The following is a 223,422-nucleotide window of genomic DNA, read 5'->3' as shown; positions in this document are numbered from 1 at the left end:
AGGGTGGTCTGCACCGACGAGCTGGTCATGTACTTGACGAACTCGAGGGCGGCGTCCTTGTTCTTGGTGTTCTTGAAGATCGACAGGTTGATGCCGGCGACGTGGCTGGCGACGGCCTTGCCGCCGTCCGGGGCCGGGAACGGCACGACGCCGTACTGGTCGGCCTTCATCCCGTTGGCGTTGATCGAGGAGTCCGCGTTGTTCTGGCTGAGGATCATCGCGACCTTGCCGGTGGCGAAGTCGTTCACCGCCTGCACGCCGTTGTCGTACTGGGCGTTGGAGGTGTTGACGACCTTGTCGGTCTGCATCAGGTCGAGGTAGCGCTTGACGCCGTCGATGTTCGCCTGGCTGGTGAACGTCGGGTTGCCCTTGCTGTCGAACCAGGAGCCGCCGTTCTGCGCGGAGTTGATGAACGCGAAGTGGGCGTTCTCGGTGTAGCTGCCGGCCGCGAGCGAGAAGCCGTACTGCGTGCCGGAGGTCAGCTTCTTGGCGTCGGTGACCAGCTCCTCCCAGTTGGTGGGCGGCTGAACGCCGGCGTCGGTGAACATCTTCTTGTTGTAGTACAGGCCGTAGGCGAGACCGTAGAGCGGGACGCTCGTCACCGTCTTGCCCGGTGCGCCGCCGGTCTCCAGCGCGGTCTTCACGAACTTGTCGCTGCCTCCGATCGCCTTCATCTCGCTGTCGCCGAACGGCAGGAACGCGCCGGTCGCCTGCAGGGAGGCGGCCCAGGTGTTCCCGATGTTCAGGACGTCGGGCCCCTGCCCGGACGTGACGGCGGTCTGGATGCGCGTCTGCAGGTCGTTCCAGCCGATCACCTCGAGATTGACCTTCACCCCGGTCTGCTTGGTGAAGTCGTTCAGCACGGGCGTCAGGACCTGCTTGTCGTTGTCGAGGCTGGTGCCCTGGTTGCTCGCCCAGTAGGTGATGGTCGACCCGCTGGCCGAGGAGGTCGAACCGGTGCTGCTGCAACCCGCCGCCACGAGCGAGATCGTGGCCGCCAGTGCCGCGGCGGCGATGACGCGTTTCCTCATTGTGACTCCTTCGTCTCTTGATGGGCGCCCGCCGCCCCCGTCCCCGGGGAGCGCACCTGACGCCACGGCGACTATAACTGAACCGGTTCAGTAATTCCAGCGTTGACACCTCAGGCATCAAGGGTATACAACGCGGTCTCCCCGTTTGCTGGTCACACGGACGCCGGGACGCTGGTCGACCGCACCACCAGCTCCGAAGGGCGCGCGGTGCGCGTCGCCGTCTCGACCCCGGCGAGCTCGTCCAGCAGCATCCGGGTGGCGCGCCGACCCTGCTCCTCCGGGAACCGCGCCAGCGCGGTCAGCGGCCGCGAGCCGAGGCGGCAGACCAGGGAGTCGTCCCAGCTCACCAGGGCAACGTCGTCGCGGCCGGCGCGGCTGAGGGCGGCCTGCGCGCCGAGCGCGAGGAGGTCGTTTGAGGTGACAAGGGCGGACAGCTCCGGGTCGCTCGCGTGCGCGGCGGCGATCCGCTCGCCGGCCTCCATCGAGTAGTCGGACGGCTCGGAGGTCGCCTGCATCCCGAGCTCGGCCGCGAACCGCGCGATCGCGTCGGCGCGCTCGCGCTCGTGCTCGAACTCGGCAGGGCCCTGCACGTGCAGGATGCGGCGGTGGCCGAGCCCGTGCAGGTGGTCGACCAGAAGGTGCGCGTCGCCCCACGCGTCGTAGAGCAGCACGCGCCCCGGCGCGACGCTCTCGTCGTTGCCGTGCAGCACGAACGCCAGGCCGAGCTCGTCGAGGAGGGCCGGCCGCGGGTCGCCGACGGTGATGTCGAAGAGCATCACGCCGTCGACGCGCTGCTCGGCGCTCCAGCGGCGGTAGGCCGCGAGGTCCTGCCCGTTGGAGGTGCCGACCATGCGCAGCAGCAGCGACTGCCCGCTCTCGGCGAGTTCGGCCTCCACCCCGGCGAGCAGGCTCATGTAGTACGGCTCGGTGCCGAGCAGCCCGGGATCGCGGCGCAGCACGATCCCGATCGCGTCGGACCGGGCGCGGGAGAGGGCGCGGGCGCTGGAGCTGGGATGCCAGCCGAGCTCGTCGGCGAGGTCGAGCACGCGCCGCCGCGTCTCGTCGCTCACACCGGGCTGGCCGTTGAGCGCGTACGACACCGACGCCTTGGACAGCCCCAGCCGGTCGGCGAGGCCGCCGATCGTCACCCGGGTCGCTGTCCCCACGTCGTGCTCCTCTCGCGCCGGCCGCTCCGTGCGGTCGATCGGGGAAAGAGTACATCGAACTGAAGCGGTTCAGCGCTCGTGTCGTCCGCGAGGGCCCGCGCACCCGCGCGCCGGACGGTCTGCCCGGAGTCGGGCCGGATTCGCGACGGACATCCCGGGCGCCACCCGGCAGAATGGGCGGCAGTCACCTCACCAGCATCGACAGCATCGACAGCACCGACAGCACCGACAGCACCGACAGCACCGACGACCGCACCAGGAGGGCATCGCCGTGGCCACCACCGTGTTCGAACGACAGGCACCCCCGGCGGCCGTGGTGAGCCACGCGCTCGCCCCGACCCGGCAGGCCGTGTTCTGGATCGAGGACGCCCCCGGCGACGCGTACCCCCGGTTCCGCGGCGACATCGTGTGCGACCTCGCCGTCGTCGGCGGCGGCTACACCGGCCTGTGGACGGCCCTGCTCGCCAAGCGCGAGAACCCGTCCGCGCGCGTGGTGCTGCTGGAGGGCCGCCGGATCGGCTGGGCTGCCTCCGGCCGCAACGGCGGCTTCTGCGAGGCGAGCCTCACGCACGGCGACGAGAACGGCCGCACCCGCTTCGGCCGGGAGTTCGACCAGCTCCAGCGGCTCGGGATGGCGAACCTGGACGAGATCGAGGCGACCGTCGCCGAGCTGGGCCTCGACGCCGACTTCGAGCGCAACGGCGCGATCGACCTCGCGACCGAGCCGCACCAGATCGAGTGGCTGCGGGAGGCCGCCGACGGTGAGCACGCGCGCTTCCTCGATGCGGGGGCCGTGCAGGCGCAGGTGCACTCCCCCACCTACCTCGGCGGCCTGCTCCGCACCCGCGACTCGGCGCTGGTCCACCCCGCCAAGCTCGCCCGCGCGCTCGCCAGGGCCTGCGAGGCGGCCGGGGTCGAGCTGTTCGAGCACTCGCCGGTGGAGGGCATCGGCGACGGGACCACCCTCTACACACCGGAGGGCGTCGTGCGGTCGAAGCGCACGGCGCTCGCCACGAACGTGTTCCCGAGCCTGCTCAAGCGCAACCGGCTCGCGACCGTGCCGGTCTACGACTACGTGCTGATGACCGAGCCGCTCAGCACCGAGCAACTCGCCTCCATCGGCTGGTCGGGGCGCCAGGGCCTCGGCGACTCGGCCAACCAGTTCCACTACTACCGGCTCACCCGCGACGACCGCATCCTGTTCGGCGGCTACGACGCCGTGTACCACTACGGCGGCCGGGTCCGGGAGCGGTACGAGGACCGGCCGGCGACCTTCCGTAAGCTTGCCGCGCACTTCTTCACGACCTTCCCCCAGCTCGAGGGCCTCACCTTCACGCACCGCTGGGCCGGCGCGATCGACACCTGCAGCCGGTTCTGCGCCTTCTTCGGCGCCGCCCGCGGCGGGACGGTCGCCTACGCCACCGGCTACACCGGGCTCGGCGTCGCTGCGACGCACTTCGGCGCGCAGGTGATGCTCGACCTGCTGGCCGGCCGGGAGACCGAGCGGACGGGCCTGGAGATGGTACGGAGCCGGCCGCTGCCGTTCCCGCCGGAACCGGCGGCCTCCCTCGGCATCAACCTGACCAGGTGGTCGCTCGACCGGGCGGACCATCGCGAAGGACGGCGCAACGCGTTCCTCCGCACGCTCGACGCCGTCGGGCTGGGGTTCGACTCGTAAGGCGCACGCCGACGAATTCGTGCCGAATGTCCCGAATGTGGCGGTGATTCGCGACATTCGTGCCGAAAGTGGCCGACTCAGCTCCGGATCCGCCGCGCGAGCACCGCGGCGTGCAGCGCCCCGATCGTCTCCCCGTCGTCCAGGTCCAGTCCGAGCAGGTCCTCGATGAGGGCGATCCGCTGGTAGAACACCGACCGGGACAAGTGGCTCGCCACGGCCGCCCGCGTGCGGTTGCCCGGGTGGCTCAGGTAGGCGCGCAGCACCTCGATCAGGTCGCCGTCGTTGGCGATGTCGTACTCGATCAGCGGCCGCAGCATCCGCTCGGCGTACTCCTGCAGCCGCGGGTCGTCGCCGAAGGCCGTGACCAGCCGCAGCAGCGGACGGCTCTCGGCGCGCTGCACGACGGCGTGCCTGCCGCGACCGCCGCCCCCGCGGCCGGTCAGCTCCACGGCCTCCTCCACCGACGAGAGCAGCCCAGGGATGCCGTGGGCGTCCGAGCCGACCCCGACGACCGCAGCGTCGCCTCCCGCGAGCGCGTCGGCCACCGCGTCCGCGCCGGGGCGCCCTGCCCGGGACGACACGGCGACCACGAGGAGCCCGGGAGAGGCGGGATGCGGCGCGGCGATGGCCTCCGACCCCGCCGCGCGCGCGGCCTCCAGCGCCCGCGCCGCGGCAGTGGCCTCCACGCGCCCCGACCGTGTGCGGACGGCGACCCCGGCGAGCAGCCGCCCGGCGACCGGGAACCCGGACGCCTCGAACCGCGCGGCCATGCCGCCGTCGCCGGCGAAGCGCCGGCCCAGCAGCGCGCCGAGCAGCGCGTCGTGGCTGCGGCGCGTCCACTCCTCCTCGTCGCGGTCGGCCAGGCGGCTGAGCGCCAGCGCGACGGCCGCCTGCTCCAGCACGCTCGACCGGCCGGCGGGATGCGGCTCGCCCGGCAGCGCGACGAGGTGACCCCAGCGCATCCCGCGCGCCTCCACGGGGGTCAGCGTCCAGCCCGGCTCCCCACCGCGATGCGCGGCCCGGGAGCGCTGCTCCCAGCGCTCCAGCTCGGCCTCGCCGTCGCCGACGTTCTCGGCGACGAGCACCTGGTGGCCGGTGTCCTCCAGCACAACAGGGCAGCCCAGCACGCGCGCGGCCTGCGCCACGATGAAGTCGGCGGGGCTGCCGCGCAGGCTCAGCCCGGTGAACAGCTCGCGGATCTCGTCCCTCGCCCGCAGCGCGACGGTCTGGTCGTCGATGATCCGCGCGTGCACCGCCTCGGTGACCGCCACGAAGCGCGCCTCGCGGTGCAGGACGACGAACGGCAACCCGGCCGCGCGGAACTCCTCCAGCAGCGGCGCCGGCGCCTCGGGCGTGCGGTCGCCCAGCTCCAGCACGAGGCCGGCGATCTCGGCCTCGGCCAGATCGCGGCCGAGCGCCCGCAGCGCGCGGGCGTCGCGGGGCCAGCCGAGGCCGGTCGCCAGCAGAAGCTCGCCCCCGGAGACCAGCCGCGCCACGTCCGCCGTCTCGGCCACGTGGACCCAGCGCACCAGAGTGTCGAGCGCGCCCTCGCCCGTCAGGACCTCCGGCAGCGCGTCGGCCATCGGGTCCATCCGCAGCACCTCGCGGACGGTCGGCAGGAGCATCCGGTCCGGCGCCGGACGAACTGTTTCGTCTTGCCCGAACGTCCGACGATCTGGCCTCATCGTTCGCCCCTCCGCTCTGTGATCATGGGGATTGCAAGCCTACTTCCCCGCCGGGCATTCCGTCCGGCGCAGCACCTCCAGGAGGATCCCGTGGCCCTCATCCGCCATTTCGTGAACGGCGAGGAGTCCGGCGACCCGGCCCGCCTCGGCCCCGTCTTCGACCCCGCCACCGGCGTCCGGCAGCACGACGTCGTGCTCGCCAGCGCCGCCGAGACCGTGGCGGCGATCGCCGCTGCGAAGGCCGCCCTCCCGGGCTGGCGCGCCATCAGCCTGACGAAGCGCGCCGACGTGATGTTCCGGCTCCGCCACCTCCTCACCGAGCGCCGCTCCGAGCTGGCCGCGATCGTGACGAGCGAGCACGGCAAGGTGCTGTCCGACGCCGCGGGCGAGATCGCGCGCGGGCTCGAGAACGTCGAGTTCGCCTCCGGTCTCATCGACAAGCTCAAGGGCGAGTACAGCGAGCAGGTCTCCACCGGCATCGACGTCCACAGCGTCAAGCAGCCGGTCGGCGTCGTCGCCTGCATCACCCCCTTCAACTTCCCGGTCATGGTGCCGCTGTGGATGATCGCGAGCGCGATCGCCTGCGGCAACACGGTTGTCCTGAAGCCCAGCGAGAAGGACCCGTCGGCCTCCGTCTTCCTGGCGAAGCTGTTCGCCGAGGCGGGCCTGCCGGCCGGCGTGCTCAACGTCGTGCACGGCGACAAGGAGGCCGTCGACACCCTGCTCGACTCCCCCGACATCGCGGCCGTCTCCTTCGTCGGCTCCACCCCGATCGCCCGCTCGATCTACCAGCGCGCCGCCGCCAACGGCAAGCGCGTCCAGGCCCTCGGCGGCGCGAAGAACCACATGGTCGTCCTGGAGGACGCGGACATCGAGGCCGCGGCCGACGCCGCCGTCTCGGCAGCCTACGGCTCGGCCGGCGAGCGCTGCATGGCGGTCAGCGTGCTCGTTGCGGTCGGCGAGGCCGGCGACCGGCTCGTCCCCGCCATCCAGCGCCGCCTGGGTGGCCTCGCGATCGGCCCCGGCACCGACCCGGCCAGCGAGATGGGCCCGCTCATCACGCGCGAGCACCGCGACAAGGTCGCCTCCTACGTGGCGAAGGCCGCGGCCGAGGGAGCCACCGTCGTCGTGGACGGCACCGCCCAGGAGTTCGACACCGACGGGTTCTTCGTCGGCGTCAGCCTGGTCGACCATGTGAAGCCGGGCACCGCGGTCTACGACGACGAGATCTTCGGCCCCGTGCTGTCGGTCGTCCGCGTCGACACCCTCGACGAGGCCGTCGCGCTCATCAACGCCAACCAGTACGGCAACGGCGTCGCCCTGTTCACCCGCGACGGCGGCGCCGCCCGGCAGTTCGAGTTCGACGTGGAGGTCGGCATGGTCGGCATCAACGTCCCGATCCCGGTGCCGATCGGCGCGTACTCGTTCGGCGGCTGGAAGAACTCGCTGTTCGGCGACTCGCACATCTACGGCCCCGAGTCGTTCCACTTCTACACTCGCAGCAAGGTCGTCACGACCCGCTGGCCCGACCCGGTGCACTCGAAGATCGAGCTCGCGTTCCCCGGCAACTCCTGAAGCCTCCCGAAAGAAGTCACTGACATGACCGACACCATCGACACCGCCCTCCGCACGGGCTTCACCGACCGCCGCGGAGTCGAGCACCCCTTCGGGGACGCCGACGCGGAGACCCAGGTCCGCAGCGACGACCGCAGCCACGTCTTCCACTCCTGGAGCGCCCAGGCGCAGATCGCCCCGCTGCCGATCGCCGCGGGCGACGGCTCCACGTTCTGGGACTACCAGGGCAACGCGTACCTCGACTTCAGCTCGCAGCTGGTCAACCTCAACCTCGGCCACCAGCACCCCGACCTCGTCGCCGCCATCCAGCAGCAGGCCGGCCGCCTCGCGACCATCCAGCCGTCGATGGCGAACGACGTGCGCGGCGAGCTGGCGCGCCTGATCGCCCGCGTCGCGCCGGGCACGCTGAACCGGGTGTTCTTCACCAACGGCGGCGCCGACGCCAACGAGTACGCCGTGCGGATGGCCCGCCGGGTGACCGGGCGGCGCAAGGTGCTGTCCATGTACCGCTCGTACCACGGCGGCACCGCGACGGCCGTCTCGCTGACCGGCGACCCCCGCCGCTGGGCGAACGAGCCGAGCGACCCGTCCGTCGCGCACTTCTTCGGCCCGTACCTCTACCGCTCGGCGTTCCACTCCACCACCCCGGAGGAGGAGACGCAGCGCGCGCTGGAGCACCTGGAGAGCGTCATCGTCCTGGAGGGCGCCGCCACCGTCGCCGCGATCATCATCGAGACGATCGTCGGCACGAACGGCGTGCTGATGCCGCCGCCCGGCTACCTCGCCGGCGTGCGCGCGCTCTGCGACAAATACAGGATCGTCTACATCGCCGACGAGGTGATGGTCGGGTTCGGCCGGGTCGGCGAGTGGTTCGCGGTGGACGCGTTCGACGTGGTGCCCGACCTGATCACCTTCGCGAAGGGCGTCAACTCCGGCTACGTCCCGCTCGGCGGCGTGGTCATCTCGGACGCGATCGCGGACTTCTTCGACGATGTCTCCTTCCAGGGCGGCCTCACCTACTCCGGTCACCCGCTGGCGTGCGCGGCGGGTGTCGCGACGTTCGACGTGTTCGAGCGCGACGGCATCCTGGAGCGCGTGCGCGACCTCGGCGAGCGCGTCGTGGAGCCCGAGATCACCGCCTGGCTCGACCGGCACCCGTCGCTCGGCGAGGTCCGCGGCCGCGGGCTGTTCTGGGCTCTGGAGCTGGTCCGCGACCGCGAGACGCGCGAGCCGCTGGTGCCGTTCAACGCGGCAGGAGCCGACGCGGCTCCGATGGCCGAGGTCGCCGCGGCGTGCAAGGCCGCGGGCGTCTGGCCGTTCACGCACTTCAACCGCGTCCACATCGCCCCGCCCCTGGTGATCGCCGAGGACGAGCTGCGCCGCGGCCTCGCCGCGATCGACGCCGCCCTCACCGTCGCCGACCGCTACGCGGTCTGAGCCGCCTCTCGCTCCGGCCGACCCACAGCAGTGAGGGGACGCGACACGCCGCTCCGCCACGCGCGGGGCGGCGTGTCGTGTCCCCTGCGTGCGTCCACTGCGGAATGGGGCGGAGACGGCGGAGCATCCCCGGGATATCGTGACAGCATGAGTGAACCTGGAGACGGCCGCGTCGCTGTCTATATCGACTTCGACAACATCGTCATCTCCCGCTACGACCAGGTGCACGGCCGGGGGTCGTTCATGCGCGACCGGCAGAAGTCCGGCACGCAGCCCAAGCCCGCCTTCGTCGCGAAGCTCGCCGAGGCGCGCGTCGACCTCGGGGCGGTCATCGACTTCGCGTCCTCCTTCGGCACCCTCGTTCTCACACGCGCGTACGCCGACTGGTCCGCCGCCGTGAACGCCGAGTACCGCGGCCAGCTCGTCGGCCGCGCGGTCGACCTGGTGCAGCTCTTCCCGGCCGCCGCCTACGCGAAGAACGGCGCCGACATCCGCCTGGCGGTCGACGCCGTGGAGGACCTGTTCCGGCTCCCCGAGCTCACGCACGTCGTGATCGTGGCAGGCGACTCCGACTACATCCCGCTGGCCCAGCGGATCAAGCGCCTCGGCCGGTACGTGATCGGCATCGGCGTCGCCGGATCGACGGCGCGCTCGCTCGCGGCCGCGTGCGACGAGTTCGTCAGCTACGACGACCTCCCGGGCATCGCCCGCGACGAGGCGGCAGAGGCGGACGCCGTCGTGGCGGCGACGGCCGCCGCCGAGACCGACGCGGCTCCTGAGGCCGTCCCCGCCGGCGCGTCCCGCCGCCGCTCGACCCGCTCGAAGGCGGCCTCCACCGACGCCGCCACCGACCAGCCCGACGAGCCCGACGAGCTCGTGGAGGCCGCCGAGCCCGCGAAGCGTCCCACCCGCAAGCGCAAGGCCGCGACGCCCGAGCCGGAGGCCGACGAGGAGGAGGAGACCGCGGAGGACCCCCAGGTCGTCGCCACGCGCCTCCTCGCCCGGGCGATGCAGCTCGGCCACGAGAAGGACGACTCGGAGTGGCTGCACTCCTCGACGGTGAAGGGCCAGATGAAACGCATGGACCCCTCGTTCAGCGAGAAGGCCCTCGGCTACCGGTCGTTCAGCGACTTCATCAAGTCCCGCAACGAGCTCGTGGAGCTCGACGACAGCTCCACAGCCCAGGTGCTCCGGCTCGCGCCCGCCCGATCGCGGCGGGTCCGGCACAGCGGCAAAGCCTCGGATACGGTGTCGGCGCAATGACCACCGGCGACGCGGACCAGCCCGGCAGCGCGGACCGTCCCGGCAATGCCGACCGCCCCGGCGTCGTGACCGCTGTCGCCATCCTCTGCTGGCTGGTCGGGACGGTCGAGCTCATCCTCAGCGTGCTGCTGATCGTCCTCGCGGCGATCCGCGGCGTCCTCCCCGCGAGCGAGACCGGGAACATCCTCGTCTCCACGATCGGGTACCTGATCGTCGCGGTCGCCTACCTTGCCGTCGGGTTCGGAGTCTTCCGCGGCGTGGACCTCGCGCGCGTGGTCGTGCTTCTCGCGAGCGTGGTGCACCTCGGCGTCGGGCTCTACACGGCGCTCACCACGCAGCCGGTCGCCGGCATCCTCTCGATGGGGCTCGCGGTCGCGATCGCGCTGCCGCTGTGGGTCGGGCGCGGCGCTACCTGGTTCGGCCACGGCCGCACGGGTGCGGCCGCGTCCTGAGCGCGCACGCACACTGAGCGCCCACCCAGCCGGACCGCGTTGACTGGGCGGCATGGCACGAGTGTGGTTGGCAGAGCAGTGGGGTTCCCCCGACACGTGGACGTTCGCCGAGCGGGAGGTCCCGCGTCCGGGACCGGGCGAGGCGACGATCCGGGTGCGCGCCGCGGGCGTCAACCCGGCTGACTTCAAGCACGTCGCCGGTCCCCGTCCCGGCCTCGACCTCCCGGTGCCGATCGGCTACGAGGTGGCGGGCGAGCTGGTCGAGCTCGGTCCGGGCACCGAACTGGCCTCGGGCGGAGGCGCGCCGGGTGACGCTGTCGTGGCGTTCCGCATCCAGGGCGGGTACGCCACCGAGGTCACGGTTCCGGCGGCCGACGTCTTCGCCAAGCCGGCGGCGCTGTCCGACGAGGAGGCCGCCAACCTGCTGCTGGCCGGCACGACGGCGGCGCAGATGCTCGACGTCACGGACGTGGGCGCCGGGGACACGATCCTGGTGCACGGCGCGTCCGGCGCGGTCGGCGTGAGCGTGCTGCAGCAGGCCGCCGAGCTCGGCGCGCACGTGATCGGGACCGCGAGCGAGGGCGGCTTCGCCCGCGTGCGGCGGTTCGGCGGCGTTCCTGTCGCTTACGGTCCCGGTCTCGCCGACCGGGTTCGGGAGGCCGCACAGGGCCCGATCGCCGCCGCGCTCGACACCGTCGGCACCGACGAGGCGGTGGACGTCTCGCTGGAGCTGGTCGAGGACCGCGACCGCATCGTCACGATCGTCGCGTCCGGACGCGCCGGGACGGACGGCTTCCACTCGATCTTCGGCGCGCAGCCGGAGAGCGCCGCCTTCCGCGACGCGGTGCGGCCGAGGCTGCTGGCGCTGGCGGCGGAGGGTCGGTTGCAGGTCCCGATCGCGCGCACGTATCCGCTGGCCGAGGCCCCGGAGGCGCTGCGCTTCCTCGCCGAGGGGCATCCGGGAGGGAAGATCACCCTGTTGCCGTGATCCGCACGCCGGCACGCGCCGGCGTTCAGTGGTGGAACGCCACCCGCTCCGGCCCCGGCATCGGCGCCTTCAGCTCGTCCAGCTCCTGCACGCTCGTCCGGATCGCATCCACCAGCCCGCCCGCGAGGTCGCGGCTGAGCCCGTTCCTGACCACCGCACGCTGCACCGTCACGTCGGTGAGCGCCTCCGGCATCGGGTAGGCGGGCACCAGCCAGCCGCGCGTGCGCAGCCGCATCGACAGGTCGTAGAGCGTCCAGGGCGCGTCGTGGCCGGCCTTCACCTGCCACGCCGCGACCGGGATGTCGCTGCCGTCCGTCCAGATGTCGAAGCGCCCCAGCGCCTGCACCTGGTCGGCCAGGTAGCGGGCGACGTCCCGTGAGGCGCTCTGCACGCGCTTGTAGCCGTCGAACCCGAGGCGCAGGAACTGGTAGTACTGCAGCAGCACCTGGGCGCCCGGCCGGGAGAAGTTGATCCCGAAGGTCGGCATCTCGCCGCCGAGGTAGCTGACCTTGAAGATGAGCTCCTCCGGCAGCAGGTCGGCCTCCCGCCACACCACCCAGCCGATCCCGGGATAGACGAGCCCGTACTTGTGCCCGGACGTGTTGATGGAGGCGACCCGCTCCAGGCGGAAGTCCCAGACGATCTCGGGCTGGATGAACGGTGCGACCATCGCCCCGGACGCGCCGTCGACGTGGATCGGGATGTCGAGCCCGGTCGTCCGCTGGATCGCGTCGAGTGCGTCGCTAATGGCCTTCACCGGCTCGTACATCCCGGTGTAGGTGACGCCCATGATGGCGACGACGCCGATGGTGTTCTCGTCCACGTACCGCTCGAGCCCGTCGCCGTCGAGCGTCTTGTGGTCGAGCGAGATGGGCACGAATCGCGGCTCGACCTCGAAGTAGTTGCAGAACTTCTCCCAGCACACCTGCACGGCCGCGCTCATCACGAGGTTGGGCTTCTCGGTGGACTGCCCGGCCGCGCGCCGCCGCTGCTGCCAGCGCCGCTTGAGCGCGAGGCCGCCCAGCATGCACGCCTCCGAGGACCCGATGGTGGAGGTCCCGATCGAGCGCTCCGGGTTCGGCGCGTTCCACAGCCCGGCGAGCATCCGCCAGCACCGGGTCTCGATGGCGGCGGTCTGCGGGTACTCGTCCTTGTCGACGATGTTCTTGTCCACCGCCTCCGAGTACAGCCGCCCGGCCTGATCCTCCATCCAGGTGCCGACGAACGTCGCGAGGTTCAGCCGCGCGTTCCCGTCGAGCATCGCCTCGTCGTGCACCACCTGGAAGGCGGTGTCCGGGAGCGACTCGCCGTCCGGGAGGGTGAACCGCGCGAACTCGGTGGCCTCTCCGGCCCGCGAGAAGACAGGGTTCAGACCGACGGGCTCCTCGGGGGACTCGTAACCGTGACGCATGGGGCGAGCCTATGCCTGGGGGCGTGGATTGTTCGCGATGACGCGGACGGATCTTGCTCGCTCGCCTCTTGCATGCTAGCTTCTAGGTGTAAATTCTAGATTTCTATTTCTGTCTAGCAACAATGAGGTTCCCATGCACCACAAGGGCTTCCGTCCGTCAATTTCTCTGGCCGCCGCAGCGCTTCTCGTCGTCATCGCGGCCGCCCCGGCTCAGAGCGCGGAGCGTCTAGCCCACGAGTCCGGCTCATCCTCGGCTTCCGCACAGATCCGCGTCGAGTCGGACTTGGATTTCAGCTTGGAGGAGATGATCCACGGCATCGTTTTCGCCAAAGGACCCGTCGCAGAGGCGCTCGATCGAGTGGTCTCCTATCCGGCCAATCTCACGAGGGAAGACCTCTCCGTCGTCCAGGATGTGGAGAGCCGACTCACGGAATCGATGATCGCGGCGGACGGCGATTCTCTTGTGGCTGCCTTTCCGAGAATCTCGTCGGGAGACCCGTATCAAGTCCGTTCTGCCCTCGAGATCTTCGGAACGTCCTTCACAGCGGCGCTCGACCGCGAGTATCCAGAAGCCAGCAACACCGCCATTCGCTCAGCCCGCTGCGGTGTCGTAGCGGTTTGCGCCGCGGTGTCGGTGGCCGCAATCGCGCTCGGGGCGGCAATCGCAGTTGTCGCGTTCAACGTCGCGGGAGCCGTGAACATGATCTACAACCAGAACGGCTTGTGGGACAAGAACGGGGTCTTCAACGGGAAGAAGGCACCGCACGCAACGAGCCCCACGGAACTGATCCAGAACTATCCGACGCTCTCCGAGAGTGAGGAAGTCCGTCGCATCACCGTTGCGCTTCGCGCTGCGTGAGCAATAGCGGTGCGCAAGACGCGACGTTCCGCGCTCACATTCATGGCGACGACCGCTCTCGCTGGATTCGTCGCGACGATGTCCATTCTCGGAAACAAGTTTCCCTCGAATGTGTTCACCCCGTCGGGACCGGAAGGCCCGACGAGAACGATGTCCATGGTCTTCCTCCAGGGTTGGGGATTCTTTACGCGCGACGCTCGGGAGGACCGCGTCAGCATCGCGATCAAGGAACGCGATGACGTGGCTTGGAAGATTCTGGACCAAGACGCCATCGTCCAACCGAAGTACCTGTTCGGTCTTTCACGTATTTCCAGGGCTGAGTCCGTCGACATCAACGTTTTGCACTCGGCGATCGACGAGGACGCGGAGTGGGCCGAGTGCCCGTCTGGCCGCGACCTAGCCGCGTGCATTGATCAGTCGAGACCCGTCACCAGCGTCGCGCTCTCGCCGGCTACGCCGGAACCGCTTTGCTCCAGCGACGTGGCGCTAGTACGGCAGACGCCGATTCCATACGGGTATCGGGAACTCACGCGAACGAAGCAGACGCGGGCGGTTGCGCTCAGGGTTGACTGCGATGGCTAGTACACGGATCGACGTGCTCGGAACCTGGGCCCTTGCACGCCTCGGGCACGATCCGTTCGGGTTGCAGCTTTACGTGGCCCGGGCGGTCTTGGCGCTCGGCACCTTTCTGACCCTGGCGTGCAATCCATCTGCGGTGCTCTTCCACTCGGGCGACCCCTCGGCGGCCCGGAGCATAGCCTGCACCGACATCGGCGCAACAGGTGGCTTCTGCCTCGCTGCGGAGACCAATCTCGATACCGCTCGGCTGGTTCTGGCAGCCATGTGCGTTCCGACGATTCTCGGCTTGATCCCTGCTGTGAGCGGCTGGCTTCACGCGTACGCCGCGTTCAGCCTCTCGAGCAACGCCATCGGGATCGAAGGCGGCGATCAGCTCACCGTCAACCTGGCCATTCTTCTCTCCGCCGCCAGCATCACGGATGGCCGGTTATTGGCCTTCACTGAAAACCGACGACCCCGCACCCATGCCCGATTCGTCTTCTCCGGCGTTTTGCTCTGGGCTTGCGTATTTCAGGTTGCATACGTCTATGTCGAAGCAGCCCTCGTCAAGCTCGGTCATCCAATCTGGGCCGAAGGAACCGCACTGTGGTACTGGGTGCAGAACTCGGGATTCGGTGTCAGTAAAGACGGCGAGAACCTTCTCTTAGATCTTCTGGCGGTCCCGGCGATAAGCGCCGCTGCCACATGGGGCACCATGATCCTCGAGCTGGCGATAGCGGGATTCTTGGCGTTCGGATGGCGCAGTAGACGTATCCGCATCGCTGGACTCGTTCTGGGAGTCTCTTTCCACCTGGTTATAGCCGTCCTCATGGGACTCGTGACATTTTTCGTCGCCATGACCGGCGCGCTCGTCGTCAGTTGCTGGCGACCGCGCGATGCCTACCCACTCTGGTTGTTCCGACGTCTGCGCCGTTCCAGTTCACGGCGGGGCAGCCGAAAACCGACCTTGGAGGACGCGCATGTTGCCTGAACTCGTGCTCACGATGCTCGTGACAGCCATCCCCGCCGTGACGTACCTCCTGACGCTTGTAGCGATCAAGGTAGGGCCGAATCCGATCGTGGGGTTCCGGATCTCGATCACCATGAAGGACGAGCGTGTATGGAGCGCGGTACACCGCTCGCTCCTTCCTCTTCTGGTCAAACAGTTGTACCTCTCCTTCGCCGCGATTCCGGTAGTTTTCGGGCTCTTCGTCGTGCCCGTGAGCTTCCCTTTCCTCCTGATTCCACTCATCGTCGTGATGCTGGTCGCCGTAGCGATCGCCATCCGGCACGCCGTGAAAGCCATTGATGCGAACAGATAACTCACCCGATGGTCTTCGCAACGTTGCCGCCGCGATCGCCGTGCTTCTCCCCTCAGCCGCAGCGCTGTGCGCTTGGCTTATGTGGAGGGATGAGCTCCCGGACGCGGTCGGCACCCATTGGTCCGGGCCAGGGCCGGCCGATCGCACCACTCCCACGCAGGAGTTCTTTGCTGGGACCTTCGCCGTCTCGGGGAGCGCCGCCGTCATCGGCGTCATCTCGGCGCTTGTCCCCAAAATCCATCCGCTCGCCAGACGATTGGTTCTGCTTGCCACGGGCAGCACATCCGCGATCGCGGCAACGCAATGGCTGGTATCGGCCGGGTTGACAGCCCAGGCCGGCGACCCCCGTCAGGCAGTCCTCGGCGCGTGGATCCTCATCCCGTTCGCGGCCTTCGCCTACGGCGTCCTCCCGCTCCTGCTGGCGCCGCCACCGCGCCCGGCGCACACCTCCCCCTGACGCTCACGGCCCGGCCGCGAGCGCTCAACACCGGTCGCCTATTCGACCTGCAGCTGCGTCCGCGCCGGCGACGGGCAGATCAGGAACGCATGACCGTGGTCGCGTTCGATCTCGTGCTCGTCGATGCGGCGGCTGCAGAGCGGGCACGTCGCGGCTTCCGTCCTCGGTGTCTCCTGGCCGTAGGGGCCGAGCGGAGGCGGACCGAGGACCGGGAGCAGCTTGGCGTCCAGCCATTCGGCCGCGCGCTCGGCGCGAGAGCCGAGGCGGCCCTCCACCTTGTCCATGCTTCGATGGTAGGCCGGTTACCGGCCGGCGCGAGTGCCTCGCAGCGCGCGCCCAGCCGCCCCTCACGCTAGACCGGGCCCCCGCCCTCCACCGAGTCCTCCGGCATGATCACCATGCCGCCGGTGCGCTGGCTGGTCTGCAGCAGCGCGTCCATCCAATGCTCGTTGAGCGCCGGGGGCCGGGAGCCGGCGAACACGAACGCCAGCGGGATCTCGCGGCTGATCCAGAGGCTCATCCGGCCGCCGCCCTGCTCGACGGGGATCTCCCAGTTGAGCAGGAAGCTCTCGTGGCGGCGCAGCTTGGTGACGAGGGCGATCTTCACGTGCGAGAGCGTCCGGTCGTCGAACTCGTACTCGCGTCCGACCCCGTAGATCAGTCTGCCCATCTCAGTCGGCCTGCTTCTTCCCGCGCGACTCGCGGAAGCTGCCCTCGGGGACCTCCTGGCGCATCTCGGCGCGGAGCTCGTCCAGCATCAGTCCCGAATTGCCGTTGGCCTTCTCAGTGAGGATGCCCAGCCACTCCCGGTTGAGCTCGGGGAGGGTGTTGTGGGTGAAGGCGAACTGGAGGCTGATCGACGGGTCGAGCCAGATCGAGCGCAGCGTGGGCTCCGTGCCTCCCGTGCGGTCGGACCAGATGAGCAGGAAGCCTTCGCGGCGGCGCAGCTTCGTGGCGATCACCGCCTGAAGATGAGCGAGCACCCGGTCGTCGAAGGTGAAGCCGTCGGCCCCGTCGTAGATCAGCGTTCCCATTGGTGTCCTCTCCGATATCTCACTTTCGCCGTCCGCCCGCGCGCCGTCAAGATGTCGCCCCGGCGCGGCGTAGCGTCTGGTCATGGACGCTCTCACGCGAACCATCAAAGCGGCGCTCCTCTACGAGGACGGCTGCACCCTGGACAGCGTCGTGGTCGTGCCCCTGATCGGAGGGTGTCCGCCCGGCGAGATCCGCGTCGCGACCCTGTTCGCCGGCGCCCTCGCCTACGACGTCTACGAGCTGGACGACGACGAGGAGTTCTCGTCCATGCCCGCGTATCCCTACCGTTCGACGATCCCGCTGACCACGGCCGACCTCGCCGACTGACGGGCGGACCGGGACCCGGGAGACCGCCGGCCCGCCGCGTAGGGTGGACGGGTGACCGACGCACCGCCCGACAATGCCCGCACGGGCCGGGCGGTGGCCGCCCTCAGCCTCGGCACCCTGCTCAACCCGCTGAACTCCTCGATGATCGCCGTGGCGCTGGTGCCGCTGCAGCGCGACTTCCAGGTGAGCGTGACGACGGTGACGTGGGTGATCACGTCCTTCTACCTGGCCTCCGCCGCCGGGCAGCCGCTGATGGGGCGGTTCGCCGACCGGTTCGGGCCGCGGCGGCTGTTCCTGTTCGGGATGCTCGTGGTGGTGCTGGCGTGCGCGCTCACCCCGCTCTCGTCGTCGTTCGCCGCCGTCTGCGCCGGCCGGGTCGCGCTCGCGGTCGGGACGGCGACGGCCTTCCCCTCGGCGATCGCGATGCTGCGGACGGTCTCGGCGCACACGCGCGTCGGGACGCCCCGGCTGCTCGGCCGCATCCAGATCGCCAACACGTCGGGGGCGGCGATCGGCCCGGTGCTGGGCGGCGCGCTGGTCACGTTCCTCGGCTGGCAGGCGATCTTCTGGGTCAACGTGCCGCTCGCCGTGCTGGCGTTCCTGGGGGTCCGGTTCTTCGCACCGAGGGACGCGCAGCGCGAGCCGGTGCCGCTGCGACGGGTGGTGGCGGAGTCGGACGTGCCGGGCATCCTCCTCTTCATCGCGACCCTGACGGCGCTGCTGGTGTTCCTGCTCGACCTCCGGCCGCAGCCGCTGTGGTGGCTGCTGCCGCTCGTGCCGATCGCCGGCGCGCTGTTCGTCTGGCGCGAGTTGCGCACCGCGCACCCGTTCCTCGATCTGAGGCTGCTCGGCGCGAACCACCGGCTGCTGATGGTCTACCTGTGCTTCGCGGTGTTCAACACGGTCTACTACTCGGCGTTCTTCGGCCTCCCCCAGTACCTGCAGGAGCACGGCGGCTACTCGGCGGGCGTGACCGGGCTGCTGATGTTCCCGCTGGCGGCGGTGACGATCGCGGTCACGCCGCTGGCCGCACGTGCGATCGAAGGCGTCGGACTACGGCCCACGCTGCTCACGGGAGCGGCGGCGCTGATCGTCGGAGCTGTCCTGCTCGGATTCGCGGCCGCCACGACCGCGCCGTGGGTGGTGCTGCTGATCACGGCGGCGCTCGGCATCCCGTACTGCGTGGTGAGCATCGGGATGAACCAGGCTCTCTACGCGGCCGCCCGCCCGCAGGACGCGGGCGTCGCAGCGGGCATCTTCCAGACCTCGCGCTACGTGGGCGCGATCGTGGCGACGACGGTGCTCGGGCTGCTGTTCAGTACGGGGACGACCCCGGCGAGCTGGCTGGCGGCGGTGGGGGTGGCGAGCGCGCTGGCGGTGGTGCACCTCTGCCTGCTGGTGTTCGTGCGGCGGCGGTCGCAGCCGGGCGGGGCGCCGGGGGGTGCCACGGAGGCCGCACCCTCCTAGACTCCGCGCCATGAGCGGGAGGGTCCCTGAGCGGAAGCGCCCCATGACCGGGAGCGCAGCATGAGCGGCTGGCTGCCCTCGCTCGCGCTCGTGCCGCAGCTCCTCGCGCTGCTGCTCGCGTTCGTGCTGTCGGCGGTCATCGGCGTCGAGCGCGAGCGCCAGTTCAAGAGCGCCGGGCTGCGCACGCACATCCTCGTGGGGCTGGGCTCTGCGTTGTTCACGCTGGTATCGGCGTTCGGCTTCACGTCGTTCGGCCTCCCGGCGACCGACCCGGGCCGGATCGCCGCGCAGGTGGTGACCGGGATCGGCTTCGTCGGCGCCGGCGTGATCTTCGTGAACCGCGGCAACGTGGTCGGCCTCACCACCGCGGCGTCCATCTGGATGACCGCGGCCGTCGGCATGGCGTGCGGCGCCGGGCTCCCCCTGCTCGCGCTGGCCGGCGCGGCCCTCCACCTCATCGCGCTCGGGTCGCTGCCCACCGCCGAGCGGCTGATCCGGCACCGCTCGGAGAGCAGCCTGGTGGTGCGCATCGAGCCGTCCGGCGCACCCCTCGGCGCCGTGCTCGACCGGCTGACCGCGGACGGCCTGCACACGAGCGTCGACGACCTCCGCCGGCGCACCGATCGGGACCTCGAACTGGCCGTGCACATCCGCGGCAAGCAGACGGAGGCCGACCGCCTCCTCACCGACCTGGGCCGGATCGACGGCGTGGTGAGCGTCAAGGCGGGGCCGTTGCGGGGTTAGCGCTCCGCCCGGGCGTCCGCCGCGCCTGGCCGCCGCGATCGCGGAGTGAGACGCGGGACGCGGGGCGCGAAGCCAGAGTGACGGAGCACCCCGTGGAAGGTGACGGGGCGCTCCGCCGGGAGGGCTAGCCCACCTCTTCGGGTGCAGCGGCCGACTGGGCCTCCTCGTGCTGCGCCTTCGGATAGTTCCCACTCCTCTGGTGGGTGCTGCGCACGAGGGGCGGCCTGCCCTCGCGCTCGGAGCCGACGTAGGCTCCGACGACTTCCGAGTCGGGGCCGAGGTGCCCCTCCCCTTCGGTGTACTGACCGTGAACGACGCGCTCTTCGGCTGTCTCGGGCTCGGCCTGTGTGTACCGGCCCTCGACCACGTCGCGGTCCTGTGGTTCGACCATGACGATCGCCTCCTTGGTTGCGATAACGCAATTATCCCGCGTTCACGCCCCGTCCGGTAGTGGTCGCCGAGCACTCGGAGGGTGTTCGCACGTCCGGTTCAGGACACGCGCGGCCCCGCCTCCGGGGTCACACTGATGCGCGAGCCCGGTGATGCACGGTACAACTGGAGGGTGGACCACGAAGAACAGCACGCCGGCGACGTCGACGCCGCCCTCCAGGCCGCCGACGTGATGATGCGGGTCGCCGCCCGCTCGGTGTCCGAAGTCGAGGACATCGTCACCTCGCCGCAGCTCCGGGTGCTCGTGATGGTCGCCACCCGCGGACCGCAGACCCTCGGCGGCGTGGCCGCCGAGCTCGGCGTGCACGCGTCCAACGCCACCCGCACCTGCGAGAAGCTCGTGCGGCTGGGACTGGTCGAGCGGACCGAGGATCCGAACGACCGCCGCTTCGTCCGGGTGGCCCTCACGCCGGAGGGCCGCTCGCTCGTGGAGCGTGTGATCGGCCACCGGCGGTCGGCTCTCGCCGAGGTGCTGGCGGTGATGGAGCCCGACGAGCGGAACGCGGCCGCTGCGTCGTTCCGTGCGTTCGCGAACGCGGCGGGCGACCTCCCGAACTCGGACGGCCGTTTCACGCTGCTGCTCCCTGGGGCCGCGGCGGGCATCTAGCGGATCGTTCGCGCTCCCCCGATCAGTCGGGCGGATCGGCGTCGCACCGCGGGCACGGGCCGTCGCCGTCGCGCATCGCCCCGCACTCGGGACAAACGGAGGCCAGCCAGCAGGCGGAGTCGCCGCCGACCCCCCAGAGCTCCCAGGCGTCGACGTCGAAGTCCGAGCCGGAATCGGCGAGGGCGTCGACGGGCGCGGGAGCACCCCCGCGCGCTCCCAGCGGCTCCCCGATCCCGAAGTAGTGCCGGAAGCTGTACACGATCGGCTGCCACGCCAGAGGGTCGATGTGGTCGCCGTCCGCGATGATCCGCCGGTCGGCGTGCACACGCACGACCTCCGCCTCGGCGATCGCGTACTCCCCCGTGACGCCCGGCGTGATCCGGCGCACCTCCGCCTCGAGCTGGAGCAGGCACTCGGCCACCCGCGGCGGGCCGACCAGGTCGGACGCCTGCGGCGTGAGGCCCGCGGCGGCGAACTTGTCGGCGTGATGCGTGTACCGCCCCGCCTTCGCGGCGGGGACCTCCGCACGTCCGGTCAGCTCCGCGATGCGCTCCACCGCGGCCCAGAGCGGCGGCGGCGGGAAGCTGACGGTCACCTGGGGCCGCTCCTGCAGGTTCGCGAGCGTCTGCCCCTCGGTCTCCAGGCCGAGCGCGAGCATCTGGCCGAGCGCCCAGTACGACGAGGCGGCCGCGAGGTTCGGGCTGCCGTCGGCGTTCAGCGAGGAGAGCAGGATGACCGGGGTGCCCGCGTAGAGGATGGGCGGGCGCACGACGCGGTGCACGCCCGCTGGCTCAGCGGGCGTCATCCGGCACCCCCGCGGCGAGCTCGGCGAACACGTCGGACGCGTCCTCGAACCGGGAGAGCCCGGCGCTCTGCCCCATCCACAGCGAGAGCAGCTCGGGTTGCCCCGCGGCCGACGCGGCACGGCGGAACACGCCGGTGAGGATGTTCTGCAGCGGGAAGGACGCTCCGGCTCCACTGCTCTCGATCGCCCGGACGGCGTGGTTCGGGAGGCCGCGCGCGAGCCGGCCGCTCATCGCCCGCGTCAGCACGGTGTCGCTGGCGAGCGCCTTGCGGATCCGCTGGCGGTGGATGGCCGGGGCCGCGGACTGGGTCGTCGCCAGGAAGGCGGTGCCCGCCTGCACGCCCGACGCGCCCAGCGCGAAGGCCGCCGCGACGCCGCGCCGTTCGGCCATGCCGCCGGCCGCGATGACGGGCACGTCCACCGCGTCCGCCACCTGCGGGATCAGCGACAGGCCGCCGACCAGGCTGTGCTCGGACTCGATCAGGAAGGACGGCCTGTGCCCTGCGGCCTCGGAGCCGGACGCGACGATCGCGTCGACGCCTGCGGCCTCCAGCACGCGTGCCTCGGCGACGGTCGTCGCCGCGCCGATCACGAGGATGCCGCGCGTGTGCGCCGCCTCGATCACATCCGGCGCAGGCACGCCGAACACGAAGCTCAGGGCGGCAGGGCGCGCGTCGAGCGCGGCCTCCAGCTGCTCGTCGAAGTCGGGGAGCGGCGCGACCGGCCACTCGGGAGGCAGCACGCCGGCCTGCGCGAAGAGCCCGGCCATCCCGGCGACGGCCCGGTCGAACTCGGCGCGGAGGAGCGCCTCCGGCTCGCCCGCCTCCCGGTACGGGAGCCACAGGTTGAGGGCGACGGGACGGCCGGTGGCCTCCCGCAGCTCGGCGACGACCGAGCGGATGCGCGCCCCGTCGTAGCCGTACAGCCCGTACGAGCCGAGGCCTCCCGCCTCGCTCACGGCCGCGGTCAGGGCGACGGACGACAGCCCGCCGAACGGGCCGAGGACGACTGGCGTGTCGATCCCCAGCATGGTGCACAGACTCATCCGCAGGACTCCAGCCTCAGAAGCGATGACGCCGTCGAATACAATTGCGTATCCGCAACTGTTGGCGTGACACTGATTCTATCGGCGCGCGACCCGAGACCCGCTAGCGGCGACACCCGCTAGCCCCCCACCCGCTAGCCTGAGGGGCGTGGATGTTGACGTTCCGACCGCTGCCGGGCCCGGCCGGCTGGTCGTCGCGCCCGCGGAGCGTCCCCGCGCCCTGCTCTGGCTCGGCCACGGCGCGGGCGGCGGCATCGGTGCCGCCGACCTGACCGCGCTCGCGGCCGAGCTGCCCGCGCTCGGCGTCACCGTCGCGCGCTACGAGCAGCCGTGGCGAGTTGCCGGCAAGAAGGTCGCCTCCCGGCCGCCCGCGCTCGACGCCTCCTGGCTGGAGACCGCCCCCGTGGTCGCGGAGCTCGCCGGCGGCGTCCCCATCATCGCCGGGGGCCGCAGCGCGGGAGCGCGGGTGGCGTGTCGCACCGCCGCCGAGACGGACGCCGTCGCGGTCGTGTGCCTGGCGTTCCCGCTGCATCCCCCTGGCCGTCCCGACGTCACCCGCCTGGAGGAACTCCTCACGCCGGCCGTCCCCGTGCTGGTCCTCCAGGGCGACCGGGACACCTTCGGCGGGTCCGACCTCCTGTGCAGCGAGGTGGCGGCCGCGCCCGGCGACCACGCGAACGTGCGGATCGTGACCGTCGCGGGCGCCGACCACGGGATGAAGACGCTGAAGGCCTCCCCGCTCACGGCGCGGGATGTGCGTGAGCTCGTGGTGGCTACGACGGCGGCCTTCGTGGAGGACGTGCTCGGCTCCGCGGTGCGCTGAGCGCCCGCAGGAGTTTCGCTCCAGGACTCCTTCCCAACGGCGTCGGGAAGGTGTTTTTCGCGCGCGTCGCCGCCGTTTCTCCTTCTCCAGAAAAAGTCGGTATTCAGTGTTGCTATCTACCGGTACTCGGCGTTACTATCTAGTGGTAGTCAACAGCACTGAGTAGTTGGAAAGGGGCGTCATGGGCAAGCAGACCACCGAGATGCTCAAGGGCACGCTCGAGGGCATCGTCCTCGCCATCCTGTCGGGCCGGGCCGCATACGGGTACGAGATCACCTCGTGGCTGCGCGACCAGGGCTTCGAGGACATCGCCGAGGGCACCGTGTACGCCCTGTTGGTCAGGGTGGAGCAGCGAGGCCTCGTGGATGTCGAGAAGGTCCCGTCCGAGAAGGGGCCGCCTCGCAAGGTGTACTCGCTCAACGCAGCGGGACGCGAATACCTGGACGAGTTCTGGAGGACGTGGAGCTTCCTCACGGAACGACTGGAACAGCTCCGAGACGGAGGAAACTGAAATGGCAGCGAAGTGGATCGAGCTGGTCACCGGCTCGCTCGAGCAGAAGAAGCAGTACCGGCAGATCAAGAGCCGGCTGGACGCCCTCCCCGAGCCGTACAACGGCGTCGCGAAGGCGCTCAACCGCTACCTCATGTACAACGGCGGGATCGTCGACGGCGACACCATCCTCACGATGATGACCGACTTCGTGGAGCTGTGGGAGCGCGCCGCGACCGACGGCACCCCGGTCCGCGACATCGTCGGGGACGACCCGGTCGAGTTCGCCGAGGCCTTCGCCGCGGCGTACGTCGGCACCCGCTGGATCGACAAGGAGCGCGCCCGCCTCACCGAGGCGGTCGACGCGGCCGAACGCGAGCAGGAGAAGAACTCATGAGCCCCACGGCCCCCGGCCCCGCCATCCAGGTGCGCGGCCTCCAGAAGTCCTACAAAGACCTGCACGTGCTGCGCGGCGTCGACTTCGACGTCCAGCCCGGCAGCATCTTCGCCCTCCTCGGTTCCAACGGGGCAGGCAAGACCACGGCGGTGAAGATCCTCTCCACCCTGTTGAAGAGCGACGACGGCACCGCCACCGTCAACGGGTTCGACGTGGCCCGCAACCCGGACGAGGTGCGTGACTCGATCAGCCTCACCGGCCAGTTCGCCGCGGTGGACGAGGTGCTCAGCGGCCGGGAGAACCTCATCCTGGTCGCCCGGCTCCGCCACCTGAAGAACCCGGCGGGGATCGCGGACGAGCTGCTGGCGCGCTTCGCGCTCACCGACGCGGGCGGCCGCAAGGTCGGCACGTACTCGGGCGGCATGCGCCGCCGGCTGGACATCGCGATGAGCCTCATCGGCCAGCCGCCGGTGGTGTTCCTCGACGAGCCGACCACCGGCCTCGACCCGCAGGCCCGCATCGAGGTCTGGGAGACGGTCAAGCGCCTCGCCGGCCGCGGCACCACGGTGCTGCTCACCACGCAGTACCTGGACGAGGCCGAGCAGCTCGCCGACCGCATCGCGATCCTGCACGAGGGCCGCATCATCGCGAACGGCACCCTCGCCGAACTCAAGGCGCTCCTCCCGCCGGCGAAGGTCGAGTACGTGGAGAAGCAGCCCAGCCTGGAGGACGTGTTCCTCGCCATCGTCGGACCCCCGGCCCCGGCATCCGCCGAAGCCGCGGCTCCCGAACCCTCGAAGGAGTCCTGATGTCCACCGCGAACTTCGTCGCAGACACCACCGTCCTCACCGGACGGTCCATGAAGCACATCACGCGCAGCCTGGACACGATCATCACCGTCACCATCGTGCCGATCGCCCTCATGCTGCTGTTCGTGTTCGTCCTCGGCGGGGCCATCAACACCGGCCCCGACTCCGGCTCGTATGTGAACTACCTGCTCCCCGGGATCATGCTGATCACGATCGCGTCGGGCATCTCGTACACCTCGTACCGGCTGTTCATGGACCTCCAGGGCGGCATCTTCGAGCGGTTCCAGTCCATGCCGATCGCCCGGTCGAGCGTCCTCTGGGCCCACGTGCTCACCTCGCTGGTCGCCAACATGATCTCGGTCGTGCTGGTGGTCCTGGTGGCACTGCTGATCGGCTTCCGCACCGGAGCGAGCGTGCTCGCCTGGCTGGGGGTCGCGGGCATCCTGGTGCTGTTCACCCTGGCGCTGACCTGGGTGGCCGTGATCGCGGGGCTGTCGGCGAAGAGCGTGGACGGCGCGGGCGCCTTCGCCTACCCGCTGATCTTCCTCCCGTTCATCAGCTCGGCGTTCGTCCCCACCAACACGATGCCGGCCCCGGTCGCATGGTTCGCCGAGCACCAGCCGGTGACACCGATCGTGGACACCATCCGGGCCCTGTTCGCCGAACAGCCGGTCACCGGTGACATCTGGATCGCCCTCGCCTGGTGCGTCGGCACCCTGGTGGTCGCCTACGGTTTCGCCACCGCGATCTACCGGCGGCGGATCAGCCGGGGGTGAGTCCTCCGCCCTCCCTCGGTGTGGGACGGCCGCCGGCCCGGTTCGGGTCGGCGGCCGTTCTGCGTGTGGGGGCTCAGCCCAGCTCCCGCCGCATCACCCACCGCACCGACCCGCCCGAGTGCGCGTCCGTCTCCCGCAGCCGCGTGAACCCGTGCTTCTCGAACAGCCCGACCGTGCCGACGTAGCCGCTGATCCCATCCACCCGCTCGCCCCGGGTGTCGACCGGGTAGCCCTCCACGAGCCGCGCCCCTGCCGCCCGCGCGTGCTCCACCGCCCCGTCGAGGAGGTCGTGCATCAGCCCGCGCCCGCGGAACCCGCCACGCACGACGAAGCAGACGATCGACCACGGGTCGAGCTCGTCGTCGAGGTGCGGGATGGTGCGGGAGTTCATCAGCCGCCGGTACGTGGACTTCGGCGCGACAGAGCACCAGCCCGCGACCTCCCCGTCGGTGTAGACGAGAACGCCAGGCCCCGGCTCGGTCTCGCACTGGTGGTGCATGTACTCGACGCGCTCCGGCATCGGGAGGCGCGCGTCGCGGTAGGACATGCACACGCACCCGCCGGCGCCGGCCTTCCGCGGCACCATGAACGTCGCGAAATCGTCCCAGCGCCCCGTCGCGGGAAGCACCTCGATGGCCAAGCCCGAAGCGTACCGGTCACCTCCGACGCCGCTGTCCCTGCTGCGCTTCGTGCCGAATGTCGCGATTGCGACGTCCATTCCCGCGATTCGTGCCGAATGTCGCGCCATCCGATACCGCGATTCGTGCCGAATGTCGCGGGGCGGCTGCGGGAGGATCGTGGGGTGTCCAGCGACCTCCTCATGCGCATCCACTCCCCCGAGTTCCAGGCCATGTCCGAGCGCGTGCTGCGCGCGACCGAGCTGACCTCCCGCCTGAACGTGCTGCCGTTCGACGACGAGGCAGGCAAGGCGGCGCTCTTCGAGGAGATCCTGGGCCGCCCGCTGCCCGAGCGGGTGACGATCTACCCGCCGTTCTTCACCGACCACGGCCTGAACCTGGAGCTTTCGGAGCGCGTGTTCATCAACCAGAACTGCACGTTCCTGGACTACGCCGGCATCCGCCTCGCCCCGCGCGTCATGGTCGCCCCGCGGGTCACCTTCATCACGGTCGGCCACCCCGTCGACGTGGAGGACCGCCGCATCTGGCTGACCGGAGGCCCGATCGACGTGGGCGAGAACGCCAGGATCGGGGCGGGGGCGACCATCCTTCCGGGCGTCAGCATCGGGCGCGACGCGGTGATCGCGGCCGGGGCCGTCGTCGCGGAGGACGTGCCGGCGGGGACGCTGGTGGCGGGGCCGAAGGCGACGGTGCTGCGGGAGTTCTGATTCTGGCGTGCGGCTTCGATCGCCTATCCCCACGGGCGTTTCGGCGGCGTAGGGTGCGGCACCATGAACAGCATCCCTACCTCGCCGGCTGACACTCCCCGGCGCCCCGCCCGCGCGGAGCTGGCCGACTTCGCCGACCGCCTCCGCGGCCAGCTCGGCGGCCTCCCCGGCTTCGGCCAGTACCCCGGAACGATCGCCACCCTCGACGCCGGCCACCTCGCCCACACCCTCGGCACGGGCGCCGACCTCACCCTCCCGTCGGCGGTCGCGACCGGCGACGTCCTCTTCGCACCCGACCTGAACCCCGCGTTCTTCTACTCGTGGGACGTGCACCCCACCCAGCAGCCGGACTGGTTCCGTGTCTCGGTGCGCTTCACGCCGTCCGACTTCGGCATCACGGAGACGCGGTCGTACGACCTCGCGTGGGCGGTGGTCCCGTTCATCCTCGACCTGGGGGCGGTGCTGACCGTGGAGGCGTCGGCGAACGCGGGCGTCGGGGCGGCGACCTGGACGCTGGACGCGTTCCAGGTGCGGACCCTGCATGTGGGCGTCGGACCCATCGGGCCGGACGAGACGGTGCATGTGGACCTGGTGCGGGGCAGCGGGACCGGGAGCTGGATCTGGCTGCACACGGTGGTCGGCGATCCGCCGCTGACGACGGAGCCGTAGCCGACGCGGGAAGGAAACACCGTCGCAATCTCCTTCCCGACGGCATTCGGCAGGACGAGTGCGCCGTGTCGTGCTGGAATCTCCTTCGGGCGGCGTTAGGCGCTACCTACTTCTAGTGGCCACGGCTCGTACTGGACGTCGGCGAAGTCAGCGACTTCTCTTTGCAAGCGTGCCGCGATGCCTCTGCCGGTTACTCGCCACTGCTCGCGCGCGGCATCGCTCTTCCAACCGTCGAACGGGTCGAAGTTCGAGTCCCACAACGCGTTCCACTCGGCCAGGTCCCGCGTCAAATCCTCCGACAGCGAATACATGGCTGGGGTCGTCGTGTACCCGACATCCCACGTCGGAGTCGAGTTCTCCCACAGAGGCCAGTCACGCCCGTAGTCCGGGAAGAGGCGGATCACACGACGTGCCGGAGGATGGGTGTCCATACCAGGAGGGTACCGATTACACGTTGAACCGGAACTCCACGAGGTGACGCTGTGGCATCGAATTCGCGTCCGATCCATCCGAGCCTGCGCGCCGGCGTCCGGCCCCCGTGCCGACAAACGGACCAGAGGTTGTGAACGGTGGTCAGCTGCCTCACTCGGCGGACCAGAGCTCCTCGGCCTCGAGAGTCAGATCGACCACCTGACGCAGGAGACCCCCCATCGACGTCGACCTCAACAGGGTGTACCTGTCGTACTCGCCCAGCGGGGCGATCGCCGCCAGTTGCCACACGGCTGCGACGGGATCGTCCGACAGCTCGATGCCGGCATCCGCGTGTGGCTCCGCGACGCGGGCGATCAAGCGGCGGACAACCGCTTCGGCTTCGGCCCGCAGGGGTGCGAGCGCCTCGGACCATTCCAGATCCGGCAGCATCGAGAGCTCGGCCCGGGGATACGGGTCCTCGTCGACCCAGCGCTCGACCGTGAACCTCCGGGTCCCCACGCCGACGATGAGCAGGTCCTCGGCGCCTGCGGCGGCGCTCACCAGACGCGCCATCGTCCCGACCGAGGCGCGCTGGTCGCCACCCCCGGCTTCGGATCCGCGTTCGATGAGCACGACGCCGAACTCGAACCCCGGTTCGTCCTCGTCGAGCAATCGCCCGACCATCGTGAGATACCGCGGCTCGAACACCCGCAGCGGGATGGCCACGCAGGGGAACAGCACTGATCCGAGTGGGAACATCGGTGAGGCGGCCATACTCCAGTGAAGCACCGGGGGCATAGAGTGAAAAGGTGCCCCGACCGCGCCCGGAGATCCCAGGAACGGGGCAGGAGTCTGTCTGGGACTATCCGAGGCCGCCGCGCATCGAGCGCGTCACCGCGCCTGTCACGATCCGTCTGGGCGGGCAGCTCATCGTTGAAACCCGAGACGTCGTCCGGGTGCTCGAGACCAGCCATCCCCCGGTCTACTACATCCCGATAGCGGACTTCGCAGCCGGCGCGCTGGTCGACGCCGACGGTTCGTCGTTCTGCGAGTTCAAGGGCACCGCACGATATCTCGACGTGCGCGGCGGAGGCGAGGCGCGGTCCGCGTGCGCGTGGAACTACCCGCATCCGTCGCCCGGGTTCGAGCCGCTCCGAGACCGCGTCGCCGTCTACGCGCAGCAGATGGACGAGTGCACAGTCGACGGCGAGGTCGTCACGCCGCAGCCCGGAGGCTTCTACGGCGGCTGGATCACGAGAGCCGTCGTCGGGCCCTTCAAGGGGTCGCCAGGGTCACTGGGCTGGTGAACGCCGGGGATACCCGCACAGCGGTCTCCCACCTGCTCGCTGGTAGGGTCGCGCGCATCGAAATGACGGAGAACGACGTGAGCGATGATCGCACCCTGGGTCTCACCCTGGGCGGTGGAGGCGCGTTCGGCGCTGCGCACGTGGGGGTCCTTCAGGTGCTCGCGGAGCGCGGCATCCGCCCGGGGATCATCACCGGCACGAGTTCCGGCGCCCTGGTCGGCGCAGCATATGCTGCGGGCTTCGAGCCGCCGGCGATCGAGCGCGCCGCGCGGAGGTTTCGCTGGAGCGCGATCGCCCGGTGGTCGCTCACACCGCGCTGGGGACTGCTCGACACGCATGCGGTCAGGCATTCTCTCCACCGCCACCTGGGCTCGGATCCGCTCATCGAGCATCTCCCGCGCCGGTTCGCCGCCGTCGCCACCGACCTCCGCACCCGCCAGGCCGTGACGATAGACGAAGGACCGCTGAGCGTCGCCCTGCGGTCGACGATCGCGGTGCCAGGACTCCTCCCTCCGGTGCGCCGCGACGGGAGGCTGCTGGCCGACGGCGGCATCGTCGACAACGTTCCGGTCCAGGCCACCCGCGCTCTCGGGGCGAACCGCGTCATCGTGGTGCGCCTGCACGCGAAGTGGGAGAACGTCCGGATGATGCGGATGGTCACGCGCACCGCCGACCTCAAGCGCGACCCCTCAGTCGTGCTCATCCAGCCCGAGATGGGCGGGATGGCGCAGTGGGGGATGTCCGATGTGCCGCGTCTCATCGCCGAGGGGCGGCGAGTGGCGACCGTGGCACTGGATGAAGCCGAGTCGCGCGGGACGATCGCAGGTGCGCACGAGCCCGAGCGGGCCGGCGAGCGGATACTCGACGCTGCCTGAACTCGGCGATTCCGGCGTGTCGCTCATCGAGGAGGAGATCCGTCCCGACACGCCGCCGGATGGAGCGACTAAACGTTGAACCTGAACTCCACCACATCCCCGTCCTGCATCACATACTCTTTCCCCTCCATGCGCGCCTTCCCGCGCGCCCGCGCCTCCGCGACGCTGCCCGCGTCGACGAGGTCGTCGAAGGAGATGACTTCGGCCTTGATGAAGCCCTTCTCGAAGTCGGTGTGGATGACGCCGGCCGCCTGGGGGGCCTTCCAGCCCTTGTGGATCGTCCAGGCGCGGGACTCTTTCGGGCCCGCGGTCAGGTAGGTCTGCAGGCCGAGGGTGTCGAAGCCGATGCGGGCGAGCTGGTCGAGGCCGCTCTCCGTCTGGCCGGTGGAGGCCAGGAGCTCGGCGGCGTCGGCGGCGTCGAGGTCGATGAGCTCGGACTCCAGCTTGGCGTCCAGGAAGACCGCCTGCGCGGGAGCCACCAGGGCGGCGAGCGCGGCCCGGCGGGCGTCGTCGGTCAGCACGTCCTCGTCCACGTTGAACACGTAGATGAACGGCTTCGCGGTGAGCAGGCCCAGCTCGCGGATCGGCTCCAGGTCGATCGTGGAGGCCGACAGCGGCTTGCCGTCGTTCAGGAACGCCGTCGCCTCGCGGGCCGTCTCGAGCACGACCGGCTCCAGCTTGCGGCCCTTGACCTCCTTCTCGTAGCGCTGCTCCGCCTTCTCGAGGGTCTGCAGGTCGGCGAGGATGAGCTCGGTGTTGATGGTCTCCATGTCCCCGGCGGCGTCCACCTTGCCGGCGACGTGCACCACGTCGGGGTCGGAGAAGCCGCGCACGACCTGCGCGATGGCGTCGGCCTCGCGGATGTTGGCGAGGAACTTGTTGCCCAGGCCCTCGCCCTCGCTCGCGCCCTTCACGATGCCGGCGATGTCGAGGAACGACACGGGGGCCGGGAGGATGCGCTCGCTGCCGAACAGCTCGGCCAGCGTGTCGAGGCGCGGGTCGGGGAGGTTCACGACCCCCACGTTCGGCTCGATGGTCGCGAACGGATAGTTCGCCGCGAGGGCGTCGTTCTTGGTCAGCGCGTTGAAGAGGGTCGACTTGCCGACGTTCGGGAGTCCGACGATACCGATAGTGAGAGCCACGGTCGTCCATTCTACGGGCGTGAGGAGCGCCCGGCCGCCCTCAGGCCGCCGACGTCAGCCCAGCGTCGCCCGGTAGCACCGCGTGACGTACGGCAGCTCGATCCACTCCGCCCCCGCCAGCTCCGGATGCTCGGCGTGGAGGCGGCGCAGCGACGCGATCACCGCCGCCTGCGCGTCCGGGTCCTTCGTGATGAAGTAGCTGCGCGAGCGCGCCAGATCCAGGAGGCCGTCCAGCGTCAGCGTCTGCACCCAGTGCACGTCGTGCCGCTCCAGCTCGCCGAACGGCGCACCGACGCCCGGCTCCTCCTCCTCGCCGAAGGTCGCCTCCCCGGCGCCCATCAGCTCGCCCAGCTCGCGCACCCAGTCGACGCTCTCGTCCCGGTCGTTCCAGACCAGCCCGATCCTGCCGGCCGGCCGCAGCACGCGCGCGACCTCCGGGACGGCGCGCCCCCGGTCCACCCAGTGCCACGCCTGCGCGGCGACGACCAGTCCGGCGCCCGCGTCCGGGACGGGGATGCTCTCGCCCGCCCCGCTCCTCGTCTCCGCCTCCGGGATGCGCTCCGCCAGCACCCCGAGCATCTGCGGCGACGGGTCCACCGCGATCACGGCGAAGCCGGCGTCGACGAGCGCGCGCGTCAGCTTGCCTGTGCCGGCGCCGAGGTCCACGACCGGGCCGGTCACGCCCTCCGTGAGCCAGGCGACCGCGTCGGCCGGATAGTCCGGCCGGGCCAGGTCGTACAGTTCCGCCGCCCGGTCGAACGCCCGCGCGTGCGCCTCACGATCCACTCTCTCCCGCATATCTGCGACCCTACTCCGGCGATTTTCAGAGCTCCGCGGCGTGGGCGACCAGGCGACGTCGGTGGGGCGTGCAAGAGTTCGAGCGTGCCACTGGACTTCACCGCCATCGACTTCGAGACCGCGAACTCCTCTGCGGCGTCCGCCTGTTCTGTCGGGCTGGTGAAGGTGCGCGACGGCCGCGTGGTCGACCGCGCGAGCTGGTTCATCCGGCCGCCGCTCGGGCACGACGTCTTCCAGGAGTGGAACGTCCGCATCCACGGCATCCAGCCGCAGGACGTCGCCGGCGCCGCGGGCTGGGTCGACCAGCTCGCCGACCTGGTGGAGTTCGCGGAGGACGACCACCTGGTCGCCCACAACGCCGGCTTCGACATGGGCGTCATCCGCGCCGCCTGCGCCGCCACCCTTGTCGCCTGCCCCGAGTACCGCTACCTGTGCAGCCTCCAGGTCGCCCGGCGCACCTACCACCTGGAGTCCTACCGTCTGCCGGTCGCGGCGATGGCTGCAGGATTCGAGGACTTCAACCACCACGACGCCCTCGCCGACGCGGAGGCCTGCGCGGCGATCGTCGTGCACGCAGCGCGCCGCCACGATGCGGCCACGATCGACGACCTCGCCGCCCTGACCGGCGCCCGCGTCGGGCGCATCGGCATGGCCGCCGCGGCGTAGCTTCCAGACGCTCGGCGTCCCATGCTCGGGCGCTTCCGCGCGCCCCGCAGCTCTCCTGCGTGCCCTCTCCCGCGTGGGCGCCACCACGCGGCCATCAGGCATAAACACCTCAGTAATGAAAGCATTGCAACTTCCTTCGTCACGTTCTAATGTCCAGACATAGCAACAAGACGCGAAGGAGCGACCATGACCGCATCCCCTCACCCGGAGGCCGCCGAGACGGCCCTCGGCACCACCGCCTCAGAAGGCTCCGCACCACCGAATGCCGACGACCCCCGCGCGCGCCGCATCCTCCGGCGGATCGCCGTGCTCGCCACGTTCGGCGGCCTCCTCTTCGGCTACGACACCGGCGTCATCAGCGGCGCCCTGCCGTTCATGCAGTTCGACCAGCGGCCGCTCACCCCGCTGGAGGAGGGCACCATCGTGTCGTCGCTCCTCTTCGGCGCGGCGCTCGGGTCGTTCCTGGGCGGCCGCATCGCCGACCGCCGCGGGCGTCGCGGGCTCATCGGCGCGCTCGCGGTCGTGTTCTTCATCGCCGCCATCGCGTGCGCGTTCGCGCCGACGATCGGCGTCATGATCGCCGCCCGCTTCGTCCTCGGCCTCGCGGTCGGCGGCGCGTCCGTCGTGGTCCCGATGTACCTCGCGGAGCTCTCCCCCGCGGCCCGCCGCGGCCGCATCGTCACGCAGAACGAGCTGATGATCGTCTCCGGCCAGCTCGCCGCGTTCGTCGTCAACGCCGTGCTCGCCTCCGTCGTCCCCGAGCACGCCGCCGTCTGGCGCTGGATGCTCGTCGTCGCGTCGCTGCCGGCCGTCGTGCTGTTCTTCGGGATGCTCGTGGTGCCGGAGAGCCCGCGCTGGCTCATCCTGCACGGGCGCTTCGCCGAGGGGCTCGCGGTCCTGCGCCGCATCCGCGCCGAGCAGCAGGCCGAGCGGGAGGCCGAGGAGATCCGCCGCCACGAGGAGCGCGCCGTGCGCACGCCCCTGCTGAAGGAGCTCGCCGTGCCGTGGGTCCGCCGGGTCTTCGTCATCGGGCTCGGGATCGCGATGGTGCAGCAGCTCACCGGCGTGAACTCGATCATGTACTACGGGGTCCAGATCCTCCAGAAGTCCGGCTTCGACCAGCAGGGCGCGCTCATCGGCCAGATCGCCAACGGCGTCATCTCGGTTCTCGCCACCTTCGTCGGCATCGCGCTGCTCGGCCGCGTGGGCCGGCGCCCGCTGCTGATCGTCGGCCTGATCGGCACGACGACGTCGCTGCTGCTGGTCGGCGCCTCCGCGCTGCTCGCCGGAACGCCCGCGCTGCCGTTCGTGGTGCTGTCGCTGACGGTGACGTTCCTCGCGTTCCAGCAGGGCGCGGTCTCGCCGGTGACCTGGCTGATGCTCGCGGAGATCTTCCCCGCCCGGATCCGCGGCGCCGCGTTCGGGCTCGCCGCGCTCATCCTGTGGCTGACGAACTTCCTGGTCGGCTTCCTGTTCCCGCAGCTCGTGGACGCGCTCGGGATCTCGCCCACGTTCTTCCTGTTCGCCGTCGTGGGCGTCGGCGCGGTCGTGTTCGTCGCGCGCAGCCTGCCCGAGACGCGCGGGCGCAGCCTGGAGACGCTGGAGGCCGAGCTGCGCGACCGCTTCACCCGCTGAGCCTGCGCGCAGGGCCACGCCAGGCGGGCGGGGCGGGAACGATTTCCCGCCCCGCCCTCCGTCGTCGCGGCGGTTGTCGGCGGCCCCTGCGACACTGAGCGCATGGACTTCCCCGCACTGCTCCTCGGCCTCCTGCTCGGTCTCCTCGTCGGCGCGGCGGGGGCGGGCTACGCTGTCGCGCGGCTGCTCAAGAGCCGCGAGGCCGCCGCGCCCACGGTGGAGGATCCGGCGATCGTCGCGGCCCGCCACGAGAAGGATCTCCTCGAGGTGCGCGCTGAGGAGGCCGGGAAGCAGGCCGAGCTCCGCGCGGAGCTCGCCGCCGCCGACACCCGCGTCGACTCCCTGCAGGAGCAGCTTCGCGGGGCGCACGAGCAGCTCCGGGAGACCACGGACCGGCACCGCGCCGAGTCCCTCGCCCAGACCGAGCGGGAGCGCGCCGAGAGCAAGGTGCTCCAGGCGCTGGCGCCGGTGCGTGAGAGCCTCAGCGACATGCAGCGCAAGGTGATCGAGCTGGAGACCCAGCGCAATCAGCAGCACGGCCAGCTCGCCCAGCAGCTCCGGTCGGCGGCCGAGTCGGAGGAGCGGCTGCGCAGCACCGCCGAGTCGCTGGCGTCCGCACTGCGCTCCAACAGCACGCGCGGCGTCTGGGGTGAGACCCAGCTCCGCAGCGTCGTGGAGGCCGCCGGTCTGATCGAGCGGGTGGACTTCGACGTGCAGTCCAGCATCCACTCGGAGTCCGGCGCCGGCCGTCCCGACATGATCATCCGGCTCCCCGGCGGCAAGAGCATCGCGCTCGACGCCAAGGTGCCGTTCAACGCCTACCTCGAGGCCAGCCAGATCCCGGCGACCGCGACCGGCGCCGAGGGCGCGCAGCGCGAGGCCCTCCTCAAGCAGCACGTGAAGGCCGTCCGCGACCACATCACCACGCTGGGCAGCAAGGCCTACTGGACGGGCCTGGAGTCCTCCCCCGAGATGGTCATCGCGTTCATCCCGAGCGAGTCGCTGGTCTCCTCGGCGATGGAGGCGGACCCGTCGATCATGGAGTTCGCCTTCGGCAAGCGGGTGGCCCTGGCCTCCCCCGTGACGCTGTGGTCGGTGCTGAAGACGGTGGCGTTCAGCTGGCAGCAGGACGTCCTGACCCAGGACGCCAAGCAGCTCTTCGACCTGAGCCGCACGCTCTACACCCGGCTGGGCACCACAGCCGGCCACATCGAGAAGCTCGGCCGTTCGATCGAGCGCACGGTCAAGGACTACAACGGCTTCGTCGGCTCTTTCGAGCGCCAGGTGTTTCCCACGGCCCGCAAGCTCGCAGCGATCGACGAGTCCAAGGTCATCGGCGTCATGGCGGGCATCGAGGAGGCTCCCCGCGAGCTCACCGCGTTCGAGCTCGTCGACGAGCTGGAGGCGCAGGCCGAGGCGCGCATCCGCGTGGAGGCCGCCGACGACGACGCCCGCGACATGCACGGCATCGACAAGCTCGCCATCGAGGAGCGCGCCCGCGCCGCCGCTGCGGCCGCTGTCACCGACGCCGACGAGGCCTCCGGCGCCGCCTGACCCGAGCCGAAACCGCGCCGAGGGGCACGTAAACGCCCCTAAAACCGCGTTTTAGGGGCGTTTACGTGCCCTTCGACTTCGCTTCGGCGGGTTACAACTCGTCGGCCGAGAGCCACTTCTCCGCGAGGTGGTCCGCGACCACGCGGCGGATGGTGCCCGACTTCGAGCGCAGCACGATCGACTCCGTGCGGATGATCGGGCCCTTGCGGCGGACGCCCTCCACCAGGCCGCCGTCGGTGACGCCGGTCGCGACGAAGAACGTGTTGTCGCCCTTCACCAGGTCGTCGGCGCCGTAGATTCGGTCCATGTCGAGGCCTGCGGCGATCCCGCCCGCGCGCTCGGCGTCGTCCTTCGGCGCCAGCCGGCCCTGCATGAACCCGCCGATCGCCTTGATGGCGCACGCCGTCGTGATTCCCTCCGGGCTGCCGCCGATCCCGACGCACAGGTCGATGCGCGACTCGTAGCGGGCCGCGTTGATCCCGCCGGCCACATCGCCGTCGAGCATGAGGCGCGTCCCCGCGCCGGCGGCACGGATCTCCTCGATCAGGCCCTCGTGGCGCGGCCGGTCCAGCACCGCCACGCGGATCTCGCCCACCGGCTTGCCCTTGGCCTTCGCCAGCTCGCGGATGTTGTCGCCGATCGACTGCGACAGGTCCACGACGCCGCGCCCCTCCGGCCCGGTGACGATCTTGTCCATGTAGAAGACGCTGGAGGCGTCCAGCATCGTGCCGCGGTCCGATACCGCGATCACTGACAGCGCGTTCTGGCGCCCGGCGGCGGTCAGCGAGGTGCCGTCGATCGGATCCACCGCGATGTCGCAGGCCGGACCACGCCCGTTGCCGACGTGCTCGCCGTTGAACAGCATCGGGGCGTTGTCCTTCTCGCCCTCGCCGATCACGATCAGCCCGTCGAAGTTCACCGTGCCGAGGAACTTGCGCATCGCGTCCACGGCCGCGCCGTCCGCCGCGTTCTTGTCGCCGCGGCCGATCCACGGGGTCGCCCGGATCGCCGCGGCCTCGGTCGCACGCACCAGCTCCATCGCCAGGTTCCGGTCGGGGTGAAGGAAGAGGGACGCGGTGTCGGTGCTGGTCATGATGGGTCCTCCCGGACGAATCGAAACGACGGTGTCAGCCGCCAGGCGACGGCGAAGCCAGTGTATCGAGGGGAGGTAGCCGGAGGCACCGGACCCGCGTCGGTATGATGAGTCCCGTTCGACACCCCGATTCCCAAGGAGCCGCAATGCCCATCGCCACGCCGGACCAGTACGCAGAGATGCTCGACAAGGCGAAGGTGGGCGGCTTCGCGTATCCCGCGTTCAACGTCTCGTCGTCGCAGACGATCAACTCCGTGCTCCAGGGCCTCACCGAGGCGGGCAGCGACGGCATCATCCAGGTGACCACCGGCGGCGCCGACTACTTCGCCGGCCAGACCGTCAAGGCCCGCGCCACCGGCGCCCTCGCGTTCGCGAAGTTCGCCACCGAGGTCGCCAAGAACTACCCGATCACCGTCGCGCTGCACACCGACCACTGCCCGAAGGGCGCGCTCGACGACTTCGTGCTGCCGCTCATCGCCGCCTCCGAGGAGGAGGTCCGCGCGGGCCGCAACCCGATCTTCCAGTCCCACATGTGGGACGGCTCGGCGGTCCCGCTGAACGAGAACCTCGAGATCGCGCAGGAGATGATCAAGCGCACCAAGGCCATCAACGCCATCCTCGAGGTCGAGATCGGCGTCGTCGGCGGCGAGGAGGACGGCGTGCAGCACGAGGGCTCCAACGAGGCCCTCTACACGACCCTCGCCGACGTCGAGAAGGCCGTGGAGGCCCTGGGCCTCGGCGAGAACGGCCGCTACATGGCCGCCCTCACCTTCGGCAACGTGCACGGCGTCTACAAGCCGGGCAACGTCAAGCTGCGTCCGGAGCTCCTCAAGGAGATCCAGGACGGCCTGGCCGCGAAGTACGGCACCGGCCCGAAGCCGCTGGACCTCGTCTTCCACGGCGGCTCCGGCTCGACCGACGCCGAGATCGCCGAGGCGGTCCGCAACGGCGTCGTGAAGATGAACATCGACACGGACACGCAGTACGCGTTCACCCGCTCCGTCGCGGGCTACATGTTCGAAAACTACGACGGCGTGCTCAAGGTCGACGGCGAGGTGGGCAACAAGAAGGCCTACGACCCGCGCGCCTGGGGCAAGGTCGCGGAGACCGGCATGGCCGCCCGCGTCGTGGAGGCCACGCAGCAGCTCGGCAGCGCCGGTCACTCCGGCAAGTAGCGCGCGCACGTAGGCTGGGGGGATGAGCGAGCACGACCCGGAGAAGGCGCCGGACGAACGACCGCGCCCGAAATTCGGCGAGCTCGCCCCTCCCGGCTGGGTGTGGAAGCCCCCGCAGGACGCGGACAAGCTGGACACCACGCACCACAGCCCGGCGGCGTCGGAGGTCGAGCAGCCTCCCGCGGCGCCGCCCCAGCCCGGGCCATATGGGCAGCGCGACGGCGCCCCGCATGACGTCCCGCCGCACGGCGGCGCCCAGCACGGCTTCGGCCGCCCGTACCCGCCCAGCCCTCAGCTCCGCGCCGACGCGCCGCGCTGGAACGTCACGACCACGATCGTGCTGCTCGTCGTCGGCTTCTTCGGGATGTCGTACACGATCGGCACCCTGCAGAGCCTGCCCGCGACGATGCAGCTCCTGCACTCCTCGCTCGACCTCGGCAAGTACGTGCAGGACCCGTCCGTCGCTCCGCTGATCACCGGGGGCACGATCGCGATGGCCGGCATCTGGGCGGTCTCGCTGGGCCTGTCCGTGTGGCTGCTCGTGCAGAAGCGCCTGGCGTTCTATGTCCCGCTCGTCGCCGGGATCGTGGCGTTCATCACCCTCTTCGTCATCCTGGGCCTGATCTTCTCGACCGACCCGGTGCTGCTCGACTACTACAACGGGATCGCGCCCGCGACCCCGGGCCCGACGACGCCGGGCCCGACCACCCCGGCGCCGAGCTCGCCGCTTCCGACGAGCCCGGCCGCCACCCCCGGGGCGTCGACGTCCGCTTAGGCTGCGCGCGACTCCGCGAGCCCCGCGGCGAGCGGCGTCGTCGGGCGTCCGATCAGCTCGCTGAGCGTCCCGGTGGCGTCGGCGAGGGCGCCGTCGCGGATGTTGCCGTCCAGCGCGACCACGAAACCGGCCGTCCCCTCGTCCACGCCCGCCTCGCGCAGCGCAGCGCCGTGCTCCTCCGGCGTCACCGAGCGATACGCGACCGGACGGCCGAGCAGCTCGCCGATGGCCGCGGCCAGGTCGTCGAACGTCCACGCGACGTCGCCCGCCAGTTCGTAGACCGCGCCGTCATGGCCGTCGGTCGTGAGCACGACGGCCGCGGCCTCCGCGTAGTCCTTGCGGGAGGCGCTGGCGACGCGTCCGGTCGCCGCGCTGCCGACGAGCTCGCCGGTCGCGGAGGCAACGTCGAGCTGGCCGACGTAGTTCTCCGTATACCAGTTGTTGCGGAGCACCGTCACCGGGAGTCCGGAGGCCGCGAGCAGCTTCTCGGTCTCGGCGTGCTCCGGCGCGAGCACCAGGTCGGTGTCGTCGGCGTGCGGCGCGCTCGTGTAGACGATCCGGCCGACGCCCGCGCGCACGGCTGCGTCGATGGCGTTGCGGTGCTGCGGGATGCGCTGGCCGACCTCCGAGCCCGAGACGAGCAGGAGGGCGTCCGCTCCGGCGAACGCCGCGTCCAGGGTCTCCGGCTTCCCGAAGTCGATCACGGCGGTCTGCACGCCGCGCGTGGCCAGCGGGGCGAGCCGCTCCGCGCTGCGCCCGAGGGCGCGGATGTCGGCGGCGGGCACCCCGCGGTCGAGGAGGGCGTCCACGGTGAGGCGTCCGAGGTGTCCGGTGGCTCCGGTGACGACGATGGTCATAGTGTTTCCTTTCGGTCGGTCGTCGTTCGCAACCGCCGTCCTCCCGGAAAACTTCCCTGTCGGAGGTACCCACTTTTCGGTAAGTTACTGACGTGGACACCAGATTCGACTCGTTCGAGGCCCTCGGCTTCACCGACGGCGTGCTCCCCTCGGAGTGCCCGTCACGCATCGTGCTCAACCACGTGACCAGCACCTGGGGCGTGCTCGTGCTGGTCGCGCTCGCGCGGAGCGACCTGCGCTGGGGCGAGCTGCGCCGCACCGTGCAAGGCATCAGCGAGAAGATGCTCGCGCAGACCCTCCGCACTTTGGAGCGGGACGGTTTCGTCCTCCGCACCGCCCAGCCCACCGTCCCGCCGCGCGTCGACTACAGCCTCACCACCCGTGGCCGGGAGGTCACCGAGCACCTGCTCCCGCTGATGGGCTGGATCGCCGACAACGCCGACGACATCCTCTCCGGCGCCCCGGCCGCGCCGCTCGGCTTCGAGACCGGGCAGGGCTCGGTGAGCGGGGACTACCGCGACGGCAACGAGGACTCCCTCTACGCGTCGGCCTGGTCGGCGTTCGTGGCCGACGGGGTCGGCGGGCACGCGGCAGGCGAGATCGCCTCCGCGACCGTCGCGATCCGGCTGGCGTCGATGCTCGACGCCACCGAGGGCCGCGTCCCCGGCGAGGCGCGGCTGCGCGAGCTGGTCGCGATCGCGAACTCCGACCTTGCGCTCCGCGTGCGCCTCGACCCCGCGCTGGCGGGCATGGCCACGACCCTCGTCGGGCTCTTCGCGGACGGCGAGCGGATCACCGTCGCGCACACCGGCGACTCCCGGGCCTACCGCCTGCGCGACGGCGCGCTGGCGCAGATCACCGAGGACGACTCGCTGGTGCGCGAGCTGCTGGCCACCGGCGCCATCGGCGAGGGCGACATCGCCGAGCATCCGCTGCGGTCGGTCGTCACGCACGTCCTCGGCGGGGACGCGGAGGACGCCGCCGCGCTGCACGTCGCGTCCGAGCCGGCGCGGCGCGGCGACCGCTGGCTGCTCACGAGCGACGGGCTCACCGACTACGTCCCGATCCTGGATGTCGCCGAGACCCTTGCGGCGGCCGCGACCCCGCAGGACGCCGCGGACGCGCTGGTCGCGCTCGCGCTCCGGCACCGCGCCCGCGACAACATCTCGGTCGTCGTCGCAGACGTCGTGGAGCTCGCGGACGCCCCGCTTTACCGCCCCGCCTTCGGCGGCTCGGCCGCCGCCGACCCCGCGTCCGCCCGCACCCTCTGACCCCACGCGCCGCGGCCACCATCCCCCGAGGGGCACGTTGTTGTCACTTTTCGCACCCCTAAGTGACAACTACGTGCCCCTCGGCGGAAGGGGTGAGGGGCGGGGAAGGAAGGGGCGGGTCAGGACTGGGCGCGGCCGCCGAGGGCGCGGGCGTCCTGCTTGCCACTGATGTCCTTGCGGAGCTCCTTCGGCAGCGAGAACATCAGGTCCTCCTCCGCCGTCTTGACCTCCTGCACCTCGGCGTAGCCGGCCCCGGAGAGCTCGGCGAGCACCTCCCGCACCAGCACCTCCGGCACCGACGCGCCGCTGGTCACGCCCACGGTCGCCACGCCGTCCAGCCACTCCTGGCGGATCTCGCTGGCGTAGTCGACGCGGTAGGCCGCGCTCGCGCCGTACTCGAGGGCGACCTCCACGAGGCGCACCGAGTTGGACGAGTTTGCCGAGCCGACCACGATCACCAGGTCGGCGTCCTCCGCCACCTTCTTGATCGCGACCTGGCGGTTCTGCGTCGCGTAGCAGATGTCGTCGCTGGGCGGGTCCTGGAGGTTCGGGAAGCGCTCGCGGAGCCGGCGGACCGTCTCCATCGTCTCGTCCACCGACAGCGTGGTCTGCGACAGCCACACCACCTTGTCCGGGTCCTTGACCTGGAGGCGGTCGACGTCCTCCGGGCCGTTCACGAGCGTGACGTGCTCGGGAGCCTCGCCTGCGGTGCCCTCGACCTCCTCGTGGCCCTCGTGGCCGATCAGCAGGATCTCGAAGTCGTCGCGAGCGAAGCGGACGGCCTCGCGGTGCACCTTGGTGACCAGCGGGCAGGTCGCGTCGATGGCGAGGAGGCCGCGGTCGGCCGCCGCGTTCACGACCGCGGGCGAGACGCCGTGCGCCGAGAACACGACGTGCGCGCCCTGCGGGACCTCGTCGACCTCGTCCACGAAGATCGCGCCCTGCTGCTCCAGTTCGGACACCACGTGCACGTTGTGGACGATCTGCTTGCGCACGTAGACCGGCGCGCCGTAGTGCTCCAGGGCCTTCTCGACGGCCACGACGGCGCGGTCGACGCCGGCGCAGTAGCCGCGCGGGGCCGCCAGCAGCACGCGCTTGTGTCCCTGGACCGGGATATCCTGAAGCCGCCCGCGCTCGCCGGACTCCCGCTTGACGGGGATCCGGGGCATGGGGAGGCTGATGGTCGCATCGCTCACCCCTCGATCGTACGCGGTGGGCGCTGATCAACGGATGGGAGGCCGGGTGGCACAGGTCGCTGGCGGTACGACGGGCACGCCGACGATGACCCCGGGACCGCCGACCCTCGACGCCCCGTGGCCGGTCGCGCTGCTCGCCGACCGCATCCGGGGCTGGATCGACCGGCTCGGCACCGCGTGGGTCGAGGGCGAGATCACGCAGTGGGGCGTCTCCGGCGGGAATGTCTACGGCAAGCTGAAGGACCTCCGCGAGGACGCCACGATCAGCTTCAGCATCTGGTCGTCGGTGAAGGCGCGCATCCCCGCCGACCTCAAGCAGGGCGACCGGGTGATCGCCGCGGTGAAGCCGAACTACTGGGTCAAGGGCGGCAGCCTCACCATGCAGGTGAGCGACATGCGGCACGTCGGCCTCGGCGACCTCCTGGAGCGGCTGGAGCGGCTGCGCGCCCAGCTCACGGCGGAGGGGTTGTTCGCGGCCGAGCGCAAGAAGCGGCTGCCGTTCCTCCCGCACACGATCGGGCTGGTGACCGGCAAGGACTCCGACGCCGAGAAGGACGTGCTGCGCAACGCGCAGCTGCGCTGGCCGGCGGTGCGCTTCCGTGTCGTCCACGCGGCCGTGCAGGGTGACCGGACCGTCCCGGAGGTGGTCTCCGCCATCCGCACCCTTGACGCCGACCCCGAGGTGGAGGTCATCATCGTGGCGCGCGGCGGCGGCGACTTCCAGAACCTGCTCGGCTTCAGCGACGAGCGCGTGGTGCGCGCCGCCGCGGAGGCCGCGACCCCGATCGTGAGCGCCATCGGCCACGAGGCCGACCGGCCGTTGCTGGACGACGTCGCGGACCTGCGCGCCTCGACGCCGACCGACGCCGCCAAGCGCGTCGTCCCGGACGTCGCGGAGGAGCTGGCGCGGGTGCAGCAGGCGCGCTCGCGCCTCGGCACGCGCCTGACGCACATGATCACGCACGAGATCGACCGGATCGGGCACCTCCGCACGCGCCCGGTGCTGGCCTCCTCCACCTGGATCGTGGACTCGCGCGCACAGGAGCTCACCCGCTACGTCGCCCGCGGCGTCGAGTTGGTGGAGCGCCGGGCCGACCGCGAGCGCACGCGCATCGCGGAGCTGCGCGCCCAGTTGCGGGCGCTCTCGCCGCAGGCGACGCTCGACCGCGGCTATGCGATCGTGCAGAACGACGCGGGGCACGTCATCACCTCGCCCGCGGAGGCGCCGGCAGGAGCGGCCGTGCGGGTGACGCTGGCCGGGGGCGCGTTCGCCGCCACCGCCGGCGACCGGCTGCCCTCCCCGGCGGGCGACTCCGCTGCCGACGGCGCCGCCCATCCCGATCCAGCGCCCGCCCAGCGAGACAAATAGAATGGACATCATGCCCACCTCGGAGATCAGCGCGCTCAGCTACGAGGAGGCGCGCGACGAGCTCGTCCGCGTCGTCACCGAGCTCGAGCAGGGCTCCGCGACGCTGGAGGAGTCCATCGCGCTGTGGGAGCGCGGCGAGGCGCTCGCCCGCCACTGCGAGGAGTGGCTGATCGGCGCGAAGGCACGGCTCGACGCCGCCCGCGCCGGAGCAAGTGCCGGGGCGACAGCGGGCGCACGGAGCGTGTCAGACACCGAATGAGCCCGCGCACCCGTAACAGCACGATCAAGCCTCCCGCCGTCGTCGCCGAGCTCGGCCGTCCGGAGACCGCGGAGGAGACCGCCGCGCGCAAGGCGCAGAACTCCGCGAACCACCGCAACCGGCAGACCGTCAACAACCTCGTCTACTCGCTGATCGCGACGGTCGCGCTCGTGGCGGTCATCGTGCTGATCGTGCCGCGCGGCAACCCCATCTCCTCCGCTCCCCCGGTCGACTACGCCGCGGTCGCCCAGCAGGCGCAGGGCAGCGAGCCCGACCGGCTCGTGGTCCCGAAGCTCCCGTCCGGCTGGAGCTCCAACAGCGCCGAGCTGCGCACGAAGACCGCCGACGGCGTCGACGCCTGGTACATCGGGCTGCTCACGCCCAAGGGTCAGTACATCGGCGTCACGCAGGGCTTCAACGCCAACGACAGCTGGGTCGCCGACCAGGTGAACCGCACCCGCATCGCCGGCACCCGGGAGATCGACGGCGTGAAGTGGGACGTCTACGACAACCGCGCGGCGGGATCGTCCGCCGGCAACGTCGCCTACGCGCTCGTGACGACCGCCGGCAAGAGCACGGTCGTCGTCTTCGGCACCGCCGACGACGCCGAGTTCACCGCTGCCGCCTCCTCGCTCACCGACCAGCTCCACTCCCTCGGCTCACCCACCCCAGGAGGAAACTAGATGCCCACGACCCGTCCCGGCCGGATCTGGAGAGACCTTCTGGCAGGAAACGAGCGCTTCGTCTCGGGAGCGCCGCAGCACCCGCGGCAGGACGTCGAGCGACGCCAGACCGTGGCCGAGGGCCAGAACCCGGTCGCCGCGATCTTCGGCTGCGCGGACTCACGGCTGGCGGCCGAGATCATCTTCGACCTCGGGCTCGGCGACGCGTTCGTCGTCCGCAACGCCGGGCAGGTGGCCTCCGACTCCGCGATCGCCTCGCTGGAGTACGCGGTCGCCGTGCTGAACGTGCCGCTCATCCTGGTGCTCGGCCACGACGCCTGCGGCGCGGTCGCGTCCGCCATCTCCTCCCAGGCCGACGGCGCCGCCCCGCTGCCGCCGCACATCGCGCAGCTCATCGCGCCGATCGTGCCAGCGGTGCACCGGGTCGCCGGCACCGCGCCAGGGGAGGCCGTCGTGCCCGCCAAGGTCGACGCGGCCGAGGTCGGCCGCCTGCACCTGCGCGACACCGTCGCAGAGCTTCTCGCGCGATCGGAGATCATCAGCGACGCCGTCGCCGCCAATCTCCTCGCCATCGTCGGAGCGAACTATGTGCTCCAGGAAGGTCGGGTCGTCCCCGACGCCGTCGTCGGACTGGCCGAACCGGCCGCCGACCCAACGCCCGCGCGCTGACGCGCCAGGGCTCAGAAAGGAAGAACACACCGTGGTGGACACGCAGGCGGGCACCGAGTACCGCATCGAGCACGACACGATGGGCGAGGTGCGGGTCCCCGCAGCCGCCCTGTACGGCGCGCAGACGCAGCGCGCCGTCGAGAACTTCCCGATCTCGGGGTCGGTTCTCGAGCCGGCTCAGATCGCCGCGCTCGCGCGCATCAAGAAGTCGGCGGCGCTCGCGAACGCGCGCCTCGGCGTCCTGGACGCGGACGTGGCCGAGGCCATCGCCGCCGCCGCAGACGAGGTCGTCAGCGGCGCGCACAACGGGGACTTCCCGATCGACGTCTACCAGACCGGCTCCGGCACCTCCTCGAACATGAACATGAACGAGGTGCTGGCGACGCTCGCCTCGCGCCGACTGGGCCGTCCGGTGCACCCGAACGACCACGTCAACGCGTCGCAGTCGTCCAACGACGTCTTCCCGACCTCCGTGCACATCGCCGTCACGGGCGCGCTGATCGACGACCTCATCCCTGCGCTCGACCACCTCGCGGTCGCGCTGGAGGAGAAGGCGGAGCTGTGGGCGACCGCCGTCAAGTCGGGCCGCACGCACCTCATGGACGCCACCCCGGTCACGCTCGGCCAGGAGTTCGGCGGCTACGCCGCGCAGATCCGCTACGGCATCGAGCGCGTCCAGGCCGCGCTGACCCGCGTCGCGGAGGTCCCGCTCGGCGGCACGGCCGTCGGCACCGGCATCAACACCCCGCTCGGCTTCCCGCAGCTCGTGATCGAGCTGCTGACCGCCGAGACCGAGCTGCCGATCACCGAGGCGCGCAACCACTTCGAGGCCCAGGCCAACCGCGACGGCCTCGTGGAGGCCTCCGGCGCGCTCCGCACCATCGCCGTCAGCCTCACCAAGATCTGCAACGACCTGCGCTGGATGGGCTCCGGCCCGAACACCGGTCTCGGTGAGCTGCACATCCCCGACCTGCAGCCGGGTTCCTCGATCATGCCGGGCAAGGTCAACCCGGTCATCCCGGAGGCCGTGCTCATGGTCGCCGCCCGGGTCATCGGCAACGACGCCACCATCGCCTGGAGCGGCGCGTCCGGCCTGTTCGAGCTGAACGTCGCCATCCCGGTGATGGGCACGGCGCTGCTGGAGTCGATCCGCCTGCTCACCCAGGCCAGCCGCGTGCTCGCCGACAAGACGGTCGCGGGCCTGGAGGCCAACCTCGACCGCGCCCGCGCGTTCGCGGAGTCGAGCCCGTCGATCGTGACGCCGCTGAACCGCGTGATCGGCTACGAGGCCGCCGCCAAGGTCGCCAAGCACGCCGTCGCCCAGGGCATGACCGTCCGGGAGGCCGTGATCGACCTCGGCTTCGTCGAGCGCGGCGAGATCACCCTGGAGCAGCTCGACTCGGCACTCGACGTGCTGAGCATGACCCACCCGGGCTGAGCCCGGACCCGGACCGCTCGCGAGCCGTTCGATCGAGGCGCCCCTCCTGCATGTCGGGAGGGGCGTCTCGCCGTTTTCGCGCCGTTCTCGCACCGGTCACTCCAGCAGCACGAACCCCCAGAACGTCCCCAGCAGCACCGGCCCGAACGGCAGCTCGGCGGACCGCAGCCGCGACCCGGGACCACGCACAGCCGTCCACGCCACCACCGCCCCGGCCACGAACGACAGCACCGCCCAGCACCCGACGACCGTTACGACCTCCCCCAGCGGCGGTCCGCGCTCCGCCACCACCGCCGCGAGCGCCCCGGCCAGCACGGCCGCGAGCTTCACATCGCCCATCCCGAGCCCGCCGCCCGACGCCAGCACCGCGAACCCGACGAGGGTCGCGACCCCGCAGCCCAGCGCCGCGACCGCGACCTGCCCTCCGCCGGGCCGGAGCGAGCTCCACACCGCTCCCACGACCACGAACGCCGCCCCCGGGAGCACGAGCGCGTCCGGCAGCCGCAGCTCGCGCAGGTCGTACTGGACCAGCGCCGCCGTCACGGCCGCGAGGTAGAGCGCTCCGATCGCGGCCGGCCCGCCGTCACCTGCCCCCAGCAGGGCCACGCTCAGGCCGGCCGCGACAACGATCCGGATCGTTTTTTCAACCATGCGCTCACGCTAGGTGCGGCGACATGGCCTCCTCACGATTCCACAGAAAATACGAGAATCCCGAAATTCTCCACAGAAGGCCGGTCTCTTTCGCCCGGCGGCTCACCCTCAGGCCAGCTCGTTGCCCTCCAGCATCTCCGTGACCAGCGCCGCGATCGCCGACCGCTCCGAGCGCGTCAGCGTGACGTGCGCGAACAGCGGGTGGCCCTTCAGCGTCTCGATCACCGACGCGACGCCGTCGTGACGGCCGACCCGCAGGTTGTCGCGCTGCGCCACATCGTGTGTCAGCACCACCCGCGAGTTCTGCCCGACCCGGCTGAGCACCGTCAGCAGGACGTTCCGCTCCAGCGACTGCGCCTCGTCCACGATCACGAACGCGTCGTGCAGCGAGCGACCGCGGATGTGCGTGAGCGGAAGCACCTCCAGGATGCCGCGGTCCAGCACCTCGTCCAGCACGTTCTGCGACACCAGCGCGCCGAGCGTGTCGAACACCGCCTGACCCCAGGGGTTCATCTTCTCGCCCTGGTCGCCCGGCAGGTAGCCGAGCTCCTGGCCGCCGACCGCGTAGAGCGGCCGGAACACCATGATCTTCTTGTGCTGCTGACGCTCCAGCACGGCCTCCAGGCCCGCGCACAGGGCGAGCGCCGACTTGCCGGTGCCGGCCCGTCCGCCGAGCGACAGGATGCCGATCTCCGGGTCCAGCAGGAGGTCGATCGCCAGCCGCTGCTCCGCCGAGCGCCCGTGCAGTCCGAAGACGTCGCGGTCGCCGCGCACCAGCTTCACCTCGCCGTCCGAGACCACGCGCCCGAGGGCCGAGCCGCGGTCGGAGTGCACGATGAGGCCGGTGTTGACCGGGAGTCCCTCGACCTGCGAGGTGCTCATCCACTCGTTCTCGTAGAGCGCGCTCATCTGGTCGCTGCCGAGGGAGATCTCCGCCAGCCCCGTCCAGCCGCTGTCCACGACCTGCTCGTGCCGGTACTCCTCCGCCGCCAGGCCGATCGACGACGCCTTGACGCGCATCGGGAGGTCCTTGGAGACGACCGTGACCGCCAACCCGTCGTTCGCGAGGTTCATCGCCACCGCGAGGATGCGCGAGTCGTTGTCGCCGAGTTGCATGCCGCTCGGCAGCACCGACATGTTGGAGTGGTTCAGCTCCACCCGGAGCGAGCCGCCCTCCCCGACCGGGATCGGGAAGTCGAGGCGTTCGTGCTGCACCCGCAGGTCGTCCAGATTGCGCAGCGCCTGTCGCGCGAAGTATCCGATCTCGGGATCGTTGCGCTTCCCCTCCAGCTCGCTCACGACGACGACAGGGATGACGACAGAGTGCTCGGCGAACCGGAAGATCGCCTTGGGGTCGGACAGCAGGACCGACGTGTCGAGCACGTACGTCCGCTCGCTCTGACGGGTTCCGCTGGATGCCGACTCGAACTGCCGGGTTCCTGATTCAGCCACGACCACTCCCACCCCGCCGCTCCGCTTGCGCTGGAGCCGGCGGATCAATGGCGAGCCGGCCAGTTGGGTTTCGAAACGAACTTATATGGCCGTCTCGATCGGGCGCCGTGCCCGATGAGTCGAAAGTACGCCGCGCGGACCGAACACGACGCAAGGAAGGCCGAGTGTCGTGTTTCGTTCAGGTGAACTTCACCCCCAGTTATGGGAGGCGCGGATCACGCCGCCGAGGCGTAGGAGGTGAAGGCGGCGCGCAGCATGTCCAGCGTCTCCTCGGTGGTGCCCGCGTGCACGCTGAGGCGCGCGCTCGTCGGCCGCATCCTGGCGGTGACACCGTGGTTGAACAGGGCGGCCGCCAGCACGGTCAGCTGTTCGGGCAGCGGCTCCAGCACGACGATCCCCGCGCGCTCCGCGGGGTTCCGCGAGGAGGCGACAGGCACGGCGAACTCGTCGGCGAGGTCGATCACGCGCTCCACCGTGTCGGAGATCGCCGCCGAGATCTCCGCGACGCCGACGGCCGCGACCTCCTCCAGCGCCGCGGCGAACCGGGCTTCCGCGACCGGGTCGGCGTTCGAGACGGTGAAGGCCGACGCGTCCTTCGCCGGGTCGACGACTTCGTCCCACCTTTCGCCCGGGCCGCTACCGACCCACCCGCTGAAGACGGGCGTCAGGTGCTCGATGGCGCGCTCGCTGAGCGCGAGGAACCCGGTCCCCCAGCCCGCCCTCGTCCACTTCTGACCGCCGGAGACGACGACGTCGGCGACCTCGTAGGGGACATCGGAGATGCCGAAGCCCTGGATCGCGTCGACGATGAGCAGCCGGTCACCGATCACCTGGCGGATGCCGTCGATGTCCGCGAGATAGCCGGTGCGCGAGTCGACCAGGCTCACCATGACCGCGGTCGTGGAGTCGGTGAGCTGCTCCCTGAGCTGCGCCGGGGTGACCCGGCCGTGGTCGGTCTCCAGCCACACCGGCGTCACCACATGCATCGCCTGCGCGGCTCGCACGGCCGCGTAGGTGACGCTCGGGAATTCGGCGGCCGACAGCAGGACCTCGCCGCCGGTGAGGCCGAACGCGGAGTGCATCAGCCCGGAGGAGGCGTTGGGCTGGAACGAGATCTGCTCGGCGGAGAAGCCGGTCAGCGCCGAGATCGCCTCACGGACGCGGCCGTTCTCCGCGCTCATCCGGTCGATGGTTCCGAAGCGCGACGTGGCGAGCGCCTCGTACTGCCCCAGCGCCTCGGCGCGCACCGCCCGCGAGAGCGGGCCGACCCGGCCGTAGTCCAGGTACCCCGGCTCCTCGCCGAACCCCGCGGCGAACTCCTCGATCGTCGTCATCGTGACCTCCGGGGACCATCCTGCCGCCCCACCCGCCGACTACGCGAATCGTCTGGTCAGGAGCCGTAGCGGCGGTGGCGGCGGGAGAAGTCGCGCATCGCGCGCAGGAAGTCGACCTCGCGGAGGTCGGGACCGAGCGCCTCCACGAAGTAGAACTCGCTGTGCGCGCTCTGCCACAGCATGAAGTCGCTCAGCCGCTGCTCGCCGGAGGTGCGGATGACGAGGTCCGGGTCGGGCTGGCCTCCCGTGTAGAGGTGTTCGCCGATGAGGTCGGGGGTGAGGAGGTCGGCCAACGTCTCCAGGCTGCCGCCTTCCGCCGAGTGCGCGGCGACGATGCTGCGCATGGCGTCCGTGATCTCCTTGCGGCCGCCGTAGCCGATCGCGAGGTTGATGTGCAGGCCCTTTTTGTCTGCGGTGCGCTTCTCGGCGTCGACCAGCGCGGTCACGAGGGGCTTCGGGAGGCCGGCAGTCGAGCCGACGTGCTTGACGCGCCAGTCGCGGTAGCGCGAGAGGTCGTCGGCAAGCTCGGCGATGATCTCGATCAGGTCGGAGAGCTCGGAGCTCGGCCGGTTGGTCAGGTTGTCCGAGGAGAGCAGGTAGAGCGTCACCACCTCGATCCCGAGGTCGTCGCACCACTCCAGGAACTCGCGCATCTTCGCCGCGCCGGCGCGGTGACCGTGGGCGACGGTCGTCATGCCGACCTGACGGGCCCAGCGGCGGTTGCCGTCGATGATCATCGCGACGTGCCGTGGCAGCGACTCCGGGCCGAGGCCGGCGATGTCGCGTCGCAGCCGCTTCTGGTACAGGCCGTAGAGCAACCCGTTGGCCGTCTCGGAACTGCGTCTGCTCACGGAGCTACGTTAGCGCCCCTGAGCGTTCCGATTCCCAGCATCCGAGCACCCGTCTCCCCTACTCTTGCTCCATGACGCCGCGAAACGCCCCCGAGCCTGAGGACGTCGCCGAGCTGCTCACCGAGCCGGCCGCCGACCTCCCGCCCGCCGACGTCGCCGTCAAGGAGGACGAGTCGCGCGGGCCGTTGCTGCCGAACATCCCGCTGCTCGACGCCTCCCCGGCCTACCCGGCCGAAATCAAGCCGACCTGGCGCGGCTGGATCCACGCCGGCACGTTCCCGGTCGCGATCGCCGCGGGCATCGTGCTGATCAGCCTGGCGCAGGGCGCCCCTGCCAAATGGGCGTCGGCGGTGTTCATGCTGACCTCGATGCTGCTGTTCGGCAACTCGGCGCTCTACCACCGCTTCAACTGGCAGCCGCGCACGAAGATCGTGCTCAAGCGCATCGACCACGCCAACATCTTCCTGCTGATCGCGGGCACCTACACGCCGCTCGCCGTGCTCGCCCTCCCGCCGCAGAAGGGGATCGTGCTGCTCTGCGTGGTGTGGGCCGGCGCGCTGCTCGGCATCGGCTTCCGGGTGTTCTGGATCACGGCGCCGCGCTGGCTGTACGTGCCGCTCTACCTGCTGCTCGGCTGGGCGGCGATGATGTACATCGTCGACCTGGTGAACGCCAACGTGGCGATGATGGTGCTGGTCTGCGTCGGCGGCATCCTGTACACGATCGGCGCGGTCATCTACGGGATCAAGAAGCCGAACCCGTTCCCCGGGGTGTTCGGGTTCCATGAGATCTTCCACACCTTGACGGTGCTGGCGTTCATCTGCCACTGGACGGCGGTGCTGCTGATCGCGCTGCATCCCGCCTACAACGGCTGACGCTGCGACGGCTGACGCCGCCGGTCCAGGGCCGTCAGGTCAGCGCCGGGAGTCGCCGTCCGCGTCGTCCTGCTGCGTGCCGTTCTCCGCGTCCAGCTTCTGCGCGATCTCCGCGCGGTACCGCACTCGGCGGATGCGCCGCGTCATGTCGAGGATCAGCAGCACCGCCGCGACCGCGATCAGGAAGGTGACGGTGAAGCCGACCACACCGGGCGTGACCGAGTCGTCGCTCGGTCCGGAGGTCGGCGACGGGGTGGGCGTCGCGGCCAGCCAGACGCCCGCCCTCAGCAGCAGCTCCCCCATCACACGGCCTCCACGGACACGGTGGACAGGTCGCTCTGACGCATGGCGGACTTCGCTTTCGGATCGGGCTGGTTCAGGAGGCGCGAAGTGCGATTCACAGCTTCGTCTCCTAGTCTTGTCTCAGCCTACCGTCGCCCCGACGGCGGGCCTGAACGAAGGCCCTGAGAGGCGGACGGCGAGTACATGGCACGCGTGACCGAGGCGCCGTCCGAGACCCTCGAATCCCGCTACGGCCGCACCCCGAATCGCCGCCGCCGCGACCGCTGGCTGCTGATCGGCGGCGCCGTCGCCGTCCTCGCGGTGGTGACCGCGTGGGTGTTCTGGGCAGGCTGGGACAACAACCAGGCCGACCTGGAGACCACCGACACCGCGTACGTGATCCCCGACGCCCACCATGTGCGGATCACCTTCACCATCAACGCCCAGCCGGGCAAGAGCGTCACCTGCGCATTGCAGGCCCTGAACGAGGACTACGCGATCGTGGGCTGGCGGATCGTGACCTATCCCGGCTCCGATTCCCGGGTGACGACCTACAACGAGACGATCCGGACCATCTCGCAGAGCAACACGGGTTTGATTAACACCTGCTGGCTGACCTAACATTCTCTGGATACGCCCCGGCCGAGGCCGGGGCGTCTACTTTACCCACCGGCTTCCAGCCGGCCATCAGCCGACGCGGCGGAATACCGTGCAGGCGCGAAGGAGTTCATCATGTCCCAGGAGTCTCAGGTCACCTTTCTGACCCAGGACGCGTACGACCGTCTCTCGGCCGAACTCGAGGAGCTCAGCGTCAACGGCCGTAACGAGATCGCGAAGCGCATCGAGGCGGCCCGCGAGGAGGGCGACCTCAAGGAGAACGGCGGCTACCACGCCGCCAAGGACGAGCAGGGCAAGATCGAGGCCCGCATCGTGCAGCTCACCAACCTGCTGCGCAGCGCCACGGTCGGCGAGGCGCCGGAGAGCCACGGCGTCGTGGAGCCCGGAACCGTCATCACCGCGACCATCGCGGGCGACGAGAGCGTCTTCCTGATCGGCAACCGTGAGATCGCGGCCGGCACCGAGCTCACCGTCTACAGCGAGCAGAGCCCGCTCGGCGCCGCCATCCTCGGCCTCAAGGTCGGCGACAAGACCGAATACACTGCCCCCAACGGCCGCCAGATCCCGGTATCGATCTCCAAAGTCGACACCTACGCCGGCAACTAACCGCCGAGTACGCCCGAAATCAGTCGAAAACCGCCGAGTACGCAGACTATCTGCGGACTCGGCGGTTTGCGTCAGTCCTCTTCGAGGACGGGGTCGTAGCCGGCGGAGCGGAGCGCCTGGATGACCTGCTGACGGTGCTCGGTGCCGCGCGTCTCGATCGAGACGTCGAGCTCCACCTGGCTGAGCTGGAGTCCGTTGCCGTGCCGCGTGTGCAGCACCTCCACCACGTTGGCGTTGACGCCGGCGAGGATCTCGGCGATGCGCGCGAGCTGGCCCGGCCGGTCCGGGAGCATGATCGAGAGCCGCAGGTAGCGGTCGGAGGCCGCGAGGCCGTGGGCGATGACGCGCTGCATGAGCAGGGGGTCGATGTTGCCGCCGGAGAGGATTGCGACGACCGGCCCGGCTGCGTCGTCGGCAGGGATGAGCCCCGCGAGGATCGCGGCCACGCCGACCGCGCCGGCCGGCTCCACCACGAGCTTCGCGCGCTCCAGCAGCACCAGCAGCGCGCGGGCGATGTCGTCCTCGGTGACCGTGACCACGGCATCCACGGCGTCCCGGATGATCTCGAAGTTGAGGGTGCCCGGCCGGCTCACGGCGATCCCGTCGGCGATGGTCCCGACGATGGCGATCTCGGTCGGCTCCCCCGCCGCGAGCGACGCCGGGTAGGCGGCGGCGTTGGCCGCCTGCACGCCGATCACGCGGACGGTGCGCCCCTCGCGGGCCGCGCGCTGCTTGACCGCGCTGGCCACGCCGGAGATGAGTCCGCCGCCGCCGATCGGCACGACGATGGTCTGCACGTCGGGCACGTCGTCGAGGATCTCGAGGCCGAGGGTGCCCTGCCCGGCGACCACGTCCGCGTGGTCGAACGGCGGGATGAGCACCGCGCCGGTCTCTGCGGCGAAGTCGGCGGCGGCCCGGAGGGTCTCGTCCACGATGCTGCCGCTGAGCACGACGTCCGCGCCGTACGCGCGCGTCGCCTGGAACTTGGGGATGGCCACGCCCACGGGCATGAAGATCGTCGCGTGGATGCCGAGCTCGCGGGCGGCGAAGGCGACGCCCTGGGCGTGGTTGCCGGCGGAGGCGGCGACGACGCCGCGCGCCCGCTCCTCGGCGTTCAGCTTGGAGAGCCGGTGGTACGCGCCGCGGATCTTGTACGAGCCGGTGCGCTGCAGGTTCTCGCACTTGAGGATGACCGGAGCGCCGAGCACGTCGGTGAGGTACCGGGAGGTCTCGAGCGGCGTGGGCTGGGCGACCCGGGCCACGATCGCGCGCGCAGCCTCGATCTCGTCGAGGCCGGGGCCTGCGAACGGGGTGCGCGTCGGATCGGTCGCGGTATCCACTTGCACAGCCTACTCGTGGTCATATACCGCTGAATGAATGCGACCGTTTACGTCCGCGGAGCCCGGCGGGGGCGCGGCACGGTCTCCCAGATCGCGCCCTCCGGAGCCGCGGTGGCCTCCGGCGGCTTCGACCGCCAGTCGCCAGACGACACGTAGTGCACCATCACGTTGAGCACAGCGACGAACGGGACGGCGAAGAGCGCGCCGGGGATGCCGGCCAGCAGCGAGCCCGCCGCGACCGCCAGCACGACCGCGAGCGGGTGCACCTTCACCGCCGTGCCCATGATCAGCGGCTGGAGGACGTGGCCCTCGATCTGCTGCACCAGCAGCACGACGGCGAGCATGATGAGCGCGAACACCCAGCCCTTGAAGACGAGCGCGACGAACACGGCGAGCGCGCCGGTGAGCACGGCGCCGACGATCGGGATGAACGACCCGAGGAACACCAGCACCGCGATCGGGAGCACCAGCGGCAGCCCGAGGAAGAAGGCCCCGAGGCCGATCCCGAGCGCGTCGATGGAGGCGACGAGCACCTGCACCTTCGCGAAGTTCCGGAGGGTCAGCCAGCCGGCCTGGCCCGCCCCGTCGACCGCGGCGCGCGCGTTCTTCGGGAAGATCCGCACCATCCAGCCCCAGATGCTGCGGCCGTCGATGAGGATGAACAGCACGCTGAAGACCGTCAGCAGCGCGCCGGTGAGCACGTGGCCCAGCGTGGAGCCGATCGAGAGCGCGCCGGAGATGTAGACCTGGCTGTCCTGCTGCAGCGACGACCAGAGCGACTGGAACGCGCCGTCGATCTGCGCCGTCGTGAGGCCGAGCGGGCCGGTCGTCAGCCAGCTCCGGAACTGGCCGAACGCCGCCACCGACTGTGTGTGGAGGTCGTGGCTCTCGCGGGTGACCTGCCAGATCGCCAGGTAGAACAGGCCGCCGACGACCACGACCAGCGTCAGCAGCGTGGCGACGATCGCCAGCCAGCGCGGCCAGCGGTGGCGGACCAGGAAGTCCTTGAACGGCACCAGCAGGGCGGCGAGGAGCACCGCGATCAGCACGGGGACGACGATGAGCCGGAGCTGGACGATGAGGAAGACCACGACCGCGATCACGGCGCCGATGACGAGCAGCCGCCACGACCAGGCACCGGCCAGGCGCACGCCGTGCGGCAGGGACGCGTCGACGGGGACGGCCTCCTCGACCCGGGCCTGGACATCGCGCCCGCGCTTCAGGAAGCGCGCCCGGGCCGGCGGGACGGACGGACTCTGCGCTGCCGGGGCGTCGCTCTCTGCCATGCCCGTCAGTCTAGGTGCGCGACAGCGGCGATCCTGTGGAATCGCTCAGGGAATGCGGGAGGCCGGTGCGGGCCGCCCGGCATCGTCGCCGGGCCGCCCTAGCCTGGGGCCGATCCATCATGACTGCACCATCGCTCCACTCCGCCCCGCCCGCCGCCGCCTCTGCCGCCATCCCGGGGCGCCGTGTCCTCCTCCGCCTCCCGTCCCGCTGGCGACCGCCGTCCCGGCTCGGGACGGCGCTGCTCGCCGTCGTGCTGTTCCTGGTCGTGTTCGGCCTCCTGATGGTGCTCTCGTCGTCGTCGATCGAGTCGCACTCCGACGGCAACGGTTTCTTCGGCCGGTTCTGGTCGCAGTGGGTCTTCTGCGGGGTCGGCCTCGGGATGCTGCTGCTCGTGCCCGCGCTATCGCGGCGCACCATCCAGCGTGCCGCGACAGTGCTGCTCATCGTGGCGTGCGTCCTCCAGCTCCTGGCCATCACGACCCCGCTCGGCGTGCAGATCGGCGACAACACGAACTGGATCCGGCTCGGCCCGATCACCGGTCAGCCGTCGGAGGGGATCAAGCTCGGCCTGGCCGTCTGGCTCGGGACGGCGCTGGGCGCACGCGGCGTCGACCCGGGGGACGGCCGGACGCTGGCCCTGCGGACGCTGCCCGTCGTCGTCCCCGCGCTGCTGCTGGTCCAGCTCGGCGGCGATCTCGGAACGACCGTCGTCACCGCGGCCTTCACGCTCGGCGCCTGCTACTTCGCCGGGGCGCGCCTCCGCCATCTCGGGCTCGCGCTAGGCGTCGTCGCCGCCGGCGCCGTGCTGCTGGCACTGTCGAGCGAGACGCGCCGCGGCCGCGTCTTCGCGTTCTTCGGCGGCACCAGCGCGGTGAACCCCGACGTGAACTGGCAGGTCGACAACGCGCACTACGCGCTCGCGACGGGACGGATCTGGGGTGTCGGGCTCGGGAACTCCCACGCCAAGTGGTCGTGGCTGCCCTCCGCCGACACCGACTTCATCTTCGCCGTGATCGGCGAGGAGCTCGGACTCGTCGGCGCGTCGCTGGTCCTCGGGCTGTTCGGCGCGCTCGCCGTGATCATGGTCGCGATCATGCGCACGACGGCCGACCCGGTCGCCCGGATCACCACGGGGACGGTCCTGGTGTGGCTGGTCTTCCAGGCGTTCGTGAACATCGCCGTCGTGCTCGGCCTGCTGCCCGTGCTCGGTGTGCCGCTGCCGTTCGTGTCGGCGGGCGGCACGGCGATGGTGGCCGCGCTCGCCGCCACGGGCGTTGTGCTCTCCTTCACGCGAGCGGAGCGCACGGTCGCGGGACCGCGCGCTCCGCTCGTGGGATAGCCGTCAGGGCTCGAACACCAGCGGCGGGTGCTCGATGGAGGTCGAGAACCACTGCCAGCCGGGCCCGGAGGACGTCTGCTGGATCGAGGCGTAGGTCACCTGTCCCGGCGGGACGTTGTTGAGGCCGACCGCGACGGAGACGTTCCCGTTCACGGTCCTCACCCCGGCGCCGGTCACGCTGCCCGCTCCGGCGTAGCCGCCGACCGTGAGCGAGACCGGCCCGCTCGTGGCGATGAGGAACTCGACGACGTAGCTCGCGACCGCCGTCGCCCCGTAGGCTCCCGGGTCGAAGTGGACGGAGACGCCAGGACCGCCGGACGGGACCTGCCGGAAGCTGAACGACGCGTACGGCGTGCCGGTCGTGTCGGTCTGCATGATGTCCGACGCGATGAGCGTCAGGTTGGTGCGGCCTTTGCCGACCGTGTGGGTCGGGCTGATGGTGTCGATGGGGAAGAAGAAGGGCGGCCACCAGTGGATGTCGCCCGGACGGATCCGAGTGACCAGGTCACTCGGCGAGAGGGTCTTCACGAAGGTTGAGGGGTCGATGGCGTCCGAGTACTCGGCGTCCGCCCCCGGGACGATACCAGACATGAGCATTACTCTAGTTACTCCGTCCGGCCTCGCACACCCGTGCCACCACTGATCTCGATGGGCACGTAAACGCCCCTAAAACGGCGTTTTAGGGGCGTTTACGTGCCCTTCGGCGAAGAGGGAGGGTGGGTTACGGGGCGGGAGTGACCGTGAGGGGGGTGCCGGCGAGGGCGAGGTGGACGCGCTCGCCGGGGGCAGGGAGGTCGCGCGCGGCGTGCTGGACGGCCAGCTCGGAGCCGTCGGCGAGCCGCACCCGGGTGCGCCGCAGTGCGCCGAGGAAGCTGGAGGTGAGCACCTCGGCCGGGATGCCGTCTCCGGAAAGCAGCAGGTCCTCCGGACGCACGTACGCCAGCACCGGCCCGTCGGGCACGTGCGAGGCGAGCGGCGCCGGCTGCCCGAGGACGCGCAGCACACCGCCCGCGACGGAGCCGGGAATCCGGTTGGTCAGGCCCACGAACTCCGCCACGAACGCGGTCTCCGGCCGGTGGTACAGCTCCTCCGGGGTGCCGATCTGTTCGATCGCGCCCGCACGCATGACCGCGACCCGGTCGGCGACGGCGAGCGCCTCCTCCTGGTCGTGCGTCACGAAGAAGGTCGTGATCCCGAGCTCGGTCTGGAGGCGGCGGATCTCCTCCCGGAGCTGCACGCGCACCTTGGCGTCGAGCGCCGAGAGGGGCTCGTCGAGCAGGAGGACGCGCGGCTCGGTGACCAGCGCGCGGGCCAGCGCCACGCGCTGCTGCTGCCCGCCGGAGAGCTGGTGGGCGTAGCGGTCGGCGTGGTGGCCGAGCCCGACGAGCTCCAGCGCCTCCGCCGCGCGACGCCGCCGCTCGGTAGCCCCCACCTTGCGCATCCGCAGCCCGAACTCCACGTTCTGGCCGGAGGTCAGGTGCGGGAACAGCGAGTACGACTGGAACACCATCCCGAGGTCGCGCCGGCTGGTCGGCTCGTCGGTGACGTCGCGGCCGTCGATGAGGACGCGGCCGGAGTCGACGCGCTCCAGCCCCGCGAGCGCACGCAGCGCGGTCGTCTTGCCGCAGCCGGACGGTCCGAGCAGGGCGATGAACTCCCCCGGGCTCGCCGCCAGCGAGAACCCGGCGAGGCCGGCGCCGCCGCCGAAGTCGCGAACGACCCCGTCCAGCTCGACGGTGGAGCCGACACGGGCGCCGGCGACGGTGGATTCCAGGACGGTCATGGAGTGCCTTTCACGGGACGCCGCGAACGGCGGCGGGCGCCGACGACGCGGTCGACGACGACGAGGAGGACGAACGCGAACACCAGCGCCAGCAGCGCGAAGATGACGGCGACGAACGGGTCGGACTGGGAGACCAGCAGCAGCGAGGTCTGCAGGTTCACCCGGCTGAGCAGGGACGCGATCGTAAACTCGCCGAGCACGACCGCGATCGAGAGCGCGGAGGCGGCCAGAATGCCGCGCCGCAGGTTCGGCGTGAGCACCCGCCAGAACACCGTGCCCCAGCCCGCGCCGAGTGACCGGGCGGCCTCGCTCAGCGTCACCATGTCGACGGAGGAGACGTTGCTCTGGAGGGCGCGGTACGCATACGGGAGCACCGTGATGCCGTAGGCGAACGCCAGCGTCCACGCCCCCGATCCGAAGATGCCGGTCACCACCGCGTACGTCGGCGCCAGCCCCACCACCATCACGATCGCCGGGATCATGATCGGGAGCAGGCAGACGGCCTCCAGCAGGCGGCGCAGCCGGGCGAAGCGCAGCTCGACCAGCACGATCGTCGGCAGCAGCACCAGCAGGACGATCGCCACCGTCACGGCGGCGAGCACGAGCGAGTTGCCGAGGCCCTGGTACACGCGGTCGTAGCGCGTGGTCCCGCCGCCGAAGACGGCGATCCAGCGGTCGAAGCTGTAGACGCCGGGCTTCGCGGTGCGCAGCGTGAACTCCAGCATCGAGAACAGCGGGATGAGGAAGAATGCGCCGAGGACCACCCAGATGATGGTGCGGACGACCGGGCCGGGCCCGAGCCGCAGCGGAGCGCCCCCGCTCACCGCTGCCACCGCGCGGTCCGGCGCACGAGCGCCGAGTACGCCAGCATCACGACGATCATCACCACGAGCATTCCGAGCGCCATCGAGCCGGCCAAGTTCGCGCGACCGAGCACGGTCTCCGAGATGAGCGCCTGGCGGATCTGCAGCGACACGATGTTGTTGGCCTGGCCGACCAGGGCCGCTGCGGTCGCGTACGACGAGAAGGCGTTGGCGAACAGCAGCAGCAGGCTGCCCAGGAAGGACGGCAGCAGGATCGGGCCGCCGACGCGGGTCCAGTAGGTCCAGCGGCTGCCGCCGAGCGTGGCGGTCGCCTCCAGCCACTGCGGGCGCAGGCCCTCCAGCGCGGGCAGGAAGGTGATGACCATGAGCGGGATCTGGAAGTAGAGGTACGGGAGGATGAGGCCGGGCACCGTGTAGAGCCAGACGCCGTTCGCGTAGATGTTGAGGTGGAAGGCGTTGCGGAGCAGCACCGTCACGAGTCCCTGCGCGCCGATGGTGGCGATGAAGGCGAACGCCAGCATGACGCCGCCGAACTGGGCGAGGACGCTGCTGGCCGAACCGACCAGGGAGCGCGTGACGCCGCCCTGGCGCGAGCCCAGCATCGCGAAGCAGAGCGCGGCTCCGGCGACGGCGCCCACGATGGCGGTGACCGCGGAGAGCCAGAACGCCCCGAAGAAGGAGCCGGCGATGGCGGGCTCCGCGAGGCCGGTGACGTTGGACCAGGTGAAGCGGCCCTCGCCGTCCACGAAGCCGCTGCCCACCGCGACGAGCGTGGGGACGGCGAGGAAGATCACGACGTAGAGGGCGAACGGGGTGAGGCCGAGTGCGGCGGCGAGGCCGCGCGGCCGGCGGCGGCTCCCGGCGTCGGACGGCCGGGCCGACGGCGGCTGCCGCCGGGAGTCGCGCGAAGCGATCCCGGCGGCAGCGTCGGCCGCGGGTGCGGCGATGGTCTCGGTCATCAGCCGACCGCGTTGGCCCACTTGGCGTTGAGGAGCGTGCCGGCGTCGGTGGCCTGCTTGTCCGTCATCACGGCCACCTTCTCCAGCTTGCCCGGGAACTCCTTGGTGTCGAGCGTCCCGGCCTTCTCCATCGCGTCGACGCGCGCCGGGTAGGCGCCGCCCTTCAGCCAGGCGTTCTGCGCGGCGTCGCTGTAGAGGTACTCCTCCCAGAGGCGGGCGGCCGCCGGGTGCGGGGCGTCCTTGTTGATGGCCTGGTTGTAGTAGCCGACGTACGCGGTGCCGGGGAGCACGGTGTACTTCCAGTTCACGCCGCCCGACTTGATGGTGTCGGAGGTGGTGTAGCCCTTCTGGTTGAACGACCAGTCGAGCAGCACCGGGGTCTCGCCCGAGGCGATGGTGTTCGGCTTGCCGTCGGCGGCGTTCCAGTTGCCCGCGGCCTTCAGCTTGGTGAACCACTCGACGCCCGGGGTCAGGTCGTCGAGCGTGCCGCCGTTCTGCAGGTCGGCGTACGCGACGGCGCCCGCCGCGGCGGCGGCCTGGGTCGGGTTGCCGTTGAGCGCCACGGCGCCCTTGAACTCCGGCTTCAGCAGGTCGGCGAACGACTTCGGCGCGGTCTTGATCTTGTTCGCGTCGTAGCCGACCGACATGACGCCGTAGTAGCCGACCTTCCAGAGGCCGTCCTTCTCCTTCTGTGCGGCCGGGATGTCGGCGAAGCCGGTGGGCTTGTACGGCGCGAAGTACTGGGTGTTCGCGAGAGCGACGGACGAGCCGATGTCGAAGGTGTCGGGAGCGGTGTCCTGGCCCTTCAGCTTCTTGGCGGCGTCGATCTCCTCCTGGCTGGAGGCGCTGTCCTGGCTCGGGTTGATCGTGATGCCGTACTTCTTGGTGAAGCCGTCGAAGATCTCCTGGTAGTTGGCCCAGTCGCCGGGGGTCGCGATGATGTTGAGGCTGCCCTCCTTCTTCGCGGCGGCGACGAGAGCGGCCATGCCGCCGGCGGAGGCGACGTCGGTGGCCGAGGCGGCCGAGGTGCTCGTGGCGGTGCTGCTGGCGTCGGCGCCGCCGGAGCAGGCGGCGAGCGAGAGGGCGACGACGGTCGCCGCGGCGGCGAGTCCGGCGACGTGGGCGCGCGTGTTGATCACGGAATGTCCTCCAGGTCGGGTTGACAGCCGGGCTGTGCGAACCGGCTCGTCGCCACGTTAGGGAGGCCGGGATACGCGTGGCCCAGCGGGGAGTGACCAAAAGGTGAACGAGGAGTGTCAGACCTTGCCGCTAAGGTCGATCCGTGGTCGAACACCTCTCCCCCGCCCTCGCGCGCCGCATCGCGCTCGCCGCCCAGGGCTTCGGGCGCCCGCGCCCGCCCGTCGTGGGCACGCGGCAGCTCAACGGGCTGATCGACCGCCTCAACCTGCTGCAGATCGACTCGGTCAACGTGTTCGAGCGCAGCCACTACCTCCCGGCGTTCGCCCGGCTCGGCGCCTACGACCGCACGCTGCTCGACCGGCTCACCTTCGACGCGCGCGGACCGCACACCGAGTACTGGGCGCACGAGGCCGCGTTCGTGCGCAAAGAGGACTGGTCGCTGTTCCGCTGGCGGATGCAGGACTACCGCGAGCGCTACGGCACGGGCAACGCCTGGTTCGCCGCGCACGACTCCACGCTCTCCTGGCTGCGCAGCGAGCTGGCCGCCAAGGGGCCGCTCGCCGCGAGCGAGATCGAGCACGACGCCAACCGGCGCTCCGGGCCGTGGTGGGGCTGGTCGGAGGTCAAGCGGGCGCTGGAGCGGATGTTCCTGTTCGGCGAGGTCGCCATCGCCGGCCGCACGCGCTTCCAGCGGCGGTACGGGCTGGTGGAGGACGTCCTCCCGCCCGCGGTGCTCGACCGCGCCGTCGACAAGCCCGACGCCATCCGCGAGCTGTTGCGGCGCTCGGCCGTCGCGCACGGCGTCGGCACACTCCGCGACTTCGCCGACTACTACCGGCTCAAAGGCCCTGCCGTCGCCGTGGCGATGCAGGAGCTGGAGGACGCCGGTGAGGTCATCCCTGTTCAGGTGAAGGGCTGGACCGGCGCGGGAGACCGGCCGGTCAAGGCGTGGCTGCACCGCGACGCTCGCAGGCCGCGCAGCGTCGACGCCGCCGCGCTGCTGTCCCCGTTCGACCCGGTGGTGTGGTTCCGCGACCGCGCGCTGCGGATGTTCGGCTTCCACTACCGCATCGAGATCTACACCCCCGCCCCGCAGCGGGTGTACGGCTACTACTCGCTGCCCATCCTGCTGGACGACGAGCTCGTCGGCCGCATCGACCTGAAGAGCGACCGGCAGGCCGGCGTGCTGCGAGTGCAGTCCGCGTGGACGGAGGCCGGCGACGGCGGCCGGGTGGCCGAGCGCCTGGTCCCGCTGCTGGGCGAGACCGCGGCCTGGCAGGGCCTAGGAGGCGTGGAGATCGCCCAGGGCGCACGGGGCGACCTCGCGCCCATGCTGGCCGCCGAGCTCACCCTGGCGGCGCCCACGGGCTTCTGAGGACTCCCTCGCGGCAGCGCCGGGTGCGGGGGTAAGGTGCGGGACATGAGTTCACCGCTGGAGTACCTGGACGCCGACGGGGCCGATGAGGCCGACTACGAACAGCCCATGCGCGAGCTCTTCGCCTACCGCGACGGCGAACGCTGGCTCGACGGCATCGTGACCGGCGTGAAACGCGGTCCGGACGGCCGCGCGCACGTGCAGTTCGACAACCGCATGTGGGTGACCACGGACGACGTGCGTGAGTCCAGCCACTACATCGCGGTGCTGCTGAACCCGGACTCCTCGGTCTACGCGGAGATCATCACCGGCTACCGCGACGGCGCCCCCGCCGACCTCATCCGCGACATCGACGTGGTCGACGGCGCGAACAACGCCGGCACCGAGTGGCGCCCGCTCGACGAGCGCGCGGTCGGCACGCGCGTCCGCTACCGCTACACCGGCACCGCCGAGCTGGAGGCCGCCGAGGCATAGCCTCCCCGCCCCGCGCATTCGCCACGAATGTCGCTAATGCCGCCGCCAAAGCGCACATTCGGCACGAATGTCAGAAGGTGGAGCCCATCTTCTCGAGGCGGTCGACGCGCTCGGGGATGGGCGGGTGCGTCGAGAACAGCCGGTTCATCAGGCCGGGCTTGAGCGGCTCCGAGATCCACAGGTGCGCCATGCTGCTGTTCTGGCGGCGCATCGGCCGGCCGTAGTCCTGCAGCTTGAGCAGTGCGCTCGCGAGCGCATCCGGGTGCCGGGTCGTCATGGCGCCCGTGGCGTCGGCGAGGTACTCGCGCTGCCGCGACACCGCGAGCTGCACGAGCGTCGCGACCAGCGGTGCGATGATCGCGGCCACGAGGCCGAAGACCAGCACGATCGGGTTGCCGCCGCCGCCGTTGTTGTTGTTGCGGTTGTTGCCGCCGAAGAAGGCCATCCGCACGAAGATGTCGGCGATGAGCCCGATGGCGACGGTGAGGCCGAAGACGATCATCGAGAGCCGGATGTCGTAGTTGCGCACGTGACCGAGCTCGTGCGCCATCACACCCTCCAGCTCGGCGTCGTTCATGATGTCGAGCAGGCCGGTGGTCGCGGCGACCGAGGCGTGCTGCGGGTCGCGCCCGGTGGCGAACGCGTTGGGCGCCGGGTCGTTGATGATGTAGACCGCCGGCATCGGCGTCCCGGTCGTGATCGAGAGGTTCTCGACCACGTTCCAGAGCCGCGGGTTGTCGGCCTTGGTGATCGGCACGGCGCCGGACATGCTGAGCGCCTGACTGGAGGCCATGAAGTACTGGAACACGGCGTAGACGATCGCGCCGATCCCGACCCAGGCCAGGATCGCCCAGCTGTTGTAGATGACCGAGAACAGCCAGCCGAGCGCACCGATGAGGATCAGGAACAGCAGGACGATGAAGACGGTGTTGCGCTTGTTCCTGGCGATTGCCCTGTACATCGACGCCCTAGAACTGAACGCGCGGCGGCTCGGCGATCGCCGCCAGGTTGTCGACCTCGAAGAAGTCGCGACCGGAGAAGCCGAGACGGCGGGCGAACAGGTTGTTCGGGAAGACCTTGATCTTGGTGTTGAACTCGCGCACGCCGCCGTTGTAGAACCGGCGCGAGGCCTGGATCTTGTCCTCGGTGTCGACCAGGTCGGCCTGCAGGCGCAGGAAGTTCTGGCTCGCCTGCAGCTGCGGGTAGGCTTCCGCCACGGCGAAGATGCTCTTCAGCGCGGTCTGCATGTGCCCCTCGGCCACGGACGCGTCGCCCGGCGTCTGCGCCGACAGCGTCTCGGCGCGGGCCTTGGTCACCGACTCGAACACCCCGCGCTCGTGCGCGGCGTAGCCCTTGACCGTCTCGATCAGGTTCGGGATGAGATCGCCACGACGCTTGAGCTGCACCGTGATGTCGCTCCACGCCTCGTCCACCCGCACCTTGAGCGTGACGAGCGAGTTGTACGTTGCCCAGAAGTAGATTCCGATGATCGCGACGAGCACGACGACGATGATGACCGGAATGAGCCATTCCATTGCGGGAACTCCTAAGCGTGAATGCGCCGATCGACTGCGCTGAACAGCATCCTAACCGGGACGGATGCGCCTCCCACGGGCTTCCCATCACACTCGAAGCAACCGCAATGCGGATGGACAGGGCACCCGGTCCGGGGTGCACAATGGCACTCGTGAGTGAGCTCGCCGAACACCGCAGGAGGGGCCGGCCGCGCAAGGAGCGCGGGGCGGCCTCCACCCGTTCGGCCATCGTGCGTGCGGCGGCCGAGGAGTTCACCGAGCGCGGCTACGAGGCGGCCTCGCTGCGCGCGGTCGCACGCCGCGCGGGCGTCGACTCCGCGCTCGTGCACCACTACTTCGACGACAAGGCCGAGCTCTTCGCGGCCACGCTGGAGGCCCCGCTGCGGCCCGACCGGGTGCTGGACGTCGTTCTCGGCGCGCCCAGGGAGCAGGTCGGCGAGACGCTGGTGCGCTACCTGCTCACCCAGCTGGAGGACGAGCGGGCGGCCGGCCGGATGGTGCTCATCCTCCGCACGGTGCTGAGCAGCGGTCCCGGCACGCGGATGCTGCGCGAGTTCCTGACCCGCGAGGTGTTCGCCCGGCTGGCGGCGCTGACGCACGCCGACGACGCCGACCTGCGCGCCGATCTCGCCGCGTCGCAGGTGGTCGGCCTGATGGTGACGCGCTACGCGCTCAAGCTCCAGCCGATCGCGAGCGCCGACCCCGACGAGCTGGCGCGGCGGGTGGGGCCGGTCATCCAGTGGCATCTGTTCGGGGATATTGACGGCGGGCACACTCCGGGCGAATAATTCATCACATGATGAATTCATCGCCGTCCGCGTCGACCGACCTCGTCGGCGACGCCGCCGTCGTCATCGACGGCCTGCGGGTGAAGCGCGGCCGGACGACCGTGCTCGACGGGCTCGACCTGCACATCCCGCGCGGTCAGGTCGTCGGCCTGCTCGGGCCGAGCGGCTGCGGCAAGACGACGCTGATGCGCTCGATCGTCGGCGTCCAGCGCGTCGCGGGCGGCCGGGTGGAGGTGCTCGGCCAGCCGGCAGGCTCCGCCGCCCTGCGACACCGGGTCGGCTACGTGACCCAGGCGGCGAGCGTCTACGACGACCTGACCGTGCGGCAGAACCTGGCGTACTTCCGCAGCGTGCTCGGCGCCGGCAAGGCGGACGTCGAGCGCGCCATCGAGGCGACGGACCTCGGCCCGAACGCCGGACGGCTCGTCTCCACGCTCTCGGGCGGCGAGCGCAGCCGGGTCTCCCTCGCCGCGGCGCTGCTCGGCTCCCCCGACCTCCTGGTGCTGGACGAGCCGACGGTCGGCCTCGACCCGCTGCTGCGCGTCGAGCTCTGGACGCTGTTCCACCGGCTCGCCGACGGCGGCACCAGCCTCCTGATCTCCAGCCACGTCATGGACGAGGCGACCCGCTGCGACCGGCTGCTGCTGATGCGGGAGGGCGCCATCCTGGCCGACACGACTCCGGAGGAGCTGCTCGCCGAGACCGGCGCCGCGGACGCGGAGGGCGCCTTCCTGACGCTGCTGCGCAGACACCACCCGCGGCACGCGCTGGGCGAAGGGGCCGAGGACGGCGACGCTGCCGAGCCTGAGGAGACCGAGCACGAAGAGACCGAGCACGAAGAGGCCGAGCACGAAGAGACCGAGCACGGGGAGGCCACCCGATGAACCCGACCCGCACGCTCGCGACCGCCGGCCGCGTGCTGACCCAGATCCGGCACGACCCGCGCACGATCGGCCTGCTGGTGGTCGTGCCGAGCCTCCTGATCGGCCTGGTGGCCTGGATCTTCACGAACACGCCGGTGTTCGCCACGATCGGCCCGGCGATGCTGGCGCTCTTCCCGTTCGTCGTGATGTTCCTCGTCACGAGCATCACCACGCTGCGGGAGCGGCGCACCGGCACGCTGGAGCGGCTGCTGTCCATGCCGCTCGGCAAGGGCGACTTCATCCTCGGCTACACCCTGGCATTCGGCCTGCTCGCGGTCATCCAGTCGCTGGTCGCGTCGGCGTACGCGATCTGGGTGTGCGGACTGGACGTCAAGGGCGACACCTGGCTCCTGGTCGCGGTGGCGGTGACGGACGCCGTCCTGGGCAGCACCCTGGGGCTGTTCGCGAGCGCGTTCGCGCGCACCGAGTTCCAGGTGGTGCAGTTCATGCCGGTGATCGTGTTCCCGCAGATCCTGCTCGGCGGCATTTTCATCCCGCGCGACCAGCTCCCGGACGGCCTCCGGCAGATCAGCGACTGGCTGCCGCTCTCGCACGCGGTGGACGCGCTCAACGCCGTCTCCACGAACTCGCACGACGCCGCCTACATCGGCGGCCAGCTCCTCATCATCGGCGCCTTCGCCGTCGGCGCCGTCATCGTCGGAGCCCTCACCCTCCAACGCCGCACCACCTAGCCTCCAGCCATCAATTCCGGAGTTGTGTTCGCCTGAACACGGCGTGTTGCGTGCACAAGTCCGGAAGAGACGGTTCAGGGGCCGAGGATGCGGTGGAGGTAGGGGTTGGTGAAGAGGCGGGCGGGGTCGAGGCGGTCGCGGGCGCCGAGGAAGTCGTCGAAGCGGGGGTACGCGTCGCGCAGTGACTCGGCGTCGCGGGTGTGCATCTTGCCCCAGTGCGGGCGGCCGCCGTGGGCCGTCATGATCTCCTCGACCGCGGCGAAGTACTCGCCCGGGTCCTCGCGGTAGTACCGGTGCACCGCGATGTAGCCGCTCTCGCGCCCGTAGGCCGTCGACAGCCAGTTGTCGTCGGCCGCCGCCGAGCGCACCTCCACGGGGAAGGAGATGCGCCAGCCCCTCCGCTCGATCAGGGCCTTCACCTCGGCGAGCGCGCCGGGCACGGCCTCCCGCGGCAACGCGTACTCCATCTCGCGGAAGCGCACGGTGCGGTTGGTGACGAACACCCGCGGCGAGTGGTCGGTGAAGTCCCGGTTGCCGGTGAGCCTCTGCGCGAGCCGGCTGAACGGCGGGATGATGTGCGGCACCACCGTCCCGACCGCGCAGACGCCGCGGTAGAGGCCGTTGGCGAGGAGCTCGTCGTCCAGCCAGCGGCCGGCCGCCGACAGCGGGGCGCGCGGCTCGGTGAGCGGCAGCCGGGTGTTCGTCTTGGTCAGGCCGGTCTCGGTGTGCGGGAACCAGTAGAACTCGAAGTGGTCCTCGCCCGCCGAGCGCTCCAGGTAGCTCTCGAGCACCTGCTGCAGCGGCTCCGGGCGCTCGACCGCCTGGAGCAGATACGCCGGGACGCACTGGAGGGTGATGTCCACGATGACCCCGAGCGCGCCGAGCCCGAGGCGGACGGCGGGCAGCAGCTCGGCGTTCTCGTCCTCGCTGACGGTGAGCAGCTCGCCGGCCCCGGTGACGAGCGTGACCGCGACGATCTGGGTCGCCAGGCCGCCGAAGGAGCCTCCCGTGCCGTGCGTGCCGGTGGAGGTCGCGCCCGCGACGGTCTGCCGGTCGATGTCGCCCATGTTCTGCAGAGCCAACCCGTAGGGGCGCAGCAGCCGCGGGAGCTGGTGGAGGTGCGTCCCAGCGGCCAGGCGCACCCGGCCGCGTTCGAGGTCGATGTCGAGGACGCCGCTGACGTCCTCCAGGTCGAGCAGCACGCCGGGCGCCGCGGCGATCCCCGTGAAGCTGTGCCCGGCGCCGACCGCCTTGACGCGCGTCCCCTGCTTCGCCGCCGCCGCGACCGCGCGCTGAACGGCTTCGGCGTCCCGCGGGCGCTCGACGCGCTGCGGGCGGATGGACTCGGTGCGGCCCCAATTGCGCCACACTCCCCCGCTCGCCGTCACAGGAACACCTTCCCCTCGCCGCGGTAGCTCGGCGCCGAGCCGACCACCGTCGCCCGGCCCTCCACCGTGTCCACCAGGTGGAAGTCGTCCACGTGCTCGCTGAGCTCGCCCGACTTCGTGTGCCGCAGCCAGACCCGGTCCCCGACGCGCAGGATGCCCGCCGCCGCGCCCGTGACCGGGGTCTGCACCTCCCCCGCCATCTCGCGGTCGACCATCGACAGTCCGGTCGGCCACTCGATCTTCGGGAGCCGGTCGGGTCCGGGAGGGCCGGAGGCGATCCAGCCGCCGCCGAGCAGCGTGGCCGTGCGCTCGTCGGGCCGGCGCACGACCGAGAGGGCGAACGACGCCGCCGGCGCTGGCTGGAAGCCGCGGTAGGTGTCGAACAGGTGGCCGCCGAACAGGCCGCTGCCGGCGGCGATCTCGGTCACGGACGCGTCGGAGGACGTGAACTCGAGTGAGCCGGTGCCGCCACCGTTGACGAACGCCAGGTCCGCGATCGCGCGCACGGCGGCCACGGCCTCCCCGCGGCGGGCGATCAGCTCCTCGCGCGAGCTCTTCTGCATCCAGCGCAGCGTCGCGCCCCACGCCGGACGTCCGGGTGGGTTGTCGCCCTGGCCGGCGATCTGGGCCTCGTAGCCCATCATCCCCACCAGCGCGAAGCCGGGGCGCCGCACGATCGCCTCCGCCACCGCTCGCACCGTCTCGACGCTGTGCAGCGGCGAGCGGTAGACGCCGACGTGGCCGAGCACGGGGGCGTCCCACGAGGAGTCGAGCTCCAGGCAGAGCCGGATCGTCTCGCGCTGCGCCGGAGGCACGACCGCATCGATGAGGTCGAGGTGCGCGACCGAGTCGACCATGAGCGTGACGCGGGAGGCCAGCTCGGGCGAGGCGGCCAGCCGGGCGATCGCGGCGCGGTCGACGGTCGGGTAGCCGACGACGACGTCCTCGATCGGCGCGTGGTCGGCGTCGCCCTCCGCCAGCCACAGCGCCTCGGGCAGTGTGTAGGCGAGCACCCCGGCGTATCCGGGCAAGGCGAGGACGGCGTCCAGCACCGCGCGCACGCGCACCGACTTGGAGGCCACCCGGATCGGCTTGCCCGCGGCGCGGCGCAGCATGTCGTGAGTGTTGTGGCGCAGCGCGGGCAGGTGCAGCACGCCGAACGCCGGGTCGAGGCGCGCGGTCGCGGCGCTCAGCGCGGGCCAGAACACGTCGGGTGTGGTCCAGGTGCGCTCGGCCGCGGCCGGCTTGCTGGTCAGGTCCATCGCGGTCATCAGCGCACTGCCTTCACGCGGGCGACCGCGAGGGCGCCCGCGAACGCGAACACCGCGGAGAGCACGAACAGCCCGACGAACCCGCCCAGCGCCGCGACGATCGCCGCGCCGAACAGCGGCGCCATCGCCTGCGGCACGGCCGTCGCGATGTTCATGATGCCGAGGTCCTTGCCGCGGTTCTCCGGGTCGGGCAGCACCTGGGTGGCGAGCGCCTGGTCGACCGAGAGGAAACAGCCGTAGCCGAGGCCGAGCAGGCCCGCGGCGACCATCGCGACCGAGAGCTGCGGCACGAACGCCAGCAGCAGCGCGGCGACGCCCTGCAGCGCCGACGAGACGAACACGAACGCCTTGCGCCTCCCGAGCCGGTCCGAGAGCCGGCCGAGCGCGAGCGAGGCGATGATGACGAACACCATGTAGATGAGGATCAGCACGAGGAGGTCGTCGTCGGCGTGCTTGTCATGGAGGCCGAACTCCAGGAAGTACAGCAGCAGCGACGTCCCGAACGCGTTGCCGAAGTTCACCAGCACCCGGCTCAGCAGCGTCCAGCCGAAGTCGGGGTGCTCGCGCGGGCTGATCCAGAGGCCTTCGACGATCCCGCGGAACGTCATCCGCTCGCGCAGGTGCGGCGGCAGCACCGCGTCGGGGAGGAACAGGAACGGCAGCACGAGCAGCACCAGCAGCACGGCCATCGCGGTGTAGCCGACCAGGGCGCCGACGAACACGTAGGTGACGAGCGAGACGCCGAGGATGATCCCGATCGCCTGCGGCGCGCTGATCCAGCCGGAGACGTAGCCGCGCTGGTCGACCGGCACCTGGTCGGAGATCGTCGCGGTCAGCGCCGCCGTGAGCACGCAGAACCCGGTGAGCGCGAGCGACCAGAAGACGCCGATCCCGACCATCGTGGTCTGCAGGCCGAGCAGCACAAGCGACACCGCGAACAGCGCCGCTCCCCCGGCGACCCACGGGCGACGGCGGCCGAAGCGGCTGGTGGTGCGGTCGGAGAGCGCGCCGGTCAGCGGGTACGCGACGATGGCGCAGACGCCGGAGATGCCGGAGATGATGCCGAAGGCGACGACGTTGTCGACCCAGTAGCTGGTGTGCAGCTGCGCCTGCACCTGGTCGGGCAGCAGCTTCTGGATGGGCGCGAGCTGCGCCATCCAGACGCCCAGCCAGGCGACGGCGAAGGCCGCGATCCACCGGCCGGGGACGCGGCGGGTAGGTTCGGCGAAGACCGCCGGGGTCGAGGTGTTGGTCATCGGGCACCTGCGTTCGGGTCGGGGGCGGAGGGGACGGGGGCGGTGGAGACAGGGATGCGGGCGAGCGTGGCGAGCGCGTCGGCGGCGAAGTCCAGGCTGCGCTCGGCCGCCGCGTCGTCGCGGGTCACCAGCCAGGCGATGGTGAGGCCGTCGGTGAGGGTCACCAGCAGCCGGGCGACGTCGGCGACGGGGAGGCTCCACGCGCTGCCGGTCAACGCGGCGGCGTCACGCGCGGCCCGTTCGGCGAGCTCGTAGTAGCGGTCGTACTGGCGGCGGGCGAGCGGTTCGAAGCCGGGCTCGCGGAGCGCCCAGTGGGTCAGCTCGAACATCGCCTTCTCGCGGTCGGGGTCTGCCCGTACGCCGTCGAGGTAGTGCTGGAGGCCCGAGCGGATCGCGGCGCGGAGCTCCAGCGGGGCCGTCGCCGGGTCGAGCGCGGGCTCCAGATCGGTCTGCTCCCCCGCCACGACCGTGTTCACCAGTTCGGCCATCAGCTCGTCGCGGGAGGCGAAGACGTAGTGGAAGCTGGCCAGCGGCATCCCGGCCTCCGCGACGATGCGCCGGGTGGTGGCGGCGGCCACACCGTCCCGCGCGATCACCCGCAGGGCCGCCTGCACCAGCGAGGCGCGCCGTGCTGCCGGGGCGATGCGCGTCATCGAAGCTCCTCACGGTGCCGTCGCGCGTCGTCGCGCGAAGTGGGACAGTTGACCCACTTGTCAGTATGCCGTAAATCCGGCCGGGTGGTTTGACAGGAGGCGTGTCCTGCCCCTCAAATGGGGTGGAATGCGGGTATTTACGTCGGACGTGTCTCCACCAGTCCGGCCCAGGGGGGCGACCGGGCTGGTCGTCGCAGTGCTGTCCGGATTCGTGATCGCAGGACTCGCCTTCGCCGTCGGGTCGATCGCGGGGCTCGCGCCGCCGGCGTCGGCGCAGACCACCGGCAGCGCCGCCACCTCCGCCACCGTGTCCCGCAGCATTCCCACCCGCACAGCACCCCCGGACGCCGCCGCACCGGCCGACAACACCGCGCCGGCCGACACCCCGACCCCGACACCGACACCGGGAGCGCCGACGCTCGACCCGCTGCCGAGCGGTCTGGTCACGACCTTCCCGCTGACCGTCTCCGGAACCGCCGACCCCGGTGACGTCATCGACGTCTCCGGCGGCTCCTCGGCGAGCGCTGCCGGCTCCTGCACCGTGACCGCCGCGGCCGACGGGACCTTCCGCTGCGCCCTGCAGCGCCTCCCCGACGGACCGGGCGTGCCGGTCCGCGCCGTCTCCCGCTCCAGCGGCCTCGCCGCCAGCGGGCGCGTCGACGTGCTCTCCCCGCCGACCATCGCCGCCGCGCCGGGCGGGGCCACCGGCGGCGGCATCGGCGGCACGGCCTACCCTGCGGCCTCGGTGACCGTGACCGCCGAGACCGGCGCCTCCTGCACCTTCCCGGCGGACAGCGCAGGCAACTGGGGCTGCGTCCTCCCGGGGCTCGGCGACGGCCGGCACACGGTCACCGCCACCCAGGTGGCGCCGTTCTCGTCCACGCGATCGGCGCGGAGCCCGGCCGTGAGCGTCGTGGTGGACACCGTCGCGCCGCCGGCGCCGACCATCGGCTCCCCCGCGCCGGGCACGACGGTCGCCGCGGGCGGGGCGCTCGGATTCGGGGGCGCCGGCGAGCAGGGCGCCACCGTCTCCGTCTACGCCAGCAACTCCAAGGGCACGACCGTGGCCTGCACCGCGACGGTCGCCGGCGGCGCGTGGTCGTGCGCCGCGACGCTCCCCGAGGGCGACTACGTGGCCTCCGCCCTGCAGCGCGACGCCGCGGGGAACGTGAGCGCGGGCAGCAACCCCGTCGCGGTCACCGTGGAGGCCGCCGGCGGAGCGACCTCCCCGCCGCAGAACCAGGCCAGTCCGGCCCCGAAGCCAGCGCCCGCGCCCGCCGTGCCGCCGACGAGCCCGGCCGCGCCCTCCGCGCCGGCTGCGCCGACGCACCCGGACACCAAGGGCTGGACCGCCACCCCGTTCACGACCGCCTCGGCGCCGGTCGTCACCGCGGCGTCCGTGCCGGGCTGGCTGCGCTCGGTCGGGCTGGCGCTCGCGGCGCTGCTGCTGCTGGTGCTCCCGGCGCGGCTGCTCGTCGTGTCGCTGGCGCGCCCGCGGGAGCGGCGAGAGGCGCGCACCTCCCTCTTCGGCCGCAACCGGGCGGCCGGCGAGCTCGGCGAGGCGGACGCGCTGCTCGGCAGGCGCGCCGCGCTCTCCGGCGGCGGGGCGCACGCCGCTCCGGACGGCGCGGCCGCGGTGGGCACGCAGCCGGTCTGGCTCGCGCCCCTCGTCGGCGTCTCCGCGGCGGCGCTCGTGACGCTGTCGACCTCCGTCAACGACGCTTCCGCGTACGTCCGCCTCCTCGTCGCCGTCTCGCTCGCGATCGCCGGGGTCAACGCGATCTGGGTCCTCTCGGCCCGCGGCATGACCCGGCACCTGGGCGTGGCGATGGCGCGGACTGTCGTGCGGCCCGGCCTCCTCGTGATCGTCGCGGGCGCCGCGATCGGCTCACGGCTGCTCGGCCTGGAGCCCGCCCTCCTGTTCGGCCTGGTGCTCGGGGCGCTGCTCCCCGAGGGGCTGGGGCGCGTCGAACGCGGCCGGACCGCCGCCGTCCAGCTCTCGGCGGTCGCCGCCTTCGGTGTGCTGGCCTGGCTGACCGTCGGCGTCCTCCCGACGCCCTCCGGCGCGCTGTCTGCGTTCCTGGTGGAGCTGGTGAACTCCGTCGCCCTGGTCGCGATCGGCTCGACCGCCATCGCGCTGCTGCCGTTCGGCCGCCTCACCGGGCGCGCGGTCCTACAGTGGTCGCGGCCGCTCTGGCTGGCGATGGCGCTCGTCGTCTACACGGTGCTGTTCGCTCTGCTGCTGCCCGTAGGGTCGCTCGCCCAGACCGGGGCCGGTGTCGTCGCCGTCGTGATCGCCGCGGTCGTGTTCGCCGCGGTGGCGCTGTCGGTGTGGCTGTGGGAGCGATACGTGGAGCCCGCGCGCTGAGCCTGCCCGCTCGCGCTCAGAGCGCGGCGACGTAGAGCCAGTCGCCGCCCTCCCGGACGAACCGGGACACCTCGTGCAGGCTGCCGCGCTCGGCGCCCTTGTAATAGGCGGTGAACGCCACGACGCCGTCCGCGTCGAACGGGCCTCCGCGCTCGGTGGACTCGACGTCCAGCCGGTACCAGCGCAGACCGTCGTCCAGGTCGAGGGCCTCAGGGCGAGTGGACGGGTGCCAACTGCGCAGCAGGTAGGCGGCGTCCCCGAGCGCGAACGCGCTGAACCGCGACCGCATCAACCGCTCGGCGGTCGGGGCAGGGGCTCCGGCGTGCAGCGGACCGCAGCAGTTCGCGTAGGTCTCGCCGCTCCCGCAGGGGCATCGCGTGTCAGTCACCCGGCGAGCCTAACGGACGCGCTGCGGACATAAAGGACCCGGCCGGAGCCTTACGTCGGGGGATCTCGGGCTCCAGCCGGGTCGGAGGACACCTCACCAGAAAGGGTGTCGGCACCTAGTCTGCACGGCCCGGGTGGGTGCACCCTTGGGGCGGCCTGAGGGACCTCTCAGCGCGACGGACATCCGTAACGCGCACGCAGGAGAGGCCGGTGTCGCGCGGCCCACACGAGGCGCGGCGGCCCGGACACCGTATATTGTTGGACGCATGGAAGCCGTGCTCATCGGAATCATCTTGGCGGTCATCATCGTCGGCGGCGTACTCGCGTTAGGCGCCATCGTCCAGATGGTGAAGTCGCCCTACCGCGACCGCTGACGTCGAGCCGCTTCCGCGGACGGATCGCCCCTATAGCCCAATTGGCAGAGGCAGGCGACTTAAAATCGCCCGAGTGTGGGTTCGAGTCCCACTGGGGGCACTTAACTATTCGGCCCGTTTCTCCTCGAAAACACTGGGATCGAGGGGTCTCACCGATGCCTGTTCAGAGCGCTTCCACCAGAAATACCCCGCACCTTGTACACGAGCCGCACTGTCGAGCTTGTTTCGCGACTGCGTCCCGGACGCACGGTGTTGTCATCGAATAGGTCTGCGGCAGTGAGCCGTTCCGTGCTCAGAAGCGCGGACGGCCGCGGGTCTACAAGCGTCGCAGCCGTGAGCGGAAAGCACGCCGCCGTGAGCGGAAAGCACGCCGCCGTGCTCCTCTCCACTCGTCCTCAGCACGGTTGGATGGGTCGACACCGGAGGATCCATGCGCCCGGGTGCTCTACCGCCGCCGGGTGCGGGTGCGGGTGCGGCATGGCGGCCGCTCGCGCCGCTAGTATCTCAGTCATGGAAGCGCGCCCGTGGCCAATGAACAGGCTGCGAAGGCTTGGGGAGCACATCCGTGATGAGACGACTCAACCTGCGGACGCACTGGAGTACTCCGCGGTCATGAGTTGGTACAACGACCTTGCAACGCACATCCAGAGCCGGCTCCAAGCGATCCCGTGGGCTCAGGTGCTCGGACACGAAGAAGTCGAGATCATTTCGAGACCGAAGACGATCGACACCCTTCGCCAGAAGCTTCAGCGCGACCATCGGATACCGCTGCCGAACATCCAAGACATTGCAGGTATACGCGTCGAAGCAGAAATGAACCTCAGACAGCAGAACGAGGCGGTCGCCGCGATCTGCGATGAGCTCAATGATTGCGCCACTGAGGTCCACGACATGCGGGAGAACCCTCACAGTGGATATCGCGCGGTGCACATCTGGGTGCGCGCATACGGCGGTCGAGCAGAGATTCAGGTGCGAACGCACATTCAAGGTGCTTGGGCAAACATGTACGAGGCCGCGGGTGATCTTTTCGGTCGAGAGATCAGGTACGGCTCTCTTCCAGAGCAGGAAGAGATTGCGAACCTCGTGACGGCGTTGCAGGACTTCTCACTGATTAGAGCAACAGCACTCGAAAGTGCACGCGACAGCCTTGACCAACTTGATGAGAGCGAACGCCAGCGAACAGGTCCCCACAAGACCTCGAAGGATAGAAGTGCTATCGTGCGACGGAAGAGGAAACTACGCCGTTCGTACGAAAATGCAGAGAATGTGTTCAAGGACGAAATGATCGGACTCCGCGTCGCGTTTGACGCGGCGCGACGCAACGTAGTCGCATCCGCCCGAGAGGAAGTGTGACCCTGAAATGCCTGGCTTCCTGATTGAGTACAACCGGCGCACCGGTGATTGGCATGCCGAAGAGTTCCCTGGACCCGACGGACACCGTGCAGCGCTCGAAGAACGACTTCGGCGCGAGCAAGATCGAACCAACCCGGACATTGAAATCGCCTCGTTGAACGGCGATTCCCTTGACACGGTCAAGAAGACCCACTCGCGGTACTTCGAAGGTGCGGAACTGCACGCAGTCTGACGCCCGAGACCTCAAGTAGCCCCAGGTCGTCGCACGACGGCCCGAGGCGACTGAGTTTGCAGCTCCGGCAACAGAGATCACGCTTGCTTGCGTCTTTGGCACGAGACTCTCGACATGCATGATGCTAACGGCGAGGCTTTCAGGTTCGAGTCCCACTGGAGGCACCATGTACGCCGCATTTGCGGGCGCATCGACGCGTCCTGATCTCCTTCGGAAGCGCCATCTGAAGGAGTCTCCTGCGCGAGTCGGCCCGGAACATCCGCGCGTCCGGGAACGCAGAAGGCCCGGTCCCTGGGGGGACCGGGCCTTCTGGCGTGGCTTACTTGGCTGCGGCGGGTTCCTTTGCCACGGCCTTCTTCTTGGGAGCCTCGGCCGGTGCGGTCTCGAGGGCCGGCTTCGGGCGGGAGGCGAACTCCTCGAAGGCGGCGCGCGGCGTCTGGAGGGCCTCCAGGGACACGATGTCGCGGCCGAGCCAGAAGTTGTTCCACCAGCCCCACAGCACGCGGAACTTGCGCTCCCAGCTCGGCATCGCGAGCCCGTGGTAGCCGCGGTGCGCGAACCAGCCGAGGACGCCCTTGATGGCCAGCTTGCCGGACTGCAGCACGCCGATGCCGAGGCCCAGTCCCGCGACGGCGCCGAGGCTCTTGTGGTAGTACTGGCGCGGCAGCTCGCCGCGGAGGTCCGCGATGATGTTCTTCGCGAGCAGCTTGCCCTGGCGGACGGCGTGCTGGGCGTTCGGCACGCAGTAGCCGCCGACGCCGGCGCCGGTCAGGTCGGGGACGGCCGAGACGTCGCCGGCGCCCCAGGCGCCCTCGATGATCTCCTCGTCGGTGCCCACGCGCAGGTCGGCGCGGACGCGCAGCCGGCCGCGCTCCTCGATCGGGAGGTCGGTGTGGCGGACCACGGTCGGGTTGGCCATGACGCCGGCCGTCCAGACGATGAGGTCGGTCTCGAAGCTCTCGCCGGTGGACAGCTCGATGCGGCCGTCGACGGCGCTGGTGAGCTGCGTCTCCAGGTGGATCTCCGCGCCGCGCTCTGCGAGGTTCTTGATCACCCAGTGGCTGGTCGGGAGCGACACCTCCGGCATGATCCGGCCCATGGCCTCGATCAGGTGGAAGTGCGTGTCCTCGAACGACAGCTCCGGGTACTTCGTGAGCAGCGCGCTCGCGAAGGAGCGCAGCTCGGCGAAGATCTCGATGCCCGCGAAGCCGCCGCCGATGACGGTGACGGTCAGGAGGCGGTCGCGCTCCGGGCCGGCCGGGAGGGTCGACGCCTTGTCGAAGTTCGTGAGCATCCGGTCGCGGATGTACACGGCCTCCTCGATCGTCTTGAGGCCGACCGCCTGCTCGGCGACGCCCGGGATCGGGAATGTGCGCGACACGGCGCCCGCGGTGACCACGACGATGTCGTATTCGAACTCGTACGGCTCGCCGGCCGCCGGCTGGATGGTCGCCGTCTTGTTCGCGTGGTCGATGTAGCTGACCTTGCCGCTCACGATGTTCGTGCTCTTGAGGTGGCGGCGGTGCGAGACCACCGCGTGGCGGGGCTCGATGGAGCCGACGGCCACCTCGGGGAGGAACGGCTGGTACGTCATGTACGGCAGCGGGTCGACCATGGTGACGTCGGCCTCGCCGGAGCGGAGCTGCTTCTCGAGCTTCCACGCGGTGTAGAAACCGGCGTAGCCTCCGCCGACGATCAGGATTTTGGGCACAGTAATGCGTCTCCTCAACACGAAAGTATGGGTGTTAATCTACCCCCTGCTGCGCTCTCGCCTGAAATGCAGCCACGCACCGACCCCGCCGAGGGCGAGGAGTGTGACGAAACCGGAGATCAGACCGAACGGCAACCAGAAAGCGGTGAGGACGCTCCATTGCGGCCAGAAGAACGATCCCCATGCTACAGGTCGTTCCGGGCTGAGCTTCGCGGGCGCCGGCGCGGCCTGCGCCTCCGGCGCCTGCGGCACGGCCGTGGCGGGGGTGTCCGCGCGGCGGTGGATATGGATCCACTGGGTCAGGTCGCCCATCGGGTTCGCGCTCACGTGCGGCACGGTCGCGGTCACCGCGGCCGCCGCGTCGAGCAGCCCGTACCCGTAGACCGGGCTCGGGACCGTCGTCACACCGGCCGGCTTCCGCGCGGTGCGGATGATCCGGTTGATGACGTCCGGCGCCTTCAGCTCGGGATGCGCCGCCCGGACGAGCGCGACCGCACCGGCGACCAGCGGCGCAGCCCCGCTGGTGCCGGCCCACTGGACGTAGCCTCCGCCCGGGTTCGCGCCCACCAGCTCCTCGCTCGGCGCCGACACGCCGATCGTGATGCCCTGCGACGACGCGTCGAAGGAGGCCTGCCCGGCCCGGTCGACGCCGGCGACGGTGAGGACGCCGGGGATGGTGGCGGGCGCGCCGACCTCGGTCGTCCCGCTCCCCCGGTTGCCGGCCGCGGCGACGACCACCACGTCGTGCGAGAACGCGTACTGGAACGCGTCGTCCCAGCTCGGCGGCCAGTCGAGGGTGTTGCGAGTGAGCGAGATGTTGATGACGGAGGCGCCGCTGTCGACCGCCCAGCGCATCGCCTTCGCGATCTGGTCGTCGTTGTCGACGTTCCCGGTCGACTTCCCGAGCGCGACGGAGGCGGTGAGGACGCTCGCCTGCGGAGCCGCGCCGAGCACTCCGGTGTCGGGGCCGGTGCCGCGTCCGGCGAGCAGGGAGGCCACCCAGGTGCCGTGGTTCGCGGCGTCGCCGTCGCCCAGCGGCTTCTGGCCGTTCGCGGCGCCGACGCCGGACACGTCCGTGCCGCCGGTCACCGCGCCGGCCAGGTCGGGGACCGTCCCGTCGACGCCGGTGTCGATCACCGCGACCTTCACGCCCGCGCCCTTGGTCGTCTGCCAGGCCTGGGCGAAGCCGTACTCGGTCAGCCAGTACTCCATGTCGCGCACCTGGTCGGCGTGCGCGGGGGCGGCAGGAGCGATTCCGACCACGAGGGCAGTCGCGAGGGCGGCGGCGAGCGCGGTCGCGCCCGCAGCCAGGGTGCGGCGGAGCCGGGTCAGCCGGCCTGGATGCGGCACTCGCACACCTCGGGCGACCACCCGCCCCGCGCGAGCGCCAGGTCGCCGATCGGGTTGACGCCGGGGCCGGCGGCCAGCGCGTGCGCCGCGAGCGCGTGCAGGCACTTGACGCGGGTCGGCATCCCGCCCGCCGAGACGCCGGCGAGCTCCGCCACGACGCCGATGGACTCGCGGTCGGCGAGGTACTGCTCATGCGCCGCCCGGTACTGGTCGCGCACGTCCTCGTTCTCGGCCAGGAGGTCGTTGTACTCGTTCATCACCTGGGTGGCCTCCAGCTGCGACATGGCGGCGGTGGCGGCGGGGTGCGAGAGGTAGTAGAAGGTCGGGAACGGCGTGCCGTCGTCTAGCCGCGGGGAGGTGGAGACGACCGTGGGGCGGCCGCACACGCAGCGCGCGGCGATCCCGACGACGTTGCGCGCCGGGCGGCCGAGCTGCTCGCTCACGGCGGCGATGTCGGCGTCGGTGACGGGGTCGAACGGGGGTCTGGTCATGTCGTGCCTTGCGTTTCTGCGTTACTTGCCGGGTGCGGGAGTCGGGGTGGGCGCCGGCGTGCTGCCGAGCTGCGCCGGGGTGGCGTCCGTGAGCCCGGCGCCCATCAGCGAGCCGAACAGGGAGCCGACCCAGTCGGTGCGGGTCTTCTGGAGCCTGGAGCTCACCGGCGTGGTGTCGCCCTTCGCCGCGGGGGCGCGGTCGTCGATGACGAGGTAGCTGGTCTCCCCCGGCATGACGTAGTACAGCCGGTCGCGGGCCTGGGCGCGGATGTAGCTCGGGTCGTTCCAGCGGGCGCGCTGCTCCTTGAGCGCGTCGACCTGCGCGGAGAGCTCCTGGACGGCCTTCTGCTGGTCGGCGATCTGCTGTCGCTGCGCCAGGTAGCCCTGCAGCGACGGCGCCAGGATGACGACGGCGAGCACGACGGCCCCCATCATCACGAGCGAGAAGGCGGAGAAGTGGAGGCCGCGCAGCCAGCGCCCGGTCGCCGTCGGCTGCTCGAAGGAGGCGGCGACGCGCTGCGTGCGCGGCTTCGGCATGGCCCCTCCTGCGGTTCTGGGCGGACGTGGAGGACCGGGCGTCCCCGCTGTCAATCGTAGGCGATCCGCCCTGAGCGGCGGCCGCGCGGGCGGGGTGTCGCGGTGTGCTCAGTGCGCTGTCAGCATGACGACGAGCCGGACGGCGCCGACCGCGACCAGCCCGAGCCCGCCGAGCGTGAACACCAGCCCGATCGCGCGGGCGTCGCGCGGCCGGAACCGCTCCCGCGCATCCCGGTCGGCGAACAGGGCAGCCGCCCGTTCGGGGCGGCGCAGCAGGTAGGCGCCGAACACGACGAACAGGCCGGCCAGCAGCAGGAACACCCCCAGCACCAGAACCTCCCCCGAAACCCGCACCCCCGTATCCTCCCAGCTACGCCGAAGGGTGAGTAGTCGCGGAAATCCGTGACGGATAACCACGATTACTCACCCTTCGGCGGTGTGTCAGCCCTGGAAGCGGGGGAAGGCGCTGCGGCCGGCGTAGACGGCGGCGTCGCCGAGCTCCTCCTCGATGCGGAGGAGCTGGTTGTACTTGGCGACGCGCTCGGAGCGGGCCGGGGCGCCGGTCTTGATCTGGCCCGCGTCGGTGGCGACGGCGAGGTCGGCGATGGTGGTGTCCTCGGTCTCGCCGGAGCGGTGCGAGAGCACGGCGGTCATGCCGCTGCGCTGGGCCAGCGACACCGCGTCGAGCGTCTCGGTGAGGGTGCCGATCTGGTTCACCTTCACCAGGATGCTGTTCGCAGCCTTCGCCTGGATGCCCTTCGCGAGGCGCTTCGGGTTGGTGACGAACAGGTCGTCGCCGACGAGCTGCAGCTTGCCGCCGAGCTCGGCGTTGAGGAGGGTCCAGCCCTCCCAGTCGTCCTCGGCCAGCGGGTCCTCGATGGAGACCAGCGGGTAGTTCGCGGCCAGCTCCTGGTAGTAGGCGCTCATCTCGGCCGCGGTGCGGTCCTGGCCCTCGAAGCGGTAGACGCCGTTCTCGAAGAACTCGGTGGAGGCCACGTCGAGGCCGAGCGCGATCTGCGAGCCGACCGTGTAGCCGGCCTTCTCGATGGCCTCGGAGATGAGGTCGAGCGCCGCGCGGTTGTGCTCCAGCTCGGGGGCGAAGCCGCCCTCGTCGCCGAGGCCGGTGTTGAGGCCCTTCGACTTCAGGAGCGCCTTGAGCGAGTGGTAGGTCTCCACGCCCCAGCGCAGGCCCTCGGAGAAGGTCTCGGCGCCGATGGGGAGGATCATGAACTCCTGGATGTCGACTCCGGTGTCGGCGTGGGCGCCGCCGTTGATGATGTTCATCATCGGGACCGGGAGGACGTGCGCGTTCGGGCCGCCGACGTAGCGGAACAGCGGCAGGTCGGCCGAATCGGCCGCGGCCTTGGCGACCGCGAGGCTGACCCCGAGGATGGCGTTGGCGCCGAGGCGCTTCTTGTTGTCGGTGCCGTCGAGCTCGATCATCGCCTCGTCGACCAGGCGCTGGTCGCTGGCCTCGTAGCCCTCGATCGCCGGGCCGATCTCGTCGAGCACTGCGTCGACGGCCTTCTCGACGCCCTTGCCCAGGTAGCGGTCCTTGTCGCCGTCGCGAAGCTCGTAGGCCTCGAAGGCGCCGGTGGACGCACCGGACGGGACGGCGGCGCGGCTGACCGTGCCGTCCTCCAGGAGCACCTCGACCTCGACGGTCGGGTTGCCGCGGGAGTCGAGAATCTCGCGAGCGCCTACTGCTTCGATCTGAGCCACAACAATCTCCTTGATGGTTTCGTGGGTTGCCGAATCAGTCTAGTGACGTCGGGTTAACGGCTTTAACGGAGTGGCGGGATGCTTGCGACAAATGGCGCGCGAGCGTGGTCGCAGCTCACGACAGCGGCTTGAACTCCAGCGCGGCGGCGTCCGCGGTCCCCGGATCGACGAACGCGAACGATTTGTACCCGGCCGCGGCCGCGCGGTCCAGCACGCCCTTGAGGTTCTTCGCCCGGCGGTCGAGCCGCACCCGGCGGCCGGAGGCCACCAGCTCGGACTTGATCGCCATCAGCCGGTCGAGCGGGACGCTCGGGTCGTGGACGAGCACCACGGTGTCGAGCGCCGCGTCCTCCGGCACGTCGATCAGGTCCACGACGCGCTCGAAGCCGATCGAGAACCCGCACGCCGGAACGTCGCTGCCGAGGAAGCGCCCGATCATCCCGTCGTAGCGGCCGCCGCCGCCCACCGAGCTGCCGGAGCCCGGGTGCGCGATCTCGAAGATCGTGCCGGTGTAGTAGCCCATGCCGCGCACCAGAGTGGGGTCGAACCGCAGCGCAACGCCCTCCGGGAGGGTGTCGAGCGCGTGCGCCAGCGACTCCAGGGCGGCGATGGCGTCGGTGTCCATGCCCTCAGGCAGGATGCCGGAGATCGCCTCCACGGTCAGCTCGACTCCGCCGTCCGCGAGGTGCGGCTCGAGCGCGGCGAGGATGCCGCCGAGCACGGCAGCGGAGTCCGCCCCGCCCTCGCTGAGCTCGGCTACCACGCCCTCCGCGCCGATCTTGTCGAGCTTGTCGATCGAGATGAGCACCTGCGGCCAGCGCGACTCGGCGAAGCCGCAGTACTCCAGCAGGCCGTTCAGGATGCGGCGGTCGTTGATCCGGATGGTGCAGCCGGTCAGGCCCAGGGCCTCCAGCGCGGCGGCGGTCGCGGTGATGAGCTCGACCTCCGCGAGCTGCGAGCCCTCGCCGATGATGTCGATGTCGCACTGCACGAACTGGCGGTAGCGGCCCTTCTGCGGCCGCTCGGCGCGCCAGACCGGCGCGATCTGGATGCTGCGGAACACGGGAGGCAGCTCGGCGCGGTGGGTGGCGTAGAAGCGGGCCAGCGGCACGGTGAGGTCGAAGCGCAGGCCGAGGTCGCAGAGCGCGAGGGTGTCCCCCGACTCGATCGCGGCGCGCAGGTCGTCGCCGCCGAGACCGCGCTTGAGCACGCTGAAGGCGAGCTTCTCGTTGTCGCCGCCGAGGCCCGAGTGCAGGCGCGCGACGTCCTCGACGACCGGGGTCTCGATCTCGTCGAAGCCGTGCGCGGCGAAGCTCCGGCGGATCACACCGAGCGCGTGCTCGCGGCGGGCCTTCTCGGCGGGGAGGAAGTCGCGCATGCCGCGGGGCGGGGTGATCGGGGAGGCCATGCGACGATTCTTCCAGATGGAGGCCTTGCGATGCCGACGGATGCCGCCCGGGGGGATCGCGGGATGGACAGCCGGAGTCGTAGACTGCCCCCGTTGCCACCCTGATGTCGTGCCGACCCCGCGCGATGCGGTGGTGTCCCAGTGAGGACCTGGCATGAGCCGCAGTCGTCCGACCACGTCGGCTGCGTTGCCAGACACACGACAACGCGTCCGCCCAGGGCCGGGATGATTGCGCCGCCGGTCGGCGCCGTCGGACCCGATCGGCGGCCCGGGTCCCCCGGCGGGCGCGCTGCCGGCCTGCGCAGCATCCGTCTGACAGAACACGCCGCGTCCGGTCGTGACGTGGCGGCATGTCCTGTCAGGCAGTGTGTCCCGTGTGGTGCCGGCCCAACGGCACGACGAGCGGGGTGCCCGCGACCGGGTCAGTCGCGATGACCGACTCGACGCCGAAGACGTCGCGGACGAGCTCCGCGGTGACGACCTCCGCCGGGTCGCCCGACGCGACGATCGACCCCGCCCGCATCGCCACCAGGTGGTCGGCGTAGCGCGCGGCGAGGTTGAGGTCGTGCAGGACCATGACCACCGTCGTGCCGCGCGCCGCGTTCAGGTCGAGCAGCAGGTCGAGCACGTCGAGCTGGTGACTGATGTCGAGGAACGTGGTCGGCTCGTCCAGGAGCAGGATGCCGGTCTGCTGGGCGAGCGCCATCGCGATCCAGACGCGCTGGCGCTGGCCGCCGGAGAGCTCGTCGATCGCGCGATCGGCCAGCTCGGCGACACCGGTCGCGGCCATCGCCTCCTGCACGGCGGTGTCGTCCTCCGCCGTCCAGCGCCGGAACCAGCCCTGGTGCGGGTAGCGGCCGCGGGAGACGAGGTCGGCCACCGTGATCCCGTCGGGCGCGGTGGGCGTCTGCGGCAGCAGGCCCAGCCGGGTCGCGACCTCCTTGGTGGGCAGGGAGCGGATGTCCGCGCCGTCGAGCAGCACGCTGCCGGAGGCCGGCGCGAGCAGCCGGGACAGCCCGCGCAGCAGGGTGGACTTGCCGCAGGCGTTCGGCCCGACGATGGCGGTGACGCGACCGGGTGGGATGTCCAGGTCGAGGCCGTCGACGACCACCCGGCCCTCGTAGGCGAGGGTCAGGTCGCGCGCGGCCAAGGTCTGTTCAGTCATGCGAGTCTTCACTTTCTCAGCCCCCCCGGCCGACACGGTTGGTCCTGGTGAGCTGCCAGAGCAGGTAGGGCGCCCCGACGATCCCGGTCACGACGCCGACCGGGAACACGACGCCCGGCACGGCGAACTGGGCGACGACGTCCGACAGCACGAGCACGAGCGCGCCGACGAGAGCCGCCGGCACCAGCGCGAGCGAGCCGCGTCCCACGAGGCGACGCGCGACGGGCGCCGCCAGCAGCGCGACGAACGCGATCGGCCCCGCGACCGACACCGCTACGGCGGCGAGCGCCACCCCGACGCCCACGCTCACGATGCGGGTGCGCTCGGGGCGCACGCCGATCCCGGCCGCCAGGTCGTCACCGAGCCCGAGTGCGGCGAGCGGCCTCCCGACCAGCAGCGCCGCCGGGATGAGCACGACGGCGGAGACCGCCAGCACGGCCAGCGAGGTGCCGTCCACGCTGTTGAGGCTGCCGGTGATCCAGACCAGCGCCTGCTGCACATCGCTCAGGTCGGCGCGGGTGAGCACGTACGAGACGATGCCCGCGCAGACCGCGGCGAAGCCGATCCCGACCAGGACGAAGCGGTAGCCGCTCACCCCGTTGCGCCAGGCGAGCAGGTAGATCAGCACCGCGGCGACCAGCGTGCCCGCGAGGACGACGCCGGAGAGCGCGAGGCCGGTGATCCCGAACCACACCAAGGCGATGGCGCCGGTCGCGGCCGCGCTGGTCGTGATGCCGATGATGTCGGGGCTCGCGAGCGGGTTGCGGGCGACCGACTGGAACAGCGCGCCGGACAGGCCGAGGCACGCGCCGACCAGCACAGCGGCGAGCAGCCGCGGCAGTCGGAGGTCGAGGATGACGAACGAGGTGAGCCGGTCGGCGCGGCCGACCAGGGCGGCGAGCACGTCGGAGGGCGCGACGCCCGCGTCCCCGAGCGTGAGCGACACGGCCGACACCAGGACGACGAGCACGGCGAGCACGAGGGACACCCGGAGCGCGCGGGCGTGCCGGTGCCGGCGGTCGAGGGCGACGCTCGACGCGGGCCGGGAGGCGGTTCCCGCGGTCTGCGCGCTCACAGCCCCACCAGCTTCCTGCGCCGCACGAGCGCGATGAACAGCGGCGCCCCGACGAACGCCATGACGATCCCGACCTGCAGCTCCCCCGGCGGCGCGACGACGCGGCCGATCACGTCGCACGCGATCAGCAGCGCGGGCGCGATGACGGCGGAGAACGCGAGGATGCGGCGGTAGTCCGCGCCGACGACCCAGCGGGCGACGTGCGGCACGACGAGCCCGACGAACGCGATCGGGCCGACCGCGGCCGTGGCCGATCCGCAGAGCAGCACGATCGCGACGGCCGACAGCGCCCGCGCGAGGCCGACCCGCTGGCCGAGGCCGCGCGCCACGTCGTCGCCGAGCGCGAGACCGTTGAGCAGCCTCCCGAGCCCGAGCGCGAGCACCGCGCCGACGCTCAGCGTCGGCAGCACCTGCCAGAGCACGTCGAAGCCGCGGCCGGCGAGCGACCCGACCTGCCAGAACCGCATCTGGTCGAGCGAGACCCGGCTGGTCAGCATGACCGCGGTGATGAGCGAGCCGAGCGCGGCGGAGACCGCGGCGCCCGCCAGCGCGAGCTTGACCGGCGTCGCGCCCTCCCGGCCCACCGAGGACACCGCGTAGACCAGGCCGGCGGCGAGCGCCGCCCCCGCGAACGCGAACCAGACGTACCCGGACACCGTCGTGACGCCGAGGAACGCGATCGCCACGACGACGGCCAGCGAGGCGCCGAAGTTCACGCCGAGGATGCCGGGATCGGCGAGCGAGTTGCGCGACAGCCCCTGCATCACCGTGCCGGCCAGGCCGAGCGCGAGCCCGGCGGCGAGGCCGAGCAGCGTGCGCGGGAGGCGGCTGCCGACGACCACCAGGGAGTCGGGGTCGCTCGCCGTGTAGTGCGCCAGTGCGTGCAGCACGTCGGCGGGCGCGATCGTCCGGGCGCCGACCATGAGGCTGAGCACGCACACCGCCACGAGGACGACGACCGCGATCAGGAAGCCCAGGAGGGTACGCCGGCGCCGCCGGACGTGCGCGGGGACCTCCCCGGCACGCCCGGCTGGCGCGGTGGCGACACCGGTGGGCATCGCTGGGCTACTTGACCTTCGCGGCCGCGGCGGCGAGCTGCGGCACGTAGCGGTCGAGCATCCACGGGATGCTGAGCACGCTGGGCGCGCTCGTGGCGGCGACGAACGACTCGCCGACGATCGGCGCGAAGCGGCCCTCCTTGACGGCAGGCATCGCGGCGACCAGCGGGTCGGCGGTGAACGCGTCCACCGACGACTGCTTGTCGAAGTACATGACGAGCAGGTCGGTGTCGATCTTCGAGAGGTTCTCGTAGCTGAGCTGGTAGAAGAAGCTGCCGTCGCCCTTCGAGGAGTCGAGGGAGGCGATGCTCGGCGAGTTGGTCATCCCGAGGTCGTTCAAGAGCTGCACCCGCGGGTCCTCCGCGCGGTAGACGTTGAGCACGCCGGGCTGGTTGGCGGCGGCGTAGAAGAACGTCTTGCCCTTGATGGCCGGATACGTGTCGGCCAGCGCGGCGACGGCGGACTCGGTCTTCTTCACGAGCGCGTCCGCCTGGGAGGTCATCCCGAGCGCCTTGCCGACGATGGCGGTCTGGTCGCGCCAGCTCGTCGCCCACGGCTTCGCGGGGTACGCGACGACGGGAGCGATCTTGCTGAGCGTGTCGAACTCGGTCTGCGTGAGGCCGGAGTACGGGGCCAGGATGACGTCCGGCTTGGCCTTCACGAACTGCTCGAACGGCACCTCGCCGGAGTCGGCGTCGAGAAGCTGCGGGGTCTTCCCCTTCAGCGCCGCGATCTTCTCGGCGTCCCACGGGAGGACGCCCTTCGCGTCGCCGCCGTAGCTGAACTTCGGCATCGCGACCGGGACGACACCGAGGGCGAGCGCGATGTCCTGCGCGCCCCAGCCCCAGGTCGCGACGCGCTTCGGCGCCGAGGGGATGGTGGCCGCGCCGAGCGCGCTGTCGATCGTCACCGGGAAGCTGCCCGCGGAGCCCGATGCGGACGGTTCGTCGGCCTGCCCGCCCGCCGAACAGCCGGTGAGGACGAGGGCGGCCGCGGAGGCGACGGCGGCGAACGACAGGACCAGGCGCGAGCGCGCGGAAACGGGCATGACTCTCCTCGGGAGGGTGCCGATGGCACGAAGGTGGGAAGCGTGCCGACGTGGCACGTTAGGTAAGCCTAACCTAAACCGATGCTTCCTGCTCGCGGATCTCCCCCTGCAGCTCGCGCAGCGTCGACCGCAGCGCGCGCTCGGCGTCCAGGCCCTGCGCCTTCGCCGACGCGACGATGGCCAGCAGCAGCGGCCCCAGCTCGTCCTCGCTCTCCACCTGCACGCCGCCCGACTCGCTCAGGTCGATCAAGCCGACCTTCTCGGCGCGGCCGAGCAGCTTGTCGGCGAGCGCGAGGGAGGGCATGGCCTGAGGGATGCCGTCCAGCACGCTCGTGCGGCCCGGCTTCTCGACCTTCTTGAGGTCGTCCCAGAACCCGACCACGTCGTCCGCGGTCTCCGCCGTGCGGTCGCCGCCGAAGACGTGCGGGTGCCGGCCGACCATCTTGCGGGTCATCTGCTCGGCGACGTCCTGGATGTCGAAGTCCTCGCCCGCGGTGTGCGCGGCGATGTCCGCGTGGAACAGCACCTGGTAGAGCACGTCGCCGAGCTCCTCCAGCATCTCGTCGCGGTTCCCCGTCTCGATGGCCTCGATCAGCTCGTAGGTCTCCTCGATGAGGTACTGCACCAGCGACTCGTGCGTCTGGGCTGCGTCCCACGGACAGCCGCCGGGAGCGCGGAGCTGCGCCATCACGGCGACGAGCTCGTCGAGTCTGGTGGGCGCCGCGTCGGTCATGGGATGCTCCTCCCGTCGGGGACAGGTTCATCCTCTCACCGGAACCGATCGGTAGACTGGGATCACTGGTGTGCCGGGAAGTCTGGTCGGCGAATTCGTTCCTCCCTTCCGCGCGTCGGCGCGAGATTGGCCACCGATGAGCATCATCCGCTCCGAGCGCACCGCCGCCGGGCTCCTGCTGGGCGCCGCCGCGCTCGGCCTCCTGCTGGCGAACACGGCCGTCGGCCCCGCCTTGCTGAGCCTCCAGCACTCCCACGTCGGAGGCGGCCTGGTGGACCTCAGCGTCGGGCACTGGATCAGCGACGGGCTTCTCGCGGTCTTCTTCTTCATCGTGGCGGTCGAGCTCAAGCACGAGCTGGTGGCCGGCGAGCTCAACTCGTTCGCGAAGGCCGTCCACCCGGCGATCGCGGCGGCGTTCGGCGTCGCCGTGCCTGCCCTGATCTACCTCGCGATCACGGCGGGCTCCGGCCTGTCCGACGGCTGGCCCATCCCGACCGCGACGGACATCGCCTTCGCGCTCGGCGTGCTCGCGGTGTTCGGGCGCGGGCTGCCGAACCGGCTGCGGGTGTTCCTGCTGGCGCTGGCGGTGCTGGACGACCTGGTGGCCATCCTGATCATCGCCGTGTTCTTCACGACGAACCCGAACCTGCTGGAGCTCGGCGCCGCCGCGGTGGTCGTCGTCGCGTTCGGCCTGCTCAGCCGGCTGCTGCACGGGAGGCTGCGCTGGCCTATCGGCGTGCTGATGGCGCTGCTCGCGGTGCTGACCTGGTGGCTCGTCTACGACTCCGGTGTGCACGCCACGATCGCGGGCGTCGCGCTCGGGCTGGTCATGGCGCGTGCGCCGGGCCGTCGCACCGCGCACGCCCTGGAGCCGTGGTCGAACGGGCTGATCCTGCCGCTGTTCGCTTTCTCGGCCGCGCTCGTCGTCATCCCGGGAGTATCCCCCGCAGAGCTGTCGCCGGCGTTCTGGGGGGTCCTGGTCGCCCTCCCCGTCGGGAAGCTGGTGGGGATCACGCTGGGCGGCTGGCTCGGGTCGTTCACGCGGCCGAAGGCGGAACGCGCGCGCATCCCCGTGCTCGGTCTCGTGACGGTCGGGGCACTGGGCGGCATCGGCTTCACGGTGTCGCTGCTGATGAACGAGCTGGCCTTCGCGGGCTCGGCCACCGTGCGCGCCGAGGGCACCCTCGCGGTGCTGCTGGGCTCCGCGGTCTCGATCGTGCTCGCCGGAATCCTCGTCACCACGCTCGCGCGCCGCAACCGCCGCCAGCACCCGCGCGAGATTCGTGACGAATCGCGCGAATCCGCGCGCGAAACGCCACATTCGTAACGAATCGCAGGGATCGACGGCGACGACATTCGTGCCGAATCGCGCGAATCCGCGCGCGAAACGCGACATTCGTGACGAATCGCGGGGGCGTCAGCGGAGGAGGGCGGGGAGCGTGAGGGCGGCGACGAGGAGCAGCAGGGTGACGACGCCGATGGCGATGCCGCCGGGGTGGCCGAGGTTGATCGTCACGCCGACGCCGAACCGCTTCGGGACGAACAGTGCGGGGTCGGCGGAGTTGACGTAGATCAGCCCGCCCTTCCAGTGCCGGTCGTCGTCGCGCGGGTCCACGGCGTCGCGGCCGGCCCCCGGCGCGGTCGCCCCGCCTCCGACCGGCACGGCGGCGCGGGCGGCGCGCGTCCCGCTGACGAGACGGATGGCATAGAGGCCGATCACGACGAAGATCACCACCAGCAGAGCGACCGTGACGATGCCGATCCCGGCGCTCGGCTGGTTCGACCCGTCGTGCAGCCAGCCGATCACGGACAGCACGGCGAACGCGGCGGACACGACGAACGCCATCCAGCCGAGCAGCGACTGCGTCAGCTCGGCCTGCAGCGCAGCGATCCGCTCCGCGACCTCCGGCGCCTCTCCCCCGCCGCGCCGCCACGGGACGGCGCGGACCACGAACGCGATCCCCACCATCAGCGCGAGCACGCCGAACGCGATCAGGAGCGGCCCGAACACCGAGGCGACCGTCTTGGCCGCGAACCGGTCGGGCTGCCCGCTCGCGTCCCAGTGCACCGCGATGGAGGCCGGGAGGCTGTCGTACAGCGCGACGCCGACCGCCCCGGCAGCCAGCAGCAGCACCAGGGCGGCCGCGAACCAACCGAACGCCGGCCGCGACCGCGCGCCGGAGTCCGGCGTGACGCTGCCGGAGATCCGCACCGGCACGTCGTCCAGCCAGCCGCCCGCGCGCTTGGCCGCCTGGATGCTCCGGCGCGACAGCAGGTAGCCCCCGATGGAGCCGACCAGCAGGACGAGCGTCGCGACGAGCGCCGGCGCGGCGGGGCCGACCGGGATGACGAGCACGGCCGCGACCAGCGCGACGACGTACGAGACCACGACGACGACGCGGAAGCGCCGGATCGCCGCGACCACGACCGGGTCGGCGACCCGGCCGCGCGGCACCAGCACGCCGAGCGGCAGGGTGGTGCGGCTCATCGCCGGCAGCATCAGGAGGATCGCGGCGATCAGCGTCGTCACGGCGAAGGTGCTCAGCAGGACGGCGGTCATGGGAAGTTTCCTTTCGTGTCGCCCCTGGTCGGTGCGGCGGGAGGTGCGGCGGGACGCGCAGGGGGCTGGCCAGCGGCATCGTTCTGCCCGCGGGCCTGGTCGAACAGCCAGGCGATGGCGGACGTGCGGGACTCCAGCTCCGACCGCTCGACGCCGTGGGCGATGCCCTCGGCGATCAGGGCGCTCAGCCGCGCCGACCAGTCGGCGAGGAACCGCTCGTCGGGCGGTCCGCTTCCGGCGTCGCGCGCGATCACCGACCCGGAGCGCCGGCTGGTGCGCACGATGCCCTCGGTACGGAGCGCGTCGTACGCCTTGACGACGGTGGCGGCGTTGATCCCGAACCGCACGGCGACCTGCCGCACGGAGACGAGCGCGTCGCCCTCGCGCAGCTCACCGCGCGCGACGGCGTCGATCACGCGATCGTGCAGCTGCTGGTAGAGCGGCGTCTCCGCCGTCGGATCGAGCTCGATGCGCATGTGACGCCCTCCCGTCTGTATCGGTACCTATAGTACAACCGATACAGCGGCAGCGCACTACTCGCGTCAGGCGGCGGGTTCGGTGGCCGGCTCCGGGGCCGGGAACAGGGCGCCGAGCAGGGAGCCCACCCACTCGATCAGCCCCGCGTCGTCCAGCGCCTCGCCGTTCACCCGCGGCAGCGGGACCGTCGCGACCTTGGGCGCCGCGTGGTACTTCGACCCCGGATACATGCGCTGCAGGCGCACCTGCTTGGAATCCGGGAGCAGCGCCGGGGCCAGGCGCAGGTTGGAGCCCATCGCCACGACCTCCCCCAGCCCGGCTTTCTGCGCCGCCCGGCGCAGGCGCGAGACCGCGATCAGGTTCAGCACCGGCTGAGGCGGCTCGCCGTAGCGGTCGGCCAGCTCCTCCAGCACCAGGTCGATCTGGCCGTCCTTGGCGGCGGGCGAGCTCGCGGTGGACAGCTTCTGATACGCCTCCAGCCGCAGCCGCTCGCTGTCCACGTACTCCTCGGGGATGTGCGCGTCGACCGGCAGCTCCAGGCGCAGCTCGGTCTGGCCCTCGGCGACGTCCCCGCGGAACGTGGAGACGGCCTCCCCGATCATCCGCAGGTACAGGTCGAAGCCGACGCCGGCGATGTGGCCGGACTGCTCGCCGCCGAGGAGGTTGCCCGCGCCGCGGATCTCGAGGTCTTTGAGCGCGACCTGCATGCCGCTGCCGAGGTCGTTGTTCGCCGCGATCGTGGACAGCCGGTCGTGCGCTGTCTCGCTGAGCGGCTTGTCCTCGTCCCAGAGGAAGTACGCGTATGCCCGCTCGCGGCCACGGCCCACCCGGCCGCGGAGCTGGTGGAGCTGGCTGAGCCCGTACTTGTCGGCGCGGTCGATGATGATCGTGTTGGCGTTGGAGATGTCGAGGCCGGTCTCGATGATGGTGGTCGAGACGAGCACGTCGAACTTGCGCTCCCAGAAGTCGACCACGACCTGCTCGAGCGCGTGCTCGTTCATCCGGCCGTGCGCGACCCCGACGCGGGCCTCCGGCACGAGCTCGGCCAGTTTGGCGGCCGCCGCCGAGATGGACCCGACACGGTTGTGCACGAAGAACACCTGGCCCTCGCGCAGCAGCTCGCGCCGGATCGCCGCGGCGACCTGCCGCTCGGAGTACGGCCCGACGAAGGTGAGGATCGGGTGCCGGTCCTCCGGCGGGGTGGCGAGGGTCGACATCTCGCGGATGCCGGTGACCGCCATCTCCAGCGTGCGCGGGATCGGGGTCGCGCTCATCGCCAGGATGTCCACGTTGGTCTTGAGCTTCTTCAGCTGGTCCTTGTGCTCGACGCCGAAGCGCTGCTCCTCGTCGATGATCACCAGGCCGAGGTCCTTGAAGGAGACCCCGTCGGCGAGGATGCGGTGCGTGCCGATCACGACGTCCACGGTGCCGTCGGCCATGCCGCGCAGGGTCTCGCGCGCCTCCTTGTCGGACTGGAACCGGCTGAGCTGGCGCAGATGGATGGGGAAGCCGGCGAACCGCTCCATGAAGGTCTCGGCGTGCTGCTTCACCAGCAGCGTCGTCGGCACGAGCATGGCGACCTGCTTGCCGTCCTGCACCGCCTTGAAGGCCGCCCGGATCGCGATCTCGGTCTTGCCGAAGCCGACGTCTCCCGAGATGAGCCGGTCCATCGGGATGGGCCGCTCCATGTCGGCCTTCACCTCGTCGATGGTCTGGAGCTGGTCGTGCGTCTCCGCGAACGGGAACGCCTCCTCCAGCTCGCGCTGCCACGGGGTGTCCGGGCCGAACGCGTGGCCCTTGCTGGCCATCCGCGCCGAGTAGAGCTTGACCAGCTCCACGGCGATGTCGCGGACCGCACGACGGGCCTTGCCCTTGGCCGCCGACCAGTCGCTGCCGCCCATCTTGGACAGCTGCGGGGCCTCGCCGCCGACGTAGCGGGTGAGGAGGTCGAGCTGGTCGGTCGGGACGAACAGCTTGTCGCCCGGGTAGCCGCGCTTGGACGGCGCGTACTCCAGCGCCAGGTACTCGCGCTTGGACTTGACCGCGTTGCGGCCGCCGCTGGAGACCTCGCGCTGCGTCAGCTCCACGAACTTGCCGATGCCGTGCGTCTCGTGCACGACGTAGTCGCCCGGCTTCAGCGCGAGCGGGTCGACGACGTTCTTGCGCCGGGTGGCGAGCTTCTTGACCTGCCGCGACTCGTAGCCGACCGAGCGGCCGTAGAACTCGCTCTCGCCGATCAGCGCGAGCTTCTCCTCCGGGAACTCGAAGCCGTGCTCCACGGTCGCGCGCAGCAGGTAGGCGACGCCGGGCTCCGGGCTCTCCGGGAAGGAGTCGACCGGGCGCGCGGGCAGCTCGGCCTCCGACAGCACCTGCGCAGCGCGCTCGACCAGGCCCGCGCCCTCGGCGACGATGGCGACCCGCCAGCCCGCGCGCAGCCGCTGGGCGACGTGCTCGACGGCGCCGGTGACGTTGCCCGCGAAGCTGGGCACGGCCTCCGCGTTGACGCGCACCTGGAGGTACTCCTCGACCTCGCGCTCCAGCACGAGCCCGTCGGCGGCGTCGGCCTGGAAGCCCGAGAACGTCCACCACGGATGGTCGGGGGCGCTCTGGCCCGGCCGGCTGAACTTCACCGAGTCCTTGAGCCGCTGCAGGGTGAGGAAGTCGCCGGCCGCGAGGTCGATCGGGGCGGCGGCGCCGACGGTCGCGGCGCTCCACGCGGCCGAGAGGAACTCGCGGTTGGTCTCGGCGAGGCTCACCGCGCGCGACGCGACGCGCTCGGGCGACAGCACGGCGACGGCCGCGCCGCTCGGGAGGTAGTGGGTGAGCGGCACGAGCCGGTCCACGAGCGCGGGGGCGAGCGACTCCATGCCCTCCACCGGGATGCCCTCGCCGATCTTGGCGAGCATCGCGGACAGGCTCGGGAACTCGTGCTCCATCTCCCGGGCGCGCTGACGCACCGGCTCGCTGAGCAGCAGCTCACGGCTCGGCGGGAGGGTCACCGCGGGGATCGGCTCGGGCAGCGAGCGCTGGTCGGCGACCGAGAACGCCCGGATCTGCTCCACCTCGTCGCCGAAGAAGTCGACGCGGTACGGGTGCTCGGCGGTCGGCGGGAAGACGTCGAGGATGCCGCCGCGCACGGCGAACTCGCCGCGGCGGGTGACCATGTCGACGCGCGAGTAGGCGAAGTCGACGAGCCGGAGGGCGAGCGCGCCGAGGTCGAACCCACGGCCTCCCGCGGTCAGCTCGATGGTGCCGTAGTCGGTGAGGTTGTCGGCCAGCGGCTGCAGGGCGGCGCGCACCGAGGCGACGAGCACGAACGGGTGCGAGGCCTCCCCCGCCTCCCGGGCGGCCGACCAGTCGGCGAGCCGGCGCAGGGCGAGGAGCCGCTTGCCGACGATCTCGGGGCTGGGGCTCAGGCGCTCGTGCGGCAGCGTCTCCCAGGCCGGGAACTCCACGATCTCGGCGTCGGGGAGCACGCACGGCAGCGCGGCGCGCACCGACTCGGACTCGCGGCCGGTCGCCGTGATGACGAGCACCGCCTCGGAGGAGCCCGCCGCGGCCCGCTTGCCGATGAGGCCGGCGAGGAGGGGCACCCGGAGGCCGTCGGTGAGCGAGAAATCGGCGTCGCGACCCGCATAGGCCAGAGCGTCGGCGTACGTGGAGGCGCGCTGAAGCGCCGCGATCAAGCCCTGCAGTATCACTCGGGAGAGTCTACGCGCGGCGACCGACACCCCGGTCGGGGACGGGAATGAGCTCGCCGCGGTCGCCGAGCGTCGCCCAGCGCGCCGGCTCGACGGTCGCGGCGGCCGCGATCGCGCCGGGGACGGACCGGGAGCTCAGCAGGAGCCCGGCGTGCGAGGGGCGCAGCGCGTCGGGAGTCGTGAGGACCTCCAGCGCGGCGAACCCGTCCAGCCGCGCGACCCCGGCCTTCACGCAGGCCTCCTTGGCGGTCCACGCCAGCCGGAAGGCCCGCGCGGGGTCCGCCGCCGCGCCGATCAGAGCGCGCTCGGCCGGCGTCAGCGCGTCGGCGAGCTTCACCTCGCTGTCCGCCTCGACGTCCACACCGAGTCGGGACCACGATGTCCCGGCGGCCACCCAGCCGGCGGCGTGCGACCAGCTCACGTGACGGCCGGCGACCGCGAGCGGGAGGCCGTGCTGGCCGCCGCAGACCTCGCAGCGTTGCCGCAGGTCCACGGGCGAAACCTCCCCGGCGCCGGCGGCACGGAGCGCGTATGCGGCGAGCAGGCGGGCGGCGGTGAAGTCGTCCCTGTCCGCCGGCGAGCGCAGCCTTCGCAGCCGAGCCTCCGCGGCCATCCCGAGCGGAGCGTGCGGGAGGACAGCCAGCACGTGCCGCGTCGGCGCGACGACGACCGTGCTCTGCTCCATCCGCTCAGGCTAGCCGCGTCAGATCCGGCCGCGTCAGATCCAGCCCTCGAGGGCCTCCATGAACCCGTCGTGGTCGTCGCGGTGGATGACGTGGCCGCTGCCCCGCACCACCCGCACGTCGAAGCCGGTGTCGCGCAGGCGCTCGGCGACATGCGGCTTCACCAGGTGCGAGTTGTCGGCCAGCATCACCAGCGACGGAATGGCCATGTGCTCCGGCGCGCGCATGACGCTCGGCGCGAGCACGGATGGGATGGCCGCGCGGTCGAACGACTTGAACGTCTCGACCTCGATCGCGACGTCGGCGGGATCCCAGCGCGGGTTCCGTTTGGCGATCCGCGCGGCGGACTGCCGCGCCAGCGTCTTCAGGAAGGCCGGAGCGAGCATGAGCTGGAACCAGTTGGCGGCCGGGCAGGAGAAGGCGGGGTCGACGTAGACCGCGCGCCGCGGGTGCAGCCGGTCGACGGCGAGGCTCACGGTGAGCCCGCCGAGCGAGTGGCCCATCACGAGCTCCGGCGCGTACGGGACGGTGTCGACGATGTCCTCCGCCATCAGCTCGGCGGTGTACTCCGCGGTGCGCGGGCTGTGGCCGTGGCCGCGGAGGTCGACGGCGACCACGTGGTAGCCGCGCTCGGCGAGCACGGGGCCGACCCGACGCCAATTGCGCGAGTCCGACATGACGCCGTGGACGAGGACCGCGTACCGGTCTCCTGCGCCCCACTCGCGCGTATACAACTTCATGGTCTGCGACGGTACCGTGTCGCCCTGGGCCGATGCCCCACGTCAGCTACGCTCTGGCTGAACGTCCGGCGTGAGTCGCCGGGGAGGGGGACAACAATGAGCTTTCAGCCGCAGCCGGTCTACGGGCCGCCGGGCTACTACGCCGCGCCGCCCGCTCCGCTGCGGCCGCGGACGCTCGGCGCTGTCTCGATGGGCCTCGCGCTCGGCGTCTTCGTGCTGTCGCTGGTCGCCTCGGTGTACATCGGCATGACCGCGGGACCGCTGATGCACGGCACGGCGGGCACCGCCTACACGGTGGACTCGACGAACCTCTCGCAGGCGCAGCTGGCCGCGTTCGCGCCGATCGGGGTCCTGATGGGCGCACAGATGCTCTTCGGGACGGTGCTCGGCATCCTCGCGCTCGTGCTGGGGATCATCGCGGTCGCGACCAAGCGCGGTCGCGCGTTCGGCGTCGTCGGGATCGCCGTCGCCGCGGCGGCCCCGGTCCTGTCCTTCATCGTCTACACCGTCACCATCGCCGCGACCGCCCCGCACGCCTAGCGCCGAGGGGCACGTAAACGCCCCCAAAACCGCGTTTTAGGGGCGTTTACGTGCCCCTCGGCGGATGGATGAGGGCGTCAGCGCTCGGTGTGGAAGTGGTTCTGGGCGGCGGTGAGGCCGTCGGTGGCGATCTTCTCGATCGCGTCGGCGGCGTCGCCGACGAGGATCGGGAGGTTCTTGCGCTCCTCCGCGCTGAAACCGGCGAGCACATGGTCGGCGGCAGCACGCGAGCCGGGCGGCCGGCCGACGCCGACGCGCACCCGGGTGAAGTCGCCGGTGCCGGTCGCGGCGATCACGTCGCGCACGCCGTTGTGGCCGCCGTGGCCGCCGCCGAACTTCAGCTTGAGGGTGTCGAACGGGATGTCGAGCTCGTCCTGCACCACGATCAGGTGCGCGGGGTCGAGCGAGTAGAAGCGCAGGAGCTGCGACACCGGGCCGCCTGACACGTTCATGAACGTGTTCGGCTTGGCCAGGATGAACCGCGGCCCGCCGGGGGCGAGACGCCCCTCGGCGACCGTGGAGTTCGTCTTGTGGGTCTTGAAGGTGAGGCGGCCGCGCGACGCGAGCTCGTCCAGCACCATCTGCCCCACGTTGTGACGAGTGGCCGCGTAGCCGGGCCCGGGGTTACCGAGCCCGACCACGAGCCAGGGGCCCTCTGAAGAGAGAGGACTGGCCATCGGGGGTGATTACTCCGCGGACTCTTCGGCGGCGGCCTCCTCGGCAGCCTCCTCGGTGGCCTCGGCAGCAGCGGCCTCTTCCGCCTCCTCGTCGGCGCGCGCGGCGGCCGGGACGACGACGTTGAGGATGAGCAGGTCCTCGTCCTCGGCGAGCACGGCGCCCGACGGGAGGGCGAAGTCCTTGGCGTGGTACTGGGTGCCCTCCTCGGCGTCCGTCACGTCGATGACGATGCGCTCGGGGATGTGGGTGGCCTCGACCTCGAGCTTGATGGTCGGGATGTCGAGCACCGCGATGGTGCCGGAGAACGGCTCGCCCTCGACGTGCACGGGGACCTCGACGGTCACCTTCTCGCCGCGGCGGACGATGATGAGGTCGAGGTGCTCGATGATCTGGAGCACCGGGTCCTTCTGGACGTCCTTCACCAGCGTGAGCTGGCTCTTCCCGTCGATGTCGAGGTCGAGGATCGCGTTGGCCTTGCGGAGCAGCAGGCCGACCTGGTGGGCCGGGACGGTGACGTGCACCGGGTCGGTGCCGTGGCCGTAGATGACCGCGGGGATCAGGCCCTTGGCGCGGATCTTGCGGGCAGCGCCCTTGCCGAAGCTGTCGCGGATCTCCGCGACGACCTTGTTGGACTCGTCAGCCATGATGTCTCCTTGCCGGCGGGGCCGGCTGTCTGGGCGAGCCGGAGGGCTCGCAGTATGGGGGGTGTCGACTCGAGCGCATCGAGGTGCGCGAGGAAAGACTGCGAAGCCTGCTCCACCGCGTCGATAACGGATGCCTGACGCATCCCTCGCCGAAGTTCAGTAACCCAGTCTACCCGACGGCCGAGCGCACGTCGTCCACGATCGCGGACACGAGGTCCTCGGGAGGTTCGGCGACGTCGAGCCGCACGCCGTCCTCCCCGGGCTGGAGCGGCTCCAGCGTCGCGAGCTGCGAGGCGAGCAGGGAGGCCGGCATGAAGTGGCCCGGCCGGATCATCCGCTCGGCGAGCAGGGCGCGGTCGCCGTCGAGCTCGGCGAAGAACGTGCCGGGCGCCTCCGACCGGATCAGGTCGCGGTACGAGCGCTTCAGCGCCGAGCACGCGACGACCATCCCGGCCGCACCGGCGTCCGCGAGCGTGCGCCCGACCGCGCGCAGCCACGGCTCGCGGTCGTCGTCGGTCAGCGGGACACCCTGGCTCATCTTGGCGACGTTCGCGGCCGGGTGGAGGTCGTCGCCGTCCACGAACCCCGCGCCGAGCGCGTCCGCGACGAGCCTCCCGACCGTCGACTTGCCCGACCCGGACACGCCCATCACCACGACTCTGACGCTCATGTCTCCTATTCTCCTGCGGAGGCCGCTCACCAGTCGTGCATCGAGCCGTCGAGGAGGCGGTTCACGGGGAGGTAGGCGGCCTCGTACGGGAAGGACTGCGCGACGACGTCGTCGTAGTCGACACCGATTCCGGGCTGGTCTCCGGGCTTCAGCATGCCCTCCTCGAAGGTGTACGTGGTCCGGAACACCTCGTGGGTCGCCGGGCTGTGCTTCATGTACTCCTGGATGCCGAAGTTCGGGATCGCGATGCCGAGGTGGATCGCCGCGGCCAGGCCGACCGGGGAGACGTCGGTCGGGCCGTGCACGCCGGACTTGATCTGGTACACGGCCGCGTAGTCGAAGATCCGGCGCAACCCGGTGATGCCGCCCGCGTGGGTGACTGGGGAGCGCACGTAGTCGATCAGCTGCTCCTCGAACAGCTCCCGGTAGTCCCAGATCGTGTTGAACACCTCGCCGATCGCCAGCGGCGTCGTGGTGTGCTCGCGCACCCGCCGCAGCACCGCCTGGTTCTCCGCCGGGGTGACGTCCTCCAGCCAGAACAGGTCGTACGGCTCCAGCGACTTGCCCAGCTTCGCCGCCTGGATCGGAGTGAGCCGGTGGTGCGCGTCGTGCAGCAGCGGCAGCTCCGGCCCGAACTCGTTGCGGACGGCTTCGAACACCGTGGGCGCGTGCCGCAAGTACGCGCGGGTGTCCCAGGACTCCTCCACCGGCACCGCATTGCGGCGCGCCGGCTCGTAGTCGTAGCGCGCGTCCGAGCCGCTCCCGGCTCCCGCGGCGGCGTTCTTGCTCGACGCGACGCCGTACACCGACGGCAGCCCCGGGATGCCGGTCTGCACCCGCACGGCGCGGTAGCCCTCCTCCAGGTGCTCGTTGATCGAGTCGAACAGCTCGGGCAGCTCGGCGCCGGACGCGTGCCCGTAGACCAGGAGGCCGTCGCGGCTGCGCCCGCCGAGGAGCTGGTAGAGCGGGAGGCCGGCGACCTTGGCCTTGATGTCCCACAAGGCCGTGTCCACTGCGGCGATGGAGGCCATCGTCACCGGACCCCGCCGCCAGTAGGCGCCCTTGTAGAGGTACTGCCAGGTGTCCTCGATTCGGTGCGCGTCCCGGCCGATCAGCAACGGGACCACGTGCTCGCTCAAGTACGCGGCCACGGCGAGCTCGCGCCCGTTCAGCGTCGCGTCGCCCAGACCCGTGTGACCGTCCTCGGTCGTGATCCGCAGGGTGACGAAGTTGCGGCCCGGGCTGGAGACCAGGACCTCGGCTGCGGTGATTCTCATGCGTGTGCTCCTTGGTGCGTGGCTGGATCGCTCGCGGCGATGCGCTCGGCGAGCGGTTCGATCAGGTCGGTGAGGTCGGGCGCGAGCGCGGCCAGCACGGCGGCGGCGCGGTCGCGGGGGGTGTGCGCGTCGCGCAGGGCGGCCACCACGGTGTCGGCACCCGGATCGCGGACCTCCGGGCCGGGGAGGTGCCTGCTCCAGGCCGCGAGGACGCCGAGCCGGGCGGCGCCGGGCTCGAGTCCGGAGGCCAGGCGGGCGCGCAGCGGGTCGAGGATGCGCGGGCCGAGCTTCTGCGAGCCGTCCGACGCGATCTGCGCCAGGCGGTGCTCGATGCGGGCGTTGCCGAAGCGCGCGCGCAGGGCGGCGAGCGCGTCGTCCACGGTCTGCGCGTCGAAGGGCAGCTCGGTGCGCTGCTCGCTCCAGAGCCGCTCCAGCTCGGCGGAGAGCGCAGGGTCGGCGACCGCTTCGGCGACCGTGCGGAGGCCGGCGGCGAGGCCGTGATAGGCCAGCAGGGAGTGCCCGGCGTTCAGGAGCCAGAGCTTCCGGCGCTCGTACGGGGCGATGTCGTCCACGAACTGCGCACCGGCGGCCTCCCAGGCCGGGCGGCCCGCGGGGAAGTCGCCCGCGAGCACCCACTCCGCGAACGGCTCGGTGACGACGGGCGCGGCGTCCGCCAGGCCGGTGAGCCGCAGTGCGGCCTCCCGGTCGGCGTCGGTGGTGGCCGGGGTGATGCGGTCGACCATCGAGGAGACGAAGGAGACCTCGCTGCGGATCCAGGCGTCCAGGTCGGAGCCGGGCTCGGTCAGGGCGAGCACGGCGTCGCGGATCACGGCGCCGTTGTCCGGGAGGTTGTCGCAGCTCACGATGGCGATGCCACCAGCGCCGGCCTCGAATCGCGCCCGCAGGCCGTCGAGCACACGCGCAGGCGCGCTCGATCCCGGGCGGTAGCCGGCTTCCGTCACGGTGAGCGTGAGCACGCCCACCTCGGGGTCGGCGAGGACGCGCCGCCACGCCGCCGTGTCGGCGCCGTCGTGGACGCTGCTGAGCGCCTCCACGACGATCGCGGCGTCGCCGTCCGGGCCGCGCTCGATGAGGGTGTAGACGGCGTCCTGCGCGGCGAGCACCCGCGCGGCGTCGGGGCTGCGGCCGGTGAAGGCGGCGATGCCCCAGCCCGCTCCACCGCTTCCCGGGTCCGCCGCCTCGTTGGCCCGCTGCGTGTACCAGGCCTGGTGAGCGCGGTGGAACGCGCCCAGCCCGAGGTGCGCCACCCGCACGGGGTGGCGCACCTGACGGGCCGAGGCGATCGATGGGGCCTCGGTCATGCCGGCACCGCGTCGCGCGTGCGCGCCTCCACGTCGCGGAGGTAGGCCAGATTGCCGCGGGTGCGCTCCTCGAGCGGAACCGCGGTGGAGAAGTCCTCGCAGGTCACCCACCCGTCATAGCCGAACTCGTGCAGCGCGCGGAAGTAGGCGTCCACGTCTCCCACGCCCTCGCGCAGCGGCGCCCAGTCGTGGCGCCAGCGCACGGTGCCGTCCGCCTCCGGCTCCCCCCGCAGCCACTGCACGTTCTTGACGTGCACGTGAGCGAGGTACGGGCCGAGGAGCTGAAGGGCGGAGAGCGTGCGCTCCTGGCCCTCGATCAGCAGGTTGCCGAGGTCGTGGATGACGCCGACCGCCTGCGGGTCGAGTCCGTCGAGCAGCCGGAGCGCGGCGGAGGCCGACGGCGTGATCGTCTCGTGGTGCAGCTCCACCAGTGCCTTCACGCCGAGCGACGCGGCGACGGAGGCCGCGCGCTCCATGTCGGCCCGCGCGGCGGCGAACAGCTCGCGGTAGTCGCCGAGGTCGGAGCGCGGCATGGTGACGCGCACCTGGCGCGCGCCGAGCTCGGCGGTCGCGGCGAGCATCCGGTCGACGTTCGCGTGGTCGCCGCAGCCCGCGTAGCCGCCGATGCCGGAGAACTCCAGCCCGGCCTCCCGGGTCAGGCGGGCGATCTCGGGGAGGGACTCCTCGAGCCCGGTCAGCGGCCAGGTCGCGCGGTTGCCCGCCCAGAAGCCCGGCTCGTCGGCCGGCTGCTGGTCGACCACGCGCCACTCGATGCCGTCCCAGCCCTGCGCCGCGACGGTGCGTGCGGCCTCCTCCGGCGTCCAGTCCGGCGTGGAAGCGGTGAACACGGAGAACTTCATGCGCGCACCCCCGTCGTGACCTCGACGTCGTCGAGCGAGCCGTCCAGCACGTCGTCCAGCAGCACGGGGCGGCCGAGCGTGGCCGACAGGTACACGGAACGGACGACCGCGAGCGAGAGGAACGCGTCTGCGACGGTGACCCCTGGCGCGCGGTGCTCGCGGATGGCCTCCACGATGTCGTCGTACTGCCGGAAGTGCCCGATCACGAACTGGTCGGGGCCGCGGTCGCCGCCGCGCAGGTCGCTCGCCGGCACGAGGTCCGCGGCGCGGTTGCCGTCGGTGTCCGCCGTGCCGAAGTACTCGAGCTGGTCGTCGTCGATGATCGCCGAGCCGCGGTCGCCGTGCACCTGCAGGCGCACCGACAGCCCGGGGTAGGCGGCGGTCGTCGCGTGCAGCACCGCGAGCGCGCCCGACTCGAAACGGATCGTCGCGACGGCGATGTCCTCGACCTCCACGCGCTCGTGGGCGAGCAGGGCGGTCCGCGCGTCGATCTCGACCGGCTGCCCGAGGAACCAGACGAGCAGGTCGACGGTGTGGACGCCCTGGTTCATCACCGCTCCCCCGCCGTCGAGCTCCCAGGTGCCGCGCCACTGGCCGGAGTCGTAATACTCCTGGCTGCGCCACCAGGCGACGGAGGCGAGCCCGCTGGTCAGGCGCCCGAAGGCGCCGGAGTGGGCGGCGCCGGCGACGACCCGGGAGGCCGGGTCGAAGCGGTGCTGGCTGATCACCGAGACCGTCAGGCCGTCCTGTTCGGCGCGCTTCGACAGCGCCAGAATCCGGCGGGCGCGCGGCAGCGACACGTCGAGCGGCTTCTCGATCACGACGTGCTTGCCCGCGGCGAGCGCCTCCTCGGCGAGCACGACGTGGAGGCCGCTCGGCGTGCAGATGACGACCAGGTCCACCGGCGCTCCGGCGAGCGCGTCGGTCAGCGAGCCGAACTCGGCGACTCGGTCGGCGCCGTACTCGGAGACAAGCTGGTCGGCGAGCGCCGTCGCGGCCGCCGGGATCGCGTCGACCAGCGCCGACAGCGCCAGCCCGGGATGCCGGAGGATCGCGCGGGCGTGGTTGAGCCCGATGATGCCGCAGCCGACGATGGCGACGTTCAGGGTGGTGGGTTCCGTGCTCATGCGAGGGTGACTCCGATCTGGTCGGTGAGGCGGCGGAGGGCGCGGCCGGCGACGCCGAACGCCGCCGGTCCCGAGAAGCCGCCGAGGGCGTTGACATCGGTGAGGTGGGGCTCCAGCGAGGCGAAGCCCGTGTAGCCGTCGTCGCGCAGCGCGGTGAGGGTCTCCAGGAGCTGGCCGTCGCCCTCCCCGGCAGGGGTGACCTCGGAGGTGGCCGCCAGCGCGTCCTTCACCTGCAGGTACTCCAGGTGCGGACGCAGCAGCGCGTAGCCGTCGGAGAACGGCCCCGGCACGCCGACCTGGACGAAGTTGGCGCTGTCCCAGGCGAGCTTCAGCGCGGGCGACCCGACCGACTCCACGATGTCGAGGCAGCGCTCGGGGGTGTCGCCGTAGATGTCCTTCTCGTTCTCATGCAGGAGCACCACGCCGGCGGCCTCCGCCGCGTCGGCGAGCGCCCGCATGCGGGTCAGCACGGCGTCGCGGATGTCCTCCACCGGAACGCCCTCCGCGCGGTAGAAGGAGAACAGCCGGATGTACCTCGCGCCCAAGCGCTTGGCCGCGGCGATCGCGCGCCCCAGCCGCTGCACCTCGTGCTCGACGGGCAGCGCGACATCGACCTTGCCGATCGGCGAGGCGATGGCCGAGACGCGCATCCCGCGCTCGGCGAGGATGCCCGCGAGCCGGTCGAGCTGCTCGTCGTCGAGGTCGACGATGTTGACACCCCAGGCGCTGCGCACCTCGATGTGGTTGGCGCCCAGCGCCTGCAGGACCGCGATCTGCACCGCAGGGTCGGGGTCGATCTCGTCGCCGAAGCCGGATAGTGCCCAGGTGGGTCGGATTGTGTCAGTCACTCTCTCACTTCACTTCTCTCGTCTTCTTCTTCACTTAACCCCGCCCGCGGTCAGCCCGCCGACGAGGTAGCGCTGGAACACCAGGTAGAGCGCGACGACCGGCACCGCGCAGATCAGCGACGCCGCCATCATCTGCCCGTAGAGGGGCAGGGCTCCCCCCTCCTGCGCCACGGTGAACACCTGGAGCGCGACGGCCGCCGTGCGCGTGTCCGGGTTGGTCATCACCGAGGCGAACAGCACGTCGTTCCAGCCGAGCAGGAAGGCGAAGATCCCGGCGACGACCACGCCCGGCCAGCTCAGCGGCAGCACGATCCTGGTCAGGATGCGCCACGACGACGCTCCGTCGATGCGGGCGGCCTCCTCCAGTTCGCGCGGCAGCCCACGCAGATAGGTCACCATGACCCAGGTCGAGAACGGCAGCGCGAACGTCAGGTAGGTGACGAACAGCGACCACCTCGTTCCGATGATCGGGATGCCGAGAGCGCTCGACGCCGAGGAGAACAGCACGAACACCGGCAGCAGCATCAGCGTGCCGGGGATCGACTGGAGGCCGAGCAGGCTACGCAGGAACGTCAGCCGGCCGCGGAACGCGAACCGCACCAGCACGTACGCGGTGGCCACCGCGAGGAAGGCGCACACGATCGCGACACCTCCGGCGACGATCACGCTGTTCATCAGCCCGTTGCCGAGCGCGACCGTCGACCACACCTTGACGTAGTTGTCGAGGTGGAACGAGCTCGGGAAGAACTCGCCGCTCGCGACGCCGATGTCGGAGTTCACCGACGACAGCAGCACATAGACGATGGGCAGCAGCGCGACGCAGAGCAGGACGGCGATGATGACGGCCTGCAGCGGGCGCGGCAGCAGCCGGGAGACGTCTCCCGTGCCGCGGCGGCGCGCCGGGCGGGCAGTGGAGGCGGTGGGGGCGGAGGCGGTCATGCCGTCTTCTCCTTCCGGTCGTCGCCGGTGTCGAGCCGGACCGCTTTCAGGTAGATGAACAGCGGGATCAGGATGAGGATCAGCGAGAACACCGCCATCGCCGAGCTGAGGCCGAAGCGGAAGCTCTGGAAGCTGGTCACGTAGGTCAGCACCGGGAGGACGTTGACGGCCGCGGGAGCCGGGACCCCGAAGAGCACGAACGGCAGCGTGAAGCCGTTGATGTTGTGCAGCAGGGAGATGATCAGCGCCAGAGCGATCGGCCCGCGGAGGTGCGGCAGGATGACGTAGCGCAGCTTCGCCCACCAGCCGGCGCCGTCGAGCGCCGCGGCCTCGTGGACCTCCTGCTCGACCGACTGCAGGCCGGCGAGCACCAGCAGGTAGAAGAACGGCCAGGACGACCAGATCTGCACGCCGACGAGTGTCCAGTAGCTGAGCGGCCCGTTGAGCCACAGGCCGGTGTGGATGCCGAGGTCGCCGAGGACCGTGTCCACGATCCCGTGCGGCTGCAGCATGGTGTGCCAGAAGGTGCCGACGACGAAGCCGGGCAGCACGTACGGCACTAGGAACAGCGAGCGAACCAGCGCCCGGCCCCGGAACGCGTTCTGCGTCGCCAGCGCCGCGGCGACGCCGATCGGCAAGGTCACGACGGCCGCGATCACGGCGAAGGAGACACTGATCCAGATCGACTGCAGCAGCGAGGAGGAGGTGATCGCCTCGACGTAGTTCCCGAGCCCGATGAACGGCGCCGAGACCCAGTCGCGCAGCGTGTACATGTCGAGGTCGAGCGTCGAGATGACGATCGCGAACACGAACGGGACGATGATGACCAGCAGCATGAGGATGCCGCCGGGCAGCAGCATCCAGAGCGGCCGGTTGCGCTGCTGCACGGTGCGGCGGCCCCGGCGGGGCGCCCCTCCCGCCCGCGGAGGGGTGGCCTCCGCGGACGGGAGGGCGGTCGCGGCCGGGGCCGCGGTGTCGGTGGACATGACGGTCGACCCGTTACTTCTTGGCCTTGTCCAGCGAGCCCTGGGCCGTCGACTGCGCGGTCTTCAGCAGCCCCGACAGCTCGGAGCTGCTGACCGACCCGTTCGACAGGTTCGGGATCGACTGCACCACCACGTTGGTCAGCGCGAGCTGGGTGTCGCCCCAGGCGCCGGTGAACGGCGTCGCCACGGACTTGCCGATCGCGTCGACGATCGGCGCGATGATCGGCGTGGACTTCTGCAGGTCGGCGGCGGCCTGCGCGTTCGACGGCAGGTCGCCGAGGAGCTTGAACTCCTTGGTCTGCATGTCGGCGCGGGTCACCATGTTGATGTAGGCGAAGGCCAGGTCCTGGTTCTTCGAGTACGAGGCGACCACGAGGTTGTCACCCGAGACGATGCTCGCCGCCGGCTTGCCGCTGGACGGGTTGGAGGTCTTGCCCGGCGTCACGGTCGGCATCAGCGCGTACGCGTACTTGCCGGCGACGGCGGAGCTGTCCAGCGCCTCCATCGAGCTGGCCGACACCATCGGCAGGTACGCGGCCTTACCTGCGGCGAACGCCGCGACGGCCTGCGGGTTCTTCCAGCCGACCGCGGCCGGGTCGACGGCCTTCTGCTGGGTGAGCCAGCCGAAGTAGGTCTCGTAGGCCTTCTGGGTGATCGGGTCGTCCAGGCGGGCCTTGTTCGGCTTCAGGTCGAGGATGGGGTTGCCGCCCTGCTGGGACATCGCCCAGATGAACTTCCACGGGTCGTAGTTGTCGGCGTAGCCGACCGCGACGCCGTACGTGCCGCCGGTCGTGAGCTTCTCGGCCTGGCTCGCGAAGTCGTCCCAGGTGGTGGCCGGCTTGTCGATGCCCGCGGCCTTCAGGAGGTCCTTGTTGTACGCCATGACGAACGGGCGCTGCGCGAGCGGCACCGCGATCTGGTTCTTGGCGTCCGGCCCGGACATGCCGAGTGCGGCGGGGACGAAGCGGTCGCGGCCGCCGACCTTGGTCCAGTCGGCGTCGGTGAGCTTGACGAAGGCGCCCGTCGCGTACGCGGTCGGCGTGAAGGTGGTGCCGAGGGCGTAGACGTCAGGGCCCTGCCCGGAGACGACCGAGGTCTGGATCTTGGTGAGCTCGTCGTTGGAGCTGGCGAAGGTGTCGAAGGCCAGGTTGGCCCCGGTCTCCTTCTTGAACTGGGCCTGGAGCTCCGAGAACCACTCCTTCTGCTGCTGCGGATAGAGCCCGCTCACGCCGGTGTAGACGGTGAGCGTGCGCCCTTTCCCGTCGACGGCCGTGGAGCCGGGGTTCGATCCGCCGCCGGAGGACGAGCATCCGGTCAGGGCGAGGCCGAGGGCGGCCAGGCCGGCGACCGCGCCGAGCGCGAAACGTGATCTCATACGTGACTCTCCTTTGAGGACGGTGATCTGGTGGATCGTGTCCCCCGGACGAGGTGCGCACCGCGGGACTGCCGCCGAGCCTAGGGAGTGCGGCAATCGCACTGCAACCGATTGCCAAAAATTGCCATCGTGTGCTGTGATGGGCGCATGAGCCCTCAGCTTCGCGGGTATCCCGACGGCACGGACCGCCCGGCCACGCTCGCCGACGTGGCCGCCGCCAGCGGTGTCGCCACCTCGACGGCCTCCCGCGCCCTCGCCAATCCGGGCCGCGTCAACGCGATCACGCGCGAGCGCATCGAGCGTGCCGCCCGGGAGCTGAACTACATCCCGAACTCGCAGGCCAGGGCGCTCACCAGCGGCCGGACCCGGTGCATCGCCGTGCTGGTCTCCGACGTCACGAACCCGTTCTACTTCGGCATCATCCGGGGCACGCAGCAGCAGCTCAAGGCCGCCGGCTACACGCAGCTCCTGGTCGACACCGAGGAGTCCGACGAGCTGGAGGACGGGATGCTGCACAAGCTGCGGCCGTCGTTCGACGGCGCGATCCTCGCCGCCTCCCGCCTGACCGACCGGCGGCTGACCGCGCTGGCCGCCGACATGCCGCTGGTGGCGATCAACCGGCAGACCCGCGGCGTCGCCAACGTCTTCATCGACACGCCCAACGGCGTCGAGCAGGCGGTCGGGCACCTGGCGTCGCTCGGACACACCTCGATCGTCTACGCCTCCGGTCCGGAGACCTCCTGGTCGAACGAGCGCCGCTGGCGCGCGCTCGTCCGCGCGGCGGAGCGCTACGACCTGGAGACCCTGCGGGTCGGCCCGTTCGCGCCGCGCCAGTATGCAGGGGCGGCGGCGGCCGACGCCGTGCTGCACGCGGGAGCGACGGCGTGCATCGCGTTCAACGACCTCCTGGCGATCGGGATGCTCGCCCGCTTCCGCGAGCGCGGCGTGGACGTGCCGGGCGACGTCTCGCTGGTCGGCTGCGACGACATCTTCGGCGCCGACTTCTGCAACCCGCCGCTGACCACCCTGACCGCGCCGATCGAGCAAGCCGGCCGCACCGCGGTCGCCATGCTGCTCGCCCGGCTGGACGAGAGCGCCGCCCCGGTCAGCAGGCAGGGCGCGACGCTCCCCACGCACCTCACGGTCCGGGCCTCCACCGGGCCGGCGCCCGCCTCGCACCTCTCGACGAAAGGACGCGGATGACCGCGCTCGCCCCGCACCCCGACCGGCTCTTCCCCGCCGACCCCGCCGAGCACGACCTGGCCCGGCGGCTGCACGCGGCCGTCGCCGACGCGCCCATCTACTCCCCGCACGGCCACGTGCCGGCGGCGATGCTGGCCGACGACGAGCCCTTCCCGGACCCGGCGGCGCTGCTGATCACGCCCGACCACTACGTGACGCGGATGCTGCACGCGGTGGGCGTCCCGCTCGGCGACCTCGGGCTCGCCCGCGACGGCGTGCCCTCCCCCGCCTCCGGCCGCGCGATCTGGCGCACCCTCTGCGAGCACTGGGACGCCTTCCTCGGCACTCCGGTGCGGTTCTGGTTCGAGTCGGAGTTCAGCGAGGTCTTCGGGCTCACCGAGCAGCCGTCCGCGCAGAACGCCGACGCGCTCTACGACCAGCTCACCGCCACGCTGGCGACGCCGGAGTTCCGCCCGCGCGCGCTGTTCGACCGGTTCCGGATCGCGGTGCTCGCGACGACCGACGACCCGGCCGACGACCTGGAGGCGCACGCGCGACTCGCCGCCGACCCGACCTTCACGGGACGGGTCGTCCCGACCTTCCGCGCCGACCGGTACATGCACCCGGACGAGCCCGGCTGGGCGGGCCGGCTCGACCGCCTGGCCGCTCGCGCCGACGTCGACACGTCGAGCTATGCGGGGCTGCTGGAGGCGCTCCGCGTCCGCCGCGCCGCGTTCGCCGCCGCGGGCGGCACCGCCACCGACACCGGTGTGATCGACACGGGCAGCGAGCCGCTGGATGAGGCGGAGGCCTCCCGTATCCACCGCGCGGCTCTCGACGGCTCCCTGACCGCGGCAGAGGCGGTCGCCTACCGACGCAACATGCTCTACCGGCTCGCCGAGATGGCGGCCGACGACGGCCTGGTCATGCAGCTCCACCCCGGCGTGCACCGCAACCACCACCGGCCGACGTTCGACGCCTACGGCCCCGACACCGGCCACGACCTCCCCGCGGTCGGGTCGTTCACCGAGCCGCTCACGCCGATCCTGCGCGACTTCGGCACGAACCCGACCTTCCGGATCGTGCTGTTCACCGTGGACGAGACGACCTTCTCGCGCGAGATCGCGCCGCTCGCGGGCTTCTACCCGTCGGTGTACGCGGGCGCGCCGTGGTGGTTCCTGGACACCCCGGCGGCGATCCTCCGCTACCGGCGGGCGATCACGGACAGCGCGGGCTTCACCAAGACCAGCGGGTTCATCGACGACACCCGCGCGTTCTGCTCGATCCCCGCGCGGCACGACATGTCCCGCCGGGTGGACGCGTCGTTCCTGGCCTCCCTCGTCGTCACGCACCAGCTCGCCGAGGAGGACGCGTTCGGCCTCGCACACCGGCTGGTGGACGGCATCCCGCGGGCCACGTTCCGGCTGGGCTGAGGCCCCTCCCGCACCTCACAGCGCCGTGCGAGCGCTGTGCGTCATACAAGGCATCACAGCGTGGCCGGACGGCTACGCTGGACGCAAACCATCTCAACGAAGGAGTCCTCCGTGCCCGAGAACCACGCACCGGCCAACATCGGAGTCGTCGGTCTGGCTGTGATGGGGTCGAACCTGGCCCGCAACCTCGCGTCGCGCGAGGGCAACACCGTCGCCGTCTTCAACCGGACCTACGCCCGCACCGAGGAGCTGGTGGACGCCCACCCGGAGGCCGGCTTCGTCTCCTCCGAGCAGATCGACGACTTCGTCGCGTCGCTGAGCAAGCCGCGCACCGCGATCATCATGGTCCAGGCCGGCCGGGGCACGGACGCCGTGATCGACCAGCTCGTGGAGCGGTTCGAGCCGGGCGACATCATCGTCGACGGCGGCAACGCGAACTTCCACGACACCATCGAGCGCGAGAAGCGCATCGCGCCGAGCGGCATCCACTTCGTCGGCGCGGGCATCTCCGGCGGCGAGGAGGGCGCCCTCAACGGCCCCTCGATCATGCCGGGCGGCTCGGCCGAGTCGTACGAGACCCTGGGCCCGATCCTCGCCTCCATCGCCGCGGTCGCCGAGGGCGAGCCGTGCGTCACCCACGTCGGCACCGACGGCGCCGGTCACTTCGTGAAGATGATCCACAACGGCATCGAGTACGCGGACATGCAGCTGATCGCGGAGGCGTACGACCTCCTCCGCACCATCGGCGGCCTGTCGCCCGCCGAGATCGCGGACGTGTTCGCCGAGTGGAACAACGGCTACCTGGAGTCGTACCTGATCGAGATCACCGCCGAGGTGCTCCGCCAGGTGGACGCCGAGACCGGCAAGCCGTTCGTGGACATCGTCCTCGACCAGGCCGGCTCCAAGGGCACCGGCGTCTGGACCGTGCAGAACGCACTCGATCTGGGCATCCCGGTCGGCGGCATCGCCGAGGCCGTGTTCGCCCGCGCCGTGTCCTCCAAGCCCGCGCAGCGCGCCGCGGTGCAGGCGACCATCCAGTCGCGTCCCGACGTGCAGAAGGCCGCCGACGTGGCCGCGTTCGCCGATGACGTGTCGAAGGCGCTCTACGCGTCCAAGGTCGTCGCCTACGCGCAGGGCTTCGACGCCATCATCGCGGGCGCCGAGAAGTACGGCTGGAACATCAACAAGGACCAGATCGCCAAGATCTGGCGCGGCGGCTGCATCATCCGCGCCCAGTTCCTCAACCGCATCGCGGACGCCTACGACGAGAACCCCGACATCGCGACCCTGCTGGAGGCGCCGTACTTCGCCGACGCCGTCCGCGAGGGCGAGGCCGCCTGGCGCCGCATCGTCGCCACCGCCGCGCTCTCCGGCGTGCCGGTTCCCGGCTTCGGCTCCGCGCTGTCGTACTACGACTCGCTGGCCTCCACCCACCTCCCGGCCGCGCTCGTGCAGGGCCAGCGCGACTTCTTCGGCGCGCACACCTACAAGCGCGTCGACAAGGAGGGCGTCTTCCACACGCTGTGGTCCGCCGACCGCACCGAAATCGAAACCGAGGGCTCCTCGCACTAGCTCCCCACCGCCGAAGGGCACGTCGTTGTCACTTTCCGGGCCCGGAAGTGACAACGACGTGCCCTTCGTCGTGTGTTGCGTTAGCGGGATGGGCGGCTCAGACTCGTAGACGTGACGTTCGAGGATCACCCGGAGCTGACGGAGTACGACCCGTCGGACCGTCCGCTGCGCGGGCGGAGGCGGACCATCGCGACGCGCGTGTTCGTGGTCGTCGCGCTCACGGCGCTGCTGCTGCCCGGGATCATGCTGACGATCAGCATCCAGACCGACACCGCTAACTACACGTGCCAGGTCTACGCGCAGCACTACCAGCCGGACTCGGTGGGCTCGTCCGCCCGCTTCGAGCTGTTCGCGCCGGCCGGACCGGGCTGGCAGTGCTACGCCCTGAACACCGAGGGCGACCCGACCTTCGTCGCCCCGCTCGGCCTCATCCCCTCCGCCCCGCACACCCTCCCCTGAACGCCGAAGGGCACGTAAACGCCCCTAAAACCGCGTTTTAGGGGCGTTTACGTGCCCTTCGAGAGTGAGAACTCAGGCGGCGCCGTCGAACATGGAGGTCACCGAGCCGTCGGTGAAGACCTCGCGGATCGCGTTCGCCAGCAGCGGCGCGATCGGCAGCACCGTGAGGCCGTCCCAGCGCTTGTGCATGGGCAGCGGCAGCGTGTCGGTGACCACGACCGAGTCGATGGCCTCCGACTGCAGCAGCTCGACGGCCGGGTCGCTGAACACGGCGTGGGTCGCAGCGACCACGACGCCGATCGCGCCGGCGGCTTTCAACGCCTCCGCGGCCTTCACGATCGTGCGGCCGGTGTCGATCAGGTCGTCGACCAGGAGGCAGACGCGGCCGTTCACCTCGCCGACGATCTCGTGCACCGAGACCTGGTTGGGCACCAGCGGGTCGCGGCGCTTGTGGATGATCGCGAGCGGCACGCCGAGCTTGTCGCTCCAGATGTCGGCGACGCGCACGCGGCCCATGTCGGGCGAGACGACCGTCAGCGTCGACGGGTCGAGCTCGCGCTGCATGTGCTCCAGCAGCACGGGCATGGCGAAGAGGTGGTCGACCGGGCCGTCGAAGAAGCCCTGGATCTGCGCGGCGTGCAGGTCGACCGACATGATGCGGTCGGCGCCGGCAGCCTTGAACAGGTCGGCGACGAGCCGGGCCGAGATCGGCTCGCGGCCGCGGCCCTTCTTGTCCTGACGGGCGTACGGGTAGAAGGGGGCGACGACGGTGATGCGCTTGGCGGAGGCGCGCTTGAGGGCGTCCACCATGATGAGCTGCTCCATGAGCCACTCGTTGATGGGCGAGGTGTGCGACTGGATCACGAACGCGTCCGACCCGCGTACGCTCTCGTCGAACCGCGCGTAGATCTCGCCGTTCGCGAAGGTGCGGGAGTCGGTGGGCACCAGCTCACTGCCGAGGTGCTCGGCGATCTGCTCGGCGAGTTCGGGATGCGCGCGCCCCGAGATCAGAACGAGTCGTTTCTGGCCGGTGGCAGTGATCCCTGACACTTACTCTCCGCTCTCTTCCGTCGCATCGCTCTGTTCAGCGGCGCGCGCGGCTTCGGTGCCCGGCCGCTTCTGCGCGACCCAGCCTTCGATGTTGCGCTGCGGCGCGACGGTGATGGCGAGCGCCCCAGGTGGAACGTCCTTTCGGACGACCGTTCCGGCTCCGGTGTACGCTCCGTCACCCATCCTAACGGGCGCGACGAGCACCGTGTTCGTGCTGATCCGCACATGCGAGCCGATGATCGTGCGGTGCTTGTTCACGCCGTCGTAGTTGGCCGTGATGACGCCCGCGCCGAGGTTGCCCTTCTCCCCCACCTCGGCGTCGCCGACGTAGTTGAAGTGGGCCAGCTTGGTGCCCGCGCCGATGACCGCGTTCTTGGTCTCGGAGAAGGTGCCGATCTTGCCGTTCGCACCGAGGATCGTGCCGGGCCGGAGGTAGGAGAACGGGCCGACGGTCGCGCCGTCGCCGATCACGGCGAGGGTGGCGTCCGTCCGCTTGACGGTGGCGCCGGCGCCGACCTCGGTGTCGACCAGGGTGGTGTCCGGCCCGATCTCGGCGCCGGTGCGGACGACGGTCGCGCCGCGGAGCTGGGTGCCGGGGAGGATCGTGACGTCCGGCTCCAGGACGACCTTCACGTCGATCCAGGTGGTCGCCGGGTCCTGCACGGTGACGCCGGCGAGCTGCCAGGTGCGCACGACCAGCGCGTTGAGCCGGGCGGCCGCCTCGCTGAGCTGGGCGCGGTCGTTGATGCCCTCGACCAGCCACGACTCGGACACCGGGAGGGCGTCGACGTCGAAGCCGGCCTCCCGCAGCAGCCCGATGACGTCGGTGATGTACTTCTCGCCCTGCGCGTTGTCGGTGGTCACGTTGGCGAGCATGTCGCGCAGCGCCGCGGCGCCGAAGACATAGATGCCGGCGTTGATCTCGCCGATCGCGCGCTGGGCCTCGGTGGCGTCCTTGTGCTCCACGATCCGGTCGAGGTGGCCCTCCGGGGTGCGCACGATGCGGCCGTAGCCGGTGGCGTCGGCCGGGAACGACGAGAGGATGGTCGCCGCCGCCCCGCCCGCGCGGTGCGCCGTGACCAGCCCGCGGAGCGTGGCGGCGTCGAGCAGCGGCACGTCCCCGTTGACGACGAGCACGTCGCCTGCGAAGCCCTCGGGCAGCGCGGCGACGGCCTGCTCGACCGCCCGGCCGGTGCCGGGGATCTCGTCCTGGTCGACGATGACCGCCTCCGGGAGGTCAGCCTCGATCACCTCGGCGAGCCGGTCGCGCTCGTACCGCACGACGGCGACGACGCTGGCCGCGTCGAGCTCGCGGGCGGTCGCCAGCACGTGGCCGACGATCGGGAGGCCGCCGAGCGGGTGCAGCAGCTTGGGAGTGGCGGACTTCATCCGCGTGCCCTGGCCGGCGGCGAGGACGACGATGGCGAGATTCTGATCGGTCATGATTCTCCCGGCGGGTTAGAGACAGAGGTCGGGTCGGAGACGTCGCTCCGCCTCCAGGACTCGAACCTGGACCTAACAGCTCCAAAGGCTGTCGTGCTGCCATTACACCAAGGCGGACCGCGCAACGCGCACACACAGTCTGCCAGACCCGGCGGATGCTGCCGCCGAGCGGAGGGCCCTGCCCAATAGCATGGAGGGATGGCGGAGGCACAGGACCCGGGGGCGCGCACCGGCGCACGCGACGAGGTCGACCGCATCGTCGGCGCGTGGTTGCGCGAGCGCCCCGACCTCGACTTCTCGCCGCTGCAGGTGCTCTCCCGCGTCGACCGGCTCTCCCGGCACCTCGACCGCGCCCGCCGCGGCGCGTTCGACCGCTCCGACCTCGACTCGTGGGAGTTCGACGTCCTCTCGGCGCTGCGCCGCGCGGGGTCGCCGTTCCAGCTCAGCCCGAAGTCGCTCCTCCAGCAGACCCTGGTGTCGTCCGGCACGATGACCAACCGGATCGACCGCCTCGTCGCCCGCGGACTGGTCGAGCGCCGCACCGACCCCAACGACGGCCGCGGCATCCTCGTGCAGATGACGACGCAGGGCCTGGCCCGCGTGGACGCCGCGATCACGCGACTGGTGGACGCCGAGGCCGACCTCCTGGAGGCGCTCTCCCCGGTCGAGCAGGAGCGGCTGGCCGGCCTGCTGCGCAAGCTCAGCCTCGGGTTCGACGCGGGCGCGTGACTGCCCGCCCTCCCGGCGGAGCCTTCGCGTCCTCTCAGGTGTCTACTATCCCGCTCTCATAAACTCGTCGGCGATGAGACTTTCCCTGAAGCGCCTCCCCTCCCGAGTGAAGCGCGCAGCACGCTTCGAGATCCACGCGCACTGGCGCCGGCAGCCCCTCGTCCTCGGCTCCGTCTTCTACGAGTCGTTCTCCGGCAACGGGATGCTGGACAACCCGGAGGCGCTGTTCCGCGAGCTCCTGGCCGCGCCCGACCTGAAGCACCTCACCCACGTCTGGGCGCTGTCCGACCTGCACCAGTACCGCGCGGCTGTCGAGGAGTTCGCCGACGACCCGCGCGTCACGTTCGTGCGCTACGGCTCGGCCGCCTACTACCGCGCGCTCGCCACCAGCCAGTACCTCGTCAACAACGCGACCTTCCCCTACGACTTCTCCAAGCGGCCGGGGCAGGTCTACCTCAACACCTGGCACGGCACCCCGCTCAAGCGGATGGGCTACGACATCGACGGCGGCGCGCTCGCCACCGCGAACATCGTGCGCAACTTCGTCCAGGCCGACTACCTGCTGGCGGCCAACGAGTTCATGACCGACCAGATGTACCGCACCGGGTACAAGCTCGACGGCCTCTACCGCGGCACCATCGTCGAGGAGGGCTACCCGCGCCTCGACCGGCAGTTCCTGGACGACGCCCAGCGTGAGGACGTGCGCCGCCGGCTGATCGCGTCCGGCATCCCGCTCGGCGACCGCAAGGTCGTCCTGTACGCGCCGACCTGGAAGGGCCAGGTCTTCGGCCGGCCCGAGGACGACCTCGACGCGATGCTCGCCCACATCGCCCAGGTGGAGGAGCGCATCGACACCAGCCGGTACGCCGTGCTCGTGAAGACCCACCAGAGCGTGCACGCGCTGGCCGCCGACCGTCCGGAGCTGGCGCGGATGCTCGTGCCCAACGAGATCCCGACCAACCTCGTGCTCGGCGCCACCGACATCCTGGTGTCCGACTACTCCAGCATCTTCTTCGATTTCCTGCGCACCGGCCGGCCGATCCTGTTCTTCACCCCCGACCTCGCCGACTACGCCGGCACGCGCGGCCTCTACTTCGAGCCGGAGGAGTGGCCGGGCCCGGTGCTGATGTCGGCGCCCGAGCTCGGCGACGCCCTCGCGGCGGTGGCCGAGGACGGCGACCGGGTGCCCGCCGGCTCGCGGGAGACGTACCTGGCGATGCAGCGCCGGTTCACCCCGTACGACGACGGCTCGGCCGCCGCGCGTGTCGTCGACATCGTGTTCCGCGGCGTGCGCGAGGGCTACCGGCTGCGCACCTCGCTGGAGGACGACGGCCGCGAGAAGATCCTGCTGTACCTGGGCGGGATGCGCCCGAACGGCATCACCACTTCCGCGCTCAACCTGCTCAACAACCTCGACCACGAGCGCTACGACGTGTCGGCGTTCTTCGCGCAGAGCAACTCGCAGGCGGCGATCGGCAAGCAGGAGCAGATCCACCCGGCGGTCCGCCAGTTCCCGCGGGTCGGCGGGATGAACGGCGCGAAGCTGCGGCACCTCGCCAGGCACCTCGAGTTCCGGCGCGGCCGTACCGCGCAGCACGCCGAGACCGCCGCGCAGAACCAGCTCTGGGAGGACGAGTGGTACCGCTGCTTCGGCGACAGCCGCTTCGACTACGTGGTCGACTTCTCCGGCTACGGGCCGTTCTGGGCGATCCTGCTGCTGCACTCCCCCGACGCGCAGCGGGCGATCTGGCTGCACAACGACCTGGCCTCCGACGCCCACCGCGAAGTCAACGGCGAGAAGCGGATGCTGCACTCGCTCACCCAGCTCTTCACCCTGTACGCGCAGTACGACCACCTGGTGTCGGTCTCCCCCACGCTGTCCGACGTGAACCGGGCGTCGCTGGCGGAGTTCGCGCCGCCGGAGAAGTTCCTCTCGGCCCTCAACACCGTGGACGCCGAGCACATCCTGCAGAACGCGAAGCGCGACCTCCGCAAGGCGGCCTTCGACGAGGAGGCCGGCAGCGTCCCCGACTGGGTGGAGTCGCTGCTGGCGCCGGCCGAGGGCGTCACCACTTTCGTGAACGTGGGACGGCTGTCGCCGGAGAAGAACCAGGAACGGCTCATCCGCGCCTTCGCGCAGGTGCACGCCGAGAACCCGAAGACCCGGCTGGTCCTCGTCGGCGCCGGCCCGCTCCAGGAGCACCTGGAGGCGGTCGTCGCCACGCTCGGCCTGCAGGGCTCTGTCTACCTGACCGGGATGCAGCGCAACCCGCACGCGATCATGGCGAAGGCGGACTGCTTCGTGCTGTCGAGCGACTACGAGGGCCAGCCGATGGTCATCCTGGAGGCGCTCGTCCTCGACCTCCCGATCGTGACGGTCGAGTTCGCGTCGGCGAAGAACGCCCTCCCGGCGGGCACCGGCCTGGTCGTCCCGCAGTCGGTCGACGGCGTCGCGGACGGGATGCGCGCCTTCCTGCGCGGCGAGGTCCCGGCCCGTGCGTTCGACTGGGCGGGGTACAACCGCAAGGCCGTCGGCGAGTTCTACCGGGCGATCGGCGCGCAGCCGGTCGTCGCGGCGGCTCCGGAGGTGGAGGCGGCTGCGCCGTCGGCGGTGCCGCTGGACGCGGCTGCTCCCGCGACCGCTGCGGCTCCCGCGGCGACGCCGACGGAGGCAGCGGCCGCCGAGTAGGTCTGTTGGACGGGTCTTCTGGCGCTCAGGCCCGCGCCACGATCCCCGCGGTGTCCACCCTTGCCGGCAGCTCCCCGTAGAGCGATCCGCGATCGGGCCCGAGCCGTGCCGCGACGAACGCGTCGGCGACCGCCGGCGGCGCATAGCGGATGAGCAGCGACGCCTGCAGCGCCACCGCGAGCGCGGCGACCAGCGTGCGCGCCGACGACTCGTCCGCGTCCGCCACCGCGCTGCGCAGCCGGTCGTGGTGCGCGTCGTACGCTGCGTGCGTCCCGCGGGCCGTCGCGAGCTCGGCGTCGAACGCCGCCACGCTCGCCGGGTCGCGCCCGATGGCGCGCAGCACGTCCAGCGCGATCACGTTGCCCGAGCCCTCCCAGATCGCCATCACCGGCTGCTCCCGATAGCGCCGGGCCAGCGGGAACGCCTCCGTGTAGCCGTTGCCGCCCAGGCACTCCATCGCCTCGTAGGCGTGGCCGGGACCGCGCTTGCAGACCCAGTACTTGCTCACCGCGGTGGCCAGCCGGCGGAACGCGACCTCGGCCTCCGTGGCGTCGTCGTCGTGCGCGCGGGCCAGCCGCAGCGCGACCGCCGTAGCGGCCTCCGACTCCAGCGCCAGATCGGCGAGCACCGCCGTCATCGCGGGCTGCTCGACCAGGCGGCGGCCGAACGCCGCGCGGTGCCGCACGTGCCACGCCGCCTCAGCGACGGCCTGCCGCATCCCCGCCGCGCTGCCGAGCACGCAGTCGAGCCTGGTTCGGTTCACCATCTCCAGGATGGTGCGCACGCCGCGGCCCTCCTCGCCCAGGAGGTAGCCGACCGTGTCCGCGAACTCGATCTCGCTGGAGGCGTTCGAACGGTTCCCGAGCTTGTCCTTCAGGCGCTGGATCAGGAAGACGTTGCGGGCGCCGTCCTCCAGCACCCGGGGCACGACGAAGCAGCTGAGGCCGCCCGCGGTCTGCGCGAGCACCAGGAACGCGTCGGACATCGGCGCGGAGCAGAACCACTTGTGGCCGGTCAGCAGCCAGCGCCTGTCGCCGTCGGCGAGCGCCCGCGTGGTGTTGGCGCGCACGTCGGAGCCGCCCTGCTTCTCCGTCATCGCCATCCCGAACAGCGCGGAGGCCTTGCCGGCCCCCAGCCGGCCGTCGTACTCGCGGGAGAGCAGCCGCGGCACCCACTCGGCCGCGAGCTCCTGCGAGGCGGCCAGCGCCGGGACCGCCGCGTGCGACATCGAGACGGGGCAGGCGTGACCCGGCTCGACCTGCGCGAACAGCATGAAGGTCGCGGCGCGCGCGACGTTCGCTCCGGGACGCGGTTCGGCCCAGGCGGAGGTGTGCGCTCCCGCGGCGGCGGCCTGCCGGATGATGCGGTGGTAGCTCTCGTCGTAGTCGACCTCGTCGATGCGGGCGCCCCACCGGTCGAAGGCCCGCAGCTGCGGCTCGCGCACGTTCGCCCGCTCGGCGTCGGCCTGGAACCCGGCCGACCCGACCAGCCGTCCGACTGCGCCGAGGCCGGACAGCGCCCAGTCGGCGTCGTAGCGCTCGACGGCCTCCCGCAGCGGGAGGTTCGCGGCGAACTCGTCCAGGTCGACGCGCGGGGGCGCCTGGTTGAGCACGGGATCGGCGGCCTGATTCACGACGGCCTGTTTAGCGACGTTGTGGGTCGGCATGCGGCGAGTCTAATCCGGGGGTGCCGCGGCTCGGCTCGTTGGCAACGGAGGACATCGCGCCCAACACTCCGCCGCACAACAGCTTCCGGAGGACATCCGTGGCTGGGACCCTTCCATCTCCTCCGTTGGCGACAGGCGGGTCAGGCCTCGAGCTGCTCCGAGAGCTCCAGCCAGCGGGTCTCCTGGTCGGCGATCTCGCCCTCCAGCGTGCGCAGCTCCTCGGTGAGGCGGCCGAGGCCGACGTAGTCGCTCTGGTCGTGGCGGGCGATCGACTCGTGGTGGTCGGCGACCTGGCCGGCCAGCTTCGTGAGGCGGCGGTCGATGGAGGCCAGCTCCTTCTCGGCGGTGCGCAGGGCGGCGCCGGACAGCGCTGGGGCCGACGCGGGCGCGGGCACAGTGGAGGCCGCAGCAGGCGCCGCCGCGCGGTCGCGCCGCAGGCGCAGGTACTCGTCCACCCCGCCCGGCAGGTGCCGGAAGGCCCCGTCCAGCACCGCGTACTGCTGGTCCGTCACCCGCTCGACCAGGTACCGGTCGTGCGACACCACCAGCAGCGTGCCCGGCCAGCCGTCGAGGAGGTCCTCCATCGCGGCCAGCATGTCGGTGTCGAGGTCGTTGGTCGGCTCGTCCAGGATGAGGACGTTCGGCTCGTCCAGGAGGATCAGCAGCAACTGGAGGCGGCGCTTCTGGCCGCCGGAGAGGTCCTTGACCGGCGTGGAAAGCTGCGCGTTGGTGAAGCCGAGGCGCTCCAGCATCTGGCCGGGCGAGACCTCCTTGCCGCCGGCGAGATAGGTCGTGCGCTTGTCGGCGACGACCGCGCTCACCCGGAGGTCCTGGACGGCCTCCAGCTCGTCGAGCTGCTGCGTCAGCGTCGCGATCTTGACGGTCTTGCCGCGCTTGACCCGGCCGGCGGTCGGCTCGACCGTGCCCGCGACGAGGCCGAGCAGCGTGGACTTGCCCGCACCGTTGATCCCGAGGATGCCGGTGCGCTCGCCGGGCGCGATCCGCCATTCGACGTCGCGCAGCACGGTCTTCGGCGGGAACTCGACCGTGACGTCGATCAGGTCCACCACGTCCTTGCCGAGGCGGCCGGTGGCCAGCTTCGTGAGCTCCACGATGTCGCGCGGGGCCGGCTCGTCCGAGATGAGCGCGGCGGCCGCGTCCATCCGGAACTTCGGCTTGGTGGAGCGCGCGGGAGCCCCGCGGCGCAGCCAGGCCAGCTCCTTGCGCATCAGGTTCTGCCGCTTGGTCTCGGCGACGGACGCCATCCGGTCGCGCTCGACGCGCTGCAGGATGTACGCCGCGTAGCCGCCCTCGAACGGCTCCACGATGCCGTCGTGGACCTCCCAGGTCGCGGTCGACACCTCATCGAGGAACCAGCGGTCGTGCGTCACCACCACGAGCGCGCCGGAGGCGGCCGGCCAGCGCCGCTTCAGGTGGGTGGCGAGCCAGGCGACGCCCTCGATGTCGAGGTGGTTGGTCGGCTCGTCCAGGAAGAGGATGTCATGGTCGTGCACGAGGAGCGCGGCGAGCGCCACCCGGCGGCGCTGGCCTCCGGAGAGCTCGCCGATCGTCGCCTCCCAGGGCACGTCGGCAACGAGTCCGGCGAGCACGTCGCGCACGCGCGGGTCGCCGGCCCAGGTGTGCTCGTCGCGGTCGCCGACGATGGCGCGGCCGACCGTGAGCGCGTCCGGCAGCGCGTCGCGTTGGTCGAGCATCCCGACCGTCACGCCGCGGCGGCGGGTGACTCGGCCGGAGTCGGGCTCGATGCGCCCGGCCAGCAGCGAGAGGAGGGTGGACTTGCCGTCGCCGTTGCGGCCGACGACGCCGATGCGGTCGCCCTCGGAGACGCCCAGCGTCAGCGAGTCGAAGACGACCCGCGTCGGGTATTCGAGATGCAGCGACTCGGCGCCGAGGAGATGAGCCATGAGGTCCTCCAGCCTACCGTCGCGGCCCGGGGCCGCCCTGCGCGAGGACGCCGGCTCCCCCTCCTTGGGGGAAACCGACCGGACACCCCGCTGTGGGATGATCGAAGGACCGGACCGCGCGTTCCCGACCCGCGCGGTCGATGGGGGCTGACCGTGACCGACGAGCTGGCGATCCTACGCCCTCTCTTCGGACGCGATCGGGCCAGGGAGACCATCCTCCTCGTCGCCCACCGTGCGATCGACCGCGGCGGCGCCGTGCTGGTCACCGGCGAGGCTGGGCTGGGCAAGACCTCCCTGCTCGCCGACATCGCCGAGCGGCTCGACGGCTGGACCGTGCTGCGGGTGAGCGCCGACTCGTTCGAGTCCGATCTCGCGTACGCGACGGTCGAGACCCTCGTGCGCGGGCTGACCGCGTTGCGCGGCGCGGACGACGCCACCATCCGCCCTCCCGCACCGGAGGACGACGCCCTCACCGTCGGGCGGCTGCTCCTCGACGCGATCGACGGCCTGGCCGGGCCGGTGTGCCTCATCGTGGACGACGCGCAGTGGGTGGACCAGCCCTCCGCGCGGGCGCTCCGGTTCGTGGTGCGGCGGCTGTCCGATCGCGGCTTCCTGTTCACGGCGGCCTCGCGCCCGCAGCCGAACAGCGTGACCGCCCTGTTCGACGACCTCGCAGCGACCTCCGTCAACCACGCCCGCATCGACCTCACCCCGCTCACCGTCTCCGACACGCAGGAGCTCGCCGAGCACCTCCTCGGCCACGCCATCTCGCGCCGCACCGCGACCCGGCTGACCGAGGCGACCCAGGGCTCCCCGCTGCTGCTGAGCGTGCTGCTCGGCCAGCTCCGCGACACGTTCGAGCAGGCGCTGCACCCCGCGGGCTGGGACCTCCCGGACACCGCGATCATGCCGCTCGCGTCGGCCATCTCGGCCGCGCTTGAGGGCGCCGACCCCTCCGTGCACACCGCCGCCGAGTTCGTCGCCGTGCTGCGCGACCCGCTGCCCGCGCCCGTCGTCGGCAGCATCGCTGCCCGGCTCGGCGTGAAGCTCGACCTCCCCGGCGCGGTGACGCGCGGGCTCGTCCTCGGCCGCGCCCGCGACGGCGTGCTCTGGGTGGAGCCGGCGCACGCGCTGCTCGCCGACGCGCTCGCCGCCGAGCTGAGCGTGGAGCGCCGGGTCGCCATCCACCGGGTCGCCGCCGAGGCGCTGGACGGCCATCGCGCGCTGCGCCACCGGGTGGAGGCCGCCGACACCGCCGACCCGCTGCTGGTCGACGAGCTGCTCACGGCCGCGCTGGCCGCCGCCGACCAGGGCCACGCCGAGCAGGCGATGAGCTACGCGCGCTCGGCGATGCACCTGGCCACCGACGGCGAGCTGGAGCGCGCGCTGATCGAGCTGGGGCTGATCGCGATGCGGTTCCGCCTGCACGAGCAGATCCTGGAACTGCGCCCCGCGATCGAGGCCCTGGCTCCATCCCCCGCCCGCGACGCGGTGCTGCTGGAGCTGCGCACCCTCTCCCGCGACGTGCCGGGCGCCCTGGAGCTGGCGCTCAAGCTGGAGGCCGCGCCCGCGACCACGCCGGACGAGCGCGCGATCCGCACCCACGTCGCCGAGGCGATCCCGAAGGTGCTGATGGCGATGGGCGACTTCGCCGGCGTCCTCGACCACCTGGCGACCGCCCGCGTGCACATCGCGGCGTGCCCGCGGCCCGAGGAGGTCGCCGACCCTGCGCTGCGCTGGCTCGCCGAGCCCGACGAGCACCTGGTCCGGCTGCTGGGCTGGGCGCTCAACTCGGCCGCGCACGCGCGCCGGCCCGACCTGTTCGCACCGCTCACGGCCGAGCTCGACGAGCTGCTGGCGCAGCACGAATCGCCCGCCGCCGTGGACGCGCTCGTCGCGCGCTCCCGGGTGTTCATCCTCGGCGGCGATGTCGAGCGCGCCCGCGCCGACCTGGCCAGGGCGAACCAGCTCGTCCGCCGCTTCCCGTCGAGCTGGACCGCCGGTTTCGTGCGCACGATCTACGCGCACATCCTCTTCCTCGTCGGCGAGTGGGAGGAGTCGGTCACGCTGGCCGACACGGCCGTGGCGCTCGCCCTGGACGAGACCGACCTGTCCTGCTGGCCGATCGCCCTGTGGACCTCCGCCCTGGTCCGCGCCGGTCGCGGCGAGGCCGACTCGGTGGGCGAGCGGCTGCGCTCGGCCGCGCGGGCCGACCCGCGGTTCACCGGCTCCTACGACGGCGACCTGCCGTTCCTCGCCAGGGCCGAGCTCGCCCGCGCCCTCGGCCGGCCGGAGGAGCAGCTCCAGGCGACGGTGGACGCCGAGGCCGCAGCGACGCGCGCCTCCACTCTCGGCTGGCTCACGTACCGCGTCGACGCGCTCGCGACACTCGGCCGTGCGGCCGAGGCGCGCGCCGCCTTCGAGCGCTGCGTCGCGCCAGGCCTGTGGCGGCCCTACTACGGCTCGCTGCGCTGGCTCGAAGGACGCGTGCTGGAGGCGGAGGGCCGGATCACGGAGGCGGTGGCCGCGTACCGGGAGGCCGCACAGGAGTCCCGCTTCGCGTTCGCCGAGGCGGTCGCCGCGCTGGACGCCGGCCGGCTGCTCGCGGCGGACCCCAAAGCCCGGGACAACACCGACGACCGCGACGACGCCGAGCCCCTCCTGGAGGCCGCCGCCACCACTTTCCGCCGCCTCGGCGCCAGCAACTACCTCGCCAGGACCGCGCAGCACCTCGACACGCTGCGCTCGGCCCTGAGCGGCGCGGCCGACGGCGAGCGCGGCTCCGACGACGGAATCGGGGACCCGCTCGCCTCGCTCACCACGCGCGAGCGGCAGGTGGCCCACGCGCTGGCCGCCGGCATGACCAACAAGGAGATCGCGGAGCGGCTGTACGTCTCCGTCACGACCGTCAACTTCCACGTGCGCAACATCCTCGCGAAGCTCGGGATGCGCTCCCGCCGGGAGCTGCGCTCGCTCGCACTCCCCCGCCGCCGGCCCGTCAGAAGCGACCGACCCGTCAAGAGTTGACGGTTTTGCGGTCCCCCACTATGAGGACACGCACCCGCTCGCTAACGTTGATCTCACCCGGGATGCCCGACCCGCACCCGCACGGATACGACTCCGATCTGACGAATCGTCTCAACCCGACGTGCGCTGCGGATCGGGCGTCCTCGGGCTCCGGCGCCGACCCGAATGCGCGCCTGTGCGTCTCACCAGCGCCGAGTACACCTGGAGCGCCGGGATGTGGCCCGACATGGCCCGGCTCCCCAGGGTGCTCGGCGGGGGTGCTCGGCGGAGGTGCCCGGCGGGCCGACGAAGGCGCCTCAGTCGCCGACGACCCTCGCCCCGTGAACGGGACCGGTCGCCCGCACCGCGCGGATCCGGGAGGCGCTCAGCGCGATCTGCAGGTCGAGCGCGTTGTCGAGGTCAGCGGTCAGGAACGCCACGGTCGGACCGGAGCCGGACACGATGCCCGCGAGCGCGCCGTTGAGCTCGCCGAGCTCCAGCACCTCCGCGATGCTCGGGGCCAGGTGGATGGCCGGCGCCTGGAGGTCGTTCGTGAGCGCCTCGGCCAGCATCGCCGGGTCGCCCGCACGCAGGGCCTGCAGGATCTCCGTATCGACGCTCGGGCTGCGTTCGGCCGGCGCGATCTCGCCGATGTGCCGCTGCCGGTGCCGGTCGAGCTCGCTGTAGACGGCGGGCGTGCTGAGCTCGCCCTCCGGCAGCGCGAGCACCCACTGGAACTGCCCGGTCGCCAGCGCCGGGCTGAGCCGGTCGCCGCGGCCGGTGCCGATGGCCGTGCCGCCGATCAGAGCGAAGGGGACGTCGGCGCCGAGCCGGGCGGCCAGGGCGAGCAGCTCCTCGCGGCCGAGCTCGGTGCCCCACAGCGCGTCGCACGCGACAAGGGTCGCGGCGGCGTCGGCGGAGCCTCCGCCCATTCCGCCCGCGATCGGGACGTGCTTGTCGATCTCCAGCCGGACGCCGCCGGTGTGGCCGGTCTTCTTGGCCAGCAGCTTGGCGGCCTTGATGGCCAGGTTCGTGCCGTCGGTCGCCAGGCCGCTCGTGTCGACGCTTCCCGCGAAGCTGACCGAGAAGTCGTCGGCCCGGTACGCGCGGACGTCCTCGTAGAGCGAGACGGCCTGATAGGCGGTCGCGACGTCGTGGTAGCCGTCGTCGCGGACGGCGCCGACGCGCATGAACACGTTGATCTTGCCCGGCGCACGCACATGCACGGAATCGACGTCCCACCCCGAACCCGCCTCGACCATGCCTCAAACCTACACACCGCGGAGCCCGCGCGCGGACCACGCGGATCAGGCGGTTTCGGCGAGTCTCACGAAGTCGTCGAGCTGGAGCTGCTCGCCCCGGAGCGAGGGACTGATCCCTGCCGCCTCCAGGGCGGTCGCGGCGCTGTTCGGGTCGCCGAAGACGACGGAGAGCGCCTGGCGGAGGGTCTTCCTGCGCTGCTGGAACGCGGCGTCCACGAGGGCGAACGTGCGGCGACGGAGGCTCTCGTCGCCGCGCGGCTCCGCACGACGGTCGAAGGCGACGAGCACCGAGTCCACGTTGGGCACCGGCCAGAAGATCTGCCGGCTGACGTTGCCCGCCGTGCGCCAGTCGCCGTACCAGGCGGCCTTCACGCTGGGCGCGCCGTAGACCTTGGAGCCGGGGCCGGCGGCGATGCGGTGGCCGACCTCCGCCTGCACCATCACCACGCCCGAGCGGAGGGTCGGGAAGGTCTCCAGGAAGTGCAGCAGCACGGGCACCGAGACGTTGTACGGGAGGTTCGCGACCAGCCGCGTCGGCTGCTCCGGCAGCTCCGTCACCGTGAGCGCGTCTTGGTGCATAACGGTCAGCCGCCCGGCCGCGGAGGGCGCGAGCTGTTCGACCGTGAGCGGGAGCTGCGCGGCGAGCCGGCGGTCGATCTCCACGGCGACGACGCGCGCGCCGGTCTCCAGGAGGCCGAGCGTGAGGGAGCCGAGACCGGGCCCGACTTCCACCACGACATCACCCGCCTCCACCTCCGCCACCCGGACGATGCGGCGGACGGTGTTGCCGTCGATCACGAAGTTCTGGCCGAGCTTCTTGGTGGGGGTGACGTCGAGCAGCTCCGCGAGGTCGCGGATCTCGGCCGGCCCGAGCAGGCGCAGCTCGCTCACGCGATCGTCCCGATCGGGCCGGACGGCGGCGGCCCGACCGGCTCGCTGTCCCAGCGGCCGTACACGAGCTCGGTGTTGGAGTTGATCTGCGCCGCGAGCGTGGAGGCGTCGGTCTCCAGGTACTCGGCCATCGCCCGCAGCGTGTGCGGGATGAGGTACGGCGCGTTGGGACGGCCGCGGTACGGCATCGGGGTGAGGAACGGCGCGTCGGTCTCGACCATGATCAGGTGGCGGGGCGTGGCCTGGAGCGCAGCCCGCAGGCCGGGGGCGTTCTTGAACGTGACGTTGCCCGCGAACGACAGGTACCAGCCGTTGTCCGCGCAGATCTCGGCCAGCTCCAGGTCGCCGGAGAAGCAGTGGAAGACGGTGCGCTCGGGCGCGCCGACCCGCTTCAGCGTCGAGACGACGGCCGCGTGCGCGTCCCGGTCGTGGATCTGGAGGGCGATGCCGTTCTGCTTCGCGATCTCGATGTGCGCCTCGAAGGACGCGAACTGCGCGTCGCGCCGCGGCCCTGCCTCCGTGCGGAAGAAGTCGAGCCCGGTCTCCCCGACGGCCCGCACGCGCGGCCGCCCGGCCAGCTCGGCGATGACCGTGAGGGCGTCGTCCAGCTCGCCGCGCTCGGCGTAGTCCGGCGCGTCGTTGGGGTGGAGGGCGACGGCGGCGAGCATCCGCGGCTCGATCGCCGCCATCTCCGCCGACCAGCGGGAGGTCTCCACATCGTTGCCGACCTGGACGACCCCGCGCACGCCCACGCTCGACGCGCGGTCGAGCTGCTCGCGGTAGTCCAGCGGGTCGTCGCCGTCCGCGATCTCCAGGTGCGTGTGGTTGTCGTAGACGGGCACGACGAGCGCCTCCGGCAGCGGCGGGTACGCGAGGTCGCGACCGTCGGTGACGTGTCGCTGCCGGATGAACGCGGGGTCGGTCATGCCCCCTGCACCACGTCCGCCTCGATGCGCGGGAACAGCGCCTCGAGCCCGTTGACCTCGGTTCCGGCGGGCAGACGACCCCAGTCGCCTGCCTGCCGCAGCGGCTGCGCGTCCAGCGGGCCGAGCTCGGCGGTGACGCCGAGCGCCGTCCACAGCTTCGCCGTCGCCTTCGGGATGACCGGCGAGAGCAGCACCGCCAGGGCGCGCAGGCCCTCCGCCGCCGTGTAGAGCACGGTCTGCAGGCGCTCGCGCTTGGCGTCGTCCTTCGCGAGCGACCACGGCTCCTGGATCGTGATGTAGCCGTTGAGCTCGTCCACCACCGTCCACACCGCGGCGAGCGCGTCGTGGATCGCCAGCGTGCTCATCGCGGCGTCGGCGTCGGCCGCGGCCTTCGCGACGACCTGCTGCACATGGAGGTCGGCCTCCTCGTAGCCCGCCGCGGGCGGCACGACGCCCTGGAAGTAGCGGGTGACCATCGCGACGACGCGCGACGCCAGGTTGCCGAAGCCGTTCGCGAGCTCCGCCTGGTAGCGCGCGGCGAGGTCCTCCCAGCTGAACGAGCCGTCCTGGCCGAAGTTGATCGCGCGCAGGAAGTAGTAGCGGAACGCGTCGGAGCCGAAGGTGTCGGTGATCTGCGTCGGCGCGATGCCGGTCAGCTTGGACTTGGACATCTTCTCGCCGCCGACCAGCAGCCAGCCGTGGCCGAACACGCGGTGCGGCACCTCCAGGCCCGCGGCCATCAGCATGGCGGGCCAGATGACGGCGTGGAAGCGCAGGATGTCCTTGCCGACCAGGTGCGTCGCCGGCCAGCGGCGCTCGAAGGTCTCGTCGTCCTGGCCGTAGCCGACCGCAGTGACGTAGTTGAGCAGCGCGTCGAACCACACGTAGACGACGTGGGTCTCGTCCCACGGCACCTTGATGCCCCAGTCGAAGCTCGACCGGGAGATCGACAGATCGCTCAGCCCCTGGCGGACGAACGACACGACCTCGTTGCGCGCCGACTCCGGCTGCACGAACTCCGGGCGCTCCTCGTAGAGGGCGAGCAGGCGGTCGGCGAAGTCGCTCATCCGGAAGAAGTAGTTCTTCTCCTGCAGCAGCTCCAGCGGCTTGGAGTGGATGGCGCAGACCTTCTGGCCCGCGTACTCCCCCGTGCCGTCGACGATCTCGCTCTGCGGCTTGAACTCCTCGCAGCCGACGCAGTAGAGCGCCTCGTACTCGCCCGCGTAGATGAAGCCGTCGTCGTACAGCTTCTGCAGGAACTTCTGCACGTTCTTCTCGTGCCGCTCGTCGGTGGTGCGGATGAAGTCGTCGTTGGCGATGTCGATGGTCTTCAGCAGCGGCAGCCACTCGTTCGTCACCAGCCGGTCCGCCCACTCCTTCGGGGTGGTGCCGTTGGCGGTCGCGGTGCGCAGGATCTTCTGCCCGTGCTCGTCGGTGCCGGTGAGCAGCCAGGTGTCGTCGCCGGCCTGACGGTGCCAGCGCGCGAGCACGTCCGCGGCGACCTCCGTGTAGGCGTGCCCGATGTGCGGGACGTCGTTGACGTAGAAGATCGGCGTGGTGATGTAGAACGCGGAGCCGTCGGACATGCTGACCATCCTACGGCCGCGCGGGACCCCTCCCGCCCCGTATTACCACCCGCCGAGACGTGAGTAGGTGCGGGAATCAGGCACCCGATTCCCGCACCTACTCACGTTTCGCGGCCAGGGCCGCCTGGTAGAGGTCGCGGCGGGAGAGGCCGGTGGCCTCGGCGACCTCGGTGGCGGCCTCTTTGAGGCGGGCGCCGTCGGCGACGAGGGTGAGCACCTGGGTGAGGGCGGTGGCGGGGTCGGCCTCCCGGGCGGGCGCGCCCGCGACGACCACGACGATCTCGCCGCGCGCGCCGTCCGCCGCCCACGCGGCCAGCTCGGCGAGCGTGCCGCGGCGGACCTCCTCGTGCAGCTTGGTCAGCTCGCGGCACACCACCGCGCGGCGGTCGGCGCCGAAGACCGCGGCCAGGTCGGCGAGGGAGGCGCCGAGCCGGTTGGGCGACTCGAAGAACACCATCGTGCGCTGCTCGGCCGCCAGCGCTCGCGCCGCCGAGGTGCGCTCGCCGTGCTTGCGCGGCAGGAAGCCCTCGAACGTGAACCGGTCGGTCGGCAGGCCGGACACGGCGAGCGCCGTGAGCACCGCGCTCGGACCAGGCACGACCGTCACGCCGACGCCCGCGGCGGCGGCGGCCTCCACCAGCGGGAATCCCGGGTCGGAGACCGTGGGCATCCCGGCGTCGGAGAGCACCACCACGTCCTGGTCGCGGGCGAGCTCCACCAGTTCGGCGGCGCGGTCGCGCTCGTTGTGCTCGTGCAGGGCGATCAGCCGCGGCCGGTTCTCGACGCCGAGGCCCGCCAGGAGGCGCTGCGTGACGCGGGTGTCCTCGGCAGCGACCACGGTCGCGGAGCCCAGCAGTTCGACCAGGCGGGCGGAGGCGTCGCCGAGGTTTCCGATCGGCGTCGCGGCGAGGATGATCATGGGTCCAGTCTGTCAGGATGTCCTGGTGACCTCCCCCGACATCGCCGCACCGGACGCCCGGCCGGCTGCGCATGCCGCGCCGGCCCGCACCGGCAGCCGGCTGGATGACTGGTGGGCACGCGTGCTGCGCACGCCCCTGCGGCTGCAGCTCTGGTACTGGGGCGCGCCGATCGCGGTCACGCTGCTCGCCGCGATCCTGCGGCTGTGGGACCTCGGCAGCCCGCACGTCCTCGTCTTCGACGAGACCTTCTACGTCAAGGACGCCTGGAGCCTCTTCCACCTCGGCTACGAGGGGAGCTGGCCCGACAAGGCCGACCAGTCGTTCAACGCGGGCAACACGAACATCTTCCAGTCGTCCCCGTCGTTCGTCGCGCATCCGCCGCTCGGCAAGTGGATCATCGCGCTCGGGATGGCCGCGACGGGAGCCGGCAACTCGTTCGGCTGGAGGCTGTCGACCGCCGTCGTCGGCATCCTCGCCGTGCTGATCGTGTTCCTCATCGCCCGCGTACTGTTCTCCTCCACGATCATCGCCACGATCGCGGGCTTCCTGTTCGCGATCGACGGGCACGCCATCGTGATGAGCCGGGTCGCGCTGCTCGACAACATCGTGATGTTCTTCGCGCTGCTCGCGTTCGGCTGCATCCTGCTCGACCGGCGCTGGCACGCCGACCGGCTCGCCGCGAAGCTCCTCGCCGCCCGCATGGCAGGACGGGACCCCTCCTGGGGACCGGTGCTCTGGTGGCGGCCGTGGCTGATCGCCGCGGGCGTCCTGACCGGGCTGTGCGCGGGCGTGAAGTGGAGCGGCTTCTACTTCCTCGCGTTCTTCGCCGTCTACATCGTCATCGTGGACATCGTCGCCCGGCGCCGGGAGGGCGTGGCCTTCTACGTCAGCGGCGCCCTGCTCAAGCAGGCGCCCGCGACCTTCGTGCTGATGGTCCCGATCGCGTTCCTCTCCTACCTCGCCACCTGGACCGGCTGGCTGGTGACAAAGGGCGGCTACTACCGCGAGTGGGCGCAGTCGGTGCACACGCAGTGGACGGGAGGCCTCTCCTGGGTGCCGCTGTGGTTCCAGAACTTCTGGCACTACCAGTCGGAGATGTACAACTACAGCATCAACCTGCACGTGCCGCACCCGTACCAGGCCAACCCGCTGACCTGGCTGTTCATGATCCGGCCGACGAGCATGTACTACACCGGCAACGCCTACGGCCAGGCCGGCTGCACGGCGCCGGGAGGCTGCTCCGCGGCGATCACGTCGCTCGGCAACCCGATCATCTGGTGGGCGGCCGCCGCCGCGGTGTTCTATCTCGTCTACCGGCTCGCCCGCTACCGCGAGTGGCAGGTCGGCCTCATCCTCACCGGGCTCGCGGCGGGGTACCTGCCGTGGCTGCTCTACATCAACCGCACGATCTTCCAGTTCTACGCGATCGCGTTCGAGCCGTACACGATCCTGGCCCTCGCGGCGGTCATCGCGCTGGTGCTCGGCAAACGCACCGACCCGGAGCGGCGACGCCGCACGGGGATCGCCTGGACGGCGGTGTTCCTGGGTCTCGCGACGGTGGGCAGCGCCTTCTTCTGGCCGATCTGGACGGCGCAGCAGGTGCCGTTCTGGTTCTGGCAGATCCACATGTGGCTGCCGAGCTGGGTCTGAATTTTCCACTGGGCTGGGGGGGGCTGCCACTGTCGGCTCCCGGTGGTAGACCGTTCAGTATGGATGCCGAAGAGCCGCTGAACCTCGTCCCCCTTCCCGGAAGCGAACGGCCGGAACGCGCCGGCTTCCAGACGCACGGAGCCCTGCCTCCCGACACGCCCGTCCAGGCGACGCTGATCCTGCGCCGCCGGGCCCCGCTCCCCGACGACGCCTTCACGTCGCACCTGACCACGCAGGAGCTTGCCGACCGCTACGGCGCCTCGCCGGAGGACGTCCAGCTCGTGACCTCCACCCTCAAACGCCTCGGCGTGACCATCGACGAGGAGAACGCCGCCGAACGGCGCGTTCGTGTGTCCGGTCCGGTCTCCGTCCTCGCCCGGGTGTTCGGCACCGACCTCGCCCAGGCCCGGCCGGCCGACGCCGGGGAGGACGCCCCGAGCTACCGCCAGCGCTCCGGCGGCCTCAGCATCCCGGCCCAGCTCGACGGCGTCGTGACCGCGGTGCTCGGGCTCGACGACCGCCCGCAGGCGCGCGCCCAGTTCCGGCTGACGACGGCCGCCGCAGTGGCCACCAGCTACACCCCGCCGCAGCTCGGGAAGGTCTACGACTTCCCCGCGGGCACGGACGGCAGCGGCCAGACCATCGCCATCATCGAGCTGGGTGGCGGGTACGTGCAGGCCGACCTGGACACGTACTTCGCCGGCCTCGGCATCCCGTCGCCGTCGGTGACCGCCGTCGGCGTGGACGGCGCCGCGAACGTCCCCGGCCAGGACCCCAACGGGGCCGACGGGGAGGTCATGCTCGACATCGAGGTGGCCGGCGCCCTCGCCCCCGGCGCCGCGCTGCTCGTGTACTTCGCACCCAACACCGACGCGGGGTTCCTGGACGCCGTCAGCACCGCCGCGCACGCGACCCCCACCCCCGCCGTCATCAGCATCAGCTGGGGCCAGTCGGAGGACCAGTGGACCGCCCAGGCGCGCAACGCCTTCGACCAGGCCCTCCAGGACGCCGCCGCCCTCGGCGTGACCACGACCGTGGCGGCCGGCGACGATGGCAGCACCGACCGCGTCAGCGACGGCAAGGCGCACGTCGACTTCCCGGCCTCCTCCCCGCACGCCCTCGCCTGCGGCGGCACCCGGCTGGAGGCGAACCCGTCGACCGGGGCGGTCACGTCCGAGACCGTCTGGAACAACGGCGCAGGCAACGGCGCGACCGGCGGCGGCGTGAGCGACGTCTTCGCGCTGCCCACCTGGCAGAAGAACGTCGGGGTGCCCTCCGCCCCCGCCGCGACGCACGCGGGAGGCGCCGCGAAGCCCCCCGGCGGGACCCACGCGGGAGGGACCGCGAAAAAGGGCTCCGGCGGCCGCGGGGTGCCCGACGTCTCGGCCGTCGCCGACCCGCAGACCGGCTACCAGGTCCGCGTCGACGGCAAGGACATGGTCATCGGCGGCACCAGCGCTGTCGCGCCGCTGTGGGCGGCGTTGATCGCCCGGCTGGCGCAGTCCTCCGGGACCCGCTTCGGGCTGGTGCAGCCGAAACTGTACGACTCCATCCGCGCCGGACAGGTCGCCGCGGGGTTCCGGGACATCACGTCGGGGAACAACGGCGTCTATGCTGCCGGCGCGGGCTGGGACGCCTGCACCGGCCTCGGCGTCCCCGACGGCGCCCACCTCCAGTCCGTCCTCTGACGCGGCCGCACGCAAAGCAACTGGCAGGACACGCCGTCTCGCCCGGGCGCGAGACGGCGTGTCCTGTCAGGTAGATGCCCGGGATGGTCGGGGCCGGGTGTGCGGTGACGCAAGAATGGAGGGGTGACCTCACCCGTTACTCCGCCTGCACCCTCCCCCGCCCGCTCGGCCCTCGCGTGGCTGCCGGGGGTCGCCGTTGCTGCGCTCGCGGCGGCGACGGCGTGGGGCATCCACTGGCTGGCGCCGGCGGTGCCGTTGCTCACGGCGGCGGTCGTGCTGGGGATCGTGGTCGGGCAGATCCCGGCCGCGCGCGGCGCGCTCGCCGGAGTGCTGGCCCCCGGTCTCGCGGTGAGCGCGAAGCGGCTGATGCGGATCGGCGTCGTGCTGCTCGGCCTCAAGCTCAGCCTCGGCGACATTGCCGGGCTCGGCTGGGTCGCCATCCTGACCACCGTCGGGATCGTGGTGTTCAGCTTCGCCGGGACCTTCCTGATCGGCCGGCTCTTCCGCCTCCCGGGCCACCAGCCGCTGCTGATCGCGACCGGCTTCTCGATCTGCGGCGCGTCCGCGATCGGCGCGATGAGCGGCGTCGTGAAGCCGAAGGACGAGGAGGCCGCCACCCCGGTCGCGCTCGTCACCCTCTGCGGGACGCTCGCGATCTTCGTGCTGCCGCTGCTGTGGCATCCACTGGGCCTCTCCAGCGTGCAGTTCGGCCACTGGGTCGGCGGCGGCGTCCACGACGTCGGCCAGGTGGTCGCGACCGCGCAGATCGCGGGCCCGGCCGCGCTGTCCGTGGCGATCGTCGTCAAGCTCACCCGCGTCCTCATGCTCGCCCCGACCGTCGCGATCGCGGCGATCGTCGAGCGCCGCCGCCGGGTGGAGGGCGACCCGAGCGTCAAGCGCCCGGCGATCGTCCCGCTGTTCGTCGCGGGCTTCATCGCCGCGGTGCTGATCCGCTCGTTCGTGCCGCTTCCCGCCGCGGTGACGGACAGCGCCGACGCGCTGCAGACGATCCTGCTGGCGATGGCCCTCTTCGGCCTTGGAACCGCCGTCCGGCTGCGCACCCTCCTCGGAACGGGCTGGCGAGCGCTCGCGACCGGGCTGCTCTCGTGGGCGCTGATCGCCGCGCTGGCGCTCGGCGCGGTGTGGGTGTCGGCCGCCTGATCGCCCCGGTCGCGCTGCTAGTGCGCGAGCTTCAGCCCGACCACGCAGCCGACCAGACCGAGGATGAGCAGGAGCTTCACGATCGAGAAGCCGTCGCCGCCGAAGACCATCGCGTAGAGCACGGTGAGTGCTGCGCCGATGCCGACCCAGACCGCGTAGGCCGTGCCGGTGGAGATCTCGCGCATCGCGTACGCGAGGCCGCCCATCGAGGCGATGAGGCCGGCGACGAACACGACGGTCGGCCAGAGGCGGGTGAACCCGGCCGACTTTCCCAGGGCCGTCGCCCAGACGGCTTCGAGCACGCCGGAGAGGATGAGGACGATCCACGACACGATGACGACTCCTTGGCCAGTCTTGTCGCGTGCCGGGTACTGAACCGTCGTCCGGGATCGCGGTGCAGCGATCTCCTCCAGGGTAGCGACGCAGCCTGAGCACACCCGGTGCACGGCCGCGGCGCAGGGTCCGGTGCGGATGACCGCGTGTTACGGCACCCGCCGGACGGGCTCAAGCAGGCTCGGGTAGCGTGGCCGCATGGCTGATCGCGAATATGGCTTCCGGACCCGTGCGATCCACGCGGGCAACATCCCCGACCCTGTCACCGGGGCGCGCGCACTGCCGATCTACCAGACCAGCGCGTTCGTGTTCGACGACACCGCGGACGCCGCCGCGCGCTTCGCCCTACAGAAGTACGGCAACATCTACTCCCGGCTGGAGAACCCCACGGTCGCCGCGTTCGAGGAGCGCGTCGCAAGCCTGGAGGGCGGCATCGGCGCCGTCGCGACCGCGAGCGGGCTGAGCGCGCAGTACATCACCTTCGCGTCGCTGGCCGGCGCGGGCGACCACATCGTGGCGTCCGCGAACCTCTACGGCGGCTCGATCACGCAGCTCGATGTGACCCTGCGCCGCTTCGGCGTTGACACGACCTTCGTGCAGAGCTCCGACCCCGCCGACTACGCGGCGGCGATCACCGACCGCACCAAGCTCGTGTTCGCGGAGACGATCGCCAACCCGTCCGGTGAGATCGCCGACATCGAGGGGCTGGCCGAGGTCGCCCACGCCGCCGGCGTCCCGCTGATCATCGACTCGACCATCGCCACGCCCTACCTGAACCGCCCGATCGAGTGGGGCGCGGACGTCGTCATCCACTCGGCGACCAAGTTCCTCGGCGGCCACGGCACGACCCTCGGCGGTGTCGTCGTGGAGAGCGGCCGCTTCGACTGGCACACGGAGAAGTTCCCGCTGTTCGGCCAGCCGGTGCCGTCGTACGGCGGACTGCAGTGGTCGGGCAACTTCGGCGAGTACGCCTTCCTCACCCGGCTCCGCGCCGAGCAGCTCCGCGACATCGGGCCCTCGCTCGCACCGCACTCCGCGTTCCTGCTGGCGCAGGGCGTCGAAACGCTGCCCTACAGGATCCAGGCGCACGTCGACAACGCCCGCGCTGTCGCCGAGTGGCTCGACGAGGACCCCCGGATCGAGAAGGTCTTCTGGGCCGGCCTCCCCGAGCACCCGCATCACGGGCGCGCGCAGAAGTACCTCCCGAAGGGCCCGGGCAGCGTGTTCTCGTTCGTCGTGAAGGGCGGACGCGAGGTCGGCCAGCGCCTGATCGAGTCCGTGAACCTCGCCAGCCACCTCGCGAACATCGGCGACGCGAAGACGCTCGTCATCCACCCCGCTTCCACGACGCACGCGCAGCTCACCGAGCAGCAGCTCCTCGACGCAGGCGTGCTCCCCGGCGTCGTGCGCATCAGCGTCGGCATCGAGGACGTGGACGACATCATCTACGATCTGGACCAGGCGCTCAGCGCAGCGGCGAAGGAGGCGGCAGCATGACCGGCACCACGACCGACGACTCCACCACGACCGACGACTACACGACCCAGGTCCAGCTCGTCAACGGCCTGAGCTGCTCCCTCCCGTCCGACTCGCCCCTGGCCAAGCTCCTGAAGTCGCAGCGCACCTGGACCGGCCCCGACGCCAAGGAGCGTCTCCGCATCCTCCGCGCCGCGAAGTCGGTCGCGATCGTCGGCGCCTCGGCGAACCCGGCGCGCTCCAGCTACTTCGTCGGGACGTACCTCCAGCAGTCGAGCGACTTCCGCGTGTACTTCGTCAACCCGAACGCGGACACGATCCTGGGGCAGAAGGCCTACCCGGATCTCGCCTCCCTTCCCGAGGTGCCGGACATCGTGGACGTGTTCCGCCGCGCGAGCGACATCCCCGGCGTGATCGACGAGGCCGTGGCCGTCGGCGCGCCGACCGTCTGGGTACAGCTCGGCATCTGGAACCAGGAGGCCGCCGAGTACGGCGAGTCCCTCGGTCTCACGGTCGTGATGGACCGCTGCATCAAGATCGAGCACGCCCGCTTCCACGGTGGACTTCACCTGCTCGGCTTCGACACCGGCCAGATCACCGCCCGCAAGACGCTGCGCTGACCTATTCGCGGATCTATTCGCGGATCAATTCGTCGACCGCCCTCAGTCCACCTCCCTTCACCGCGGGCAGCGACTCCATCGCCCGCGTGAGCCGCTTGTCGGTCGTCACGAGCGGGGCCGTGAGCAACTCGGACAGTGCGACGAACGTCGCGTCGAACCCGCTGAGGCTGCCGCGGAGATCCCACACCCGCTGTTCGACCGTCTCGAACGGCCACGGCTCGATCGGGAGCTCCAGGAGCTCGGCGTAGGCCATCGACGCCTCGGCGTCGCTCAGGGCACCCCGCAGCCGCAGCTTGCGCAGGACGTTGGCCGCCTCGGCGAACAACAGATCGGGAGCGGCCAGGTCGCGGCCGCGCAAGCGCTCGGCCACGGCCCGGCCGTTCTCGCCGGGGTCGACGAGGAGGTCGATGACGGCGCAGGAGTCGACGATGACCGTCTCCGGAAGGCCGAAATCATGCGGGAACGGATCGGCGGACGCCGCCGAGGGGTGCGCGGTGACGGCCGCCGTGCGTCGCACGGCCGCCGCCGCCGCGGTCACTCGCGGCTCCGGGCGATCATGTCGGCCACGGCTTCGCGGTCGAGAGGCGGGAAGTGCTCAGCGCGGCGCCGGATGCTGTCGAGGACGTCGTCGACCGTGCGCTTGCCGGCGAGACGGGTGAGTTCATGCACGAGGTACTCCTGAAGTGATCGCCCCGAGCGCGCCGCACGCGCCGCGAGCTCGTCGCGGACCTCGTCCGGAACGGAGCGGATGGTGATTGAAATGGGCATGCATGCAGTTTAGCAGCATGGGTTGCATTGTGCAGGTGCCTTTCTGTAGGTGGATGTGTTGTGTCCATCCTGGGCGGGCGCAGACGTGCGGAAACGGCCCCGGCGAAATCAGTGGAGAAGTCGCCGGGAGTCAGCGGCTGTGCAGGAGTTCCGGCCGCACCCTCGCGCTCACGCCCGCGCCACGATGTGGAACACGTGCCAGTGCTTCGGCCCCTCGAACGACATCCCGCGCCGGTCGTCCTCGACCAGCCGCAGGACCTCCAGCCCGGTGAGCATGGCCTCCACCCCCGCGCGGTCGTGGAAGTTCATCCCCGGCCGCCCGAACCACTCGTCGTGCGGCCCGAACAGCTCGCCCGCGAACACGCCGCCCGGCTCGATCGCGTCCCGGATGTCCGCCCACAGGTAGGGGAACCGCGTCGGGTCGCAGAACGGCAGCGCGAACCCGGCATAGACGAACTCGGCGGGCGGCAGCTCGCCGAGCGCCTCGAAGGTGGCGCAGCGCGTCGACACGCGGGCGGAGGCCTCCTGGTCGAGCCCGGCGCGCACCCGCTCGTCCACCGCCGGGTCGGAGTCCACCGCGAGCACCTGCCAGCCGCGCTCGGCGAGGTCGCGCGTCTCGACTCCGTCGCCGCAGCCGAGGTCCACGGCGGTCCCCGCCGGTCCGTCCCACGCCGCGAGCGCCGACTCGAACGTCGGCCGGACGCCGCGTCCGCCCTGCTTCTCGTAGAAGTGCGACCAGTCGAACGCCATGCCCAGAGCCTACGCGCGGCGCGGCACGGAACGCCCGGCCCTGGCTAAAATCGGCAAGTGGATTCCGCGCCCTCCCGTCCCCGTGTCGCCGTGCTCGGCCCGGTGCTCGTCGAGGACCGCACCGGCACGCTCGCCGAGCCGTCCGGCACGCGCGGCAAGAGCCTCATCGTGGCGCTGGCGCTCGCCCCAGGCGGCCGCTCGGTCCCGGCGCTCGTCGACGACCTCTGGGACGACGCTCCCCCGCGGCAGGAGCGGGCTGCGCTGCAGACGCTGGTCTCCCGGGTGCGCACGAGCAGCGCCGACGGCATCCTGGAGTCCACGCCGAGCGGCTACGCACTGGCCGTCGGCGCGCACGGCACCGACCTGGACCTCGCCGCGCACCACCTCGAGTCGGCCCGCGGCGCCCTGGCCGCCGGCGCCCACGGCGACGCGCTCCGCGAGGCGGACTCCGGCCTCGCGCTCTGGCGAGGCGAGCCGGGGCTTGAGCTCGCCGGCTCCCGTCTCGGCGAGGAGCTGGCGCGGACCGCCGCCGAGCTCCGCACCGAGCTGCTCGCCGCCCGCGCCCGCGCCGCCCGCGAGAGCGGCGACTCCACGACCGCCCTCGCCGACCTCCACGAGCTGCTGCGCGTGCGCCCGCTGGACGAGTCCCTGCACGCCGAGCGGATCCGCGCCCTCGCCGACGCCGGCCGCCGCAGCGACGCCCTGCTCGCGTTCGCCGACCTCACGGAGGCCTTGCGCGAACGCCTCGGCACGCGTCCCGGCGCGGAGCTGGTCGCCCTGAACGCCCGCCTGCTCGCCGAAGAAGACCAGCCCGAGGACGAGCGCGAGCCCGCGTCGCCGCGTCGGGTCAGGATCGGACTGCGCACCGCCCCGAACGCGCTGGTCGGACGAGAGTACGACCTCGAGGCGGTGGAGGATCTGGTCGCCACCTCCCGGCTGACGACGATCCTCGGTGCAGGCGGACTCGGCAAGACCCGGCTCGCCCACGAGGTCGGCCACCGCGCCATCCACACGCCCGCCGTCGTCCTGGTCGAGCTCGCCAGCGTGCGCACCGGCGCGGACGTCGAGCTGGCCTTCGCCACCACCCTCGGGATCCGGGAGGCCAGGACCGCCCGCCTGGCCGAGCCGGGAGCCCAGCTCGACCTGCGCTCGCGCATCCTCGGCCTGCTCTCCGAGCGGGAGACGCTGCTCATCGTCGACAACTGCGAGCACATCATCGACGCGGCGGCCGCGTACGTGGAGGACATCCTCTCGGCCACCCCGACCGTGCGGGTGCTCGCCACGAGCCGCGCCCCGCTCTCGATCGGCGCCGAGCGGGTCTACGCGCTCGGCCCGCTGCCCTCCGACGACGACGGCCCGGCGGTCGAGCTCTTCCGGGAGCGCGCCAGGGCCGCGCGCCCCGGCGTCGTGCTGCCGCCGGCGGCGGTGGCCCGGCTGTGCGCGCGGCTCGACGGCCTCCCGCTCGCCATCGAGCTCGCCGCCGCGCGCACACGCTCGCTGTCGGTCGAGGAGATCGAGCGGCGGCTCGGCAACCGGTTCGCGTTGCTGACCGGCGGCGAGCGCACCGCGCCGGAGCGCCATCGCACACTGTTCGCGGTGATCGACTGGAGCTGGAACCTGCTGGCGGCGTCGGAGCAGGCACTGATGCGCCGGCTTTCGACCTTCCCCGACGGCTTCAGCGCCGAGGCCGCGGAGGCGGTCGCGGGAGCCGGCGCGGCATCGGTGCTCGACGACCTCGACGCGCTCGTCGCCCAGTCGCTCGTGACCGTCTCGGAGGATCAGGACACCGGCATCCTGCGCTACCGGATGCTGGAGACGGTCCGCGAGTTCGGTGACCTGGAGCTGACCGCGGCCGGGGAGGCCGACGACGTGCAGGCCGGGGTGGACGCCTGGGCGGTCGCGTTCGCGCGCGAGGCGATGGCCCACATGCACGGCCCGGACCAGGTGCCGACTTTCGCCCTGGTGACCGCCGAGCAGGACAACCTGGTCGCCGTCCTCCGCTCGGCGATCGACGGCGACCGGCCCGCGACGACGGCCGCGGTGTTCGCGGTGCTGGCGTACTACTGGTCGCTGCGCAGCACCCACACCGAGGTGCTGGGTTTCGGCGCCGCCGTGCTGGACGCGCTGGCCGGGTGGGAGCCGGAGGGCGACGACCGGGAGGGCGCGGCCGCCTGCTACGCGCTGATCGGCGGCACCTTCCTCTACGCGGGCCTGCGCACCGCCGTCCGCGCGATCTCGCGCCTGCGCCGGCTCCGCCGCGGCGCGCCTTTCGCCGACCCACGGCTCGGCGCGATCGCGAGCCTGGTCCTCGCCGCCGGGCACGTCGAGCCGGGGATGCGCCTGCTCGCCGAGTTCAGCCGCTCGGGCGATCCCGAGCTCGCCGCGATGGGCGGCCTCCTGACCGCGCAGCTCCAGGAGAACGCGGGCGAGCTGGACGATGCGCTCGCCAGCGCGACCCGGGCGCACGCGAAGGCGATCGAGGCGCAGGACACCTGGTCCCGGGCGTCGGCCGCGCAGACCCTCGCCCAGCTCCACAGCCAGCTCGCGCACCCGCACGAGGCGCTCGCCTGGGCGGAGAGCGCCCACGAAGGACTCGCGACGCTGCGCGCGGCGGGCGACCTCCGCCAGCTCGACTGGCTGATCGCGGTCAACTCCATCTCCGCGGGCGACGTCGACCGCGGGCGCGCTCTGCTGGAGAATTATCTGCACGAGGAGGTCGACCGCACCGGCTTCGATTACGTCGACTACTACGGGATCGGCTTCGCCGGCATGGCGGAGATCGCGTTGGCGGAGGGCGACCACGCGCGCGGCGTGCGGCTGTACGACGAGGCGATCGGCGTCTACACGGACGACACCGCCGTCGAGCGCGAGGCGGTCGCGAACCCGTGGCTGACCATCCTCGGCGCCGCGCTCATCGCCGCCCGGCTGCGCGCGCACGAAGCCGGGATCCCGGACGACGACCCGCTCACCCGCGCGGAGACCGCGGAGGCCGTGCGCCGGCTGCGGGTGCGCGTCCTGGTGAACGCCCGGCTGAGCCCGCCGTACCTCGACAAGCCCGTGATCGGCACCGGCCTCCTGGGCGTCGCGATCTGGATGCTCGATGCGGAGGTCGGCGCGGCCCGCGGAGACGACTGGGTCGACGCGGGGCTGGAGCTGTTCGCCCTGGCGGCGCGGGCGAACTCGCGGCAGGACATCGTGAGCCTCCACCGGCCGGCGCTGGCCGAGCGGGTGCGGCGGACGTGGGGCGAGGAGCGGTTGGCGGCGGCACAGGCTGCTGCGGCCTCGGTCGGGCGGGATGCGGCGGCGGTGCGCGGGCTGGAGTTGCTGGCGGAGATTCGGGTCTGACCGGGCGGCTAACCGGTAGCGATGGCCGCCACGTGCACGAAAGCGGCCGCCGCATCACTCCGCAGGATGCGACGGCCGCTGTCCGTGGGCGGGAGGCTAGGCCTTCCGCATGTAGGCCCGCACGGTGAGCGGGGCGAAGACCGCGACGATCACGGCCGCGCCGAGCAGCGCCCACCAGCCGTCGACGCCGAAGGTGCCGTGGTTGGCGAGGTCGCGGACCGCCGTCACCAGGTGCGAGACCGGGTTGATGTTGACGAACCACTGCAGCCACTGCGGCAACGTGTTCACCGGCACGAACGCATTCGAGAAGAACGTCAGCGGGAACAGCACGAGGAACGAGATGCCCTGCACCGAGCCTGCCGTGCGCGCGATCACGCCGAAGAACGCGAAGATCCAGCTGATCGCCCAGGCGCAGACGATGACGAGGAGGCCGGCGAGGATCACGAAGCCGAGGCCCGCCGCGGGCCGGTAGCCCATGAAGAAGCCGGTCACGAAGGTGATCGTGGTCGCGATCGCGTACCGCAGAGTGTCGGCGAGCAGTGCCCCCGACAACGGCGCGATCCGCGCGATCGGCATGGACTTGAAGCGGTCGAAGACGCCCTTGTCCATGTCCTCGCGAAGCTGCACGCCGGTCACCACCGATGTCGTGATGACGGTCTGGGCGAGGATGCCGGGGATCAGGTAGGGCAGGTAGCCGGAGACGCTGCCGGTGATCGCGCCGCCGAACAGCAGGGCGAACATGATCGTGAAGATGATCGGCTGCAGCGTCACGTCGAACAGCTGCTCCGGCGTCCGCTTGATCTTCAGGAGGCCGCGGTGGGCCATCGTGATCGTGTTGGCCAGGGTCTGGCTGAGGCTGACGTGGTTCTTCAGGTTCCGCTCGGACGGCGGGGTGATGGTGGCGATGGCGGTCATGCCCGGACTCCTTCGGATGCGGCGGCGTTCTCGGTCTCGGCGGACGCCTCGTCGGTGTCGTTCTCCTCGTCCTCGACCCCGTGACCGGTCAGCGTGAGAAACACCTCGTCAAGCGTCGGCTTCTGCACCGACATCTCCTGGAGGTGGATGCCGGCCTCGCGGAACGTGACGAACAGGTCGGTGACCGCGTCGGCGTCGCGCATGGGCGCGGTGAGCCGCGAGCCCTCGGGCGAGACGACCGCCTCCACGCCGAGCACGGTGGCGATGGCGCGGCGGGCGTCCTCGATGTCGGTCGGGTCGGTGAGGCGGAGCTGGAGGGAGGACTCCCCCACCGACGCCTTCAGCTCGTCGGCGGTGCCCTCGGCGACCACGCGGCCGCGGTCGATGACCGCGATGCGGTCGGCGAGCTGGTCGGCCTCGTCCAGGTACTGCGTGGTGAGCAGGACCGTGGAGCCGGTGGAGACCAGGCGCCGGATGGTGTCCCACATCTGCGAGCGGGTCCGCGGGTCCAGGCCCGTGGTCGGCTCGTCGAGGAAGATCAGCGGCGGCTGCGCGATCAGGCTGGCGGCGAGGTCGAGGCGTCGGCGCATGCCTCCGGAGAACTTCTTCAGCGGGCGCTTGGCTGCGTCGGACAGCCCGAACTCCTCCAGGAGCTCGGCGGTCTTGGCCTTCGCCTCCCGGCCGCTGAGTCCGAGCAGGCGGGCGAAGATCATGAGGTTCTCGTTGGCGGAGAGCGTCTCGTCCACTGATGCGAACTGGGCGGTCACGCCGAGGAGCTGGCGGACGATCTGCTGCTCCCTGCGGATGTCGTGGCCGAAGACGAAGGCGTCGCCGCCGTCCGGCCGGAGCAGGGTGGCGAGCATGGAGATGGTGGTGGTCTTCCCGGCGCCGTTCGGGCCGAGGACGCCGTAGACGGTGCCGGCTCGGACGTTCAGGTCGACGCCGTCGACCGCCCGGTTGTCGCCGAAGACCTTGACGAGCCCGTGGGCCTCGACGGCCCACTCGGTGCTGCGAGTCATGGTGGTCCTTCCTGGTGAGGTGGATGAGTCGATCGTCGCGGAGGCCGCTTGCACGGCGCTTACGGGGCGCTTACAGCGCCGCGGCGGCGCTGTAAGCGGAGGCCCGGTAAGCGTTGGCCCTAAGCGTGGGCCGAGTCGAGGAGGGCGACGATCCGGGCTCAGCCTGCGTCCCGCAACGCCGCCACGACCGCGGGCCGGTCCACGCCGGCCAGGGTCAGCGCTCGCGGCACGGTGCCGAGCTCGAGTCCGAAGATCGCCGTGACGAGGTCGGCCTCCCCCGAGCGCTGGCGGCGATGCGCCGATGCGACGCGGTGGGCACGGGTGAGCGCCTCCTTGGCCGACGCTCCCCAGCGCGGGCGGGCGACGCGAGGCGACGCGACGAGCCGGTCCTCCGGAGGCGGCGTGACGCCGGCGACGCGGAGGCTGGTCTCGCGTTCGGCGAGCAGTGCGGCCTCCAGACCGGCGGGGTCGAGTCCGGCGGACGCGAGCACGTGGCGGACCGCCCCGCTGCCGTCGCGGGAGAGCGCGAGCAGCAGGTGCTCGGCCTCCACGAGAGCGGCGTTGCGGCGCTGGGCCTCGGTGACCGAGGCGTTCACCACGGAGCGCAGGGCTTTGGAGAGCGGCTGGCCGGGAGCGTTGTTGGCGGTTCCGGGAGGGATGTCAGACATTTCGTCTCCTGAGGGCTACGCCTGCGGCGGCGACGCGACGCAGGTGCTTCTTGTGAACGGCCTGGCGGGTGACGCCGAGCGCGTCGGCGATCTGCGTCCAGCTCCAGCCGTCGCGGAGGGCGTGCTCGACTTCCGCGTCTTCGAGACGGTCGGCGAGCTCACGGAGGGCGACGACGGCCGCGAGACCGTCGGCGACCCCGCCGAGCGGGTCCGGAGCCGGGATGGGAGGGTTCATGAGAGCAACCTTAGTTGCTTAATCCGATTTGTCAACTTAAGTTGCGTAGCGAACGGAGGAGATTGCCGGGGATGCGCGCCGGAACTCCTCCGGAGACGGGCATTCAGCATCGACGGTGGGCGCATGTCCTCCGTTGCCGCGCGGGCGTAGGGTGACCGGCATGGACATCGGCGTCGGAACGACCGTCTGGCTCGGGGACCGCCCGGGCGTCGTGGTGGAGGGACCGGACGAGGGAGGTCAGTTCCTCATCGAGTACACGCCCGTCGAGGGCGGGCTGGACACCACCTGGTGCCCGCCGGGTGACGCCAGGGTGAAGGTTCGCGAAACCTGAGTTCTGCGCGGGATTTCTGCGCCGATGCGCAGCCTCACGCGGGAATCCCGCACAATCGGCGACGTACACTGGAGAAGTGACTGCGTACGTCTCTGCCTTCGACCTGTTCTCGATCGGCATCGGGCCCTCGAGCTCGCACACCGTCGGACCCTTGCGGGCGGCGAAGGCGTTCGCTGACCGCCTCGTCGCCGACGGGCTCGTGGAGCACGTCGACCAGGTCACCTGCACCCTCTACGGCTCCCTCGGCTCGACCGGGATCGGGCACGGCACGCCGGACGCGGTCGTCGCCGGCCTCCGCGGCAACGAGCCGGAGAACTGCCGGCCCGACGACGTCCGCGGCGCCTGGTCCGGGATCGGCGACGGCACGACGCTGCGACTCGCGGGCGTGCGCGACATCCCGCTCAGCAAGGGCGACATCGACTTCGAGCCGCGGACGCGCCTCCCCGGCCACCCCAACGCGCTCACCCTGCGCGCCTGGGGCAGCAGCGCCGACGGCACGCGGCAGCCGCTCCCCCTCCTGGAGGAGACCTACTACTCGATCGGCGGCGGCTTCATCCGCCGCGACGGCGAGGAGGCCGACCTCGCCGCGCGCGCGTCGCACCCGCTGCCCTACGACTCGGCCGAAGAGCTGCTCGCGATCTGCGCGCGACTCGACATCCCGATCTGCGAGGTCGCCCGGCGCAACGAGGTCGCCCTGCACGGCGAGGACGCCACCGACGCGCGTCTCGACCTGATCTGGGAGGCGATGGCCGAGTGCGTCGCGCGCGGGCTGGCCGGCGACGGAACCCTCCCCGGCGGCCTCGGCGTCAAGCGCCGTGCGGCCGCGATGCGCGAGCACCTGGAGAGCGTCCAGGACGACCCGGGCCGCGCGACGTCGCTGGAGTGGCTGCACGCCTTCGCGCTGGCCGTGAACGAGGAGAACGCCTCAGGAGGCCGCGTCGTCACCGCGCCCACGAACGGCGCGGCGGGGATCGTGCCGGCGGTCGCGCACTACTACCTGCGCTTCGTGCCTGGCGCGACGCTCGACGGCATCCGCAAATACCTCCTGACCGCGACCGCGATCGGCTCGCTGTTCAAGGCGAACGCCTCCATCTCGGGCGCAGAGGGCGGCTGCCAGGCGGAGGTCGGCTCGGCGTGCGCGATGGCCGCCGGTGCGCTCTGCGCGGTCCTGGGCGGCACGCCGACCCAGGTCGAGAACGCGGCCGAGATCGCGATGGAGCATCACCTCGGCCTCACCTGCGACCCGGTCGGCGGCCTCGTGCAGATCCCGTGCATCGAACGGAACGCGATCGCGTCCTCCACCGCCGTCTCCGCCGCCCGCCTCGCCCTGCACGGCGACGGCTCGCACCTGGTCTCGCTGGACACGGTGATCGAGACGATGCGCCAGACCGGCCTGGACATGTCGACCAAGTACAAGGAGACCAGCGAGGGCGGCCTGGCGGTCAACGTCATCGAGTGCTGAGGCGACGCATTACGCACGGTTGCGTGTCCCGTAGGCGACGTCGGAGGCCGCCGTTAGCGTGGTTCGCATGACTCTCACGACCGCGCATTCCGGCGAGCCGACCGTCCCCGATCCCGCGACAGGCCCCGGCCTGGACGAGGCCCGGGCCGCCGCGGTGGGCGCCGCGCTGGCCGGGCCGCTGGTGTCGACGCAGTGGCTCTGCGACCATCTCGGATCGGACGGGCTCCTCGTGGTCGACGCCTCGGTCGTCGCGGTCAGCGGCGCCGACGGGCGGGCGGAGTACGTGAGCGGACTCGGGCGGCACGGCGAGGGGCACGTCCCCGGTGCGGTGTTCGCCGACCTGCTCGAGCGGTTCAGCGATCCGGCCGCGCCCTTCCCGTTCACGCGCCCGGGCGCGGAGGCGTTCGCCGAGGCCGCGGCGGCACTGGGCGTGGACGCGGACACCACCGTCGTCGTCTACGACGGCGCGGTCGGGCAGTGGGCCGCGCGGCTGTGGTGGCTGTTCCGCTCGTTCGGCCACGACCGCGTCGCGGTGCTCGACGGCGGCGTGACCAAGTGGCGGGAGGAGGGCCGCCCGCTGGAGTCGGGGCACGTCGCGCCCGAACCGGCCGGCCGCTTCATCGCCGCCGAGCTGCCTGGGTTCTGGAGCGACCGTGGCGACGTGGAGGCCCTCCTCGCGGGCGACCGGGCCGGGACGCTGGTCTGCGGCACCCCGCCGAAGGACTTCGCCGCCCGGCACATCCCGGGCAGCGTGAGCGCGCCGGCCGTGCGACTGGTGGACCGCGAGACCAACGCGTTCCTGCCGGCCGCCGGCCTGCACGACCTCTTCTCCGACGTGCTCGCCTCCTCCGACCCGATCGTCGCGTACTGCGGCGGCGGGATCGCGGCGGCGGCCGACGCCCTCGCCCTGGCGCTGCTGGGCCGGGACGACGTGACCGTCTACGACGGGTCGCTGAACGAGTGGGCGTCCGATCCGGCGGCGCCGCTCGCGAGCCTCTAAGTCGCGGCGCACCGCCTTCCTGGGTCTTCGCCGGAACCGCGCATACACTCCCGTATCGGGACGTAAGCTCGAACCATGACCCTGATGGACATCCCGTTCCACACCATCGATGGAGTTCCGACCAGCCTCGCCGCGTACTCAGGCAAGGTCATCCTCGTCGTCAACGTCGCCTCCCGCTGCGGCCTCAGCCCGCAGTACGAGAAGCTGGAGCAGCTGCAGGAGACCTACGGCGACCGCGGCTTCACGGTGATCGGCTTCCCGAGCAACCAGTTCCTCCAGGAGCTCAGCTCGACCGAGGCGATCAAGGAGTACTGCTCCACGACGTGGGGCGTCACGTTCCCGATGATGGAGAAGGTGCGGCTGAACGGCCGCAACGCGCACGCGCTCTACACCGAGCTGACCACGCACCCGGACATCGACGGCAAGGCCGGCAAGGTGAAGTGGAACTTCGAGAAGTTCGTCATCACGCCGGAGGGCGAAGTGCACCGTTTCCGGCCGCAGCTCGAGCCGGACGACCCGCGGATCGTCGGCCTCATCGAGGCGTCGCTGCCGGCGACGGTCTGAGCCGCGCGGTCACGCCCGGCGGAACCAGCGGCCACCGACGCGCTCGGTGAGCCGCCAGTCCCCGGTGTCCGCGAGCGAGCCGAGGACGGCGACCGCGTGCTGGGCGACGCGGAGCGCGTCGTGGGCGCCGTCCGCGGTGAAACGCACGGTGATGCGCGCCTCCCGGCTGACGACGTCGACGCTCGACGCCTCGACGGTCGTCAGCTCGGCCACCGCGGCGGCCGCGGCGGGCTCGATCTCGGTCGGGGCAACATCCGGCCGCAGGAGGCCGACGGGGATGATCACACGAAACGAAGGCACGCGCCGAGCCTACGTCGGATACGAAAACCCCGGCGTACGCTGACCGGCGGGGAATCGGAAGGGGGTGCGCTGATGCACACCGGATCACCGGACACACGAGAGCTCTACATCGTCCAGGACGTCGGACTGACCATCGACGAGCTGGAGGGCTTCGACAGGATGCTGGACGAGCGACGCCGAGGGGGCGTCGCGGAGTCGCAGCGGGTCGCGGAGTCGCTGGGTTCGCTGCTGTCGTCGCGGTCGGAGTCGACCGCCGACGACGAGCACGACCCGGAGGGCCCGACGCTGAGCTCGGAGTGGAGCAGGCTGCACGCCCTCCGCTCGGAGATCGCGGCGGACATCGCGGACGTGGACGCGGCACGCGAGCGCATCCGGCTGGGACGCTACGGCACGTGCGCGTCGTGCGGGCGCGCGATCGGCGTGCCGCGGCTGGAGGCCCGGCCGACGGCCGAGCTGTGCATCGTGTGCGCGACGGCCGCCGAGCGCTGACCGGAGCGCACGGCATCGCATGAGGGCCCTCCCCCGCGCGTCGCAGGTAGCTGAGGGGCACGTTGTTGTCACTTCTTGCGCGCGAAAGTGACAACTACGTGCCCCTCGCGGATGGGGTTTGCGCGAGGCGGGCTGCGGGTCAGCGGGCGGCGTGCGCGCGGTAGACGGCCTCGGTGCGGCTGGCGGCGCCGACCTTGCGGAGGATGCTCGAGACGTGGACGCTCGCGGTCTTGGCGGAGATGAAGAGGACCTCGCCGATCTGCTTGTTGCTCAGGCCCTGCTCGATGAGGGCCAGGACCTGCTCCTCGCGTTCCGTGAGCGGGGCGCCGGGGCCGAGGGCGGCCGGGCCGCCGGCCGCGCGGGCGCCGCGGGACGACATCAGGGCCACCGCCGCCTCGACCAGGAGTCCGAAGCCGAAGCGCACGGCCTCGTCGCGGGCGGCGACGGCCAGGCGTTCCGCGGCGGGGCGGTCTCCCGCGGCGCGCGCGACCCGCGCGGCGCGGACGAGCGCATACGGGTGGAGGTGCGCGGGGGCGAGCGGCGACGCGGACGCTTCGATGGCGCCCTCCCAGGCCACCCGTGCGCCGTCGAAGCGTTCGGCGGCGGACAGGTTCGATCCAACCTCGTCCGTTGCCGCGGCCAGCGCGGTCGCGAGTTCGGCCCGGATCACCGGACCCCACGCGACCGCGGTCGGCCAGTCCTCGATGGCGCCGAGCGCGGCGTCGAGGCGGGCGGCCTCCTCGGTCACGTCGACCGGGTTGTCGCGCTCGGCGCGCTCCTGGGCTGAGTGGAAGGCGACATCCGCCAGGGCGCGCGCCGCCGCGGCGAGCACGGGGAGGTCGTAGGCGGGGAGCGGCCGGTGGGTCGACGCGCGCACGGGCGCGGTGTGCTCCCAGGCGTCGAACGCGTCGCCGCGCGCGATCGCGACCTCGGCGGCGAGCCGGGCGACGCCGAGCTCGGACTGGACCTCCAGGTCGCCGAGCGTGCGCAGGCCGCTGTGCCAGCGGCGCAGCAGGGTCTCCGTCGTCTCGACGTCGCCGCGCCACAGCGTGATCCACAGCTTCATGCGCTGCAGGTGCGCGCGGAAGGTCGGCGGCGGGTCGAGGGCGAGCGCCGGCTCGAGCAGCGACTCCGCCCGGTCGAGCTCGCCGAGCGCCAGCAGCGGCTCCACGGTGTTGGAGGACAGGATGACGCCGGTGGAGCGCTCGATGCCCCGCGCGCGGGCCTCGCGCACGCCCACCTCGGCGAGCCGAACGGCCTCGGCGTAGTGGCCGAGGTTGTTCATCGCGTCGGACGCGTTGACCGCGTAGCGCAGCTCGGCGGCGGAGTCGTGCTCGGCGAGTCGCCCCGCCTCGTCCAGCTCGGCCAGCCCGCGCTCCACGGCGCCCTGGGACACCAGGGAGCTGCCGAGGATGTTATGGGCGACCGAGCGCAGCGCGGGCGAACCGTCCCCGGCCTCCTCGATCGCCTGTGTCGCGACGGTCACGGCGTCGTCGAACCGGGCCGCGAGCATGTACCGGGCGGCGAGTTCGGCGAGCAGTTGGAGGCGGAGGCCGTCGCCCTCCGGCAGCGCGCCGGGCGGGACGACGTCGAGCGCGCTCTGCAGCAGCTCCTGGACGCCCATGCGGTTGAGGTTCTGGAGGTACTGCGCCTTGTCGCGCAGCAGCCGCGCCTGCCGGGCGGGCGGGAGGCCCTCCGCCGTCTCGAGCGCCATGTTGACGAGGGCGAGCGCGCGCTCGTTGTCGCCCGCGTTCCGCAGCGCAGAGGCGGTGCGGGACAGCAGCTCCGTGCGGCCTCCGCCCTTCATCCACGGCACGCTCAGCTCGTCGGCGTCCGGCACGCTGTCCCACAGCTCCAGGGCGCGGTCGCCCATCGCCGCGGCCGTCATGTAGGCGTACGACATCCGCGCCTCGCTCAGGGCCTCCAGCGACGTGATGAAAGCGCGTCGCAGGTCGTGCGCGGCGAGCCAGTGCGTGGAGAGCTGGGTCGCCGAGCGCTGCGGGCTGGCCTCCAGCGCCTCCGCGAACCGCATGTGGAACCGGCCGCGCTCCCCCGGCAGCAGGTCGGCATGGATGGCCTCGCGCACGAGCGCGTGCCTGAAGGTGTACTCGGTGGAGTCGGCCACCAGGACGTTGGCGACCACGGCCTCCCGCGCCGCCGCGTCGAGCTGGTCCGGCGTGCCGTCGTAGACCGCGCTGAGCAGCTCGTGGTCGACGCAGACGCCGCCGGCGGAGACGAGGCGGAGCAGCCGCTGGGCCGGGTCGCTGAGCTTCTCGAACCGGGCGAGCAGCAGCTCGCGCAGCGTCTCCGGCAGGTCTTCGCCGGTCGCGAGCCCGTCGATGCCGATCAGCTCCTCCACGAAGAACGGGACGCCCTCGCTCATCTCGTAGACGCGGTCGACCGTCGCGGCGTCCGGCTCGCAGCCGAGCAGGTGGGCGATGAGCGCCTCCACCTGGGCGCGGCCGAGCCGGGCGAGCTCCCAGCGCGTGACGCGGCGGGTGCGCTCCAGTTCGGCGAGGTAGGCGCGCAGCGGGTGGCCGCGCGTGATCTCGTCGGTGCGATAGCTCAGCAGGACGAGGAGGTGCCCGCGCTCGGCCATCCGGACGATGAACCGCAGCAGTTCGAGCGTCGCGGTGTCGGCCCAGTGGAGGTCCTCCACCGCCAGGACGAGCGGACGGTCGGCGGACAGCGTCTCGAACAGGACCGTGACGAGCTCGTAGAGTCGCTCGGCCCCGGTGCGCGCCGGCACCGCGGAGTCGTCGGCCAGCTCCGGCAGCAGCACGGAGAGGACGCCCGCGCCGTGGCCGGCGGCCTCCAGCACCGCGTCGAGCCCCCGCAACTCGATGAGCCGGCGCAGGATGGCGGCGAACGGCGCGTAGGGAGACCCGTCGTTGCCCAGGTCGACGCACCGGCCGAGCAGCACCGTTGCGGACCCCTCCGCCTCCGCCAGGAACTCGGCGAGCAGCCGCGTCTTGCCGATGCCCGCCTCTCCGCCGATGACGACCGCGCGCAGACCGCCGTCGCGACGAACCCCGTCGAGCTCCTCGCGCAGCGCCTCGAGATCGGACTCGCGCCCGATCATCGTGGGGCTGGAGGCCGGTGATCGCATGGCCTCATCGTGCCACGGACCACCGACATCCGAACCCCCGTCCTGCCACGCTTCGCCCACGGCAGAACGGTGGTCATCGCCCGGAGTGGGCGAGCTCCCGCCGGTCCTCGTGCGCGCCCTCGGGAGCCGACACGGGAGCGTGCTCCTGAGCGACCTCGGACCCGGTCGCTGCCGGCGCCGCGACCGGCTCGGCCACGGCCTCCTGCACCGCCGCCGCGTGCCGCGCCCGGCGCCCGGCCGCCCGCTCCGCCCGGCGCTCGGCCCGCTCCTCGCGGAGGCGGCGCACCAGCTCCCGGTCGTGCTCGGCCCGCTGGGCATCCCCCGCGTACACCCGCGCGGCCACGAACTCCTCGGACAGCATCATGATCCCCACACCCTTCGTCGAACTGCTTTCTCGATGACCTCAGATTCGTCGCTAAGGACCCCCTCCCACATCGGGAAGATGCCCTATTCCGGCGTCCCTAGGACTCAGATGGCGGCGGGGAGGGCGTGGGCGCGGGACTCGACACCGCGCGAGGCCGGGGGCAAGCTGGCGGCATGGCAACGGTCAACGAGCTCCAACCGCCTTACCGCGTCGGCTACATCGTCGGCAGCATCTCGTCGGGGTCAATTAACCGCAGGCTCTCGACGGCGCTCCTGAAGCTGGCGCCGGAGGAGCTGGTCTTCACCGACATCGGGATCGCCGACCTGCCGCTCTACAGCCGCGACTACGACGGGGACTTCCCGGAGGTCGTCCGCGACTTCAAGGCGTCGATCGCGGCGCAGCAGGCGCTGCTGTTCATCACGCCCGAGTACAACCGCTCCATCCCCGGCGCGCTGAAGAACGCGATCGACTGGGCGAGCCGGCCGCACGGCGAGAACGTGATCGCGCGCAAGGCCACGGCCGTGATCGGGGCGTCCACCGGCCCGATCGGCACGGCGGTGGCGCAGCAGCAGCTCCGCAGCGTGCTGAGCTTCCTGCAGGCGCCGCAGATGAACGCGCCGGAGGCCTACATCCAGCTCAAGCCCGGGCTGATCGAGGACGACGGGACGGTCACGGACGAGTCGACGGAGGCCTTCCTCCGCCGCTTCATGGTGTCGTTCTTCGAGTACATCGAGCGGGTGCTGACGGTCGTCCCCGGCCCGAGGTAACCGACGCAGAGGGGACGCGACACGCCGTCACGCGAAGGCGATGGCGGCGTGTTGCGTCCCCGCTGCGGGCGCGGACGGGCTAGCGCCCTCCCTCGCGCTTGCGGTGCCGCTGCGCGACGGCCTGCGGGCCGTACGGGTACACCTCTGTGCGCGGCGCGCTCGCGTCGTCGAGTGTGAAGAGCTGCTCGTCGCTCAGCTCCAGCTCGCCCGCGGCGAGGTTGTCGTCGAGCTGCTCGAGCGTGCGGGCGCCGAGGATCACGCTCGACACCGCGGGACGGTCGACCAGCCAGGCGAGGGCCACCTGCGACATGCTCGCGCCGGTCTCCTCGGCGACCGTCTGCACCGCGTCGATGACCTCCCACGTGTGCGGGTCGGCGTTGCGGGCGTCGAAGGCCTCCATCCCGCGCCTCGGGTTCTCGCCGAGCCTCGTCGAGCCGGTGGGCGACTCGTCGCGGCGGTACTTGCCGCTCAGCCAGCCGCCGGCCAGCGGCGACCACGGCAGCAGGCCGATCCCGGAGTCCAGCGCGGCGGGGACGACCTCGTGCTCGATGCCGCGCACCAGGAGGCTGTACTGCGGCTGCAGCGTGACCGGCGCGACGAAGCCGTAGGCGTCCGCGACGGCGACCGCCTTGGTGAGCTGCCAGCCGAGGTAGTTCGAGAAGCCGTAGTAGCCGATCTTGCCCGCGGTCACCGCGTCGTCCAGGAAGCGCAGCGTCTCCTCCAGCGGGGTGAGGTAGTCCCAGGCGTGCATCTGGTAGAGGTCGATGTGGTCGACGTCGAGCCGGCGCAGCGAGTCGTCGAGGGCCTTGCGCAGGTGGGTGCGGGACAGGCCGAGGTCGTTGGAGCCGGGCCCCATCGGGAAGCGCGCCTTGGTCGCGATGACGAGCCGGTCGCGGGCGCCGTGCTTGCGGGTCAGCCAGCGTCCGATGATCGTCTCCGACGTCCCCGCGCTGTAGACGTCCGCGGTGTCGATGAGGGTGCCGCCTGCGTCGACGAAGCGATCCAGGATGGCGTGCGAGGTCGGCTCGTCGGCCTCCGCGCCGAACGTCATCGTGCCGAGGGCGAAGGCGGACACGATGGTTCCGCTGTTTCCGAGGGTCCTGAGGTCCATGCCCCGACGCTAGCCTCGTCGCGGCTTATCGCCTACCGTTTGGCAACGTGAAGCTGCTGATGCTGTCCGACACGCACGTCCCCCTCCGGGCGAAGGCGCTGCCGCCGCAGGTGCTGGCCGCGGTGGAGGCGGCGGACGTGGTCCTGCATGCGGGCGACTGGGTGGACGAGGCGACCCTCGACCTGCTGGAGGAGCGGTCGCGGCGGCTGATCGGGGTGTGGGGCAACAACGACGGCCCCGGCCTGCGCGGCCGGCTGCCGGAGGTCGCGCGGTTCGAGCTGGGCGGACTGCGGTTCGCGATGGTCCACGAGACCGGGCCGGCGAAGGGCCGCGAGGAGCGCTGCGAGCGCGACTTCCCCGACGCGGACGTGCTGGTGTTCGGGCACTCGCACATCCCGTGGGACACGGTCGCGCCGGGAGGCCTGCGCCTCCTGAACCCGGGCTCCCCCACCGACCGCCGCCGCCAGCCGGTCTGCACGTACCTGACCGCGACCGTCGCCGACGCCCGCCTCGCCGACGTGCGCCTCGCCGACGTGCGCCTCGTCGACGTGCGCCTCGTCCCCGTGCGCCTCGTCCCCGGCCCGCCGCGCTAGCACCCGCCGAGTACGCGGATTGTCTGCGTACTCGACGGTTTTCGGCCTGACTTTCGGCGTACTCGGCGGTTGGCTACGGGAGGTGGAGGAGGGTGTCGGTGACGAGGGCGCGGACGGTGGGGAGGAGGTCGGCGCGCAGAGCGTCCTCGTCCACCTCGAGGAGCTGGGCGAGCGCGCCGACGATCGCGGCCACGCTGAGCTCGCCGTCGCAGGCGCCGACCAGCGCCGCCAGCCCGGTGTCGGCCCCGACCACGCGCCCGAAGCCGCCGCCCTGGCGCAGCAGGATGGCCGTGGGCGAGTCGGCGCCCGGCCACAGGTGCCGCTCCTCTGTCACGTCGCCCGCGACCGTGAGCCGCAGCGCGCCGAAGGCGTCGTCGTCCAGCACGGACTGCGCGTCGTGCGCCTCCAGGCACTCCCCGAGGTGGATGCCGAGCCCGGCCTGGTTCGCGCCCAGCGCCCCGTGCATCCGTTCGAACCGGCGCAGGGTCGGCACGCCCTCCGCCCGCCGCAGCAGCACGTAGCCGAAGCCGACCTCCCTGACCCCGCGCGCCTCGAAGTCGTCGAGCCAGGCGCCCAGCAGCGTGTCGAACGTCGTTCCCGGCCGCGTGCCGCCGTCGCGGATCCAGGTCTCGGCGTACTGGGCGGCGTCCTCGGTGTCGCGCTCGATCACCCACGCGTCGAGCGGGTGCGCGGAGTCGTCCACCCAGCCGCGCACGCGCTCCAGGGCGTCCGCCGTGTCGTGGTACTCCCAGTTGCCCAGGAGCTGCGCGACCCCGCCCGGGTTCAGGTGGTCGGAGCAGCCGGCGACGAAGGCCGCGACCAGGGCGTCGCCGACCATCCCGCCATCCCTGTACTCGTAGGCGGGGACGCCCTCGGTCCTCGGCGTGATGACGAACGGCGGATTGGAGACGATGTGGTCGAAGGCCTCCCCCGCCACCGGCTCGAACATGCTCCCGAGCCGGAACTCGATGCCCTCGACCCCGTTCAGCTCGGCGTTGAGCGCGGCGAGCCGGAGGGCGCGCTCGGAGATGTCCGTCGCCACGACCCGCTCCGCGTGCCGGGAGGCGTGCAGGGCCTGGATGCCGCAGCCGGTGCCGAGGTCGAGCGCCGAGCGCACGGGACGCTGGAGCATGAGGCCGCTGAGCGTCATGGAGGCGCCGCCGACGCCGAGCACGTGGTGCTCGGGGAGGGCGCCGCCCAGCGCGAGCTCGCCGAGGTCGGAGACGATCCACCACTCGGCGGGGCCGAGGGCATCCACGAACGCGTACGGACGGAGGTCGACGGCGGGGGCGATCAGGTCGTCCTCCTGCCTGATCAGCCCCAGTCCGGCCGCGTCGTCCAGCCCGAGGGCCGGCAGCGCCTCCGCCGCGGCGCCGCGGCCCACCGGCCTGCCAAGGACGAACAACTCCGCGAGTGTCGCCAGCCGGCTGCCGCCCGCCCGCGCGAGCGCACGTTCCGCAGGCACGCGCTGCCCGCGGTGCAGCGCCTCTGCGGCCTCCTCGCCCCACAGCGCGGTCAGCCCGTCGACGGTGAAGCCGGCGGCGGCGAGGTCGGAGCGGAGGGCGTCGATGGAGGTCACCGGACAATTCAATCAGGAGCAGAATGGGCGGCGTGAGCCAGGAACAGACGACGATCCGCAGGCGGGCGATCGTGACCGGGATGGTGCAGGGCGTCGGCTACCGCTGGAGCGCGCGCGAGGAGGCGCACCGACTGGGCGTGGCCGGCTGGGCGCGCAACCGCTCCGACGGCAGCGTGGAGGTCGAAGTGGAGGGCGAGCCCGCGAGCGTCGACCGGATGCTCGCCTGGCTGCGCACCGGGCCGCCGGGCAGCGCGGTCGAGGACGTGCGGGTCTCCGAAGCGGTCCCGGATGGCGACGACGCGTTCCGCATCCGGCAGACGGACTGAGCCGGCACCCCTGACTTCTGCGCTGCACCCGGGCACAATAGGCACATGACCCGCGCGACGCTGCTGACCATCACCGTGCCGACCGGAGAGCCCGCCACCGGCGACCCCGGCTTCGCCCTCGCCGACTTCGACGCCGCCCAGGTGCGGATCACCGACCTCGGCATCACCCGCGGCGACGGCGTCTTCGAGACCATCGCCGTCATCGACGGCCACCCGCAGGCGCTCGGCCCGCACCTCATGCGGCTCGCGCACTCAGCCGAGCTCCTCGACCTCCCCGTGCCCGCCGAGCACGTCTGGCACGAGGCGGTCCTCGCCGGTGTCGCGGACTACCAGTCGCGCAACGGCGCAGGCGGCGAGCTGTTCGCCAAGCTGATCTACACGCGCGGCGTGGAGGGCAGCGGCCGGCCGAGCGGCTGGATCTTCGTCGACCAGGGCGAGGATTTCACCCAGCAGCGCCTCGGCCTGAAGGTCGTCACGCTCGACCGCGGCCTCCGGCACGACGTGGCCGAGACCTCCCCGTGGCTGCTCGCCGGGGCCAAGAGCCTCTCGTACGCCGTGAACCGCGCGGCCCAGCGGGAGGCGGCGCGCCGCGGCGCGGACGACGTGATCTTCATCAGCTCGGACGGCTACGCGCTGGAGGGGCCGACCTCCAACGTGATCGTGCTCGCCGACGGCGCGGTCCGCACGCCGCAGACCGACCAGGGCATCCTCGCCGGGACGACGCAGGCCGCCGTCTTCGCGTTCTTCGCCGAGCGCGGCTACCCGACCGAGTACCGCCACATCACGGCGGAGGAGCTGGCGGACGCCGACGCGCTGTGGCTGGTCTCCAGCGTCCGCCAGGCCGGCCCGATCACCCACCTCGACGGCCGGGAGTACCCGGTCGACGCCGCCCTGACCGCCGACCTGAACCGGTACCTGCTTTCCCGCACCCACTGAGCCCCGCCCCGCCGTCCGGCACCCCCTGAGCCGACCCGCGCGTCGGCAACGGAGGAGTCCCGGCCGCCGCACGCCCGGAACTCCTCCGTTGACCGACGTGCCCCGGCGTGTCGGCCCCCATCTCCTCCGGTAGCCGCGGCGGGGAGTTCGGGCGGGCCGTTGGGGGTAGGGGCCGGCGGAAGGTGTTCACCTTGCCGTGGACTTCCCGTTACACCCCGATTCGCGGAGGCCGCTTTCGCCGTTTAGGCTGTACGACACCGTACCGGCGACGACGCCGGGACCGCCGCTATGGGGAACAGAGGCGCAGTGAAGGAGGGCGATGTGGACGAGGTCCCGAGCAGCATCGAAGTGCTGCGCCAGCAGGCGCGCGACGAGCTCTCCGCGATCATCGAGCACCGCTGCCGTGCCGGCGAGGACCCCTGGCATTTCATCCCCGACCTGCCGGGCGTCGACGAGCAGGTGGTCATCTCGCTGCGTGCCGGAGCCATCGAGGAGTTCGACCTCGCCGAGGAGCAGTCGCGGGCGCACCATCCCGCTGCCGGCCGCGACACGTACACGCGGTTCGAGTTCGGCGTTCTGCGCCGGATCGCCCTGGAGCACCCCGAACTGAGCGAAGCGGTCTGGGGGATGCTCGACAAGGTCGAGCGCGCGTAGTAAACCGGGCGGCATGGGGATCGTCACTGCCGATATCGCTGTCTCGCTCGACGGGTTCGCCGCCGGGCCCAACCAGTCGCTGGAGAACCCGCTCGGCGAGCGCGGGCTGGAGCGGCTGCACACCTGGATGTACGAGTACCGCGATGCGCACGTGGAGGAGATCGCCGCGATCACCTCGGCAGGCGCCTACGTGATGGGGCGCAACATGTTCGGCCCGGTGCGCGGCGACTGGCCGACCGAAGGCGACACGTTCGGCGACTGGCGCGGCTGGTGGGGCGACGATCCGCCGTACCACGCGCCGGTGTTCGTGCTGACCCATTACGAGCACGAGCCGATCCCGATGGAGGGCGGGACGACCTTCGAGTTCGTCACCGACGGCATCCACGCGGCGACCGATCTGGCGCGCGCGGCCGCCGGCGACGCGGATGTCACGATCGCGGGCGGCGCCGAGACGCTCAACCAGGCGCTCTGGGCGGGCATCGTGGACGAGTTGCGGCTGCACGTCGTGCCGCTCACGCTCGGCGCGGGCGAGCGGGTCTTCGACCGGGTGCCCTCCCTGCAGTTGGAGCTGCTGCGGTCGCGGGTGACGCCGGAGGTCGCGCACCTGACGTACCGGGTCGTGCGCTGAGGCCGCTCAGAGCCCGGCGGGCGACGTGACCGGGAGCCGGCAGACGAAGTCGCGGCAGAGGTAGGCGGTCGGGAGGCCGTCGCGCGTGCCGCGGGCGGCGAACAGCTGGAAGCCCGCTGCGGCAAGTGCCTCACCCTGGGGCGCGTCCACGAGCGCGACCAGGTCGGCGGGATGGCGGCGGGCGGCAGCGGTCAGACCCTCGGGATCATCCGGCGCACCCTCCGCGGGCTCGCTCACGACGACGAGCTGCTGCGGCTCGCCCTCCAGTCGCGACATCAGCGCCAGCGCGGCGCCGAACGCGCTCGGGACGCTCGCCGCAGGCCCCGCGACCAGCCGCATCGCCTCGCGTGCGGCGCGCTCGTAGCGGCGGCTCGCCGTCATCAGGAAGAGTGTGTGCGCCGCGGAGGCCGTCGCGGTGAGGCCGGACGGGTACGCGCCCTCGGACGGGTCGACGCGCACGGCGAGGCCGGTCGACTTCAGCAGCGGGTCGCCGCCGCCCGGGACGCCGAACGGGCACTCGCCGCCGTCCACAGCTTCCAGGCACAAGTCCACCAACTCGCGCGCCACAGTAGCGGCCTCCACGTCGCCGCTCGCGAGCGCCAGCTCCAGGAGGCCGCCGGCGAGTCCGCCGTAGTCCTCCAACGTCGCCACCGCCTCGGACACGGCGCCGTCGACCGACGCTCGGCCGAGCGTTCCGTCGGGCCGTCGATGCGTGTCGAGCACGGAGCGGGCGGCCTCCCTGGCCGCGACGATCCAGGCCGGCCGGTTCAGGATGCGGCCCGCGCGGGCGAGCGCGCCGATCGCGAAGCCGTTCCAGCCGGTGAGCACCTTCTCGTCCAGCGCGGGAGGCGTGAGCGTCGCGCGCTCGGCCGGCGGGACGCGGTAGTAGCCGCCCTCCACGCGGGCACCCTCGATCACGCTCTCGGAGTCCTGCGCCGAGGCGAACGCGCCGCCGGGCCGGCGGAGCACGCCGAGCAGGAACGCGGCCACCCCGTCCGCCGTGCGCTCGGCCCACTCCTCGCCGGTCTGCGCCCACGCCGTCGCGTACGCGTCGAGGAGCTGCGCGTTGTCGTACAGCATCCGCTCGTAGTGCGGGTCGCTCCAGTCGCGGCGGGTGGCGTAGCGGAAGAAGCCGCCGTCGACCGGGTCGCGCAGCGGGGAGTCCGCCATCCCGCGCAGGGTGCGGTGCGCCAGCTCGCGGCCCGCCGGCCGCTCCAGCAGGAAGCCGAGGACCGGCGCGACCGGGAACTTGGGCGCGCCGCCGAACCCGCCGTACAACGGGTCCTCGGTCTCGGCGAGCGCAGCGACCGCCGCGTCGAGGGCGCGGCCTCCCGGCAGCTCGGAGGCCGTCGTGGCCCGCGCCGCCGCCGCGGCGAGCGCCTCCCCGACCTTGCCCGCGTCCGCCTCCACCTCGGCGCGGCGGTCCGTCCAGGCGTCGGCGACCGCATCCAGGATCTGCCTGAACGACGGCCGGCCTCCGGTCGCGACCGGCGGGAAGTAGGTGCCCGCGAAGAACGCGCGCCCCGACGAGGTGGCGAAGACGGTCAACGGCCAGCCGAGGCCCTCGGTGAACGCGCTCGCCGCCGAGAGGTAGGCGGCGTCGACATCGGGATGCTCCTCCCGGTCGACCTTGATCGACACGAACCGCTCGTTCATCAGCGCGGCGACCAACGGGTCGCTGAAGCTCTCCCGCGCCATCACATGGCACCAGTGGCAGGTCGCGTAGCCGATCGAGACGATGACCGGCACGTCGCGGCGGCGCGCCTCGGCGAAGGCCTCCGGCCCCCACGGGAACCAGTCCACCGGGTTCTCCGCATGCGCGCGCAGGTAGGGACTGATCGCGCCCGCCAGCCGGTTCGTCATGCGCTCACCCTACGACCCCGGGTCCGGTCGGAGCGCGCGGGCTTGCTATCGTGGACGATATGGTTGCACACGCAAATACTCCGCTCCTGACCCTGAACAACGGCACCACCATCCCGCAGCTCGGCTTCGGCGTCTTCAAGGTCGACCCGGCCGAGACGACCCGCATCGTCACCGACGCGCTGGAGGTCGGCTACCGCCACATCGACACCGCCGCCATCTACGGCAACGAGGAGGGCGTGGGCACCGCGATCGCCTCCTCCGGCATCGCGCGCGACGAGCTGTTCGTCACGACCAAGCTCTGGAACGACCGGCAGACCGACGCGGAGGCCGCCTTCGACGAGTCCCTCGGCAAGCTCGGCCTCGACTACGTGGACCTCTACCTCATCCACTGGCCGACCCCGCAGAAGGACACCTTCGTGGAGGCCTGGACGTCGCTGGAGAAGATCTACGCCACCGGCCGCGCCAAGGCCATCGGCGTCTCCAACTTCCTCGTCCCGCACCTGGAGAAGCTGCTCGCGGACACCGAGATCGTGCCGGCCGTCAACCAGATCGAGCTGCACCCGGCGCACCAGCAGCCGGAGGTCACCGCGTTCGCGCGCGAGCACGGCATCCACATCGAGGCCTGGGGTCCGCTCGGGCAGGGCAAGTACCCGCTGTTCGACGCCCCGGAGGTCGCCGGCCCGGCCGCCGCGCACGGCAAGACCCCCGCGCAGGTCGTCATCCGCTGGCACCTGCAGACTGGCAACATCGTGTTCCCCAAGTCGAACCGCCGCGAGCGGATGGCGGAGAACTTCGACGTCTTCGACTTCGAGTTGAGCGCCGCCGAGGTCGCCGCGATCACGGCGATGGAGCGCGAGGGCCGCGTCAGCGCGCACCCCAACGAGGTCAACTGACCCTCGGCTGCGCCTCTGCGGGCGCGGAGGCGGGTCCTCCGCGCCCGCCGCAGGGCGGCTAGGCTCGCACCGTGAGAATCACCACGATCACGGGGAAGGTCATCTACGTCGTCGGCGTCTTCGGCGGGATCCTGGCGCTCAACTTCTTCATCATCGACCGCCTCGTCAACCCGGCGCTCGACGTGCTGGTCGTCGCGGTGCTCAACGTGGCCTACGTGATCGTCGGGACCCGCATCTTCCGCGGCGAGGGCGAGAACCGCGAGGACCCGCGACCCTGGTGGCGGGCGACCGGGCGCCCGGCGGCGGGATTCTGGCTAGGCGGGATCCTCGCGATCCTGGCCTTCATCTCCTGCGTCGGCGCGCTCGCGAGCAAGCCGGAGAACGCGGTCGTGCCCGCGGTCGCGTGCATCAGCTACGCGCTGCTCGCGGCGTACTACCTCAACTCGTCCTACCGGCTCCGCCTCCTCGACACGGCGCCGTAGCCCTACCCGACGGGGGTCTGCGTCTCGAAGCGGGCGACCAGCTCGCGCTTGAGCACCTTGCCGCTCGGGCCGAGCGGCAGGGTCTCCAGGATCTCCACGCGCCGCGGGTACTTGTACGCCGCCACGCGCTCCTGCGCGAACACGACCAGCTCCTCCCCCGTCGCCTCGGAGCCCGGCATCAGCGTGACCGCCGCCATGATCTCCTGGCCGTGCGTGTCGTGCGCGACGCCGAACACCGCCACGAGCGCGACGGCGGGATGCGTGGAAAGCGCCTCCTCCACCTCCCGCGGGTACACGTTGTAGCCGTTGCGCACGATCATGTCCTTCTTGCGGTCCACGATCGTGATGTAGTCGTCCTCGCTCTTCGTGCCGAGGTCGCCGGTGCGGAACCAGCCGTCCACGACCGCCTCCGCGTTGGCCTCCGGGAGGTTGAGGTAGCCCTTCATCAGGTTGTGGCCGCGGATGACGATCTCGCCGAGCTCGCCGCGCGGCAGCAGGTGGATGGCGTCGTCCACCTCCGGGTCCGCGATGTCGACGTCGACGCCCCAGATCGGCTGGCCGACGGTGCCGACCCTGGTCGGCTTCCCGCGGCTGTTGAACGAGGCGACCGGCGAGGTCTCGGTGAGCCCGTAGCCCTCGTGGATGTCGATGCCGTAGACCTCCTTCATCCGCTCGATGACCGCGACCGGGATGGCCGCGCCGCCGCTCAGGCCGTAACGCAGCGGCGGCCGCTCCGGGTTGGTCTTGGCGGCCTCCAGCAGCGCGATGTACATGGTCGGCACGCCGGTCATGATGGTGCAGCCGTGCGCGTTGAGCAGCTGCAGCGCCGTCGCCCCGTCGAACTTCGGCACCAGCACGATGGTCGCCCCTGCGCGGAAGCCCATGTTCATGACGCAGGTCTGCCCGAAGGTGTGGAAGAGCGGGAGGCAGCCGAGCACCCGGTCGGTCGGCTCGAAGTCGAAGGTGCCGAAGAGCAGGACGTTCACCTGCTCCACGAGGGCGAAGTGGCACCCCTCCGCGCCCTTCGGCTTGCCGGTCGTGCCGCTCGTGTAGAGGATGGTCGCGGTGTCCACCGGGTCGCGCGGCACGTACGTGTCGATCGGCTCGGCGCCGGCCGCGGCGTCCTCCAGGCGCGGGAACGGGAGCCGCTCGACCATGTCGTCCGGCACCAGCACCGAGAGCGTGCCGATGCCGGCGAGCGCCGCGCCCTTCGCGCCCTCGGCCAGCAGCGGCGCCGCGCAGATCAGCAGCGTCGATCCGGAGTCCCGCAGCATGTACTCGATCTCGGCCGCCTTGAGCAGCGCGTGGATGGGGACGACGACCGCGCCCAGGGCCAGCACCGCGTAGTAGGCGCGCGGGAAGTCGGGCACGTTCGGGATCATCAGCGCCACCCGGTCCCCCGGTCCGACGCCGAGGTCGCGCAGCGCTCCCGCGTAGCGGCGGGTCTCGTCCCAGAGGTCGCGGTAGGCGATCTCCTGGCCGTTGAAGATCAACGCCACGTTGTCGGGCATCCGGTGAGCGGTCTCGGCCAGGATGCTGGCGACGGACATGGTGGCGTAGCCGTGGGGCATGGCGGGGCTCCTTCGTCGACTGTGACGTGACCCGGTCGGGTTGAGGGAAACCTACGTCACGGTGCACGCGCCCACAATGCCCAGTTCGCGCCACTCCCACGTGCCCCCGCTTCGGCCGAGGGGCACGTTGTTGTCACTTACGGCGTCCGAAAGTGACAACGACGTGCCCTTCGGCGTCTGCTAACGGGGGTCACGTGCCGAGGATGGACTTCAGGGCTGCGGTGTAGTCCTCGAACGCGCGGCGGCCGGACGTGGTCAGCGCGAGGTAGGTGACCGGGACGCGGCCGCGGTGCGTCTTCTCGACCTCCACGTAGCCGGCGTCCTCCAGCTTGCGCAGGTGCGTCGCCAGGTTGCCCGCGGTGAGGTCGAGCAGCTCCTGGAGGCGCGGGAACGACATGCTGCCGCCCTCCGCGACCGTCGCCAGGGTCGCCGTGATCTTGAGGCGGGCGGCGGCGTGGATGATCGGGTCCAGCTCGTCCACGCCGGTCACCGCCGCCGGGAGCTCGGGGAGCGCAGCATCCGGAGGGTGACGATCGCTCCTGCGCCGAAGATCACGCCGCCCGCGACGGCCATGAGCAGGAGATTCGGCCCGAGGCCGAGGAACGGCGCGACCGCGCCCACGACCAGCAAGGCGAGGCCGAGGACGAGCTGCAGCCGGTCGTGCCAGATCGCGGAGCCGGCGAGGTAGAGGGTGCCGCACATCAGCGCGTAGGCGCTCGGGAAGTACAGTCCGGCGAAGTCGCCCGCCAGGCCCTGCACGATCATGCCGATGCCGAGCAGCGCGAACGCGACGGAGCACACCGACCAGGAGACGCCGTAGACGGTGCCCGCGTACTGGGACTCCCCGCGCACGCCGCGGCCGATGCGCGAGCCGATCACGGCGGAGGCCACGATCGAGCCGGCGATCAGCACGCCGAAGACGATGCCGGCCGCAACCGGGTCGACCACGCCGAGCTGCGCGAGGTAGAGGGCGAGGAAGCCGACCAGCCAGGCCACCGCCCACACGGTGTACAGCCAGACGACAGGGAGGCGGTATTCACGGCTGACACGACGCTGCTGGCCGTCGATGAGGTCCAGCATCTCCCGCGCGTCGCCGGGCAGGTTCTCATTCATGCAAACTTTGTAACACAAAGTACTCTGCGTGCACAAGAGTTTTGCGAAGCTGTAGATGTCCGCCGGGCGGATAGACTGGAGGGCTCATGTCCGCACCGGTCGCCCTCCCCCGCATCGTCTTCCCGCCCGAGCTGCCCGTCAGCCAGATGCGGGACGACATCGCGCGCGCGATCCGCGACAACCAGGTCGTGATCGTGGCCGGCGAGACCGGCTCGGGCAAGACCACACAGCTCCCGAAGATCTGCCTCGAACTCGGCAGGGAGAGCATCGGCCACACCCAGCCGCGGCGGCTCGCGGCCCGCACGATCGCCGAGCGCATCGCGGAGGAGCTGGGCCAGAGCATCGGCGAGCTCGTCGGCTACCAGGTGCGCTTCACCGACCGGGTGTCCGCGGCCACCCGCATCAAGCTGATGACGGACGGCATCCTGCTCAACGAGATCCACCGCGACCGGCTGCTGCGGGCCTACGACACGATCATCATCGACGAGGCGCACGAGCGCAGCCTCAACATCGACTTCCTGCTCGGCTACCTCCGCGAACTGCTGCCGAAGCGGCCCGACCTCAAGGTGATCATCACCTCCGCCACCATCGACCCGGAGAGCTTCGCCGCGCACTTCGCCGCCGCGGACGGCACGCCCGCGCCGATCGTGGAGGTCTCCGGCCGCACCTATCCGGTGGAGCTGCGCTACCGGCCGCTCGTCGCCGAGGCGCTGGAGGCCGACGAGGACGACCCGGACCCGGTCCCCGGCGTCGACCGCGACTACCTCCAGGGCATCAACGACGCCCTCGACGAGCTGGCCCGCGAGGCGGCAGGCGACGTGCTCGTCTTCCTCTCCGGCGAGAACGAGATCCGGGACGCCGCCGACGCGATCCGCGGCCGCAATCTCCCCGGCACCGAGGTGCTGCCGCTGTACGGGAGGCTGTCCTCCGCCGAGCAGCACCGCGTCTTCCAGCCCTCCACCATGCCCGGCGTCCGGCGTCGGGTGGTGCTCGCGACCAACGTGGCCGAGACCAGCCTCACCGTGCCCGGCATCAAGTACGTGGTGGACGCCGGCACCGCCCGCATCAGCCGCTACTCCACGCGCGCCAAGGTGCAGCGCCTCCCGATCGAGGCCATCTCGCAGGCGAGCGCCAACCAGCGCTCCGGCCGGTCGGGCCGCACGAGCGACGGCATCGCGATCCGGCTGTACTCGCAGGAGGACTTCGAGAAGCGGCCGGAGTTCACCGAGCCGGAGGTCCTGCGCACCAACCTGGCGGCCGTCATCCTGCAGATGATCTCGCTCGGGCTCGGCGACATCGCGGCCTTCCCGTTCCTGACGCCGCCGGACTCCCGCGGCATCAAGGACGGCCTCGACCTGCTGGCCGAGCTCGGCGCGACCCGCTCGTCCACCCGCTCCGGAGGCATCGAGCTGACCAAGATCGGGAACCAGCTCGCCCGGCTCCCCATCGACCCGCGGTTCGCCCGCATGGTCGTGGAGTCGAAGCGGCACAACACGTCGCGGGAGGTCATGGCGATCGTCGCCGGCCTCACCATCCAGGACGTCCGCGAGCGCCCGGTCGAGAAGCGCGGCAGCGCCGACGAGAAGCATGCGCGCTTCGTCGACCCGACCAGCGACTTCCTCACGCTCCTCAACCTCTGGAACTACCTGGAGGAGCAGCAGCGCGAGCTGTCCTCCAGCGCGTTCCGGCGGCTGTGCAAGGCCGAGTACCTCAACTTCCTGCGCGTGCGCGAGTGGCAGGACGTCTACCGGCAGCTCCGTCAGCTCGCCCGCCCGCTGGAGCTGACCATCGGCGAGCCGTCGATCAACTCGGACGGCATCCACCGCTCGCTGCTCGCCGGGCTGCTGTCGCACCTCGGGCTCAAAGACGTACGGCAGAACTCATCAGGGGGTTTGGCCGGCAACAAGGGCTCCGCGCGCGGCCAGCGCCAGTCCGAGTACCTCGGCGCGCGGCAGACCCGGTTCGTGATCTTCCCCGGCTCGGCGCTCGCCAAGAAGCAGCCGAACGCGATCATGTCCGCCGAGCTCGTGGAGACCTCCCGGCTGTTCGCGCGGATGAACGCGGCCGTCGACCCGGCCTGGGCCGAGCCCATCGCGGGCGACCTGTGCAAGCGGCAGTACAGCGAGCCGCACTGGGAGAAGAGCCAGGGCGCGGTCGTCGCCTACGAGCGGGTCACTCTGTACGGGGTGCCGATCATCCCGCGGCGCCGGGTCCAGTACGCGCGCATCGACGCAGAGCTGTCCCGGGAGCTGTTCATCCGGCATGCGCTCGTGGACGGCGAGTGGGACTCGCGGCAGGCGTTCGACCGCGCCAACCGCACGCTGCTCGCCGAGCTGCGTGAGCTGGAGGAGCGCACCCGCCGCCGCGACATCCTCAACGACGACGAGGCCGTGTTCGAGTTCTACGACGCGCGCATCCCGGCCGACGTGGTCTCCACGCGCTCGTTCGAGGGCTGGTGGAAGAAGGCGCGCACCGAGACGCCCGACCTCCTGACGATGACCGCCGAGGCGCTGCTCGAGGATGACGCGGCCGGCATCGACGAGGACGCCTTCCCGCCGGTCTGGCGTCAGGGGGACCAGCGGCTCACCCTCCGCTACCGCTTCGAGCCGGGCGCGGAGGACGACGGCGTGACCGTGCAGGTGCCGCTCCCGCTGCTCGCCGGGCTCGTGCCGGACGGCTTCGACTGGCAGGTGCCCGGCCTCCGCCAGGATCTGGTCACGGCCATGATCAAGTCGCTGCCGAAGGCGATCCGCCGCCAGGTCGTGCCCGCCGCCGACTGGGCGAAGCGCCTGCTCGGGGAGCTGTCCAGCGCGGCCGGGATGGATGCCCACGCCGGGCGCCGGCCCGCGGCCTCCCTCGCCGAGACGCTCGCGGCCACCATCTCGCGGCAGACCGGCTCGCGGGTCAGCGCAACGGACTTCGACCTGGAGCGGCTGCCCGCCCACCTGCGGCCGACCTTCCAGGTGCTCGGCGAACGCGGCCGCCCGCTCGCGAGCGGCAAAGACCTGATGGCGCTGCAGGAGCGACTGCGCTCGCGCGCCCGCGACTCGGTCGCCCGCGTCGCGGAGGCGCGTACGCCCGACGCGATCGAGCGCTCCGGCCTCACCACCTGGGACCTGGAGGAGCTGCCCCGCCACCTCGACACGACGCAGAAGGGCCCGGGCGGCACCGTGAACACGATCCGCGCCTACCCCGCGCTGGTGGACGACGGCGCGAGCGTCAGCATCCGACTGATGTCGACACCGACCGAGCAGGCGCGCGCGCTGCCCGGCGGGGTCAGGAGGCTGCTGCTCGCGAGCATCCCGTCGCCCGTCGCGTACGTGCAGCAGCACCTGACCGCCAACGAGAAGCTGACGCTGGCGGCGAGCCCGTACCCGAACACGAAGGCGCTGTTCGACGACTGCCTGCTCGCGGTGATCGACTCGGTGCTGTACCGGATGAAGCCGGACGGCCAGCTCTTCATGCGCGCCGAGTTCGAGGCGGTGCGCGACCGGGTGTCCGGGGTCGTGATGGACTCCATGTTCGAGACCGTCGCGCTGGTCACCCGCATCCTGACCGCGGCGCGCGCCGCCGAGAAGGCGATCGGCGGGACGACGGCGCTGGCGTACCTGCCGTCGCTCAACGACGCCAAGACGCAGCTCGGCGGGCTGGTCTGGGCTGACAAGAAGGATGGGCCCGGCTTCGTCTCGGCGACCGGCCTCGTCCAGCTCGCGCACCTGCCGCGCTACGTGAACGGGATCACCCAGCGCATGCAGGCGCTGCCGACGAACCCCGGCCGCGACCGCGCCTGGCAGACCCAGGTGGAGACCGCGACGGCGCTCTACACGGAGGCCGGCGGCCGCATCCCGCCCGCCCCGCACGCGCCCGAGAACCTGGTGCACGCCCGCTGGATGCTGGAGGAGTTCCGCGTGTCGCTGTTCGCGCAATCGCTCGGCACCGCCGAGACCGTGTCGCTCCAGCGCATCCGCAAAGTCCTCGGGGGCTGACCGAGGCAATCCGTTCCGGAGTTGTGTACGCAACACGCCGTCGATGGGCGTACACAACTCCGGAACGGATTGCTGGGGCTCACACGGGGAGGTGGAAGCCGCCGTTCGAGTGGAGGAGCTGGCCGTTGATCCAGCCGCCGGACGGGGAGAGCAGGAACGCGACCAGGTCGGCGGTGTCCTGCGGGCGGCCGAGGCGGCCGAGGGCGGTCTCGCCGGCGAGGGTCTCGGCGAGGCCGGGGGTCATCCAGCCGGTGTCGATCGGGCCCGGGTTGATGAGGTTGGCAGTGATGCCGAGGTGTGCGAGCTCCACGGCGGCCGCGATCACGATGCGGTCGAGCGCGCCCTTGCTGGCGCCGTACGGGAGGTTGTGCGCGGTGTGGTCGCTGGTGAGGGCGACGATGCGGCCGGAACCCGGCTCGCTCTCGAACTGCTCGGCGAACGCGCGGATCAGCAGCCAGCTCCCGCGCGTGTTGACGGCGAAGTGCCGGTCGAACGCGGCGACGCTCGTGTCGAGGAGCCCGCTGTCGACGGAGTAGGCGTGGCTGCCCACGAGCGCCCGGATCGGTCCCAGCTCGGCGCGCACGCGGCGGATGAGGTCCTGCGGGCCGTCCTCGGTCGACAAGTCGGCTGTGAAGCCGACCACCCGGGCGCCGGGCGACCCCGCCTCCTCGGCCAGGGCCTCCGGGAATCCGGGCTCCGGCTCAAGGTCCGCGAACGCCACATCCCAGCCGTCGGCGGCCAGCCGCCGGACGATCCCGGCCCCGATCGCGGCGGGCCGGCCGACACCGGTGACCAGGACGAGGGGACGACTGTTCTCGGTCATCCCCTCATCCTGGCAGAGCCGGTGTGCACCGTTCCGGCTACAGCACCTTGGACAGGAAGGCCTGCGTGCGCTGGTGCTGCGGGTTGGCGAGCACCTCGCGCGGGTCGCCGGACTCCACCACGACGCCGCCGTCCATGAAGACCAGCTCGTCCGCGACCTCGCGGGCGAAGCCCATCTCGTGGGTGACGACGACCATCGTCATGCCGGAGGCCGCCAGGCCCTTCATCACGTCGAGCACCTCGCCGACCAGCTCGGGGTCGAGGGCGGACGTCGGCTCGTCGAACAGCATGAGCTTCGGGTCCATCGCCAGCGCGCGAGCGATCGCCACGCGCTGCTGCTGGCCGCCGGAGAGCTGCGACGGGTAGTGGTCGCCCTTGTCCGCGAGGCCGACGCGCACGAGCAGCTCGTTCGCCCGCTCCACGGCCCGCGCCTTCGGGAGGCCCTTGACCCGGATCGGCGCCTCGATGATGTTCTCGAGGGCCGTCATGTGCGGGAACAGGTTGAAGCGCTGGAACACCATGCCGATCTCGCGGCGCTGGCGGGAGGCCTCCTTCGGCTTCAGCTCGTAGAGCTTGTCGCCGTGCTGCCGGTAGCCGACCACTTGGCCGTCGACCGACAGGCGGCCGGCGTCCACGCGCTCCAGGTGGTTGATGCAGCGCAGGAAGGTGGACTTGCCCGACCCGGACGGGCCGATGATGCAGAGCACCTCGCCCGGCCGCACGGACAGCGTGATGGACTTGAGCACCTCGTTGGAGCCGAAGCTCTTGGAGACGCCCTCGGCCAGGACCATCGGCGTGACGCCGGCCCGCGCGGTTGTGTCCCGTTGCGTCGTGTCGGTCATCCCTTGCCTCCCAGGTCGTTGCCGTCGGGTGCGCCGGCCGCGGGCAGAGCGCCCGTGGCGAGCGCCGGCTCCTTGTTGTCCGGTCGGCGCATGTTGACGCCGCGCGAGAAGCGCTTCTCGAGGAAGTACTGGCCCACCATCAGGATCGAGGTGAACAGCAGATACCACAGCGAGGCGACGATCAGCAGCGGGATCGGCGTGTAGGTGACCGCCGAGATGTCACGCGCGACACCGTAGAGGTCGGTAGTGAGCGGGATCGCCGCGACCAGCGAGGTGGTCTTCAGCATCGAGATGACCTCGTTGCCGGTCGGCGGGATGATCACGCGCATGGCCTGCGGGATGACGATGCGGGTCATCGTCTGCCACCACGACATGCCGAGGGCCGTCGCGGCCTCCTCCTGGCCGCTGTCGACCGAGAGGAGTCCTGCGCGCACGATCTCCGCCATGTAGGCGGCCTCGTTGAGCGCCAGGCCGATGATCGCGATGATGAACGCGTTCTGCATGAAGCCGAGGTCGAAGGTCACGCCGACGTCGGTCCACGGCACACCGAGGAAGACGTGCGGGTAGATCAGCGAGAACAGGCCCCAGAACACGAGCTGCACGTACACCGGGGTGCCGCGGAAGACCCAGAGGTAGAGCCAGGCGACGGACTTGACCACCGGGTTCGGCGACAGCCGCATCACGGCCAGAACGAGGCCCAGGATGACGCCGATGACCATCGAGTAGATCGTGAGCTGGAGGGTCACGAGCGCAGCAGCACTGATGCGCTTGTCGAAGACGTACTTGCCGACGTACTGCCAGCCGTAGGCGGAGCGCTGCGAGGCGTCGATGATGAACCAGACGAACAGCAGGACGATCACGACCGCGAACACGATCCGCCACGGGTGGCGGAGCTTGATCGCCTTGATCGGCTCGGACGGCGGGGCGCCGGCCGGCGACGGGGCTGCCCCCGTCGCCGGACCGGCAGGAATGCCCTGGGACATCAGGTCAGCTCTTCGACGCTGCGTTGAGGTCCGCCTTCGTGACGCTGCCGTCGGCGACACCCCACTTGTCGAGGATCTTCTTGTAGGTGCCGTCGTCGATCAGCGCCTGGATGGTCTTCTGCAGCACCGGGGTCAGGTCGGAGTTCTTGGCGACCGGGATGCCGTAGGGCGCGACGTCGAAGGTCTTGCCCGCGGCCTGGAGCTTGCCGCTCGACTTGGACACGGCGTACAGCGTGACGGGCGAGTCGGCGCTGAGCGCGTCCGCCTTGCCGAGGATGACCGCGTTGGTGGCGTCGTCCTGGTTGTCGTAGCGCAGCGCCTGGATGGCGGGCTTGCCCTTGTCGGTGCAGGCCTTCGACTTGGCGGGGACCTCGTCGGTGTCCTCGTAGGTGGTCGACTGGACGGCGACCTTCATGCCGCAGGCGTTGTCCGGGTCGACGGTCTTGCCCTTGGCGGACGCCCACAGGATGCCGGCGTTGTAGTAGTTGACGAAGTCGACCTGCTTCTCGCGTTCGACCGTGTCGGTGAACGAGGACATCCCGAAGTCGTCCTTGCCTCCGGTGATGCTGGGGATGATGTTGTCGAACTTGGCGATCGCGTAGTTGATCTTGAGGCCGAGCTTCTGGCCGATCGCGTTGGTGAAGTCGACCTCCCAGCCGGCGGGGTTGCCGTTGTCGTCCTTGTACTCGTTCGGCGGGTACGTGTCGTCCATGCCGACGGTGAGGACACCGGCGGACTTGATCTTTGAGGGGACGCTGTTCGCGAGCGAGTCGTCCTTCTTCACGTCGAACGCGGCGCTCGACGCTGAGCCGCTCGACGAGGGGGTGGAGTTGTCGACACAGCCGGACAGCGCGAGCGCTGCCACGGCGGCGAGGGCGGCCACGGGGGCCACGGAACGGATGCGCATGATGGTAGTTGTCCTTCTTCCTGGTGCAGGATGTGCAGGGAGGGGTAAGGGGAGAATACCCTAGGCCCCACGCGTTATACGCATACTAAATCGCGCGTGAAACGCCAGTTTTCCTGCAAGTTTCGCAGAGATTTCGTCTTTCTTTGCGCGGAATCCGTTGTTTGCGACCCCCGGTGACATCGAATGCGCGCGACGCGCGCCGCCACGCTAGGGTCGGGTCGTGATCCAACCGCAATCCGGCCTCGCCGCGACGGCTCGCGTGGTCGTCACCCGCCCCGACGATCCGCTCGCCGCACCGCTGGTCGAGGAGCTCTCCCGCGAGTACGACGAACGCTACGGATTCAACGACGGCATCCCCTCCTCGGCGGAGCTGTCGCGGTATCCCGCAGAGCGCTTCACCGCGGAGGAGGGCGGCACGTTCCTGCTGCTCGTGGACGAGGACGGCACCCCGGTCGCGGGCGGCGCGTTCATGCGGGAGGACGACGCCACCGTCGAGGTCAAGCGGGTCTGGACGCACTCCGCGTTCCGCCGGCAGGGGCTCGCCCGCCGGGTGATGAGCGAGCTGGAGGCGGAGGCCGCCCGCCGCGGCATCAGCACGATCGTGCTCACCACCGGCGCCCGCCAGCCCGAGGCGGTCGCGCTGTACATCTCGCTCGGTTACTCGCCGCTGTTCGACCTCGACGGCGACTGGGAGCGCGTCTCGTACCTCGCCTTCCGCAAGGACCTCTAGCGCGCGTCCCGATTCGTGCAGAATGGTCGTGAATCAGGTCACCAAACGCGACATTCGGCACGAATGTGTGGAGCGTCAGCCGAGGAGGTGGCGCTCGGTGCTGCGCACAAGCGCGTCGGCGGACGGCGCCGCGCCGAGGGCGCCGGTGATCGCCGCCGCGAGCGGGGCCGTGCCCGCGCCAGTCGGCACCGCGTCGAGGACGCCGAGCAGGTCGGCGGCGTGCAGCGCCTCGATCGCCAGCACCTCGCCGGTGAGCGCGAGCGACCGCTGCAGGAGGCGGAGCGCCAGCGGCGCGTAGGTCGCGTGGTCCTCCACCCCGGAGAGCGTCGAACTGCCGAGGGTCGCGGGCGCAGCGAGCTGGCGCACCTCGGCGACGGCGTCGGCCGCCGCGTACAGGAGGAGGCCGGGGACTCGCGTGCGGCCGTCGCGCCGGGCGGGCGCGAGCGCGAGCGAGAGGGCGGCGCTGCGACGCTCCGACGCCTCGGCGACATGGGCGAGGGCGACGCGGAGGTTCTCCAGCGCGAGCGCCAGCGGCAGCGCCTGGAAGTTGCCGCCCGAGATCAGGCGGCCGCTCGGGAGGTCGACCACGGGGTTCTCCGAGCGCGCGGCGAGCTCCACCTCCAGCTCGGAGCGGAGGCGGGCGACGGCCTCCCGCAGTGCGCCGTGGAGCTGCGGCGCCGTCCGGAAGGCGAGCGGGTCCTGGACGCTGACCGTGCGGTCTGTCGCCTCCAGGGCGCTGCCGGCCAGGGCCGCGCGGATCGCCTGGGCGGACGCACGCTGGCCCTCGCCTCCGCGCGCGTCGGCCACGGCCTCGGCGTACGGGCTGAGGTTGCCTGCCGGGCCGTGCGCGGCGACCGCCTCCAGCGACAGCGCGACGACCAGGTCGGCCGCCTCGGCCAGCTGCCGGGCGGCGACGGCGGCGAGCGAGCCGACGCCCACGCTCAGCGCGTTGGCGCTGAGGGCGGCGAGCGCCTCGTGCGGTGCGAGTTCGATCGGGTGGAGGCCGGCGTCCGCGAGCGCTTCCGCTGCCGGCACCTCCGCGCCATCACGCAGTACGGCCCCGGTGCCGATGACCACAGCGGCGACCTCCGCCAGCGCTGTCAGGTCCGCCGCCCCCACCGACCCGCGCGACGGGATGCGCGGCGTCACGCCCGCGTTGAGCAGTGCCGCGTACGCGTCGGCGAGCTCGGGCCGCACGCCCGCTCCCCCGCGCGTGAAGCCGGCGAGCCGGGCGGCGACCACCGCGCGCGCCTCAATCTCGGTGAGCGGCTCGCTGACGCCGCCGCGGTGGTTCGCGATGGTGCGGCGCTGGAAGGCCGCCAGCTCGCCGGCGTCCACCGCGTCGTCCCGTCCGGCGCCGAGTCGGCGGTTCAGCCCGTAGACCGGCTCACCCGACTCGATCGCGCGGTCGACCACGGCGCGGGAGGCCGCGAGCGTCGCCCGGGCGTCGGTGTCGAGCTCGACCGGAGCGCCCTCCGCGACCGCCGCGATGTCGGAGACGGTCGGAGGCTGCGCGCCGAATCGGACGGTGCGCATCTCAGAAGACCATGCCCATCTCAGAAGTCGGCCAGGTTCTGCCGCAGGCCGCCGTCGCCGAGCTCGGTGCGCAGCAGGCCGCGCCGCCGCAGGGCGGGCACCAGCGGGTCGAGCGTGCGGTGGACGTTGGCCGGGTGCACCTGGCCGGTGAAGAGGAACCCGTCGCCGCCGACGGCCTCCCCCAGCTCGCCCAGGTGGTTGGCCACCTCGTCGGCCGTGCCGATGATGGCCAGGCCGTCCTTCTTCGCCCGGGTCTGCAGGATCTCGCGCAGCGTGGAGCCGGCCGGAGCCGACGAGACGAAGTTGTCGAGCGTGCCGCGGTTGCTGTTGGTGGTCACGTCCGGCAGCGGGGCGTCGAGGTCGAAGGTCTTGAAGTCGACGCCCGTCAGGTAGCTGATCGACTGGAGCTGCTCGTCGATCGCGGCCTGCGTCAGCTCGGCGCGCGCGGCGCGGACGCTCGCGGTCTCCTCGGCGTTCGCGGTGAGGATCGGCTGCACGACGAACAGCACCTTCACCGCGTCGGCCGGGCGGCCGTGCTGCACGGCGACCTCCCGGATGCTGTCGCGGTACTCGCGCATCCGCTCGGCGGTGGAGGCCAGCGCCAGCACCACGTCCGAGTTCTTGCCGGCGAAGTCGCGGCCGCGGCCGGACGCGCCCGCCTGCACCATGACCGGGTCCTCCGCCGCCGGCGCGGTGTTGAGCGGGCCGCGGACGCGGAAGAAGCGGCCCTCGTGGTCGATGGTGTGCACCTTGCGGTAGTCGGCGAAGACGCCGCCCGCGACGTCCTCCACGATCGCGTCGGGCTCCCAGCTCCGCCAGAGCTTGCGGACGACATCCACCCACTCGTCGGCGCGGTCGTAGCGCAGGTCGTGCTCGACCTGCTTGTCGAGGCCGTAGTTCTGCGCGGCAAGGTCGGAGCCGCTGGTCACGACGTTGAAGCCGAGCCGGCCTCCCGCGAAGTGCTGCAGCGTGCTCAGCAGACGCGCGGCGGTGAACGGCTCGTAGAAGCTCGCACTGAGCGTCGGCACGATGCCGAGCCGGGAGGTCGCCCCGAGCAGGTAGGGCACGAGCGGCAGCGGGTCGTGCTTCGGGACGAAGCGCGCTGCGGCGAGGTTCACCTCGGCCGAGCCGCCGTAGGTGTCGGGCACGGCCACGCCGTCCTCGATGATGAAGAGGTCGAAGCCGGCGCCCTCGAACGCGCGCGCGGCGTCCTGGTAGACCGGCGGCTGCTTCCAGTCGTAGCCGACGCCGTAACTCGGGTCGCCCCAGCCCTGGACGCCGAAGCCCGCGCCGAGGAACCAGCCGAAGTGGAGGAGTGCCATGCGTTCCCTGCTGTCAGTGGCCGGAGGACCGGCCGTCGTGTCGTGCGGTGCGGTTGCGTGCCGCGGTGTCAGTCGACGCCGACGCCCGCGGCGGTCAGCCAGTCCGCGTCGTACGCCTTGGTCAGGTAGTTGGTGCCGCCGTCCGGGGCGATCGCCACGATGACCGACCCGGGCCGGGCCTCCCGCGCCACCCGCAGGGCCGCAGCGACGGCGAGCGCCGACGACGGACCGAGCAGCAGCGCCTCCTCGGCGGCGAGCCGGCGGAGCGTGCGGTAGACCACACCATCCTCGACCGTGTGCACCTCGTCCACCACCCCCGGGTCGAACGTCTGCGGCCAGAACTCGCGGGGCCACGCGGTCCCGACACCGTCGACCAGGATGCGGCCGGCCGCTCCCCCGTCGTAGGTCGAGCCCGCCGGGTTGGCGCCGTGCACTTCGACGGCGCCGCCGCTGACCTCCTTGAGGTAGCGTCCGGTGCCGCTCACGGTGCCGCCGGTGCCGATCGCGGCCACGAAGTGCGTTACCCGGCCCGCGGTCTGCCGCCAGATCTCCGGCCCGGTGCCACGGTAGTGCGCGTCGGGGTTGGCGGTGTTCGCGAACTGGGCGGGCCGCCAGGAGCCGGGGGTCTCGGCGGCGATCCGGTCGGCGACCGCGCGCGGGTTGGCCGGGTCGTCGGGCCCGGCCTCCCAGTCGGCCTCCACCAGGCGGGCGCCGTAGGCCGCGAGGACCTTGCGCTTCTCGTCGGAGATGTCGGAGGCGTGGACGATGACGACCGGATGGCCGGTGAGCCGGCCGATCAGGGCGAGGCCGATCCCGGTGTTGCCGCTGGTGGCCTCCACGATCGTGCCGCCCGAGGCGAGCGCGCCTGCCGCCTCCGCGGTGCGGATCATGTTGAGCGCGATGCGGTCCTTGGACGAGCCGCCCGGGTTGCGGCCCTCCAGCTTGACCAGGACCCGCACATCGAGCCCGGACGGCAGCGAGTGCAGCTCGACGATCGGGGTGTTGCCGATGAGCGCCGCCGCCGAGTCACAGACCTCGCCCAGCGGGAGGTTCCCGGGGGCGGAGGAGGGGATCAGATCGAGCGCGGTCATGGAGGAACGATAGGCCCGTGCGCTGGGAAGCGCACGGGCTGTTTCGACGTGTTACGCGGCGCCCACCGCGACGGGACGCGCGGGGTCGTTGGACCAGGCGGAGAACGAGCCGGGATACAGCGCAGGCATCGGCAGGCCGGCGGCCTCCATCGCGAGAGCGGCATGCGCGGCGGTGACACCGGAGCCGCAGTAGACGCCCGCGGGAGTGCCGGCTGTGACGCCGAGCTCGGCGAACCGGGCGGCGAGCTGTTCGGGGCTCAGCATCCGGCCGTCCGGCCCGATGGTGTCGGCGGTCGGGGCGCTCACGGCGCCAGGGATGTGCCCCGCCCGCGGATCGATCGGCTCGACCTCGCCGCGGAACCGCTCGCCCGCTCGCGCATCGAGCAGCACGCCGTTCGCCGGGAGCGCGGCGGCCGCGTCCGCGTCGAGCGTCGGGAGGCTCCCGTACGCGAGCTGCACCGTCCCGGGAACCATCACGGAGCTGCCCGTGTCGAGACCGCCGCCGAACGCGACCCAGGCGGCCAGGCCGCCGTCGAGCACGCGGACGTCGGCGAATCCGGCGTGGCGCAGCAGCCACCAGAGCCGGGCGGCCGAGGTGCCGGAGACGTCGTCGTAGACGACCACACTGTCCCCGGCGTTCACGCCCCACCGGCGTGCGGACGCCTGGAACGCGTCGATGTCCGGCAGCGGATGCCGGCCGTCCGTCGGCGCGCCGTGCCCGGCCAGCTCGGTGTCCAGGTCGACGTATACCGCTCCGGGAATGTGCCCCTTCGCGAACTCCCCGGCCCCGGGAGGGCCGCCGAGCTTCCAGCGCACATCGAGTACCCGCAACGTCGACCGCCGCCGGCCGGCGCCGCTCCACAGGGACTCTGTCCCTGAGGCGGCGTCCAGCGCGGCGGCAGTGATCAGCGGAGAGTTCCGCATCGTCATCTCAGTGACCGCTCGACGCCTTCGCGTTCGACTCGTACGAGGTGTTGGTCGACTCGAAGAAGTTGACCAGCTCGAGCGTGTCGTTGGCGGTCGCCATCCACTTGGCCGGGTTGGAGACCTTGTACTCGGCCTCGAAGCCGAGCTCCTCCAGGCGGCGGTCGGCCAGGTAGCGGACGTACTGGTTGATGTAGTTGGCGTTCAGGCCCAGGATGCCGCCGGGCAGGAGGTCGCGGTTGTACTGCTCCTCCATCTCCACGGCGTCCAGGATCATCTGGCGGATCTCGTTCGCGAACTCCGGCGTCTGCAGGTCGGGGTTCTCCTCCAGCACCGTCAGGATGAGGTTGATGCCGAACTTGAGGTGCAGCGACTCGTCGCGCACCACCCAGTCGATCAGCGAGCCGAAGTTGCGCAGCAGGTTCCGCTGGCGGAACGACAGCGCCACCATGAAGCCCGAGTAGAACCAGATGCCCTCGAGGATCACGTTGTACGCCACGAGGTTGCGGATGAAGTCCTGCTTGCCCTCGGTCGTCGTGATGTCGAGCGTCTGCTCGGTCATCCGCTTGATGAAGCCGACCTCGAACTCCTCCTTGCGCGCCATCGACGGGATGTCGACGTGCGAGTTGTAGGCCTGCTCGCGGTCGATCGGGAACGTCTCGAGGACGTACTCGAACGACATGCAGTGGTTGGCCTCCTCCCACATCTGCTTGGCGAGGTAGAGGTGCGCCTCGGCCGCGTTGATGTAGGGGTAGACGCCGAAGGCCAGCGCCTTGTTCACCAGGAGCTCGTTCGGGTTGAAGTAGCTCATCAGGAAGGTGACCGCGTGACGTTCCTCGTCGGTCATCCTCTTGAAGTCCGCAATGTCTTCGCCGAGCTGGATCTCGTTGGGGAACCAGGTGTTCGCGACGGCCTGGTCGTAGAGGTCCATCGCCCACTGGTACTTCACCGGCTTGAGGAGGAGGCCCTCCTCGATTCCCGTTCCCAGGATGCCCATGTTCGTCTCTTCTCTATCTGTCTCGCGGGCTTACTGGCAGGACTCGCACTGGAGGTCGTCCATCGGGTCGACGGGGACGTAGTACTCCTCGATCTTGGTGCTGTTCATTACTTCTCACCGCCAGCCGGGGTGTTGGAGGTCAGGCCGCCGAAGCCGAACCCGCGACGGGCGGGGGCGGCCGCCGGAGCGGCCTCGGTGACGGCGGGAGCGGCCGGAGCGCCGGCGCCCACCGTGGCGAAGCCGGTGCGGGCGCCCGAGATCTCCTCGGCCTTGTTGACCTTGACGGTCGACTGCTCGGCCTGGTGGCGCGGCTTCATGTGCAGGTAGTAGGTCGTCTTGACGCCCTTCTCCCACGCGGCGTAGTAGATGTCCATCATGTCGCCGAGGTCGCGCGTCTCCAGGTACATGTTGCGGCTGATCGCCTGGTCGATCCACTTCTGGGCACGGGCGGCCACCTCGATGAAGGCGTACGGCGAGAGCTGGAAGCTGGTCTTGAACGTGGCCTTGACCTCGTCCGGGATCGCCGCGATGCCCTGGATGTCGCCCTGCGAGCGCAGGATCGCCTCGCGGACGTCCTGCCAGATGCCGCGCTCCTGCAGCGTCTCGACCAGGTTGCGGTTGACCTCGAGGAACTTGCCCGAGGAGGTCGACCGGCTGAAGATCTGCGAGAACTGCGGGTCGAAGCCCGGCGTGGTGCCGGCGACGAGGCCGATGGAGGCCGTCGGGGCGATGGCCATCAGGGTGGCGTTGCGCATGCCGCCCTTGACCTTCTCGCGCAGGCGGTCCCAGTCGAGGCGGATGGTGCGGTCGACCGTGATCGGGAGGCCGCGGTCGGCCTCCGTCAGCGCGATCGAGTCGAAGGGCACCAGGCCCTGCGACCAGCGCGAGCCCTCGAAGTTCGGGTACGCGCCGCGCTCCTGCGCCAGGTCGGCGCTCTCGTCAATCGCCGCGTACGAGACGTGCTCCATGATCTCGTCGATCAGGGCGTACGCCTGCTCGCTCTCGTAGCTGAAGCCGAGGCGCTCGACGATGTCGGTGAAGCCCATCACACCGAGGCCGATCGCGCGGTTCTGCTGGTTGGAGAAGTCGGCCTCGTCCACGCTCGACACCGTGATGTCGATGAGGTTGTCGAGCTGGCGGACGGCCTGGCGGGCGCTCGCCTCGATGCGCTCCCAGTCCATCTTGCCGTCGATGAGGTGACGCGACAGGTTGATGGAGGCCAGGTTGCAGACCGAGACGTTGTCGCGGTCCTGCGGCAGCGTGATCTCGGTGCAGAGGTTGGAGAGGTGGATCGTGCCCGTGTTGTTGTTGAGGGCGCGGTTGTTGATGGTGTCCTTCCAGGTCAGCCACGGGTGGCTGGTGGTCTGCAGGCTCATCAGGATGTCCTTGAACTGCGAGCGGGCGCTGATCTTCTTGAACATGTGCAGGCGACCGGCCTCGGCCTCGCCGACGTAGAACGCGTAGCGCTCCGAGAACGCCTTGCCGTACAGCTCGTTGAGGTCGGCGACCTCAAGCGGGTCGAAGAGGTACCAGTCCTCGTCGTTCTGCACGCGCTTCATGAACTCGTCGCTGATCCAGACCGCGGTGTTGGCGGTGCGGGTGCGGCGGTACGGGTCGCCGGAGTTCTGGCGGAGGTCGAGGAACTCCGGGAAGTCCATGTGCCAGTTCTCCATGTAGAAGCACAGGGCGCCGAACTTCTTGCCGCCGCGGCTCACCGCGCGCAGCACCGAGTCGATCGTGTGCATGAACGGGATCGGGCCGGTGGAGGTGGTGTTGTTGGAGCGGATGGGCGAGCCCTGGGCGCGCAGCTTGGTGACGGCGAGGCCGATGCCGCCGGTGCCCTTGGTGAGCCACATGACGTCGCGGACCGACTTGGCGATGTGCTCGATGTCGTCCTGCATCTCCATGACGAAGCAGTTGGAGAGCTGCGGGTAGGCGGTGCCCGCGTTGACGAGCGTGGAGCCCGCGGCCAGGTACTCCAGGTTGGACATCTTGTCGTAGAACGCGAGGGCGTGCGCGGTCGGGTCGGCCTCGTTGAGGGAGAGGCCCATCGCGATGCGCATCCAGAAGTACTGGGGCACCTCGAGGGAGTCGCCGTTGCGCGCCTTGATGCCGTAGCGGTTGTTGAGGGTGACGACGCCGATGTACTTGAGCAGCTCGTCGCGCGACGGGTCGAGGAAGCCGGCCAGGCGGTCGAGGTCGAAGAGGGTCGTGAAGCGGGAGTCGAGGAGGGTCTCGGAGACGCCCCGCTCGATGTAGCCGCGGAAGTGGGACGTGTGCAGCTCGGTGAGCTCGTCGAGGGTCTCGTAGTCGCCGAGGACGCGCTTGTAGATCGTCTTGAGGAGGAGGCGTGCGGCGACGGTGTCGAACGCCGGGTCGTCCTTGACGTTCTGGAGGGCGACCTGGATGACCGCCTCGTCGAGCTGCTGGGTGGTGATCCCGTCGAAGAGGGTCAGCTCCAGCTCGCTCGCGATCTGGGTCACCCAGGTGATGTTCTCGTCCAGGCCGGCGGCGGCGTGCTCGATGGCCAAGTTGATCTTGTTGGCGTCGTACGGCTCGCGCTCGCCGTTCCGCTTCACAACAGTGATAGCCACTTTCTCTCCCTCTGTTCACCTCAACGGTGCCGCTCCGGTGAGCGGCGAAATCCCTGCGGCGGGGCGGGCGGAGCCTCCCGAAAACCTCGTATCGAGGTCTCGGGTGCCGGTCGGACCCCCTGTCGCGTCCACCACTATATAGCCGGGTGCCGACATTTCCATGCCCCCATATCTAGTGGGCGTGTCATCCACAGATGTGCAGAAGTTATGCACATTTCCACACCCCCTCGAATGGGTTTCACGACCCTTCCGTGACCGAGCTGGACCGATAGAGTGAGAAGACTGTGAGCAGCTACACGAGCCTTCTGAAGACGCCAGGCGTCGCGCGGATCATCGCCGCGCAGCTGACCGCACGCTTCCCGTTCGGGATGCTCTCGCTGGCGTTCCTGCTGCACATCGAGCGCATCCACCACTCCTACGGCGCGGCCGGGCTCGTGCTCGGCGCGATGAGCATCGGGCAGGCCATCGCCGGCCCGATGACCAGCCGGCTGATGGGCGTGGTGGGGATGCGCGTGGTGCTGTGGACGACGCTCGCGCTGTGCTCGGCCGCCGTCGCCGCGATCGGCATCTTCGTCATGCCCATCCCGCTCACCATGGCGGTGGCGTTCTTCGCCGGGCTCAGCATGCCGCCCATCCAGCCGGCCGTGCGGACGATCTATCCGAAGATGGTCAACTCGCGGCAGCTCACCCCGCTGTTCTCGCTGGACGCGTCCGCCCAGGAGATCATCTGGATCGCGGGCCCGGTCGCGATCACCTTCGTCTCCACCCAGATCGGCACCGTCGAGGGCATCCTGATGTCGGTGGCGATCATGCTGCTCGGCGGCACCTGGTTCATCTCGTCGCCCGAGGTCGGCCGGGTGCGCATCCCGCGCAGCAAGCGGCGGTTCGGCGTGGTGCTGGCGCGGCCTCCCGTGCTGCTGGCGACCGTGGTCGGCTTCCTGCTCATCGGCTCGTGCGCGGCGGTGGAGGCCGGTGTCGTGGCGAACTTCGGCGAGGGTTCGCCGTTCGCCGGCATCGTGCTGGCGATCTGGTCGCTCGGCTCGCTGGTCGGCGGCCTCGCGTTCGGGCACATCCCGATCGGGCCGTGGGCGACGGCGCGCCGGATGCTCATCGTGTTCGTCGGCGTGGTCATCTCCACGTTCATGCTGTGGTCGTGGTGGGGCCTGTCGCTGTCGCTGATCATCGCGGGCCTCGGCATCGCGCCCGCGCTGGCGGTGCTGTTCGCGATCGTGTCGGCGAGCGTGAAGTTCTCCGACACGGCGGAGGCCTACGGCTGGGTCGGCACCGGCCAGCTCATCGGAGCGGCGCTGGGCTCCGCGCTCGCGGGCTTCTTGATCGACGGGCACGGGGCGGTCGGCGCATTCTGGGTGGCCGGCGCGTTCGCGCTGGTCGGCTTCGTCGTGCCCGCGCTGGCGTGGCGGGTGCACCCCGACCTCCGCGGCCGCGACGCGTCCCCCATCCCCGACACCGAGCCCGTCCCCGTCCAGCCCTCCTAGCCGCCCCTCCCCCGAAGGGCACGTTGTTGTCACTTTTGCGCCCGAAAAGTGACAACAACGTGCCCCTCGGCGCCCGGGGCTGTGGATAACTCGGGCCGGGGGGTTGCGTGGCTGGCAGGGTGGCGGGATGACGCGACGCATCGACCCTCTTCCTCGGCCGCTTCAGAGCGGGCCTTTCTCAACGCGAACCGCACTCGACTCCGGGGTGGGAGCCCGGCGACTGCGTAGGAGCGACCTCGTCCGGCCCATCCGAGGCTTCCGCATCGCCAAGGCGGAGGATGGGCTGGTGTCCCGGTGCCGCGCGTATGCGTCGCATCGCGGGACGGATTTCGCGTTCAGCCACACCACCGCGGCGATCCTCTACGGGATACCGCTTCCCCGGGCCGACGGAACCATCCACGTGAGCGTTCGCGCACCCGGTCGCGCACCGACCATCGAGGGGTTCGCCGGTCACAAGCTCGGTCGGTGGGAGATCCGCATGGTCGCGGACCTGCCGGTCACGACGCCCGAGCAGACGTGGCTGGACCTCGCGCAGCTCCTCCATCGGGACGCGCTGGTCGCGGCAGGGGACTACCTCGTCGGCGGAGCGGAGCCGCTCACGGATCGGCTGGCGCTCGCGCACGCAGCCGCGGCTGCTGCGGGGCGCCGGGGTGTCGGTCGGGCACGGGAAGCAATCGAACTCGTCCGGGTGGGGGCCGAGTCCCCTGGCGAGACCCGGCTCAGACTGCTGCTCGCCGAGGCGGCGCTGCCGTCGCCCGTGCTCAATCACGAACTGCGGACGGCCGAGGGCGCCTTCGTCGCCCGCGTCGATTTCGCTTTCATCGCCAAGCGCGTCGCGCTGGAATACGAGGGCGACATCCATCGGGTGGACCAGGCGACCTGGCGCAAGGATCTCCGCCGCCGCGAGCGCGTCGAAGATCTCGGCTGGCGCATGGTGCGCGTGACCGCGGACGACATCGCTGCCCCCGCCGAGCTCATCCGCCGCCTCCGCCGCCTCCTCGCCTGAACCCGGCCCGCGAGGGGCACGTTGTTGTCACTTTCGCGGGCGAAAAGTGACAACAACGTGCCCCTCGCGGAGGAGCTACCAGCGGGGGTGGGTGGTGGGGCGGAAGTGGGCGTCGTACAGGGCGCGGACGGAGTCCGCGAAGCCGGCGGGGAGCGCGACGCCCGCGGCGGCGGCGTTCGCGCGGGCCTGCTCGGGCGAGCGGGCGCCGGGGATGACGGTGCTCACGCCGTCCTGCGCGATGATCCACGCGAGCGCCGCCTGCGCGGGCGTCGCACCATCGGGCGCCAGCGCGGCGAACTCGCGCGCTGCGCGCACGCCCTCCGCGTAGTCGACGCCCGAGAAGGTCTCCCCCACGTCGAACGCCTCGCCGTGCCGGTTGTAGCTGCGGTGGTCGTCGGCGGCGAACTCCGTCGTCTCGGAGTAGCGGCCGCTCAGCAGCCCGGAGGCCAGCGGCACGCGCGCGATGATCCCGACCCCGGCCTCCCGGGCCGCCGGCAGCACCTCGTCGAGCGGCTTCAGCCGGAAGGCGTTGAGGATGATCTGCACGGTGGCCGTGCCCGGCCGCGCGATGGCCTCCAGGGCCTCGGCGCAGGTCTCCACGCTGACGCCGTAGTTGGCGATCGCACCCTCCTCGACCAGGGTGTCGAGCGCGTCGTAGACGGCGGCGTTCGAGAAGACGGGGGTGGGCGGGCAGTGCAGCTGGACGAGGTCGAGTGTGTCCATCCCGAGGTTGAGGCGGGAGCGGTCCGTCCACTCGCGGAACTTCGCGAGCGTGAAGTTGGCCGGGTTCTGCTCCTCGCGGCGGCCCATCTTGGTCGCGATGGTCAGCGGGAGGTCCGGGCGGGAGGCGCGGTAGCGGCCGATGAGCTGCTCGCTGCGGCCGTCGCCGTAGACGTCGGCGGTGTCGAAGAAGGTGACTCCGGCCTCCGTCGCCGCGTCGAGGACGGCGAGCGCGTCAGCCTCGGTGACGTCGCCCCAGTCGGCGCCGAGCTGCCAGGTGCCGAGACCGATGACCGACACGTCGCGTCCGGTCCGTCCGAGGGTGCGTTTCTCCATGCCCTCCACCCTATGCGCCCCGCTATCGACGCCGAGGGGCACGTTGTTGTCGCTTTCGCGGGCGAAAAGTGACAACGACGTGCCCCTCGGCAACAGGGCGGCGCGCTAGGCCGCGGCCTCCGTGACCTCCTGGTTGCGGAAGTGGCCCGCGAGCATCCCGACCACGCCGACGGCGGCCCAGCCGAGCAGCACGAGCCACGGGAACAGTGCGTCAGCGGAGGGGAAGTACGACAGGTCGCGCAGCAGCGTGACGGAGGCGCCCGGCACGAACCACTGCCCGATCGCGCCCCACGGCCCGACCAGGAACTGCAGCGGCTGGGCCGCGGCCGACAGCGGGTTGCCGACCAGCACGGTCAGCACCGCGCCGATCGCGATGCCGACGCGGCCGAACAGCGCGTTCATCCCGACCACGAAGGCCGCGACCGCGAACATCGCCAGCCCGACCGCCAGCGCGTTGACCCAGAAGTCGCCCTGCAGGATGCCGAACCAGCCCTGCAGGATCCCGGTCACCGCGAGTCCGCCTGCCACCCCGTAGAGCGCGACGGCGCCCAGGCGGCGCCAGCTCCCGGCGACGAGCAGGGAGATGAGCACGCCGCCGAGCATCCCGCCCAGCACGAGCGGGAAGGACGACGCGGCCAACCCGAGCCCGCGCGCGTCGGTCGAGGCGAGCGGGACGACGTCGGTCACCTTCACCGTGATGGTGGGCGCCTTCGTGCCGGCGGGCGCGTGGCCGGAGGCGATGGCCTGCTGCACCGCCGCCTGCGCCTGCGCGTTGGCGGCGGCCTGGATATTGGCGGCGACCTGGTTCATGATCTGCGTGACCGCGGCGCCGTTGGCCGAGGCGCTCAGCACCTCCGGGCTGTCGCCGAGGACGATCGCGCCGTAGACGCTGCGCTTCTGGATCGCGTCGACGGCCGCCTGCCGGTCGCTCAGGCTCGTGATCGCGAACGCGCCGCTCGCCGCCTTGTCGAGCTGCGTCTCCACGGCGCTGACCTGCGCGGACGGGCCGGCGATGGCGATCGGGAGGTCCTTGACCGTGGAGGTCACGGTCGGCCACAGGAAGGCGAGCAGGATGACGACGACGATGGCCGCCGCTCCCACGGCGAGCGCGAGGGCGCGTGCCCAGGGCGTGTGGACGACGGCGGGACGCGTGGTCCCCTCCTGGCGCGGGGTGATCTGGTCGACGCCGGGATCGGTGCTGGTGCTCATGGCGGCCTCCACTCAATAAAAACGAATGCTCGTTCTTTATAATCGGCAGATCGACGGCTATTGTCAAGAACGAACGTTCCTTTTTCCAGTCGCGAGGAGGCCCGGATGCCGAAGGTCAGCGAGGAGTACCGCGTCGCGCGGCGCCACGAAATCGCCCAGGCGGCCCTCCGCTGCTTCGCGCGCAACGGCTTCGCCGCCACCTCGATGGCCGACATCATCGCCGAGTCCGGCCTGTCTGCGGGCGCGATCTACGGGCACTTCACGAGCAAGGACGAGCTGATGGAGCTGACGGCGTCGGAGATCCTCGACGCCCGCTTTCTGGAGGTCGCCGAGGCGCGCACGCAGCAGCCCCTCCCCGCGCCCGGCGAGATCGTCCGTCTGCTCGTCACCGGCCTGATGACGCACATCGTGGACATCCAGCTGCTCGTGCAGGTCTGGGGGCAGGTGCCGATCAACCCGCGACTGAGGCAGATGTCGTCCGACATCGGCGGCCGGATCCGCGCCATGTTCGTCGGCTACCTGACCGACTGGCACGCCCGAACCGTGCCGGGCAAGCAGACGCTGCGCCTCGACGAGGCGCACGCCCTCGCCGAGCGGCAGGCGCCCGTCTACATCGGGCTCGTGCAGGGCTACGTCACCCAGACCGTGCTGTTCGACGGCTTCGACGGCGAGGGCTACCTCGAGGTCGTGGAGTCGCTCGCGCTCCCGTCCTGACCGCCCGAACCTGTCGAGGCGTCGCAGGCCGCCGCGACGACCCGCGCGAGCCGCTTGCGGATGAGGTGGTCGTTGGCCTCCACCCGGTGCATCGTCACGTGCCGCATGGCCTCGATCACCGTGAGGCTTCCCGGCGCGATGAATGCGTCCATCGTGCCGTAGACGACCTCCACCGGCACGCGCACGCGCGCCAGATCGCCCACGACCGTCTGCCGTTCGACGCAGTTCTGCAGCGACAGCACGAACGGCCGCCAGCTCTTCTCCGTGATCTCGAAGACGTTCTTGATCGGCAGCAGCCTCGCCAGGACGGCGGCGTTGCGGAGGGTGAACTCCTTGTTGTTCCGCAGGAACTCGTACGCGCGCAGGTAGGCGCTCACCCGGGTGCGCACGCGGCGGTCGCCGATCTCGGTGGGCGACGGGTAGACCGGCGGCCCGACCAGCACCAGCCTGCTGAGCGCCCCGGGATGCTCGGCGGCCCAGCGCGCGACGATGAGGCTGCCGAGCGAGTGGCCGACGAGCACGAACGGCTCGCGCAGCCTCAGGGAGCGCAGCGTGCCGTCGAGCGCGGCGACGTGCTCGTCCATCGTGTACTGCGCGTCCTCCGGCGCCGGCGAGCGGCCGAAGCCGAGGATGTCGATGGAGATGGCGCGGTGCCGCGGCTCCAGCAGCGGCACGAGGTTCTGGAACGTCACCGACGACGACGCGATGCCGTGCACGAGCACGACCGCGGGCCCCTCCCCCACGTCGGAGGCGATGTGCAGCAGCGGCGCGCGGCGCAGTCCGAGGCCGCGGCGCAGCCGTTCCAGGAGGCCGTCGCTCATCGGGACGGCCACCACGGCGGCGTGAGCCGTTCGAGCAGCGCGAGCAGCGCCTCCACGTCCCGCGGCCCCGGGCGGGTGAGCCAGACCTCGATCGCGCCGATGATGCCGTCGGCCAGGTAGCGCTCGATCGCCCGGCGCTCCAGCTCGTCGGCGGCGGGGACGCTCACGCTGTGCTGGTCGAGCAGCAGTTCGATGGAGCCCTGGAAGTGGTCGCTGAGCATGGCGTGCAGGCCGGCCTCCGCGCCCTCCGCTCCGAGGCCGCGACGGTAGACGGCGTCGTGCTCGTCCACGTGCTGGAGGACCGCGCGCGTGACGCCGTTGATCGCCGCCGCGGCGTCGTCGGGTGCGACATCCACCAGGTAGGCGGCGCGCAGCTCGTCGAGCTGGGCGCGCAGCACCCGCTGCAGCAGGGCGGCGGGCGAGGCGGCGTACTCGTACACGGTCGACCGGTGCACGCCGGCGGCGGAGGCCAGGCCGGAGACGGTCACGTCGCTGATCGGCCGCTCCGCCGCGAGGGCGAGCACGGCGGCGCCGAGCCGCGCGAGGGTCTTCTCCTGGCGGGGGTCGAGGCGCATCCGATCGTGCCCCGGCGACGCGGCGGCGACCGTGTTCGCTCGGAGCGCATCCGGCTGCGGGCCGTTCGGCCTCCCTGTGTTCACCTTCTGATCGTACAATTGGACTTATCCGACAGGTGTCGGATATTTGGAAGGAGAACAACTCATGGCTCAGTACGATGTCGCCGGCCGGTCCGCGATCGTCACCGGCGGCGGCTCGGGCATCGGACGCGCAGTGGCGCTGACCCTCGCGGCCAGCGGCGCCGCGGTCCTGGTCACCGACCTCAACGAGGAGCACGCAAAGGCCGTCGTCGCCGAGATCGAGGCCGCGGGCGGAACCGCCGCCGCGCTCGCCGGCGACGTGACCGACCCGGCGTTCGCCACGGCCAGCGTCGAGGCCGCGAACGCCCTCGCGCCGCTGAAGATCGCGGTCAACAACGCCGGCATCGGCGGGGAGGCCGCCCCGGTCGCCGACTACTCGCTGGACAGCTGGCGCAAGGTCATCGAGGTCAACCTCAACGCGGTCATGTACTCGATGCAGCCCCAGCTCACCGCGATGGCCGCGAACGGCGGCGGCGCGATCGTCAACATGGCGTCCATCCTCGGCAGCGTCGGCTTCGAGAACTCGTCCGCCTACGTCACCGCCAAGCACGGCCTCCTCGGCCTCACCCAGAACGCTGCACTGGAGTACGCCGGCCAGAACGTGCGCGTCGTCGCCGTCGGCCCCGGCTTCATCAAGACTCCGCTCGTGGAGGCCAACCTGAGCCCGGAGGCGCTGCAGTTCCTCGAGGGCAAGCACGCCCTCGGACGGCTCGGCCAGCCGGAGGAGGTCGCCGCCCTCGTCGCGTTCCTCGCCTCCGACGCCGCGTCGTTCATCACCGGCAGCTACCACCTGGTCGACGGCGGCTACACCGCGCAGTAATCAGCCGCCCGCTCCGTCGAGGGGCACGTCGTTGTCACTTGGAGAGGCTCCAAGTGACATCTACGTGCCCCTCGGCGGAAAGTACTGCCGTGGCGGATTGCGCGCGCTTAGGGTGGAGAGCGTGAGCAAGGACGAAGAGCTGCTGAGCGACGAGCGACTGGAGCGGTTCCGCGCCCGGGCCGCCGAGTACGACGCGGAGAACCGGTTCTTCACCGAGGACTTCGCCGAGCTGGCCGACGACGGCTACCTGAAGGCCCTGGTCCCGGCAGAGTTCGGCGGCCTCGGACTGTCGCTGGAGCAGACCGCGCGCCTCCAGGTCCGGCTCGCCGGCGCCGCGCCCGCCACCGCCCTCGCGGTGAACATGCACCTGGTCTGGACCGGCGTCGCCAAGACCCTGCGCGACCGCGGCGACGACTCGCTGGAGTTCCTGCTCCGGGAGGCCGGCGCCGGCGAGGTGTTCGCCTTCGGGCTGAGCGAGGCCGGCAACGATCTGGTGCTGTTCGGGTCGACCACCGAGGCCCGGCCGGAGGCGGACGGTGCGTACCGCTACTTCGGCACCAAGATCTTCACCTCGCTCTCCCCCGCGTGGACGCGGCTCGGCACGATGGGCCTCGACACGACGAGCACCGACGCCCCGAAGATCGTCTACGGCTTCGTGGAGCGCACCGGCGGCGGCTTCGAGATCCGCGAGGACTGGGACACGATCGGGATGCGCGCGACGCAGAGCAGCACCACCGTGCTCGACGGCGCGCTCGCTCCCGCGGACCGCGTGGTGCGCCGCCTCGACCCCGGCCCGAACCCCGACCCGCTCGTCTTCGCCATCTTCGCGAACTTCGAGCTCCTGCTCGCCGCCGTGTATACCGGCATCGGCGCCCGGGCGCTGGAGCTGGCCGTGGCCTCCGCGCACCGCAGGAAGAGCCTGAAGAACGACGGCCGCAGCTACGCGAACGACCCGGACATCCGCTGGCGCGTCGCCTCCGCCGCGATCGACCAGGACGCCCTGCTCCCCCAGCTCGACGCGATCACCCGCGACGTCGACACCCTCGCCGACCACGGCGCGCAGTGGTTCCCGAAGCTGGTCGGGATGAAGGTCCGCGCCACCGAGACCGCCCGCCGCGTCGTCGATCAGGCCATCCGGGTCTCCGGAGGCTCGACCTTCTTCGCCGGGAACGAGCTCGGCAGGCTGTACCGCGACGTGCTCGCGGGGATCTTCCACCCGTCCGACGCCGAGTCCGCGCACAGCACCGTCGCGAACGCGTGGCTCGGCCCGATCGAGGAGTGACCGTCATGCAGCAGATCACCGCCCAGCACTTCGCCGACCGGCTGGCCCGCGGCGCCGCCCAGGCGAAGGAGGCCGGGCTCGACGCCCTCCTGGTCGCCCCCGGCCCTGACCTCGCGTACTTCGCCGACTACCTCCCGCCCGCCACCGAGCGGCTGACCATGCTGGTGATCCCGTCCGAGGGCGAGCCGACGATGATCGTGCCCGTGCTGGAGCGCGACGGCGCCGCCGCGACCCGCTCCGCCGGGGCGATCCGCCTGATCACCTGGGCCGACGGCGAGGACGAGCACGCGCCCCTGGTCGACCAGCTCTGGTCGGGAGGCCGCTACGCCGTCTCCGACTCGGCCTGGGCGCTGCATCTGCTCGCGCTGCAGCACGAGCTCCCGGATGTGCGCTTCGCCGCGTTCTCGGCCGCCCTGCCGATGCTGCGGGCGGTGAAGGGCCCCGACGAGCTCGACCGGCTCGCCGCCGCAGGGGCAGCGGCCGACGCGACCTTCGAGGACATCCTCACCGTGGCCTTCGCCGGCCGCCGCGAGAACGAGGTCGCCGCCGACCTGGACCGCCTGCTGCGCGCGCACGGCCACTCGCAGGTGGACTTCACCATCGTCGGCTCCGGGCCGAACGGCGCGAACCCGCACCACGAGGCCGGGGACCGCATCATCCAGCAGGGCGACATGGTGGTGCTCGACTTCGGCGGCCTGATGGACGGCTACGGCTCGGACACCACCCGCACGGTCCACGTCGGCGAGCCGACCGACGAGGAGCACGAGGTCTTCGAGGTGGTGAAGCGGGCGCAGCAGGCCGCGTTCGAGGCGGTCGCCGTGAGCGTGCCGCTGCAGGAGATCGACCGCACCGCCCGCGCGGTGATCCGGGACGCGGGCTACGGCGAGTACTTCGTCCACCGCGTCGGCCACGGCATCGGCACCACCACCCACGAGCCGCCGTACCTGGTGGAGGGCGAGGAGCAGCCGATCGTGGCCGGGATGTGCTTCTCCATCGAGCCGGGCATCTACCTGCCGGGCAGGTTCGGCGTGCGCATCGAGGACATCGTGGTCGCCGACGACGACGGGGCGCGCCGGCTGAACAACACCAGCCGCGAGCTCCACATCGTCCGGTGAGCGCGCCGACCGCCCGCACGGGCGACGCCGAGAGCGCCGACGGCGAGCGCGCGACCTCCGAGCGCGCCGCCTCCGACCGCATCCGGGCCGAGCGCGCGGCCGCCGAGCTCCGCGACGCCGAGCGCCGCCGGGCGCTCCGCAGCATGAAGGCCCTCGCGACCAGCCTGCTGGCGGTCGCCGCCGTGATCTTCGCCGTCTCGTTCGCGCTCCAGGACCGTTACCCGTGGCTCGGCTTCGTGCGCGCCGCCGCGGAGGGCGCGATGGTCGGCGCGCTCGCGGACTGGTTTGCCGTGACGGCGCTGTTCAAGCATCCGCTGGGCCTGCGCATCCCGCACACCGCGATCATCCCGACCCGCAAGGACGAGATCGGCGAGACGCTGGGCGAGTTCGTGGAGACCGAGTTCCTCTCCGACGACGTGGTCGCGACCCGGCTGACCGCGTACGACGTGTCCGGCGCCGCCGCCCGCTGGCTGACCGAGTCGGGCAACGCGCGCCGGGTGGTGGACGAGGCGTCCGGCGCCGTGGTCGGGTTCTTCGGGCTGCTGGACGACGACCGCATGCGCGAGGCCGTGGAGGCCGTCGTGCGCACGCACGTGATCGAGCCGGAGTGGGCGCCCCCGATCGGCCGCCTCGGCGTGCGCATCCTCAGCTCCGGCGGCCACCACGCCGCCGTCGACCTGCTGCTCGACCGGTTCGACGACTGGCTGGTCATCCACCCGGACGCGCTGACGAACCTCGTCTCCGGCCGGCTCCCGTCATGGCTGCCGTCCTTCGTCGACAAGCTGGTGGACGAGCGCGTGTACCAGGAGCTGCGCCGCTTCATCGCGGACGTGCGCCGCGACCCCGCGCACCGCGCCCGCCGCGCGTTCGACGGGTACCTCGCCGAGCTCGCCGACCGCCTCCAGAACGACCCGGAGACGATCGCCGGCCTGGAGGCCGCGAAGGCCCGCGCGTTCGACGACCCGCGCATCCGCGAACTGGCCGCGCAGGCCTGGGCGGCGGCGCGCTCGGCGGCTGTGGACGCTCTCAGCGACCCGGACAGCGAACTCCGAAACCGGGTGTCCGCGGCCCTCGCCGACGCCGCCGGCCGCGTCGACGCCGACCCGGAGCTGCGGGCCTCCCTCAACCAGCGCATCGCCGGCGCCGCCGGCCACCTGGTGTCGACCTACCGGCACGACATCGCGAGCGTGATCACCGAGACCGTGCGGGGCTGGGACCCGGCGGAGACGACCGACAAGATCGAGGTCCAGGTCGGCCGCGACCTGCAGTTCATCCGGATCAACGGGACGGTGGTCGGCGCGCTCGCCGGCCTGGCCATCTACACGATCGCGACGCTGGTCGCCGCGGCGCTCTGACGAACGAGGGGTCGCGACACGCCGTCAGCGCCGCGGCGTAGCGGCGTGTTGCGTCCCCGGGTTCGCGCGGGGAGGCGGCGCTACGCCCGCCGCAGCGCCCGGCGCCGCGCGAACGGGATGGCGGCGATCCGCCAGCCGACCAGGAAGATGCCGAGCACCACGAACGCCACGGCGATGAACGCCGGCTCCACGCCCTGCCCGGCGGAGGTGCGGATGAGCATCCCCAGCGCGACCGTCATCAGCCAGACCGGGACACCCGGCCAGATCAGCGCGAGCGGGCGGCGCCAGGCCCAGGTGACGAACCAGCCGGCGACGAGGCCGATGAAGAACGGCCAGTACGTGCTGAGCACCCCGGAGACGGACGCCGCCTCGCCGTGGCTGCGACGCCCGACGAGCACGAACACGAGGATCAGCACGGCGTCGATCACGAACGCCACGGCCGCAGTCCTCGAGGATTTCACGCGTCGATGCTACGATGCCGCGCCCGAGCGTTCGCTGGGTGCGACCCGTGCAGCGGCTTCAATAGACTGGCCGCGTCCAGCCCCCGCAGCCGAGGAGCAGCCGTGCCCAATTCCGACTTCCTGGCCCAGCCGTCCCTGCCCCGCCCGGAGGTCGGCGCCGACGACGCCGCGGCCGTGGCCGAGCACGCGTTCGGGCTCACCGGGCGGATCACCGAGCTGGGCAGCAACCAGGACCGCAACTTCCTCGTCGACACCGGCACGCACCGCTACGTGCTCAAGATCGCCAACCCGGTCTTCGCGGTCGAGGAGCTGCACGCCCAGAACGCGGCGCTCGCGCTGCTCGCCGGGGCCGACGCGCGCATCCCGGCCGTGCTCGCCGCCCGCGACGGCGGCGACGTCGTCGCGGTCGAGGTGCGCGGGCGGACGCTGCACGCGCGGGTGCTGAGCTTCCTCGACGGCGAGCCGCTGACCGATGTCGAGCGCCTGAGCGCCGAGCAGCTGCGCACGCTCGGCCGGCTGTCCGGGAGCATCGCCGCTGGACTCGCCGGGCTGCGGCATCCCGGGCTCGCCCGCACCACCCAGTGGGACGCGCGGATCGGCGGCGACGTCGTCGCGCTGCTCGCCGATCACGTCCTCCAGCCGGCGAAGCGGCTGGCCGTGCTGGCCGCGGCGGAGGCCGCGCTCGCCGCGCTCGAGCCGCTGCGCCGGCGGCTGCGGGTGCAGGCCATCCACAGCGACGTGACGGACGACAACATCGTGCTGGGCGCGGACGGCCCCGGCGTCATCGACTTCGGCGACGTCGCGGACGGCTGGCTGGTCGCCGAGCTCGCGGCGACCGTGACGAGCGCCCTCCACCACCAGCCGGAGGACCCGCTGGCCGTGCTGCACGTGATCGAGGCGTTCCACGCGGAGGCGCCGCTCGACGACGCCGACCTCGCCGCGCTCTGGCCGCTCGTCGTGCTGCGCGGCGCCGTCCTCGTGGTCAGCGGCGAGCAGCAGGTCGTCCTCGACGGGGACAACGCGTACGCCGACGAGAACCGCGCGCACGAGTGGGTCGCGTTCGACGTGGCGCGGCGGCCGCCGTTCCGGGAGGTGGAGGCCGCGATCCGCTCACGGCTGGCGTCGCGCGAGCCGGACGCCCCGGCGCTCGGCCGCCTCATCGCGCTCGACAGCACCGACGCCCACCTCGCCGACCTCTCCGTCACCGGCCACGACCTCGACGAGGGCCGCTGGCAGCGCGCGGGCTTCGAGGACGCCGTTCTGGGGCGGATCTGCCGGGAGAACGGCCACGCGCTCACCCGCTACGCCGAAGCCCGGCTCACCCGCGCGCGCCTCGACCGCACCGAGCCGTCGCCGACGATCGCGCTCGGCGTCACGCTCGACGCCCCGGCCGGCACCGTCGTGCACGCGCCGTTCGCCGGAGACCTGCGGCTGGTGGAGGGCGCCTGGCTGCTGCACGGCGACGAGGTCGACCTCTGGCTGGACGGGCTGTCCCGCCCGCTGACCACGGCCTCCGTCGACCGCGGGGAGGTGATCGGCAGCGCCGTGCGGCTGAGCGTGCAGCTCAGCCGCGTTCCCGGCTGGCGGCCTCCCGCGTTCGTCACGCCCGCGCTGCCGGCGGAGGTGTGGCGCGCGGTCTCCCCCGACCCCTCCGACCTGTTCGGCGTCGACCTCGCCGCGACCGCAGCCGACCCGGCCGACGCACTGTCGCGCCGCGACTCGTCGTTCGCGCGCGTGCAGGAGCACTACTTCGCCGACCCTCCGCTGATCGAGCGCGGCTGGCGGCACCACCTGTTCGACACCCGCGCGCAGAGCTACCTGGACATGGTCAACAACGTGACCCAGATCGGGCACGCGCACCCGCGGCTCGTGCGCGCGGTCAGCGACCAGTGGGCGCTGCTGAACACGAACTCCCGGTTCCACTACGAGGAGCTCTCCCGGTTCACCGAGCGGCTGGCGGAGGTCGCGCCGGACGGGCTCGACACCGTCTTCCTCGTCAACAGCGGCAGCGAGGCGGTCGACCTCGCCCTCCGGCTCGCGCAGGTGCACACCGGCCGCCGGACGATCCTCGCGGTGACGGAGGCCTACCACGGCTGGACGGTCGGGGCCGACGCCGTCTCGTCGTCGCTGGGCGACAACCCGCGCGCCCTGGAGACCCGGCCGGACTGGGTGGAGCTGATCGCGTCGCCGAACGTCTTCCACGGCCGCCACCGGGGGCTCGCCTCCGGGCCGGAGTACCTCGCCGAGCTGGACGAGCAGCTCGCTGCGCTCGACGCAGCCGCGCTCGACACCCCAGGGACCGGCCTCGCGGGCTTCATCGCGGAGCCGGTGTTCGGCAACGCGGGCGGCCTGATGCTCCCCGACGGCTACCTCGCCGGCGTCTACGAGCGGGTGCGCGCCCGCGGTGGCGTGTGCATCGCGGACGAGGTGCAGGTCGGCTACGGCCGGCTCGGTCACTACTTCTGGGGCTCGGCGCAACAAGGCGTCGTCCCCGACGTGATCACCGTGGCGAAGGCGATGGGCAACGGGCACCCGCTCGGCGCGGTCATCACGCGGCGGGAGATCGCCGAGTCGTTCGCGGCGGAGGGGTCGTTCTTCTCGTCCGCCGGCGGCAGCCCGGTCAGCTCGGTCGTCGGACTGACGGTGCTCGACGTGATGCGCGACGAGCGGCTGCAGGAGAACGCGGCCGAGGTGGGCGACCACCTGGCCGCGCGACTGCGCGCGCTCGGGGAGCGGCATCCCCTCGTCGGCGCGGTGCACGGGATGGGGCTCTACCTCGGCGTCGAGCTCGTGCGCGACAGGGGGACCCTGGAGCCGGCGACCGCCGAGGCCGCGCTGGTGTGCGAGCGGATGCTGCAGGAGGGCGCGATCGTGCAGCCCACCGGCGACGGCAAGAACGTGCTGAAGATCAAGCCGCCGCTGTGCATCACACGCGAGAGCGCCGACCGGTTCGTGGACGCGCTGGACCTGGTGCTGGCGACGATCTAGTCGCGCTCCGGCAGCCCCTGGCTGTCCTCCCGCTCGTCTTGACTAGTACCCCTCCTGGGTATAAAGTCGTCTCCGTTGGAATACCCCCTCTGGGTATGCACGAAGCGGAGGATGAGCCATGACGACCACGACGTTCCAGGTGACCGGGATGACCTGCGAGCACTGCGAGCGCGCGGTGACCGAGGAGGTGACCTCGATCGCCGCGGTGACGGGCGTCGACGTCTCGGCCGCGACCGGCGTGCTGAGCGTCGAGTCGGCCTCCCCCGTCGACGACGCCGCCGTGCTCGCCGCGGTCGAGGAGGCCGGGTACAGCGCGGTCCGCGCCTGATGTCCGCGACCGGCGCCCCGAACACCCAGCCGCGGCTGGAGCTGCTGATCGGCGGGATGACCTGCGCCTCCTGCGCGGCCAGAGTCGAGAAGAGGCTCAACAAGCTGGACGGCGTGGAGGCCAGCGTCAACTACGCCACCGAGAAGGCGACCGTGTTCGCGCCCGCGGGGTACGACACCGGTGTGCTGGTCGCGCAGGTGGAGAGCGCGGGGTACACGGCGGCGGTCCCGGCTCCCGAGTCGGCTGCGCGTGCTGCCGATCCCGAACTCGCTGACCTCCGCCGGCGGCTGATCGTCAGTGCGGCGCTCGGCCTCCCGGTCGTGCTGCTCTCGATGATCCCGGCGCTCCAGTTCCCGTCGTGGCAGTGGGTCGCGCTCGCGCTGGCGACGCCCGTCGTCGCCTGGGGCGCGTGGCCGTTCCACCGCGCTGCCGCCGTCAACCTCAGGCACGGCGCGGCCACGATGGACACGCTGGTGTCGCTCGGCGTCACCGCGGCGTTCGCGTGGTCGGTGTACGCGCTGCTGTTCGGCGGCGCGGGCGCGCCCGGCATGACCGGCGCCGACCTCTACCTGGAGGTCGCCGCGGGCGTCACGGTCTTCGTGCTCGCCGGCCGCTACCTCGAGAAGCGCTCCAAGCGTCGGGCCGGGGCGGCGCTGCGGGCGCTGCTGGAGTCCGGTGCGAAGGAGGCCTCAGTGCTGCGCGGCGGCGACGACAACGACGCTCCCCGCGAGGAGCGCATCCCGGTCGAGCGCCTGGTCGTCGGCGACGTCTTCATCGTGCGCCCCGGCGAGCGGATCGCCGCCGACGGTCTCGTGACGGACGGCTCCGGCGCGGTCGACGCGTCGATGCTCACCGGCGAGTCGGTCCCGGTGGAGGTCGGCCCCGGCGACAGCGTCGCGGGCGGGACGGTCAACGCCGGCGGGCGCCTCCTCGTGCGCGCGACGACGGTCGGCGCCGACACGAAGCTCGCGCAGATCGCACGCCTGGTCGAGGACGCGCAATCCGGCAAGGCCGCGGCGCAGCGCCTGGCCGACCGGATCAGCGGCGTCTTCGTCCCGGTGGTGATCGGGATCGCGCTCGTCACCCTCGCGGCGTGGCTCCTGCTGGGCGCGCCCGTGGAGGCGGCGTTCACCGCCGCCGTGGCCGTGCTCATCATCGCTTGCCCGTGCGCGCTGGGGCTCGCGACCCCGACCGCGCTCCTGGTCGGCACCGGGCGCGGGGCGCAGCTCGGCATCCTGATCACGGGGCCGGAGGTGCTGGAGGCGACGCGACGGGTGGACACCGTGCTGCTGGACAAGACCGGGACGGTCACCACGGGGCGGATGACGCTGGTGGGCGTCGTGGCGGACGACGGCGATTCGGCCGGGGCACTGCGCCGCGCGGGCGCCGTGGAGGACGCCTCTGAGCACCCGATCGCACGCGCGATCGCCGACGCGGCCAGGGCCGCCGGAGTACTGCCGCCCGTCACGGCCTTCCGAACCGACGGCGGCCTCGGCGTCTCGGGGACGGTCGACGGCGAGCGCGTCGTCGTCGGACGCGCGTCATTCGTGTCCGCTGCCGGGATGCCGCTCGACTCCGGCCTCCAGCGGGCCGTCGTCGACGCGGAGGCCTCGGGTACGACCGCGGTCGTCGTGGGCTGGGGCGACCGTGCCAGGGCCGTGCTCACGCTGGCGGACGCCGTGGCTCCGCACAGCGCGGAGGCCGTCCGCCGGCTGACGCGGCTCGGCCTGACGCCGGTGCTGCTCACCGGCGACAACGAGACCGTCGCGCGCCGGGTCGCCCACGAGGTCGGGATCGCGGAGGTGATCGCCGGGGTCCTCCCGGCCGAGAAGGCCGCAGTGGTCCGACGCCTGCAGTCGGAGGGCCGGCGGGTGGCGATGGTCGGCGACGGCGTCAACGACGCGGCCGCGCTCGCGGCCGCCGACCTCGGGCTGGCGATGGGGACCGGGACGGACGCCGCTATCCAGGCCGCCGACCTCACCCTGGTGCGCGGCGACCTGACCGCCGCCGCTGACGCCGTGCGGCTGTCCCGGCGTACGCTGGCGACCATCCGCGGCAACCTGTTCTGGGCGTTCGCGTACAACCTCGCGGCACTGCCGCTGGCGGCGTTCGGCCTGCTGAACCCGATGATCGCGGGCGCGGCGATGGCGTTCTCGAGCGTCTTCGTCGTGACCAACAGCCTGCGGCTGCGCACGTTCCGGCCGGAGCACGGAACCGAGGATCGGAGGGGATCATGAGCCAGACCGACCACACGGGGCACGCCGGACACGCCGAGGCGTCGCACGACCACGCCGACCACGCCGACCACACCCAGGCGCCACACGACCACGCCGACCACGACCACGCCGCACACGACCACTCCGGCCACGTCGGCGCCTTCCGCCGCCTCTTCTGGATCAACCTCGTCATCGCGGTCCCGGTCGTCGCCTTCTCGCCGATGTTCGCCATGATCCTCGGCTACCCCCTCCCCGACTCCGCCTGGGTGGCGTGGGTCTCCCCCGTGCTCGGCACCGTCATGTACGTCTGGGGCGGCCGGCCGTTCCTGACCGGCGCCGTCTCCGAGCTGCGGGCGCGGCAGCCCGGGATGATGCTGCTCATCGCGCTCGCCATCACCGTCGCGTTCGTCGCGTCGTGGGGCGCGGCCCTCGGCCTCCTCGACCACCAGCTCGACTTCTGGTGGGAGCTCGCCCTCCTCATCGTGATCATGCTGCTCGGTCACTGGATCGAGATGCGCTCGCTCGCCCAGACCACCTCCGCCCTGGACTCGCTCGCCGCCCTGCTGCCCGACGAGGCCGAGCGGCTGGAGGGCGACGGCACGGTCGTCGTCTCCCCCGCCGACCTCGCGGTGGGTGACCTCGTGCTGGTGCGTCCGGGAGGGCGCGTCCCGGCCGACGGGCGCGTGGCGTCCGGCGCGGCGCAGGTGGACGAGTCCATGATCACCGGCGAGTCGCGTCCCGTCCCCCGGGGCGAGGGCGACCCCGTCGTCGCGGGGACCGTCGCGACCGACTCCGCGCTGCGCGTGCGCGTCACCGCCGTGGGCGACGACACGGCTCTGGCGGGGATCCGCCGGCTCGTCGCCGACGCCCAGAACTCGTCCTCCCGCGCCCAGCGGATCGCCGACCGCGCTGCGGGCTGGCTGTTCTGGTTCGCTCTCGGCTCCGCGGCGATCACCGCCGTGGTGTGGACGGCGAGCGGCCTCCCCGACGACGCGGTCGTCCGCGCCATCACGGTGCTCGTGATCGCCTGCCCGCACGCGCTCGGCCTCGCCATCCCGCTCGTCGTCTCTATCGCGACCGAGCGGGCGGCCCGTGGCGGCGTCCTGGTGAAGGACCGCCTGGCGCTGGAGACCATGCGCACGGTCGACACGGTCCTGTTCGACAAGACCGGGACGCTGACCAAGGGCGAGCCCGCCGTCACGGGCGTCGACACGGACGGCGCCGACGACCGCGTGCTCGCCCTCGCCGCCGCCGCGGAGTCCGACTCCGAGCACCCGCTCGCCCGCGCGATCGTGTCCGCTGCGTCGGCCCGCGGCCTCGCGGCGCCCGCGGCGAGCGACTTCACCGCCTCCCCGGCGGTCGGTGTGGCCGCGACGGTCGACGGGCAGCGGGTGGAGGTCGGCGGCCCGGCGCTCCTGGAGCTGCGCGGCGCGGCCGAGCGGCCGGCCGCCGCGACGTGGCGGGACGAGGGCGCGATCATCCTGCACGTCCTGGTCGACGGGCGCACCGTCGGGGCCCTCCGCCTGGCCGACGAGGTCCGCGAGGAGTCCCGGCAGGCGGTGGTGGCGCTGACGGAGCGGGACATCCAGGTCGTGATGATCACCGGCGACGCGGAGGCCGTGGCTGCCTCGGTCGCCCGCGAGCTCGGGATCGAGCGCTGGTTCGCCGGCGTCCGGCCGGAGGACAAGGAGTCGACCGTCGCCGGTCTCCAGGCCGAGGGCCGCACCGTCGCGATGGTCGGCGACGGCGTCAACGACGCCCCTGCGCTGGCGCGAGCGGACGTCGGCATCGCGATCGGCGCCGGCACGGACGTGGCGATCGCGTCGGCCGGCGTCATCCTGGCCAGCGACGACCCGCGCTCCGTGCTGTCGGTGATCCGGCTGTCGCGGGCGAGCTACCGCAAGATGACCCAGAACCTGTGGTGGGCGGCCGGCTACAACCTGCTCTCGGTCCCGCTCGCGGCGGGCGTGCTGGCGCCGATCGGGTTCGTGCTGCCGATGTCGGTCGGGGCCATCCTCATGTCGCTGTCCACCATCGTCGTGGCGCTGAACGCGCAGCTCCTCCGCCGCCTCGACCTCCGCCCCCAGACCCTCTGACGCACTGACCCTCTGACGCTCGCCACCTCCGCCGAGGGGCACGTAAGCGCCCCTAAAACCGCATTTTAGGGGCGTTTACGTGCCCTTCGGCGAGTGGGAGGGGCGGAGCGCGGCCGCCGCAGCGCGCGCGATGGCGGCCGCCACCGCGTCGAGCGCCGCCGAGTGCAGCGACCACTGCTGCCAGTACAGCGGCACGTCGACCGCGCCTCCCGGGTCCAGCACCACCAGCCGGCCGTCGGCCACCAGCGGGTCGGCCTGCAGGTCGGGCACCATCCCCCACCCCAGCCCCAGCACCGCGGCGCCGACGAACTCGGTGGACGCCGGAACGAAGTGCCGCGGCGGACGCGCTCCCGGCGCCAGCGCGGCCACGTAGCGGTCCTGGAGGGCGTCCTTGCGGTTGTAGACCAGCATCGGCGCGACCGCGGCCCGCTCCGCCGTCCAGCCGTCCGGGCACCAGCGCTCCACGAACGCGGGGCTGGCGAGCGGGCGGTAGCGCATGGCCCCCAGCGCCGTGACCGTGCAGCCCTGCACCGGCTCCGGGTCGGAGCCGATCGCGCCCATCGCGGTCCCGTCGCGCAGGCGGTCGATGGTGTGCTCCTGGTCGTCGAGCACGATGTCGAACACCGCGCCCAGCACCGTCGCGAGCGCGGGCAGCACCCACGTCGCGAGGGAGTCCGCGTTGACGACCAGCGGGATCGGGGTCGCGGCGGACCCGTCGCCGCCCTCCAGCTCGGCCGCCGCCTCCGCCTCCAGCAGCGCGACCTGGCGCGCCAAGCGCAGCAGGACGGCACCCGCCTCCGTGGCCTGGATGGGCTTGCTCCGCCGCACGAGCACCCGCCCGCTCTGCTCCTCCAGCGACTTGATCCGCTGGCTCACCGCGGAGGGCGTGATGTGGAGGGCAGCCGCGGCGCGGTCGAAGGTGCCGTGGTCGATCACTGCGGCCAGCGTGCGGAGCTGATCGGTCGAGGCATCCATCGACAGCAATGCTAATGGTTCGTAAGGAAATCAAGCTGTACTGATGGCGCGCTATTCCCTATCGTCGAATGGTGCTCTCCGTCTACCTCACCGGCCTCGGCTCTGCCGCCGCCCTCATCGTCGCCATCGGCGCGCAGAACGCGTTCGTCCTCCGGCAGGGGCTCCGCCGCGAGCACGTGCTCGCCGTGGTCGCGATCTGCGTCGCGAGCGACGCGCTGCTGATCGCCGCGGGCGTCGCCGGGATCGGGACCCTGGTGAAGGCCGCCCCGCTCGCGCTCCAGATCGTGCGCTGGGCCGGGTTCGCGTTCCTGGTCGGCTACGCGGTGTTCGCCGCCGTGCGCGCCGTCCGCCCGACCACGCTGACGGCCGCGACCTCGGGAGGCGGGACGCTCGTCGCGGCGATCGGCACCTGCCTCGCGATCACCTGGCTGAACCCCCACGTCTACCTCGACACGGTGCTCCTGCTCGGCTCGCTGTCGGCGACGCACGGCGACCCGGGCCGCTGGGTGTTCGGCGCGGGGGCGGCGACGGCGAGCCTGATCTGGTTCGTGGTGCTCGGATTCGGGGCACGGGTGGCGGCGCCGGTGTTCGCGCGGCCGATGGCCTGGCGCGTGCTTGACGCGGGGATCGCGGTGCTGATGCTGGTGCTCGCGGTCATGCTGGTGGTGTGAGCCGACAGCGCCGGAAAACGAAAAAGGACCGCCATCCCTGACGGTCCTTTTCCTTCCGGTGGAGCTAAGGAGATTCGAACTCCTGACCTCTTCGATGCGAACGAAGCGCGCTACCAACTGCGCCATAGCCCCGGGGGATTGCTTAGAAACAATAGCACCCTCGCGGGGCCGTTTCGAAATCGAGCGGGGCTCAGCTCGCGGCCCGGCGGCGGCGAAGGACGGCGTCCAGGTCGAGGGCGCCGTCATCGACAGAGCCGATGATCCCCATGCTCGAGTACACGCTCGGGAGGGCCTCCACGACCGCCACGGGAGCGGGACGAGAGAGGACGGGGACGGCCTCCTGCGCGACCGCGACCGGGCGCAGCAGCACCGGCGCGGGCACCACGGGAGCCGCCTCGGCGACGACCGTGGCCTTCCGCTCGAACTCCAAACGAGCGGCCGATCGGCGCAGCTCGGCGGCGGCGTCCACCGACGCCATCGCGGCCGCGGCCACGGTCCCCGGCGACAGGTGCAGGGGCTTCGGGAGCGGCTGCGGCGTCCAGCTCTGGCGCAGTGCCTCCTGCACGGGGAGGTCGTGCTTGGCGTCGTCGTACAGCGCAGGGGACGCGGGCGCGGCCGGGATGAACGGGACGGGCGCAGGCATGGCGTTCGCCGAGCGGGACAGGCGGCTCAGCATCCCGAGGGCGGCCACCGTGACCGTGGCGGACGCGGCGGCGAGCAGCCACGCGCCGGTCGCGAGCAACAGCGCTCCCCCGGAGGCGACACCCACCAGTCCGGCGACCAGCAGGAGAGTGCAGAGGGCGCGGGAACGGCGCAGCCGGCGACGGCGCTGCGGCGAGAGCACGGGGCGGGCGTTCAGCGCCGCGAGCGCACGTGCCCGCTGGGCCGCTGCCGCACGGGACGCGCGCTCCATCGCGATGGCGTGGGCGGCGGCGCGCTCGGCCTCCTCGGCGGCCTCGCGGCGCTCCTCGGCGACGGCCTGCTCGCGGCGGGCGTGGGAAGCGGCCTCCGCGCGCGCGGTGGCCAGACGCCTCTCCTCCGCCCTACGGAGGACACGCTGCTGTTCCGCGACCGTCTTGGCGGTCGCCTCCATGCGGACCTCGTCCGGAAGCTCACTCGTCTCGGCCAGGATGCGCAGCGTCTGCTGCAGGCGCACGGCGTTGCGTTCGGTCGCCAGGTACTCGCGGCGACGCAGCCACACCGGGACGAGGTAGGCCAGCCAGAGGGCGGCCGCGATGGCGACGACGACCCCTCCGCCCATCACATCCCCAGTCATGCCTCTAAAGGTAGGGGTCTGGCGGGCAACGCCCGGGTCAGCGCCCGGGTGTGTCTCGGATGGAGAGGACTCTCAGCGTGCGTTCGACCGGCGTGCGGCACGCTCAGAGCGACAGCGCCTCAGTGCCGCCGGGCCACCGGCAGCGGGATGGCAGCCGCCGCACGGTCCTCGGCGGTCACGGCAGCGGCCTCCGCCGGCGCCTCGCCGTCCATCCAGCGCCGCAGCACGCCCTGCTGCAGCTCCTCCGACACCAGGCCGAAGCAGTAGTGGTCGCGCCAGTCGCCGTTGATGTGGATGTAGCGCCGGCGCAGTCCCTCGTAGCGGAAGCCGAGCTTCTCGACCACGCGCAGGCTCGGCGCGTTCTCCGGGCGGATGCAGATCTCCATGCGGTGCAGGCCGAGCTGGTAGAAGCAGTAGTCGGTCGCCAGCGCCACGGCGGTCGGCGTGATGTTGCGGCCGGCGAACTCCTCCGCGATCCAGTAGCCGATCGTGGCGCTGGAGAGCGAGCCGTAGGTCACCGACGAGACGTTGAGCTGACCGGCCAGCCGGCCGTCGTACTCCACGATGAACGGGAGGCCGTGCCCGGCCCGCGCGTTCGCGAGCAGGGAGCGGATGCTGGCGCGCGTGTCGAACGAGCCGGGCGCATAGGGGCTGGTGGCCTCCCACTGCCGCAGCCAGGACCGGTTGTCGAGCAGCGAGCGCTCCAGGGCGCGCGCGTCCCTCAGGCGGACCGGTCGCAGTCCGATGCGTCCCTCGCTCAGCGTGGGGATGACGAACGCCACGGCGTCCTCCTTCTGCGGCAACCGTTCGCCGCAGGTAGAACGCTAGCGGTTAACGCCCTCCGACGCGTCAGCCGCGTCGATCGGCATCTCCTCCAGGATCTCGCGGGGCTCGTCGTGGAGGCCGTCGGCGAACGCCTTCAGCCACGGCCGCAGCTCAGGGCCGAGGTCCTCGCGGTCGACCGCGAGCTGCACGATCGCCTTGATGTAGTCGAGGCGGTCGCCGGTGTCGTAGCGGCGGCCGCGGAAGACGACGCCGTACACGCCGCCCGTCCAGTCCGGCGCCTGCGCCATCGCCTCGAGGGCGTCGGTGAGCTGGATCTCGCCGCCGCGGCCCGGCTGCGTGCGCTCGAGGACGTCGAAGACCTCCGGGCGCAGCACGTAGCGTCCGATGATCGCGTAGTTGGAGGGCGCCTGGTCGGCGTCCGGCTTCTCGACCAGGCCGGTGATCCGCACCACGTCGTCGTCGCCGGTCTCCTCGATCGCGGCGGCGCCGTACAGGTGGATGGACTCGCTCGGCACCTCCATCAGCGCGACCACGCTGGCGTTGTACTTCCGCTGGACGTCGAGCATGTGGTTCAGGAGGTCGTCACGCGAGTCGATGATGTCGTCGCCGAGCAGCACGGCGAACGGCTCGCGGCCGACGTGCATCTTGGCGCGGAGCACCGCGTGACCGAGTCCCTTCGGGTCGCCCTGGCGCACGTAGTGGAGGTCGGCGAGGGCGGTCGAGTAGTGCACCTTCTCGAGCCGGTCGGTGTCGCCCTTCCTCTCGAGGGTGTCCTCCAGCTCGGCGTTGCGGTCGAAGTGGTTCTCGAGCGCGTTCTTGTTGCGCCCCGTCACCATGAGCACGTCGTGGAGGCCCGCCGCGACGGCCTCCTCGACCACGTACTGGATGGCCGGCTTGTCGACGACCGGCAGCATCTCTTTCGGCATCGCCTTGGTCGCCGGGAGGAACCGGGTGCCGAGGCCTGCCGCGGGGATCACTGCTTTCGTCACGTGAGTAGCCATAGCGCCCACAGTATCCGCATTTCGATCGGGCTCCCGGGGGGATCTTCTAGGATTGCGCTATGGAGACCGACACAGCAGCCCATCGCAAGCGCGCACTGCGCGCCGAGCTGCGCGAGCGCCGGCAGAACCTCACCAGCACCGAACGGCAGGCCGCGACCGCCGGAATCACCCGGAACTTGGTCGACCTGACGACGGACCTCTCCGCCCGCTCCGTGGCCTGCTACCTGTCGACGACGATCGAGCCGGACACCCGCCCCTACGTCAACTGGGCCGTCACGCAGGGGCTGCGGGTGCTGCTCCCGGTCTCCCGCGAGGACGGCCTCCTCGACTGGACCACCGGCGACGGCGAGACCGAGACCGAGGGGCTCTTCGGGATGCCGGAGGCCGTCGGCGAATTGCTCGGCCCGATCGCGATCAACGACGTCGACCTCATCCTCGTACCGGCCGCCGCCGTCGACGCCAGCGGGATGCGCATGGGCTGGGGCCGCGGCTATTTCGACAAGACCCTCGGCAGCATGGAAAAATGTCCCCCGGTGTACGCCGTCGTGTTCGACGGCGAGCTCGTGGACGAGGTCCCGCGCGAGCGGCACGATCAGCCGGTCGACGGCGCGGTCACCCCCACCCGCATCGTCCAGTTCACCTGACCCACCCAGCACACGGAAGACCATGCCGACCTACTCCTACTCGTGCCGCGACTGCGGCCACGCCTTCGACATCCACCAGGCGTTCACCGACGACGCGCTCACGGTCTGCCCGAACTGCGGCGGCACGCTGCGCAAGGTGTTCGGGGCGGTCGGCGTGACCTTCAACGGGTCCGGGTTCTACCGGACGGACTCGCGCGGCGGGGCGAAGACGGGCGGAGGGGCGTCGTCGTCTTCTTCGTCGTCTTCGTCGTCCGGGTCGTCGTCCTCCTCGTCGGGCTCCTCGTCGTCGGGCTCGGGCTCGTCGTCATCGTCGGGCTCGTCCTCGTCTGGCTCGTCGTCCTCCTCTTCCGGCTCGTCGGCCTCCGGCTCGTCGGCGTCGTCGGGCTCCGCAGCCTGATCCCGCGCCCGCCCGGGCGCACAGCACCACCAGTTCCATCCACCGAGCGAAAAGGACCGGTCATGCTCAAAGGCTTCAGGGAGTTCATCCTCCGAGGGAACGTGCTCGACCTGGCGGTCGCGGTGGTCATCGGCGCCGCGTTCACCGCGGTCGTCACGGCGATCGTGACGAACCTGATCAACCCCGTGATCAGCGCGTTCTTCAAGCAGAGCGACCTCAGTCACGCGATGGTGGTCACCCTCAACGGATCGAGCATCAAGTTCGGCGCGATCCTCGGCGCGCTCATCAACTTCCTGATCGTCGCGGTCGTCGTCTACTTCGTCTTCGTCTTCCCGATCAACAAGATCAAGGAGCGCGCCGACCGCCTCCGCAAGAAGGGCGTCGTGGAGCCGGACGCGCCGGTCACCGACCTCGACCTGCTCACGCAGATCCGCGACCTCCTCGCGGCGCAGCAGGGGCCGCCGTCGGCGAACGCGGGCAAGCACGCCGACCCGCTCCCGTAAGGCGCGCTCAGTAGTGCGGCGGCACGTCCCGCCGCAGCTGCTCGTCGTTCGGCGACCACGACGTCTCCTCGCGGTCCCGCTCGGGGACGTGCGGCGTGGGGTCGGCGCCCGGCGCACTGGCGCGCTGCACGCGGCGCGAGCGGCGTGGAGGGCGATCGGGGTCGGGCTTGTCGTTCACGGTTCCAGGCTAGCCGCGGTCAGACGGAGAGGTGAAACCGCAGGGCTTCGTCGACCTGGTGCATGATCCAGGCCGGCGTGGTGCCGATCGGCCGGCCGATCCGCGAGAAGCCGACCGCCCGGACCTGCTCGACCTGCACCTTGGAGGGGACGCGCAGTCCCATCTGGTCCAGGTCCTCACGCTCGGTGACCTCGACCTGGAAGTCGGAGTGCACGACATCGACGTTGGACGTCAGCGGTACGAAGGTGATCACGCCACGCGACCGCTTCGTCACCGCCGCGTTCATCCCGGCCGAGCTGACGACGACGCAGGGGCGGCGTTTGCCCGCCTCCCCTTCGACGACAGGGTCGAGGAGAACCTCGAGAACGTCTCCCCGCCTCACTCGGACAGCCCATCTCCTACAGTCTGATCCCAGAGCGCCTGGTCGCCGGAACCCTCCCACTCATCGAACGCCTGGGCGTAAGCGCCTTCGGCGTCGAGCTCGCGCTGGATTCGCAGGAGCTTGTGGATGGCCGCAGATCGATTGCCCTTGACGTCCGCCGCGATCTTGTCCAGGTAGACCAGGTCGTCATTGGAAAGACTCACACTCAGCTTCACGGTCATACCGCGATGCTACCAGAGTGCGACCCTGATGCCCTCGCCCCGATTCCGCACGAATGCGGCGAATCGCGCCTCGCGCGATTCGGCACGAATGTCGCGAATGGCGGCGCCAGAGGCGACATTCGGCACGAATGTCGGCGCGTTAGAGCTGCGGGAGGGTGATGGGGGCCGTCTCGGTCGACGCTTCGTCGGCGGCGCCGATGAGGCGGGCGATGCGGGAGGCGACCGTGTCAGGGTCGGCGAACAGCTCGAAGCTGTGGACGCGGAGGTAGTGCCAGCCGAGGCGGCGCAGCACGTCGGGGCGCAGGCGCAGCGACTCGCGGAGACTGCCGCGGTTCACGTCGTCGTCCGTCTCGACCACGACGGCGCGGCCCACATTCGAGGCCACCAGCGTGAGCTTGCCGCGGTAGCCGATCTGCACGTCAAGGCCGCGGCGGGCCAGGCGCTTGGCGAGGTCCACCACCATCGGGTCGGCGTCCGGGCTCAGGTACTCGGGCGCGGCGGCCTGGAGCTGGTCGGCCTCCCCCAGCACCTGGGCGAGCGCCGCGATGCCGTGGCGCATCCGGGACTCGTCGATGTCGTCCGGGCGGAAGCACGAGACGATGTCCATGCCGCGGCGGGCGCGGGTCATGCCCACCGCGAGCAGGCGGTCGCCGCCCGGCTCGGCGAGCGCGCCGAAGTTGGAGAGCAGGCGGCCGTGCGGGGTGCGGCCGTAGCCGATCGAGAAGACGACGCGGTCGCGGCTCTGGCCGACGGACTGCTCCAGCGTGACGACCGAGAACGGCTCCGGCCGGTCGCCCAGGATGAAGTCGGCCAGCTCGGTCCGCTTGGCGAACGCGGACAGCACCGCCTGGTTGACGCGCACCGCGTGGCGCTCGCTCGCGGTGATGACCATGAGGGACTCGCGTGGCCGGTCGGTCGCGTGCCGCAGCACGAGCTCGACGACCTTCGCCACCTCGGCGTCGGTGCTCTCCACCGCGCCGGTGTCGGTGTCGGGCATCCCCTGGCCGCCGGTGACGTAGTGGAGGGCGAGGCTGCCGTGTCCGAGGTAGGTGCCGGCCCACGGCAGGGAGTCGATGTTGCCGCCGTAGAAGCGGCGGTTGACCAGCTCGGCCAGGTCCTCGCCGCCTGCACGGTAGCTGCGGGCCAGCGTGTAGACGGGCAGCAGCTCGGAGAGCCGGGAGAGGGCGGAGTCGCCGTGCAGGGAGTCCACGTCCGTGGCCTCCACCGTCGTGCCGTACTCGTGCACGCCGACGTCGAAGCGGGACGGGGTCTGGGTCACCGGGTCGCCGAACGCGACGATCTGACGAGCCCGGCGAAGCGCCGGGATGTTCTCGGCGAGGCTGGAGGCGCCGGCGTCGATGAGCACGACGGTGTCGAATGCGACCTCCGCGTCGATGCTGGAGACCTCGTAGGGCGAGACCAGCCAGACCGGCGCGAGCGGGCGTGCGAGGTGCGGGGCCGCGGCGTTGAGGGTCGCGGCCGTGGGCGCGCTCGTGGTGAGCAGCTTCTTGAGGGCCTTGGCCTCCTCCGGCCAGTCCACGATGCCGATCTTCCAGGTCTCGGCGAGCATCCAGGCGAGCTGCTTGCCGGTGGCGGAGGCGTGCGCCTCGTCCACCAGGCGGAAGTCGGCCTCCAGCCGGTCCAGCACGCTGGTGTTGCCGCTGAGGAGGGCGCGGTCGGAGGCCAGCAGCGCCTCCAGCACCGACTGCCACCAGGCCAGCTCCAGCTCGGCGCTGACCTGCGACTCCGGCACGTGGCGGACGGACAGGTCGGACAGCAGCGGGTCCAGCCCGCGGTCGCGGAGCTGCCCGAGCAGCGCGGTGCGCTCCTGCAGGTTGGCGAGCACCTCGGACTCGGCGGCGAGGCCGGCGACCTGACGGGTCAGCTCCTCGACCGGGAGGGCCGCGAGCGACTGCGGCGTCCCGACGCGGCGCAGCGGGATGTCGAGCCGGGCCAGGTCTTCCGCGACGCGCTGGTAGGCGACCTGCACGTCCGCGATGCCCACGGGCACCTCCGGCACGACGCCGGCGACGGCGAACCGGTTCCAGAGGATGCGCTGCTGCTGGATGCGGCGCAAGGCCTCGTTGAGGTCGGTGACGTGCACGCCGGGGCGCACGTACTCCAGGGCGAGCTTGCGCAGCCGGCGGCGGTTCGCGCCCGACATGGCGGGCGACTCGCGGCGCGAGGAGGTCGCGGCGATCAGCTCGGCGATCGAGCGGTCGAACACGGCCGGCGTGAAGCGGTCGAGCGTCTCCCGGACGTCGAGCAGCAGCCGCAGGTAGACGCCGAGCTCGGCGATCGACTCGAACGGCCGCATCCTGGTCTGCCCGATCAGCGCCTTGGCGCGGTCCAGGAGGCGCGGCAGCTCGGCGCGGCTGAGCTTCTTGGCGAGGTCGTGGGCGGACTTGCCCTCCTCGGTGGTGCCGAAGGAGGCGCCGTACCAGGGCGAGTCGTTGGGGCCGTAGCGGAACTCGCCGAGGCGGGCGGCGCGGATCAGCGCGTCCGCCGCGTCGTCGCGGCCGGAGGCGAGCGCCTCGATGGAGGCCGGGCTGAGGCGCGCGGTCGTGGACGGCGGCGCCGGCAGCAGCGCGAGCCGGGACAGCTCGCGCAGCGCGTCCAGCACCGAGACGCGCAGGACCGGGTCGCGGCGGGCGAGCGCCGCGCGGTAGTCCAGCAGCACCTTGCGGAGGCGGACGAGCGCGTCGTCCACGTCGGTGACGCGCGGCCGCTCGGCCTTCTCGTTGCGGCCGATCGACTGGATCAGGTCGCGGCGGAGGCTCCGCGGCGTGACGGCGACGCCGGGCAGGCCGACCTTCGCGAACCGCTGCCCGATGTCCTCCAGGCTGGAGCGCCGGGGGCCGACGACCAGGACGCGCTTGTGCTGCGCGACCAGCGCGCCGACGGCGTTCACGACCGTCTGGGTGCCGCCGGTGCCGGGGAGGGTCTTCACGACGAGGGAGTTGCCCGCTGCGATCTGGGCGACGACATTCTCCTGCGCCTCGTCGGCGTCGAGCAGGAGGGAGTCGGTGGCCGGCGGGCGCTCGTCCTGGCGGACGGCCTGGGCCGGGCTGAAGGCGCTCTCGATCGTGGTGCGCGCGGTCGGGTTGCCCGCCAGCGCGTTCAGGAGGGTGGTGTCCAGGTCGTCGGCCTCCGCGCGCAGCGCGGGCGCGACGTCCACGAAGGACGACACCACGAGGCGAGGCTGGACGTTGAACCAGGGCAGGTGTGAGGTGAGCCCGCGCAGGCGGTCGATCACCGGCTGCGGCTTGAAGGCGCCGTTGTCGAGGGCGAGCGCCACGAACGCGCTCGCGTCGAGGGTGATCTGGAACTGCTCGGCCAGCGCACGCGACAGCTCGGGGTTGAGGAACGGCTGGCCCTTGAGCTTCAGCTCGAAGTCCCGGCCGTAGCGGCGGATCGCCATCGGGCGCAGCAGGATCGGCGCCAGGAACTCGTCCGTGCCGTGCCGCCACTGGGCGAGCCCGATCGCGAGATGTACGGATTCGATGCCGCGCACCGAGCGCAGCTCGATCCCCTTGGCCGTGATCGCGTTCGCCGCCGCCCGCGCGGTGCGCAGGGCGAGCTCGTCGCGGATCAGGCTGGAGAGCAGCGTGCTCTGCCCGGTGATGAACTGCGGGAGTCCGCCCGGATGCGTGGTGCTCAGCTCGATGCGCGTGCGCGGGCTGTCCTCGAAGTGCAGCAGCGGCGAGTCGCCGCCGATCGCCGCGATCTCCTCGCGCCAGCGCGCCCACACCGGCTCGGCGATGTTGCCTGCCACGAGACCGGCCTCACCGAGGCTGAGCGTGTGCGGCGAGGTGGTGTTGGCGGCCGGACGCAGGGCATCGCCCTCCAGCACGTCGGACGTCATGTCGTCGTCGTCCTCGCTCTTCCTATCCAGTCGCCACACACCGACACCCTACGTGCCGATGCGCGAAACGTCTGGCAATCGGCCGGGTTTCGCGCCAAGTCGCAGCGTCGGTCGGGCGTCAGGACGGCGTCGCCCGGGAGGCGGCGGGCTCCGGCATGGCCTCCCGGGTCGCGCGGCGGCCGCCGAGGAACAGCAGCGCGATCACACCGCAGAGGAGATAGAGGGAGGCCTGAACGTCGAGCACGTGCACGGCCCCGACCGAGGCCGCGACGAGCCCGGCCACCAGGAGGCCGACGCCCTGCGCCGCGCCGGAGATCGTCCGCACCGCCGCGATCACCCGGCCGAGGGCCGCGCGCGGCGTGACCGTCTGCACGAGGGTGATCTCGCCCGTCTCGGTCGCGACCGCGGGCAGGCCCATCGCGACGAACAGCCCCGCGTAGACCCAGACGGCCGTGGTGACGGGCGCCAGGTTCCAGGTCAGCAGCGAGAGCGCGCCGAACACCAGGTAGCCGACGCCGATCAGCCATCGCGGCGCGACCCGTCGCACGAGCAGGCCGGCGAGGAGGCCGCCGAGCACGCCGCCGATCGCCTGGACGCCGCGCAGGATGCCGACCTCGGTGTCCCCGGCGTGCAGGTTCTCGGTGACGTAGACGATGAAGAGGACGAGGAAGACGCCCTGCGCGAGGCTGCCGATCACGGCGATGATCGCGACGGTCGCGAGCTCGCGGCTGCGGACGATGGTGGCGATGCCCTCCACCCACTCCCGCAGCAGGCGGCGCTCGACCGCGGGAGCGGACTCCTCCCCCGGCTCCGGCACGCGCGGCGGCAGCGGGCGGGTGAAGGCGACCAGCAGGGCGGTCACGACGAACGACACCGCGTCCACGATCACGACGCCGGGCAGGCCGGACACCGCGAACGCGAGGCCGCCGAGCGGCGAGCCGACCAGCCGGGCGAGGTTGTCGCTGATCGCGAGCAGGGCGTTGCCGCGACCGAGCTCGTCCGGCTTCAGCAGGCGCGGCACCATCGACTGGCGGGCCGGGTTCATGACGGCGCCGAGGCAGGCCTCCACCGCGGCGACCGCGTACACGATGCCCATCCGGTCCGGGCCGGCGGCGAGCAGCGGCAGGAGCGCGAGTCCCTGGAGGAGCGCGGTCACGATCATGGTGCGCCGCGGGTCCCAGCGGTCGACCAGCACGCCGAGGAAGGTGCCGGCCAGCAGCATCGGGATGAGTTCGGCGAGGAACACGGTCGAGGCGCCGAGCGCCGAGCCGGTCGCGGAGAACGCGAACAGCGGCAGGGCGATCATGAGCAGCCAGTCGCCGGTGTCGGAGACGAGGCCGGCCGACCAGATCAGGGCGTAGTCACGGCGGAGGAGCGGGGAGCGGGTCATGACTCGCCGCCCTCGTCCGACGCGAGCGGCTCATCCGGGTGCCGGAAGGCGTTGAGGCCGAGCACGACCACCGAGCTGTCGTCCGGGGCGTCGGAGCGGGTGAGCGCGATGTACGGGCGGATGAGCGCGTCCAGCCGCTCCCCCAGCTCGCGGAGCTCCTCCGGCGCGATCCGCAGCGCGTAGCCGGAGAGGATGCTCGCCTCCCGCCACTCGGGCGGCACGCTGTCCCTCTGCGCGATCGAGCGGTGCAGCCGGCCGGCGTCCTCGTCGATCTGGTGGTCGGCGAAGAAGCGTTCGACGGTGTCGACGCCGAACTGCGCGGCCGGGTCCTCTGTACGGCCGAGCGTGAGACCGGTGGCGGTGGACTGCCAGGGCCGCTCGCGGCCGTCCTCGGCCTCCACCCGCTCCACGAGCCCGAACCTGGCCAGCGCGCGCAGGTGGTAGCTACAGTTGGAGGGCGTGGAGCCGACCGCCTCGGCGCACTCGCTCGCAGTGCTCGCGCCGAACGACATCAGATGGTCGAGCAGCGCGAGCCGGAGCGGGTGCGCGAGCGCCCGGAGCGCCCGCGGGTCGGTGACCGTGCGGCGGTCCTCCGGGCGACCTGCCGATATGAAAGACATGTTTCAGATTGTGCGCGCTCGGTTCTTTCACGTCAAGTCGGGTACAGGGGAATGATCCCGACCGGGGGCTGTTGTTCACAGGGATGAACGAAATCTCCCGGGCAAGCGTCGGCTTCCGCTCCGAGCGCGGACCGATCCTGATCGCACTCATGCTGACGACCGGACTGGTCGCCATCGACGCGACCATCCTCGCCACCGCCGTCCCCTCGATCGTGCGCGACCTGGGCGGCTTCGCGCAGTTCCCGTGGCTGTTCTCCATCTACCTGCTGGCGCAAGCGGTCTCCGTGCCGGTCTACGCCAAGCTGTCCGACACGGTCGGGCGCAAGCCGATCGTCCTGGCGGGCATCGGCCTGTTCTTCCTGGGCTCCGTGCTCTGCGGTTTCGCGTGGAGCATGCCCGCGCTCATCGCGTTCCGCGCCCTGCAGGGGCTCGGCGCCGGCGCCATCCAGCCGATGTCGATGACGATCGCCGGCGACATCTACACGGTCGCCGAGCGCGCCAAGACCCAGGGCTACCTCGCGAGCGTGTGGGCGATCTCCTCGGTGGTCGGCCCGACCCTCGGCGGGCTGTTCTCGCAGTTCCTGTCGTGGCGGTGGATCTTCTTCGTCAACCTGCCGCTCTGCATCCTGGCGGCGTGGATGCTGATCCGCACCTTCCACGAGAGCATCGAGCGCAAGAAGCACCGGATCGACTACGCAGGCTCCGTACTCCTGACCGCCGGGATGTCGCTGATCATCCTCGCGGTGCTGGAGGGCGGCCAGGCCTGGGCGTGGGACTCGGTGTGGAGCATCGGCGCGTTCGCGCTCGGCGCCCTCCTGCTGGCCGCCTTCGCCCTGGTCGAGCACCGCGCTGCCGAGCCGGTCATGCCGCTGTGGGTGTTCTCGCGCAGGCTGCTCGTGACGACCACGCTCATCTCGCTCGGCATCGGCGCCATCCTGATCGGGCTCACCTCCTACGTGCCGACCTACCTGGAGGCCACGGTCGGCGCGCCGCCGCTGGTCGCCGGCCTCGCGGTCGCCGCGCTGACGCTCGGCTGGCCGATCGCGGCGAGCATCTCCGGACGGTTCTACCTGCGGATCGGCTTCCGCAGCACCGCCCTGCTCGGCACCAGCATCGCCATCCTCGGGACGATCATCCTGGCGGCGACGAGCGTGCACCCGAGCGTGCTCTTCGTGGCGGTGAGCTGCTTCGTCGTCGGGCTCGGGATGGGCCTGGTCGCGACGCCGACGCTGATCGCGGCGCAGTCGAGCGTCGCCTGGAGCGAACGCGGAGTGGTCACCGGGACCAACATGTTCGCCCGGTCGATCGGCAGCGCGGTGGGCGTGGCGGTCTTCGGCGCGATCGCGAACGCGATCATCCTCTCGAGCACGGGCGGGGCGCACTCGCCCACCGCCGTGCAGGGCGCGTCGACCGCGGTGTTCACGGCCGTGGCTGTCGTCGCGGCGCTGACCATCGTGGCGGGCGTCGCGATGCCGCGCTCGCGCGTCGAGGACGTCGAGTTCCGCGCCGCCGCCGCCGCCCCCGCCGAGTAGCCGCCCGCCACCGTCATCGAGGGGACGCAACACGCCGCTCGGCCACGCCGCGGACGGCGTGTTGCGTCCCCTCGTCGTCGTGCCGCCGTCGCGTGGTACTGTGTGGTCGGACCACATGTGGTCCGACCACACGCAACGAGGGGACAAGCATGGCGACCGAGCCGAAGGCGTGGGAGAGCGTGCTCGCCCGCATCGAGGAGCGCCTGGTCGACGGCCGGCTGCGGCCCGGCGACCACCTGCCTCCCGAGCGCGCGCTGGCCGTGGAGTTCGGCGTCGCGCGCTCCAGCGTCCGCGAGGCCATCCGGGTGCTGGAGGCGATGGGCCTGGTCCGCACGCAGACCGGCTCCGGGCCGAGCTCCGGCGCGATCATCGTCGCGCGGCCGCTCGGCGGGATGCAGGCGCTGATGCGCCTCCAGGTCGCCGCGAGCGGGTTCCCGGTCGCCGATGTGGTAAGCACGCGACTGCTGCTGGAGTCGTCGGTCGCGGGCGAGCTCGCCGAAAGCGGTTCTGCCGACCTCGCGGACGCCCGCCGGCTCCTCGACGCGATGGACGACCCCGCCCTCACCGCGCAGGAGTTCCTGGCGCTCGACGCGCAGTTCCACCTCGCGCTCGCGGAGGCGGCGGGCAACACCGTCGTCGCCACGATGATGGCCGGCCTCCGCAGCTCGATCGAGGGCTACGTGCTCGCCGGCGCCGAGCGCATCCCGGACTGGGAGGTCATGGCCGCCCGGCTCCGCGCCGAGCACCGCGGTGTGATCGACGCCATCGACGCCGGCGACCCGGCGGCGGCGCGCACCCGCGTCCACGACCACATCAGCGGCTACTACCGCGACGCCTCCCCCACACACCCCCTGTCCCCGTCCACCGACGCACGTTAGGCACACGAACATGGTCACCCGCCAACTCCCCAACCCCGCCGAGCTGTTCGAGCTCCTGTCGTTCAAGAAGCCGGAGCTCGACGCGAAGAAGCGCCGGCTGAACGCCGCGCTCACGATCGAGGACCTGCGCACGATCGCGAAGCGCCGCACGCCGAAGGCCGCCTTCGACTACACCGAGGGCGCGGCCGAGGGCGAGCTGTCGCTGGCCCGCGCACGGCAGGCGTTCCAGGACATCGAGTTCCACCCGTCGATCCTGCGCGACGTGTCGACGGTCGACACCTCGTGCGAGATCTGGGGCGGCCCATCGGCGATGCCGTTCGGGATCGCGCCGACCGGCTTCACCCGACTGATGCAGACCGAGGGCGAGATCGCCGGAGCGGGCGCCGCCAGCGCGGCGGGCATCCCGTTCACACTGTCGACGCTCGGCACGACCTCCATCGAGGGCGTGAAGGCCGCCAACCCCACCGGGCGCAACTGGTTCCAGCTCTACGTGATGCGCGATCGGGAGATCTCCTACGAGCTCGTGCGCCGCGCCGCCGCGAACGGCTTCGACACCCTGTTCTTCACGGTCGACACCCCGGTCGCCGGCGCGCGGCTGCGCGACAAGCGCAACGGCTTCTCCATCCCGCCGCAGCTCACCCTCGGCACCATCGTCAACGCCATCCCGCGGCCGTGGTGGTGGTACGACTTCCTCACCACGCCCAAGCTGGAGTTCGCGTCGCTGTCCTCCACCGGCGGCACCGTCGGCGAGCTGCTCGACGCGGCGATGGACCCGTCCATCAGCTTCGCGGACCTCGACATCATCCGGAGCATGTGGCCGGGCAAGATCGTCGTCAAGGGCGTACAGAACGTAGAGGACTCGAAGAAGCTGGTCGACCTCGGCGTCGACGGGATCGTGCTCTCCAACCACGGCGGCCGCCAGCTCGACCGGGCGCCCATCCCCTTCCACCTGCTGCCGAAGGTCGTGGAGGCGGTCGGCGAGCGCACCGAGGTGGCCATCGACACCGGCATCATGAACGGCGCCGACATCGTCGCCGCCTACGCGCTCGGCGCGAAGTTCACCCTGATCGGCCGCGCCTACCTGTACGGGCTGATGGCGGGCGGCCGCGCGGGCGTCGACCGCACCATCCAGATCCTCAGCGACCAGGTCGTCCGCACCATGAAGCTGCTGGAAGTGCCGACGCTGGCTGACCTCACGCCGGCGCACGTGACGCAGCTGCAGCGGTTGGTGCCCGTCGCGTCGTCCGGCGCGTCGGCCGGCGCGAGCGCCCGAATCTGATCCGAACTCCAGCGGGTGCTCGGCGCATCCAAAGCTTTTGCCCATACGCTTGCTTCTCGGATACCGTCCCCCTTTCTCGAATGGAATGACCTGCATGGCTGCTACGGGCAGAGGCGCCTCGACCCCGACGAAGAACGATCGCCGAGCCGAGGCACGCGAGACCGCTCGCCGGATGCGCGAGGAGGCCGCCAAGAAGGCCAAGCGCCGCAAGATCGTCGTGCAGAGCTCGGTGATCGTCGGTGTGATCGCGGTGCTCACGGTCATCGGCCTCATCATCTTCACCAGCGTCGGCGGGACCACCAGCGTCGCCAACCCGAAGAACATGCTCAGCGGCGGCCTCCTGCTCACCGCGTCCGACAAGGCGGTCACGACCCCGGCGATCGCGCCGGGCGCCAAGCCGACGCCGACGAAGCAGACGCTGGACGGCAAGACCGCGCACATCCAGATCTGGCTCGACTACCAGTGCCCGTTCTGCGACCAGTTCGAGACCACCAACGCGGCGCAGATGAAGCAGTGGATGGCGGACGGCGCGGCGACGCTCGAGATCCACCCGGTCGCGATCCTCGACTCCAGCACGAACAACCAGTACTCGACCCGTGCCGCGGCGGCGATGTCGTGCGTGGCGAACTACGAGCCGGACAAGTACTTCGACCTCAACAGCGCGCTGTACGCCAACCAGCCGGATGAGCAGACCGGCTCCGGCCTCACCAACGCGAAGATGCTGTCGCTGTTCAAGAGCGGGGGCGTCAGCTCCACTGCGGTCACGGACTGCGTGAACAAGCAGACGTTCGCGAAATTCATCACCGACCGCACGAACGAGGCGGTGGCGAACTCCCAGCTCAAGAACCCGACGTCCGGCGGCTTCGGCACCCCGACCGTGTTCGTGAACGGCGAGCGCTACCAGGGCGGCTTCACCGACGCATCCCAGTTCGCGGCCTTCGTCGGGACGGCGGTCAAGGACGCCGGCTCGAGCGGTACGTACAGCTTCCCGAAGTAACCGCCTCCCGTCCCCTCTCCTGCTGCGCCCGCCCGCGGGTGTACGTTCGGCCAGAACAGGCCGGACCGCAGGAGAGGGGACGAGGATGGACGACCGCATTCCGGAGGACGGCGCGGACGGGCCGGAGATCGGCGACTCCGACGCCGGTGACACGGCCGGCTGGGTGGACCCCGGCGACGGCGAGGTCGACTACGCGCTGGACGACCCGATCGCGGAGGCCGACTTCGCCGACGAGCTGGTGACGAACGACGGCGTGGCCGGCGAGACCGTCTGGGACGGGCCCGGCGACGGCAACGACGGGCCGACCGGCGGGCAGCCCCGGGAGGCCGAGCCGTATTACGACGAGCACGATCCGGAGGGGAACCCGGAGGGCGGCGTCCTCACCCAGGACGACCTGGACGAGGAGGGGATCTAGCGGGGCACCGCCTCCACCACCCCGTTCGCGCTGCGCTCCAGGAACGCGACGATGTCGCCCGACGCGATGTCGGTGCCGATCGCGCTCGAGACCAGCACGTCCTCCGCGAACGCGATCCAGGAGCGCAGGCCGATCCGCAGCAGCGGGGTGTCCGTCGCGCCGAGTTCGAGGAACACGGCCAGGATGCGGTCGGCCTGCTCGGCCCTGGCCTCCTCGATCACGACGCGCACCTCCTCGTCGCCGCTCGCGACTCCGCGGACCAGCGAGTAGAACGTGCCGCTGTGGTCGCGCACGAACGCGACGATGCGCGTCAGGGTGTCGCGCAGGCGCTCGCGCGGCGGCAGCTCGGGGGCGGGCTCGGTGGCGTGCAGCATGCTGTCGCGAGCCGTCCGGACGACCTCCCGGTGCAGCCCGTGCTTGGAGCCGAAGTAGTGGAACAGGAGCGCGCGCGACACCCCGGCCTGAGCCGACAGCTCCTCGATGGTGAGGGTGTCGAGCGGCTGGTCGGCGAGGTGCGCGACGCCGAGCGCGACGAGCTGGGCACGGCGCTCGTCCGGGGTCAGCCGGGTGCGCCGATCGGTGTCCATGCGTCGAGCCTAGTTGCCGGAACGGTCTTTTCGTCCCCCATTCTGCCGACTATTGACAACCGGTCAATAGCGTCTACTCTCGTCGTGGGACGACCGCACCGCTGCTGTCAAGCCCCCGAACAGGAGGATCGATGAAGTTCCGCAAGCTCGCCGGCTCCCACGCCGGACGCATCGTGCTCGCCGCCGTGCCCGTCGCGCTGGTCTCCACCATGCTGATGGCCGGGGTCGCTCAGGGGGCCGTGCCGGTCTCGTTCGCCGTCTCCGGCAGCCAGTTCCAGATCAGCGCATCGAAGCTCGACGGCACCGGCTTCTCGCAGTACGCCGGCCTCGCCTCCGACACCGCGGGCAAGCAGCACCAGGTCGCGATCGCCAACATCAAGTCGGCCACGCTCGCCGACCTCTGCCAGTCGGTCGTCTCCGACACGCCGCTCGGCAAGGTCGGCATCCTGATCACGGCGGGTGGCGGCGGCAACCCGGCCAGCGCCTCCGACCTCCAGATCGGCATGACCGACCTCGCCGGAGACGCCCAGTTCCACAACATCCGGATCGGCGTGGACGCCTCGACGGTCAACACGGCCGCCAAGGGCAGCGCGGGCGACTTCGCCCAGGACGCCGACACGGTGACGATCGCCCACCTGCAGCAGACCGCGTGGAGCACTCAGGCCTCGGTCTTCACGCTCACCGGCATGCACGTGCAGCTCACGGACGGATCGAAGGGATGCTTCTGAGCCGCCAGGGGACGAGCCACGCGATGATCGAACCGGAGGTGGGGATGCCCGACCGGAGCGCCTGGCAGCGGTTCCGCGCCTGGCGCCGCGAGCGCCCGTTCGTCGGCGGACTGCTGACCGCGCTCGGCGGCGTCGAGATGTTCTTCTCCGGACAGCTCGACATCGGCCGCATCCACGTCCAGCTCGGCATCGAGGGGCTGCAGGCGACGATCATCCCGATCCTGCTCCTGCTGCTCGGGATCCTGGCCGTCGCGATGCCCGCACACCGGATCTTCTACGGCGTGATCGCGCTCGCCATCGCGGTGTACTCGCTCGTCGGCGTCAACCTCGGCGGCTTTTTCATCGGGATGCTGCTGAGCACCGTCGGCGGCGTGCTCACGGTGGCGTGGATGCCGCTGGATCAGCGCGGCGAACGACGGTCGCGTGGCCGGCGCCGTCGCCGCGAGAGCACGCCCACCGCCGACGACGCGGCGGAGGAGACCGCGTGAAGGCCCGCAGTGGACCCGCCGGCGTCGCACTGGCGGCCGGTCTCGCGCTGGCCGGCGCGCTGACCGGGCTCGGCGCGACCCCTGTGGCCGCCGACGCCTCGCGCACCGCGGCGCCGGCCTCCCTCTGCCTCCCGATCTTCGCCTCGTGCGACTCGTCGTCCCCGACGCCGTCGCCCTCGCCCTCGTCCGGCACGCCCTCCCCCGGGCTGCCGCTGCCCGGCCTCCCGAGCGCGCCGGGCACCCCGGTGACCGGCTCCGCGACGCCGACCCCAGCGCCGACGCCCGCCTCCCCGGACGGCGCAGCGCCCGTCTTCACCCAGCCGCCCGCGCAGCTCGGCAGCAACTCGCTGTCGTTCACCGGGCTCAAGGGCGCCACCGTCGTGACGGTCGCGATGGCGGACGGCAGCCGCATCCCGGTGATCAAGATCTCGGCGGACTCCATCACGATCCAGGGATTCAGCCTCAACGTCCGCAAGCAGACCGGACCGGTGCTGCTCACGACCGCGGACACGATGACGCTGAGCGGGAACGTCCAGGTCTACCTCGACTCGGCGACCGCGACCCTCCCGGACGGCACGCCGCTCACCCTCGGCGCGTCGACGCCGCCGCCGAACAGCGGTCTGCCGCCCCAGCTGCTGCGGGTCACACTCGGCCTCGTAGGCGCCACCGCTGACTCGATCGTCTACACGAACACGAAGCAGCACCTCTCGGAGTGACCCTCTCCCGCCGAGGGGACGCAACACGCCGCTGTCCGCATCGGGCAGCGGCGTGTCTG

217 protein-coding genes, 3 tRNA genes, 1 pseudogene and 1 riboswitch (1 of these 222 only partly in view) are annotated in these 223,422 nt (G+C 71.5%); of the genes and pseudogenes, 102 read left to right on the top strand and 119 right to left on the bottom strand.

The genetic code is table 11. The features are described from left to right. Positions 1–1,031, bottom strand: the 5' portion of a protein-coding gene (locus ACFQ9V_RS08015) for an ABC transporter substrate-binding protein (RefSeq protein ID WP_382458631.1). 274 nt of this gene lie to the left of the window's left edge; 1,031 of the gene's 1,305 nt are visible here — the first part of the coding sequence; the start codon lies at positions 1,029–1,031; its stop codon lies beyond the left edge, outside the window. 152 nt (positions 1,032–1,183) lie between these two features. Next, on the bottom strand, positions 1,184–2,197 hold the full coding sequence (locus ACFQ9V_RS08010) for a LacI family DNA-binding transcriptional regulator (RefSeq protein WP_382458630.1): 1,014 nt from the start codon (positions 2,195–2,197) through the stop codon (positions 1,184–1,186). 271 nt (positions 2,198–2,468) lie between these two features. Here ACFQ9V_RS08010 and ACFQ9V_RS08005 point away from each other — a divergent pair, with 271 nt between their 5' ends. Next, the gene (locus ACFQ9V_RS08005) at positions 2,469–3,875 is read left to right on the top strand and encodes an NAD(P)/FAD-dependent oxidoreductase (RefSeq protein ID WP_382458629.1); all 1,407 of its coding nucleotides are present in this window, start codon (positions 2,469–2,471) and stop codon (positions 3,873–3,875) included. A 77-nt stretch (positions 3,876–3,952) separates the two neighbouring features. On the opposite strand, the gene ACFQ9V_RS08000 is transcribed toward ACFQ9V_RS08005, so the two are convergent. Then, positions 3,953–5,560 carry a PucR family transcriptional regulator gene (locus ACFQ9V_RS08000; RefSeq protein ID WP_382458628.1) on the bottom strand — a complete coding sequence of 536 codons (1,608 nt, stop codon included), beginning with the start codon at positions 5,558–5,560 and terminating at the stop codon, positions 3,953–3,955. 90 nt (positions 5,561–5,650) lie between these two features. On the opposite strand from ACFQ9V_RS08000, the gene ACFQ9V_RS07995 reads away from it, so the two are divergent. From ACFQ9V_RS07995 to ACFQ9V_RS07975, 5 genes are all read left to right on the top strand, one after another. Further along, a complete protein-coding gene (locus tag ACFQ9V_RS07995; RefSeq protein ID WP_382458627.1) occupies positions 5,651–7,135 on the top strand; it encodes a CoA-acylating methylmalonate-semialdehyde dehydrogenase in 1,485 nt (494 codons plus the stop codon). A 24-nt stretch (positions 7,136–7,159) separates the two neighbouring features. Next, positions 7,160–8,572, top strand: a complete 1,413-nt coding sequence (locus ACFQ9V_RS07990; protein WP_382458626.1) for an aspartate aminotransferase family protein — start codon at positions 7,160–7,162, stop codon at positions 8,570–8,572. 147 nt (positions 8,573–8,719) lie between these two features. Beyond that, positions 8,720–9,835 (top strand): NYN domain-containing protein, encoded by a 1,116-nt coding sequence (locus tag ACFQ9V_RS07985; protein WP_382458625.1) that lies wholly within the window; start codon positions 8,720–8,722, stop codon positions 9,833–9,835. Next, positions 9,832–10,287 (top strand): hypothetical protein, encoded by a 456-nt coding sequence (locus ACFQ9V_RS07980; protein WP_382458624.1) that lies wholly within the window; start codon positions 9,832–9,834, stop codon positions 10,285–10,287. Before ACFQ9V_RS07985 ends, ACFQ9V_RS07980 begins: the two co-directional genes overlap by 4 nt. A gap of 52 nt (positions 10,288–10,339) precedes the next feature. Further along, positions 10,340–11,275, top strand: a complete 936-nt coding sequence (locus ACFQ9V_RS07975) for a zinc-binding alcohol dehydrogenase family protein (protein WP_382458623.1) — start codon at positions 10,340–10,342, stop codon at positions 11,273–11,275. Positions 11,276–11,300: 25 nt separating this feature from the next. Here the strand turns inward: ACFQ9V_RS07975 and ACFQ9V_RS07970 are convergent, their stop codons facing one another. Beyond that, a complete protein-coding gene (locus ACFQ9V_RS07970; RefSeq protein WP_382458622.1) occupies positions 11,301–12,686 on the bottom strand; it encodes a glutamate decarboxylase in 1,386 nt (461 codons plus the stop codon). Positions 12,687–12,819: 133 nt separating this feature from the next. Between ACFQ9V_RS07970 and ACFQ9V_RS07965 the strand changes: the two genes are divergently transcribed. The 5 genes from ACFQ9V_RS07965 to ACFQ9V_RS07945 all read left to right on the top strand — a co-directional run bounded on the left by ACFQ9V_RS07965 (position 12,820) and on the right by ACFQ9V_RS07945 (position 15,882). Then, complete coding sequence (locus tag ACFQ9V_RS07965) at positions 12,820–13,545, top strand: hypothetical protein (protein WP_382458621.1); 726 nt, start codon at positions 12,820–12,822, stop codon at positions 13,543–13,545. 42 nt (positions 13,546–13,587) lie between these two features. After that, positions 13,588–14,127, top strand: coding sequence for an SdpA family antimicrobial peptide system protein (locus tag ACFQ9V_RS07960; RefSeq protein WP_382458620.1), 540 nt, complete (start codon positions 13,588–13,590; stop codon positions 14,125–14,127). Positions 14,128–14,140: 13 nt separating this feature from the next. Next, on the top strand, positions 14,141–15,094 hold the full coding sequence (locus tag ACFQ9V_RS07955) for a hypothetical protein (RefSeq protein ID WP_382458619.1): 954 nt from the start codon (positions 14,141–14,143) through the stop codon (positions 15,092–15,094). Beyond that, positions 15,084–15,425, top strand: coding sequence for an SdpI family protein (locus ACFQ9V_RS07950; RefSeq protein WP_382458618.1), 342 nt, complete (start codon positions 15,084–15,086; stop codon positions 15,423–15,425). Before ACFQ9V_RS07955 ends, ACFQ9V_RS07950 begins: the two co-directional genes overlap by 11 nt. Positions 15,426–15,504: 79 nt before the next feature. Next, positions 15,505–15,882, top strand: coding sequence for a hypothetical protein (locus ACFQ9V_RS07945; RefSeq protein ID WP_382458617.1), 378 nt, complete (start codon positions 15,505–15,507; stop codon positions 15,880–15,882). Positions 15,883–15,920: 38 nt separating this feature from the next. Here ACFQ9V_RS07945 and ACFQ9V_RS07940 read toward each other — a convergent pair whose 3' ends face one another. The 3 genes from ACFQ9V_RS07940 to ACFQ9V_RS07930 all read right to left on the bottom strand — a co-directional run bounded on the left by ACFQ9V_RS07940 (position 15,921) and on the right by ACFQ9V_RS07930 (position 16,916). Continuing rightward, positions 15,921–16,166: a hypothetical protein gene (locus ACFQ9V_RS07940; RefSeq protein WP_345834530.1), complete on the bottom strand. Its 246-nt coding sequence runs from the start codon at positions 16,164–16,166 to the stop codon at positions 15,921–15,923. A gap of 68 nt (positions 16,167–16,234) precedes the next feature. Beyond that, on the bottom strand, positions 16,235–16,552 hold the full coding sequence (locus tag ACFQ9V_RS07935; protein ID WP_382458616.1) for a hypothetical protein: 318 nt from the start codon (positions 16,550–16,552) through the stop codon (positions 16,235–16,237). 1 nt (position 16,553) lies between these two features. Continuing rightward, a complete protein-coding gene (locus ACFQ9V_RS07930) occupies positions 16,554–16,916 on the bottom strand; it encodes a hypothetical protein (protein WP_382458615.1) in 363 nt (120 codons plus the stop codon). An 82-nt stretch (positions 16,917–16,998) separates the two neighbouring features. Here ACFQ9V_RS07930 and ACFQ9V_RS07925 point away from each other — a divergent pair, with 82 nt between their 5' ends. Genes ACFQ9V_RS07925 through ACFQ9V_RS07915 form a run of 3 tightly spaced genes read left to right on the top strand, consistent with a single transcriptional unit; the run spans position 16,999 to position 19,455 of the window. Then, the gene (locus ACFQ9V_RS07925; protein ID WP_370054143.1) at positions 16,999–17,244 is read left to right on the top strand and encodes a hypothetical protein; all 246 of its coding nucleotides are present in this window, start codon (positions 16,999–17,001) and stop codon (positions 17,242–17,244) included. A gap of 51 nt (positions 17,245–17,295) precedes the next feature. Next, complete coding sequence (locus ACFQ9V_RS07920) at positions 17,296–18,711, top strand: MFS transporter (RefSeq protein WP_382458614.1); 1,416 nt, start codon at positions 17,296–17,298, stop codon at positions 18,709–18,711. A 60-nt stretch (positions 18,712–18,771) separates the two neighbouring features. Next, positions 18,772–19,455 (top strand): MgtC/SapB family protein, encoded by a 684-nt coding sequence (locus ACFQ9V_RS07915; RefSeq protein ID WP_382458613.1) that lies wholly within the window; start codon positions 18,772–18,774, stop codon positions 19,453–19,455. Between the two features lie 124 nt (positions 19,456–19,579). Here the strand turns inward: ACFQ9V_RS07915 and ACFQ9V_RS07910 are convergent, their stop codons facing one another. After that, entirely contained in the window at positions 19,580–19,846 is a 267-nt protein-coding gene (locus ACFQ9V_RS07910) for a hypothetical protein (protein ID WP_382458612.1), read from the bottom strand. 171 nt (positions 19,847–20,017) lie between these two features. Here ACFQ9V_RS07910 and ACFQ9V_RS07905 point away from each other — a divergent pair, with 171 nt between their 5' ends. Continuing rightward, positions 20,018–20,512, top strand: coding sequence for a MarR family winged helix-turn-helix transcriptional regulator (locus ACFQ9V_RS07905; protein WP_382458611.1), 495 nt, complete (start codon positions 20,018–20,020; stop codon positions 20,510–20,512). Between the two features lie 22 nt (positions 20,513–20,534). Here the strand turns inward: ACFQ9V_RS07905 and ACFQ9V_RS07900 are convergent, their stop codons facing one another. Then, positions 20,535–21,317, bottom strand: coding sequence for a flavin reductase (locus tag ACFQ9V_RS07900; RefSeq protein ID WP_382458610.1), 783 nt, complete (start codon positions 21,315–21,317; stop codon positions 20,535–20,537). Next, complete coding sequence (locus ACFQ9V_RS07895; protein WP_382458609.1) at positions 21,304–22,362, bottom strand: NAD(P)H-dependent flavin oxidoreductase; 1,059 nt, start codon at positions 22,360–22,362, stop codon at positions 21,304–21,306. Before ACFQ9V_RS07895 ends, ACFQ9V_RS07900 begins: the two co-directional genes overlap by 14 nt. A gap of 148 nt (positions 22,363–22,510) precedes the next feature. Here ACFQ9V_RS07895 and ACFQ9V_RS07890 point away from each other — a divergent pair, with 148 nt between their 5' ends. The 5 genes from ACFQ9V_RS07890 to ACFQ9V_RS07870 all read left to right on the top strand — a co-directional run bounded on the left by ACFQ9V_RS07890 (position 22,511) and on the right by ACFQ9V_RS07870 (position 25,657). Further along, a complete protein-coding gene (locus tag ACFQ9V_RS07890; RefSeq protein WP_382458608.1) occupies positions 22,511–23,185 on the top strand; it encodes an alpha/beta family hydrolase in 675 nt (224 codons plus the stop codon). 181 nt (positions 23,186–23,366) lie between these two features. Continuing rightward, complete coding sequence (locus ACFQ9V_RS07885; RefSeq protein ID WP_370054150.1) at positions 23,367–23,696, top strand: PadR family transcriptional regulator; 330 nt, start codon at positions 23,367–23,369, stop codon at positions 23,694–23,696. A 1-nt stretch (position 23,697) separates the two neighbouring features. Continuing rightward, entirely contained in the window at positions 23,698–24,072 is a 375-nt protein-coding gene (locus tag ACFQ9V_RS07880; RefSeq protein ID WP_382458607.1) for a DUF1048 domain-containing protein, read from the top strand. Then, on the top strand, positions 24,069–24,881 hold the full coding sequence (locus ACFQ9V_RS07875) for an ABC transporter ATP-binding protein (RefSeq protein WP_382458606.1): 813 nt from the start codon (positions 24,069–24,071) through the stop codon (positions 24,879–24,881). The genes ACFQ9V_RS07880 and ACFQ9V_RS07875 overlap by 4 nt, the downstream gene beginning before the upstream one ends. Beyond that, positions 24,881–25,657, top strand: a complete 777-nt coding sequence (locus ACFQ9V_RS07870; RefSeq protein WP_382458605.1) for an ABC transporter permease — start codon at positions 24,881–24,883, stop codon at positions 25,655–25,657. Before ACFQ9V_RS07875 ends, ACFQ9V_RS07870 begins: the two co-directional genes overlap by 1 nt. 73 nt (positions 25,658–25,730) lie before the next feature. On the opposite strand, the gene ACFQ9V_RS07865 is transcribed toward ACFQ9V_RS07870, so the two are convergent. Beyond that, complete coding sequence (locus ACFQ9V_RS07865) at positions 25,731–26,297, bottom strand: GNAT family N-acetyltransferase (RefSeq protein WP_382458604.1); 567 nt, start codon at positions 26,295–26,297, stop codon at positions 25,731–25,733. A 162-nt stretch (positions 26,298–26,459) separates the two neighbouring features. Here ACFQ9V_RS07865 and ACFQ9V_RS07860 point away from each other — a divergent pair, with 162 nt between their 5' ends. Together ACFQ9V_RS07860 and ACFQ9V_RS07855 are read left to right on the top strand one after the other, a co-directional pair. After that, complete coding sequence (locus ACFQ9V_RS07860; protein WP_382458603.1) at positions 26,460–27,002, top strand: DapH/DapD/GlmU-related protein; 543 nt, start codon at positions 26,460–26,462, stop codon at positions 27,000–27,002. Between the two features lie 63 nt (positions 27,003–27,065). Then, positions 27,066–27,671 (top strand): hypothetical protein, encoded by a 606-nt coding sequence (locus ACFQ9V_RS07855; protein ID WP_382458602.1) that lies wholly within the window; start codon positions 27,066–27,068, stop codon positions 27,669–27,671. Positions 27,672–27,766: 95 nt separating this feature from the next. On the opposite strand, the gene ACFQ9V_RS07850 is transcribed toward ACFQ9V_RS07855, so the two are convergent. Both ACFQ9V_RS07850 and ACFQ9V_RS07845 read right to left on the bottom strand, forming a co-directional pair. Continuing rightward, complete coding sequence (locus ACFQ9V_RS07850; protein ID WP_382458601.1) at positions 27,767–28,102, bottom strand: hypothetical protein; 336 nt, start codon at positions 28,100–28,102, stop codon at positions 27,767–27,769. Positions 28,103–28,253: 151 nt separating this feature from the next. Further along, entirely contained in the window at positions 28,254–28,841 is a 588-nt protein-coding gene (locus tag ACFQ9V_RS07845) for an LON peptidase substrate-binding domain-containing protein (protein ID WP_382458645.1), read from the bottom strand. Between the two features lie 50 nt (positions 28,842–28,891). On the opposite strand from ACFQ9V_RS07845, the gene ACFQ9V_RS07840 reads away from it, so the two are divergent. After that, a complete protein-coding gene (locus tag ACFQ9V_RS07840) occupies positions 28,892–29,389 on the top strand; it encodes a DUF427 domain-containing protein (protein WP_382458600.1) in 498 nt (165 codons plus the stop codon). A gap of 77 nt (positions 29,390–29,466) precedes the next feature. After that, on the top strand, positions 29,467–30,264 hold the full coding sequence (locus ACFQ9V_RS07835; RefSeq protein WP_382458599.1) for a patatin-like phospholipase family protein: 798 nt from the start codon (positions 29,467–29,469) through the stop codon (positions 30,262–30,264). Between the two features lie 68 nt (positions 30,265–30,332). On the opposite strand, the gene ychF is transcribed toward ACFQ9V_RS07835, so the two are convergent. Together ychF and ACFQ9V_RS07825 are read right to left on the bottom strand one after the other, a co-directional pair. Continuing rightward, positions 30,333–31,406, bottom strand: a complete 1,074-nt coding sequence (gene ychF, locus ACFQ9V_RS07830; RefSeq protein WP_382458598.1) for a redox-regulated ATPase YchF — start codon at positions 31,404–31,406, stop codon at positions 30,333–30,335. Between the two features lie 54 nt (positions 31,407–31,460). Further along, on the bottom strand, positions 31,461–32,204 hold the full coding sequence (locus tag ACFQ9V_RS07825) for a class I SAM-dependent methyltransferase (RefSeq protein ID WP_382458597.1): 744 nt from the start codon (positions 32,202–32,204) through the stop codon (positions 31,461–31,463). 84 nt (positions 32,205–32,288) lie between these two features. On the opposite strand from ACFQ9V_RS07825, the gene ACFQ9V_RS07820 reads away from it, so the two are divergent. From ACFQ9V_RS07820 to rmuC, 3 genes are all read left to right on the top strand, one after another. Further along, entirely contained in the window at positions 32,289–32,870 is a 582-nt protein-coding gene (locus ACFQ9V_RS07820; RefSeq protein ID WP_382458596.1) for an exonuclease domain-containing protein, read from the top strand. 186 nt (positions 32,871–33,056) lie between these two features. After that, complete coding sequence (locus ACFQ9V_RS07815; protein ID WP_382458595.1) at positions 33,057–34,505, top strand: sugar porter family MFS transporter; 1,449 nt, start codon at positions 33,057–33,059, stop codon at positions 34,503–34,505. A 102-nt stretch (positions 34,506–34,607) separates the two neighbouring features. After that, positions 34,608–36,059, top strand: a complete 1,452-nt coding sequence (rmuC, locus tag ACFQ9V_RS07810; RefSeq protein WP_382458594.1) for a DNA recombination protein RmuC — start codon at positions 34,608–34,610, stop codon at positions 36,057–36,059. Positions 36,060–36,150: 91 nt separating this feature from the next. Here the strand turns inward: rmuC and glpX are convergent, their stop codons facing one another. Then, positions 36,151–37,152, bottom strand: coding sequence for a class II fructose-bisphosphatase (glpX, locus tag ACFQ9V_RS07805; protein WP_382458593.1), 1,002 nt, complete (start codon positions 37,150–37,152; stop codon positions 36,151–36,153). Between the two features lie 146 nt (positions 37,153–37,298). Between glpX and fbaA the strand changes: the two genes are divergently transcribed. Next, positions 37,299–38,327, top strand: a complete 1,029-nt coding sequence (gene fbaA / locus ACFQ9V_RS07800) for a class II fructose-bisphosphate aldolase (RefSeq protein ID WP_382458592.1) — start codon at positions 37,299–37,301, stop codon at positions 38,325–38,327. A gap of 22 nt (positions 38,328–38,349) precedes the next feature. Further along, positions 38,350–39,102 (top strand): DUF6264 family protein, encoded by a 753-nt coding sequence (locus tag ACFQ9V_RS07795; RefSeq protein WP_382458591.1) that lies wholly within the window; start codon positions 38,350–38,352, stop codon positions 39,100–39,102. On the opposite strand, the gene ACFQ9V_RS07790 is transcribed toward ACFQ9V_RS07795, so the two are convergent. Then, entirely contained in the window at positions 39,099–39,959 is an 861-nt protein-coding gene (locus ACFQ9V_RS07790) for an SDR family oxidoreductase (protein ID WP_382458590.1), read from the bottom strand. The genes ACFQ9V_RS07795 and ACFQ9V_RS07790 overlap by 4 nt on opposite strands. 92 nt (positions 39,960–40,051) lie before the next feature. Here ACFQ9V_RS07790 and ACFQ9V_RS07785 point away from each other — a divergent pair. Together ACFQ9V_RS07785 and ACFQ9V_RS07780 are read left to right on the top strand one after the other, a co-directional pair. After that, a pseudogene (locus ACFQ9V_RS07785) lies at positions 40,052–40,426 on the top strand (winged helix-turn-helix transcriptional regulator); the annotation flags it as partial. A 33-nt stretch (positions 40,427–40,459) separates the two neighbouring features. Continuing rightward, positions 40,460–41,230 carry a PP2C family protein-serine/threonine phosphatase gene (locus ACFQ9V_RS07780; RefSeq protein ID WP_382458644.1) on the top strand — a complete coding sequence of 257 codons (771 nt, stop codon included), beginning with the start codon at positions 40,460–40,462 and terminating at the stop codon, positions 41,228–41,230. Between the two features lie 119 nt (positions 41,231–41,349). Here the strand turns inward: ACFQ9V_RS07780 and ACFQ9V_RS07775 are convergent, their stop codons facing one another. Continuing rightward, complete coding sequence (locus ACFQ9V_RS07775) at positions 41,350–42,399, bottom strand: 4-hydroxy-3-methylbut-2-enyl diphosphate reductase (RefSeq protein WP_382458643.1); 1,050 nt, start codon at positions 42,397–42,399, stop codon at positions 41,350–41,352. Positions 42,400–42,511: 112 nt separating this feature from the next. Between ACFQ9V_RS07775 and xseA the strand changes: the two genes are divergently transcribed. Genes xseA through ACFQ9V_RS07750 form a run of 5 tightly spaced genes read left to right on the top strand, consistent with a single transcriptional unit; the run spans position 42,512 to position 46,844 of the window. Next, positions 42,512–43,795, top strand: a complete 1,284-nt coding sequence (gene xseA / locus ACFQ9V_RS07770) for an exodeoxyribonuclease VII large subunit (protein ID WP_382458642.1) — start codon at positions 42,512–42,514, stop codon at positions 43,793–43,795. Between the two features lie 10 nt (positions 43,796–43,805). Then, positions 43,806–44,054 carry an exodeoxyribonuclease VII small subunit gene (locus ACFQ9V_RS07765; RefSeq protein WP_382458589.1) on the top strand — a complete coding sequence of 83 codons (249 nt, stop codon included), beginning with the start codon at positions 43,806–43,808 and terminating at the stop codon, positions 44,052–44,054. Continuing rightward, positions 44,051–44,737, top strand: coding sequence for a DUF4245 domain-containing protein (locus ACFQ9V_RS07760; RefSeq protein ID WP_382458588.1), 687 nt, complete (start codon positions 44,051–44,053; stop codon positions 44,735–44,737). Before ACFQ9V_RS07765 ends, ACFQ9V_RS07760 begins: the two co-directional genes overlap by 4 nt. Next, positions 44,738–45,406, top strand: coding sequence for a carbonic anhydrase (locus ACFQ9V_RS07755; protein WP_382458587.1), 669 nt, complete (start codon positions 44,738–44,740; stop codon positions 45,404–45,406). A 31-nt stretch (positions 45,407–45,437) separates the two neighbouring features. Beyond that, entirely contained in the window at positions 45,438–46,844 is a 1,407-nt protein-coding gene (locus ACFQ9V_RS07750) for a class II fumarate hydratase (RefSeq protein WP_382458586.1), read from the top strand. A 96-nt stretch (positions 46,845–46,940) separates the two neighbouring features. Here ACFQ9V_RS07750 and ACFQ9V_RS07745 read toward each other — a convergent pair whose 3' ends face one another. From ACFQ9V_RS07745 to ACFQ9V_RS07730, 4 genes are all read right to left on the bottom strand, one after another. Then, a complete protein-coding gene (locus ACFQ9V_RS07745; RefSeq protein WP_382458585.1) occupies positions 46,941–47,495 on the bottom strand; it encodes a prepilin peptidase in 555 nt (184 codons plus the stop codon). Positions 47,496–47,603: 108 nt separating this feature from the next. Next, complete coding sequence (locus ACFQ9V_RS07740; RefSeq protein WP_382458641.1) at positions 47,604–48,953, bottom strand: PhoH family protein; 1,350 nt, start codon at positions 48,951–48,953, stop codon at positions 47,604–47,606. Positions 48,954–49,162: 209 nt separating this feature from the next. Further along, positions 49,163–50,281 (bottom strand): aminotransferase class V-fold PLP-dependent enzyme, encoded by a 1,119-nt coding sequence (locus tag ACFQ9V_RS07735; protein ID WP_382458584.1) that lies wholly within the window; start codon positions 50,279–50,281, stop codon positions 49,163–49,165. 56 nt (positions 50,282–50,337) lie between these two features. Then, entirely contained in the window at positions 50,338–51,132 is a 795-nt protein-coding gene (locus tag ACFQ9V_RS07730) for an isoprenyl transferase (protein WP_382458583.1), read from the bottom strand. A gap of 71 nt (positions 51,133–51,203) precedes the next feature. Between ACFQ9V_RS07730 and ACFQ9V_RS07725 the strand changes: the two genes are divergently transcribed. Continuing rightward, a complete protein-coding gene (locus tag ACFQ9V_RS07725; RefSeq protein WP_382458582.1) occupies positions 51,204–52,007 on the top strand; it encodes a hemolysin III family protein in 804 nt (267 codons plus the stop codon). A gap of 39 nt (positions 52,008–52,046) precedes the next feature. Here ACFQ9V_RS07725 and ACFQ9V_RS07720 read toward each other — a convergent pair whose 3' ends face one another. Next, positions 52,047–52,310, bottom strand: coding sequence for a hypothetical protein (locus tag ACFQ9V_RS07720; RefSeq protein WP_382458581.1), 264 nt, complete (start codon positions 52,308–52,310; stop codon positions 52,047–52,049). Positions 52,311–52,493: 183 nt separating this feature from the next. Here ACFQ9V_RS07720 and ACFQ9V_RS07715 point away from each other — a divergent pair, with 183 nt between their 5' ends. Both ACFQ9V_RS07715 and greA read left to right on the top strand, forming a co-directional pair. Continuing rightward, positions 52,494–52,910 (top strand): DUF4307 domain-containing protein, encoded by a 417-nt coding sequence (locus ACFQ9V_RS07715; RefSeq protein ID WP_382458580.1) that lies wholly within the window; start codon positions 52,494–52,496, stop codon positions 52,908–52,910. Positions 52,911–53,021: 111 nt separating this feature from the next. Further along, the gene (greA, locus tag ACFQ9V_RS07710; RefSeq protein WP_382458579.1) at positions 53,022–53,513 is read left to right on the top strand and encodes a transcription elongation factor GreA; all 492 of its coding nucleotides are present in this window, start codon (positions 53,022–53,024) and stop codon (positions 53,511–53,513) included. A 71-nt stretch (positions 53,514–53,584) separates the two neighbouring features. Here the strand turns inward: greA and ilvA are convergent, their stop codons facing one another. After that, on the bottom strand, positions 53,585–54,853 hold the full coding sequence (ilvA, locus tag ACFQ9V_RS07705; protein WP_382458578.1) for a threonine ammonia-lyase: 1,269 nt from the start codon (positions 54,851–54,853) through the stop codon (positions 53,585–53,587). A gap of 47 nt (positions 54,854–54,900) precedes the next feature. Next, entirely contained in the window at positions 54,901–56,139 is a 1,239-nt protein-coding gene (locus ACFQ9V_RS07700; RefSeq protein WP_382458577.1) for an AI-2E family transporter, read from the bottom strand. A gap of 119 nt (positions 56,140–56,258) precedes the next feature. On the opposite strand from ACFQ9V_RS07700, the gene ACFQ9V_RS07695 reads away from it, so the two are divergent. After that, positions 56,259–57,479, top strand: coding sequence for a putative peptidoglycan glycosyltransferase FtsW (locus ACFQ9V_RS07695; protein WP_382458576.1), 1,221 nt, complete (start codon positions 56,259–56,261; stop codon positions 57,477–57,479). Between the two features lie 3 nt (positions 57,480–57,482). Here the strand turns inward: ACFQ9V_RS07695 and ACFQ9V_RS07690 are convergent, their stop codons facing one another. The 5 genes from ACFQ9V_RS07690 to ACFQ9V_RS07670 form a co-directional block, all read right to left on the bottom strand. Further along, a complete protein-coding gene (locus tag ACFQ9V_RS07690; RefSeq protein ID WP_382458575.1) occupies positions 57,483–58,070 on the bottom strand; it encodes a hypothetical protein in 588 nt (195 codons plus the stop codon). Positions 58,071–58,200: 130 nt separating this feature from the next. After that, entirely contained in the window at positions 58,201–59,262 is a 1,062-nt protein-coding gene (locus ACFQ9V_RS07685) for an ABC transporter ATP-binding protein (RefSeq protein ID WP_382458574.1), read from the bottom strand. Continuing rightward, a complete protein-coding gene (locus ACFQ9V_RS07680; protein WP_382458573.1) occupies positions 59,259–60,086 on the bottom strand; it encodes an ABC transporter permease subunit in 828 nt (275 codons plus the stop codon). The genes ACFQ9V_RS07685 and ACFQ9V_RS07680 overlap by 4 nt, the downstream gene beginning before the upstream one ends. Then, the gene (locus ACFQ9V_RS07675; protein ID WP_382458572.1) at positions 60,083–61,066 is read right to left on the bottom strand and encodes an ABC transporter permease; all 984 of its coding nucleotides are present in this window, start codon (positions 61,064–61,066) and stop codon (positions 60,083–60,085) included. The genes ACFQ9V_RS07680 and ACFQ9V_RS07675 overlap by 4 nt, the downstream gene beginning before the upstream one ends. Continuing rightward, entirely contained in the window at positions 61,045–62,184 is a 1,140-nt protein-coding gene (locus ACFQ9V_RS07670; RefSeq protein WP_382458571.1) for an ABC transporter substrate-binding protein, read from the bottom strand. Before ACFQ9V_RS07670 ends, ACFQ9V_RS07675 begins: the two co-directional genes overlap by 22 nt. 143 nt (positions 62,185–62,327) lie before the next feature. Between ACFQ9V_RS07670 and ACFQ9V_RS07665 the strand changes: the two genes are divergently transcribed. Both ACFQ9V_RS07665 and ACFQ9V_RS07660 read left to right on the top strand, forming a co-directional pair. Next, complete coding sequence (locus ACFQ9V_RS07665; protein WP_382458570.1) at positions 62,328–63,560, top strand: winged helix-turn-helix domain-containing protein; 1,233 nt, start codon at positions 62,328–62,330, stop codon at positions 63,558–63,560. Between the two features lie 45 nt (positions 63,561–63,605). Then, positions 63,606–64,034, top strand: coding sequence for a hypothetical protein (locus ACFQ9V_RS07660; RefSeq protein WP_370054193.1), 429 nt, complete (start codon positions 63,606–63,608; stop codon positions 64,032–64,034). Positions 64,035–64,104: 70 nt separating this feature from the next. Here the strand turns inward: ACFQ9V_RS07660 and ACFQ9V_RS07655 are convergent, their stop codons facing one another. Both ACFQ9V_RS07655 and ACFQ9V_RS07650 read right to left on the bottom strand, forming a co-directional pair. Beyond that, the gene (locus tag ACFQ9V_RS07655; RefSeq protein WP_382458569.1) at positions 64,105–64,995 is read right to left on the bottom strand and encodes a M48 family metalloprotease; all 891 of its coding nucleotides are present in this window, start codon (positions 64,993–64,995) and stop codon (positions 64,105–64,107) included. 7 nt (positions 64,996–65,002) lie between these two features. After that, a complete protein-coding gene (locus ACFQ9V_RS07650) occupies positions 65,003–65,569 on the bottom strand; it encodes a LemA family protein (RefSeq protein WP_382458568.1) in 567 nt (188 codons plus the stop codon). A 152-nt stretch (positions 65,570–65,721) separates the two neighbouring features. On the opposite strand from ACFQ9V_RS07650, the gene ACFQ9V_RS07645 reads away from it, so the two are divergent. Genes ACFQ9V_RS07645 through ACFQ9V_RS07635 form a run of 3 tightly spaced genes read left to right on the top strand, consistent with a single transcriptional unit; the run spans position 65,722 to position 67,972 of the window. Next, positions 65,722–66,357, top strand: coding sequence for a TetR family transcriptional regulator (locus ACFQ9V_RS07645; protein ID WP_382458567.1), 636 nt, complete (start codon positions 65,722–65,724; stop codon positions 66,355–66,357). A gap of 8 nt (positions 66,358–66,365) precedes the next feature. Next, positions 66,366–67,241, top strand: a complete 876-nt coding sequence (locus ACFQ9V_RS07640; protein ID WP_382458566.1) for an ABC transporter ATP-binding protein — start codon at positions 66,366–66,368, stop codon at positions 67,239–67,241. Continuing rightward, positions 67,238–67,972, top strand: a complete 735-nt coding sequence (locus tag ACFQ9V_RS07635) for an ABC transporter permease (protein WP_382458565.1) — start codon at positions 67,238–67,240, stop codon at positions 67,970–67,972. Before ACFQ9V_RS07640 ends, ACFQ9V_RS07635 begins: the two co-directional genes overlap by 4 nt. Before the next feature lie 74 nt (positions 67,973–68,046). Here ACFQ9V_RS07635 and ACFQ9V_RS07630 read toward each other — a convergent pair whose 3' ends face one another. From ACFQ9V_RS07630 to ACFQ9V_RS07615, 4 genes are read right to left on the bottom strand one after another with little or no spacing between them, the layout of a single operon-like run. Further along, the gene (locus ACFQ9V_RS07630; protein ID WP_382458564.1) at positions 68,047–69,360 is read right to left on the bottom strand and encodes a D-arabinono-1,4-lactone oxidase; all 1,314 of its coding nucleotides are present in this window, start codon (positions 69,358–69,360) and stop codon (positions 68,047–68,049) included. Then, positions 69,357–70,622 (bottom strand): amino acid deaminase/aldolase, encoded by a 1,266-nt coding sequence (locus ACFQ9V_RS07625; RefSeq protein ID WP_382458640.1) that lies wholly within the window; start codon positions 70,620–70,622, stop codon positions 69,357–69,359. Before ACFQ9V_RS07625 ends, ACFQ9V_RS07630 begins: the two co-directional genes overlap by 4 nt. Before the next feature lie 8 nt (positions 70,623–70,630). Further along, a complete protein-coding gene (locus tag ACFQ9V_RS07620) occupies positions 70,631–71,887 on the bottom strand; it encodes an MFS transporter (protein WP_382458563.1) in 1,257 nt (418 codons plus the stop codon). Continuing rightward, positions 71,884–72,540, bottom strand: coding sequence for a TetR/AcrR family transcriptional regulator (locus ACFQ9V_RS07615; protein ID WP_382458562.1), 657 nt, complete (start codon positions 72,538–72,540; stop codon positions 71,884–71,886). Before ACFQ9V_RS07615 ends, ACFQ9V_RS07620 begins: the two co-directional genes overlap by 4 nt. A gap of 148 nt (positions 72,541–72,688) precedes the next feature. Between ACFQ9V_RS07615 and ACFQ9V_RS07610 the strand changes: the two genes are divergently transcribed. Further along, the gene (locus ACFQ9V_RS07610) at positions 72,689–74,908 is read left to right on the top strand and encodes an Ig-like domain-containing protein (RefSeq protein WP_382458561.1); all 2,220 of its coding nucleotides are present in this window, start codon (positions 72,689–72,691) and stop codon (positions 74,906–74,908) included. A gap of 16 nt (positions 74,909–74,924) precedes the next feature. Here ACFQ9V_RS07610 and ACFQ9V_RS07605 read toward each other — a convergent pair whose 3' ends face one another. Continuing rightward, entirely contained in the window at positions 74,925–75,296 is a 372-nt protein-coding gene (locus ACFQ9V_RS07605; protein ID WP_382458560.1) for a YchJ family protein, read from the bottom strand. A 399-nt stretch (positions 75,297–75,695) separates the two neighbouring features. Between ACFQ9V_RS07605 and ACFQ9V_RS07600 the strand changes: the two genes are divergently transcribed. The 3 genes from ACFQ9V_RS07600 (at position 75,696) to ACFQ9V_RS07590 (ending at position 77,254) form a co-directional block, all read left to right on the top strand. Next, positions 75,696–75,769: transfer RNA gene (locus ACFQ9V_RS07600), tRNA-Leu, on the top strand. 410 nt (positions 75,770–76,179) lie between these two features. After that, entirely contained in the window at positions 76,180–77,022 is an 843-nt protein-coding gene (locus ACFQ9V_RS07595; RefSeq protein ID WP_382458559.1) for a hypothetical protein, read from the top strand. 7 nt (positions 77,023–77,029) lie between these two features. Further along, on the top strand, positions 77,030–77,254 hold the full coding sequence (locus ACFQ9V_RS07590) for a hypothetical protein (RefSeq protein WP_382458558.1): 225 nt from the start codon (positions 77,030–77,032) through the stop codon (positions 77,252–77,254). Between the two features lie 319 nt (positions 77,255–77,573). Here ACFQ9V_RS07590 and ACFQ9V_RS07585 read toward each other — a convergent pair whose 3' ends face one another. The 12 genes from ACFQ9V_RS07585 to ACFQ9V_RS07530 form a co-directional block, all read right to left on the bottom strand. Further along, on the bottom strand, positions 77,574–78,965 hold the full coding sequence (locus tag ACFQ9V_RS07585) for an NAD(P)/FAD-dependent oxidoreductase (RefSeq protein WP_382458557.1): 1,392 nt from the start codon (positions 78,963–78,965) through the stop codon (positions 77,574–77,576). A 39-nt stretch (positions 78,966–79,004) separates the two neighbouring features. After that, a complete protein-coding gene (locus ACFQ9V_RS07580; protein ID WP_382458556.1) occupies positions 79,005–80,315 on the bottom strand; it encodes a S8 family serine peptidase in 1,311 nt (436 codons plus the stop codon). Further along, complete coding sequence (locus ACFQ9V_RS07575) at positions 80,294–80,806, bottom strand: DUF501 domain-containing protein (protein ID WP_382458555.1); 513 nt, start codon at positions 80,804–80,806, stop codon at positions 80,294–80,296. Before ACFQ9V_RS07575 ends, ACFQ9V_RS07580 begins: the two co-directional genes overlap by 22 nt. 21 nt (positions 80,807–80,827) lie before the next feature. Further along, positions 80,828–81,343, bottom strand: coding sequence for a septum formation initiator family protein (locus ACFQ9V_RS07570; RefSeq protein WP_382458554.1), 516 nt, complete (start codon positions 81,341–81,343; stop codon positions 80,828–80,830). A gap of 108 nt (positions 81,344–81,451) precedes the next feature. Continuing rightward, positions 81,452–81,697 (bottom strand): hypothetical protein, encoded by a 246-nt coding sequence (locus ACFQ9V_RS07565; protein ID WP_382458553.1) that lies wholly within the window; start codon positions 81,695–81,697, stop codon positions 81,452–81,454. 87 nt (positions 81,698–81,784) lie between these two features. Then, positions 81,785–83,065, bottom strand: a complete 1,281-nt coding sequence (gene eno / locus ACFQ9V_RS07560) for a phosphopyruvate hydratase (protein WP_382458552.1) — start codon at positions 83,063–83,065, stop codon at positions 81,785–81,787. Positions 83,066–83,180: 115 nt separating this feature from the next. Continuing rightward, positions 83,181–84,473 carry a histidine--tRNA ligase gene (gene hisS, locus ACFQ9V_RS07555; RefSeq protein ID WP_382458551.1) on the bottom strand — a complete coding sequence of 431 codons (1,293 nt, stop codon included), beginning with the start codon at positions 84,471–84,473 and terminating at the stop codon, positions 83,181–83,183. A 358-nt stretch (positions 84,474–84,831) separates the two neighbouring features. Next, positions 84,832–85,638: an ABC transporter ATP-binding protein gene (locus tag ACFQ9V_RS07550; protein ID WP_382458550.1), complete on the bottom strand. Its 807-nt coding sequence runs from the start codon at positions 85,636–85,638 to the stop codon at positions 84,832–84,834. A 16-nt stretch (positions 85,639–85,654) separates the two neighbouring features. Then, positions 85,655–86,713: a FecCD family ABC transporter permease gene (locus ACFQ9V_RS07545; protein WP_382458549.1), complete on the bottom strand. Its 1,059-nt coding sequence runs from the start codon at positions 86,711–86,713 to the stop codon at positions 85,655–85,657. Then, positions 86,710–87,771 (bottom strand): FecCD family ABC transporter permease, encoded by a 1,062-nt coding sequence (locus ACFQ9V_RS07540; RefSeq protein ID WP_382458548.1) that lies wholly within the window; start codon positions 87,769–87,771, stop codon positions 86,710–86,712. Before ACFQ9V_RS07540 ends, ACFQ9V_RS07545 begins: the two co-directional genes overlap by 4 nt. A gap of 7 nt (positions 87,772–87,778) precedes the next feature. Continuing rightward, on the bottom strand, positions 87,779–88,819 hold the full coding sequence (locus tag ACFQ9V_RS07535; protein ID WP_382458547.1) for an iron-siderophore ABC transporter substrate-binding protein: 1,041 nt from the start codon (positions 88,817–88,819) through the stop codon (positions 87,779–87,781). 73 nt (positions 88,820–88,892) lie between these two features. After that, positions 88,893–89,552, bottom strand: coding sequence for a MazG family protein (locus ACFQ9V_RS07530; RefSeq protein ID WP_382458546.1), 660 nt, complete (start codon positions 89,550–89,552; stop codon positions 88,893–88,895). A gap of 136 nt (positions 89,553–89,688) precedes the next feature. On the opposite strand from ACFQ9V_RS07530, the gene ACFQ9V_RS07525 reads away from it, so the two are divergent. Beyond that, positions 89,689–90,879: a Na+/H+ antiporter NhaA gene (locus tag ACFQ9V_RS07525; RefSeq protein WP_382458545.1), complete on the top strand. Its 1,191-nt coding sequence runs from the start codon at positions 89,689–89,691 to the stop codon at positions 90,877–90,879. 90 nt (positions 90,880–90,969) lie between these two features. On the opposite strand, the gene ACFQ9V_RS07520 is transcribed toward ACFQ9V_RS07525, so the two are convergent. The 5 genes from ACFQ9V_RS07520 to ACFQ9V_RS07500 all read right to left on the bottom strand — a co-directional run bounded on the left by ACFQ9V_RS07520 (position 90,970) and on the right by ACFQ9V_RS07500 (position 97,713). Further along, entirely contained in the window at positions 90,970–92,112 is a 1,143-nt protein-coding gene (locus ACFQ9V_RS07520; protein ID WP_382458544.1) for a DUF1648 domain-containing protein, read from the bottom strand. Continuing rightward, positions 92,109–92,588, bottom strand: coding sequence for a GntR family transcriptional regulator (locus ACFQ9V_RS07515; RefSeq protein WP_382458543.1), 480 nt, complete (start codon positions 92,586–92,588; stop codon positions 92,109–92,111). Before ACFQ9V_RS07515 ends, ACFQ9V_RS07520 begins: the two co-directional genes overlap by 4 nt. 66 nt (positions 92,589–92,654) lie before the next feature. Next, on the bottom strand, positions 92,655–96,290 hold the full coding sequence (gene mfd, locus ACFQ9V_RS07510; RefSeq protein ID WP_382458542.1) for a transcription-repair coupling factor: 3,636 nt from the start codon (positions 96,288–96,290) through the stop codon (positions 92,655–92,657). Between the two features lie 10 nt (positions 96,291–96,300). Next, positions 96,301–96,975 (bottom strand): 4'-phosphopantetheinyl transferase family protein, encoded by a 675-nt coding sequence (locus ACFQ9V_RS07505; protein ID WP_382458541.1) that lies wholly within the window; start codon positions 96,973–96,975, stop codon positions 96,301–96,303. 33 nt (positions 96,976–97,008) lie between these two features. After that, complete coding sequence (locus ACFQ9V_RS07500) at positions 97,009–97,713, bottom strand: alpha/beta fold hydrolase (RefSeq protein WP_382458540.1); 705 nt, start codon at positions 97,711–97,713, stop codon at positions 97,009–97,011. Between the two features lie 96 nt (positions 97,714–97,809). Here ACFQ9V_RS07500 and ACFQ9V_RS07495 point away from each other — a divergent pair, with 96 nt between their 5' ends. Then, positions 97,810–98,253, top strand: a complete 444-nt coding sequence (locus tag ACFQ9V_RS07495; protein WP_382458539.1) for a hypothetical protein — start codon at positions 97,810–97,812, stop codon at positions 98,251–98,253. A gap of 77 nt (positions 98,254–98,330) precedes the next feature. On the opposite strand, the gene pth is transcribed toward ACFQ9V_RS07495, so the two are convergent. The 11 genes from pth to ACFQ9V_RS07440 all read right to left on the bottom strand — a co-directional run bounded on the left by pth (position 98,331) and on the right by ACFQ9V_RS07440 (position 108,979). Then, on the bottom strand, positions 98,331–98,930 hold the full coding sequence (gene pth / locus ACFQ9V_RS07490) for an aminoacyl-tRNA hydrolase (protein ID WP_382458538.1): 600 nt from the start codon (positions 98,928–98,930) through the stop codon (positions 98,331–98,333). A 9-nt stretch (positions 98,931–98,939) separates the two neighbouring features. Further along, complete coding sequence (locus ACFQ9V_RS07485; protein WP_382458537.1) at positions 98,940–99,575, bottom strand: 50S ribosomal protein L25/general stress protein Ctc; 636 nt, start codon at positions 99,573–99,575, stop codon at positions 98,940–98,942. Positions 99,576–99,744: 169 nt separating this feature from the next. Beyond that, on the bottom strand, positions 99,745–100,245 hold the full coding sequence (locus ACFQ9V_RS07480; protein WP_382458536.1) for a gluconokinase: 501 nt from the start codon (positions 100,243–100,245) through the stop codon (positions 99,745–99,747). A 26-nt stretch (positions 100,246–100,271) separates the two neighbouring features. Beyond that, positions 100,272–101,522, bottom strand: a complete 1,251-nt coding sequence (manD, locus tag ACFQ9V_RS07475) for a D-mannonate dehydratase ManD (RefSeq protein WP_382458535.1) — start codon at positions 101,520–101,522, stop codon at positions 100,272–100,274. Continuing rightward, positions 101,519–102,844 (bottom strand): mannitol dehydrogenase family protein, encoded by a 1,326-nt coding sequence (locus ACFQ9V_RS07470; protein WP_382458534.1) that lies wholly within the window; start codon positions 102,842–102,844, stop codon positions 101,519–101,521. The genes manD and ACFQ9V_RS07470 overlap by 4 nt, the downstream gene beginning before the upstream one ends. Further along, the gene (locus ACFQ9V_RS07465; protein WP_382458533.1) at positions 102,841–103,704 is read right to left on the bottom strand and encodes a sugar phosphate isomerase/epimerase family protein; all 864 of its coding nucleotides are present in this window, start codon (positions 103,702–103,704) and stop codon (positions 102,841–102,843) included. The genes ACFQ9V_RS07470 and ACFQ9V_RS07465 overlap by 4 nt, the downstream gene beginning before the upstream one ends. Beyond that, positions 103,701–104,831, bottom strand: coding sequence for a Gfo/Idh/MocA family protein (locus ACFQ9V_RS07460; RefSeq protein ID WP_382458532.1), 1,131 nt, complete (start codon positions 104,829–104,831; stop codon positions 103,701–103,703). The genes ACFQ9V_RS07465 and ACFQ9V_RS07460 overlap by 4 nt, the downstream gene beginning before the upstream one ends. Next, on the bottom strand, positions 104,828–105,679 hold the full coding sequence (locus tag ACFQ9V_RS07455; RefSeq protein WP_382458531.1) for a sugar phosphate isomerase/epimerase family protein: 852 nt from the start codon (positions 105,677–105,679) through the stop codon (positions 104,828–104,830). The genes ACFQ9V_RS07460 and ACFQ9V_RS07455 overlap by 4 nt, the downstream gene beginning before the upstream one ends. Before the next feature lie 30 nt (positions 105,680–105,709). After that, positions 105,710–106,618, bottom strand: coding sequence for a carbohydrate ABC transporter permease (locus ACFQ9V_RS07450; protein ID WP_382458530.1), 909 nt, complete (start codon positions 106,616–106,618; stop codon positions 105,710–105,712). After that, the gene (locus ACFQ9V_RS07445) at positions 106,615–107,604 is read right to left on the bottom strand and encodes a carbohydrate ABC transporter permease (protein ID WP_382458529.1); all 990 of its coding nucleotides are present in this window, start codon (positions 107,602–107,604) and stop codon (positions 106,615–106,617) included. Before ACFQ9V_RS07445 ends, ACFQ9V_RS07450 begins: the two co-directional genes overlap by 4 nt. A gap of 13 nt (positions 107,605–107,617) precedes the next feature. Further along, a complete protein-coding gene (locus ACFQ9V_RS07440; RefSeq protein ID WP_382458528.1) occupies positions 107,618–108,979 on the bottom strand; it encodes an ABC transporter substrate-binding protein in 1,362 nt (453 codons plus the stop codon). 147 nt (positions 108,980–109,126) lie between these two features. Here ACFQ9V_RS07440 and ACFQ9V_RS07435 point away from each other — a divergent pair, with 147 nt between their 5' ends. The 4 genes from ACFQ9V_RS07435 to ACFQ9V_RS07420 all read left to right on the top strand — a co-directional run bounded on the left by ACFQ9V_RS07435 (position 109,127) and on the right by ACFQ9V_RS07420 (position 113,625). Further along, on the top strand, positions 109,127–110,182 hold the full coding sequence (locus tag ACFQ9V_RS07435; RefSeq protein WP_382458527.1) for a LacI family DNA-binding transcriptional regulator: 1,056 nt from the start codon (positions 109,127–109,129) through the stop codon (positions 110,180–110,182). Next, positions 110,179–111,594, top strand: a complete 1,416-nt coding sequence (gene uxaC, locus ACFQ9V_RS07430; protein ID WP_382458526.1) for a glucuronate isomerase — start codon at positions 110,179–110,181, stop codon at positions 111,592–111,594. The genes ACFQ9V_RS07435 and uxaC overlap by 4 nt, the downstream gene beginning before the upstream one ends. Before the next feature lie 111 nt (positions 111,595–111,705). Continuing rightward, on the top strand, positions 111,706–113,166 hold the full coding sequence (gndA, locus tag ACFQ9V_RS07425) for an NADP-dependent phosphogluconate dehydrogenase (protein WP_382458525.1): 1,461 nt from the start codon (positions 111,706–111,708) through the stop codon (positions 113,164–113,166). A 111-nt stretch (positions 113,167–113,277) separates the two neighbouring features. Further along, positions 113,278–113,625 carry a hypothetical protein gene (locus ACFQ9V_RS07420; protein ID WP_382458524.1) on the top strand — a complete coding sequence of 116 codons (348 nt, stop codon included), beginning with the start codon at positions 113,278–113,280 and terminating at the stop codon, positions 113,623–113,625. 72 nt (positions 113,626–113,697) lie between these two features. On the opposite strand, the gene ACFQ9V_RS07415 is transcribed toward ACFQ9V_RS07420, so the two are convergent. The 3 genes from ACFQ9V_RS07415 to ACFQ9V_RS07405 form a co-directional block, all read right to left on the bottom strand. After that, positions 113,698–114,675: a ribose-phosphate diphosphokinase gene (locus tag ACFQ9V_RS07415; protein WP_382458523.1), complete on the bottom strand. Its 978-nt coding sequence runs from the start codon at positions 114,673–114,675 to the stop codon at positions 113,698–113,700. After that, positions 114,676–116,118, bottom strand: coding sequence for a bifunctional UDP-N-acetylglucosamine diphosphorylase/glucosamine-1-phosphate N-acetyltransferase GlmU (gene glmU / locus ACFQ9V_RS07410; RefSeq protein WP_382458522.1), 1,443 nt, complete (start codon positions 116,116–116,118; stop codon positions 114,676–114,678). It abuts the gene before it with no gap. Between the two features lie 45 nt (positions 116,119–116,163). After that, positions 116,164–116,235 (bottom strand) — tRNA-Gln (locus tag ACFQ9V_RS07405). Positions 116,236–116,316: 81 nt separating this feature from the next. On the opposite strand from ACFQ9V_RS07405, the gene ACFQ9V_RS07400 reads away from it, so the two are divergent. After that, positions 116,317–116,847, top strand: coding sequence for a MarR family transcriptional regulator (locus ACFQ9V_RS07400; RefSeq protein ID WP_345834421.1), 531 nt, complete (start codon positions 116,317–116,319; stop codon positions 116,845–116,847). A 73-nt stretch (positions 116,848–116,920) separates the two neighbouring features. Further along, positions 116,921–119,536, top strand: coding sequence for a CDP-glycerol glycerophosphotransferase family protein (locus ACFQ9V_RS07395; RefSeq protein WP_382458521.1), 2,616 nt, complete (start codon positions 116,921–116,923; stop codon positions 119,534–119,536). A gap of 25 nt (positions 119,537–119,561) precedes the next feature. On the opposite strand, the gene ACFQ9V_RS07390 is transcribed toward ACFQ9V_RS07395, so the two are convergent. Both ACFQ9V_RS07390 and ACFQ9V_RS07385 read right to left on the bottom strand, forming a co-directional pair. Then, positions 119,562–121,202 carry an acyl-CoA dehydrogenase family protein gene (locus tag ACFQ9V_RS07390; RefSeq protein ID WP_382458520.1) on the bottom strand — a complete coding sequence of 547 codons (1,641 nt, stop codon included), beginning with the start codon at positions 121,200–121,202 and terminating at the stop codon, positions 119,562–119,564. 140 nt (positions 121,203–121,342) lie between these two features. Then, positions 121,343–123,127 carry an ABC-F family ATP-binding cassette domain-containing protein gene (locus ACFQ9V_RS07385; RefSeq protein ID WP_382458519.1) on the bottom strand — a complete coding sequence of 595 codons (1,785 nt, stop codon included), beginning with the start codon at positions 123,125–123,127 and terminating at the stop codon, positions 121,343–121,345. A gap of 153 nt (positions 123,128–123,280) precedes the next feature. Between ACFQ9V_RS07385 and ACFQ9V_RS07380 the strand changes: the two genes are divergently transcribed. Then, positions 123,281–126,154, top strand: coding sequence for a LuxR C-terminal-related transcriptional regulator (locus ACFQ9V_RS07380; RefSeq protein ID WP_382458518.1), 2,874 nt, complete (start codon positions 123,281–123,283; stop codon positions 126,152–126,154). 296 nt (positions 126,155–126,450) lie between these two features. Here the strand turns inward: ACFQ9V_RS07380 and ACFQ9V_RS07375 are convergent, their stop codons facing one another. The 5 genes from ACFQ9V_RS07375 to rsmI all read right to left on the bottom strand — a co-directional run bounded on the left by ACFQ9V_RS07375 (position 126,451) and on the right by rsmI (position 131,717). Then, complete coding sequence (locus tag ACFQ9V_RS07375) at positions 126,451–127,395, bottom strand: 4-(cytidine 5'-diphospho)-2-C-methyl-D-erythritol kinase (RefSeq protein ID WP_382458517.1); 945 nt, start codon at positions 127,393–127,395, stop codon at positions 126,451–126,453. A gap of 45 nt (positions 127,396–127,440) precedes the next feature. Further along, on the bottom strand, positions 127,441–128,286 hold the full coding sequence (rsmA, locus tag ACFQ9V_RS07370; protein ID WP_382458516.1) for a 16S rRNA (adenine(1518)-N(6)/adenine(1519)-N(6))-dimethyltransferase RsmA: 846 nt from the start codon (positions 128,284–128,286) through the stop codon (positions 127,441–127,443). Further along, positions 128,283–129,212, bottom strand: coding sequence for a TatD family hydrolase (locus ACFQ9V_RS07365; RefSeq protein WP_382458515.1), 930 nt, complete (start codon positions 129,210–129,212; stop codon positions 128,283–128,285). Before ACFQ9V_RS07365 ends, rsmA begins: the two co-directional genes overlap by 4 nt. Next, positions 129,209–130,798 carry a methionine--tRNA ligase gene (gene metG / locus ACFQ9V_RS07360; RefSeq protein ID WP_382458514.1) on the bottom strand — a complete coding sequence of 530 codons (1,590 nt, stop codon included), beginning with the start codon at positions 130,796–130,798 and terminating at the stop codon, positions 129,209–129,211. Before metG ends, ACFQ9V_RS07365 begins: the two co-directional genes overlap by 4 nt. Before the next feature lie 97 nt (positions 130,799–130,895). Then, entirely contained in the window at positions 130,896–131,717 is an 822-nt protein-coding gene (gene rsmI / locus ACFQ9V_RS07355) for a 16S rRNA (cytidine(1402)-2'-O)-methyltransferase (RefSeq protein WP_382458513.1), read from the bottom strand. Positions 131,718–131,742: 25 nt separating this feature from the next. On the opposite strand from rsmI, the gene ACFQ9V_RS07350 reads away from it, so the two are divergent. From ACFQ9V_RS07350 to ACFQ9V_RS07340, 3 genes are all read left to right on the top strand, one after another. Next, on the top strand, positions 131,743–133,368 hold the full coding sequence (locus ACFQ9V_RS07350) for a dolichyl-phosphate-mannose--protein mannosyltransferase (protein ID WP_382458512.1): 1,626 nt from the start codon (positions 131,743–131,745) through the stop codon (positions 133,366–133,368). A gap of 59 nt (positions 133,369–133,427) precedes the next feature. Next, positions 133,428–135,056, top strand: coding sequence for a protease pro-enzyme activation domain-containing protein (locus tag ACFQ9V_RS07345; RefSeq protein ID WP_382458511.1), 1,629 nt, complete (start codon positions 133,428–133,430; stop codon positions 135,054–135,056). Between the two features lie 123 nt (positions 135,057–135,179). After that, the gene (locus ACFQ9V_RS07340; protein ID WP_382458510.1) at positions 135,180–136,217 is read left to right on the top strand and encodes a YeiH family protein; all 1,038 of its coding nucleotides are present in this window, start codon (positions 135,180–135,182) and stop codon (positions 136,215–136,217) included. A gap of 17 nt (positions 136,218–136,234) precedes the next feature. Here ACFQ9V_RS07340 and ACFQ9V_RS07335 read toward each other — a convergent pair whose 3' ends face one another. Then, positions 136,235–136,549 carry a DMT family transporter gene (locus ACFQ9V_RS07335; protein WP_382458509.1) on the bottom strand — a complete coding sequence of 105 codons (315 nt, stop codon included), beginning with the start codon at positions 136,547–136,549 and terminating at the stop codon, positions 136,235–136,237. A gap of 11 nt (positions 136,550–136,560) precedes the next feature. Continuing rightward, positions 136,561–136,625, bottom strand: a riboswitch (guanidine-III (ykkC-III) riboswitch). A gap of 123 nt (positions 136,626–136,748) precedes the next feature. Between ACFQ9V_RS07335 and ACFQ9V_RS07330 the strand changes: the two genes are divergently transcribed. Both ACFQ9V_RS07330 and ACFQ9V_RS07325 read left to right on the top strand, forming a co-directional pair. After that, positions 136,749–138,047, top strand: coding sequence for an O-acetylhomoserine aminocarboxypropyltransferase/cysteine synthase family protein (locus ACFQ9V_RS07330; RefSeq protein ID WP_382458508.1), 1,299 nt, complete (start codon positions 136,749–136,751; stop codon positions 138,045–138,047). Further along, entirely contained in the window at positions 138,044–138,646 is a 603-nt protein-coding gene (locus ACFQ9V_RS07325) for a CoA-binding protein (RefSeq protein WP_382458507.1), read from the top strand. Before ACFQ9V_RS07330 ends, ACFQ9V_RS07325 begins: the two co-directional genes overlap by 4 nt. 13 nt (positions 138,647–138,659) lie before the next feature. On the opposite strand, the gene ACFQ9V_RS07320 is transcribed toward ACFQ9V_RS07325, so the two are convergent. From ACFQ9V_RS07320 to ACFQ9V_RS07310, 3 genes are all read right to left on the bottom strand, one after another. Then, positions 138,660–139,184, bottom strand: coding sequence for a type II toxin-antitoxin system VapC family toxin (locus ACFQ9V_RS07320; protein WP_382458506.1), 525 nt, complete (start codon positions 139,182–139,184; stop codon positions 138,660–138,662). After that, positions 139,181–139,414 (bottom strand): hypothetical protein, encoded by a 234-nt coding sequence (locus ACFQ9V_RS07315; RefSeq protein ID WP_345834400.1) that lies wholly within the window; start codon positions 139,412–139,414, stop codon positions 139,181–139,183. The genes ACFQ9V_RS07320 and ACFQ9V_RS07315 overlap by 4 nt, the downstream gene beginning before the upstream one ends. Before the next feature lie 168 nt (positions 139,415–139,582). Next, the gene (locus tag ACFQ9V_RS07310) at positions 139,583–140,164 is read right to left on the bottom strand and encodes a class I SAM-dependent methyltransferase (RefSeq protein ID WP_382458505.1); all 582 of its coding nucleotides are present in this window, start codon (positions 140,162–140,164) and stop codon (positions 139,583–139,585) included. Between the two features lie 57 nt (positions 140,165–140,221). Here ACFQ9V_RS07310 and ACFQ9V_RS07305 point away from each other — a divergent pair, with 57 nt between their 5' ends. Then, a complete protein-coding gene (locus tag ACFQ9V_RS07305; protein WP_382458504.1) occupies positions 140,222–143,509 on the top strand; it encodes an ATP-binding protein in 3,288 nt (1,095 codons plus the stop codon). Positions 143,510–143,605: 96 nt separating this feature from the next. Here ACFQ9V_RS07305 and ACFQ9V_RS07300 read toward each other — a convergent pair whose 3' ends face one another. The 4 genes from ACFQ9V_RS07300 to ACFQ9V_RS07285 all read right to left on the bottom strand — a co-directional run bounded on the left by ACFQ9V_RS07300 (position 143,606) and on the right by ACFQ9V_RS07285 (position 146,346). Beyond that, entirely contained in the window at positions 143,606–144,424 is an 819-nt protein-coding gene (locus ACFQ9V_RS07300) for an ABC transporter permease (RefSeq protein WP_382458503.1), read from the bottom strand. Continuing rightward, complete coding sequence (locus ACFQ9V_RS07295) at positions 144,421–145,443, bottom strand: ATP-binding cassette domain-containing protein (RefSeq protein WP_382458502.1); 1,023 nt, start codon at positions 145,441–145,443, stop codon at positions 144,421–144,423. The genes ACFQ9V_RS07300 and ACFQ9V_RS07295 overlap by 4 nt, the downstream gene beginning before the upstream one ends. Positions 145,444–145,601: 158 nt before the next feature. Further along, the gene (locus tag ACFQ9V_RS07290; RefSeq protein WP_382458501.1) at positions 145,602–146,111 is read right to left on the bottom strand and encodes a Clp protease N-terminal domain-containing protein; all 510 of its coding nucleotides are present in this window, start codon (positions 146,109–146,111) and stop codon (positions 145,602–145,604) included. Beyond that, on the bottom strand, positions 146,104–146,346 hold the full coding sequence (locus ACFQ9V_RS07285) for a helix-turn-helix domain-containing protein (protein WP_370054275.1): 243 nt from the start codon (positions 146,344–146,346) through the stop codon (positions 146,104–146,106). Before ACFQ9V_RS07285 ends, ACFQ9V_RS07290 begins: the two co-directional genes overlap by 8 nt. A gap of 160 nt (positions 146,347–146,506) precedes the next feature. On the opposite strand from ACFQ9V_RS07285, the gene ACFQ9V_RS07280 reads away from it, so the two are divergent. The 4 genes from ACFQ9V_RS07280 (at position 146,507) to ACFQ9V_RS07265 (ending at position 149,703) form a co-directional block, all read left to right on the top strand. Beyond that, positions 146,507–146,677, top strand: a complete 171-nt coding sequence (locus ACFQ9V_RS07280) for a hypothetical protein (RefSeq protein ID WP_382458500.1) — start codon at positions 146,507–146,509, stop codon at positions 146,675–146,677. A gap of 76 nt (positions 146,678–146,753) precedes the next feature. Beyond that, a complete protein-coding gene (locus ACFQ9V_RS07275) occupies positions 146,754–148,139 on the top strand; it encodes an L-serine ammonia-lyase (protein WP_382458499.1) in 1,386 nt (461 codons plus the stop codon). A 67-nt stretch (positions 148,140–148,206) separates the two neighbouring features. Further along, positions 148,207–149,139 (top strand): sulfurtransferase, encoded by a 933-nt coding sequence (locus ACFQ9V_RS07270; RefSeq protein ID WP_382458498.1) that lies wholly within the window; start codon positions 148,207–148,209, stop codon positions 149,137–149,139. A 75-nt stretch (positions 149,140–149,214) separates the two neighbouring features. Beyond that, positions 149,215–149,703, top strand: a complete 489-nt coding sequence (locus ACFQ9V_RS07265) for a glutathione peroxidase (protein WP_382458497.1) — start codon at positions 149,215–149,217, stop codon at positions 149,701–149,703. A gap of 9 nt (positions 149,704–149,712) precedes the next feature. On the opposite strand, the gene ACFQ9V_RS07260 is transcribed toward ACFQ9V_RS07265, so the two are convergent. Beyond that, entirely contained in the window at positions 149,713–150,003 is a 291-nt protein-coding gene (locus tag ACFQ9V_RS07260; protein WP_370054280.1) for a hypothetical protein, read from the bottom strand. A gap of 72 nt (positions 150,004–150,075) precedes the next feature. Here ACFQ9V_RS07260 and ACFQ9V_RS07255 point away from each other — a divergent pair, with 72 nt between their 5' ends. Further along, entirely contained in the window at positions 150,076–150,492 is a 417-nt protein-coding gene (locus ACFQ9V_RS07255; RefSeq protein WP_382458496.1) for a TraR/DksA family transcriptional regulator, read from the top strand. Positions 150,493–150,631: 139 nt separating this feature from the next. Here ACFQ9V_RS07255 and ACFQ9V_RS07250 read toward each other — a convergent pair whose 3' ends face one another. Together ACFQ9V_RS07250 and ACFQ9V_RS07245 are read right to left on the bottom strand one after the other, a co-directional pair. Then, positions 150,632–153,601: an AAA family ATPase gene (locus tag ACFQ9V_RS07250; RefSeq protein WP_382458495.1), complete on the bottom strand. Its 2,970-nt coding sequence runs from the start codon at positions 153,599–153,601 to the stop codon at positions 150,632–150,634. Between the two features lie 73 nt (positions 153,602–153,674). Next, positions 153,675–153,965, bottom strand: a complete 291-nt coding sequence (locus tag ACFQ9V_RS07245; protein WP_382458494.1) for a hypothetical protein — start codon at positions 153,963–153,965, stop codon at positions 153,675–153,677. 173 nt (positions 153,966–154,138) lie between these two features. On the opposite strand from ACFQ9V_RS07245, the gene ACFQ9V_RS07240 reads away from it, so the two are divergent. After that, positions 154,139–154,732 (top strand): NADPH-dependent FMN reductase, encoded by a 594-nt coding sequence (locus tag ACFQ9V_RS07240; protein ID WP_382458493.1) that lies wholly within the window; start codon positions 154,139–154,141, stop codon positions 154,730–154,732. A gap of 79 nt (positions 154,733–154,811) precedes the next feature. Here the strand turns inward: ACFQ9V_RS07240 and ACFQ9V_RS07235 are convergent, their stop codons facing one another. Beyond that, entirely contained in the window at positions 154,812–155,843 is a 1,032-nt protein-coding gene (locus tag ACFQ9V_RS07235) for an aldo/keto reductase (RefSeq protein ID WP_382458492.1), read from the bottom strand. Positions 155,844–155,890: 47 nt separating this feature from the next. On the opposite strand from ACFQ9V_RS07235, the gene ACFQ9V_RS07230 reads away from it, so the two are divergent. Continuing rightward, the gene (locus ACFQ9V_RS07230; RefSeq protein ID WP_382458491.1) at positions 155,891–156,436 is read left to right on the top strand and encodes a metallophosphoesterase family protein; all 546 of its coding nucleotides are present in this window, start codon (positions 155,891–155,893) and stop codon (positions 156,434–156,436) included. A gap of 73 nt (positions 156,437–156,509) precedes the next feature. Here ACFQ9V_RS07230 and ACFQ9V_RS07225 read toward each other — a convergent pair whose 3' ends face one another. Beyond that, complete coding sequence (locus tag ACFQ9V_RS07225; protein WP_382458490.1) at positions 156,510–158,015, bottom strand: methyltransferase; 1,506 nt, start codon at positions 158,013–158,015, stop codon at positions 156,510–156,512. A gap of 32 nt (positions 158,016–158,047) precedes the next feature. Between ACFQ9V_RS07225 and ACFQ9V_RS07220 the strand changes: the two genes are divergently transcribed. The 4 genes from ACFQ9V_RS07220 to ACFQ9V_RS07205 all read left to right on the top strand — a co-directional run bounded on the left by ACFQ9V_RS07220 (position 158,048) and on the right by ACFQ9V_RS07205 (position 160,559). Continuing rightward, positions 158,048–158,341 (top strand): acylphosphatase, encoded by a 294-nt coding sequence (locus ACFQ9V_RS07220; protein ID WP_382458489.1) that lies wholly within the window; start codon positions 158,048–158,050, stop codon positions 158,339–158,341. A gap of 45 nt (positions 158,342–158,386) precedes the next feature. After that, complete coding sequence (locus ACFQ9V_RS07215; protein ID WP_382458488.1) at positions 158,387–159,277, top strand: aminodeoxychorismate lyase; 891 nt, start codon at positions 158,387–158,389, stop codon at positions 159,275–159,277. A 321-nt stretch (positions 159,278–159,598) separates the two neighbouring features. Continuing rightward, positions 159,599–159,931, top strand: a complete 333-nt coding sequence (locus tag ACFQ9V_RS07210) for a hypothetical protein (protein WP_382458487.1) — start codon at positions 159,599–159,601, stop codon at positions 159,929–159,931. Positions 159,932–159,944: 13 nt separating this feature from the next. Then, positions 159,945–160,559: a dihydrofolate reductase family protein gene (locus ACFQ9V_RS07205; RefSeq protein WP_382458486.1), complete on the top strand. Its 615-nt coding sequence runs from the start codon at positions 159,945–159,947 to the stop codon at positions 160,557–160,559. A gap of 6 nt (positions 160,560–160,565) precedes the next feature. On the opposite strand, the gene ACFQ9V_RS07200 is transcribed toward ACFQ9V_RS07205, so the two are convergent. Beyond that, the gene (locus tag ACFQ9V_RS07200) at positions 160,566–162,422 is read right to left on the bottom strand and encodes a thioredoxin domain-containing protein (RefSeq protein WP_382458485.1); all 1,857 of its coding nucleotides are present in this window, start codon (positions 162,420–162,422) and stop codon (positions 160,566–160,568) included. A gap of 59 nt (positions 162,423–162,481) precedes the next feature. Between ACFQ9V_RS07200 and ACFQ9V_RS07195 the strand changes: the two genes are divergently transcribed. Continuing rightward, positions 162,482–163,315 carry an aldo/keto reductase gene (locus ACFQ9V_RS07195; protein WP_382458484.1) on the top strand — a complete coding sequence of 278 codons (834 nt, stop codon included), beginning with the start codon at positions 162,482–162,484 and terminating at the stop codon, positions 163,313–163,315. A 71-nt stretch (positions 163,316–163,386) separates the two neighbouring features. Further along, positions 163,387–163,797, top strand: a complete 411-nt coding sequence (locus ACFQ9V_RS07190) for a hypothetical protein (RefSeq protein WP_382458483.1) — start codon at positions 163,387–163,389, stop codon at positions 163,795–163,797. Between the two features lie 2 nt (positions 163,798–163,799). Here the strand turns inward: ACFQ9V_RS07190 and ACFQ9V_RS07185 are convergent, their stop codons facing one another. From ACFQ9V_RS07185 to ACFQ9V_RS07175, 3 genes are all read right to left on the bottom strand, one after another. Further along, positions 163,800–165,368: a long-chain fatty acid--CoA ligase gene (locus ACFQ9V_RS07185; protein WP_382458482.1), complete on the bottom strand. Its 1,569-nt coding sequence runs from the start codon at positions 165,366–165,368 to the stop codon at positions 163,800–163,802. A gap of 190 nt (positions 165,369–165,558) precedes the next feature. Continuing rightward, on the bottom strand, positions 165,559–165,849 hold the full coding sequence (locus tag ACFQ9V_RS07180; protein ID WP_382458481.1) for a transcriptional regulator: 291 nt from the start codon (positions 165,847–165,849) through the stop codon (positions 165,559–165,561). Between the two features lie 5 nt (positions 165,850–165,854). Further along, positions 165,855–166,481 (bottom strand): hypothetical protein, encoded by a 627-nt coding sequence (locus ACFQ9V_RS07175; RefSeq protein WP_382458480.1) that lies wholly within the window; start codon positions 166,479–166,481, stop codon positions 165,855–165,857. 86 nt (positions 166,482–166,567) lie between these two features. Here ACFQ9V_RS07175 and hrpA point away from each other — a divergent pair, with 86 nt between their 5' ends. Continuing rightward, positions 166,568–170,467, top strand: coding sequence for an ATP-dependent RNA helicase HrpA (gene hrpA, locus ACFQ9V_RS07170; RefSeq protein ID WP_382458479.1), 3,900 nt, complete (start codon positions 166,568–166,570; stop codon positions 170,465–170,467). A gap of 79 nt (positions 170,468–170,546) precedes the next feature. Here hrpA and ACFQ9V_RS07165 read toward each other — a convergent pair whose 3' ends face one another. The 4 genes from ACFQ9V_RS07165 to ACFQ9V_RS07150 are packed head-to-tail and all read right to left on the bottom strand — an operon-like array spanning position 170,547 to position 174,021. Next, the gene (locus ACFQ9V_RS07165; protein WP_382458478.1) at positions 170,547–171,290 is read right to left on the bottom strand and encodes an SDR family oxidoreductase; all 744 of its coding nucleotides are present in this window, start codon (positions 171,288–171,290) and stop codon (positions 170,547–170,549) included. Positions 171,291–171,327: 37 nt separating this feature from the next. Further along, positions 171,328–172,080 carry an amino acid ABC transporter ATP-binding protein gene (locus tag ACFQ9V_RS07160; RefSeq protein ID WP_382458639.1) on the bottom strand — a complete coding sequence of 251 codons (753 nt, stop codon included), beginning with the start codon at positions 172,078–172,080 and terminating at the stop codon, positions 171,328–171,330. Positions 172,081–172,127: 47 nt separating this feature from the next. Next, entirely contained in the window at positions 172,128–173,114 is a 987-nt protein-coding gene (locus ACFQ9V_RS07155) for an amino acid ABC transporter permease (protein ID WP_382458477.1), read from the bottom strand. A gap of 4 nt (positions 173,115–173,118) precedes the next feature. After that, positions 173,119–174,021 carry an ABC transporter substrate-binding protein gene (locus ACFQ9V_RS07150; protein WP_370054301.1) on the bottom strand — a complete coding sequence of 301 codons (903 nt, stop codon included), beginning with the start codon at positions 174,019–174,021 and terminating at the stop codon, positions 173,119–173,121. Between the two features lie 220 nt (positions 174,022–174,241). Here ACFQ9V_RS07150 and ACFQ9V_RS07145 point away from each other — a divergent pair, with 220 nt between their 5' ends. Further along, positions 174,242–174,751 carry a GNAT family N-acetyltransferase gene (locus ACFQ9V_RS07145; RefSeq protein ID WP_382458476.1) on the top strand — a complete coding sequence of 170 codons (510 nt, stop codon included), beginning with the start codon at positions 174,242–174,244 and terminating at the stop codon, positions 174,749–174,751. Positions 174,752–174,826: 75 nt separating this feature from the next. Here ACFQ9V_RS07145 and ACFQ9V_RS07140 read toward each other — a convergent pair whose 3' ends face one another. The 6 genes from ACFQ9V_RS07140 to ACFQ9V_RS07115 form a co-directional block, all read right to left on the bottom strand. After that, the gene (locus tag ACFQ9V_RS07140) at positions 174,827–176,287 is read right to left on the bottom strand and encodes an aromatic amino acid lyase (RefSeq protein ID WP_382458475.1); all 1,461 of its coding nucleotides are present in this window, start codon (positions 176,285–176,287) and stop codon (positions 174,827–174,829) included. Between the two features lie 20 nt (positions 176,288–176,307). Further along, positions 176,308–177,609: an NtaA/DmoA family FMN-dependent monooxygenase gene (locus ACFQ9V_RS07135; RefSeq protein WP_382458474.1), complete on the bottom strand. Its 1,302-nt coding sequence runs from the start codon at positions 177,607–177,609 to the stop codon at positions 176,308–176,310. A 68-nt stretch (positions 177,610–177,677) separates the two neighbouring features. Continuing rightward, complete coding sequence (locus ACFQ9V_RS07130) at positions 177,678–178,700, bottom strand: PLP-dependent cysteine synthase family protein (protein WP_382458473.1); 1,023 nt, start codon at positions 178,698–178,700, stop codon at positions 177,678–177,680. Positions 178,701–178,751: 51 nt separating this feature from the next. Further along, the gene (locus ACFQ9V_RS07125; RefSeq protein ID WP_382458472.1) at positions 178,752–179,630 is read right to left on the bottom strand and encodes a sulfurtransferase; all 879 of its coding nucleotides are present in this window, start codon (positions 179,628–179,630) and stop codon (positions 178,752–178,754) included. Between the two features lies 1 nt (position 179,631). Further along, positions 179,632–180,621 carry a ribonucleotide-diphosphate reductase subunit beta gene (locus ACFQ9V_RS07120; RefSeq protein WP_345834361.1) on the bottom strand — a complete coding sequence of 330 codons (990 nt, stop codon included), beginning with the start codon at positions 180,619–180,621 and terminating at the stop codon, positions 179,632–179,634. A 107-nt stretch (positions 180,622–180,728) separates the two neighbouring features. Continuing rightward, positions 180,729–183,215: a ribonucleoside-diphosphate reductase subunit alpha gene (locus ACFQ9V_RS07115; protein WP_382458471.1), complete on the bottom strand. Its 2,487-nt coding sequence runs from the start codon at positions 183,213–183,215 to the stop codon at positions 180,729–180,731. Between the two features lie 284 nt (positions 183,216–183,499). On the opposite strand from ACFQ9V_RS07115, the gene ACFQ9V_RS07110 reads away from it, so the two are divergent. Next, a complete protein-coding gene (locus tag ACFQ9V_RS07110) occupies positions 183,500–184,711 on the top strand; it encodes an MFS transporter (protein WP_382458470.1) in 1,212 nt (403 codons plus the stop codon). Between the two features lie 286 nt (positions 184,712–184,997). Continuing rightward, positions 184,998–185,717: a hypothetical protein gene (locus ACFQ9V_RS07105; RefSeq protein WP_382458469.1), complete on the top strand. Its 720-nt coding sequence runs from the start codon at positions 184,998–185,000 to the stop codon at positions 185,715–185,717. A gap of 75 nt (positions 185,718–185,792) precedes the next feature. Here the strand turns inward: ACFQ9V_RS07105 and ACFQ9V_RS07100 are convergent, their stop codons facing one another. Together ACFQ9V_RS07100 and ACFQ9V_RS07095 are read right to left on the bottom strand one after the other, a co-directional pair. Beyond that, positions 185,793–186,773, bottom strand: a complete 981-nt coding sequence (locus tag ACFQ9V_RS07100) for an aldo/keto reductase (protein ID WP_382458468.1) — start codon at positions 186,771–186,773, stop codon at positions 185,793–185,795. A 105-nt stretch (positions 186,774–186,878) separates the two neighbouring features. Further along, positions 186,879–187,982, bottom strand: a complete 1,104-nt coding sequence (locus ACFQ9V_RS07095) for an ABC transporter permease (protein WP_382458467.1) — start codon at positions 187,980–187,982, stop codon at positions 186,879–186,881. 105 nt (positions 187,983–188,087) lie between these two features. Between ACFQ9V_RS07095 and ACFQ9V_RS07090 the strand changes: the two genes are divergently transcribed. Further along, positions 188,088–188,696 (top strand): TetR/AcrR family transcriptional regulator, encoded by a 609-nt coding sequence (locus ACFQ9V_RS07090; RefSeq protein ID WP_382458466.1) that lies wholly within the window; start codon positions 188,088–188,090, stop codon positions 188,694–188,696. On the opposite strand, the gene ACFQ9V_RS07085 is transcribed toward ACFQ9V_RS07090, so the two are convergent. Then, a complete protein-coding gene (locus ACFQ9V_RS07085; protein WP_382458465.1) occupies positions 188,657–189,517 on the bottom strand; it encodes an alpha/beta fold hydrolase in 861 nt (286 codons plus the stop codon). The two genes, ACFQ9V_RS07090 and ACFQ9V_RS07085, sit on opposite strands and share 40 nt — an antisense overlap. After that, positions 189,514–190,176, bottom strand: a complete 663-nt coding sequence (locus ACFQ9V_RS07080; protein WP_382458464.1) for a TetR/AcrR family transcriptional regulator — start codon at positions 190,174–190,176, stop codon at positions 189,514–189,516. The genes ACFQ9V_RS07085 and ACFQ9V_RS07080 overlap by 4 nt, the downstream gene beginning before the upstream one ends. A 61-nt stretch (positions 190,177–190,237) precedes the next feature. Between ACFQ9V_RS07080 and ACFQ9V_RS07075 the strand changes: the two genes are divergently transcribed. From ACFQ9V_RS07075 to ACFQ9V_RS07060, 4 genes are all read left to right on the top strand, one after another. Further along, a complete protein-coding gene (locus ACFQ9V_RS07075) occupies positions 190,238–190,993 on the top strand; it encodes an SDR family NAD(P)-dependent oxidoreductase (RefSeq protein ID WP_382458463.1) in 756 nt (251 codons plus the stop codon). 121 nt (positions 190,994–191,114) lie between these two features. Further along, positions 191,115–192,275 carry an acyl-CoA dehydrogenase family protein gene (locus ACFQ9V_RS07070; RefSeq protein WP_382458462.1) on the top strand — a complete coding sequence of 387 codons (1,161 nt, stop codon included), beginning with the start codon at positions 191,115–191,117 and terminating at the stop codon, positions 192,273–192,275. 5 nt (positions 192,276–192,280) lie between these two features. Continuing rightward, a complete protein-coding gene (locus ACFQ9V_RS07065) occupies positions 192,281–193,390 on the top strand; it encodes an aminopeptidase P family protein (protein ID WP_382458461.1) in 1,110 nt (369 codons plus the stop codon). Further along, a complete protein-coding gene (locus ACFQ9V_RS07060) occupies positions 193,387–194,745 on the top strand; it encodes a DUF445 domain-containing protein (protein WP_382458460.1) in 1,359 nt (452 codons plus the stop codon). Before ACFQ9V_RS07065 ends, ACFQ9V_RS07060 begins: the two co-directional genes overlap by 4 nt. Positions 194,746–194,825: 80 nt before the next feature. Here the strand turns inward: ACFQ9V_RS07060 and ACFQ9V_RS07055 are convergent, their stop codons facing one another. After that, positions 194,826–195,206, bottom strand: a complete 381-nt coding sequence (locus ACFQ9V_RS07055) for a DUF3054 domain-containing protein (RefSeq protein WP_382458459.1) — start codon at positions 195,204–195,206, stop codon at positions 194,826–194,828. A 102-nt stretch (positions 195,207–195,308) separates the two neighbouring features. Between ACFQ9V_RS07055 and ACFQ9V_RS07050 the strand changes: the two genes are divergently transcribed. From ACFQ9V_RS07050 to ACFQ9V_RS07035, 4 genes are all read left to right on the top strand, one after another. Beyond that, complete coding sequence (locus ACFQ9V_RS07050; RefSeq protein ID WP_382458458.1) at positions 195,309–198,194, top strand: aminotransferase; 2,886 nt, start codon at positions 195,309–195,311, stop codon at positions 198,192–198,194. Positions 198,195–198,312: 118 nt separating this feature from the next. After that, positions 198,313–198,522, top strand: coding sequence for a heavy-metal-associated domain-containing protein (locus ACFQ9V_RS07045; RefSeq protein ID WP_382458457.1), 210 nt, complete (start codon positions 198,313–198,315; stop codon positions 198,520–198,522). After that, entirely contained in the window at positions 198,522–200,759 is a 2,238-nt protein-coding gene (locus ACFQ9V_RS07040; RefSeq protein WP_382458456.1) for a heavy metal translocating P-type ATPase, read from the top strand. The genes ACFQ9V_RS07045 and ACFQ9V_RS07040 overlap by 1 nt, the downstream gene beginning before the upstream one ends. Further along, positions 200,756–202,834, top strand: a complete 2,079-nt coding sequence (locus ACFQ9V_RS07035) for a heavy metal translocating P-type ATPase (RefSeq protein WP_382458455.1) — start codon at positions 200,756–200,758, stop codon at positions 202,832–202,834. The genes ACFQ9V_RS07040 and ACFQ9V_RS07035 overlap by 4 nt, the downstream gene beginning before the upstream one ends. Before the next feature lie 75 nt (positions 202,835–202,909). Here ACFQ9V_RS07035 and ACFQ9V_RS07030 read toward each other — a convergent pair whose 3' ends face one another. Beyond that, the gene (locus ACFQ9V_RS07030; RefSeq protein WP_382458454.1) at positions 202,910–203,809 is read right to left on the bottom strand and encodes a LysR family transcriptional regulator ArgP; all 900 of its coding nucleotides are present in this window, start codon (positions 203,807–203,809) and stop codon (positions 202,910–202,912) included. A 68-nt stretch (positions 203,810–203,877) separates the two neighbouring features. On the opposite strand from ACFQ9V_RS07030, the gene ACFQ9V_RS07025 reads away from it, so the two are divergent. Beyond that, entirely contained in the window at positions 203,878–204,480 is a 603-nt protein-coding gene (locus ACFQ9V_RS07025; RefSeq protein WP_382458453.1) for a LysE/ArgO family amino acid transporter, read from the top strand. A gap of 59 nt (positions 204,481–204,539) precedes the next feature. Here the strand turns inward: ACFQ9V_RS07025 and ACFQ9V_RS07020 are convergent. The 4 genes from ACFQ9V_RS07020 to galU all read right to left on the bottom strand — a co-directional run bounded on the left by ACFQ9V_RS07020 (position 204,540) and on the right by galU (position 207,543). Next, a tRNA-Ala gene (locus ACFQ9V_RS07020) sits at positions 204,540–204,612 on the bottom strand. Between the two features lie 58 nt (positions 204,613–204,670). Then, a complete protein-coding gene (locus ACFQ9V_RS07015; protein WP_382458452.1) occupies positions 204,671–205,756 on the bottom strand; it encodes a hypothetical protein in 1,086 nt (361 codons plus the stop codon). A gap of 119 nt (positions 205,757–205,875) precedes the next feature. Beyond that, the gene (locus ACFQ9V_RS07010; protein WP_382458451.1) at positions 205,876–206,538 is read right to left on the bottom strand and encodes a GNAT family N-acetyltransferase; all 663 of its coding nucleotides are present in this window, start codon (positions 206,536–206,538) and stop codon (positions 205,876–205,878) included. Positions 206,539–206,580: 42 nt separating this feature from the next. After that, positions 206,581–207,543 (bottom strand): UTP--glucose-1-phosphate uridylyltransferase GalU, encoded by a 963-nt coding sequence (gene galU / locus ACFQ9V_RS07005; RefSeq protein ID WP_382458450.1) that lies wholly within the window; start codon positions 207,541–207,543, stop codon positions 206,581–206,583. 59 nt (positions 207,544–207,602) lie between these two features. Here galU and ACFQ9V_RS07000 point away from each other — a divergent pair, with 59 nt between their 5' ends. The 3 genes from ACFQ9V_RS07000 (at position 207,603) to mscL (ending at position 209,087) form a co-directional block, all read left to right on the top strand. Then, a complete protein-coding gene (locus ACFQ9V_RS07000) occupies positions 207,603–208,187 on the top strand; it encodes a 5-formyltetrahydrofolate cyclo-ligase (RefSeq protein WP_382458449.1) in 585 nt (194 codons plus the stop codon). A 22-nt stretch (positions 208,188–208,209) separates the two neighbouring features. Beyond that, complete coding sequence (locus ACFQ9V_RS06995) at positions 208,210–208,584, top strand: FmdB family zinc ribbon protein (protein ID WP_382458448.1); 375 nt, start codon at positions 208,210–208,212, stop codon at positions 208,582–208,584. A gap of 62 nt (positions 208,585–208,646) precedes the next feature. Further along, positions 208,647–209,087 (top strand): large conductance mechanosensitive channel protein MscL, encoded by a 441-nt coding sequence (gene mscL, locus ACFQ9V_RS06990; protein WP_382458447.1) that lies wholly within the window; start codon positions 208,647–208,649, stop codon positions 209,085–209,087. A gap of 7 nt (positions 209,088–209,094) precedes the next feature. Here the strand turns inward: mscL and ACFQ9V_RS06985 are convergent, their stop codons facing one another. From ACFQ9V_RS06985 to ACFQ9V_RS06960, 6 genes are all read right to left on the bottom strand, one after another. After that, positions 209,095–209,265, bottom strand: coding sequence for a hypothetical protein (locus ACFQ9V_RS06985; RefSeq protein ID WP_382458446.1), 171 nt, complete (start codon positions 209,263–209,265; stop codon positions 209,095–209,097). A 19-nt stretch (positions 209,266–209,284) separates the two neighbouring features. Continuing rightward, on the bottom strand, positions 209,285–209,647 hold the full coding sequence (locus ACFQ9V_RS06980) for a type II toxin-antitoxin system PemK/MazF family toxin (RefSeq protein ID WP_382458445.1): 363 nt from the start codon (positions 209,645–209,647) through the stop codon (positions 209,285–209,287). Beyond that, positions 209,644–209,868, bottom strand: a complete 225-nt coding sequence (locus ACFQ9V_RS06975) for an antitoxin (RefSeq protein WP_382458444.1) — start codon at positions 209,866–209,868, stop codon at positions 209,644–209,646. Before ACFQ9V_RS06975 ends, ACFQ9V_RS06980 begins: the two co-directional genes overlap by 4 nt. Before the next feature lie 139 nt (positions 209,869–210,007). Next, a complete protein-coding gene (locus ACFQ9V_RS06970; RefSeq protein ID WP_382458443.1) occupies positions 210,008–213,772 on the bottom strand; it encodes an AAA family ATPase in 3,765 nt (1,254 codons plus the stop codon). A 79-nt stretch (positions 213,773–213,851) separates the two neighbouring features. Further along, positions 213,852–215,123: an MFS transporter gene (locus tag ACFQ9V_RS06965; RefSeq protein ID WP_382458442.1), complete on the bottom strand. Its 1,272-nt coding sequence runs from the start codon at positions 215,121–215,123 to the stop codon at positions 213,852–213,854. Next, complete coding sequence (locus ACFQ9V_RS06960; RefSeq protein WP_382458441.1) at positions 215,120–215,743, bottom strand: ArsR/SmtB family transcription factor; 624 nt, start codon at positions 215,741–215,743, stop codon at positions 215,120–215,122. The genes ACFQ9V_RS06965 and ACFQ9V_RS06960 overlap by 4 nt, the downstream gene beginning before the upstream one ends. 83 nt (positions 215,744–215,826) lie before the next feature. Between ACFQ9V_RS06960 and ACFQ9V_RS06955 the strand changes: the two genes are divergently transcribed. From ACFQ9V_RS06955 to ACFQ9V_RS06935, 5 genes are all read left to right on the top strand, one after another. Then, positions 215,827–217,275, top strand: coding sequence for an MDR family MFS transporter (locus ACFQ9V_RS06955; RefSeq protein WP_382458440.1), 1,449 nt, complete (start codon positions 215,827–215,829; stop codon positions 217,273–217,275). A 149-nt stretch (positions 217,276–217,424) separates the two neighbouring features. Continuing rightward, on the top strand, positions 217,425–218,153 hold the full coding sequence (locus tag ACFQ9V_RS06950; RefSeq protein WP_382458439.1) for a FadR/GntR family transcriptional regulator: 729 nt from the start codon (positions 217,425–217,427) through the stop codon (positions 218,151–218,153). A gap of 10 nt (positions 218,154–218,163) precedes the next feature. Then, entirely contained in the window at positions 218,164–219,432 is a 1,269-nt protein-coding gene (locus tag ACFQ9V_RS06945; RefSeq protein WP_382458438.1) for an alpha-hydroxy-acid oxidizing protein, read from the top strand. Positions 219,433–219,526: 94 nt separating this feature from the next. After that, positions 219,527–220,429, top strand: coding sequence for a DsbA family protein (locus tag ACFQ9V_RS06940; RefSeq protein ID WP_382458437.1), 903 nt, complete (start codon positions 219,527–219,529; stop codon positions 220,427–220,429). 85 nt (positions 220,430–220,514) lie between these two features. Beyond that, positions 220,515–220,844: a hypothetical protein gene (locus tag ACFQ9V_RS06935; RefSeq protein WP_382458436.1), complete on the top strand. Its 330-nt coding sequence runs from the start codon at positions 220,515–220,517 to the stop codon at positions 220,842–220,844. Here ACFQ9V_RS06935 and ACFQ9V_RS06930 read toward each other — a convergent pair. After that, on the bottom strand, positions 220,841–221,431 hold the full coding sequence (locus tag ACFQ9V_RS06930) for a TetR/AcrR family transcriptional regulator (RefSeq protein ID WP_382458435.1): 591 nt from the start codon (positions 221,429–221,431) through the stop codon (positions 220,841–220,843). The two genes, ACFQ9V_RS06935 and ACFQ9V_RS06930, sit on opposite strands and share 4 nt — an antisense overlap. A gap of 131 nt (positions 221,432–221,562) precedes the next feature. Between ACFQ9V_RS06930 and ACFQ9V_RS06925 the strand changes: the two genes are divergently transcribed. Genes ACFQ9V_RS06925 through ACFQ9V_RS06915 form a run of 3 tightly spaced genes read left to right on the top strand, consistent with a single transcriptional unit; the run spans position 221,563 to position 223,363 of the window. After that, a complete protein-coding gene (locus ACFQ9V_RS06925) occupies positions 221,563–222,159 on the top strand; it encodes a DUF6230 family protein (protein WP_382458434.1) in 597 nt (198 codons plus the stop codon). A 23-nt stretch (positions 222,160–222,182) separates the two neighbouring features. Beyond that, a complete protein-coding gene (locus ACFQ9V_RS06920) occupies positions 222,183–222,647 on the top strand; it encodes a DUF6114 domain-containing protein (RefSeq protein WP_382458433.1) in 465 nt (154 codons plus the stop codon). Next, positions 222,644–223,363, top strand: coding sequence for a hypothetical protein (locus ACFQ9V_RS06915; RefSeq protein ID WP_382458432.1), 720 nt, complete (start codon positions 222,644–222,646; stop codon positions 223,361–223,363). Before ACFQ9V_RS06920 ends, ACFQ9V_RS06915 begins: the two co-directional genes overlap by 4 nt. Positions 223,364–223,422: the final 59 nt, after the last annotated feature.

The sequence above is a fragment of the Leifsonia sp. NPDC056665 genome, assembly GCF_042791795.1.
Taxonomy (GTDB): Bacteria; Actinomycetota; Actinomycetes; order Actinomycetales; family Microbacteriaceae; genus Leifsonia.
The sequence above is the reverse complement of the archived record's forward strand: the minus strand, read 5'-3'. Positions and strand labels throughout refer to the sequence as shown.

Coding starts and splice junctions, on each gene's coding strand:
- ACFQ9V_RS08000 (WP_382458628.1), bottom strand. CDS start 5,560: ATGAGGCCAGATCGTCGGACGTTCGGGCAAGACGAAACAGTTCGTCCG.
- ACFQ9V_RS07990 (WP_382458626.1), top strand. CDS start 7,160: ATGACCGACACCATCGACACCGCCCTCCGCACGGGCTTCACCGACCGC.
- ACFQ9V_RS07985 (WP_382458625.1), top strand. CDS start 8,720: ATGAGTGAACCTGGAGACGGCCGCGTCGCTGTCTATATCGACTTCGAC.
- ACFQ9V_RS07980 (WP_382458624.1), top strand. CDS start 9,832: ATGACCACCGGCGACGCGGACCAGCCCGGCAGCGCGGACCGTCCCGGC.
- ACFQ9V_RS07975 (WP_382458623.1), top strand. CDS start 10,340: ATGGCACGAGTGTGGTTGGCAGAGCAGTGGGGTTCCCCCGACACGTGG.
- ACFQ9V_RS07970 (WP_382458622.1), bottom strand. CDS start 12,686: ATGCGTCACGGTTACGAGTCCCCCGAGGAGCCCGTCGGTCTGAACCCT.
- ACFQ9V_RS07965 (WP_382458621.1), top strand. CDS start 12,820: ATGCACCACAAGGGCTTCCGTCCGTCAATTTCTCTGGCCGCCGCAGCG.
- ACFQ9V_RS07960 (WP_382458620.1), top strand. CDS start 13,588: ATGGCGACGACCGCTCTCGCTGGATTCGTCGCGACGATGTCCATTCTC.
- ACFQ9V_RS07950 (WP_382458618.1), top strand. CDS start 15,084: ATGTTGCCTGAACTCGTGCTCACGATGCTCGTGACAGCCATCCCCGCC.
- ACFQ9V_RS07945 (WP_382458617.1), top strand. CDS start 15,505: ATGTGGAGGGATGAGCTCCCGGACGCGGTCGGCACCCATTGGTCCGGG.
- ACFQ9V_RS07940 (WP_345834530.1), bottom strand. CDS start 16,166: ATGGACAAGGTGGAGGGCCGCCTCGGCTCTCGCGCCGAGCGCGCGGCC.
- ACFQ9V_RS07935 (WP_382458616.1), bottom strand. CDS start 16,552: ATGGGCAGACTGATCTACGGGGTCGGACGCGAGTACGAGTTCGACGAC.
- ACFQ9V_RS07930 (WP_382458615.1), bottom strand. CDS start 16,916: ATGGGAACGCTGATCTACGACGGGGCCGACGGCTTCACCTTCGACGAC.
- ACFQ9V_RS07925 (WP_370054143.1), top strand. CDS start 16,999: ATGGACGCTCTCACGCGAACCATCAAAGCGGCGCTCCTCTACGAGGAC.
- ACFQ9V_RS07915 (WP_382458613.1), top strand. CDS start 18,772: ATGAGCGGCTGGCTGCCCTCGCTCGCGCTCGTGCCGCAGCTCCTCGCG.
- ACFQ9V_RS07910 (WP_382458612.1), bottom strand. CDS start 19,846: ATGGTCGAACCACAGGACCGCGACGTGGTCGAGGGCCGGTACACACAG.
- ACFQ9V_RS07900 (WP_382458610.1), bottom strand. CDS start 21,317: ATGACGCCCGCTGAGCCAGCGGGCGTGCACCGCGTCGTGCGCCCGCCC.
- ACFQ9V_RS07895 (WP_382458609.1), bottom strand. CDS start 22,362: ATGAGTCTGTGCACCATGCTGGGGATCGACACGCCAGTCGTCCTCGGC.
- ACFQ9V_RS07885 (WP_370054150.1), top strand. CDS start 23,367: ATGGGCAAGCAGACCACCGAGATGCTCAAGGGCACGCTCGAGGGCATC.
- ACFQ9V_RS07880 (WP_382458607.1), top strand. CDS start 23,698: ATGGCAGCGAAGTGGATCGAGCTGGTCACCGGCTCGCTCGAGCAGAAG.
- ACFQ9V_RS07875 (WP_382458606.1), top strand. CDS start 24,069: ATGAGCCCCACGGCCCCCGGCCCCGCCATCCAGGTGCGCGGCCTCCAG.
- ACFQ9V_RS07870 (WP_382458605.1), top strand. CDS start 24,881: ATGTCCACCGCGAACTTCGTCGCAGACACCACCGTCCTCACCGGACGG.
- ACFQ9V_RS07855 (WP_382458602.1), top strand. CDS start 27,066: ATGAACAGCATCCCTACCTCGCCGGCTGACACTCCCCGGCGCCCCGCC.
- ACFQ9V_RS07850 (WP_382458601.1), bottom strand. CDS start 28,102: ATGGACACCCATCCTCCGGCACGTCGTGTGATCCGCCTCTTCCCGGAC.
- ACFQ9V_RS07845 (WP_382458645.1), bottom strand. CDS start 28,841: ATGTTCCCACTCGGATCAGTGCTGTTCCCCTGCGTGGCCATCCCGCTG.
- ACFQ9V_RS07825 (WP_382458597.1), bottom strand. CDS start 32,204: ATGCGGGAGAGAGTGGATCGTGAGGCGCACGCGCGGGCGTTCGACCGG.
- ACFQ9V_RS07815 (WP_382458595.1), top strand. CDS start 33,057: ATGACCGCATCCCCTCACCCGGAGGCCGCCGAGACGGCCCTCGGCACC.
- rmuC (WP_382458594.1), top strand. CDS start 34,608: ATGGACTTCCCCGCACTGCTCCTCGGCCTCCTGCTCGGTCTCCTCGTC.
- glpX (WP_382458593.1), bottom strand. CDS start 37,152: ATGACCAGCACCGACACCGCGTCCCTCTTCCTTCACCCCGACCGGAAC.
- fbaA (WP_382458592.1), top strand. CDS start 37,299: ATGCCCATCGCCACGCCGGACCAGTACGCAGAGATGCTCGACAAGGCG.
- ACFQ9V_RS07795 (WP_382458591.1), top strand. CDS start 38,350: ATGAGCGAGCACGACCCGGAGAAGGCGCCGGACGAACGACCGCGCCCG.
- ACFQ9V_RS07790 (WP_382458590.1), bottom strand. CDS start 39,959: ATGACCATCGTCGTCACCGGAGCCACCGGACACCTCGGACGCCTCACC.
- ACFQ9V_RS07775 (WP_382458643.1), bottom strand. CDS start 42,399: ATGCCCCGGATCCCCGTCAAGCGGGAGTCCGGCGAGCGCGGGCGGCTT.
- xseA (WP_382458642.1), top strand. CDS start 42,512: ATGACCCCGGGACCGCCGACCCTCGACGCCCCGTGGCCGGTCGCGCTG.
- ACFQ9V_RS07765 (WP_382458589.1), top strand. CDS start 43,806: ATGCCCACCTCGGAGATCAGCGCGCTCAGCTACGAGGAGGCGCGCGAC.
- ACFQ9V_RS07760 (WP_382458588.1), top strand. CDS start 44,051: ATGAGCCCGCGCACCCGTAACAGCACGATCAAGCCTCCCGCCGTCGTC.
- ACFQ9V_RS07755 (WP_382458587.1), top strand. CDS start 44,738: ATGCCCACGACCCGTCCCGGCCGGATCTGGAGAGACCTTCTGGCAGGA.
- ACFQ9V_RS07745 (WP_382458585.1), bottom strand. CDS start 47,495: ATGGTTGAAAAAACGATCCGGATCGTTGTCGCGGCCGGCCTGAGCGTG.
- ACFQ9V_RS07735 (WP_382458584.1), bottom strand. CDS start 50,281: ATGACGACGATCGAGGAGTTCGCCGCGGGGTTCGGCGAGGAGCCGGGG.
- ACFQ9V_RS07725 (WP_382458582.1), top strand. CDS start 51,204: ATGACGCCGCGAAACGCCCCCGAGCCTGAGGACGTCGCCGAGCTGCTC.
- ACFQ9V_RS07720 (WP_382458581.1), bottom strand. CDS start 52,310: ATGGGGGAGCTGCTGCTGAGGGCGGGCGTCTGGCTGGCCGCGACGCCC.
- ACFQ9V_RS07715 (WP_382458580.1), top strand. CDS start 52,494: ATGGCACGCGTGACCGAGGCGCCGTCCGAGACCCTCGAATCCCGCTAC.
- greA (WP_382458579.1), top strand. CDS start 53,022: ATGTCCCAGGAGTCTCAGGTCACCTTTCTGACCCAGGACGCGTACGAC.
- ACFQ9V_RS07700 (WP_382458577.1), bottom strand. CDS start 56,139: ATGGCAGAGAGCGACGCCCCGGCAGCGCAGAGTCCGTCCGTCCCGCCG.
- ACFQ9V_RS07695 (WP_382458576.1), top strand. CDS start 56,259: ATGACTGCACCATCGCTCCACTCCGCCCCGCCCGCCGCCGCCTCTGCC.
- ACFQ9V_RS07690 (WP_382458575.1), bottom strand. CDS start 58,070: ATGTCTGGTATCGTCCCGGGGGCGGACGCCGAGTACTCGGACGCCATC.
- ACFQ9V_RS07685 (WP_382458574.1), bottom strand. CDS start 59,262: ATGACCGTCCTGGAATCCACCGTCGCCGGCGCCCGTGTCGGCTCCACC.
- ACFQ9V_RS07660 (WP_370054193.1), top strand. CDS start 63,606: ATGAGTTCACCGCTGGAGTACCTGGACGCCGACGGGGCCGATGAGGCC.
- ACFQ9V_RS07655 (WP_382458569.1), bottom strand. CDS start 64,995: ATGTACAGGGCAATCGCCAGGAACAAGCGCAACACCGTCTTCATCGTC.
- ACFQ9V_RS07650 (WP_382458568.1), bottom strand. CDS start 65,569: ATGGAATGGCTCATTCCGGTCATCATCGTCGTCGTGCTCGTCGCGATC.
- ACFQ9V_RS07640 (WP_382458566.1), top strand. CDS start 66,366: ATGATGAATTCATCGCCGTCCGCGTCGACCGACCTCGTCGGCGACGCC.
- ACFQ9V_RS07635 (WP_382458565.1), top strand. CDS start 67,238: ATGAACCCGACCCGCACGCTCGCGACCGCCGGCCGCGTGCTGACCCAG.
- ACFQ9V_RS07625 (WP_382458640.1), bottom strand. CDS start 70,622: ATGGACCTGACCAGCAAGCCGGCCGCGGCCGAGCGCACCTGGACCACA.
- ACFQ9V_RS07620 (WP_382458563.1), bottom strand. CDS start 71,887: ATGACCAACACCTCGACCCCGGCGGTCTTCGCCGAACCTACCCGCCGC.
- ACFQ9V_RS07615 (WP_382458562.1), bottom strand. CDS start 72,540: ATGACGCGCATCGCCCCGGCAGCACGGCGCGCCTCGCTGGTGCAGGCG.
- ACFQ9V_RS07595 (WP_382458559.1), top strand. CDS start 76,180: ATGGAAGCGCGCCCGTGGCCAATGAACAGGCTGCGAAGGCTTGGGGAG.
- ACFQ9V_RS07590 (WP_382458558.1), top strand. CDS start 77,030: ATGCCTGGCTTCCTGATTGAGTACAACCGGCGCACCGGTGATTGGCAT.
- ACFQ9V_RS07575 (WP_382458555.1), bottom strand. CDS start 80,806: ATGACCAGACCCCCGTTCGACCCCGTCACCGACGCCGACATCGCCGCC.
- ACFQ9V_RS07570 (WP_382458554.1), bottom strand. CDS start 81,343: ATGCCGAAGCCGCGCACGCAGCGCGTCGCCGCCTCCTTCGAGCAGCCG.
- hisS (WP_382458551.1), bottom strand. CDS start 84,473: ATGGCCTCCCCGATCACCCCGCCCCGCGGCATGCGCGACTTCCTCCCC.
- ACFQ9V_RS07550 (WP_382458550.1), bottom strand. CDS start 85,638: ATGACTGAACAGACCTTGGCCGCGCGCGACCTGACCCTCGCCTACGAG.
- ACFQ9V_RS07540 (WP_382458548.1), bottom strand. CDS start 87,771: ATGCCCACCGGTGTCGCCACCGCGCCAGCCGGGCGTGCCGGGGAGGTC.
- ACFQ9V_RS07535 (WP_382458547.1), bottom strand. CDS start 88,819: ATGCCCGTTTCCGCGCGCTCGCGCCTGGTCCTGTCGTTCGCCGCCGTC.
- ACFQ9V_RS07530 (WP_382458546.1), bottom strand. CDS start 89,552: ATGACCGACGCGGCGCCCACCAGACTCGACGAGCTCGTCGCCGTGATG.
- ACFQ9V_RS07525 (WP_382458545.1), top strand. CDS start 89,689: ATGAGCATCATCCGCTCCGAGCGCACCGCCGCCGGGCTCCTGCTGGGC.
- ACFQ9V_RS07520 (WP_382458544.1), bottom strand. CDS start 92,112: ATGACCGCCGTCCTGCTGAGCACCTTCGCCGTGACGACGCTGATCGCC.
- ACFQ9V_RS07515 (WP_382458543.1), bottom strand. CDS start 92,588: ATGCGCATCGAGCTCGATCCGACGGCGGAGACGCCGCTCTACCAGCAG.
- ACFQ9V_RS07505 (WP_382458541.1), bottom strand. CDS start 96,975: ATGGAGCAGAGCACGGTCGTCGTCGCGCCGACGCGGCACGTGCTGGCT.
- ACFQ9V_RS07500 (WP_382458540.1), bottom strand. CDS start 97,713: ATGAAGTTGTATACGCGCGAGTGGGGCGCAGGAGACCGGTACGCGGTC.
- ACFQ9V_RS07495 (WP_382458539.1), top strand. CDS start 97,810: ATGAGCTTTCAGCCGCAGCCGGTCTACGGGCCGCCGGGCTACTACGCC.
- pth (WP_382458538.1), bottom strand. CDS start 98,930: ATGGCCAGTCCTCTCTCTTCAGAGGGCCCCTGGCTCGTGGTCGGGCTC.
- ACFQ9V_RS07485 (WP_382458537.1), bottom strand. CDS start 99,575: ATGGCTGACGAGTCCAACAAGGTCGTCGCGGAGATCCGCGACAGCTTC.
- ACFQ9V_RS07480 (WP_382458536.1), bottom strand. CDS start 100,245: ATGAGCGTCAGAGTCGTGGTGATGGGCGTGTCCGGGTCGGGCAAGTCG.
- manD (WP_382458535.1), bottom strand. CDS start 101,522: ATGAGAATCACCGCAGCCGAGGTCCTGGTCTCCAGCCCGGGCCGCAAC.
- ACFQ9V_RS07470 (WP_382458534.1), bottom strand. CDS start 102,844: ATGACCGAGGCCCCATCGATCGCCTCGGCCCGTCAGGTGCGCCACCCC.
- ACFQ9V_RS07465 (WP_382458533.1), bottom strand. CDS start 103,704: ATGAAGTTCTCCGTGTTCACCGCTTCCACGCCGGACTGGACGCCGGAG.
- ACFQ9V_RS07460 (WP_382458532.1), bottom strand. CDS start 104,831: ATGAGCACGGAACCCACCACCCTGAACGTCGCCATCGTCGGCTGCGGC.
- ACFQ9V_RS07450 (WP_382458530.1), bottom strand. CDS start 106,618: ATGACCGCCTCCGCCCCCACCGCCTCCACTGCCCGCCCGGCGCGCCGC.
- ACFQ9V_RS07445 (WP_382458529.1), bottom strand. CDS start 107,604: ATGTCCACCGACACCGCGGCCCCGGCCGCGACCGCCCTCCCGTCCGCG.
- ACFQ9V_RS07440 (WP_382458528.1), bottom strand. CDS start 108,979: ATGAGATCACGTTTCGCGCTCGGCGCGGTCGCCGGCCTGGCCGCCCTC.
- ACFQ9V_RS07435 (WP_382458527.1), top strand. CDS start 109,127: ATGAGCCCTCAGCTTCGCGGGTATCCCGACGGCACGGACCGCCCGGCC.
- uxaC (WP_382458526.1), top strand. CDS start 110,179: ATGACCGCGCTCGCCCCGCACCCCGACCGGCTCTTCCCCGCCGACCCC.
- glmU (WP_382458522.1), bottom strand. CDS start 116,118: ATGACCGATCAGAATCTCGCCATCGTCGTCCTCGCCGCCGGCCAGGGC.
- ACFQ9V_RS07400 (WP_345834421.1), top strand. CDS start 116,317: ATGGCGGAGGCACAGGACCCGGGGGCGCGCACCGGCGCACGCGACGAG.
- ACFQ9V_RS07395 (WP_382458521.1), top strand. CDS start 116,921: ATGAGACTTTCCCTGAAGCGCCTCCCCTCCCGAGTGAAGCGCGCAGCA.
- ACFQ9V_RS07390 (WP_382458520.1), bottom strand. CDS start 121,202: ATGCCGACCCACAACGTCGCTAAACAGGCCGTCGTGAATCAGGCCGCC.
- ACFQ9V_RS07385 (WP_382458519.1), bottom strand. CDS start 123,127: ATGGCTCATCTCCTCGGCGCCGAGTCGCTGCATCTCGAATACCCGACG.
- ACFQ9V_RS07375 (WP_382458517.1), bottom strand. CDS start 127,395: ATGGTCGAGGCGGGTTCGGGGTGGGACGTCGATTCCGTGCATGTGCGT.
- ACFQ9V_RS07365 (WP_382458515.1), bottom strand. CDS start 129,212: ATGACCGACCCCGCGTTCATCCGGCAGCGACACGTCACCGACGGTCGC.
- metG (WP_382458514.1), bottom strand. CDS start 130,798: ATGTCCGACGGCTCCGCGTTCTACATCACCACGCCGATCTTCTACGTC.
- rsmI (WP_382458513.1), bottom strand. CDS start 131,717: ATGATCATCCTCGCCGCGACGCCGATCGGAAACCTCGGCGACGCCTCC.
- ACFQ9V_RS07345 (WP_382458511.1), top strand. CDS start 133,428: ATGGATGCCGAAGAGCCGCTGAACCTCGTCCCCCTTCCCGGAAGCGAA.
- ACFQ9V_RS07330 (WP_382458508.1), top strand. CDS start 136,749: ATGGCTGATCGCGAATATGGCTTCCGGACCCGTGCGATCCACGCGGGC.
- ACFQ9V_RS07325 (WP_382458507.1), top strand. CDS start 138,044: ATGACCGGCACCACGACCGACGACTCCACCACGACCGACGACTACACG.
- ACFQ9V_RS07315 (WP_345834400.1), bottom strand. CDS start 139,414: ATGCCCATTTCAATCACCATCCGCTCCGTTCCGGACGAGGTCCGCGAC.
- ACFQ9V_RS07310 (WP_382458505.1), bottom strand. CDS start 140,164: ATGGCGTTCGACTGGTCGCACTTCTACGAGAAGCAGGGCGGACGCGGC.
- ACFQ9V_RS07300 (WP_382458503.1), bottom strand. CDS start 144,424: ATGACCGCCATCGCCACCATCACCCCGCCGTCCGAGCGGAACCTGAAG.
- ACFQ9V_RS07295 (WP_382458502.1), bottom strand. CDS start 145,443: ATGACTCGCAGCACCGAGTGGGCCGTCGAGGCCCACGGGCTCGTCAAG.
- ACFQ9V_RS07290 (WP_382458501.1), bottom strand. CDS start 146,111: ATGTCTGACATCCCTCCCGGAACCGCCAACAACGCTCCCGGCCAGCCG.
- ACFQ9V_RS07285 (WP_370054275.1), bottom strand. CDS start 146,346: ATGAACCCTCCCATCCCGGCTCCGGACCCGCTCGGCGGGGTCGCCGAC.
- ACFQ9V_RS07280 (WP_382458500.1), top strand. CDS start 146,507: ATGGACATCGGCGTCGGAACGACCGTCTGGCTCGGGGACCGCCCGGGC.
- ACFQ9V_RS07270 (WP_382458498.1), top strand. CDS start 148,207: ATGACTCTCACGACCGCGCATTCCGGCGAGCCGACCGTCCCCGATCCC.
- ACFQ9V_RS07265 (WP_382458497.1), top strand. CDS start 149,215: ATGACCCTGATGGACATCCCGTTCCACACCATCGATGGAGTTCCGACC.
- ACFQ9V_RS07255 (WP_382458496.1), top strand. CDS start 150,076: ATGCACACCGGATCACCGGACACACGAGAGCTCTACATCGTCCAGGAC.
- ACFQ9V_RS07250 (WP_382458495.1), bottom strand. CDS start 153,601: ATGCGATCACCGGCCTCCAGCCCCACGATGATCGGGCGCGAGTCCGAT.
- ACFQ9V_RS07245 (WP_382458494.1), bottom strand. CDS start 153,965: ATGATGCTGTCCGAGGAGTTCGTGGCCGCGCGGGTGTACGCGGGGGAT.
- ACFQ9V_RS07240 (WP_382458493.1), top strand. CDS start 154,139: ATGGCAACGGTCAACGAGCTCCAACCGCCTTACCGCGTCGGCTACATC.
- ACFQ9V_RS07235 (WP_382458492.1), bottom strand. CDS start 155,843: ATGGACCTCAGGACCCTCGGAAACAGCGGAACCATCGTGTCCGCCTTC.
- ACFQ9V_RS07215 (WP_382458488.1), top strand. CDS start 158,387: ATGACCCGCGCGACGCTGCTGACCATCACCGTGCCGACCGGAGAGCCC.
- ACFQ9V_RS07205 (WP_382458486.1), top strand. CDS start 159,945: ATGGGGATCGTCACTGCCGATATCGCTGTCTCGCTCGACGGGTTCGCC.
- ACFQ9V_RS07200 (WP_382458485.1), bottom strand. CDS start 162,422: ATGACGAACCGGCTGGCGGGCGCGATCAGTCCCTACCTGCGCGCGCAT.
- ACFQ9V_RS07195 (WP_382458484.1), top strand. CDS start 162,482: ATGGTTGCACACGCAAATACTCCGCTCCTGACCCTGAACAACGGCACC.
- ACFQ9V_RS07185 (WP_382458482.1), bottom strand. CDS start 165,368: ATGCCCCACGGCTACGCCACCATGTCCGTCGCCAGCATCCTGGCCGAG.
- ACFQ9V_RS07175 (WP_382458480.1), bottom strand. CDS start 166,481: ATGAATGAGAACCTGCCCGGCGACGCGCGGGAGATGCTGGACCTCATC.
- hrpA (WP_382458479.1), top strand. CDS start 166,568: ATGTCCGCACCGGTCGCCCTCCCCCGCATCGTCTTCCCGCCCGAGCTG.
- ACFQ9V_RS07165 (WP_382458478.1), bottom strand. CDS start 171,290: ATGACCGAGAACAGTCGTCCCCTCGTCCTGGTCACCGGTGTCGGCCGG.
- ACFQ9V_RS07160 (WP_382458639.1), bottom strand. CDS start 172,080: ATGGTCCTGGCCGAGGGCGTCTCCAAGAGCTTCGGCTCCAACGAGGTG.
- ACFQ9V_RS07155 (WP_382458477.1), bottom strand. CDS start 173,114: ATGTCCCAGGGCATTCCTGCCGGTCCGGCGACGGGGGCAGCCCCGTCG.
- ACFQ9V_RS07150 (WP_370054301.1), bottom strand. CDS start 174,021: ATGCGCATCCGTTCCGTGGCCCCCGTGGCCGCCCTCGCCGCCGTGGCA.
- ACFQ9V_RS07140 (WP_382458475.1), bottom strand. CDS start 176,287: ATGCGCACCGTCCGATTCGGCGCGCAGCCTCCGACCGTCTCCGACATC.
- ACFQ9V_RS07135 (WP_382458474.1), bottom strand. CDS start 177,609: ATGGCACTCCTCCACTTCGGCTGGTTCCTCGGCGCGGGCTTCGGCGTC.
- ACFQ9V_RS07130 (WP_382458473.1), bottom strand. CDS start 178,700: ATGACCGCGCTCGATCTGATCCCCTCCTCCGCCCCCGGGAACCTCCCG.
- ACFQ9V_RS07125 (WP_382458472.1), bottom strand. CDS start 179,630: ATGACGATGCGGAACTCTCCGCTGATCACTGCCGCCGCGCTGGACGCC.
- ACFQ9V_RS07120 (WP_345834361.1), bottom strand. CDS start 180,621: ATGGGCATCCTGGGAACGGGAATCGAGGAGGGCCTCCTCCTCAAGCCG.
- ACFQ9V_RS07100 (WP_382458468.1), bottom strand. CDS start 186,773: ATGGAGAAACGCACCCTCGGACGGACCGGACGCGACGTGTCGGTCATC.
- ACFQ9V_RS07095 (WP_382458467.1), bottom strand. CDS start 187,982: ATGAGCACCAGCACCGATCCCGGCGTCGACCAGATCACCCCGCGCCAG.
- ACFQ9V_RS07090 (WP_382458466.1), top strand. CDS start 188,088: ATGCCGAAGGTCAGCGAGGAGTACCGCGTCGCGCGGCGCCACGAAATC.
- ACFQ9V_RS07085 (WP_382458465.1), bottom strand. CDS start 189,517: ATGAGCGACGGCCTCCTGGAACGGCTGCGCCGCGGCCTCGGACTGCGC.
- ACFQ9V_RS07075 (WP_382458463.1), top strand. CDS start 190,238: ATGGCTCAGTACGATGTCGCCGGCCGGTCCGCGATCGTCACCGGCGGC.
- ACFQ9V_RS07065 (WP_382458461.1), top strand. CDS start 192,281: ATGCAGCAGATCACCGCCCAGCACTTCGCCGACCGGCTGGCCCGCGGC.
- ACFQ9V_RS07045 (WP_382458457.1), top strand. CDS start 198,313: ATGACGACCACGACGTTCCAGGTGACCGGGATGACCTGCGAGCACTGC.
- ACFQ9V_RS07040 (WP_382458456.1), top strand. CDS start 198,522: ATGTCCGCGACCGGCGCCCCGAACACCCAGCCGCGGCTGGAGCTGCTG.
- ACFQ9V_RS07035 (WP_382458455.1), top strand. CDS start 200,756: ATGAGCCAGACCGACCACACGGGGCACGCCGGACACGCCGAGGCGTCG.
- ACFQ9V_RS07030 (WP_382458454.1), bottom strand. CDS start 203,809: ATGGATGCCTCGACCGATCAGCTCCGCACGCTGGCCGCAGTGATCGAC.
- ACFQ9V_RS07025 (WP_382458453.1), top strand. CDS start 203,878: ATGGTGCTCTCCGTCTACCTCACCGGCCTCGGCTCTGCCGCCGCCCTC.
- ACFQ9V_RS07015 (WP_382458452.1), bottom strand. CDS start 205,756: ATGACTGGGGATGTGATGGGCGGAGGGGTCGTCGTCGCCATCGCGGCC.
- galU (WP_382458450.1), bottom strand. CDS start 207,543: ATGGCTACTCACGTGACGAAAGCAGTGATCCCCGCGGCAGGCCTCGGC.
- ACFQ9V_RS07000 (WP_382458449.1), top strand. CDS start 207,603: ATGGAGACCGACACAGCAGCCCATCGCAAGCGCGCACTGCGCGCCGAG.
- ACFQ9V_RS06995 (WP_382458448.1), top strand. CDS start 208,210: ATGCCGACCTACTCCTACTCGTGCCGCGACTGCGGCCACGCCTTCGAC.
- mscL (WP_382458447.1), top strand. CDS start 208,647: ATGCTCAAAGGCTTCAGGGAGTTCATCCTCCGAGGGAACGTGCTCGAC.
- ACFQ9V_RS06975 (WP_382458444.1), bottom strand. CDS start 209,868: ATGACCGTGAAGCTGAGTGTGAGTCTTTCCAATGACGACCTGGTCTAC.
- ACFQ9V_RS06965 (WP_382458442.1), bottom strand. CDS start 215,123: ATGACCCGCTCCCCGCTCCTCCGCCGTGACTACGCCCTGATCTGGTCG.
- ACFQ9V_RS06960 (WP_382458441.1), bottom strand. CDS start 215,743: ATGTCTTTCATATCGGCAGGTCGCCCGGAGGACCGCCGCACGGTCACC.
- ACFQ9V_RS06955 (WP_382458440.1), top strand. CDS start 215,827: ATGAACGAAATCTCCCGGGCAAGCGTCGGCTTCCGCTCCGAGCGCGGA.
- ACFQ9V_RS06950 (WP_382458439.1), top strand. CDS start 217,425: ATGGCGACCGAGCCGAAGGCGTGGGAGAGCGTGCTCGCCCGCATCGAG.
- ACFQ9V_RS06945 (WP_382458438.1), top strand. CDS start 218,164: ATGGTCACCCGCCAACTCCCCAACCCCGCCGAGCTGTTCGAGCTCCTG.
- ACFQ9V_RS06940 (WP_382458437.1), top strand. CDS start 219,527: ATGGCTGCTACGGGCAGAGGCGCCTCGACCCCGACGAAGAACGATCGC.
- ACFQ9V_RS06935 (WP_382458436.1), top strand. CDS start 220,515: ATGGACGACCGCATTCCGGAGGACGGCGCGGACGGGCCGGAGATCGGC.
- ACFQ9V_RS06930 (WP_382458435.1), bottom strand. CDS start 221,431: ATGGACACCGATCGGCGCACCCGGCTGACCCCGGACGAGCGCCGTGCC.
- ACFQ9V_RS06925 (WP_382458434.1), top strand. CDS start 221,563: ATGAAGTTCCGCAAGCTCGCCGGCTCCCACGCCGGACGCATCGTGCTC.
- ACFQ9V_RS06920 (WP_382458433.1), top strand. CDS start 222,183: ATGATCGAACCGGAGGTGGGGATGCCCGACCGGAGCGCCTGGCAGCGG.